212 protein-coding genes, 5 tRNA genes, 1 other RNA gene and 2 pseudogenes (2 of these 220 cut by a window edge) are annotated in these 226,193 nt (G+C 59.9%); 101 read left to right on the top strand and 119 right to left on the bottom strand.

Annotation, left to right across the window (positions count from 1 at the left end):
- Window positions 1-754: the 3' portion of an EAL domain-containing protein gene (locus IB285_RS07165; RefSeq protein WP_190787531.1), read on the top strand. The gene continues 89 nt to the left of window position 1, outside the view; only the last 754 of its 843 coding nucleotides appear in the window; the start codon falls outside the window, past its left edge; its stop codon occupies window positions 752-754.
- Window positions 755-759: 5 nt separating this feature from the next.
- Here IB285_RS07165 and mfd read toward each other — a convergent pair whose 3' ends face one another.
- Entirely contained in the window at window positions 760-4,263 is a 3,504-nt protein-coding gene (mfd, locus tag IB285_RS07160) for a transcription-repair coupling factor (RefSeq protein ID WP_190787530.1), read from the bottom strand.
- Between the two features lie 59 nt (window positions 4,264-4,322).
- Window positions 4,323-4,601 (bottom strand): FAD assembly factor SdhE, encoded by a 279-nt coding sequence (locus IB285_RS07155; RefSeq protein ID WP_190787529.1) that lies wholly within the window; start codon window positions 4,599-4,601, stop codon window positions 4,323-4,325.
- A gap of 55 nt (window positions 4,602-4,656) precedes the next feature.
- Between IB285_RS07155 and recG the strand changes: the two genes are divergently transcribed.
- Window positions 4,657-6,732, top strand: coding sequence for an ATP-dependent DNA helicase RecG (recG, locus tag IB285_RS07150; RefSeq protein WP_190787528.1), 2,076 nt, complete (start codon window positions 4,657-4,659; stop codon window positions 6,730-6,732).
- A 64-nt stretch (window positions 6,733-6,796) separates the two neighbouring features.
- On the opposite strand, the gene IB285_RS07145 is transcribed toward recG, so the two are convergent.
- A complete protein-coding gene (locus IB285_RS07145) occupies window positions 6,797-7,258 on the bottom strand; it encodes a low molecular weight protein-tyrosine-phosphatase (RefSeq protein ID WP_190787527.1) in 462 nt (153 codons plus the stop codon).
- 65 nt (window positions 7,259-7,323) lie between these two features.
- On the opposite strand from IB285_RS07145, the gene IB285_RS07140 reads away from it, so the two are divergent.
- Window positions 7,324-9,087 carry a DUF885 domain-containing protein gene (locus IB285_RS07140; RefSeq protein ID WP_190787526.1) on the top strand — a complete coding sequence of 588 codons (1,764 nt, stop codon included), beginning with the start codon at window positions 7,324-7,326 and terminating at the stop codon, window positions 9,085-9,087.
- On the opposite strand, the gene IB285_RS07135 is transcribed toward IB285_RS07140, so the two are convergent.
- The 3 genes from IB285_RS07135 to IB285_RS07125 all read right to left on the bottom strand — a co-directional run bounded on the left by IB285_RS07135 (window position 9,084) and on the right by IB285_RS07125 (window position 11,684).
- Window positions 9,084-10,439, bottom strand: a complete 1,356-nt coding sequence (locus tag IB285_RS07135) for an ABC1 kinase family protein (RefSeq protein WP_190787525.1) — start codon at window positions 10,437-10,439, stop codon at window positions 9,084-9,086. The genes IB285_RS07140 and IB285_RS07135 overlap by 4 nt on opposite strands.
- Window positions 10,440-10,588: 149 nt before the next feature.
- Window positions 10,589-10,771 carry a YqaE/Pmp3 family membrane protein gene (locus IB285_RS07130; protein WP_190787524.1) on the bottom strand — a complete coding sequence of 61 codons (183 nt, stop codon included), beginning with the start codon at window positions 10,769-10,771 and terminating at the stop codon, window positions 10,589-10,591.
- A gap of 139 nt (window positions 10,772-10,910) precedes the next feature.
- Window positions 10,911-11,684 carry an SDR family NAD(P)-dependent oxidoreductase gene (locus IB285_RS07125; RefSeq protein ID WP_190787523.1) on the bottom strand — a complete coding sequence of 258 codons (774 nt, stop codon included), beginning with the start codon at window positions 11,682-11,684 and terminating at the stop codon, window positions 10,911-10,913.
- A 77-nt stretch (window positions 11,685-11,761) separates the two neighbouring features.
- Between IB285_RS07125 and IB285_RS07120 the strand changes: the two genes are divergently transcribed.
- Window positions 11,762-12,217 carry a DUF3429 domain-containing protein gene (locus IB285_RS07120; protein ID WP_190787522.1) on the top strand — a complete coding sequence of 152 codons (456 nt, stop codon included), beginning with the start codon at window positions 11,762-11,764 and terminating at the stop codon, window positions 12,215-12,217.
- Window positions 12,218-12,226: 9 nt separating this feature from the next.
- On the opposite strand, the gene IB285_RS07115 is transcribed toward IB285_RS07120, so the two are convergent.
- Window positions 12,227-12,303 (bottom strand) — tRNA-Pro (locus IB285_RS07115).
- A gap of 102 nt (window positions 12,304-12,405) precedes the next feature.
- Between IB285_RS07115 and thyA the strand changes: the two genes are divergently transcribed.
- The 7 genes from thyA to IB285_RS07080 all read left to right on the top strand — a co-directional run bounded on the left by thyA (window position 12,406) and on the right by IB285_RS07080 (window position 18,320).
- The gene (gene thyA / locus IB285_RS07110) at window positions 12,406-13,374 is read left to right on the top strand and encodes a thymidylate synthase (RefSeq protein WP_190787521.1); all 969 of its coding nucleotides are present in this window, start codon (window positions 12,406-12,408) and stop codon (window positions 13,372-13,374) included.
- Between the two features lie 130 nt (window positions 13,375-13,504).
- Window positions 13,505-14,821, top strand: coding sequence for a thiamine pyrophosphate-dependent enzyme (locus IB285_RS07105; protein WP_190787520.1), 1,317 nt, complete (start codon window positions 13,505-13,507; stop codon window positions 14,819-14,821).
- Window positions 14,818-15,879 carry an alpha-ketoacid dehydrogenase subunit beta gene (locus IB285_RS07100; protein WP_190787519.1) on the top strand — a complete coding sequence of 354 codons (1,062 nt, stop codon included), beginning with the start codon at window positions 14,818-14,820 and terminating at the stop codon, window positions 15,877-15,879. Before IB285_RS07105 ends, IB285_RS07100 begins: the two co-directional genes overlap by 4 nt.
- Window positions 15,880-15,883: 4 nt before the next feature.
- Window positions 15,884-17,185: a dihydrolipoamide acetyltransferase family protein gene (locus IB285_RS07095; protein WP_190787518.1), complete on the top strand. Its 1,302-nt coding sequence runs from the start codon at window positions 15,884-15,886 to the stop codon at window positions 17,183-17,185.
- A gap of 99 nt (window positions 17,186-17,284) precedes the next feature.
- Window positions 17,285-17,361, top strand: a tRNA-Asp gene (locus tag IB285_RS07090).
- A 106-nt stretch (window positions 17,362-17,467) separates the two neighbouring features.
- Window positions 17,468-17,800 carry an ArsR/SmtB family transcription factor gene (locus tag IB285_RS07085; RefSeq protein WP_190787517.1) on the top strand — a complete coding sequence of 111 codons (333 nt, stop codon included), beginning with the start codon at window positions 17,468-17,470 and terminating at the stop codon, window positions 17,798-17,800.
- Window positions 17,793-18,320: an SRPBCC family protein gene (locus IB285_RS07080; protein WP_190787516.1), complete on the top strand. Its 528-nt coding sequence runs from the start codon at window positions 17,793-17,795 to the stop codon at window positions 18,318-18,320. The genes IB285_RS07085 and IB285_RS07080 overlap by 8 nt, the downstream gene beginning before the upstream one ends.
- On the opposite strand, the gene IB285_RS07075 is transcribed toward IB285_RS07080, so the two are convergent.
- The 5 genes from IB285_RS07075 to IB285_RS07055 form a co-directional block, all read right to left on the bottom strand.
- Window positions 18,317-18,562 (bottom strand): DUF2842 domain-containing protein, encoded by a 246-nt coding sequence (locus IB285_RS07075; RefSeq protein WP_190787515.1) that lies wholly within the window; start codon window positions 18,560-18,562, stop codon window positions 18,317-18,319. The two genes, IB285_RS07080 and IB285_RS07075, sit on opposite strands and share 4 nt — an antisense overlap.
- Window positions 18,562-19,146, bottom strand: coding sequence for a 5-formyltetrahydrofolate cyclo-ligase (locus IB285_RS07070; protein WP_190787514.1), 585 nt, complete (start codon window positions 19,144-19,146; stop codon window positions 18,562-18,564). Before IB285_RS07070 ends, IB285_RS07075 begins: the two co-directional genes overlap by 1 nt.
- A gap of 122 nt (window positions 19,147-19,268) precedes the next feature.
- Window positions 19,269-19,439, bottom strand: a non-coding RNA gene (gene ssrS, locus IB285_RS07065) — 6S RNA.
- Between the two features lie 11 nt (window positions 19,440-19,450).
- Complete coding sequence (locus IB285_RS07060; RefSeq protein ID WP_190787513.1) at window positions 19,451-19,942, bottom strand: cell division protein ZapA; 492 nt, start codon at window positions 19,940-19,942, stop codon at window positions 19,451-19,453.
- Between the two features lie 10 nt (window positions 19,943-19,952).
- Window positions 19,953-20,177 carry a hypothetical protein gene (locus IB285_RS07055; protein WP_190787512.1) on the bottom strand — a complete coding sequence of 75 codons (225 nt, stop codon included), beginning with the start codon at window positions 20,175-20,177 and terminating at the stop codon, window positions 19,953-19,955.
- A gap of 250 nt (window positions 20,178-20,427) precedes the next feature.
- Here IB285_RS07055 and tkt point away from each other — a divergent pair, with 250 nt between their 5' ends.
- From tkt to IB285_RS07030, 5 genes are read left to right on the top strand one after another with little or no spacing between them, the layout of a single operon-like run.
- Window positions 20,428-22,425 (top strand): transketolase, encoded by a 1,998-nt coding sequence (gene tkt / locus IB285_RS07050; protein WP_190787511.1) that lies wholly within the window; start codon window positions 20,428-20,430, stop codon window positions 22,423-22,425.
- Window positions 22,426-22,440: 15 nt separating this feature from the next.
- Entirely contained in the window at window positions 22,441-23,448 is a 1,008-nt protein-coding gene (gap, locus tag IB285_RS07045) for a type I glyceraldehyde-3-phosphate dehydrogenase (RefSeq protein WP_190787510.1), read from the top strand.
- Window positions 23,449-23,472: 24 nt separating this feature from the next.
- Window positions 23,473-24,672, top strand: a complete 1,200-nt coding sequence (locus IB285_RS07040; protein ID WP_190787509.1) for a phosphoglycerate kinase — start codon at window positions 23,473-23,475, stop codon at window positions 24,670-24,672.
- Between the two features lie 16 nt (window positions 24,673-24,688).
- Complete coding sequence (locus IB285_RS07035) at window positions 24,689-25,114, top strand: Cif family virulence factor (RefSeq protein ID WP_190787508.1); 426 nt, start codon at window positions 24,689-24,691, stop codon at window positions 25,112-25,114.
- 7 nt (window positions 25,115-25,121) lie between these two features.
- Window positions 25,122-25,577, top strand: a complete 456-nt coding sequence (locus IB285_RS07030) for a PaaI family thioesterase (RefSeq protein ID WP_190787507.1) — start codon at window positions 25,122-25,124, stop codon at window positions 25,575-25,577.
- A 3-nt stretch (window positions 25,578-25,580) separates the two neighbouring features.
- Here the strand turns inward: IB285_RS07030 and IB285_RS07025 are convergent, their stop codons facing one another.
- Window positions 25,581-26,336, bottom strand: coding sequence for a flavodoxin family protein (locus IB285_RS07025; RefSeq protein WP_190787506.1), 756 nt, complete (start codon window positions 26,334-26,336; stop codon window positions 25,581-25,583).
- 137 nt (window positions 26,337-26,473) lie between these two features.
- On the opposite strand from IB285_RS07025, the gene IB285_RS07020 reads away from it, so the two are divergent.
- A complete protein-coding gene (locus IB285_RS07020; protein ID WP_190787505.1) occupies window positions 26,474-27,364 on the top strand; it encodes a fructose bisphosphate aldolase in 891 nt (296 codons plus the stop codon).
- Between the two features lie 19 nt (window positions 27,365-27,383).
- Here the strand turns inward: IB285_RS07020 and IB285_RS07015 are convergent, their stop codons facing one another.
- Window positions 27,384-27,773: a hypothetical protein gene (locus IB285_RS07015; protein ID WP_190787504.1), complete on the bottom strand. Its 390-nt coding sequence runs from the start codon at window positions 27,771-27,773 to the stop codon at window positions 27,384-27,386.
- A gap of 150 nt (window positions 27,774-27,923) precedes the next feature.
- On the opposite strand from IB285_RS07015, the gene thiE reads away from it, so the two are divergent.
- Window positions 27,924-28,559 (top strand): thiamine phosphate synthase, encoded by a 636-nt coding sequence (gene thiE / locus IB285_RS07010; RefSeq protein ID WP_190787503.1) that lies wholly within the window; start codon window positions 27,924-27,926, stop codon window positions 28,557-28,559.
- A 12-nt stretch (window positions 28,560-28,571) separates the two neighbouring features.
- Here thiE and IB285_RS07005 read toward each other — a convergent pair whose 3' ends face one another.
- The gene (locus IB285_RS07005) at window positions 28,572-29,240 is read right to left on the bottom strand and encodes a potassium channel family protein (protein WP_190787502.1); all 669 of its coding nucleotides are present in this window, start codon (window positions 29,238-29,240) and stop codon (window positions 28,572-28,574) included.
- Window positions 29,230-30,504, bottom strand: coding sequence for a TrkH family potassium uptake protein (locus tag IB285_RS07000; protein WP_328705906.1), 1,275 nt, complete (start codon window positions 30,502-30,504; stop codon window positions 29,230-29,232). The genes IB285_RS07005 and IB285_RS07000 overlap by 11 nt, the downstream gene beginning before the upstream one ends.
- 235 nt (window positions 30,505-30,739) lie before the next feature.
- Here IB285_RS07000 and IB285_RS06995 point away from each other — a divergent pair, with 235 nt between their 5' ends.
- A complete protein-coding gene (locus IB285_RS06995) occupies window positions 30,740-30,961 on the top strand; it encodes a hypothetical protein (protein ID WP_190787501.1) in 222 nt (73 codons plus the stop codon).
- Here the strand turns inward: IB285_RS06995 and IB285_RS06990 are convergent, their stop codons facing one another.
- The gene (locus IB285_RS06990; RefSeq protein ID WP_190787500.1) at window positions 30,962-31,333 is read right to left on the bottom strand and encodes an elongation factor P; all 372 of its coding nucleotides are present in this window, start codon (window positions 31,331-31,333) and stop codon (window positions 30,962-30,964) included. It abuts the gene before it with no gap.
- 225 nt (window positions 31,334-31,558) lie between these two features.
- Between IB285_RS06990 and efp the strand changes: the two genes are divergently transcribed.
- A complete protein-coding gene (gene efp, locus IB285_RS06985; protein WP_190787499.1) occupies window positions 31,559-32,122 on the top strand; it encodes an elongation factor P in 564 nt (187 codons plus the stop codon).
- An 18-nt stretch (window positions 32,123-32,140) separates the two neighbouring features.
- Window positions 32,141-32,959, top strand: coding sequence for an inositol monophosphatase family protein (locus IB285_RS06980; protein ID WP_190787498.1), 819 nt, complete (start codon window positions 32,141-32,143; stop codon window positions 32,957-32,959).
- Between the two features lie 3 nt (window positions 32,960-32,962).
- On the opposite strand, the gene IB285_RS06975 is transcribed toward IB285_RS06980, so the two are convergent.
- Window positions 32,963-33,047 (bottom strand) — tRNA-Leu (locus IB285_RS06975).
- 100 nt (window positions 33,048-33,147) lie between these two features.
- Window positions 33,148-34,197 (bottom strand): zinc-binding dehydrogenase, encoded by a 1,050-nt coding sequence (locus tag IB285_RS06970; RefSeq protein WP_190787497.1) that lies wholly within the window; start codon window positions 34,195-34,197, stop codon window positions 33,148-33,150.
- A gap of 126 nt (window positions 34,198-34,323) precedes the next feature.
- On the opposite strand from IB285_RS06970, the gene IB285_RS06965 reads away from it, so the two are divergent.
- Both IB285_RS06965 and IB285_RS06960 read left to right on the top strand, forming a co-directional pair.
- Window positions 34,324-36,123, top strand: a complete 1,800-nt coding sequence (locus IB285_RS06965; RefSeq protein ID WP_190787496.1) for an SLC13 family permease — start codon at window positions 34,324-34,326, stop codon at window positions 36,121-36,123.
- A 213-nt stretch (window positions 36,124-36,336) separates the two neighbouring features.
- Complete coding sequence (locus tag IB285_RS06960; protein ID WP_190787495.1) at window positions 36,337-37,677, top strand: amidohydrolase; 1,341 nt, start codon at window positions 36,337-36,339, stop codon at window positions 37,675-37,677.
- 95 nt (window positions 37,678-37,772) lie between these two features.
- Here IB285_RS06960 and IB285_RS06955 read toward each other — a convergent pair whose 3' ends face one another.
- Both IB285_RS06955 and IB285_RS06950 read right to left on the bottom strand, forming a co-directional pair.
- On the bottom strand, window positions 37,773-37,958 hold the full coding sequence (locus tag IB285_RS06955) for a hypothetical protein (protein ID WP_190787494.1): 186 nt from the start codon (window positions 37,956-37,958) through the stop codon (window positions 37,773-37,775).
- A gap of 115 nt (window positions 37,959-38,073) precedes the next feature.
- Window positions 38,074-39,672 (bottom strand): isocitrate lyase, encoded by a 1,599-nt coding sequence (locus tag IB285_RS06950; RefSeq protein WP_190787493.1) that lies wholly within the window; start codon window positions 39,670-39,672, stop codon window positions 38,074-38,076.
- A gap of 153 nt (window positions 39,673-39,825) precedes the next feature.
- On the opposite strand from IB285_RS06950, the gene IB285_RS06945 reads away from it, so the two are divergent.
- From IB285_RS06945 to IB285_RS06930, 4 genes are all read left to right on the top strand, one after another.
- Entirely contained in the window at window positions 39,826-41,163 is a 1,338-nt protein-coding gene (locus IB285_RS06945) for a helix-turn-helix domain-containing protein (protein ID WP_190787492.1), read from the top strand.
- A gap of 270 nt (window positions 41,164-41,433) precedes the next feature.
- Window positions 41,434-43,569: an XrtA/PEP-CTERM system histidine kinase PrsK gene (gene prsK, locus IB285_RS06940; protein ID WP_190787491.1), complete on the top strand. Its 2,136-nt coding sequence runs from the start codon at window positions 41,434-41,436 to the stop codon at window positions 43,567-43,569.
- Window positions 43,562-44,926, top strand: coding sequence for a PEP-CTERM-box response regulator transcription factor (prsR, locus tag IB285_RS06935; RefSeq protein ID WP_190787490.1), 1,365 nt, complete (start codon window positions 43,562-43,564; stop codon window positions 44,924-44,926). The genes prsK and prsR overlap by 8 nt, the downstream gene beginning before the upstream one ends.
- A gap of 59 nt (window positions 44,927-44,985) precedes the next feature.
- Entirely contained in the window at window positions 44,986-45,948 is a 963-nt protein-coding gene (locus IB285_RS06930; protein WP_190787489.1) for a bile acid:sodium symporter, read from the top strand.
- On the opposite strand, the gene IB285_RS06925 is transcribed toward IB285_RS06930, so the two are convergent.
- Window positions 45,923-46,999, bottom strand: a complete 1,077-nt coding sequence (locus tag IB285_RS06925) for a DUF475 domain-containing protein (RefSeq protein WP_190787488.1) — start codon at window positions 46,997-46,999, stop codon at window positions 45,923-45,925. The genes IB285_RS06930 and IB285_RS06925 overlap by 26 nt on opposite strands.
- A 26-nt stretch (window positions 47,000-47,025) precedes the next feature.
- Window positions 47,026-47,898, bottom strand: coding sequence for a 3-methyl-2-oxobutanoate hydroxymethyltransferase (gene panB, locus IB285_RS06920; protein ID WP_190787487.1), 873 nt, complete (start codon window positions 47,896-47,898; stop codon window positions 47,026-47,028).
- A gap of 143 nt (window positions 47,899-48,041) precedes the next feature.
- On the opposite strand from panB, the gene IB285_RS06915 reads away from it, so the two are divergent.
- Entirely contained in the window at window positions 48,042-49,475 is a 1,434-nt protein-coding gene (locus IB285_RS06915; RefSeq protein ID WP_190787486.1) for a sodium-dependent transporter, read from the top strand.
- A 77-nt stretch (window positions 49,476-49,552) separates the two neighbouring features.
- Here the strand turns inward: IB285_RS06915 and IB285_RS06910 are convergent, their stop codons facing one another.
- Entirely contained in the window at window positions 49,553-50,035 is a 483-nt protein-coding gene (locus tag IB285_RS06910) for a pyridoxamine 5'-phosphate oxidase family protein (RefSeq protein ID WP_190787485.1), read from the bottom strand.
- Between the two features lie 266 nt (window positions 50,036-50,301).
- On the opposite strand from IB285_RS06910, the gene IB285_RS06905 reads away from it, so the two are divergent.
- From IB285_RS06905 to IB285_RS06870, 8 genes are all read left to right on the top strand, one after another.
- Window positions 50,302-51,072, top strand: a complete 771-nt coding sequence (locus IB285_RS06905) for an ImuA family protein (protein ID WP_234033551.1) — start codon at window positions 50,302-50,304, stop codon at window positions 51,070-51,072.
- 112 nt (window positions 51,073-51,184) lie between these two features.
- A complete protein-coding gene (locus IB285_RS06900) occupies window positions 51,185-52,582 on the top strand; it encodes a DNA polymerase Y family protein (protein WP_234033549.1) in 1,398 nt (465 codons plus the stop codon).
- Between the two features lie 84 nt (window positions 52,583-52,666).
- On the top strand, window positions 52,667-53,005 hold the full coding sequence (locus IB285_RS06895) for a PilZ domain-containing protein (RefSeq protein ID WP_190787483.1): 339 nt from the start codon (window positions 52,667-52,669) through the stop codon (window positions 53,003-53,005).
- Between the two features lie 198 nt (window positions 53,006-53,203).
- Window positions 53,204-53,845: a phosphoribosyl-AMP cyclohydrolase gene (locus IB285_RS06890; RefSeq protein WP_234033086.1), complete on the top strand. Its 642-nt coding sequence runs from the start codon at window positions 53,204-53,206 to the stop codon at window positions 53,843-53,845.
- 131 nt (window positions 53,846-53,976) lie between these two features.
- A complete protein-coding gene (locus IB285_RS06885; RefSeq protein WP_190787482.1) occupies window positions 53,977-55,215 on the top strand; it encodes a putative DNA modification/repair radical SAM protein in 1,239 nt (412 codons plus the stop codon).
- A gap of 20 nt (window positions 55,216-55,235) precedes the next feature.
- Window positions 55,236-56,675, top strand: coding sequence for a UdgX family uracil-DNA binding protein (locus tag IB285_RS06880; RefSeq protein ID WP_407925603.1), 1,440 nt, complete (start codon window positions 55,236-55,238; stop codon window positions 56,673-56,675).
- A gap of 1 nt (window position 56,676) precedes the next feature.
- Entirely contained in the window at window positions 56,677-60,267 is a 3,591-nt protein-coding gene (locus IB285_RS06875) for an error-prone DNA polymerase (RefSeq protein ID WP_190787480.1), read from the top strand.
- 9 nt (window positions 60,268-60,276) lie between these two features.
- Window positions 60,277-61,020, top strand: a complete 744-nt coding sequence (locus IB285_RS06870; protein WP_190787479.1) for an extensin-like domain-containing protein — start codon at window positions 60,277-60,279, stop codon at window positions 61,018-61,020.
- Window positions 61,021-61,027: 7 nt separating this feature from the next.
- Here the strand turns inward: IB285_RS06870 and phoB are convergent, their stop codons facing one another.
- The 8 genes from phoB to recJ all read right to left on the bottom strand — a co-directional run bounded on the left by phoB (window position 61,028) and on the right by recJ (window position 69,484).
- Window positions 61,028-61,717 carry a phosphate regulon transcriptional regulator PhoB gene (gene phoB / locus IB285_RS06865; RefSeq protein ID WP_190787478.1) on the bottom strand — a complete coding sequence of 230 codons (690 nt, stop codon included), beginning with the start codon at window positions 61,715-61,717 and terminating at the stop codon, window positions 61,028-61,030.
- A 117-nt stretch (window positions 61,718-61,834) separates the two neighbouring features.
- A complete protein-coding gene (gene phoU, locus IB285_RS06860; protein WP_190787477.1) occupies window positions 61,835-62,506 on the bottom strand; it encodes a phosphate signaling complex protein PhoU in 672 nt (223 codons plus the stop codon).
- Complete coding sequence (gene pstB, locus IB285_RS06855) at window positions 62,506-63,273, bottom strand: phosphate ABC transporter ATP-binding protein PstB (protein WP_190789023.1); 768 nt, start codon at window positions 63,271-63,273, stop codon at window positions 62,506-62,508. The genes phoU and pstB overlap by 1 nt, the downstream gene beginning before the upstream one ends.
- A gap of 17 nt (window positions 63,274-63,290) precedes the next feature.
- Window positions 63,291-64,598 carry a phosphate ABC transporter permease PstA gene (gene pstA / locus IB285_RS06850; protein WP_190787476.1) on the bottom strand — a complete coding sequence of 436 codons (1,308 nt, stop codon included), beginning with the start codon at window positions 64,596-64,598 and terminating at the stop codon, window positions 63,291-63,293.
- The gene (gene pstC, locus IB285_RS06845; RefSeq protein WP_190787475.1) at window positions 64,591-65,976 is read right to left on the bottom strand and encodes a phosphate ABC transporter permease subunit PstC; all 1,386 of its coding nucleotides are present in this window, start codon (window positions 65,974-65,976) and stop codon (window positions 64,591-64,593) included. The genes pstA and pstC overlap by 8 nt, the downstream gene beginning before the upstream one ends.
- Before the next feature lie 182 nt (window positions 65,977-66,158).
- On the bottom strand, window positions 66,159-67,400 hold the full coding sequence (locus tag IB285_RS06840; protein WP_190787474.1) for a sensor histidine kinase: 1,242 nt from the start codon (window positions 67,398-67,400) through the stop codon (window positions 66,159-66,161).
- A gap of 112 nt (window positions 67,401-67,512) precedes the next feature.
- Window positions 67,513-67,587 (bottom strand) — tRNA-Glu (locus IB285_RS06835).
- Window positions 67,588-67,681: 94 nt separating this feature from the next.
- Window positions 67,682-69,484: a single-stranded-DNA-specific exonuclease RecJ gene (gene recJ / locus IB285_RS06830; RefSeq protein ID WP_190787473.1), complete on the bottom strand. Its 1,803-nt coding sequence runs from the start codon at window positions 69,482-69,484 to the stop codon at window positions 67,682-67,684.
- Between the two features lie 83 nt (window positions 69,485-69,567).
- On the opposite strand from recJ, the gene IB285_RS06825 reads away from it, so the two are divergent.
- The 3 genes from IB285_RS06825 to IB285_RS06815 all read left to right on the top strand — a co-directional run bounded on the left by IB285_RS06825 (window position 69,568) and on the right by IB285_RS06815 (window position 71,557).
- Window positions 69,568-70,059 carry a flavodoxin family protein gene (locus tag IB285_RS06825; protein WP_234033085.1) on the top strand — a complete coding sequence of 164 codons (492 nt, stop codon included), beginning with the start codon at window positions 69,568-69,570 and terminating at the stop codon, window positions 70,057-70,059.
- Window positions 70,060-70,218: 159 nt separating this feature from the next.
- On the top strand, window positions 70,219-70,995 hold the full coding sequence (locus tag IB285_RS06820) for a hypothetical protein (RefSeq protein WP_190787472.1): 777 nt from the start codon (window positions 70,219-70,221) through the stop codon (window positions 70,993-70,995).
- Window positions 70,996-71,089: 94 nt separating this feature from the next.
- Window positions 71,090-71,557, top strand: a complete 468-nt coding sequence (locus tag IB285_RS06815) for an AHH domain-containing protein (RefSeq protein WP_190787471.1) — start codon at window positions 71,090-71,092, stop codon at window positions 71,555-71,557.
- Window positions 71,558-71,561: 4 nt separating this feature from the next.
- Here the strand turns inward: IB285_RS06815 and IB285_RS06810 are convergent, their stop codons facing one another.
- From IB285_RS06810 to IB285_RS06800, 3 genes are all read right to left on the bottom strand, one after another.
- Window positions 71,562-72,566, bottom strand: coding sequence for an NAD(P)H-dependent flavin oxidoreductase (locus tag IB285_RS06810; RefSeq protein WP_190787470.1), 1,005 nt, complete (start codon window positions 72,564-72,566; stop codon window positions 71,562-71,564).
- Window positions 72,567-72,614: 48 nt separating this feature from the next.
- On the bottom strand, window positions 72,615-73,658 hold the full coding sequence (locus IB285_RS06805) for an amidohydrolase family protein (RefSeq protein WP_190787469.1): 1,044 nt from the start codon (window positions 73,656-73,658) through the stop codon (window positions 72,615-72,617).
- Between the two features lie 70 nt (window positions 73,659-73,728).
- Window positions 73,729-74,508 (bottom strand): DUF2189 domain-containing protein, encoded by a 780-nt coding sequence (locus IB285_RS06800; RefSeq protein WP_190787468.1) that lies wholly within the window; start codon window positions 74,506-74,508, stop codon window positions 73,729-73,731.
- 289 nt (window positions 74,509-74,797) lie between these two features.
- Here IB285_RS06800 and IB285_RS06795 point away from each other — a divergent pair, with 289 nt between their 5' ends.
- Window positions 74,798-76,618 (top strand): DEAD/DEAH box helicase, encoded by a 1,821-nt coding sequence (locus IB285_RS06795; RefSeq protein ID WP_190787467.1) that lies wholly within the window; start codon window positions 74,798-74,800, stop codon window positions 76,616-76,618.
- 49 nt (window positions 76,619-76,667) lie between these two features.
- Here the strand turns inward: IB285_RS06795 and IB285_RS06790 are convergent, their stop codons facing one another.
- Together IB285_RS06790 and leuA are read right to left on the bottom strand one after the other, a co-directional pair.
- Window positions 76,668-77,249, bottom strand: a complete 582-nt coding sequence (locus IB285_RS06790) for a DUF924 family protein (protein ID WP_190787466.1) — start codon at window positions 77,247-77,249, stop codon at window positions 76,668-76,670.
- Window positions 77,246-78,937: a 2-isopropylmalate synthase gene (leuA, locus tag IB285_RS06785; RefSeq protein ID WP_190787465.1), complete on the bottom strand. Its 1,692-nt coding sequence runs from the start codon at window positions 78,935-78,937 to the stop codon at window positions 77,246-77,248. Before leuA ends, IB285_RS06790 begins: the two co-directional genes overlap by 4 nt.
- Window positions 78,938-79,279: 342 nt before the next feature.
- Here leuA and IB285_RS06780 point away from each other — a divergent pair, with 342 nt between their 5' ends.
- Entirely contained in the window at window positions 79,280-79,834 is a 555-nt protein-coding gene (locus IB285_RS06780) for a YHS domain-containing (seleno)protein (RefSeq protein WP_190787464.1), read from the top strand.
- A 94-nt stretch (window positions 79,835-79,928) separates the two neighbouring features.
- Here the strand turns inward: IB285_RS06780 and IB285_RS06775 are convergent, their stop codons facing one another.
- The 3 genes from IB285_RS06775 to IB285_RS06765 form a co-directional block, all read right to left on the bottom strand.
- Window positions 79,929-80,411, bottom strand: a complete 483-nt coding sequence (locus tag IB285_RS06775; protein ID WP_190787463.1) for a hypothetical protein — start codon at window positions 80,409-80,411, stop codon at window positions 79,929-79,931.
- Between the two features lie 113 nt (window positions 80,412-80,524).
- Window positions 80,525-81,001: a hypothetical protein gene (locus IB285_RS06770; RefSeq protein ID WP_190787462.1), complete on the bottom strand. Its 477-nt coding sequence runs from the start codon at window positions 80,999-81,001 to the stop codon at window positions 80,525-80,527.
- A gap of 25 nt (window positions 81,002-81,026) precedes the next feature.
- Window positions 81,027-82,175, bottom strand: a complete 1,149-nt coding sequence (locus IB285_RS06765; protein WP_190787461.1) for an alpha-hydroxy acid oxidase — start codon at window positions 82,173-82,175, stop codon at window positions 81,027-81,029.
- Between the two features lie 266 nt (window positions 82,176-82,441).
- Here IB285_RS06765 and IB285_RS06760 point away from each other — a divergent pair, with 266 nt between their 5' ends.
- Together IB285_RS06760 and IB285_RS06755 are read left to right on the top strand one after the other, a co-directional pair.
- Complete coding sequence (locus IB285_RS06760) at window positions 82,442-82,921, top strand: YHS domain-containing (seleno)protein (protein ID WP_190787460.1); 480 nt, start codon at window positions 82,442-82,444, stop codon at window positions 82,919-82,921.
- Between the two features lie 212 nt (window positions 82,922-83,133).
- Window positions 83,134-83,421 (top strand): hypothetical protein, encoded by a 288-nt coding sequence (locus tag IB285_RS06755; RefSeq protein ID WP_190787459.1) that lies wholly within the window; start codon window positions 83,134-83,136, stop codon window positions 83,419-83,421.
- 119 nt (window positions 83,422-83,540) lie between these two features.
- Here IB285_RS06755 and IB285_RS06750 read toward each other — a convergent pair whose 3' ends face one another.
- The 6 genes from IB285_RS06750 to miaA all read right to left on the bottom strand — a co-directional run bounded on the left by IB285_RS06750 (window position 83,541) and on the right by miaA (window position 88,884).
- Window positions 83,541-84,140: a DUF4329 domain-containing protein gene (locus IB285_RS06750; RefSeq protein ID WP_190787458.1), complete on the bottom strand. Its 600-nt coding sequence runs from the start codon at window positions 84,138-84,140 to the stop codon at window positions 83,541-83,543.
- A 19-nt stretch (window positions 84,141-84,159) separates the two neighbouring features.
- Window positions 84,160-85,179 (bottom strand): ketol-acid reductoisomerase, encoded by a 1,020-nt coding sequence (gene ilvC, locus IB285_RS06745; protein WP_190787457.1) that lies wholly within the window; start codon window positions 85,177-85,179, stop codon window positions 84,160-84,162.
- A 14-nt stretch (window positions 85,180-85,193) separates the two neighbouring features.
- A complete protein-coding gene (ilvN, locus tag IB285_RS06740; protein ID WP_190787456.1) occupies window positions 85,194-85,709 on the bottom strand; it encodes an acetolactate synthase small subunit in 516 nt (171 codons plus the stop codon).
- Window positions 85,706-86,008: a hypothetical protein gene (locus IB285_RS06735; RefSeq protein WP_190787455.1), complete on the bottom strand. Its 303-nt coding sequence runs from the start codon at window positions 86,006-86,008 to the stop codon at window positions 85,706-85,708. Before IB285_RS06735 ends, ilvN begins: the two co-directional genes overlap by 4 nt.
- Window positions 86,008-87,780 (bottom strand): biosynthetic-type acetolactate synthase large subunit, encoded by a 1,773-nt coding sequence (gene ilvB / locus IB285_RS06730; RefSeq protein WP_328705866.1) that lies wholly within the window; start codon window positions 87,778-87,780, stop codon window positions 86,008-86,010. Before ilvB ends, IB285_RS06735 begins: the two co-directional genes overlap by 1 nt.
- A gap of 147 nt (window positions 87,781-87,927) precedes the next feature.
- Window positions 87,928-88,884, bottom strand: a complete 957-nt coding sequence (gene miaA, locus IB285_RS06725) for a tRNA (adenosine(37)-N6)-dimethylallyltransferase MiaA (protein WP_190787453.1) — start codon at window positions 88,882-88,884, stop codon at window positions 87,928-87,930.
- Between miaA and serB the strand changes: the two genes are divergently transcribed.
- Window positions 88,877-89,761: a phosphoserine phosphatase SerB gene (serB, locus tag IB285_RS06720; protein ID WP_328705865.1), complete on the top strand. Its 885-nt coding sequence runs from the start codon at window positions 88,877-88,879 to the stop codon at window positions 89,759-89,761. The two genes, miaA and serB, sit on opposite strands and share 8 nt — an antisense overlap.
- A gap of 114 nt (window positions 89,762-89,875) precedes the next feature.
- Complete coding sequence (locus IB285_RS06715; RefSeq protein ID WP_190787452.1) at window positions 89,876-90,709, top strand: Coq4 family protein; 834 nt, start codon at window positions 89,876-89,878, stop codon at window positions 90,707-90,709.
- 26 nt (window positions 90,710-90,735) lie between these two features.
- On the opposite strand, the gene IB285_RS06710 is transcribed toward IB285_RS06715, so the two are convergent.
- Complete coding sequence (locus tag IB285_RS06710; protein WP_190787451.1) at window positions 90,736-91,422, bottom strand: nitroreductase family protein; 687 nt, start codon at window positions 91,420-91,422, stop codon at window positions 90,736-90,738.
- A gap of 85 nt (window positions 91,423-91,507) precedes the next feature.
- Here IB285_RS06710 and IB285_RS06705 point away from each other — a divergent pair, with 85 nt between their 5' ends.
- Window positions 91,508-92,299: a Coq4 family protein gene (locus IB285_RS06705; RefSeq protein WP_190787450.1), complete on the top strand. Its 792-nt coding sequence runs from the start codon at window positions 91,508-91,510 to the stop codon at window positions 92,297-92,299.
- 3 nt (window positions 92,300-92,302) lie between these two features.
- Here IB285_RS06705 and IB285_RS06700 read toward each other — a convergent pair whose 3' ends face one another.
- Genes IB285_RS06700 through IB285_RS06675 form a run of 6 tightly spaced genes read right to left on the bottom strand, consistent with a single transcriptional unit; the run spans window position 92,303 to window position 96,828 of the window.
- On the bottom strand, window positions 92,303-92,710 hold the full coding sequence (locus tag IB285_RS06700) for a DUF3052 family protein (RefSeq protein WP_190787449.1): 408 nt from the start codon (window positions 92,708-92,710) through the stop codon (window positions 92,303-92,305).
- A 1-nt stretch (window position 92,711) separates the two neighbouring features.
- On the bottom strand, window positions 92,712-93,017 hold the full coding sequence (locus IB285_RS06695; RefSeq protein ID WP_234033084.1) for a DUF6122 family protein: 306 nt from the start codon (window positions 93,015-93,017) through the stop codon (window positions 92,712-92,714).
- A gap of 29 nt (window positions 93,018-93,046) precedes the next feature.
- Entirely contained in the window at window positions 93,047-93,427 is a 381-nt protein-coding gene (locus tag IB285_RS06690) for a GFA family protein (RefSeq protein WP_190787447.1), read from the bottom strand.
- 41 nt (window positions 93,428-93,468) lie between these two features.
- Window positions 93,469-95,709 carry a phosphoribosylformylglycinamidine synthase subunit PurL gene (purL, locus tag IB285_RS06685; RefSeq protein ID WP_190787446.1) on the bottom strand — a complete coding sequence of 747 codons (2,241 nt, stop codon included), beginning with the start codon at window positions 95,707-95,709 and terminating at the stop codon, window positions 93,469-93,471.
- A 15-nt stretch (window positions 95,710-95,724) separates the two neighbouring features.
- Window positions 95,725-96,399 carry a hypothetical protein gene (locus IB285_RS06680; protein ID WP_190787445.1) on the bottom strand — a complete coding sequence of 225 codons (675 nt, stop codon included), beginning with the start codon at window positions 96,397-96,399 and terminating at the stop codon, window positions 95,725-95,727.
- Between the two features lie 24 nt (window positions 96,400-96,423).
- Window positions 96,424-96,828 carry a DUF2177 family protein gene (locus IB285_RS06675; protein ID WP_190787444.1) on the bottom strand — a complete coding sequence of 135 codons (405 nt, stop codon included), beginning with the start codon at window positions 96,826-96,828 and terminating at the stop codon, window positions 96,424-96,426.
- A gap of 94 nt (window positions 96,829-96,922) precedes the next feature.
- Between IB285_RS06675 and IB285_RS06670 the strand changes: the two genes are divergently transcribed.
- The 13 genes from IB285_RS06670 to IB285_RS06615 all read left to right on the top strand — a co-directional run bounded on the left by IB285_RS06670 (window position 96,923) and on the right by IB285_RS06615 (window position 107,051).
- Window positions 96,923-97,192 (top strand): exodeoxyribonuclease VII small subunit, encoded by a 270-nt coding sequence (locus IB285_RS06670; protein WP_190787443.1) that lies wholly within the window; start codon window positions 96,923-96,925, stop codon window positions 97,190-97,192.
- Window position 97,193: 1 nt separating this feature from the next.
- Complete coding sequence (locus IB285_RS06665; protein WP_190787442.1) at window positions 97,194-98,105, top strand: polyprenyl synthetase family protein; 912 nt, start codon at window positions 97,194-97,196, stop codon at window positions 98,103-98,105.
- Window positions 98,102-98,557, top strand: coding sequence for a hypothetical protein (locus IB285_RS06660; protein WP_190787441.1), 456 nt, complete (start codon window positions 98,102-98,104; stop codon window positions 98,555-98,557). Before IB285_RS06665 ends, IB285_RS06660 begins: the two co-directional genes overlap by 4 nt.
- Window positions 98,554-99,066, top strand: a complete 513-nt coding sequence (gene coaD / locus IB285_RS06655; protein WP_190787440.1) for a pantetheine-phosphate adenylyltransferase — start codon at window positions 98,554-98,556, stop codon at window positions 99,064-99,066. Before IB285_RS06660 ends, coaD begins: the two co-directional genes overlap by 4 nt.
- A 108-nt stretch (window positions 99,067-99,174) precedes the next feature.
- Window positions 99,175-99,855, top strand: a complete 681-nt coding sequence (locus IB285_RS06650; protein ID WP_190787439.1) for a peptidylprolyl isomerase — start codon at window positions 99,175-99,177, stop codon at window positions 99,853-99,855.
- A 39-nt stretch (window positions 99,856-99,894) separates the two neighbouring features.
- Window positions 99,895-100,932 (top strand): tRNA preQ1(34) S-adenosylmethionine ribosyltransferase-isomerase QueA, encoded by a 1,038-nt coding sequence (gene queA, locus IB285_RS06645; RefSeq protein WP_190787438.1) that lies wholly within the window; start codon window positions 99,895-99,897, stop codon window positions 100,930-100,932.
- Window positions 100,933-100,964: 32 nt separating this feature from the next.
- Window positions 100,965-101,918: an ABC transporter ATP-binding protein gene (locus tag IB285_RS06640; protein ID WP_190787437.1), complete on the top strand. Its 954-nt coding sequence runs from the start codon at window positions 100,965-100,967 to the stop codon at window positions 101,916-101,918.
- Complete coding sequence (locus tag IB285_RS06635) at window positions 101,918-102,685, top strand: ABC transporter permease (protein WP_190787436.1); 768 nt, start codon at window positions 101,918-101,920, stop codon at window positions 102,683-102,685. Before IB285_RS06640 ends, IB285_RS06635 begins: the two co-directional genes overlap by 1 nt.
- Window positions 102,686-102,835: 150 nt before the next feature.
- On the top strand, window positions 102,836-103,366 hold the full coding sequence (locus IB285_RS06630; RefSeq protein WP_190787435.1) for an outer membrane protein: 531 nt from the start codon (window positions 102,836-102,838) through the stop codon (window positions 103,364-103,366).
- 109 nt (window positions 103,367-103,475) lie between these two features.
- Window positions 103,476-104,603: a tRNA guanosine(34) transglycosylase Tgt gene (gene tgt / locus IB285_RS06625; protein WP_190787434.1), complete on the top strand. Its 1,128-nt coding sequence runs from the start codon at window positions 103,476-103,478 to the stop codon at window positions 104,601-104,603.
- Window positions 104,604-104,705: 102 nt separating this feature from the next.
- A complete protein-coding gene (locus IB285_RS15010) occupies window positions 104,706-105,815 on the top strand; it encodes a hypothetical protein (protein ID WP_234033083.1) in 1,110 nt (369 codons plus the stop codon).
- 35 nt (window positions 105,816-105,850) lie between these two features.
- Window positions 105,851-106,690 carry an alpha/beta hydrolase family protein gene (locus IB285_RS15005; protein ID WP_234033082.1) on the top strand — a complete coding sequence of 280 codons (840 nt, stop codon included), beginning with the start codon at window positions 105,851-105,853 and terminating at the stop codon, window positions 106,688-106,690.
- 49 nt (window positions 106,691-106,739) lie between these two features.
- A complete protein-coding gene (locus IB285_RS06615; protein ID WP_190787433.1) occupies window positions 106,740-107,051 on the top strand; it encodes a chorismate mutase in 312 nt (103 codons plus the stop codon).
- Window positions 107,052-107,196: 145 nt separating this feature from the next.
- On the opposite strand, the gene rpsD is transcribed toward IB285_RS06615, so the two are convergent.
- From rpsD to IB285_RS06560, 11 genes are all read right to left on the bottom strand, one after another.
- Entirely contained in the window at window positions 107,197-107,811 is a 615-nt protein-coding gene (rpsD, locus tag IB285_RS06610; RefSeq protein WP_190787432.1) for a 30S ribosomal protein S4, read from the bottom strand.
- Between the two features lie 177 nt (window positions 107,812-107,988).
- Window positions 107,989-108,726, bottom strand: coding sequence for an RNA methyltransferase (locus IB285_RS06605; RefSeq protein WP_190787431.1), 738 nt, complete (start codon window positions 108,724-108,726; stop codon window positions 107,989-107,991).
- A 5-nt stretch (window positions 108,727-108,731) separates the two neighbouring features.
- Window positions 108,732-109,208 carry a transcriptional regulator NrdR gene (nrdR, locus tag IB285_RS06600; RefSeq protein ID WP_190787430.1) on the bottom strand — a complete coding sequence of 159 codons (477 nt, stop codon included), beginning with the start codon at window positions 109,206-109,208 and terminating at the stop codon, window positions 108,732-108,734.
- 18 nt (window positions 109,209-109,226) lie between these two features.
- Window positions 109,227-110,537, bottom strand: a complete 1,311-nt coding sequence (glyA, locus tag IB285_RS06595) for a serine hydroxymethyltransferase (RefSeq protein WP_328705864.1) — start codon at window positions 110,535-110,537, stop codon at window positions 109,227-109,229.
- Window positions 110,534-111,013: an RpiB/LacA/LacB family sugar-phosphate isomerase gene (locus tag IB285_RS06590; protein ID WP_190787429.1), complete on the bottom strand. Its 480-nt coding sequence runs from the start codon at window positions 111,011-111,013 to the stop codon at window positions 110,534-110,536. The genes glyA and IB285_RS06590 overlap by 4 nt, the downstream gene beginning before the upstream one ends.
- A 79-nt stretch (window positions 111,014-111,092) precedes the next feature.
- A complete protein-coding gene (parA, locus tag IB285_RS06585) occupies window positions 111,093-111,734 on the bottom strand; it encodes a ParA family partition ATPase (protein WP_190787428.1) in 642 nt (213 codons plus the stop codon).
- 115 nt (window positions 111,735-111,849) lie between these two features.
- A complete protein-coding gene (locus tag IB285_RS06580; RefSeq protein WP_190787427.1) occupies window positions 111,850-112,539 on the bottom strand; it encodes an SDR family oxidoreductase in 690 nt (229 codons plus the stop codon).
- Window positions 112,540-112,578: 39 nt separating this feature from the next.
- Window positions 112,579-114,609 (bottom strand): RNA polymerase sigma factor RpoD, encoded by a 2,031-nt coding sequence (gene rpoD / locus IB285_RS06575; protein WP_190787426.1) that lies wholly within the window; start codon window positions 114,607-114,609, stop codon window positions 112,579-112,581.
- A gap of 69 nt (window positions 114,610-114,678) precedes the next feature.
- The gene (dnaG, locus tag IB285_RS06570; protein WP_190787425.1) at window positions 114,679-116,520 is read right to left on the bottom strand and encodes a DNA primase; all 1,842 of its coding nucleotides are present in this window, start codon (window positions 116,518-116,520) and stop codon (window positions 114,679-114,681) included.
- Between the two features lie 44 nt (window positions 116,521-116,564).
- Window positions 116,565-117,341, bottom strand: a complete 777-nt coding sequence (locus IB285_RS06565; protein WP_234033081.1) for a hypothetical protein — start codon at window positions 117,339-117,341, stop codon at window positions 116,565-116,567.
- A 10-nt stretch (window positions 117,342-117,351) separates the two neighbouring features.
- On the bottom strand, window positions 117,352-117,801 hold the full coding sequence (locus IB285_RS06560; protein WP_190787424.1) for a GatB/YqeY domain-containing protein: 450 nt from the start codon (window positions 117,799-117,801) through the stop codon (window positions 117,352-117,354).
- Window positions 117,802-117,959: 158 nt separating this feature from the next.
- On the opposite strand from IB285_RS06560, the gene carA reads away from it, so the two are divergent.
- From carA to greA, 5 genes are all read left to right on the top strand, one after another.
- Window positions 117,960-119,138 (top strand): glutamine-hydrolyzing carbamoyl-phosphate synthase small subunit, encoded by a 1,179-nt coding sequence (gene carA / locus IB285_RS06555; RefSeq protein WP_190787423.1) that lies wholly within the window; start codon window positions 117,960-117,962, stop codon window positions 119,136-119,138.
- A 134-nt stretch (window positions 119,139-119,272) separates the two neighbouring features.
- Complete coding sequence (locus tag IB285_RS06550; RefSeq protein WP_190787422.1) at window positions 119,273-119,803, top strand: carbamoyl-phosphate synthase large subunit; 531 nt, start codon at window positions 119,273-119,275, stop codon at window positions 119,801-119,803.
- Window positions 119,800-120,330 (top strand): hypothetical protein, encoded by a 531-nt coding sequence (locus tag IB285_RS06545; protein WP_190787421.1) that lies wholly within the window; start codon window positions 119,800-119,802, stop codon window positions 120,328-120,330. Before IB285_RS06550 ends, IB285_RS06545 begins: the two co-directional genes overlap by 4 nt.
- Window positions 120,330-123,653 carry a carbamoyl-phosphate synthase large subunit gene (gene carB / locus IB285_RS06540; RefSeq protein ID WP_190787420.1) on the top strand — a complete coding sequence of 1,108 codons (3,324 nt, stop codon included), beginning with the start codon at window positions 120,330-120,332 and terminating at the stop codon, window positions 123,651-123,653. Before IB285_RS06545 ends, carB begins: the two co-directional genes overlap by 1 nt.
- A 109-nt stretch (window positions 123,654-123,762) precedes the next feature.
- Window positions 123,763-124,239 carry a transcription elongation factor GreA gene (gene greA, locus IB285_RS06535; protein ID WP_190787419.1) on the top strand — a complete coding sequence of 159 codons (477 nt, stop codon included), beginning with the start codon at window positions 123,763-123,765 and terminating at the stop codon, window positions 124,237-124,239.
- Window positions 124,240-124,258: 19 nt separating this feature from the next.
- On the opposite strand, the gene IB285_RS06530 is transcribed toward greA, so the two are convergent.
- The 6 genes from IB285_RS06530 to IB285_RS06505 form a co-directional block, all read right to left on the bottom strand.
- Entirely contained in the window at window positions 124,259-124,747 is a 489-nt protein-coding gene (locus IB285_RS06530) for a GNAT family N-acetyltransferase (RefSeq protein ID WP_190787418.1), read from the bottom strand.
- Between the two features lie 21 nt (window positions 124,748-124,768).
- Window positions 124,769-124,999: a DUF4170 domain-containing protein gene (locus IB285_RS06525; protein WP_190787417.1), complete on the bottom strand. Its 231-nt coding sequence runs from the start codon at window positions 124,997-124,999 to the stop codon at window positions 124,769-124,771.
- A gap of 99 nt (window positions 125,000-125,098) precedes the next feature.
- The gene (locus IB285_RS06520) at window positions 125,099-125,686 is read right to left on the bottom strand and encodes a hypothetical protein (RefSeq protein WP_190787416.1); all 588 of its coding nucleotides are present in this window, start codon (window positions 125,684-125,686) and stop codon (window positions 125,099-125,101) included.
- Complete coding sequence (locus IB285_RS06515; RefSeq protein ID WP_190787415.1) at window positions 125,679-126,080, bottom strand: hypothetical protein; 402 nt, start codon at window positions 126,078-126,080, stop codon at window positions 125,679-125,681. The genes IB285_RS06520 and IB285_RS06515 overlap by 8 nt, the downstream gene beginning before the upstream one ends.
- A complete protein-coding gene (locus IB285_RS06510; RefSeq protein ID WP_190787414.1) occupies window positions 126,077-126,526 on the bottom strand; it encodes a phage holin family protein in 450 nt (149 codons plus the stop codon). The genes IB285_RS06515 and IB285_RS06510 overlap by 4 nt, the downstream gene beginning before the upstream one ends.
- 23 nt (window positions 126,527-126,549) lie before the next feature.
- A complete protein-coding gene (locus IB285_RS06505) occupies window positions 126,550-127,140 on the bottom strand; it encodes a hypothetical protein (RefSeq protein ID WP_190787413.1) in 591 nt (196 codons plus the stop codon).
- Between the two features lie 193 nt (window positions 127,141-127,333).
- Here IB285_RS06505 and eno point away from each other — a divergent pair, with 193 nt between their 5' ends.
- Window positions 127,334-128,614 carry a phosphopyruvate hydratase gene (gene eno / locus IB285_RS06500; protein WP_190787412.1) on the top strand — a complete coding sequence of 427 codons (1,281 nt, stop codon included), beginning with the start codon at window positions 127,334-127,336 and terminating at the stop codon, window positions 128,612-128,614.
- A gap of 12 nt (window positions 128,615-128,626) precedes the next feature.
- On the opposite strand, the gene IB285_RS06495 is transcribed toward eno, so the two are convergent.
- From IB285_RS06495 to IB285_RS06475, 5 genes are all read right to left on the bottom strand, one after another.
- The gene (locus tag IB285_RS06495) at window positions 128,627-128,950 is read right to left on the bottom strand and encodes a MarR family winged helix-turn-helix transcriptional regulator (RefSeq protein ID WP_190787411.1); all 324 of its coding nucleotides are present in this window, start codon (window positions 128,948-128,950) and stop codon (window positions 128,627-128,629) included.
- Between the two features lie 470 nt (window positions 128,951-129,420).
- Complete coding sequence (locus IB285_RS06490) at window positions 129,421-129,642, bottom strand: hypothetical protein (RefSeq protein WP_190787410.1); 222 nt, start codon at window positions 129,640-129,642, stop codon at window positions 129,421-129,423.
- Window positions 129,643-129,801: 159 nt separating this feature from the next.
- Window positions 129,802-130,224: a 6,7-dimethyl-8-ribityllumazine synthase gene (ribH, locus tag IB285_RS06485; protein ID WP_190787409.1), complete on the bottom strand. Its 423-nt coding sequence runs from the start codon at window positions 130,222-130,224 to the stop codon at window positions 129,802-129,804.
- A 7-nt stretch (window positions 130,225-130,231) separates the two neighbouring features.
- On the bottom strand, window positions 130,232-131,479 hold the full coding sequence (ribB, locus tag IB285_RS06480; RefSeq protein ID WP_190787408.1) for a 3,4-dihydroxy-2-butanone-4-phosphate synthase: 1,248 nt from the start codon (window positions 131,477-131,479) through the stop codon (window positions 130,232-130,234).
- Window positions 131,480-131,553: 74 nt separating this feature from the next.
- Window positions 131,554-132,450 carry a LysR family transcriptional regulator gene (locus tag IB285_RS06475; RefSeq protein ID WP_190787407.1) on the bottom strand — a complete coding sequence of 299 codons (897 nt, stop codon included), beginning with the start codon at window positions 132,448-132,450 and terminating at the stop codon, window positions 131,554-131,556.
- A 156-nt stretch (window positions 132,451-132,606) separates the two neighbouring features.
- Here IB285_RS06475 and IB285_RS06470 point away from each other — a divergent pair, with 156 nt between their 5' ends.
- From IB285_RS06470 to IB285_RS06450, 6 genes are all read left to right on the top strand, one after another.
- Window positions 132,607-133,218 carry an FMN-dependent NADH-azoreductase gene (locus IB285_RS06470; RefSeq protein ID WP_190787406.1) on the top strand — a complete coding sequence of 204 codons (612 nt, stop codon included), beginning with the start codon at window positions 132,607-132,609 and terminating at the stop codon, window positions 133,216-133,218.
- 71 nt (window positions 133,219-133,289) lie between these two features.
- On the top strand, window positions 133,290-133,514 hold the full coding sequence (locus IB285_RS15125) for a glutathione S-transferase family protein (protein WP_328705863.1): 225 nt from the start codon (window positions 133,290-133,292) through the stop codon (window positions 133,512-133,514).
- A gap of 14 nt (window positions 133,515-133,528) precedes the next feature.
- Window positions 133,529-134,296 carry a glutathione S-transferase family protein gene (locus IB285_RS06465; protein WP_328705862.1) on the top strand — a complete coding sequence of 256 codons (768 nt, stop codon included), beginning with the start codon at window positions 133,529-133,531 and terminating at the stop codon, window positions 134,294-134,296.
- A 44-nt stretch (window positions 134,297-134,340) separates the two neighbouring features.
- Window positions 134,341-135,378 (top strand): MBL fold metallo-hydrolase, encoded by a 1,038-nt coding sequence (locus IB285_RS06460; RefSeq protein WP_190787405.1) that lies wholly within the window; start codon window positions 134,341-134,343, stop codon window positions 135,376-135,378.
- A 12-nt stretch (window positions 135,379-135,390) separates the two neighbouring features.
- Complete coding sequence (locus IB285_RS06455; RefSeq protein ID WP_199803342.1) at window positions 135,391-135,987, top strand: hemerythrin domain-containing protein; 597 nt, start codon at window positions 135,391-135,393, stop codon at window positions 135,985-135,987.
- 24 nt (window positions 135,988-136,011) lie between these two features.
- The gene (locus IB285_RS06450) at window positions 136,012-137,046 is read left to right on the top strand and encodes a glutathione S-transferase C-terminal domain-containing protein (protein ID WP_190787404.1); all 1,035 of its coding nucleotides are present in this window, start codon (window positions 136,012-136,014) and stop codon (window positions 137,044-137,046) included.
- Between the two features lie 126 nt (window positions 137,047-137,172).
- Here the strand turns inward: IB285_RS06450 and IB285_RS06445 are convergent, their stop codons facing one another.
- Window positions 137,173-139,764 (bottom strand): TonB-dependent siderophore receptor, encoded by a 2,592-nt coding sequence (locus IB285_RS06445; RefSeq protein ID WP_190787403.1) that lies wholly within the window; start codon window positions 139,762-139,764, stop codon window positions 137,173-137,175.
- A gap of 306 nt (window positions 139,765-140,070) precedes the next feature.
- On the opposite strand from IB285_RS06445, the gene IB285_RS06440 reads away from it, so the two are divergent.
- From IB285_RS06440 to IB285_RS06430, 3 genes are read left to right on the top strand one after another with little or no spacing between them, the layout of a single operon-like run.
- Entirely contained in the window at window positions 140,071-141,654 is a 1,584-nt protein-coding gene (locus IB285_RS06440) for a sodium:solute symporter (protein WP_190787402.1), read from the top strand.
- Window positions 141,651-143,276, top strand: coding sequence for an alpha-glucosidase family protein (locus tag IB285_RS06435; RefSeq protein WP_190787401.1), 1,626 nt, complete (start codon window positions 141,651-141,653; stop codon window positions 143,274-143,276). Before IB285_RS06440 ends, IB285_RS06435 begins: the two co-directional genes overlap by 4 nt.
- 10 nt (window positions 143,277-143,286) lie before the next feature.
- Complete coding sequence (locus IB285_RS06430) at window positions 143,287-144,324, top strand: LacI family DNA-binding transcriptional regulator (RefSeq protein ID WP_190787400.1); 1,038 nt, start codon at window positions 143,287-143,289, stop codon at window positions 144,322-144,324.
- 120 nt (window positions 144,325-144,444) lie between these two features.
- On the opposite strand, the gene IB285_RS06425 is transcribed toward IB285_RS06430, so the two are convergent.
- From IB285_RS06425 to IB285_RS06355, 15 genes are all read right to left on the bottom strand, one after another.
- A complete protein-coding gene (locus tag IB285_RS06425) occupies window positions 144,445-146,688 on the bottom strand; it encodes a DUF11 domain-containing protein (protein ID WP_234033080.1) in 2,244 nt (747 codons plus the stop codon).
- Window positions 146,685-151,874 (bottom strand): DUF11 domain-containing protein, encoded by a 5,190-nt coding sequence (locus IB285_RS06420; protein ID WP_190787399.1) that lies wholly within the window; start codon window positions 151,872-151,874, stop codon window positions 146,685-146,687. The genes IB285_RS06425 and IB285_RS06420 overlap by 4 nt, the downstream gene beginning before the upstream one ends.
- A 45-nt stretch (window positions 151,875-151,919) precedes the next feature.
- Window positions 151,920-153,053 carry a DUF11 domain-containing protein gene (locus IB285_RS06415; RefSeq protein WP_190787398.1) on the bottom strand — a complete coding sequence of 378 codons (1,134 nt, stop codon included), beginning with the start codon at window positions 153,051-153,053 and terminating at the stop codon, window positions 151,920-151,922.
- A gap of 68 nt (window positions 153,054-153,121) precedes the next feature.
- Window positions 153,122-153,628: a hypothetical protein gene (locus IB285_RS06410; protein WP_190787397.1), complete on the bottom strand. Its 507-nt coding sequence runs from the start codon at window positions 153,626-153,628 to the stop codon at window positions 153,122-153,124.
- Window positions 153,629-153,648: 20 nt separating this feature from the next.
- Window positions 153,649-154,632 carry a hypothetical protein gene (locus tag IB285_RS06405; protein WP_190787396.1) on the bottom strand — a complete coding sequence of 328 codons (984 nt, stop codon included), beginning with the start codon at window positions 154,630-154,632 and terminating at the stop codon, window positions 153,649-153,651.
- 115 nt (window positions 154,633-154,747) lie between these two features.
- Complete coding sequence (locus IB285_RS06400; RefSeq protein ID WP_190787395.1) at window positions 154,748-155,506, bottom strand: glutathione S-transferase family protein; 759 nt, start codon at window positions 155,504-155,506, stop codon at window positions 154,748-154,750.
- Between the two features lie 3 nt (window positions 155,507-155,509).
- The gene (locus IB285_RS06395; RefSeq protein ID WP_190787394.1) at window positions 155,510-156,871 is read right to left on the bottom strand and encodes an MFS transporter; all 1,362 of its coding nucleotides are present in this window, start codon (window positions 156,869-156,871) and stop codon (window positions 155,510-155,512) included.
- Entirely contained in the window at window positions 156,868-158,430 is a 1,563-nt protein-coding gene (locus tag IB285_RS06390) for a sulfatase family protein (protein WP_190787393.1), read from the bottom strand. Before IB285_RS06390 ends, IB285_RS06395 begins: the two co-directional genes overlap by 4 nt.
- Window positions 158,427-159,245, bottom strand: a complete 819-nt coding sequence (locus IB285_RS06385; RefSeq protein ID WP_190787392.1) for a glutathione S-transferase family protein — start codon at window positions 159,243-159,245, stop codon at window positions 158,427-158,429. The genes IB285_RS06390 and IB285_RS06385 overlap by 4 nt, the downstream gene beginning before the upstream one ends.
- Window positions 159,245-160,126 carry a fumarylacetoacetate hydrolase family protein gene (locus IB285_RS06380; protein WP_190787391.1) on the bottom strand — a complete coding sequence of 294 codons (882 nt, stop codon included), beginning with the start codon at window positions 160,124-160,126 and terminating at the stop codon, window positions 159,245-159,247. Before IB285_RS06380 ends, IB285_RS06385 begins: the two co-directional genes overlap by 1 nt.
- Entirely contained in the window at window positions 160,123-161,067 is a 945-nt protein-coding gene (locus IB285_RS06375) for a VOC family protein (protein WP_190787390.1), read from the bottom strand. The genes IB285_RS06380 and IB285_RS06375 overlap by 4 nt, the downstream gene beginning before the upstream one ends.
- Entirely contained in the window at window positions 161,064-162,002 is a 939-nt protein-coding gene (locus tag IB285_RS06370; RefSeq protein ID WP_190787389.1) for a haloalkane dehalogenase, read from the bottom strand. Before IB285_RS06370 ends, IB285_RS06375 begins: the two co-directional genes overlap by 4 nt.
- 2 nt (window positions 162,003-162,004) lie before the next feature.
- The gene (locus IB285_RS06365; RefSeq protein WP_190787388.1) at window positions 162,005-163,723 is read right to left on the bottom strand and encodes a sulfatase-like hydrolase/transferase; all 1,719 of its coding nucleotides are present in this window, start codon (window positions 163,721-163,723) and stop codon (window positions 162,005-162,007) included.
- The gene (locus IB285_RS06360) at window positions 163,716-164,327 is read right to left on the bottom strand and encodes a TetR/AcrR family transcriptional regulator (protein WP_190787387.1); all 612 of its coding nucleotides are present in this window, start codon (window positions 164,325-164,327) and stop codon (window positions 163,716-163,718) included. The genes IB285_RS06365 and IB285_RS06360 overlap by 8 nt, the downstream gene beginning before the upstream one ends.
- Window positions 164,328-164,329: 2 nt before the next feature.
- A complete protein-coding gene (locus IB285_RS06355; RefSeq protein WP_190787386.1) occupies window positions 164,330-166,981 on the bottom strand; it encodes a TonB-dependent receptor in 2,652 nt (883 codons plus the stop codon).
- 144 nt (window positions 166,982-167,125) lie between these two features.
- Between IB285_RS06355 and IB285_RS14945 the strand changes: the two are divergent.
- The 4 genes and pseudogenes from IB285_RS14945 to IB285_RS06340 all read left to right on the top strand — a co-directional run bounded on the left by IB285_RS14945 (window position 167,126) and on the right by IB285_RS06340 (window position 171,778).
- Window positions 167,126-168,138 (top strand): annotated as a pseudogene (locus IB285_RS14945) (fumarylacetoacetate hydrolase family protein).
- Window positions 168,139-168,920: 782 nt separating this feature from the next.
- Window positions 168,921-169,196 (top strand): annotated as a pseudogene (locus IB285_RS15175) (Arm DNA-binding domain-containing protein); the annotation flags it as partial.
- A gap of 156 nt (window positions 169,197-169,352) precedes the next feature.
- Window positions 169,353-170,162, top strand: a complete 810-nt coding sequence (locus IB285_RS06345; protein WP_234033079.1) for a tyrosine-type recombinase/integrase — start codon at window positions 169,353-169,355, stop codon at window positions 170,160-170,162.
- A gap of 641 nt (window positions 170,163-170,803) precedes the next feature.
- Window positions 170,804-171,778, top strand: a complete 975-nt coding sequence (locus IB285_RS06340) for a DUF2332 domain-containing protein (RefSeq protein ID WP_190787384.1) — start codon at window positions 170,804-170,806, stop codon at window positions 171,776-171,778.
- Window positions 171,779-172,049: 271 nt separating this feature from the next.
- Here the strand turns inward: IB285_RS06340 and IB285_RS06335 are convergent, their stop codons facing one another.
- Window positions 172,050-172,481, bottom strand: a complete 432-nt coding sequence (locus IB285_RS06335) for a GFA family protein (protein WP_456237370.1) — start codon at window positions 172,479-172,481, stop codon at window positions 172,050-172,052.
- A gap of 464 nt (window positions 172,482-172,945) precedes the next feature.
- Between IB285_RS06335 and IB285_RS06330 the strand changes: the two genes are divergently transcribed.
- From IB285_RS06330 to IB285_RS06320, 3 genes are all read left to right on the top strand, one after another.
- The gene (locus IB285_RS06330; protein WP_190787382.1) at window positions 172,946-173,251 is read left to right on the top strand and encodes a hypothetical protein; all 306 of its coding nucleotides are present in this window, start codon (window positions 172,946-172,948) and stop codon (window positions 173,249-173,251) included.
- Between the two features lie 201 nt (window positions 173,252-173,452).
- The gene (locus IB285_RS06325) at window positions 173,453-173,911 is read left to right on the top strand and encodes a hypothetical protein (RefSeq protein ID WP_190787381.1); all 459 of its coding nucleotides are present in this window, start codon (window positions 173,453-173,455) and stop codon (window positions 173,909-173,911) included.
- A 255-nt stretch (window positions 173,912-174,166) separates the two neighbouring features.
- Complete coding sequence (locus IB285_RS06320; RefSeq protein WP_199803339.1) at window positions 174,167-174,571, top strand: BLUF domain-containing protein; 405 nt, start codon at window positions 174,167-174,169, stop codon at window positions 174,569-174,571.
- A 143-nt stretch (window positions 174,572-174,714) separates the two neighbouring features.
- Here IB285_RS06320 and IB285_RS06315 read toward each other — a convergent pair whose 3' ends face one another.
- The 4 genes from IB285_RS06315 to IB285_RS06300 form a co-directional block, all read right to left on the bottom strand.
- Window positions 174,715-175,218, bottom strand: coding sequence for an SET domain-containing protein-lysine N-methyltransferase (locus tag IB285_RS06315; RefSeq protein ID WP_190787379.1), 504 nt, complete (start codon window positions 175,216-175,218; stop codon window positions 174,715-174,717).
- Between the two features lie 559 nt (window positions 175,219-175,777).
- Window positions 175,778-176,842, bottom strand: a complete 1,065-nt coding sequence (locus tag IB285_RS06310) for a hypothetical protein (RefSeq protein ID WP_190787378.1) — start codon at window positions 176,840-176,842, stop codon at window positions 175,778-175,780.
- 43 nt (window positions 176,843-176,885) lie between these two features.
- Window positions 176,886-177,635: a helix-turn-helix transcriptional regulator gene (locus tag IB285_RS06305; RefSeq protein WP_190787377.1), complete on the bottom strand. Its 750-nt coding sequence runs from the start codon at window positions 177,633-177,635 to the stop codon at window positions 176,886-176,888.
- A gap of 145 nt (window positions 177,636-177,780) precedes the next feature.
- Window positions 177,781-178,074, bottom strand: a complete 294-nt coding sequence (locus IB285_RS06300; protein ID WP_190787376.1) for a hypothetical protein — start codon at window positions 178,072-178,074, stop codon at window positions 177,781-177,783.
- 202 nt (window positions 178,075-178,276) lie between these two features.
- Here IB285_RS06300 and IB285_RS06295 point away from each other — a divergent pair, with 202 nt between their 5' ends.
- The 10 genes from IB285_RS06295 (at window position 178,277) to IB285_RS06250 (ending at window position 192,034) form a co-directional block, all read left to right on the top strand.
- Window positions 178,277-178,699 carry a phosphate-starvation-inducible protein PsiE gene (locus IB285_RS06295; RefSeq protein WP_190787375.1) on the top strand — a complete coding sequence of 141 codons (423 nt, stop codon included), beginning with the start codon at window positions 178,277-178,279 and terminating at the stop codon, window positions 178,697-178,699.
- Window positions 178,700-179,387: 688 nt separating this feature from the next.
- Entirely contained in the window at window positions 179,388-182,438 is a 3,051-nt protein-coding gene (locus IB285_RS06290) for a TonB-dependent receptor (RefSeq protein ID WP_190787374.1), read from the top strand.
- A gap of 144 nt (window positions 182,439-182,582) precedes the next feature.
- Window positions 182,583-183,323, top strand: a complete 741-nt coding sequence (locus IB285_RS06285; protein WP_190787373.1) for a FadR/GntR family transcriptional regulator — start codon at window positions 182,583-182,585, stop codon at window positions 183,321-183,323.
- Between the two features lie 105 nt (window positions 183,324-183,428).
- A complete protein-coding gene (locus IB285_RS06280) occupies window positions 183,429-185,690 on the top strand; it encodes a polysaccharide lyase 6 family protein (RefSeq protein WP_190787372.1) in 2,262 nt (753 codons plus the stop codon).
- On the top strand, window positions 185,687-187,882 hold the full coding sequence (locus tag IB285_RS06275; protein WP_190787371.1) for an alginate lyase family protein: 2,196 nt from the start codon (window positions 185,687-185,689) through the stop codon (window positions 187,880-187,882). The genes IB285_RS06280 and IB285_RS06275 overlap by 4 nt, the downstream gene beginning before the upstream one ends.
- A 2-nt stretch (window positions 187,883-187,884) precedes the next feature.
- A complete protein-coding gene (locus IB285_RS06270) occupies window positions 187,885-188,247 on the top strand; it encodes a cupin domain-containing protein (RefSeq protein WP_190787370.1) in 363 nt (120 codons plus the stop codon).
- A gap of 3 nt (window positions 188,248-188,250) precedes the next feature.
- Window positions 188,251-189,570, top strand: coding sequence for an MFS transporter (locus tag IB285_RS06265; RefSeq protein ID WP_190787369.1), 1,320 nt, complete (start codon window positions 188,251-188,253; stop codon window positions 189,568-189,570).
- Between the two features lie 12 nt (window positions 189,571-189,582).
- Window positions 189,583-190,335 carry an SDR family NAD(P)-dependent oxidoreductase gene (locus tag IB285_RS06260; RefSeq protein WP_190787368.1) on the top strand — a complete coding sequence of 251 codons (753 nt, stop codon included), beginning with the start codon at window positions 189,583-189,585 and terminating at the stop codon, window positions 190,333-190,335.
- A 12-nt stretch (window positions 190,336-190,347) separates the two neighbouring features.
- Window positions 190,348-190,986, top strand: coding sequence for a bifunctional 4-hydroxy-2-oxoglutarate aldolase/2-dehydro-3-deoxy-phosphogluconate aldolase (locus IB285_RS06255; RefSeq protein WP_190787367.1), 639 nt, complete (start codon window positions 190,348-190,350; stop codon window positions 190,984-190,986).
- A gap of 16 nt (window positions 190,987-191,002) precedes the next feature.
- The gene (locus tag IB285_RS06250) at window positions 191,003-192,034 is read left to right on the top strand and encodes a sugar kinase (protein ID WP_190787366.1); all 1,032 of its coding nucleotides are present in this window, start codon (window positions 191,003-191,005) and stop codon (window positions 192,032-192,034) included.
- Between the two features lie 319 nt (window positions 192,035-192,353).
- On the opposite strand, the gene IB285_RS06245 is transcribed toward IB285_RS06250, so the two are convergent.
- The 5 genes from IB285_RS06245 to IB285_RS06230 form a co-directional block, all read right to left on the bottom strand.
- Window positions 192,354-192,605: a helix-turn-helix domain-containing protein gene (locus tag IB285_RS06245; RefSeq protein ID WP_190787365.1), complete on the bottom strand. Its 252-nt coding sequence runs from the start codon at window positions 192,603-192,605 to the stop codon at window positions 192,354-192,356.
- Window positions 192,606-193,128: 523 nt separating this feature from the next.
- Window positions 193,129-193,404 carry an HNH endonuclease gene (locus IB285_RS15170; RefSeq protein WP_407925602.1) on the bottom strand — a complete coding sequence of 92 codons (276 nt, stop codon included), beginning with the start codon at window positions 193,402-193,404 and terminating at the stop codon, window positions 193,129-193,131.
- A 98-nt stretch (window positions 193,405-193,502) separates the two neighbouring features.
- On the bottom strand, window positions 193,503-194,441 hold the full coding sequence (locus IB285_RS06240; protein WP_190787364.1) for a HEPN domain-containing protein: 939 nt from the start codon (window positions 194,439-194,441) through the stop codon (window positions 193,503-193,505).
- A gap of 398 nt (window positions 194,442-194,839) precedes the next feature.
- Window positions 194,840-194,915, bottom strand: a tRNA-Lys gene (locus IB285_RS06235).
- Window positions 194,916-195,016: 101 nt separating this feature from the next.
- Window positions 195,017-195,355 (bottom strand): hypothetical protein, encoded by a 339-nt coding sequence (locus IB285_RS06230; RefSeq protein ID WP_190787363.1) that lies wholly within the window; start codon window positions 195,353-195,355, stop codon window positions 195,017-195,019.
- Window positions 195,356-195,586: 231 nt separating this feature from the next.
- On the opposite strand from IB285_RS06230, the gene IB285_RS06225 reads away from it, so the two are divergent.
- Window positions 195,587-196,297 carry a helix-turn-helix transcriptional regulator gene (locus IB285_RS06225; protein WP_190787362.1) on the top strand — a complete coding sequence of 237 codons (711 nt, stop codon included), beginning with the start codon at window positions 195,587-195,589 and terminating at the stop codon, window positions 196,295-196,297.
- Window positions 196,298-196,306: 9 nt separating this feature from the next.
- Here IB285_RS06225 and rodA read toward each other — a convergent pair whose 3' ends face one another.
- Genes rodA through IB285_RS06200 form a run of 5 tightly spaced genes read right to left on the bottom strand, consistent with a single transcriptional unit; the run spans window position 196,307 to window position 202,065 of the window.
- Window positions 196,307-197,425 (bottom strand): rod shape-determining protein RodA, encoded by a 1,119-nt coding sequence (gene rodA / locus IB285_RS06220; protein ID WP_190787361.1) that lies wholly within the window; start codon window positions 197,423-197,425, stop codon window positions 196,307-196,309.
- Window positions 197,422-199,503: a penicillin-binding protein 2 gene (gene mrdA, locus IB285_RS06215; RefSeq protein ID WP_190787360.1), complete on the bottom strand. Its 2,082-nt coding sequence runs from the start codon at window positions 199,501-199,503 to the stop codon at window positions 197,422-197,424. Before mrdA ends, rodA begins: the two co-directional genes overlap by 4 nt.
- Window positions 199,503-200,066: a rod shape-determining protein MreD gene (locus tag IB285_RS06210; protein WP_190787359.1), complete on the bottom strand. Its 564-nt coding sequence runs from the start codon at window positions 200,064-200,066 to the stop codon at window positions 199,503-199,505. Before IB285_RS06210 ends, mrdA begins: the two co-directional genes overlap by 1 nt.
- Window positions 200,063-200,971 carry a rod shape-determining protein MreC gene (gene mreC, locus IB285_RS06205; protein ID WP_190787358.1) on the bottom strand — a complete coding sequence of 303 codons (909 nt, stop codon included), beginning with the start codon at window positions 200,969-200,971 and terminating at the stop codon, window positions 200,063-200,065. Before mreC ends, IB285_RS06210 begins: the two co-directional genes overlap by 4 nt.
- 50 nt (window positions 200,972-201,021) lie before the next feature.
- Complete coding sequence (locus IB285_RS06200; protein WP_190787357.1) at window positions 201,022-202,065, bottom strand: rod shape-determining protein; 1,044 nt, start codon at window positions 202,063-202,065, stop codon at window positions 201,022-201,024.
- A 188-nt stretch (window positions 202,066-202,253) separates the two neighbouring features.
- On the opposite strand from IB285_RS06200, the gene mutL reads away from it, so the two are divergent.
- Window positions 202,254-204,095, top strand: coding sequence for a DNA mismatch repair endonuclease MutL (gene mutL, locus IB285_RS06195; protein ID WP_190787356.1), 1,842 nt, complete (start codon window positions 202,254-202,256; stop codon window positions 204,093-204,095).
- Window positions 204,096-204,206: 111 nt separating this feature from the next.
- Window positions 204,207-205,202 carry a hypothetical protein gene (locus tag IB285_RS06190; protein WP_190787355.1) on the top strand — a complete coding sequence of 332 codons (996 nt, stop codon included), beginning with the start codon at window positions 204,207-204,209 and terminating at the stop codon, window positions 205,200-205,202.
- A 47-nt stretch (window positions 205,203-205,249) separates the two neighbouring features.
- Here IB285_RS06190 and IB285_RS06185 read toward each other — a convergent pair whose 3' ends face one another.
- The 10 genes from IB285_RS06185 to IB285_RS06140 all read right to left on the bottom strand — a co-directional run bounded on the left by IB285_RS06185 (window position 205,250) and on the right by IB285_RS06140 (window position 212,903).
- Complete coding sequence (locus IB285_RS06185; protein WP_190787354.1) at window positions 205,250-206,056, bottom strand: DUF1206 domain-containing protein; 807 nt, start codon at window positions 206,054-206,056, stop codon at window positions 205,250-205,252.
- A 63-nt stretch (window positions 206,057-206,119) separates the two neighbouring features.
- Window positions 206,120-207,220, bottom strand: a complete 1,101-nt coding sequence (ychF, locus tag IB285_RS06180; RefSeq protein WP_190787353.1) for a redox-regulated ATPase YchF — start codon at window positions 207,218-207,220, stop codon at window positions 206,120-206,122.
- A gap of 80 nt (window positions 207,221-207,300) precedes the next feature.
- A complete protein-coding gene (locus tag IB285_RS06175; RefSeq protein WP_190787352.1) occupies window positions 207,301-208,296 on the bottom strand; it encodes an SDR family oxidoreductase in 996 nt (331 codons plus the stop codon).
- A gap of 60 nt (window positions 208,297-208,356) precedes the next feature.
- Window positions 208,357-208,668 carry a (2Fe-2S) ferredoxin domain-containing protein gene (locus IB285_RS06170; RefSeq protein ID WP_190787351.1) on the bottom strand — a complete coding sequence of 104 codons (312 nt, stop codon included), beginning with the start codon at window positions 208,666-208,668 and terminating at the stop codon, window positions 208,357-208,359.
- A 50-nt stretch (window positions 208,669-208,718) separates the two neighbouring features.
- Complete coding sequence (gene pth, locus IB285_RS06165) at window positions 208,719-209,288, bottom strand: aminoacyl-tRNA hydrolase (protein WP_190787350.1); 570 nt, start codon at window positions 209,286-209,288, stop codon at window positions 208,719-208,721.
- A 281-nt stretch (window positions 209,289-209,569) separates the two neighbouring features.
- Window positions 209,570-210,265: a 50S ribosomal protein L25/general stress protein Ctc gene (locus IB285_RS06160; protein ID WP_190787349.1), complete on the bottom strand. Its 696-nt coding sequence runs from the start codon at window positions 210,263-210,265 to the stop codon at window positions 209,570-209,572.
- Between the two features lie 113 nt (window positions 210,266-210,378).
- On the bottom strand, window positions 210,379-211,269 hold the full coding sequence (locus IB285_RS06155) for a TraB/GumN family protein (protein ID WP_328705860.1): 891 nt from the start codon (window positions 211,267-211,269) through the stop codon (window positions 210,379-210,381).
- Complete coding sequence (locus tag IB285_RS06150) at window positions 211,266-212,219, bottom strand: TraB/GumN family protein (RefSeq protein WP_190787347.1); 954 nt, start codon at window positions 212,217-212,219, stop codon at window positions 211,266-211,268. Before IB285_RS06150 ends, IB285_RS06155 begins: the two co-directional genes overlap by 4 nt.
- A gap of 77 nt (window positions 212,220-212,296) precedes the next feature.
- Window positions 212,297-212,722, bottom strand: a complete 426-nt coding sequence (locus IB285_RS06145; RefSeq protein WP_190787346.1) for a hypothetical protein — start codon at window positions 212,720-212,722, stop codon at window positions 212,297-212,299.
- On the bottom strand, window positions 212,709-212,903 hold the full coding sequence (locus IB285_RS06140) for a helix-turn-helix transcriptional regulator (protein ID WP_190787345.1): 195 nt from the start codon (window positions 212,901-212,903) through the stop codon (window positions 212,709-212,711). The genes IB285_RS06145 and IB285_RS06140 overlap by 14 nt, the downstream gene beginning before the upstream one ends.
- A gap of 573 nt (window positions 212,904-213,476) precedes the next feature.
- On the opposite strand from IB285_RS06140, the gene IB285_RS06135 reads away from it, so the two are divergent.
- The 3 genes from IB285_RS06135 to ppdK all read left to right on the top strand — a co-directional run bounded on the left by IB285_RS06135 (window position 213,477) and on the right by ppdK (window position 219,587).
- Window positions 213,477-214,346, top strand: coding sequence for a glycine--tRNA ligase subunit alpha (locus IB285_RS06135; protein ID WP_190789016.1), 870 nt, complete (start codon window positions 213,477-213,479; stop codon window positions 214,344-214,346).
- Between the two features lie 93 nt (window positions 214,347-214,439).
- Window positions 214,440-216,836: a glycine--tRNA ligase subunit beta gene (gene glyS / locus IB285_RS06130; RefSeq protein ID WP_190787344.1), complete on the top strand. Its 2,397-nt coding sequence runs from the start codon at window positions 214,440-214,442 to the stop codon at window positions 216,834-216,836.
- Between the two features lie 84 nt (window positions 216,837-216,920).
- A complete protein-coding gene (gene ppdK / locus IB285_RS06125; protein ID WP_190787343.1) occupies window positions 216,921-219,587 on the top strand; it encodes a pyruvate, phosphate dikinase in 2,667 nt (888 codons plus the stop codon).
- Here ppdK and IB285_RS06120 read toward each other — a convergent pair.
- The gene (locus tag IB285_RS06120; RefSeq protein ID WP_190787342.1) at window positions 219,584-220,336 is read right to left on the bottom strand and encodes a methyltransferase; all 753 of its coding nucleotides are present in this window, start codon (window positions 220,334-220,336) and stop codon (window positions 219,584-219,586) included. The two genes, ppdK and IB285_RS06120, sit on opposite strands and share 4 nt — an antisense overlap.
- 56 nt (window positions 220,337-220,392) lie before the next feature.
- On the opposite strand from IB285_RS06120, the gene IB285_RS06115 reads away from it, so the two are divergent.
- The 4 genes from IB285_RS06115 to IB285_RS06100 all read left to right on the top strand — a co-directional run bounded on the left by IB285_RS06115 (window position 220,393) and on the right by IB285_RS06100 (window position 224,367).
- The gene (locus tag IB285_RS06115; protein ID WP_190787341.1) at window positions 220,393-221,214 is read left to right on the top strand and encodes a ComF family protein; all 822 of its coding nucleotides are present in this window, start codon (window positions 220,393-220,395) and stop codon (window positions 221,212-221,214) included.
- Between the two features lie 341 nt (window positions 221,215-221,555).
- The gene (gene hisI / locus IB285_RS06110) at window positions 221,556-221,960 is read left to right on the top strand and encodes a phosphoribosyl-AMP cyclohydrolase (protein WP_328705858.1); all 405 of its coding nucleotides are present in this window, start codon (window positions 221,556-221,558) and stop codon (window positions 221,958-221,960) included.
- Window positions 221,961-222,005: 45 nt separating this feature from the next.
- The gene (locus IB285_RS06105; RefSeq protein WP_190787339.1) at window positions 222,006-222,470 is read left to right on the top strand and encodes a MerR family transcriptional regulator; all 465 of its coding nucleotides are present in this window, start codon (window positions 222,006-222,008) and stop codon (window positions 222,468-222,470) included.
- A 91-nt stretch (window positions 222,471-222,561) separates the two neighbouring features.
- On the top strand, window positions 222,562-224,367 hold the full coding sequence (locus IB285_RS06100; RefSeq protein ID WP_190787338.1) for an acyl-CoA dehydrogenase C-terminal domain-containing protein: 1,806 nt from the start codon (window positions 222,562-222,564) through the stop codon (window positions 224,365-224,367).
- 82 nt (window positions 224,368-224,449) lie between these two features.
- On the opposite strand, the gene IB285_RS06095 is transcribed toward IB285_RS06100, so the two are convergent.
- Together IB285_RS06095 and cysK are read right to left on the bottom strand one after the other, a co-directional pair.
- Window positions 224,450-225,226 (bottom strand): aspartyl/asparaginyl beta-hydroxylase domain-containing protein, encoded by a 777-nt coding sequence (locus IB285_RS06095; protein ID WP_190787337.1) that lies wholly within the window; start codon window positions 225,224-225,226, stop codon window positions 224,450-224,452.
- A 141-nt stretch (window positions 225,227-225,367) separates the two neighbouring features.
- Window positions 225,368-226,193, bottom strand: the 3' portion of a protein-coding gene (cysK, locus tag IB285_RS06090) for a cysteine synthase A (RefSeq protein WP_190787336.1). 95 nt of this gene lie beyond the right edge of the window; the window shows 826 of its 921 coding nt (coding positions 96-921); its start codon lies beyond the right edge, outside the window; its stop codon occupies window positions 225,368-225,370.

The following is a 226,193-nucleotide window of genomic DNA, read 5'->3' as shown; positions in this document are numbered from 1 at the left end:
GGACCTGCTGCGTGCGCTTGATCGCGACGAGATCGAGGTGCTGTTCCAGCCTCAGTTTTCCAGCGCAACAGGCGCGGTGGTCGGAGCGGAGGCGCTGGCGCGCTGGCAGCATCCGACATTGGGAGAGGTAGGCGCGCGCGATCTCTTCGCCATTGCGGAGCGCGCGGCGCTGGTCGCTCCCTTATCCCGGCATGTCGTCGCGCGCGCGCTCGACGATGCTGGCAATTGGCCTCAAGAGTTGAGCCTGTCGCTCAACATCACGCCCGAAGAGCTGGGCGACCCGCGCTTTGCCTCCGATTTCGCTGACCTGATCCGCAAGAGCGCCATCGCGCCGGAGCGGCTCATGCTGGAGATTACCGAGGACCTTCTGGTGCGGAACCTGAAGCAGGCGAGCGAGGCGCTGGGGGCTTTACGCCAACTGGGCTTTCGCACCGCGCTCGACGATTTCGGCGCGGGCTTCTGCAATTTTAGATATCTGCGCGAGCTGCCGCTCGATGCGATCAAGCTCGACAAGATCATGGTCGACGATGTGCCAGGCGATGCCAAGGCGCTCGCGGTCCTGCGCGCGATCGTGGCGCTTGGCAATGCGCTGGAACTGGATGTCTACGCAGAAGGGATCGAAAGCGAGATCCAGCGCGCCGCCATCAAAGCCGAAGGGTGCGAGTATTGGCAGGGTTTTCTGCGAGCCCAGCCGATGAAAAGCGAGGACATGCTGACACTGGCAGCCACCGCCCGAGGCCGCGGCCACGGATAGCAAGGTCAGGCGGGCTCCTTCGCTTTCTTTCGCGCTTTCCTGACAATTCCTGACAAACCCTTCGTCAGCTGGAATAGCCCGTTGAGACGGCTTTCGGGATCGCCCCAGGCGCGGTTGATGACCAGCTTCATGTCGGGACGCAGCTTCGCCGTGCCTTGTAGCTTGTCGACATAGGCGATCAGGCCCGGCCCATCGGGAAAATCGTCATTGTGGAACGTGACGAGCGTGCCACGCGCGCCGACGTCGATTTTCGCGATGTTGGCTTCGATCGCCTGGTGCTTGATCTCGATCAGTCGGATGAGGTTCTTGGTCGGCTGCGGTAGGTCGCCGAAGCGGTCGATCATCTCGGCTGCGAGGCTCTCGATCTCGGCCTTGTCCTGGGCCTGGTTGAGGCGGCGATAGAGCGCCATGCGCACGGCGAGGTCGGGGACGTATTCTTCCGGGATCATGATCGGCGCATCGACCGTGATCTGCGGACTGACGGCATCGCGCGGCTTTTCGAGGCCCATCTCGCCGGCTTTGGCGGCAAGGATCGCGTCTTCGAGCATGGATTGGTAAAGTTCGAAGCCGACCTCGCGGATATGACCGGACTGCTCGTCGCCCAGCAGGTTTCCTGCGCCGCGAATGTCGAGATCGTGGCTGGCGAGTTGGAAGCCTGCGCCGAGGCTGTCGAGGTCGCTCAGCACTTTCAGGCGCTTCTCGGCGACTTCGGAAAGCTGCACGTCCTTTTCATAAGTGAGATAGGCGTAGGCGCGCAGTTTCGACCGGCCCACGCGCCCGCGCAGCTGGTAAAGCTGGGCCAGACCGAACCGGTCGGCGCGGTGGATTATGATCGTGTTTGCGCTCGGCAGGTCGAGGCCGGATTCGACGATCGTGGTCGACAGCAGCACTTCGTATTTCCCTTCGTAGAACGCGCTCATGCGCTCTTCGATCTCGCCCGCGCCCATCTGGCCGTGCGCGCTGATCGCTTTCACCTCGGGCACGTGCTCGTGAAGCCATTCCTCGACTGCTGCCATGTCGGAGATGCGCGGGACGACGATGAAGCTCTGCCCGCCGCGATGGTGTTCGCGCAGCAGCGCCTCCCGCATCACCATGTCGTCCCATTCCATCACATAGGTGCGCACCGCGAGGCGATCGACCGGCGGGGTCTGGATCGTCGAAAGCTCGCGCAGGCCCGTCATCGCCATTTGCAGCGTGCGCGGGATGGGTGTGGCGGTCAGCGTCAGCATATGGACGTCGGAGCGCAACTGCTTGAGCTTCTCCTTGTGGGTCACTCCGAAACGCTGCTCCTCATCGACGATTACGAGGCCGAGATTTGCGAATTCCGTCGATTTGGAGAGGATCGCGTGGGTGCCGACGACGATGTCGATATCGCCGCTCGCCAGCCCTTCGCGCGTTTCCGTCATCTCCTTCGAGGAGACGAGGCGCGACAGTCTGCCGACTTTCAGCGGGAAACCGGCAAAGCGTTCGGCGAAGTTCTGGTAGTGCTGACGCGCGAGAAGGGTGGTGGGAGCGACGACAGCAACCTGCTGGCCGCTCATCGCAGCGACGAAAGCGGCGCGCAGGGCAACCTCGGTCTTGCCGAAGCCGACATCGCCGCACACGAGCCGATCCATCGGTTTGCCGCTTTCCAGGTCGCGCAGCACGTCGGCGATGGCGGCGTCCTGATCGTCTGTTTCCTCCCACGGGAAGCGGTCAACGAACTGGTTGTAGCTGGCTTCCTCGGCCTCGAAGACCGGCGCTTTCTTCAGCGCGCGTTCGGCTGCGACCTTCATCAACTCGCCTGCGATCGCGGTAATGCGCTCTTTCAGCTTCGCGCGGCGTTTCTGCCATGCTTCGCCGCCCAGCCTGTCGAGCATGACCGCGTCCTCGGACGAGCCATAGCGCGAGAGCACGTCGATGTTCTCGACGGGGATGAACAGCTTGTCGCCGCCTTTGTATTCGAGCGCGACGCAATCGTGCTGGCTCTTGCCGACGGGGACGGGATCGAGGCCGAGATATTTGCCGATGCCATGCTCGACATGGACCACCAGATCGCCTCTCGCCAGCGCCTGAAGTTCGGCGAGGAAGGCATCGGAATCCTTGCGCTTTTTCTTGCGGCGGACAAGCCGGTCACCCAGCACATCCTGCTCGGTGAGGATTTCGAGATCGTCATTGGCGAAGCCGGTTTCGAGCGGCAAAACCATCGCCGCCGTCTTTGCACTGCCAGACTTCGGTGCCGAGATCCCGAGCGCCTCCTGCCAGCTATCGGCCTGGACGCTCTCGCACCCAGCCTCCGACAGGATCGAGGCAATGCGTGAGCGGCTGCCGGTCGAATAGGCGGCGAGCAGCGGCTTGCGGCCCGACTTGGCGACCGCTTTCAGATGCGCGGCTGCGGCCTCGTAGACATTGTCGCCGCGCCCGCGCTCGGGCGTGAAATCGCGGGCCGCCTTGAAGCCGAAATCGATGCTGGCTTCGCTTTCGGGTGCGGCGAACACGCTGGCGCGGTGCGCGGGAGCGGCTGTGAGCGCGGTCTCGAATTCGTCCTTTTCAAGATACAGCGCGCCGGGATCGAGCGGGCGGTAGCTGCCGGTCTTGTCGGCGGCGATGCGTTCACGCTGATCATGGTAGTCCTGAATGTCGGTCAGGCGTTCGTCTGCAGCGCCGATCGCGCTTTGATCGATCACCACGACATCGTCCGCGCTTAAGTGGTCGAAAAGGGTCGCCAGTTTCTTCTCAAACAGCGGCAACCAGTGCTCCATGCCCGCTAGCCGCCGGCCATCGCTGACGGCTTCGTAAAGCGGGTCCTGCGTCGCGGCGGCACCGAACATCTCCCTGTAGCGCGAGCGGAACCGTTTGATGCTGTCCTCGTCCAGCAGCGCCTCCGACGCGGGCAGCAACAGGTGCGCGTTTAACGTACCGGTCGAGCGCTGCGTGCCGGGATCGAACAGCCGCAGGCTTTCCAGCTCGTCACCGAAGAAATCGAGCCTCAACCCTTCGTCGAGCGAGGACGGGAAGATGTCGACGATCGATCCGCGCACGGCGAACTCGCCGTGGTCGATAACTGTATCGGTTCGGCTGTACCCCTGACGCGTGAGCAAGGCTGCAAGGCTTTCGTGCCCGATGGTCGTGCCCGCCTTGAATTCGCGCACGCTCTCACGGATGCGGAAGGGCGTGAGCGCGCGTTGCAACACTGCGTTGACCGTTGTGACCAGCAATTGCGACCCGGCGGCGGGATGCTGCAGCTTGAAGAGCGCAGACAGGCGCGCCGCGCTCACCGAAAGGGCCGGGCTCGCGCGGTCGTATGGCAGGCAATCCCACGCAGGGTATTCGATGACTTCGACCTCTGGCGCGAAGAACCGCGCGGCTTCGGCGGCGGCGCGCATCGCCGAATCGTCTGCCGCGATGAAGACGGCGCGCTGTTTCGCCGCGCGCGCCAGGTCGCTCATGACCAGCGGAACCGCGCCGCGGGGCAGCGACGAAAGCGTGAGCGGCTTCTCCGCCGCCAGAATACGGTTCATGTCGGGCATATCTGTCCAGTCAAAGGCCAGGGCGGGCGAGTGTTCCCGGCGCGTGAAGAGAGCGCCGCTTAGCGCGGGATATCGACGTAGTCGAGCGCCTGCATCTTCACGATCTGCTCGCCTTGAAAGCGCTCCGGCACGGGAGCGGTTTTCAGCGCCCACGCCATCACGTCCACATCGTCTTCGGCGAGCAGATCCTCGAACCAACCGAGTGCTTGCTCATCCCACTGCGACGAGTACCGATCGAAAAACCCGCCGATCATATAATCCGCCTCGCGCGTGCCGCGATGCCAGGCGCGAAACTTGGCGCGGGCCAGCCGCTCGTCGAATGTGGGCATATCCGTCATGCAGAGGCAGGTAAGGCACTCGGCAATCGCGTTCAAGGCGGTATAGAGTGCCGCCATGCGCCCCGAGGTTCTCAATCCGCTGTTTGCAGAAGTCCGCGACCTTGACGGCGTGGGGCCGAAGCTGATGAAGCCGCTGGAAAAGCTGGGCCTCACGCGGGTAAAGGACGTCGCCTATCACCTGCCCGAACGGTTCGTGACGCGCCGCGCGATTGCGAACCTCGATGAAGGCGGTGAAGGTGAGCAGGTCATCGTCGCGCTCACGCCGACCGAGCACCGCGCCGCGCGCAATCCGGGACGGGGGCCGTACCGCGTGCTGGCACAGGACGAGGCGGGCAATATCTGCGCGCTCACCTATTTCGGACGCGCGTCCTATACGGCGAGGAAACAGCTTCCGGTGGGGGAGAAACGCTGGGTCGCGGGACGGCTCGATCGCTATGGCGACATGCTGCAGATCGTCCATCCCGACCATATCGAGAAGGACAGCGCGGCCCATATGGGCCGTCTTGTCGAGCCGGTTTATGCGCTGTCGGAAGGGCTGACCCAGCCGCGGATCGCTTCGCTTGCCTCGCAGGCGCTCGAGCGCTTGCCCGAGCTTCCCGAATGGATCGAGCCGGGCCAGTTCGAACACGAAGGCTGGCCGACATGGCGCGATGCGCTGCATCTGTCGCACAAGGATCGCAGCGAGGGCGCGCGCGACCGGCTCGCCTACGACGAATTGCTGGCGAACAGCCTCGCGCTGTTATTGGTGAAAGCCGATAGTCGCCGTCGCAAGGGGCAGGCGCTTGCGGGCGATGGCAGTTTGCGCGCAAAGCTCGACCTGCCGTTCGAGATGACCGGCGCGCAGAAACGCTCGATCTCCGAAATTGAAGGCGACCTGCAGCAGGAGGCACCCATGCTGCGCCTGCTGCAAGGCGATGTCGGCGCGGGCAAGACAGTGGTTGCGCTCGCAGCGATGTTGATCGCGGTCGAGGCGGGCAAGCAGGCCGCGCTGCTCGCCCCGACCGAAATCCTCGCCCGCCAGCATTTCGAGACACTGCGCAAAATGGCCGCGCCTACGGGAGCCGAAGTCGCTTTGCTGACGGGCAGGGCCAAGGGGCGCGAGCGCGAGGGCATCCTGATGGGCTTAATTGATGGTTCGATCGATATTCTCGTCGGCACGCATGCGATCTTTCAGGACACGGTGAGTTACAAAGACCTTGGCCTCGTGGTCGTGGATGAGCAGCACCGGTTCGGCGTGGCCCAGCGGCTCGCGCTGGCGGCCAAGGGCAAGCGCGCGCCGCACACTCTAGCGATGACAGCAACGCCGATCCCGCGCTCCCTCACGCTCGCGCAATATGGGGAGATGGACGTTAGCCGGCTCGATGAATTGCCGCCCGGCAGGCAGGCGATCGAAACGCTTGTCGTGTCGCAGGACCGGGCAGAGGACGTGATCGCCGGGGTTCAGCGTCACCTCGCCACGGGCCAGCAGGCCTATTGGGTTTGCCCTATGGTGCGCGAGATGAATGGCGCTTTCCAGGCGTCCGACATCGCCGCGGCAGAGGCTCGCTACGCCGAATTGCGCGAGCGCTTCGGCGATGATGTCGTGATGGTGCACGGGCAGCTAAAGCCGGAGGAAAAGGACGCCAATATGGAGCGCTTCGCCAGCGGCGAGGCGAAATTGCTGGTAGCGACGACCGTGATCGAAGTGGGCGTGGACGTGCCATCTTCCACGCTGATGGTGATCGAGCAGGCGGAGCGTTTCGGGCTGGCCCAGCTGCACCAATTGCGTGGGCGCGTGGGGCGCGGGAGCGAGAAAAGCCGGTGCCTGCTGCTCCGGGGGTCGGAGCTGAGCGAAACCGCGCAAAAACGCCTCGCCCTGATGCGCGAAACGCAGGATGGTTTTCGCATTGCCGAAGAGGATCTGGAACTGCGCGGCGGCGGCGAACTGCTCGGCACGCGCCAATCGGGCGAGGCGGCGTTTCGCATTGCCGATCTCGATCAGGTGCAGCGCTTGCTTCCGGTTGCCCACGGCGATGCGCGGCTGCTGATGGACCGCGATGGAGGTCTCACCAGCGAGCGAGGCGAGGCCGCTCGGCAATTGCTGTACCTGTTCGAGCGCGATTGGGGCGTGCAATTGCTGCGAGGGGGCTGAAGAGGTCTGACCCCATCCCGTATTATCAACGCAGCTTTGGCGGCTCGCCATTCGGCAAGCGCGCCTAGCGCAGTTGCTCCACCAGCGCTTGAGCGGCCGCCCAGACATCTTGCCAGGTTTCGTCGAACTGATCCTCACCATCATAATACGGGTCGGAAATGGCCGCGCCTTCGCGGCCCGGAACCATGTCCATCAGCAGCGAGACATGCGTGGTGGAGCCTTCGGGGCGAACCGCTTCGATATTGCGCAGATTCTGGTGGTCCATCCCGAAGATGTGCGTGAAGCGGGCAAAGTCCTCGCGCACGAGCTGCCGCCCGCGCAGGCCCGATATGTCGATGCCGTTCGCTGCCGCCGTCTCGACCGAACGCGGATCGGGCGGGGAGTCGATGTGATACGACGCTGTGCCGCAGCTATCGATAACGACGTCGAGCCCCGCATCGGAAGCTGCACGGCGCATCGCTCCCTCCGCCAAGGGTGAGCGGCAGATATTGCCGAGGCAGACGAACAGCAGCGCGGGTTTGGGCATGGTACGCATCCTACTGGACCGCGCGTGGCCGAGGCAATATGGAATGCACCAAACGGGAGACAATCATGCGTCCGATCTTTGCCGCCATCGCCCTTGCCACAACCACTTTGACCGCCCCTGCATGGGCCGGGCCGCAGGAGGATTACGAGGAGCTGCGCGAGGAAGTCTGGCAGGCGGCGCTCGATGCTTCGCCGCAGCTCGCCACCAGTGTTGGCGACCGGCGCGGCGACGGGAAGTTGGGTGATCTGTCGCTGGAAGAATATGAGCGCCAGATCGAACAGACGCGCGGATACCTCGCCCGGCTGAACGCAATCGATGCGGAGCAGCTGCCCGCCGAGCTGCAGGTCGATTACGCGATCCTCAAAAGCAGCTTCGAAGATCAGCTTGCGAGCGCGCAGTTCGATCACGATCGCTACATCCTTTTTACCAATCGCGGTGGCTGGTTCTCCGGCTTCGCTTCGCTCCCCTATAGTTCGCCTCTGTTCACGCTGGCCGATTACGAAAGCTATGTCGGAAGACTGACAGAGTTTGACCGCATGAATGCGCAAGGGATCGAGCGTAGCCGCGAAGCCGTCGCGCGCGGATTGACGCAGCCGTGCGAGCCGATGGAAGGCCTTGACGCCCGCATCGCTCAGCAGATCGCTGAGGACTACACCACCTCGCCATTCTGGCAGCCATTTGCCGGCGACAAGCCTGCGTCCATCTCCGAAGAAGATTGGGAGAGGCTGAAGGCCGAGGCGCGCGCCGCGCTCGAAGGGTCGGTCTTCCCGGCCTACGAGCGGTTCCTGAGCTTCTACAGGGCGGAATACGAACCCAATTGCCGCACCGGCACTCCTGGCATTCTCGCGACGCCGGGTGGCGAGGACTATTACGCCTACCGCGTTCGCAGCTTTACCACGACCGACATGACGCCGGACGAGGTGCACGAGCTTGGGCTGTCGGAAGTCGCGCGCATCCGCGCCGAAATGGGTGAAACCGCGACCGAGGCGGGCTTCGACACGCGCGAGGCCTTCATCGAGCATCTGCGTACCGATCCGCAATATTACATGACCGACGAAGGCGAGTATCTGCGCTATACGCAGGCGCTGGCGAAGGAGATCGATGGCTGGATGCCGAAGCTGTTCGGTCGTCTGCCGCGCCAGCCCTATACGGTCCTTCCGATCCCCGCTGCGAACGCGCCGGGCAACACGACTGCCTATTACGAACCGGGTTCGCTCGAAACCGGACAGGCGGGTATCTACCGACTCAACCTCACCGAGCTCGACCAGCGTCCGCTGTGGGAATTGCCCGCGCTTGGTGTGCATGAAGCGGTGCCGGGGCACCATCACCAGATATCGATCCAGCAGGAACTCGATATCCACCCACTGCGCGCCAACGGCACTTTCTTCACCGCCTTCGTCGAGGGGTGGGGACTGTATTCCGAACGGCTCGGGATCGAGATGGGCCTCTACGATACGCCCGCAAAGGAAATGGGCCGCCTATCTTATGAGATGTGGCGCGCGGCGCGGTTGGTGGTCGATACCGGCATCCATTCGAAGGGCTGGTCGAAACAGCAGGCGGTCGACTTCATGCTCGACAACACCGCGCTTTCACCGGGCAATATCGATGCCGAGGTCAATCGCTACATGACCTGGCCGGGGCAGGCGCTTGCTTACAAGATCGGCGAGCTCAAGATCCGCGAACTGCGCGAGCTTGCAGAAGCGGCCCTGGGTGCCGATTTCGATCTGCGTGCCTTCCACGACACCGTTCTTGAGAACGGCTCCATTCCGCTTTCAGTGCTGGAAGAATATGTCGATCGCTGGATCGCCGAGCAGCAGAGCGCGGGTTAAGCCGCCTTAGCCTGCATCGGCTCGGTCGATGCGAGCACCTCTTCGGTAATCCGGCGCACGTTCACCTGCGCTTTCAGCCTCGCGCCGAGCAGCGCCGTGCCGGAAACCTTGCGCTGCACGAACAGCGTTTCGACAGGCGGGAAGGCCCAGGTTTCCTTGTCCTGCGCGATTTCCCAACCCTCTTCGCGCAGGAGCGGGACGAAGGCGCGGTCGCCGAAGTCGAACGGTTTGTCCTCGCGCATTTCGCCGACCACGATGTCGATCATCCGGTCGACCCGCTCGCGGTATTTCTCGGCGACGACCGGCAGCATGAAACCGGCGGCGATGGTTTCCTCGCGGACCTTGTCGCGGTCGCCTGCGAGCCCGGCTTCGAGCAGACGGCGATAGGCGTTACTCACATCCGGATCGACATCGCGGCATGCGCCGAAATCGAGCACGACTATGTCGCCGCTCTTGGGCCGGAACAAGTAGTTCGCGAAGTTCGGATCGGTCTGCATGACGCCGAATTCGAAGAGCTCGCGCGCGACCAGCTTCATCAGCCTGCTCATAACTTCATCGCGGCGTTCGTCGGTTTCCTGGGCGAGCGCCTCGATCGAGACGCCTTCCTCGAAACTCATCGCCAGAATGCGCTCGCGCGTCAGCCCTTCATGCAGCGTTGGAACCACGAACCCGGGCGTATCGGCGAGCTTCTCCCGGTAGAGCGCCATCTGGGCGCCCTCGCGCTCATAATCGGCTTCTTCGTGCAATTGTTGTTTGGCAGCGGCAAGCAGTTTGTCGATTTCGAGCTCGGGCGGGGCAAACCCGGCAACACGCAGCAGCGTCATCACATTATCGACATCGCTGTCGATGCTTTGCGCGACGCCCGGATACTGGACCTTGATTGCCAGTTCCTGCCCATCGCGGGTCAGCGCCTTGTGCACCTGCCCGATCGAAGCGGCCGCGATGGGGCGCGGGTTGAACCAGCGGAACTGTTTGCGCCAATCATTGCCCCATTCCTCTTTCAGCACCTTGTCGAGCTGACGCGCGGGCATGAAATTCGCCTGGTCACGCAGGGTGGCGAGGATGTCGGCGAGTTCCTTCGGCAGGAAATCGCCCGAATCCATCGAGATCATTTGCCCCATCTTCATCGCCGCGCCGCGTAGATGCGACAGGCGATCGGCCATGCGCTGCACATTGCCTGGCGTCAGGATCAGGTCGCGCGCCGAGAGGCTGTCACCGGTGCGCAGGCGCCGGGCGCCTTCCGCCATCATCCCGCCGGCCACCCCGCTGGCGAGCCTGCCGAAGCTGGCGAAGCGCGAGATGCGTCCGGAAGGAACTGAGCGTTCGCGTGAACGGTCGGATTTGTCGGCCATGTTTCTCGGTGGTGTCCTTTGTGATCCCATACACCAACGACGCGAACCCGGGAATGATCCCGCGGGTCCAAAGCACAAACGACGCGGGCCCGGAGAGAACCTCCGGGCCCGGGCCGCTCGATAATCGTCGAGAGAATGTGTTGGTCGGCTTACGCGATGGCGCGTGTTCCGCCTGCGATGTAGTTCACATACACGGCGTGGATCAGGCCGGGGATGAAGAACAGCAGCGTCAGGATCAGGTTGATGATGAAGTCTGTTCCAAGACCCTTCTTCAGTGCAACGCCGAGTGGCGGAAGAAGGATGGTGGCGATCAGTGCAATAAGTTCGAGCATTGAGCGGGGCTCCTAAATTTGATTGGACATGTGACGCCAATTCGCGTCGTCGTTTGCTCACTCAACGGGTGTGGGTGCTCGATCGTTCCGAAAAAACCTTTGGAACCAATTGCTTGTCTCTGCGTTTGCGTGGGGTTGGTCAGCTTATGCAGAGCCCGCCATCGACAGGCAGGCATTGCCCCGTGATGTAATCGCTATGCGGTGATGCCCAGAACACTGCCAGACCTTCCAACCCCTCGTGATCGCCCGGACGGCGCAGCGGAATGCGCTTTTCCATCCATGCTGCAAACTTCGGATCAGCTGCGGCGGTGATATCCGTTTCGTAATAGCCGAACAGCAGGGCATTGGCGGTGATCTTGTGGCGCGCAAGTTCGAATGCCGCGCCGCGCGTCAGGCCGTTGATCGCCGCCTTGGACGCCGCATAATCGGAACTTCGGTTGACGCCCATGATCGACTGGCCGGAGCTGGTCGCGATCAGCTTTCCGCCCGGATCACCGTTTTTCGCGCGTTCGATCATGTGGCGGGTCACATGCTTGTAGGTGAGGGCGGGGCCGCGCGCATTGACCGCCATGACAGCGTCCCAGCCTGCCTCGGTCATGTCCGGGACACCGGCGCCCGATCCGCTGCGACCGGCATTGGCAAAGCACGCATCGACGCGCCCGAACGTGTCGAGGGTCGCGCCCATCGCATCTTCGATCTGGGTTTCTTCGGCGACATCGCAGATAAGCGTCTTTACCTCTGCCCGGCCGATCGACTGGAGTTCCAGCAGCGCCTTCGCATTCTTCTCTTCGTTGCGCGCCCAGATCGCGACATTCGCGCCGGCCTTCACCAGCCCCCGCGCCATTCCAAGTCCAAGGCCGCCATTGCCGCCAGTGATGACCGCGACGCGGCCGGTGAGATCGAACAGGTCCATGCGAGCAGCCGTGCCTTAAAGGCAGCAGCTGAGCAAGCGCGCGGGAACCACGCCGGTATCCGCGCGATTGAGCAGGCATGGACGGAAAAACCTCGCTCACCCCGGCATCGCGCTGGCTGGGATATGCCGGATTGCTCCCGCAGATCATTTGCCTTGCGCTCGCCGTAAGCGGCAGCGAGTACCGTTTTTCTGCGCTTTCGGGCGGGTACGCCTACGCCGCGGCGATCTTCAGTTTTCTCGGTGGCGTCTGGTGGGGGCAGGCGATCGCCAGCGGAAAGGGCGGGGCAGGCTCCTATCTGCTCGCCGTCATGCCCAGCCTGCTTGCGGTCGCATTGTTTCTGCCATGGAGTTTCGGATGGGACTGGCCGGGGCCGGCACTCATCTATCTTGGCGCGCTGATCCTCGCATCGCCGCTGGTCGACCGCGCGCTCGGTTACGCGGCGAAGGATTTCATGCGCTTGCGCGTGCAGCTGTCGGTGGGCTTGGGCACCCTGACGATCCTGCTGGGCTTCGTTGCCGAGGCGATTGTCTGAAGGCGAGAATGGTCGGGAAGAGAGGATTCGAACCTCCGGCCCCCGCCTCCCGAAGACGGTGCTCTACCAGGCTGAGCTACTTCCCGACTCGTGACCGCGGAGCGCGACGGCTCTGCGAGTTAGGGGCGCGCCTATAAGTGTGGATGGCCGGGGTGGCAAGCAGGCAATTGCCGCGTATAGTTTCGCCCATGGCGACGCTTCACACACCTGATACGATTCCCTCCAAGCTGCACGGTCCCGGCCACCCGGAGTGGCAATATCTCGATCTGATGCGCCAGATCTGGGAGACAGGCAGCGAACGGGCCGATCGGACGGGCGTCGGTACGCGCTCGATTGCAGGGGCGATGCTGCGCTACGATCTTGGCGGCGGCGCGATGCCCCTACTCACGACGAAGCGGGTTTACTGGAAGACGGCCACCCGCGAGATGCTGTGGTTCCTGACGGGCGAGACCAACATTCGCCCGCTGGTGCTTCAGGGCGTGAAGATCTGGAACGAATGGCCGCATGCCCGCTACGTCAAGGAGACGGGCGAGGATATCGCGCTAGGCGATTTCGTGCAGCGTATCGCCGATGACGAAGATTTTGCGAAGCGCTGGGGCGACCTTGGCCCGGTCTATGGCAAGCAATGGGTCGATTGGCCGACCTATCGCTATCGCAAGGATGGGCTGTACGAGCGCGGTGAGGGGATCAATCAGGTCGCGCAGGTGATCGAGAGCCTGCGGAACAATCCGGGCAGCCGCCGCCACATTATCGAAGGTTGGAACGTGGCGGAGCTGGACCGCATGGCTTTGCCTCCCTGTCACAAGACCTACCAGTTCCACGTTGCAGGAAACCGGCTCAACTGCATGCTCTATCAGCGTAGCTGCGATGTCGCGCTCGGCCTGCCGTTCAATCTCTGGTCGGCGGCGCTGCTGACCCGGATGATGGCGCAGCAGACCGATCTGGAGCCGGGCGAACTGATATGGATGGGCGGCGATGTTCACCTTTATCTCAATCACGAGCATTTGATCACCGAACAGCTTGCGCGCGAGCCATCAGGCAACCCCACCTTGGAAATCACCAGAAAGCCAGAAACAATTTTCGATTACAAAATCGAGGATTTCGTGGTGCATGATTACGCGCCGCAGCCGCCGATCAAGGCTCCTGTTGCGGTTTGATCCGGCCCGCTTGACGGTGGGTAAAGCCTGACATAACCGCTATTCCCTAGCGCTGGAATGTGCGCTGCGGCGGGTCTTTGGCCGCTGCATTTCGCCAATGTCTGCGTACCCTCGATGGGAGAGCACCCTTATGGCCGAAGCGGCCGATACGAACTCCAAATCCGGCGACAACCGGCCTGCGCTCGCACTGCACGTGCCAGAGCCGCGCTCGCGCCCCGGCGACCCGGTGAATTTCAACGATGTCGACATTGGCGAGCCCGGTGCCCAGCCGCGCCCCGATGAAAGCGCCAAGCCCGAAGATATGAAGGATCTCGCCTACGGGCTCGTGCGCGTGCTTGGCGACGATGACAAGGCGCACGGTCCGTGGGACCCGAAACTCGATCCCGAAACCCTGCGCACCATGCTCGGCCACATGGCGATGGTCCGGGCTTTCGATGAACGCATGTTTCGCGGTCAGCGGCAGGGCAAGACGTCGTTTTATATGAAGTGTACCGGCGAAGAGGCGACCAGCGTTGCCGCTTCGATGGCGCTTGCTTCGGACGATATGGTGTTCCCCAGCTATCGCCAGCAGGGCATCCTGATCGCGCGCGGCTATCCCCTGATCGAGATGATCAACCAGATCTATTCGAACAAAGGCGACAAGCTCAAAGGCCGCCAACTGCCGATCATGTATTCGAGCCGCGAGCACAGCTTTTTCAGCATCTCGGGCAACCTCGCCACGCAGACACCTCAGGCGGTTGGCTGGGCGATGGCGAGCGCGATCAAGGGCGACAGCCGGATCGCCGCGACATGGGTGGGCGAGGGCTCGACCGCAGAGGGCGATTTCCACAGCGCCTGCACCTTTGCGACCGTTTATAATGCACCGGTTATCCTCAACGTTATAAACAACCAGTGGGCGATTTCGAGCTTCTCCGGTTTTGCAGGGTCAGAGCGTACGACTTTTGCCGCGCGTGCTCTCGGATATGGCCTTGCCGGCCTGAGGGTCGATGGGAACGATGCGCTTGCTTGCTATGCCGCGCAGAGATGGGCAGCGAACCGGGCGAGGGCCAATCAGGGGCCGACGCTGATCGAATACTTCACCTACCGCGCTGAGGGGCATTCCACATCGGATGATCCCTCCGGTTACAGGAGCGCCCAGGAACGCGAGGAATGGCCGTTGGGCGATCCGGTCATGCGGCTCAAGAAACACCTCATCGCGATCGGCGAGTGGGACGAGGATCGCCAAGCGGCAATGGATCAGCGCTGCGCCGAAGAGGTGAAAGCGGTCACCAAGGAAGCCGAAAAGAACGGCATTCTGGGTCACGGCCTCCACCATCCCTTCCACACCATGTTCGAAGACGTGTTCGAAGAGCTGCCCTGGCATCTCGAAGAACAGGCCGCGCAGGCGACCCGCGAACGCGAAACGAAATGGCCGGACAAGCACCCCAAGGATGGAGCGGGCAAATGAACGCTCAAACCGAAACAACCAAACCGCAGGCAGACGAGACCGAAGAACGCCGGATCAACATGATCGAGGCGATCAACGAAGCGCTCGACATCATGCTGGAGCGTGATGACGACGTGATCGTGATGGGCGAGGATGTCGGATATTTCGGCGGCGTGTTCCGCTGCACCGCGGGTCTTCAGGAAAAGCACGGCAAGACCCGCGTGTTCGACACGCCGATCAGCGAATGCGGCATCATCGGTGTCGCCGTGGGCATGGGCGCATACGGCCTGCGTCCAGTGCCGGAGATCCAGTTCGCCGATTACATCTATCCGGGCCTCGACCAGCTGATTTCCGAAGCGGCGCGGCTGCGCTATCGCTCGGCCACCGAGTATATCGCGCCAATGACGGTCCGCTCGCCCTTTGGCGGAGGGATTTTCGGCGGGCAAACGCACTCGCAGAGCCCGGAAAGCATTTTTACCCACGTCGCCGGTCTGAAAACCGTGATCCCGGCAACGCCTCACGACGCCAAGGGCCTGCTGATTTCCTGCATCGAAGACAACGACCCGGTGATCTTCTTCGAACCGAAGCGCATCTATAACGGCCCGTTCTCGGGCTATTACGACAAGCCGGTCGAGCCGTGGAAAAAGCACAAGGATGCCGCGGTGCCGGAGGGGTATTACAAGATCCCGCTCGGCAAGGCGCGCACGGTCACCGAAGGCGAAGCGCTCACGGTGCTGACCTACGGCACGATGGTCCACGTGGCAGAGGCCGTGTGCCGCGAGAAGGGTGTGGATGCCGAAATCCTCGACCTGCGTACGCTCGTCCCGCTCGACATCGAGGCAATCGAGGAATCGGTCAAGAAGACCGGCCGCTGCCTGATCGTGCACGAGGCGACCCGCACCAGCGGGTTCGGCGCGGAGCTTTCTGCGCTCGTCACCGAACGCTGTTTTTATCATCTCGAAGCACCGGTCGAACGCGTCACCGGCTTCGACACGCCCTATCCGCACAGCCTCGAATGGGCCTATTTCCCAGGCCCCGTTCGCATCGGCGAAGCACTCGATACAATTCTGAAGGACTGACCCGATGGCCAAGTTCACATTCAACATGCCCGACGTGGGCGAAGGCGTCGCCGAGGCTGAGATCGTCGAATGGCAGGTCAAGGTCGGCGACACCGTCAGCGAAGACCAGCATCTGGTCGACGTGATGACCGACAAGGCGACGATCGACATCGAAAGCCCGGTCGAAGGCAAGGTTATCGAGGTGGCCGGTGAAGTCGGCGACGTGATCGCAGTCGGATCGATGCTGCTTGTCGTCGAAGTAGAGGGCGAAGTGCCCGACGATGTGGAGGAAGAATCCGCTCCCGAACCGGCGCCCGCTCCGGTCAGCGAAGAGGTTGAAGCGCGGATCGAGGTCGAAAATCCCGACGCCTCCGATGCGGATGATGCGATGGAAGCAGACCCAGAGCCCGCGCCGCCGCAGCCGGTCGCTCCCGCCCCGGAGCCTTCGCCGAGCGCAAAGGTGCTTGCGAGCCCGGCCGTGCGCAAACGCGCCCGCGAACTCGGGGTCAATCTGGCCGATGTGAAGGCTGCGGAAGATGGCCGCGTGCGCCACGGCGATCTCGACCAGTTCCTGTCCTACAATGCGGGCGGAGGGTTCGCTCCGGCGGGCGCGACCCGCGAGGACGAAGCGATCAAGGTCATCGGCCTGCGCAAGCGGATCGCGCAGAACATGAGCGCGTCGAAGCGCAACATCCCGCATTTCACTTATGTCGAGGAATGCGATGTCAACGAGATGGAACGGATGCGCGCCGACCTGAACAGCGCGCGCGGCGAAAAGCCGAAGCTGACGATGCTGCCATTGCTAGTCACCGCGATCTGCAAGCTGATCCCGGATTATCCGATGATCAATGCGCGCTACGATGACGAGGCGAATGTCGTGACGCGCCACGGCGCAGTGCATCTCGGAATGGCCGCGCAGACCGATAACGGCCTGATGGTGCCGGTCATCAAAGACGCGCAGAGCCGCAACATCTGGCAGCTTGCGCGTGAGATCGCCCGCCTGGCAGAGGCAGCGCGCGATGGATCGGCAAAGTCGGATGAGCTGTCCGGATCGACCCTGACCGTAACTTCACTCGGCCCGCTGGGCGGCGTTGCAACGACCCCGGTGATCAACCGCCCGGAAGTCGCCATTATCGGACCGAACCGCATTATCGAGCGCCCGATGTTCGTTACCGGACCGGACGGGCAGGAGCGGATCGAGAAGCGCAAGCTAATGAACATCTCGATCAGCTGCGATCACCGCGTGGTCGATGGATACGACGCGGCAAGCTTCATTCAGGAAATGAAAAAGCTGATCGAAACTCCGGTTCTGCTGCTGTCGGATTGAGCGCAAAATTCGATGACACAATAAAGTTCGAGTTTTCGCGAAGAGGGCCGTTGACAGCATTTGCACGCGGCCCTATTTGCGCGGCTCCCAAGTGGCTGCGCGGGTGTAGCTCAGTTGGTTAGAGTGTCGGCCTGTCACGCCGAAGGTCGCGGGTTCAAGTCCCGTCACTCGCGCCACTTGGGGATTTTCCTCAAAATCCGATCGCCTCGTTCCGGTTCCTAGCTGGCACTATTGTAAACCATCTGGTTGACTTTTCCGCGTCCCGCTGAAATACTAAACCATATGGTTGATAGTAACGCGAGCATCGACACGGTCTTTCGCGCTCTCGGAGAGCCCACGCGGCTGCGGATGATCCAGGAGCTGAGCCGCGGTGAACGCACGATCGGCGATCTGGCCGAGCCGCTCGACATGACGCTGGCGGGAGCATCCAAGCATATCGGTGTGCTCGAACAGGCAGGGTTGCTGACGCGGGAGAAGCGCGGGCGGGAGCGGGTTTGCAGGCTGCGACCCGAAGCTCTCCTTGCCGCGCGCGACTGGACCCAGAAATACAGCGCATTCTGGAATGACCGGCTCGATGCGCTGGATGCGGCCATCAGGGAGCAGGACGATGAGTGATTACGGCAGGCAAACCGGCCCGGCACAGGTCGAATTCACACGCATATTCGATGCGGCACCGGCGCGGGTCTGGGAATTCCTTGTGGATGGCGAAAAGCGAAAATTGTGGTTTTGCGGCGGTTCGACCGACGACCACGCGGGCGGTGAGATCGTGTTCGAATTCGATCACCGGCGTCTATCGGACCGAGACCCGCCGGAAAAGTACGCCTCCGAAGAAATCGCCACGCATCGCGGCAGGATCATCGAATACTGCCCGCCGCACCGTCTGGTCTTCACCTGGTTCGAAGCGGAGGGTGAGGGCGAAAGCACCGTGGACATCACCCTACGCGAAACGGATGGCGGGAAGACCGAATTGCACCTCGTTCATACGGGCCTTGCCGGACGCGATATGTTGGTCGGCGTCCTTGCGGGATGGCATGGCCATTTCGATCTTCTCTGCGAAGTCGTGAACGGCCCGCGCAAGTCCGATTTCTGGGCGCGCGACGGTCAGCTTGAGAAAGAATATGCGGCGCGAGTTTAGCTTGCGTCGGGGCCGGGTTCAGCGGGCGGCGACCAGCGGCCCGTTTCCATCCAGATCAGGAACCGGCGCAGCGGCAGTAGCCAGATGAGGCCGAGCACGAGGTAGATGACGGTTTGCGCCCAACCGGGCCAGCCTCCGATAATGTCCGGCGCGTAGCGGGCTATGATCACTCCATAGGCGATCAGGAATACGAACAGGCCGATGATCCCCGCCGGTATGCGCCATGTCGGTGTTTCTCGCATCAGCTGATCCCGTACATCCTGGTTGGCGTTATCACCGCGTCGAGCGCGATATCGTGCGGTTCGGTAGGCAGGGCATCGCAAAGCTGCGCGTCCCACGCGAGACCAATCGCGATCCGGCCGGGATGTTCCGCGAGCCAGCGATCGTAATGGCCGCCGCCCTGACCAAGCCGTTCGCCCGAAGCGGTGAAACCGATCAGCGGAACAAACAACACATCGGGCAAGACTTCGCGCGCATCGGGGCGCGGCTGCGCAATATCGAACGGTCCGGCTTCGAGATCGCCTTCGCCAAAGGGATCGGTGTGCTCGCGGAATGTCATCGTGGCGCGTTGATCCGTGAAGGCGGGCAGGGCGATTGCGTGCCCTCGCTCATGAAAGAACTTCGCATACCCACCTGCGGGGGCCTCATCGGCATTGGCTGAATAGAGACCAATCACCGCATCATCGCCAATTTTCGCGAGCAGCGGCGCAGGCGGCCTGTGAAACAGCAGCGCGCGAATAGCATCAGGCTGCGCCGCCACATGTTCGCGCCGCATCTTTCGCAAATTTTTTCGAAGTGTCGTTTTCGAGATCACGCTAGCTTTCATCTTCGGCCCGAATGGCCGCAAGCCCGACCGGGCGCCCGCAGCGACGCGACCTTCAGGTCGCAGTGAGCGAGGAAAGCCAAGTGAGCGAATGCGAACGCCGGCGCTTGAGGCCAACAAATGATGACGGGACCACCATGGGTCGTTGCCAGAGAAATCCACTGACGCGAAAACGTCAGGTGGGCGCCGTATGCCCCGGTTCCCAGGACGAACCCGTGTTCCAGAGCAGGGACAGCTCCCGATGGATTGCTTATAGCCTCAGGGATGTTCAATCGGCTCGTGCCGGGCAGCCCCGCCATCGCATAACTTAGGACGCTCCGCTCACCTCTTCAAGCGCAGTGGCGGTCTCTTCGGCGCGGGTAGCGAGTGTTTCCAGCTTCTCGATGATTTCATCGCTGACGGAGGGCGCGCCGAACAGATCGTGCTGGTGGCTGGCGGCCTCGCGCATTTCGGCGAGCTGAGCTTTCAGGTCCTTCACCTCTTCGCGGGCGCGCGCTTCGGCCTTGGTCAGCGTTTCGATTTCGGCGCGAAGTTCCGCTTTCTTACCGCCCGATCGCGCTTTCTCATGCTCGACATTTTCGCTCGACTTTTTGGCGCTTTTGCGTGCCTCCGCCAGCTCGTCGGCGAGGAAAAGTGCGGCGAACAGCAGGTTCTGCGCCTCTTGCGGCGTGCGCGCATTGCCGAGCTTCGCATACCGCTCCTCGATCATCGCGCCGAGCTTCATGATGTGTTCTTCTTCGCCATCGGCGCAGATGATGGTGTAGGATTTCGGGCCGACGGTCAGGGTAACTTCGCTCATGCCAGTATCGTCACCTTTCGAGATCGGCGATGACCGCGTCGAGTTCGCTCACGGTTTCAGCGACTTCCTCGCGCAGTTTTTCGTGTGCGTTAACCAGAGCGAGAATCTTGACGTTGGTGCCGTCGCCGCTCCCGCGATTACCGGAGCTTTCCGAAATCGCCGAGCGCGCAGAGGCGATCCGCTGCAAAGCGGCGTCGATACGCGTCATGGCGGATACGATCCGGCTCTCGCCCATGGCGCGATAAATACCAAGATTGCCCTTGCCGCGCAAAGCTTTGCCGGCGCCTGTTGATAAGTGCTCTTGGCCGCAAATCAGCATTGCCAATTGGGGAGCAAGTGGCGGACGCTGGCGGGGACCGCTTGACCTCACAATAGGGCTCGGCAATGGCATCGCATAATGGATCGAATCGACCGGACCCGCGGTCGTAGTCCGAGCGGCACGGAACATCTCACCGCCGCACGCCAGCAGGAGGCACCCGAGCCGCATGACGATTGATACCGCCCGCTTGCAAGACATGGCCAACGCCATTCGCGCGCTTTCGATGGACGCGGTACAGGCCGCCAATTCGGGCCACCCCGGTATGCCGATGGGCATGGCCGATGTCGCATCGGTGCTGTTCCAGAACCACCTGAAGTTCGATCCGTCGCGTCCCGACTGGGCCGACCGGGACCGCTTCGTGCTGTCTGCCGGGCACGGATCGATGCTGATCTACAGCCTGCTGCACCTGTCCGGCTACGCTCGCCCGACGATGGAGGAAATCCGCAATTTTCGCCAACTCGGCAGCCCGTGCGCGGGGCATCCGGAAAACTTCCTGCTCGAAGGTGTCGAATGCACCACCGGGCCGCTGGGTCAAGGTCTCGCAATGGCGGTTGGCATGGCGATGGCGGAGCGTCATCTGAATGCGGAATTCGGCGATGGTCTCGTCGACCACCGCACGTGGGTCGTCGCCGGTGACGGATGCCTGATGGAAGGCATCAACCACGAGGCGATCGGTCTTGCCGGGCACTTGCATCTTGGGCGGCTTATCGTGCTGTGGGATGACAACAACATCACCATCGATGGCCCGGCCGACCTCTCGACCAGCGAAGATATAAAGGCCCGCTACGAAGCGACCGGATGGCATGTCGTCTCGTGCGACGGTCACGATTTCGATGATATCGACCGCGCTCTCGAAGAAGCGAAAGCGGACGAACGCCCCTCGCTCGTCGCCTGCCGGACGATTATCGGCAAGGGCGCCCCGAACAAGCAGGGCACCGCCGCCACCCACGGCGCGCCTCTGGGCCCCGAGGAAATCGCCGGTGCGCGCGAGGCGCTTGGCTGGGATGCTGAGCCGTTTGAAGTGCCTGGAGATATTCTTGCCGACTGGCGGGCGACTGGTGATGCCGGGCGCGAGGCCAATGGAGAATGGCAGAACCGGCTTGCCGGATCGGAGCTGAAGGATCAATTTGAGAAGCGCATGGACGGCGTTGGCGACAGCGCGTCTGCTGCGGTCACCGCGCACATCCAGACGCTTGCGGCGGACCCGCAGAAAGTGGCGACGCGCAAGGCTTCTGAAATGGCGCTCGAGCCGCTTACGGAGAACATCCGGCACCTGATCGGCGGCTCTGCCGATCTCACCGGGTCGAACAACACCAAGACATCGGCAACGGCGCCTTTCACGGCGGACGATTATTCGGGTCGCTACGTCTATTACGGCATCCGCGAATTCGGCATGGCCGCGGCGATGAACGGCATGGCGCTGCATGGCGGGGTCGTCCCGTATGGCGGGACGTTCCTGATTTTCTCCGACTACTGCCGCAACGCGATCCGCCTGTCGGCGCTGCAAAAGGTCGGCGTTGTCTATGTGATGACGCATGACAGCATCGGGCTGGGCGAAGATGGCCCGACGCACCAACCGGTCGAGCAGGTCATGAGCCTGCGCCTTGTGCCGAACCTCAATGTCTACCGCCCCTGCGACACGATCGAGACGGCGGAGTGCTGGGCGCTTGCTTTGCAGACGCCGCATACGCCATCGGTGCTCGCGCTGTCGCGGCAGGGGCTTCCACAGCTTCGCGGGGAGGGCGATGCCGACTGGTCGGGCGAGACCAATCGCAGCGCCAAGGGCGGCTACCGGATGCGCGCCGCGAGCGCGGATCGCAAGGTCGTGATCGTAGCATCGGGCAGCGAGGTGTCGCTCGCGGTGGAATGCGCCGATCGGCTGGAGCAAGACGGCGTTGGCGTCGATGTCGTATCGATGGTGTGCGCCGAACTCTTCGACCAGCAGGACGAGGATTACCGCGCCGATATCCTTCCCGCAGACGCGCTCATCGTTTCCATCGAGGCGGGAAGTACGCTGGGCTGGGAACGCTATACGGGCTGCGGCGGCCTCAATATCGGGATCGACAGCTTCGGCGCATCGGCCCCGGCGAGCGATCTCTTCTCCCATTTCGGTTTCACAGCGGACGCGATCGTTCCGCAAATCCAGAACAAATTGAACACATAAGCAGGAGTTTCTTTCATGGCCACCAAAGTCGCCATCAACGGTTTCGGCCGCATTGGACGTCTTGTCGCGCGCGCGATCCTGGAGCGGAGCGATCACGATCTCGAACTGGTTTCGATCAACGATCTGGCTGACACCAATGCCAACGCGCTGCTGTTCAAATACGATTCCACTCACGGGCGCTTCCCCGGATCGGTGGATGTGAAGGACGGCGCCATCGTGGTCGATGGCAAGTCAATCGCGGTCACCTCCGAACGTGATCCGGGCAACCTCCCGCACGGCGATCAGGGCGTCGATATCGTGCTGGAGTGCACCGGTTTCTTCCAGAGCCACGAAGCCGCAGAGCCGCATCTCAAAGCGGGCGCGAAACGCGTGCTGATCTCGGCGCCGGCCAAGAACGTGTCGGCGACCATCGTGTACGGGGTCAACCACGATGTGCTGACCGCAGAGGACGTGATCGTCTCCAATGCCAGCTGCACGACGAACTGCCTGTCGCCGGTTGCGAAAGTGCTGCACGACACCGTGGGCATCGAGCGCGGTTTCATGACCACGATCCATTCCTACACAAACGATCAGCGTATGCTCGATCAGATGCATTCCGACATGCGCCGTGCGCGCGGCGGTGCGCAGAACATGATCCCGACGACTACCGGCGCAGCCCGCGCTGTCGGCCTCGTCCTGCCAGAGCTGGCAGGCAAGCTCGATGGCTCTTCGGTCCGCGTGCCGACTCCGAATGTCAGTCTCGTCGATCTGGTGTTCCAGCCCAAGCGCGATACCAGCGCCGATGAGCTGAACGCAGCGCTCAAGGCTGCCGCGGACGGCGCGATGAAGGGCGTGCTCGACTACACCGACGAACCGCTCGTTTCCTCGGACTTCAACCACCACCCGGCGAGCTCGACCATCGACAGCCTCGAAACCAGCGTGATGGAAGGCAAGCTTGCCCGCGTTGTGTCGTGGTACGACAACGAATGGGGCTTCTCGAACCGCATGATCGACACTGCGGGCGTGATGGCGAAGTTCCTCTAAGCCAACGCAAGGGAGACTTTCGCCATGGCTGCTTTCAAGACGCTCGACGATCTCGGCGACGTAACCGGCAAGGTCGCGCTCGTCCGGGTCGACCTGAACCTGCCGATGAAGGACGGTTCGGCGACCGACGTCACGCGCGTCGAAGCGGTCAAGCCGACGATCCTCGAATTGTCGGAGAAGGGCGCGAAGGTTCTTCTGCTTGCGCATTTCGGGCGTCCGGGCGGCAAAAGGTCGTCGGTGCTTTCGACCAGCATGGTCGTGGGCGATGTCGAAGAGGTGCTGGGCAAGGAGTTGATGTTCATTCCCGAAGTCGCTGGGCCGGTGGTCGAACAGTCGATCGGCATCCTGCGCGACGGCGATATCGGCCTGCTCGACAACACCCGCTTCTGGCCGGGCGAGGAGGACAACGATCCCAACTTTGCGCAGGCGATTGCTGCGCATGGAGATTTCTACGTCAATGACGCGTTCAGCGCCGCCCACCGGGCTCATGCGACGACAGAAGGCGTCACGCACCACCTGCCATCCTATGCAGGCCGCGCGATGGAAAAGGAGCTGAAAGCGCTCGACGCAGCGCTCGGCAACCCTGAGCAGCCTGTCGCGGCGGTTGTTGGCGGGGCGAAGGTTTCGACCAAGCTTGCGGTGCTCGAAAATCTCGTCGGCAAGGTGCAGCACCTCATCATCGGCGGGGGCATGGCCAACACGTTCCTCGCCGCACGAGGCGTGGATGTCGGCAAGTCTCTGTGCGAGCACGACCTTGCCGACACCGCATCGAAGATCATGGATGAAGCAGACCACGCGGGCTGCACGGTCCATTTGCCTTATGACGTGGTTGTTGCGAAGGAATTCGCCGAGAACCCGGACAGCCTGCGCACCTGCAACGTTCACGAAGTGGCGGAGGACGAAATGATCCTGGATATCGGTCCGCAGGCCACCGAGGCGCTTGCCGATGTTCTGAAGACTTGCCGCACTCTCGTGTGGAACGGCCCGCTCGGCGCGTTCGAAACCGAACCGTTCGACACTGCGACCATGGCTCTGGCGCGCCACGCGGCTGCACTCACACAGGAAGGCTCGCTGACGAGCGTGGCTGGCGGCGGCGATACCGTCGCAGCTCTGGCGCAAGCGGGTGTGACCGACGACGTGACCTATATCTCGACAGCAGGCGGCGCGTTCCTGGAATGGATGGAAGGCAAGGAATTGCCGGGCGTCGCGGCGCTCAGCGCCTGATCGCAGGACAGGACTTATGGCCAATATCGCTGCAATCATCGAGGCAAACGAGCTTCACTTCATGCAAAGCTGGATGCACCGCGATGCCGGTTCGATCCGCCAGCTGGCGACGCGCGATTTCATGATGATGCTGGGCACGAAGCCGCCCGAACTGCTCGACCGCCCAAGCTTCGTCGCCGGTATCGAACAAGGCTTTCGCTGCACCGGGTTTCGTCTGGGCGAATCCTTCGTGCGCAAATATGGCAGGCTGGCCTGGTATGTTGCCGGAGCGCAGCTCGAACTGAAGCTTGGCGCGAAAGACTGGTCGGGCGATTTCATCATTACCGACCTGTGGCGCAAGGCCCGCATCGGGGGCTGGAAACTGGCCGAACGCAGTCTCGCACCTACCAACAGCGATGACGACCTCGACCACCGGATCCGCAAGCTGCAATTGTGGAGGTGAGGGGCGTATGAGCGAACAGGATGAAGGTTACGGCAGTGCGGTCGTCTGCACAGAGGGCGAGTTTGTCGGATGGCATCACTGGGACCACGATCCTTACGAAAGCCGCTCCGGCCCGTTCTTCATGCGGCGCGAGGATGACGGCTCTTATCTGAGCGCTTTTCGCGCCGAGGATCGGCACATGAATGGAGGCGGCTTCATGCACGGCGGGTGCCTGCTCACCTTTGCCGATTTCGCCCTGTTCGCCATCGCCAATGACGAGCTGAAGTCAGGCGAGCATGCCGTCACCATGAACCTCTCCGGCGATTTCCTGGGCGCGGTTCAATCGGGAGCGCTGGTTGAAGCGCGCGGCGAAGTAACCCGCGGCGGGGGCAAGACGATCTTCGTGCGCGGTCTTGTTACCGGCGACGGCAAGCCGGCGCTGAGCTTTACCGGCATCATCCGGAAATTCTCAAAAAAGGCGTAACGGCTATCGATATTCGGGATTGGGCGCATCGAAACGATAGCCGTCCTCCCATAATTCCTTTGAATTGCCGTAAGCCGGGATGCCGCCTGCATCTTTCAGCATTCTGGCGAGATGCATCAGGTTCCACGTCATGAAGGTCGTGTTGCGGCGGGTGAAGCTGTTCTCGAACCCGGCGCGCGACCCATCGTCCAACTCGTCACCGAAGGACGCACCCGGACCGGCCTCGCCGATCCAGCCCGCATCGGCCTGCGGCGGGATGGTGAAGCCAACATGCTGCATGCCGTAGAGCACGCCCATGCCGACATGCTTTATACCGTCCTCGTTGCCGGTGACCAGGCAGCCGCCCACCTTGCCGTAAAAGATGTACTGACCTTTATCGTTCTGCTGGCCGGAATGGGCATAGAGTTTTTCGATGATCAGCTGGCACACGGAGCTTTTCTCGCCCAGCCAGATCGGCGTGCCGAGCACAAGGATGTCGGCGGCTTCGACCTTTTCCCAGAGCGCAGGCCATTCATCGCTGGCCGCACCGTGTTGGGTCATGTCCGGATAGACGCCGTAAGCGATGTCGTAATCCGCCGCGCGGACCTGCTCGACCGATACCCCTGTTTCGCGCATGATCGCAGCCGACATGTCGATCAGCGTTTCGGTATGGCTTTTCTCGGGGCTGTATTTGAGCGTGCAATTGATGAACAGCGCGGTGAGATCGCTGAAGTCGGTTTCGTTCTCCTTGCAGAGCCGCTCCTGGGTTTCATCGAGCATCGCACTTCCTCCGTTTTTCAAAAGACTTACGCCTCAAGAGAGGATTGTTTCCGCGTCCGATGTTGCAGTACTCCGGCGCTCTTAGTAAGGCGCGCGAGACCACTTCATGCATCGAAATACCAAGGATGGGGACCTCCATGAACACCGAACAGATGACCGCCAAGATCAGGAACGGGCAGGGCTTTATCGCGGCGCTCGACCAGTCCGGTGGTTCGACGCCGAAGGCGCTTCGTGGATATGGTGTGGAGGACAGCGAATGGTCGAACGATGATGAAATGTTCGGCCAGATTCACTCGATGCGTAGCCGGGTCATCACCTCGCCGTGCTTTGGCAGCGGGAAGGTGATCGGCGCGATCCTGTTCGAAAAAACCATGGACGGAATGGTTGATGGCAAGCCGACCGCAGATGCGCTGAAAGATCGGGGAATTGTGCCGTTCATCAAGGTGGATCGGGGCCTTGCCGACGAGGCAGACGGCGTCCAGCTGATGAAGCCGCTCGACAAGCTACCTGCTCTGCTTGAAAAGTCGGTGCGCATGGGCATGTTCGGGACCAAGATGCGGTCCGTCATCAAGTCGGCCAATCCCGCCGGTATCGCCGCGATCGTGAAACAACAGTTCGATGTCGGCGACCAGATTGCCGATGCTGGTCTGATGCCCATGCTGGAGCCGGAATACGACATCACCGCCGCCGATCGCGCTGAGGGCGAAGAGATGCTGCGCGCTGAAATCCTCGAGCATCTCGATGCCCTGCCGGAAGGCCGCGAAGTGATGCTCAAGCTGTCGATCCCGGTTAAGCCCGATCACTACAAACCGGTGATCGAGCATCCCAACGTACTGCGCGTCGTCGCGCTCTCGGGTGGCTTTTCCACCGACGAAGCGTGCGCGAAACTCTCCAAGAACAGCGGAATGATCGCCAGCTTCAGCCGCGGGCTGCTGCAGGACCTGCGCAAAGGCCAGTCGGACGAGGAATTCGACAGCACTTTAAGCCAGGCCATCGGTCAGATTGCCGAGGCCAGCGTCGCCAGCTGATCGGCGATTTGGTTCTCGATCAGTAATCGGAAATATATTCGATATCGAGGCTGTAGCGGCCAAGAGGGATTGCCCCGTATCTGACGGGCTCTGCACCGCTTCTTGTCAGGCGCAGGAATCCACCCGGCACACGCGTCGCTCTGCCCAGCACGAGCGGGATCTCCCGCACAGCTGTGCCGCTATGCAGCACCGCAGCGATGATCAGGCGGTCGTTCTTTCGGCACAGTTCCCTATCCGTGCAACGTGACTCCTCGATGATGCCGAACGGCGTGATCTCGACTTCACCCACTGCGACCCGTTCGAAAAAGGCGACGTCGTAAACGGCGTAATAGCTGTCTTGCGCGGTCGCTGATGCGGCGAGGGCCGCTGCGCCAGCCATGGCCAACGCGCTGCGAATGAATGCGGTCATCAGGTCTGCTCCTTCCCCTGAAGTTATAGCTCGGATCGAACCGAAAATCGCCCGTCGTTTACGATTGGTTCACCATGGGACAGTCAGCCGTTTTAGGTGCGCGGTTTGGCAGCGATTGGCGCGCGTGACATTGCGCGCTATGGGGCGCGGATGAGTGAAATCGCCACCCAATTGTACCTGATCTCGCCGCCAGATGTGTCGGGAGATTTTCCTGCTCGGCTCGAACGTACGCTGGCTGCCGGAAAGGGCGTCGTGACCGCGTTTCAGTTCCGGGTAAAGGGGCTGGATCAGCACGAGGCGGCCGCCCTTGCCGCGCCGCTTCAGGCGATATGCGCCGAACACGAGGTTGCGTTTATCGTCAATGACAGCGTGCCTCTGGCAAAACGGCTAAAGGCCGACGGGGTTCATCTCGGTCAGGACGATGGCGATCCGAAGGAAGTGCGCGAAGAGCTCGGCCGGGAGGCGCAGATCGGCGTCACCTGCCATGCCTCGAAACATCTGGCGATGGAAGCGGGCGAAGCGGGCGCGGATTACGTCGCCTTCGGCGCGTTCTTCGACAGCATGACCAAGGACAAGGGTGATGCAGAGCACCCGACCGCCGACATCATCGAATGGTGGAGCACGCTGTTCGAAATCCCCTGCGTCGCGATTGGCGGCATTACGCCCGATAATTGCAAAGAGCTGATCGCAGCGGGGGCCGATTTCCTCGCGGTGTCCGGCTCAGTCTGGAACGGCGACGAGGTCGCCGCCATCGAAGCTTTCACCAAGGCGATCCGCTCCGCCTGACCAGCTTCGCGCTCAACCGCTTGCTGCGGCCACGAAGCGTTCGACATTTTGCCGCGTGCCCGACACGATCAGCAGATCACCCAGCTCGATCATGGTATGCGGCTGCGCGTATTCGAAGTCTTTGGTCGGGCTTTTAACACCCACTACGGTGATACCGTGATGCGTCCTGATCGCGCTTTGACCGAGTGTCTTTTCGGCGATGTCCTTTGGCGCGGCCAGCTTGGCAATGGCGAAGTCATCATCGAATTCGATGTAGTCGATCATCTTCCCGCTCAGGATATGCGCTACGCGTTCACCCATGCGTGCCTCGGGATAGACGATGTTCGTCGCGCCTGTGCGATCGAGAATGCGGCCGTGGTTGTCATTGACCGCTTTTGCCCAGATTTGCGTCACGCCGAGATCTGACAGGGCGAGGGTAGTCAGCACGCTCGCCTCGATATCGCTGCCGATCCCGACGACGGCCGCTTCGAAATCCTCGACACCCAAGCGGCGGAGCGTTTCAGTGTCGGTGGTGTCGGCTTCCACACATTGAGTAAGCGTATCTGCCATCGCCTGGACGCTTTGCGGGTTGCAATCGACGCCCAGGACCTCGTGACCCATACGCTTCAGGGATTTCGCCACCGCTTGGCCGAACCGGCCCAATCCGATGACGAGGATGGGTTTGCGTTTATCAGCCGACAATGGGGTTCTCCTCAGGATAGCGATAGGGGCGCCGCGCTGCTCCGAGCGCTAGTGCCGTTGCGACGGTGATTGTTCCGACCCGGCCTACGAACATCAGGACGATGATGACCAACTGGCCAAGAACGGGCAGTTCGCCGGTGATCCCGGTGGAAAGACCGACGGTCGAAAACGCCGAGACCGTTTCAAACAAGATATCGCGCAAAGAATGCGGTGTGATCGCAAGAAGGATCGAGGTGGCAACCGCGATGAGCAGCAGCGCTAGAACCACCACGGAGAGCGCCTGACGTTCGACGTCCTGGTGAACACGCCGACCGAACAACACGGCGTCGCGCTGGCCGCGCACTTCGGATACGACAATCGCCAGGATCAGCACGAATGTCGTAATCTTGATACCGCCAGCAGTCCCGGCACTGCCGCCTCCGATGAACATGAGCAGGTAATTGCCCATCAGCGTTTCATCGCGGAAGCTACCAACGTCGAGGCTGTTGAACCCGGCAGTGCGCGGCATCACCGAATGGAACGCAGCATTGAGCGCCTTTTCGCCCAATTGCATTGGTCCGAGCGTTTCCGGATTGGTCCATTCTGCAGCCATCATTCCGAGCCAGCCTGCAAGCAGGAGCACGACCGTGCCCGTCACCGTGATTTTAGAATGGAGCGTCCACCGTTCGAATTCGAAAGGGCGCTCGCGCAATTCCTGCATGACCGGGAAGCCGAGCGCGGTGATAATAACAGCGATCATGATGGGTGCGAGGATGATTGCATCGCTTTGAAAACCCATCAGGCTGTCCGAATAAGTCGAAAACCCCGCGTTGTTGAAAGCGCTTACAGCTTGAAAAAGGCCGTTCCAAAGCGCCGATCCCCAATCGTAATCGTAGGCCAGTCTCAGCCGGAGGGTCAGGATCGCTGTGACGATTGCTTCGACCACCAGAGTTATGGCGAGCACGAGTTTGAGCACCGATTTGGCGTCGCCAATATCGAGTCGGCTGCGCTCGATCTGCGTCGCCATGCGGTCTTTCAAACCGAATGTGCGGCCCGCGACGAGACCCAGCAGCGTGGCGGCGGTCATGATGCCGAAGCCGCCGATCTGGAACAGGAACAAGATTACCCCTTGACCAAAACCGGTCCAATAGGTCGGCGTGTCAACGACGATCAGGCCGGTCACTGCCACTGCCGAAGTCGCGGTGAAAAGCGCGGTCATGAACGGCGCGCCGCCTTCTTCCGCGCGGGCAATCGGTAGCAGGAGCAGGAGGGTGCCCAGCGCAATCGTCGCAAGGAACAGAACCGGGATTAGGCGTGTCGGGTTTTGCAGGGTCTTCGCCTTCTTCGATCGATTTCTACCGAAAGGTCAAAAGCTTGACGGAGGTCGCACAAATCGATTGCCCTTATTGGGAGGAGCAGCCAAAAAAACCGCTCAACGCCGGCAAGGTTCCCGGTGGGTTACGGACGTGTTGGTTGAAAGGCCGCGTGACCGAACCCTGCGCGCAGGCTATTCGGAGCGGATGAAATTCTTCGACCGCTTGCTCACGATCGTCGTCACTGCGACGCTAACATCGATAGTCTGGATCGTTTTTGGCAGTTCGCTGCTGGAAATGGCAGACGAACGACAAGGCGGCAATGAGGCTGCACCGGTTTCGTTGGATGCGAATTCGGTTGATGGGGACAGGCCGGTTGAGGTGCCAGAGTTCACTCCGCCTGGCGAGGGCTCAGTTCCTGAAGATTAATCAGCCCGTCCCGCCGAGGCGTGTGCAGCGCAGTTTGCCGCGCTTCAGTTGGTTCGTCCCCACGCGTTCGAACTGTTCACCCTTCTTCGGGCCGCGCGTGAAGGTCAGCGTATTGCCGCGCATGATGTAGGTACCGCGTCCTTCCGGGCTGGTGTAGCTGGACGCCGGACCGATCGAGAATCCTTCTTCCTCGACGGTTTCGTAGGCCGCTCCCGCAGCGTCGCCGGGCAGGGTGCATTGATAGATGCCGTGCGGCATCGTGCGCAGCATCCCGCCGGGTGAGCCGGACGGTGCGGTCTGTGCGAAGACAGGCCCCGCCAATGCGAACAGTGCGGCAGGAGCCGCTGCCAAAAAGACGTTTTTCGAAGTCATATCGGAATCCCTCACCGCGGGGCCGCTTATAGCGTCCCGCGCATATTTGCGCCACGTCTTAGGCCCGGCTGGCTGAATTCAAGCTGAAAATGCGGGCGGCGGCGCGGCGGGGGCGGGCGATGCTTGCCGAGAGCAGCGGCCTTCGCTATTGGCGCGCATCCCATATTTCCGCGCGCGCCTGCGACACGGCGCGCCGTTTCTTCCGATACAAAGGCACATGGCCCCATGAAAATCAGCGGCGTCGACATTCGTCCCGGCAATATCCTCGAATATGAAGGCGGTATCTGGAAAGTCGCCAAGATCCAGCACACCCAGCCGGGCAAGGGCGGGGCGTATATGCAGGTCGAGATGAAGAACCTGCAGGACGGGCGCAAAACCAACGTCCGGTTCCGGAGCGCCGACAGCGTCGAGAAAGTCCGGCTCGATACGCAGGAATACCAGTTCCTTTACGAAGACGGCGACATGCTCGTGTTCATGGATCAGAACACTTACGAGCAGATCATGCTCCCTTCCGATCTGCTCGGCGATGCCCGCCCGTTCCTGCAGGACGGGATGCAGGTGAAGCTGGAGCTGTGGGAGGAAAAGCCGATCAGCGTCGAGCTTCCCCAGCAGGTCGAGGCCGAAATCGTCGAGGCCGATGCGGTGGTGAAGGGCCAGACGGCGTCTTCCAGCTACAAACCTGCCGTGCTCGACAACGGCGTTCGCATCATGGTCCCGCCGCACATCGAGAGCGGCACCCGGATCGTGGTCGATGTCTACGAACAGACCTATGTCGGGAAAGCGAGCTAAGCGCGCGGAGTTTTTGGCATGAGCATGTTTTCAGGTCTGATCCGCGTCATGGAGCGCGCCGCGCGCAAGGCGGGTGGCCGCCTGCGCCGCGACTTTGGCGAGGTCGAGCACTTGCAGGTCAGCCGCAAGGGACCTGCGGATTTCGTGTCCAAGGCCGATATGCGCGCCGAGCGCACGCTCTATGATGAACTGCTGGCGGCGCGGCCCGGCTGGGGCTTCGTCATGGAAGAAGCGGGCGTGATCGAAGGCGATGAGGGCATGCCGCGCTGGATCGTCGATCCGCTCGACGGGACGACCAACTTTCTCCACGGTATCCCGCATTTCGCAATCAGCATCGCCGTGCAGGAGCCGCGGCTCGATGGCAAAGGCTGGGGCGAAGTCACCGCCGCGGTCGTGTATCATCCGATCAATGACGAGACCTATTGGGCGGAGAAATCACGCGGTGCCTGGCTGCAGGATGCGCGGCTGCGGGTATCCGGCCGCCGCCAGCTTTCCGAGGCGCTGATCGCAACCGGCATTCCGTTTCAGGGGCATGGCGACTTCGCCGAATGGAGCCGCATCTTCGGTGCGATCGGCCCCGAGGTCGCCGGTATTCGCCGGTTCGGCGCAGCATCGCTCGACATGGCCTATGTCGCGCAGGGACGCTTCGACGGGTTCTGGGAGAGCGGTCTCAACGATTGGGACACAGCGGCGGGTTGCCTGCTGGTGCGCGAAGCCGGCGGTTTCGTTTCGGATTATCGCGGCCGGTCCAATCCGATCCATTCGGCTCAGGTGCTCGCGGCCAACGATGCGCTGCATTCACGCCTGCACAAGATCCTGGCTGGAAGTCTGCGCTAAAGCTGGTGCCCCTGGCCCGACTCGAACGGGCACTCCCGAAGGAAAGCGATTTTGAGTCGCTCGCGTCTACCAATTCCACCACAGGGGCACGCCTGAGCAGAGCGCGGCTGTTAGCTGGCTCCTTCACCGGCTTCAAGAGCGCATTTCGCGTATCCTAGCCGCGCCAGCCCGCCCTTGCTCCTGCTACGTCAGTTCACGTCGATGCGAAGCTTGATCACGCCTTCATCGCGGCTGTCGAAAAGCTTGTACGCCTCCGCCCCTTCGCTGAGGTCGAATGAGTGGCTGAATAGTCCCGCCGACTTGATCCGACCCGACTGGACCAGCGGGACCAGATGCGGCCACATATTCTGCACCTCGCAAATCCCGCCGCGCACGGTGACGTTCTTGAACAGGATAAGCGGCAGTGGCAGCGCGTCGTCGGGTTCGGGAATGCCAATAAAGCTGGCCGTGCCCTGCCGCGCGACGAGCGGCAGCACAGAATTGATGGCGCCCTTGGCGCCGGAAGCCTCGAACACCGATTGCACGCCGACGCGGCCGGTTGCGTCCATGATCTGCGCGGTCAGATCGGAGCCGGGGGCGTAAACCTCCGCGCCGAGTGCTGCGGCCATATCGCGGCGCGAGGCCACCGGATCGATCGCGAACACCCGCGAAGCGCCGAGCAGGAGAGCGAGCTCGACCGCGATCAGCCCAATCGGCCCGAGGCCAATGACCGCGACTGTCCCGCCTGGCTGCGGTTCCGCGCGCGTCAGGCCGAAATATGCAGTCGCCATCCCGTCGGTCAGCAGAAGCGATTGCTCGGTCGTAAGGCCATCGGTCGAATAGAGCGTCGCGTCCGCATTGGGCACGTTCACGAATTCGGCCTGACCGCCCTGCAGGGTTGGCCCGATGCCGAATGCGGTCGCCTCGCGGCAGGCCAGTACATCGCCGACGAGGCATTGCGGGCAATTCCCGCAGCCAGTGCCGCCCGCCGCGAGCACCTTGTCGCCGACCTTGAAGGTGTGAACATCGCTGCCGGTTTCTACCACTTCGCCGATGAATTCATGGCCGCAGCAGAATTTCGGCGCGTCCGCGCTGTACTCCGTATTGCCGATATGCGCGCCGTGATACATGTGCAGATCGCTGCCGCAGATCGAGCAGCTTTCGACCTTCAGAATGGCGCTGTTGGCGGTGCGCAGCTCGGGATCGGCATAGCTTTCATAGCGAATGTCGCGCGGTCCATTGAACACCAGAGCTTTCATTTATGCGGCCTTCCTTCAAATCCTCTGCAAGCACCATCGACCGGCGACCTTGCCGAGGCAAGCGCAGCATCCGACTTTATTCGCTTGATCTTCTCGCCTTAAGTTGAGAGATCGCGGGAACCGGACATGATCGAATTTCCATCCTATCATGCACTCGCCGCAATGGTGGTCACCATCCTCATGTTCGTGGGCTTTGTGCGCGGACGGATGTCGATCGAGATCGTGTCGCTGCTCACCATCGCGGTCATTGCTGTCGGCCTCTATTTCTTTCCGCTCGAAGGGACGCGGCCGATCGACGGGCTGGCGCTCGCATTCGGCGGATTCGGCCATTACGCGCTGATCACGATTTGCGCGCTGATGGTGATGGGCAGGGGGCTGGTGGTAACTGGCGCTCTGGAACCTGCCGCTCGCATCCTCGAACGCGTGTTCAGAATGAACTTGCAGCTAGGCCTGCTGGTTTCGCTGCTGATCGCGTTCGTGCTGTCGATGTTCGTCAACAACACCCCGGTGCTGGTTTTGATGATCCCGATTTTTGCGGCGCTGGCGGCGCGCGGTGCCTTGCCGACATCGAAGACGCTCATGCCGTTGAACGCGGCGTCGCTGATCGGCGGGCTGGCGACGACTATCGGCACATCGACCAACATTCTGGTTGTTTCCATCGCGGTGGACCTAGGCATGCGCGAAATCGGCGTGTTCGATTTCACGCCGCTGGTGCTTATCGCCGCGCTCGTCGCGCTTCCCTATATGTGGCTGATCATGCCGCGCCTGCTCGACGACAACCGAGTCGAGACAGAACAGAATTTCAGGCGGTTTCACACGCGGCTGAGGCTCGGCAGCGAAAGCAGCCTGGTCGGCAAGAGCGCGGCGGAACTGGTCACGGTCCTGCCGGAAGGCATCCGTTATCACGGTGAGCCCACCGGGCCGATGCAGGTGCAGCAGCGGCTGCATATTTCCGGATCGCACGAAGCGCTCGAAGATGCGGTGCGCGAACTGAAAGGCGAACTCGCCCCGAGCTGGGTGCTCGACCGGATCAAGCGCAATGCTTCGTCGAGCAGGGAAGACGTCATGGTCGTCGAGATGACCGTGACGGCGGATTCGCGCCTGATCACGCGGACGCTGCCCTCTTCGGGCATCGCCGATCTTTACGGCGTCGCCGTGCTCGGCATTCACCGCCCCGACAGATTGCTGGGCGAGAAGGACCAGTATTCCGGCGGGGGCGACCTCCGCATGATGGAAGGCGACGTGCTGCTCGTCATGGGCCTGCAGGACGATCTGCAGGCTTTCGCGCGCGCAGACAGCCTGCTGATGCTCGAAGGCGCACGGGAATTGCCGCGCCGGTCGAAAGCGCTGCTGTCTGCGGTGATCATGGGTTTTGCGGTACTTACCGCGTCCTTCGGCATCTTCCCGATTGCGATCTCGGCATTGGCGGGGGCGATCCTGATGTTCGTGACCGGCTGTGTGAAGTTCGACCGAGTAGGAAGGGCGCTGTCGGGGCAGGTGATCGTGCTGGTGGCTGCGAGTATCGCCATCGGGCGCGTCATCGATGAAAGCGGCGCGGCCGCGTGGCTGGGAGAAGCGTTATCGATAGGTCTGGGGGTCTTGCCGCCAGCGCTCGTGCTCGCCGCGATCATGGCGTTTGTGACGGTGCTGACGAACTTCGCATCGAATGCCACCGCGGCGACGGTTGGCACTCCCATCGCCTTCAGTATCGCCGCGCAGTTGGGCCTGCCGCCTGAGCCGCTTGTGCTCGCCGTGCTGTTCGGCTGCAATCTGTGTTACGCGACGCCGATTGCGTACCAGACGAACATGCTGATCATGGCGGAAGGGAATTATGATTTCGCCGATTACATTCGCACGGGCGTGCCGCTGGTCGCGCTGATGGTGACCGCGCTGTCTGTCGTGCTGGTGCTGTGGTACGGTTTGTGACCGGTTGCGGGTACGCTTTCCTACGCCTGCATACGTGTGGCAGATAGGTGGGATGACAGGTTCGGCGCGCTTCTTTTATCGAATTAATCGATCAATTGGCGCGTTTCCGGTCATGGGGATTTTGACTTCAGGACCGTGTAACACGCGGTCCATGTGCCCCTCAGCTGCGACGAACGGAGTGCAGGCGAGGGTTGGACGTAAGGGGAGAGAGTGATGCTGAAACGGGTACTGACAGCGGGCGCGGCTCTGGCCGTGGTATGGGGATCGCCTGCGATGGCGGACGACCACGGCGGCGATGGGCTCCGCGCCGAGGTGATGGCCGACATACCGGGGCTGATGGAGGTCTACAAGGACCTGCATGCCAATCCGGAGCTGAGCTTTCAGGAGTTCGAGACCGCCAAGAAGCTGGCAGCACGCGCGCGCGAACTCGGCTTCGAAGTGACCGAGGGTGTGGGCCAGACCGGCGTGGTCGCCGTCATGCGCAATGGGGAAGGGCCGACGGTGATGCTGCGGGCCGACATGGATGGCCTGCCGGTGACCGAACAGACCGGACTGCCCTATGCCTCGAAGGCGCGCGGTGTCCCCGCGAGCGGTGTCGAAAGCGGCATCATGCATGCCTGCGGACACGACACGCACATGGCCGCGTGGGTCGGCGCGGCGCAGCTGCTGGCCGAGCGGCGGGACGAGTGGTCGGGCACGCTGGTGATGATCCTGCAACCCGCCGAGGAATTGGGGCTAGGCGCGCTCGCCATGCTCGAAGACGGGCTGTACGAACGCTTCCCGAAGCCTGACTACGTGCTGGGCTTCCACGATGCGGCGGGCGCTCCAGCGGGCTTCATCGGCTATGCCAAGGGATACGCGCTCGCCAACGTCGACAGCGTGGACATCTCGGTCAAGGGCGTGGGCGGGCACGGTGCCTATCCGCACACGACCAAGGACCCGATCGTGATCGCCTCCTCAATCGTGATGCGGCTCCAGACGCTGGTGAGCCGGGAGACGAACCCGCTGGATTCGGCGGTTGTTACAGTGGGCAGCTTCCTCGCCGGCGCAAAGCACAACATCATCCCTGATGAGGCGAAGCTGCAACTGACCGTGCGCTCCTACGGCGCCGAATCGCGCGCGGCGCTGCTCGACGGGATCAGGCGCATTGCGAAGGCTGAGGCCATGGCCGCGGGGCTCGCAGAAGACATGCTACCGACCGTGACCGTGCAGGAGCCCTATCTGCCTTCGACCTACAACACCCCCGAGTTCACCGAGCAGGTGATGGCTGGTCTGGCGGATCGCTTCGGTGACCGGATCAGGGAAGTGCAGCCGGTCATGGGCGGTGAGGATTTCGGGCAATTCTACCTGGCGGACCCTGACAACATCGAATCGCTGATCTTCTGGGTCGGCGGTGTGCCTTTGGAGCGGTATGAGGCCGCGCAGCGCGGCGAGGTTGAGCTCGTCAGCCTGCATTCGCCGTTCTGGGCTCCCGATGCCGAGGTGGTGATCGCCACCGCAACCGAAGCGATGACCGCCGCGACGCTGGACCTGATGCCGAAAAGCGGAGGCTAGGGCTCACAAGGTAACGGCCGCCGACACGCTGCGGGTCACAGCGCATCGACGGCCGTATTCTCCTCCCCAGGAGAACTGGTGCAGGTTATCGCGCCTCAGTCGGCGGATGGCACGTAGGTGCCCAGCCGGTGGTGCAGCGCGTTGATCTTGGCGAGCTCGTCGCGGTCCTCGGTTCCCCGGGCATGGCTTTCAAGCGCACGGCGCAGCAGCTTCATATCGGCGGTCGAAAGAAGCGCGCGTGCACGGGCCGGTTCGGTTTTCGGGGTATCAGTATCGCTCATCGTATCTCTCTCCCTGGTCCTCTCGCGGACGTGGTGACGATGGTTAAGCTAATGGAGGGCAAGGATGGTTCCCGCAAGGCCGGATCAGGTCCAGCCTTGCAGAAACATCAGTTAATCAAGCAGCTTCGAACTGGTTCATCGTATTGTCGGCACCGCCTGCTTTCAACGCGGCTTCACCAGCGAAGTATTCCTTGTGATCGTCACCGATGTCGGAGCCAGCCATGTTCTGGTGCTTGACGCACGCGATGCCCTGGCGAATCTCCTCACGCTGCACGTTCTTGACGTAGCCGAGCATCGCCTGTTCACCGAAGTACTCCTTCGCGAGGTTGTCGGTGCTGAGCGCGGCCGTATGATAGGTCGGCAGAGTGATCAGGTGGTGGAAGATGCCCGCGCGCTTCGAGGCATCGGCCTGGAAGGTGCGGATCTTCTCATCGGCTTCGGCGGCGAGTTCGGTACCGTCATAATCGACACTCATCAGCGCATCGCGGTCGTAAGCCGACACGTCCTTGCCCGCTTCGGACCATGCGTCAAAGACCTGCTGACGGAAGTTCAGCGTCCAGTTGAACGATGGCGAGTTGTTGTAGACCAGCTTCGCGTTCGGAACGACTTCACGGATCCGGTCGACCATGCCGGCGATCTGCTCGACATGCGGCTTCTCGGTCTCGATCCAGAGCAGATCAGCACCCGCCTGAAGCGAGGTGATCCCGTCGAGCACGCAGCGATCTTCACCTGTCCCGGCGCGGAACTGGTAGAGGTTCGATGGAAGACGCTTCGGTCGCAGCAGCTTGCCATCGCGGCTGAGGAAGACGTCGCCATTCTTGATGTTGGCCGGATCGACCTCTTCGCAATCGAGGAAGGAATTGTACTGGTCGCCAAGATCGCCTTCTTCCTTGGTGTAGGCGATCTGTTTGGTCAGGCCAGCGCCAAGGCTGTCTGTACGAGCGACGATGACGCCGTCTTCGACACCCATTTCAAGAAAGGCGTGGCGGCATGCGCGGATTTTCTGGTGGAAATCTTCGTGCGGAACGGTGACCTTGCCGTCCTGGTGGCCGCATTGCTTTTCGTCCGAAACCTGGTTTTCAATCTGGAGCGCGCATGCACCCGCTTCGATCATCTTCTTGGCGAGAAGATATGTTGCCTCGGCGTTGCCGAAACCGGCATCGATATCGGCGATGATCGGCACGACGTGCGTTTCGTAATTGTCGATCTGGTTCTGGATATCCTTCGCCTTCATCTGATCACCAGCTTCGCGCGCAGCATCGAGATCACGGAACAGTCCGCCAAGCTCGCGCGCATCGGCCTGCTTCAGGAACGTGTAAAGCTCCTCGATGAGCGCTGGCACGCTGGTCTTCTCGTGCATCGACTGGTCGGGAAGCGGACCAAATTCGCTGCGAAGCGCTGCAACCATCCAGCCCGAAAGGTAGAGGTAACGCTGCTTTGTCGAACCGAAGTGCTTCTTGATCGCGATCATCTTCTGCTGCGCGATGAAACCGTGCCAGCAGCCGAGCGACTGGGTGTAGTCCGCAGAGTCTGCGTCATAGGCTTCCATGTCGGCACGCATGATCTTCGCGGTGTATTTCGCGATGTCGAGCCCGGTCGGGAAGCGATTCTGGATTGCCATGCGCGCGGCGGCTTCTGCGTGGATCGCGCCCCAGCTTGGTCCGTTGGCGTCGATGATGCTTTGCATCTGGGCGATTGTGTTCTGATAGGTCATGTCCGATCTCCTAAAAATCTTGGGGAGGTTTATGAGGTCGGGATGCCCTGTTGCGACGCAGCATAACAGGGAAAGTTACAAACTTTGTTGTCTCTATACCGGTCATCGCGCCAGAACTTGTGTAACCGTGTAAATTTATTTACATGCTGAAGCATGACCGAAACAGCACTCCTGGCGGGACCGGCGCTGCGGCGTTTGCGCAAGCGTGAAGGGCTCACGCAGGCGGCAATGGCCGCATCTTTGGGTATTTCCCCAAGCTATCTGAACTTGATCGAGCGCAACCAGCGCCCGCTTTCCGCTCGGGTACTGGTCCAGGTGATCGAGCGCTATGATTTTGATCCGCGCTCCCTTCGGGAAGACGAGGCGATTGGCGGCATAGACGGACTGGTGCGGCGCATGGCGGATAAACGCTTTGCGGATCTCTCGATCGACCGCGAAGAGGTGCAGGAATTCCTCGCCGCTGCACCGCAGGCGGCAGCAGCGTTTGCGCGGCTCTACGATACCGCCGGGGAGGGTAAAGCGCGAGCAGACGACCCCGTTGGCGATGCCAGGCGCGCAGTTGAAAGGTGGCAAAACCACTTCGCCGATCTAGACCATTCTGCTGAGGAAACAGCGGATGAGTTGCGTCTTTCTCGAGGCGATACGGGCGCTGCCTTGATGGAGCGCTTGCGTGAAAAGCATCAGCTGTCGGTTCGCATCTTGCCGACCGAAGTCATGCCGGGGATCGTCCACCGGCTCGATCTTCACGCGAGACAATTGCAGCTGTCCGAAATGCTACCGGGTGCAGCGCGCCGGTTCCAGATTGCGCGACAGGTGGGCGCTCTCGAACAGCGCGAGCAGATCGAGACGCTGGTCGCGGGCGCGAACCTTTCATCTACCGATGCGCGTGACATGTTCCGCGAGCACGTCACCGATTATGTCGCGGGCGCTTTACTGATGCCGTACCGCAGGTTCCTGCGCGCGTGCGAACAGACGGGTTATGACGTCAACATCCTCCAGCGTCGTTTCGCCTCCAGCTTCGATCAGATCGCACAGCGGCTCACGACTTTGCAGCGGGTGGGCGAGCGCGGGCTGCCGTTCTTCAGCGCGCGGTTCGGACGGACTGGTCGCATGGTGCACTTTACGTCCGGGGCGAGCGGCGCGATCCACCCGATCGACGGTGCGCGGTGGCCTGCCTGGGTGACCTACGCAGCATTCGAGAACCGCGGTTCGCTGCTCACGCAATCGGTGATGTTTGGCGAAGGGGAGGCGGTGCCCAAGCACTGGTTTACCATCGCGCGGACGGTCGAGGTCGACGGCGTGGCGTGCTCGTCGCGCAAGGCCGTGGTGCTGGGTCTAGAAGCGCGGTTTGCGGGCGAGCTCGCCCATGCCAGAGGCGTTTCATTGGCACCGGATGATGCCGTTCCGCTTGGAGTGGGGTGCCCGCGCTGCGGCCGGGTGGACTGCCTGACCCCGGCATCGCGCAGGCTCGCGGCGGAAACGGGACCGTAAGCAGGCGCCAAAGACACCTCGCTAAAGCCAAATTAACCTCGCTAGCCCGCGAAGGACGGGGCTTTCGGAGACGCTGTAAAGTTTACCGACACTTAAGGTCTCAGGCTTAAAGCCGAAAACCGAACCTGTCCTAGTTGGTGAAGTTTCGACGCATGATCCGCTGTTTTCAGCCTTGCATTGCAAAGCCGGCCATTGTGCAAAATTGCGCGCTGATTAGTCCGGTCGCGCCCAGTGTCCCTCTGCAGGTTGTCCTTGGATCGGGGAATATGGATGATCGATGATCCGGCCGGCCTTAAGCTCTATGTGAGCATCGCATGCTATATCGCAGGGGCGGTCGTGAGCTCGGGCGCTGCGGTCTGGATTATGCGGTTCGGGGACGGGGCGCGCCGTGACCGGCTGCCGTTGATCGCAGCATGCCTGACAACGGCGACCTGGTGCGGCATCGCAGCGGCATTCGGACCCTTGCAGCCGATTGCAGTGCTCGCAGAAACTGGTCGAAATCTGGCTTTCATCGCATTGATATTTAGACTTTTCTCGGCAGATGGATGCGATGAGAGCCTGAAGCCGATCCGTCCGGTCGTCATCGCTCTTGCACTGGTTCAGCTGTTTCAACCGGTGCTGTTGTTTATGCAGTTGCGCGTTGGCTTTGTCCCGGAAATCGCGGCACTGACTTTCGAAGCCGCGGCGATTTTGAACATGCTGGTCGCTGTCGGCGCGTTGCTACTGGTGCACAATCTCTATGCGGGCGCCGGTGCAGCGTCGCGGCAGGTTCTGCGCTGGAGCGCTGCGGCGCTGGCCGCCATCTTTGCCTACGATCTCAATCTTTTCACCACCGCATATCTCTTAGGCGAGTATCCCGAGTACCTGGTCGCGGCCCGAGGCCTGTTTGTGGGCGCAATGGCTGGTGGTTTGGTCGTGGGCGGAACCGCCGCCAGCGCCGAGCTGCAATTCCGGCCATCACGCTCGGTGACCTTCCAGACGCTCTCGCTGCTCTTCATCAGCAGCTACCTGCTTATCATGACCCTAGTAACGCGGTCTCTGACACTGCTCGGTGGCGATTTCGCCCGTGCCGGGCAGATCCTCTTTCTGATGCTCGGCATCGGTATTGCGACTGTCTTGCTCGCTTCGAAGGGGGTGCGTGGCTGGTTACGAGTTACCGCGACCAAGCACCTCTTCCAGCACCGCTACGATTACCGTGAGGAATGGTTGCGCTTCACGGCCACGATAGGGCGCGGGGCAGACAACAGTGCGAGCTTCCACGAACGCGCGGTAAAGGCGATTGCCGATATAGCGGACAGCCCAGCTGGTCTGCTGCTGGTTGCGAACGAAGAAGCCAGCCTGGAGCTAACCGCCCGTTGGAACTGGGCCACGATCGAAGTGCCCGCAATCGCGGGCGATTACGGCCTGTCCGGTTTTCTCGAGAAGCATGGTCATATCATCGACATGGGAGAGGTTCGGACCGGCATCGAGCATCGGGGCGAGCTGGCGCACATTCCTGACTGGATGACGCAGGAAGAAGACATCTGGGCGCTCGTCCCGCTGATCCACTTCGATCGCTTGGTGGGCGCGATAGTCCTCGCCCGTCCGCGCATAGAGCGCCGGCTCGACTGGGAGGATTTCGACCTGCTGCGGGTCGTAGGGCAACAGCTCGCCAGCTACCTCGCCGAGCAAGCCGGGCAGCAAGCATTGATGGATGCGAGCCGGTTCGACGAGTTCAATCGGCGTATGGCTTTCGTGATGCACGACATCAAGAACCTGGCCAGCCAGCTGTCGCTGCTTTCTGCGAATGCGCAGAAACACGCCGATAATCCGGCTTTTCGCAAGGATATGCTGGTGACGCTGCGCAATTCGTCCGAGAAGCTGTCGGCTCTGCTGGCACGTCTTGGCAGGTACGGCGCGGGGCCGGTTCAGGAGCTATCTGAACTGGAGCTGGGTGAATTCGGGCGCTCGCTGGCCGCGCGTTTCAAACCGGTCCACCCTGTCATTTTCAATCAAACGCAGACCGTTCGCGTAATGGCTGATCCCGAGACCTTGGAGCAGGCGGTCGTTCATCTCGTGCAAAACGCTATCGATGCAAGCGCACCGAACTCGCCCGTTTATATCAGCGCGTCGCATGAGGGACTGAACGGACAGATCGATATCGTCGATGCGGGACACGGAATGACCCCGGAATTCGTCCGCAGCGGCCTGTTCAAACCGTTTGTCTCATCGAAAGACGGCGGCTTCGGTATCGGCGCGTTCGAGGCGCGGGAGATGATCAAGGCGCTCGGCGGGCGATTGATGGTCGAATCGCGCGAAGGGGTAGGCACCCGTTTCAGGGTGATACTCCCGGTCGCCGAAACCCACCGTCTCTCCTACAACTCAAGCGCGAGCAAGTCGCCGCCGAAAGAGGTCGCCAATGGCTGACAAGAAACCCACACTGCTTGTCGTCGAGGATGATGAGGGTCTGCAGGCCCAATTAAAATGGGCTTACGAGGACTTCGAGGTTGTCATCGCGGGCGACCGAGATAGCGCTATCGCTGCTTTGCGGAGCGAGGCTCCGGCCGTGGTAACGCTCGATCTCGGCCTGCCGCCGGATCCCGATGGAACCAAGGAAGGTTTCGCGGTGCTCGACGCGATCATGGAATTGAAACCCGATACCAAGGTTATCGTCGCCAGCGGTCATGGCGCGCGCGAAAGCGCCCTGCAGGCGATCGAGCGCGGCGCTTACGATTTCTACCAGAAGCCGGTGGATATCGATGCGCTGGGCCTGATCGTACGGCGGGCCTTCAACCTCCATCAGATCGAGGCGGAGAACAGGCGGCTGCTCGAACATGCGAGCGAGGATAAGACCGTGCTTGGCCGGTTGATCACCGGGGCACCCGAAATGGTGAAAGTCGCGCGCACGATCGAGCGGGTCGCGAGCACGAGCGTGTCCGTCATGCTGCTTGGCGCGAGCGGGACCGGCAAGGAATTGCTTGCGCAGGGTCTTCACGATGCGAGCAATCGCTGCAACGGGCCGTTCGTCGCGATCAACTGCGCTGCGATTCCGGAGAACCTCCTTGAAAGCGAATTGTTCGGCCACGAAAAAGGCGCATTCACTGGCGCTGTAAAAACCACCGAAGGCAAGATCGAAAGCGCCAATGGCGGCACGCTGTTTCTGGACGAAGTCGGCGACATCCCCCTGCCATTGCAGGTCAAGCTGCTGCGCTTCTTGCAAGAGCGCACGATCGAGCGGATCGGCGGTCGCAAGACGATTGCCGTCGATACGCGGATCGTTTGTGCCACGCATCAGGATCTCGAGGCCATGATCGGTGCCGGGACATTTCGCGAGGACTTGTTCTACAGGCTGGCCGAAATTGTCGTGCGCATACCAGGCCTCGCTGAGCGGCACGGCGATGCGACACTGCTCGCGAAAGCGTTTCTCAAACGGTTTGCCAAGGAAATGAACCCGGCTGTGACCGGTTTCGCGCCCGACGCGCTGACTGCGATCGACGCCCATGACTGGCCTGGTAATGTCCGCGAGCTTGAAAACCGCATAAAGCGCGCCGTCATCATGGCTGACGGGAAGCTGGTGAGTGCGGGCGATCTCGATTTCGATGACCAGGAGGAAGACAGCGCAGAGGTGCTCAACCTGAAATCCGCGCGGGAGCAGGCCGACCGGCGGGTCATCCGTCATGCTCTTGCTCGCAGTGAAGGCAATATTTCGAGCACGGCAAAGCTGCTCGGCATCAGCCGTCCAACGCTCTATGATCTCCTTAAGCAATACGATCTGCACGCCTGACCTTTACGCCGCGGTCTAGCTGCTCGACATGGGCCGCGAGCGCGGGCAGGGCGCTTTTGATGCCGAAACGGAAGTCGACTCTCTCCGATCCGATGATCGCAGTATTGCTGATCGCGACCGGGCTCGCCTTTGTCATACCCGCCGCGCAAGAGGCCCGAGAGACCGCGCAAGTCATTTCCAATATCTCGATCTTCCTGTTGTTTCTCGTCAATGGAATGAGGATTGCTCGCGGTGAGATTGCACGAGCTGCGGCAAACTGGCGGTTCTTCGTACCGCTGACGCTGTTCGTGTTCGGGGCGATGGCTTTGCTAGGAGCCGGTTCGGCCAGCATTGCCGGTTTGCTGGTGCCGCCCGACATTGCGCTGGGTTTCATTTTCCTCGGGGTGCTGCCTTCGACCATCCAGTCGGCGACGAGCTACACAACGCTTGCCGGTGGCAATGCCGCGCTTTCCGTGGTGGGTGCGGCGCTGATCAACATTCTCGGCGTGTTTTTGTGCGCGCCCTTATTCGCGCTGATAGCGGGTAGCGAGGCAGTCGACCTTGGAACCGAGACGATCATGAGGATTGGTGTCATCCTGCTCCTGCCTTTCGCTATGGGGCAGATGGTTCAAGGCTTCACGAGGGATTGGCTGATTGAGCGCAAGGCAAAAATCGTCTGGCTCGATCGGATGGTCATCGGGATCGCAGTGTATGTTGCGATGTCAGGGGCGGTTGGTCAGGGCCTAATTTCCAATATCTCACCGGTAGCGGGTGCCTGGCTGATGGCGGTCACGATCGGTTTCATGACTTTGGCCTATTTCCTCGCGTGGAAAGCTGCCGGGCTGGGTGGATACAGCCGTGAGGACCAGATCGCTTTCCTATTTGCCGGGCCGCAGAAAAGCGTTGCGATAGGCGCGCCCCTGGCAGCGATCCTTTTCGCGCCTGAAATGGCGGGCTTCGTGATAGCGCCGCTCCTGCTTTACCACCTGCTGCAATTGCTGGTGGCAGCGCCGATCGCTACTCGGCTGGCGCATCCGCATTAGAGTTGGCGGGCGCCTGCCGCCGGTTGTGCCGGATCGACCACCACAGCGAAATCCCGATCAGAACAGCGCCGATCAGTCCCGTGATCGTTTCCGGGATGTGGTATTTTGCCGAAAGCAGCATGATGAAGCCCAGGACGATGATCGCCCAGAATGCCCCGTGCTCGAGATATCTGAACTGCGAAAGCGTGCCCGCCCGGACGAGATGGATCGTCATCGAGCGGACGAACATCGCCCCGACCGAAAGTCCAATCGCGATGACGATCATGTTGTTCGAAAGGGCGAAGGCTCCGATCACGCCGTCGAAACTGAAGCTTGCATCGAGCACTTCGAGATAGAGGAACCCGCCAAGCCCCGATCGCACGACTTCGCCTGCTGCCTTCTTCTTCGCCTCGCTCTGTTCGATTATCGCGCCCAGCGCGTGGACGCCGATAAACGTCACGACTCCCAGGATACCTGCTGTCAGGAAGGTCAATGCATCCTCGGGCGTGAGCAATGTCGATACGCCGTAAATCACCGCGAGGACCAATCCGATTTCCACCGCAGGAACGCTAGAGAACCTGTTCACCGCGCGCTCTATTACCGCGATCCAGTGAATGTCCTTCTCCTCGTCGAAGAAGAACGTAAGCCCCACCATGGCCAAGAAAGCGCCGCCGAAACCGGCAATACCGATATGCGCGGCCGATACGATACGTTCGTATTCCTCAGGATTGCCAAGCGATAGCTGGACCGCCTCCCACGGGCCGATCTGAGCCGCGATCGAGACGATGGCGATGGGAAATACGATACGCATGCCGAAAACCGCGATCAGGATGCCGATCGTGAGGAAGCGCTGCTGCCAGACCGGGTCCATTTCGCGCAGCACCGTCGCGTTGACGACAGCGTTATCGAAGCTCAGCGACACTTCCAGAATGGAGAGCACGAAGACGATCCAGAGGATCGAGAGCATTCCGCCCAGCGTGCCCGTGCTGCTCCAACCGTACCAACCGGCGAGAGCAAAACACGCTGCGGTGAAGAACAGCGAAAAGGTGTAGTAACGCAGCAGCGTTTGCATGTGTCGATGGACCCTGAGAGTTTCGATCAGCTCTTGGGCTGATAAGTCTGTTCTGCGGTGGGGAAGCTGCGATCGCGGACTTCTTCGGCGTATTTGGCGACGGTCTTGTCGATTACGCTAGCGATGTCCTCATACCGTTTGACGAAGCGCGGGACGCGCTCGAACATGCCGAGCATGTCTTCGGTGACCAAGACCTGTCCATCGCACTGCGCCGACGCACCGATGCCGATAACGGGAATTTCGAGCGATTGCGTGAGTGCGATAGCGATCGGCTCGATGACGCCTTCGGCTACCAGCGAAAATGCGCCGGCATCCTGAACCGCCTTGCCATCGCGCAGGATCTTGTCGTGCTCCTGTTGGCTACGGCCGCGCGCGGCATAACCGCCCAGCACATTCACCGCCTGCGGCGTGAGGCCTACATGGCCCATGACCGGGATGCCGCGATTGGTGAGAAACGCGATCGTTTCGGCCATCGCCTCTCCACCTTCGAGCTTCACCGCCGCGCAGCCGGTATCCGCCATGATCTTGCTCGCGGTCTCGAACGCCTGTTCCTTTGAACCTTCGTAAGTGCCGAAGGGCATGTCGACCACCACGAGGCTGTGATAGCTCCCACGCACGACCGCTGCCCCATGGGCAATCATCATGTCGGCGGTGACGGGAAGAGTGCTGTCCAGCCCGTAAATAACCTGACCCAGCGAGTCTCCGACCAGCAGGATATCGCAATGCGTGTCGAGCAGCTGCGCCTGCCGCGCCGTATAGGCGGTGAGCATCACCAGTGGCTCCTTGGTCTGGCCGTCCTTCTTGTGGTCGCGAATGCGCGGCACTGTCAGCCGCTTGCGCGGTTTGGGTGTGGGGTTGGCCCGGCTGGTGCTCGTGTCGAGCTGAAAGGTCGTAGACATGACGGCGGCTTTTAACGGCCCGCGGGGCAAAGGCCAATTGTTGATATCTCTTTGGGCCCTTGGCGTCGGGGCAGAATCATTGCAGAGAGGGGGATATGGGATGGTGCGTCGGGAACGCACGGCAAGAGGGTACATTTTCAATCATGGTAGCATCCACCGCCTCGGGCGAACGGGAGGGCTGGTCCTCCCGCAGTGCGTTTATCTTGGCAGCGGTCGGCGCTGCTGTCGGGCTCGGAAATGTCTGGCGCTTTCCGACACTCGCCGGGGAAAATGGCGGCGGCGCATTTGTGTTGTTCTACGTCGCCTGCGTGTTCCTGCTCGGCCTTCCTCTGGTAATTTCCGAAATCTTCCTTGGTCGGACAGGTCAGGACGATGCCGTCGGATCGATCCGGAAGGTCGCCGAGAAATCGGGTGTGTCGAAGCGGTGGTCCGCTTTCGGTATCATGGGCGTCATCGCGGCTTTCCTGATCGTCTCTTTCTACTCGGTCGTTGCCGGCTGGGTGCTTTATTACGCCGGGGTCATGGGCGCCGACTTCATAAGCGCTGTGCTCGCAGGAGACCCTTTCCGCGGGGCTCTGATGGGTGAAAGCCAGGATGCCATACAGGGGCGCATGGGGGATCTGTTTGCGAACCCGGTGCTGCTTCTGAGCATGCATCTGGCTTTCATGGGCGTTACGCTGTTCATCGTCGCGCGCGGCATCGGTTCGGGGATCGAGGCGGCGGCGACGATCCTGATGCCGATGTTCTTCGTCCTCCTGATCGCGATCACGATCTACGGGGCATTCGTAGGCGATATGGGAGATGCCTTGGCATTTTTATTCACGCCCGACTGGTCGAAGTTGACGCCGCAGGTGATGAACACCGCGCTGGGACAGGCGCTGTTTTCACTGTCTCTCGGTGTGGCTGGGCTGATCACCTACGGTTCCTACATTAAGGGATCCTCGGGGCTCGGCCCGACGTCGATCACCATTGCCTTTGCTGATACGGGCGTCGCCCTGCTTTCCGGCCTCATGATCTTCCCGATCGTGTTCGCCGTGGGCCTCGATCCCGCCGCTGGGCCGACGCTGGTGTTCCAGACGCTGCCGTTCGCCTTTCAGACTATGCCCGCCGGGGCTTTGATTGGCTTCCTGTTTTTCGTGCTGATCCTGGTCGCGGCGGTGACGAGCTCGATCTCGCTTCTCGAGGTGCCGACCGCATGGGGCATCGGCGAGATGGGTTGGAGCCGCCGCAAGTCCTCGCTGGTATTCGGGGGAGGGGCATTCCTGATCGGTATTGCATGCCTGCTCGGCTATAACCTGTGGTCCGATGTACGATTGCTGAGCTTCTGGCCGCTCTTCGCCGAACTCGATATTCTCGATACGATCGACGGATTCACTGGCAAGGTCATGCTGCCGCTGGGTGCATTCTTCACGGCGATATTTGTCGGCTGGAAGGCCGACCGCAAACTTGTGGAGCAGATGACCGGCATTTCCGGGTTCTGGCTGGCCGTCTGGCGGTTTTCGATTGCGTGGCTTTGTCCGCTTGCCGTGGGCACGATCCTTATCACGGGTTTGTTCCCAGGTATCTTGGGCGACTGACAAAAAAAGGGCCGCTCCCATATGAGAGCGGCCCTTTTGCGACCCGGTGTTATGTTTTCGTTTCCGGGTGTTTGTTCTTAAAGCGTCGTTTCGGCGTGCTTGTCCTGAACATCGTCGTGGACAGTCATTCCCATTGCCATCTTCGCGGTGGTGAGAATACCCATCTCGCCGCTCCAGATTTCCGCTTCGCGCAGGTCCATGCGGAGGAAGAGGATGTCGGGGTCGTCCTTGCCGCCATCGTACCAGGCCTTCACGAAATTGTTCCAGAACTGCTCGAAGCGGCCCTGATCGTCTTCGATGAAAAGGCTGCCATGGAAACGGGCGTAAACGTCATGGCCCTTGCCTTCGTAAGTGGCGGTGACTGGGCCGAGCTTGGCAAAATCGCTGTTCTTCTGGGTGAAGAACCAGATTGCGCTGTCTGCATCCTTGTCGGTCTGCGCCGTCATCGGAACGGCTGTTTGCGGTTCGCCGTCGCGCTGGAGGAACAGGAAGGGGGAATCGTCCAATGCCTTCCAGAATTTCGTTTTCAGTTCGTCGGCGTTGCCTTGGTCGTAGCGCATTATAATCTCCTGTATTTGCTGGATTAACGCATATCGCAGTCTGGAGTTCCGTAACGACCGATGGGATGAGGCTTTGGGCGGATAGGCTGCAAAGAGCATTGCATCCGGACACCGAGTGTGGAACATAATGGGAACAAATGAGACTCGGGTGAGTCTCCTATCAAGTGTTCTCAAGGTTTCAGATGACGGCTTCCGTTTGCTCCAGCGGCGCAAAAGCGCTTCCAGGTTTTCCCGATCCGGAAATTGGCACGCCGGATATTGGCGTGATGCCGCGTCTTTCCGCCGGGGAAATCGCCGCGCTGTCAAAAGCGCGCGAAGGTCGCTGGCGTCCGGGCCTTTCCGATCAGCCTTGGCATAGCGAGATTTTCGCCAGTTCATCGGACGCTGGCGGTGCGGGGCTGGCATCGGCGCTGGCGCGTGATGCGCTTCGGATAGCAGGGCAGGCGGCAGATCCATTGGCCGAGGACGAGGATCGCCGCCAGGTTCTATGGGTGCAGGACAAGGGGGCTGTGCAGCGCAGCGGCCGGCCCTATCGCCATGGTCTGCCGCCTGAATGGCGCGACCGATTGATTCATGTCGAAGCGGCCAGCCCGGAGGACGCGCTATTCGCCTTGGAAGAAGGTCTGCGTTGCCGCGATCTCGCCTGCGTGATCGGAGAGATAACCGGCAATCCGCGTGCGCTCGATTTCACCGCTTCGCGCAGGCTTAGCCTCGCTGCGGAAAAGCATGGAGTGGCGCTGTGGCTGGTGCGCCTTGATGCAGAGGCAGAGCTGTCCTCTGCACGGATGCGCTGGCGGGTCAGCTCTGCTCCCTCCGCACCGGCGCGCTGGAACGCCGCTGCACCCGGCGCACCTGCATGGAAGGCCGAACTGTTCCGGGCGCGCAGCCATGCACCCGGAGAATGGATTTTGAACAATGATAACGGACATTTGCGAGCGCGGCGCGCCGCAGCTCCACGCGCAGCCAACACGCAGGATATTGGCGATCTGGTTCGCCCGACTGTCGGTCGATCGCTGGCGGCTTTCGCAAGGATGTGAGGCGGGGGAGGGCGTGGATGCTCTTCCCACTGCGCTCATCACCGAAACCGCGCACGGCCCGCGGATCGATGCAGTCAACGACGCAGGCATCGCGGCAGGCGCGCAGGCGGGCATGATGCTGGCCGATGCGCGCGCTTTGTACCCCGGCATTCAAACCGTTCCGGCAGATACGGCAGGTGATCTCCATCACCTTGAAAAGCTGGCGCTCTGGTGTCAGCGCTGGGGCCCGTGGACTGCGCTTGATCCGCCCGATGGGGTGTTGGTGGACATAACCGCCGCCGCTCACCTGTTCGGAGGAGAAGTGGAGCTGCTTGCCGATGTTGGGCAGGCTTTCGCTGCCCGTGGCCTGCGAATCCGCTGTGCGATCGCTCCCACGGCAGGCGCTGCCTGGGCACTGGCGCATTTCGGCCCAGACGGAGCAATATTGGGCCCGTCAGAGGATAGCGCGCACCGCCTCGCCAATCTTCCTGTTGCGGCGCTGCGGCTCGACCAAGATGTGCTGACGATCTTGCGCCGCCTTGGCCTCAAGCGGTTGGGCGATCTGGCAGCGATTGCGACCGGACCTGTCGACCATGCGGAGGCCGCTGCCCGCGATGCGCTCCACCGCCGGTTTCGCAATCGCAAATCGCCATCGGCCAATCCGCTGGTCCGGCTCGATCAATTGCTCGGCAAAGTGCAGGAGCCGCTGCTGCCCATGGCAGCGCACCACGCGCCGTTAGTGCAGCGCCGGCTGATGGAGCCGATCCGTCACCGCTCGCTGCTCGATCAGGTGCTTGCCGATCTCGCAGGCGACATGGCGCGAGAACTGGAGGCCCGGGGGCAGGGTGCCCGGCGGCTCGAATTGGGCCTGTGGCGCGTCGACGGCGAAACGATTGTGCGGGGTCTCGAACTGGCGGCGGCGACGCGCGAGGCAGGGCACATCACACGTCTTTTTGCCAGCAGGCTCGACGATATAGAGGCCGGTTTCGGGATCGAGACCGTGCGGCTGCGGGCGAGCTGGACCGAACCGCTCGCTTTGTCGCAGGGTGATGTCGAAGAAGCATCGGAACGTCAGGGAACGTCGCTGAGTGCCTGTATCGACCGGCTGACCGTCCGGCTTGGCCCGAAAGCCGTGCGCCGCCCAGTGCCGCGGTCCAGTCACCTGCCCGAGCGCGCACAGACATGGCAGCCGCCGTTGGAGCCGGAGCCGACTTCGCAGGCCGTATTGGAATTCCATGAAAGGCCATTGAAACTACTCGATAAACCCGAGCTCATATCGGTGCTGTACGCGTCGCCCGATGGCTTGCCGCAGCGGTTCCGCTGGCGCGGCAAGGTTTGTGAGGTGGCGCGTGTCGAAGGGCCTGAAAGAATTGCGCCCGAATGGTGGCGTGAAAAGTCGACCGTTCGACTGCGCGATTACTATCGGATCGAAAACACCGAAGGCCAGCGATACTGGATTTACCGCCACGGAATAGCCGGTGATGGCCGAGGAGGAATGCCGCAATGGTACCTGCAGGGGCTCTATTCTTGAATTTTCGCAACAATTTCAGCGAGACATCTGATTATTCTTGCTCAGCATTTTTTTACGATTGCTAGCTAGAGCGGGATTATGAACATGCACAGCATCTCGCGCGCTGCAGAGCGCCGCTCGCTCAGCCTGATGGTCAAGGGCCGCGTCAAATCGCGTCCGGTCTATGTCGACCTGATCGATATTTCCGAAGGCGGATGCAAGATCAGGGGATCCGCCGGCTTCGCCAGCGTGGGTGACCGTGTCACCATGAGAGTGGACGGCGTGAATGCCCCTCTTGGCAAAGTGGCTTGGGTCGAAGGCAAACTGGCAGGCATTTCTTTCGAAGGTGAAATGCACGCAGCCGTGCTTGACCACCTATGCAAGGAACGGTCCAAGAGCTTCCTGGATGAAGATGGCGACTCCGACGCGAAGCGTCGTCTGTAATCACGCCAGACACAGGACGAGGGGGCGAGCTTACGATGACTACGCTCTCTTTTTGCTTCCACAATTATCTCCCTTGAAACCCGCTGCAATTCACGTTTTCGGCGGAACCGACCGGCTCTCATTACGTTACAATGTTACCTGTCAGCGTCAGGCCGACAGGACTCATTAAGTCTGCCATGCCGAGTGAAAAGCTGAGGCATGGTCAAGGGAGATATCGACGTGACAAATATTGTTCCCGCTTTGACTAAAGCCGGTTTTTCCGCTGCTATTCTAGGCGCTGCTTTTTCAGTAAGCGCGGTAGCTCAGACATCACAGACTGCACCAATTGGAAGCGATCAACCTCGCGCACCGACAGCAGCACAGCTCGAATGCATCACTGAACCGGAGGTTGTTGCAGCGCAAGAAGCCTGGGGCGAAGGCATTGTGAAAATTGGTAATGTCTACTCGGAAGGTGGAGACTACCGCCAGGCTGCCATCGATCACATCGACGAGTTCTATGCTTATGACGAGAGCCTTGTGTTGTTTAAGCCGACACTCGCATCGGTTGAGCAATTCCGGCCCTCCTTCGATGGCGCGCTCTCGTATTTTGTAGGTGGCAATCCATCCTATCCGGAAGACAAGGGCTTCGCGATTACTCCGTGGACCTCGGTGCGCTGGCAGAACGCCGGAATTACAAACAACATCTGCAACATGGCGGTTGCCATGGGTAATTACTATTTCACTCCGGCAGACGGTGGCGAAGAGACGAAGGTCGAGTACACGATTGGCTACATTCGCGACGCTGCAGGTGATCTGAAAATGGCAGTCCACAAATCGACGATCCCATACAGCCCAGAATAAACAGGCTGGATCGATTTAGTGAGGGTCGGGCATGCGTCCGGCCCTCTTTTCGTTGGGGATTCCGATTGATTGCAACATTTGCATTTGCCCAATTTAGTAGGAGAACATAAAAGGAACATAAGGATGTTCCAATGCCACAGCACACTCTGAGACAGAAACTGGAAATTCTCGCCGATGCGGCGAAATACGATGCGTCGTGCGCGTCTTCGGGCACAGCAAAGAAGAATTCGCTGGGCGGTAAGGGTATCGGGTCGACCGAGGGGATGGGCATTTGCCACGCCTATGCGCCCGACGGACGATGCATTTCGCTGCTCAAGATATTGCTGACCAATCACTGTATTTTCGATTGTCACTACTGCATCAATCGCAAGAGCTCAAACGTGCGGCGCGCGCGGTTTACGCCGCAGGAAGTCGCAGACCTCACGCTGAACTTCTACAAGCGCAATTACATCGAGGGGCTGTTCCTCTCATCCGGCATCGTCAAAAGCTCGAACTATACGATGGAACAGATGGTCGAATGCGCACGCATCCTGCGCGAAGAGCATGATTTTCGCGGCTACATTCACCTTAAAACCATTCCCGAGGCAGACCCCGAGCTGATCCATCAGGCAGGGCTCTATGCCGACCGGGTGTCGATCAATGTCGAGCTGCCGACGCGTCAGGGTTTGAACCGCCTTGCACCCGACAAGGATGAACACCAGATCGAAGGTGCGCTCGCCAAAACAAAATCGCGCATCATCGAAGCGAAGGACGAGCGCAAGCGGTTCAAACACGCACCGCGCTTTGCGCCCGCCGGCCAATCGACCCAGATGATCGTCGGCGCTGACAACGCCAGCGATGCGGATATCGTGGGCAAGGCGAGCAAGCTTTACGGCGCATTCGGCCTGCGCCGGGTTTACTACAGCGCATTCTCGCCGATCCCCGATGCAAGCGCCGTTCTGCCGCTCAAACGCCCGCCCTTGATGCGCGAGCACCGTCTCTACCAATCCGATTGGCTGATGCGGTTCTATGGCTATGCCCCTGGTGAAGTGGCGCAGGCGGCGGATGCTCAGGGGAACCTGCCGCTCGATATCGACCCCAAGCTCGCTTGGGCGCTCAAGTTTCGCGAAAGCTTTCCGGTCGATGTAAATCGCGCTTCGAAGGAGCAATTGCTGCGGGTGCCGGGGCTTGGAACGACGGCAGTGGCGCGCATTCTGGCGGCGCGTAAGCATCGGACGTTGCGGCTCGATGATGTGGCTAGACTGACCCAATCTATCGCCAAGGTGCGTCCTTTCCTTGTCGCGCTCGATTGGCGGCCGACGACGCTTACCGACCGCGCGGACCTGCGCGCGCTGTTGGCACCGAAGCAGGAACAGCTGGAGCTGTTTTGATGAGGGCCCAGAGAGGAAATGTGCAGAACGCGTCTCTCGGCGCGCATTATGTCGTCAACCTGCCGGCGCCCGATGATTTCGCCTTTTGGCGAGAGCGGGCGCGCAGCCTGATCCAGTGCGATGTGCCGCCCGATCGGGTCAGCTGGATCGAGCCGGGCGGCACGGGCGATCTTTTTGCTCAGGAAGGGCCTGCTCGCCGCCAGAAACGTCTGCCGACACCGGGAAAGGATGCGCGGCCTGTGCGGGCGTCGAAGCGCTTCATGAAGCTGGCCCGCAACGCCGCGCTCCATTCTGACCCGGAGCGTTTCAGCTTGCTCTACCGCGTATTGTGGCGGCTTCAGTCAAACCCGCGCGCGATGGAGGACAAGGCCGATCTCGACGTCCGCCGGATCGAAGAGCTCGACAAATCGGTGCGCCGCGATAGCCACAAGATGCATGCCTTCGTTCGTTTCCGCGAAGTGGAGAGTGAGGACGGGGCCGAGCACTACGTCGCCTGGTTCGAGCCCGATCACCACATTGTGCGCGCCAATGCCGGGTTCTTCATGCGCCGCTTTTCCAACATGAACTGGTCGATCCTGACACCGCGCGGCTGCATCCACTGGGACGGCGAGACGATGCGCGAAAGCGGTCCGGCCCAGCGCAGTGATGCGCCGCAAGGCGATCCGGTCGAGGATCTCTGGAAATCTTACTACGCTTCAATTTTCAACCCGGCGCGTTTGAAGGTCGGGGCCATGCTCTCCGAGATGCCCAAGAAGTACTGGAAAAACATGCCCGAGGCCGAGCTGATCCCCGATCTCATCGCCGGGGCGCAGGCAAGGGAAGCGAACATGGTGGAGACCGGCGCACTCGAATTCGAGGATAAGCCCGAGACCCTGGGTGCGATCGGCACGGCAATAGAAAAATGCCGCAAGTGTCCGATCGGGGAGCTGCATAATCAGGCCGTGATGGGCGAGGGGCCGCGGCGCGCTTCCCTGATGATTGTCGGCGAGCAGCCGGGCGACCAAGAGGATCAGGGGGGGAGGCCCTTCATCGGTCCGGCGGGACAGCTGCTCGACGAATATCTGACACGCACCGGCATCGAGCGCTCCGAAACCTACGTCACCAACGCCGTGAAGCATTTCAAATACGTGCAGCGCGGCAAGCGGCGCATTCACCAGAGCCCGCAGGCGAAGGAAATCGACACCTGCCGCTGGTGGCTCGAAGCCGAACGCGACATTGTCAAACCGCGCCTGATCCTCGCATTGGGCGCGAGTGCGGCGCGCAGCCTGCTCGGCAAGACGGTGAGCATTTCGAAAGTGCGAGGCGAACCAATCCCGCTTGAAGGCGGGACGGAACTGTGGGTGACCGCACACCCTTCCTACCTGCTGAGGCTCGATGGCGAGGCGCAGGAAAAGCAGGCCGCACTTTTCGAAGCCGACCTAGCAGCGGTAAGAGAGCGGCTCGCGCAGCAAGAGGCATAATATGCCGGATGCACCGCTCACTCCCGACAAACGCACGCTGGAAATCGATCCCGACCTGATCGATGTGCCGGAGCGCGCACCGTTCGTCGAGTTAGGCCTTGTAAGCTGTTTCAGCTTTCTGCGCGGAGCGTCGGATGCGGTGGACCTCGTGATGACTGCGCGCATGCTTGGCTATGATGCGATAGGCATCGCCGATGCCAATTCCATGGCAGGCGTGGTGCGCATTCACACCGAGGCGACAACGCTCAAATTGCGCCCGGTGATCGGCACCCGGATCGAAACGGTCGAGGGACTGCACTTCCTCGCCTATCCGCGTGACCGCGCTGCCTATGGCCGTCTCTGCCGCCTGATCAGTGCGGGCCGGATGCAGACGCTAAGTGGAGATTGGCAGGAAAAGGGCGTGTGCGAGATCGACCTCTCCATGCTGGCGCAGCATTCGGAAGGGGTGCAGCTGATCCTGCTTCCGCCCGATGACCTGGAAAAGCGCATCACAATCCGCGTCGAGGACAATGTCGTCCCGCTGCGGCCCGATGGGGATGAACGGGATCGGGTCAAACTGACCGCTCCGTTCCCCGAAATCCTGCCGCACCTTACAGCGCAGCTCCCGACCCTGCGGCACCTCGCGGCAAGCCACCTCTACTGCGGTGACGATGTCGCGCGGATCGACCGGCTCGATGCACTCGCACGCGCAAACGGTCTCGCGCTGCTCGCCACCAATGATGTGCATTACCACACCCCCGAACGCCGCCCCCTGCAGGACGTGATGACGGCGATTGCGAACAAGACGACCGTGGCGGAAGCAGGTCACTTGCTTCACGCGAATGCTGAACGGCACCTCAAATCACCTCAGGAAATGGTGCGCCTTTTCACCCGCTGGCCGCACGCCATCCGAAGCGCCCGCAAGGTCGCCGATGCGTGCGACTTTTCCCTGAGCGATCTGAAATACGAATATCCAAGCCGCGATTATCCGGGTGGTATGTCTGCCCAGGATTATCTCGCGCAGCAGGCTTTCGAGGGGGCGGCATGGCGTTATCCGGATGGCGTCCCCGAAACAGTCACGGAAACCATCGAGAAGGAGCTTGCGCTGATCGCCAAGCTTGAGATCGCCCGCTATTTCCTGACTATCAAGGAGATCATCGATTTCGCGCGTTCCCAAAACCCGCCGATCCTGTGCCAAGGGCGGGGCAGTGCGGCGAATTCGGCGGTCTGTTACTGCCTCGGCATCACCGAAGTCGATCCCACCAAGCACCAGCTGCTGTTCGACCGCTTCATCTCCGAAGAACGCACGGAGCCGCCCGATATCGACGTCGATTTCGAGCATGAGCGGCGCGAGGAGGTGATCCAGCACATCTATGACAAGTATGGTCGCACCAAGGCTGGGCTGTGCGCCACTGTGATCCATTACCGCCCGCGCATGGCGATCCGCGAAGTCGGAAAAGCGATGGGGTTGAGCGAGGATGTCACCGCCGCGCTCGCAAAAACGGTGTGGGGTTCGTGGGGCGAAGGGATCGATGAAAAGCATGCGGAGGAAACGGGCCTGAACCTTGCAGACCCGCATTTGCGGCGGGTGCTCAAGCTGACCGAGCAGATGATCGGCATGCCGCGCCATCTCAGCCAGCATGTGGGGGGCTTCATCCTCACCGACAGCCCGTTGACCGAGACGGTGCCGATCGGGAACGGCGCCATGCCCGATCGCAGTTTCATCGAATGGGACAAGGACGACATCGATGATCTGGGCATTTTCAAGATCGACGTGCTGGCGCTTGGTATGCTCACCTGCATTGCCAAGGGCCTTGATTTGCTGCGGGGTCATCACGGTCCGGATCTGACCATGGCAACCGTCCCGGCCGAGGATCCGGCGGTGTATGACATGCTGTGCAAGGGCGACTCCCTCGGCGTGTTTCAGGTCGAAAGCCGCGCGCAGATGAACATGCTACCGCGCCTGCGACCACGCGAGTTTTACGATCTCGTCGTGCAGGTCGCCATCGTCCGCCCCGGTCCGATCCAGGGCGATATGGTCCATCCCTATCTCAAACAGCGCCGGCTGAAGCGGGAAATGGGGGAGAACTTCCGGTTCGACATGCCGAGCCCTGCGCCGGATCAGGGGCCTCAAGATGAACTACAATCCATTCTGAAGCGCACTTACGGTGTCCCGATCTTTCAGGAACAGGCGATGAAGATCGCCCTCGATGCAGCGAAATTCACATCGAAAGAGGCCAACCGCCTGCGTAAGGCAATGGCGACGTTTCGTTCTCGCGGGATGGTCGACGAGCTTCAGGATCTGATGGTCGGGAAGATGGTCGGGCGCGGCTACGATCCCGAATTCTCGCAGCGCTGCTTCAATCAGATCAAGGGCTTTGGCGAGTATGGTTTCCCGGAAAGCCATGCGGCTTCCTTTGCGCATCTCGTTTACATATCGAGCTGGCTCAAATGCCATTATCCGGCGACATTCGCAGCGGCGCTTCTCAATTCGCAGCCCATGGGTTTTTACGCGCCCGCGCAGATCGTACGCGATGCCAGGGAGCACGGGGTCGAGGTGCTGCCAGCGGATGTCAATGCAAGCGAATGGAACTGCACGCTGGAGGATACCGGGTCGGGTGGGGACGCAGAGACGCGAAGGCCGGAGCACCTCGCTTTGCGCCTCGGCCTGCGCCAGATCGATGGCCTGCCAGAGCATATCGCTGCGAAAATAGTCGATGAGCGGGAGGCGCACGGCCCATATGCTGATGTCCGCTCATTGAGCAAAAGAGCAAGCATCACGCCGCCCCATGTGGAACGGCTTGCTTCTGCCGATGCCTTTACATCGATGAACCTGCCGCGCAGGCAAGCACTGTGGGATGCGCGCAGCCTGATCGCCGGACCCGATCTTCCTTTGTTCCGCGCCGCTGCGACACGCGATGAAGGGGCGGAGCGCACGCACACGCATCTACCGCAAATGCCGCTCTCCGAAGAGGTGGTGGCCGATTACCAGACCACGCGCCTCAGCCTGAAAGCGCATCCGATGGCGTTTCTGCGCGCATCGCTGACCGAACGCGGCTTCGTGCGGGCATGCGACCTTCGAAATCGCAAGTTCCGCTCGATGGTGCAGGTTGCAGGAGTGGTTCTGATCCGCCAGCGTCCCGGCAGCGCAAAGGGCGTGTGCTTCATCACGCTCGAAGACGAAACCGGGGTCGTCAATCTCGTCGTCTGGCCTGATCTCAAGGAGAAACAGCGCCGCGTCGTGATGGGGGCGCGGCTGATGGAAGTGCGCGGCCGGGTCGAGTATGACGACGAAGTCATCCACGTGATCGCGCACCACATGACCGATGCGACCGATCAGCTTTACCGCCTGTCCGACGACATGTTGAACGCTCCGATCGCGCGCGCCGATCATGTAAATTCGCCGCTGCCTTCTCAGGTCGGCGGAAAGCGCGTGATGAACCCAAGAGACGATCTGATCGATGCCGAGGGCCATGCCATCCGCCCGCGTGACCTGATCGATGAACTGCCCGATGCCAGCGGAGCGCCGAAACGCGGGCGGGTGCGTGCTCCCAACACCAGGGTTCATCCGCGCAATGTGAGGATACTTCCTAAGTCGCGCGATTTTCACTAGGGGCCTGCCATGAGCCGCAGCCCGCGAGAACCCCGCATCAGTCGCCGCATCGGCCGCTTCACCGCGGACCGGCGGATCCTGTCGCTATTATTGGTCGTTTTCGCCATCGGCATTGCGGGCTGGAGCTGGCTCAGCGAGCATCCGAAACACAATCCCTGGGCTCCGCTCGACCTGCGCGATCCGGTGGGCATGGCTACTGCGAACAAGCTGCTAGCTCTCAAGGACGATGTCGAGCTCTGCCGAGTGACGCTCGACCGCAGCGACGTTGCCTTCCGCGCGCTTGAAAGTACCGGCAGCGGCGCCTGCGAGCGGCCAGACCGAACCCAGCTGGAGGACTACCCACTCTCACCCAATACCCCGATCGTCACTTGTCCAGTCGCGGCCGCGCTCGAATTATGGCGAACGAAAACCGTGAGACCTGCGGCCAGGGAAATCCTCGGCAGCGAACTAGCTCGGATGGAGCATCTCGGTGCCTATTCATGCAGGCGGCTTTATGGAGGCGAAGAAGGTCCCTGGAGCGAACACGCGACCGGCAACGCTATCGATATATCGGCATTTGTCCTGGAAGACGGGACCAGGATCAGCCTGATAGCCGATTGGGACGGCACCGATGACGAGGCGCGCTTTCTGCGCGAGGTTAGAGACGGAGCATGCGGAGTCTTCGCAACGGTGCTTTCACCCGACTACAATGCAGCGCACGCCGACCATTTCCATCTCGATCAGGAAAGCCGCTGGTCGGGTGTGTGCCGCTAACAGCTCTTCAATTCACTTCCAGCGCATAACCTGCTGAGCGGACAGTTCGGATCGGGTCTTTCGCGCCGTCGATCACGATAGCCTTGCGCAGGCGGCGGATATGAACATCGACGGTGCGAAGCTCGATATCGCTGCCCGTGCCCCAGACACCGTCTAGCAATTGTCCGCGGCTGAAAACTCGTCCCGGGCTCTCCATGAAGAACTTCAGCAGGCGGTACTCGGTTGGCCCGAGCTGCAGTGACCGCCCGCGTCGCTGAACCTTGTGAGCGACGGGATCGAGTTTGATGTCGCCGACCTCGATCACCTCCCCGGCAAGGGCGGGGCGGATGCGCCGCATCACTGCTGCGACCCGCGCCAGCAATTCGCGCGGGCTGAACGGTTTGGTTAGGTAGTCGTCGGCACCGGTTTCCAGGCCGCGAACGCGGTCGTCTTCGGCCTCACGCGCGGTGAGCATGATGATCGGAACGTGCGCGGTTTCCTTGTCGCGGCGAAGGCGGCGGCATACCTCGATGCCGCTGGTCCCCTCGATCATCCAGTCGAGGATGATGAGGTCGGGCACGTCTTCGCTGGCAAGCACCAACGCCTCATCGCCATCGCTGGTCGAGCGGACGTCGTACCCTTCGTTCTGAAAGCGGTATTCGAGCAATTCGGACAGCGCCGGATCGTCTTCGACCAAGAGTAATTTGGCGGCGGACATTATCGCTGACTCCCTAACCCCGTGCTCCGGGCTGACCGGAGCCATACCCATGAATATGTTTCAGTTCGGCTACCGTTTGATGACACCGACGCCGGGCCTTTTTCCATGGAGATGGGATCAGAGCCGATCTTCCTCAGGTGGATAGGAGCCGGTTGCAGCAAAGTGCACCATTTCCGCAACATTCGTCGCGTGATCGCCGATCCGTTCCAGATTTCGAGCCACGAAGAGCAATTGTGCCGCGCTGGAAATGGTTGCAGGGTTTTCGACCATGTGGCTGACAAGATTACGGAAAATGCTGTTGTAAAACGCATCGACCTTGGCATCGGTCGCAATGACTTCGCGCGCTAGGCCGGGATCGCGAGCGGCGTAGGCGGTCAGCACATCGTGGACCATTTCGCCCGCAAGATCGCCCATTGCGGGCAGCAAGGTGAGAGGCTCGAACCGATCGCGGCCTTCGATCATGTGAACGCGCTTGGCGATGTTTTTCGAATAATCGCCGATCCGCTCGACAACGCCTGCAATCTTGAGCGCAGCAATGACCTCGCGAAGGTCGTCCGCCATCGGCGCGCGTAATGCGATGATGCGGACAGCCAGCTTATCGACTTCGGTTTCGAGCGCGTCGATCTTCTTGTCACGCGCAACGACGCTGTCGCCAAGTTCCTCGTCGCCGCGTACCATGGCATCGAGCGCTTCCTGGATAGCAACTTCGGCGAGGCCGCCCATCTCCGCGATGAGGCCGCGAAGCCGCGTGATGTCTTCGTCAAATGCCTTGACCGTATGATCAGCCATCAGCCGTACCGCCCTGTGATATAGTCTTTGGTGCGATCCTCGATCGGATTAGTAAAGATATCAGAAGTCCGGCCATATTCCACGATCTGCCCGAGATGGAAGAATGCAGTGCGCTGACTGACACGGGCGGCCTGCTGCATCGAGTGGGTCACGATCACGATCGCGTAGCGGCCAGAAAGCTCGTCGATCAATTCCTCGATCTTCGCCGTGGCGATCGGGTCGAGAGCGGACGCCGGCTCGTCCATCAAGATCACTTCAGGATCGACGGCGATGGCGCGCGCAATGCAGAGCCGCTGCTGCTGACCGCCCGATAATGCGGTGCCGGAATCGTCAAGCCGGTCTTTCACCTCATCCCACAAACCTGCGCGAGTGAGAGACTTTTCGACAATCGCATCGAGATCGGGTTTCTTCTCAGCGAGGCCGTGGATCTTTGGGCCGTAGGCGATGTTGTCGTAGATCGATTTCGGGAACGGGTTGGGTTTCTGGAACACCATGCCAACCCGCGCGCGTAGCTGGACAACATCCATCGCGTTCGAGTGAATGTCGTCACCGTCAAGCTCGATCAATCCCGTGACCTTCGCCGAGGGGATCGTGTCGTTCATGCGGTTGAAGCACCGCAGAAAGGTCGATTTCCCGCAGCCGGACGGGCCGATGAAGGCGGTCACGTAGTCGGGCGAAATGTCGATCGACACGTCATCGATCGCTTTCTTGTCGCCATAATAGACCGAGACATCGCGCGCCTTCATCTTGGCGCCGGTGTCTTCCATATTGTCGTGAATTACTGTCACCAGGTCTTCTCGAATTTGTTGCGGAGATAGATTGCGAGGCCGTTCATCAAGAGGAGGAACAGCAGAAGGACGATGATGGCGGCGCTGGTGCGCTCGACGAACCCACGGTCGATCTCATCGGACCACAGGAAGATTTGCATCGGCAGCACTGTCGATGGGGAAGTGAAGCCATCGGGCGGGGTGGCCACGAAAGCTCGCATCCCGATGAGCAATAGCGGTGCGGTTTCGCCAAGCGCGCGCGCCATGCCGATGATCGTGCCGGTCAGCATTCCGGGCATGGCGAGCGGGAGAACGTGGTGGAACACCACTTGTACAGGCGATGCGCCTACTGCGAGCGCGCCGTCGCGGATCGAAGGCGGCACCGCCTTGATCGCGTTGCGGCCGGAGATCACGATGACCGGCATCGTCATCAGCGCGAGCGTCATACCCCCGATCAAAGGGGCCGAACGATAGTTCGGGAACAGCCATAGGAAGACCGCGAGGCCCAACAAACCGAATATGATCGAAGGAACAGCGGCGAGGTTGTTGATCGACACCTCGATGAGATCGGTCCAGCGGTTCTTCGGCGCATATTCCTCTAGATACAGCGCCGCCAGAACGCCGATCGGGAAGGCCAGGAGGAAAGTCACGATCATCGTCAGGATCGAACCCTTGAGCGCGCCCCAAATACCCGCTGCCTGCGGGCTCGTCGCATCCGAACGGGTGAGGAACCCGGCGTCCCAGTTTTCGGACAGCTTGCCCTCGGATTGCAATTGCTGTGCGAGCGCCTGCATCTCGGGCGAGCCTTCACCAGCAAGGCCCGCTGCCAGATCGGAGGATGCAGGCAGGTAAAAGGTCTCGGATCGCTCGATCAGCGAAGGGTCTGCGGTCAAGGCAGCCGCGACATCGCGCCATGCTTCACGGCTGAGTTCGCTCGCCGCTTCTTCGCCGAGCGCTTCTTCGGCATAGAATTGGACGACTTCCGACAGGCCCTGCAATTCGAGGACCTGAATAGCTGAAGGCGCACTCAACGAAACCTCGTCGCCGGTTACGCCGCTCTCGGGGAAATCGATTGGCACTTCCAGTTCGGCGCGCTGGAATCCACCGACACCGTTGAGCAGCATGTTGCCAAGCAGAAAGATCAGCACAGCGACCGAAAAGACGATCGCGCCCTGACCCATCAGCTTGAAATTACGCTCCGAGCGGTAGCGCTGTGCCAGCCGCTTTTCGAACTCCGGCGTGCGGGTGGGGCCTGTCACATCCGCCTCGTGCGAGACCGATGGGCTGGCTAGCGTGCCAGCTGCTGGATTGGCTGTATCACTCATAAGCTTCACGGAACCGTTTAACGACGCGCAGGGCGATCACGTTGAGAACGAGGGTGACGAGGAATAGCGCAAAGCCCAGCGCAAAGGCGCTGAGATAGGTTGGGTGGTCGGTGCTCTGTTCGCCGGTGAGCAGCTTCACGATCTGCACCGTCACCGTGGTCATCCGGTCGAGCGGATTGGCGCTGAGATTGGCGGCGGTGGATGCGGCCATGACGACGATCATGGTTTCACCGATAGCTCGGCTTACCGCCAGCATGATACCTGCGACGATACCGGGCAGGGCGGCGGGGAACAGCACCTTCTTGATCGTTTCAGATTTCGTCGCACCCATCGCATAGCTTCCATCGCGCATGGCGGCGGGCACGGCAGCGATGGAGTCGTCGGCCATCGAGGAGACGAACGGGATGATCATCACGCCCATCACAACGCCCGCAGCGAGCGCGCTTTCGGTCGAAGCGCCAGAAATGCCGATGGCCACCGCCGCATCACGTATCGCCGGCGCGACGGTGAGAGCGGCGAAATAGCCATAAACCACGGTCGGAACGCCTGCGAGGATTTCAAGCGCAGGCTTCACCCATTGGCGCAATTTGGGATCTGCGTATTGAGTGAGGTAAATCGCGCTCATCAATCCCAGCGGTATGGCCACGATCATGGCGATGATGGCGCCGATGAAGAGCGTTCCCCAAAACAGTGGTATTGCCCCGTAGCGTGAGGCGTCGGGATTGTCGGCGCTGCTCATCGGATCGGGCCCCCAGAAGGTGCCGAAAAAGAAATCGACCGGCGAAACGAGACTGAAGAAACGATAGGTCTCGAACACGAGGCTCGCGAAAATGCCGAACGTCGTGAGGATCGCCACCAACGAGGCGAGCAGCAACACGATCATCACCGTTCTTTCGACCCGTGTGCGTGCCTTGAAATCCGGGCGGACCCGCAGGAACGCGAAGGTGCCGCCGGCGAAGGCTATCAGGACGGTCAGAATGACGCCGATTAGATTGTATCTTCCGATGGCTTCGCGAAACGGTTCGATCAGGGGTTCGGCGCCGGCGTTGAAAACTCCCGGCGCATTGCCGAGAGCGACTGCACGCGCTTCGGCAAGCCACGAGTCCCGCTCGAACCCGAAAGCGGGCAGGTTCTGCGCGCCTGGCGAGGCGAGCACACTCTGGACAACCAATTGCGGGGCGATGAACGACCAGAGCGTGACGAAGGCGAGAACCGGAATGACGATCCAGATAGCCACATACCATGCATGATACGTCGGACGAGCAACCGGGCGCACGTCCGGGCTGCCTTTCTGAAAGCTCCACGCCTTCGCCCGGCCGGCAAGCCATCCGGCCAGTCCCAGCCCAATGGCAATCAGAATGAGCGTAATCGGCGACATGAATTGAACCTGTTTCCCCTGAACGCTGGCTGCGCGGTGTCAGTTACCTGAGGTCGATCGATAAACTGTACGGCGCACGTGCTGCGACACTAGCGGCATGTGCTCAAAGACGGACCTCGCCCGCGTAAGATCGAGCGGGACAACGCCCTTTGCCGGTCCGATGTTCAACAAATAAGACAATGCTAAGACAATTCCCGGCTAATTGTTGGCTCGCCGTCTGAGATTTTTGGGTCCGTGACCGTATCCTTCTGTTCCGCTTGCGGAATTCTGACGACCACCCGAGTCCCCTTGCCAAGATCGCTGTCGATATCGAGCCTGCCACGGTGACGTTCGACTATGTGTTTGACGATCGCGAGTCCCAATCCCGTCCCACCAGAGGCGCGACTGCGGCCCGGATCAGTCCGGTAAAAGCGGCGCGTGAGATGGGGCAATTGCTCGGGCGCGATGCCTTCACCTTGATCGACGACCGATATGCGCGCCTGGTTGTCACGAGATAGATCAAGCGACACGTCAACTTTCGAGCCGGGCGTCCCATATTTCAGGGCGTTGTCGACGAGGTTGCGCACGAGCTGTTCCAACTGTTGCCGATCGCCATGCACCTTGGGCTGATCGCGCAGGTCGAAGGTTAGCTGCTCGATACGATTGGCACCCGCCGCATCGCGCGCGGCGCGTTCGACCAACGGACCAAGCTCGATAAGCTCGCTGGGGAGATCGTGCTTCTCGGCTTCAACGCGGGACAGACTCATGAGGTCGCTGATAAGGCTCTGAAGCCGCTTCCCCTCACGTTCGATGGTGCCGAGGAATTTTTGTGAAATCGGCGAATCGAGGCTGTCTGCGCTTTCGCTAAGCGTTTCGACATATCCGAGGATCGCCGCTAGTGGAGTGCGCAGTTCATGGCTGGCATTTGCGACGAAATCGGTATGCGCGCGGCTGATATCCGCCTCTGCTGTCTGGTTGATCAGTTCGATTACCGCGAGACTGCGATCGACTGCCTGACGATTGATCTCCCAGATATCCTGCCGGCGAACGAGGCCGCGGACGATGGCCCTGCCATTGCGATCCTTACTCAAAAGCGAAATCGCCTCCGGCTGGCGGAAGGCGACCCGCGCGTCCTGTCCGACCATATGCTGGCCGAGGATCCTGCGAGCGGCCGCGTTGGCGATGGCGATCTTGTTCTTTTCGGTCACGAGCACCGGCGTCGAAGAATTCTCGATCAGTTTTCGCATCGCTTCGATGCTGAACGATTGCTCAACCACGACCTTGGGCGGCTCGGGCGGACGACCGCTTGCGAGCATCAATGAGCCGATCCAAACCCCGAGTACGGCGAGCGTGACGATCGGATCGACGCCGAGCAGGAGCATCGCGAAGAACGTCACGACAGCCAGCAATATGCCAGCGAGCGGGATGGTCTGCCTGATGCCCATTTCGCATAGCGCCTTAACGGCAAGCCGAGCCTGTTGGAAGCGCCGAGCGCACGCATGCGCACAGCCGGTCACAAAAAGCGCCGTCACCAATTTCCGAACCTGTAAAGGAAGGTGGTGACCCCTACGGGAATCGAACCCGTGTTTCAGCCGTGAAAGGGCCGCGTCCTAACCGCTAGACGAAGGGGCCACGCTCGTTTGCGAGAGCGCGCATCTAGGGGGGAGCGGGGAACGGGTCAAGCCCCGTCATGGCCCCTTTTGCGAAAAATTGCGCGGCTGGGCAACTAATCGGCGAAAGCGGCGTCCTCGAGATGCAGTTCTGCTGCCGGGCGAGGGCCCCAATCATCGATCTTCACACGTCCGGCAAGATGAAACCGCCGACCTCTGCTGCGATGGAGCAGGGTTTGCGCCATCTCCGTTTCGGCGGCGCGAAAGGCAATGCCCTTGAACGATCTGCCGTCCTCTCCTGATGCGATGATGCGCAGGTGATCCTTGCCCACGATATCGGCCTTGACGATCCGGACCGGGCCCACTGCGATGCGCGGGGCAGGCCAACCGACACCATAGGGGCCTGCAGCGTCCAGCGTCGTGACCAATTCCGGTGTGAGCCCGCCCGGCGCGAGCGAGAGATCGAGCTGCATCGACTGGCCTGCGCGTGCCCGATCGACATCGCGCGCAAGCCGGGTGTCGAGAAATTCGGTGAAGGCAGCGAGCTTTTCGCTCGATATGGTGAGGCCAGCGGCCATGGCATGTCCGCCACCTGCAACCAGCAAACCTTCTTCGCGCGCAGCAATGATGGCCGCGCCTAGATCGACGCCGCTGATTGAACGCCCCGAACCCTTGCCAGTGCCGTCCGATGCATCGTTCGCGATCACGATCGAGGGCTTGCCGGTCTTCTCCTTGATCCGTCCAGCGACGATGCCGATTACACCCGGATGCCAGCCATCGCCTGAAAGAACCTGGACGGCCATGTTGTGCTGGCTCGCCAATTGAGCTTCGGCTTCCTCCTGAACTTCGGCTTCGATTGCCCGGCGCTCTTCGTTGAGGGCGGAAAGCTGCTCGGCGATTGCGCGCGCCTCCTCGGGATCGCTTGTCGTGAGCAAACGCACCCCAAGTGTGGATTCGCCGATTCTGCCGCCCGCATTGATGCGCGGTCCAAGGGCGAAGCCGAGGTCGCTGGCCTGTGGTGCGCGTTTCAAACGGCTCGCATCCATCAATGCTGCCATTCCGATGCGCTCACGCCGACCGAGTATTTTCAGACCTTGCGAAACGAAAGCGCGGTTGAGCCCATGCAGGGCGGCGACATCGGCCACCGTTCCAAGAGCCACGAGATCGAGCAGGCTCAGCAGGTCAGGCTCCTTTCGCTGCTCGAAAAACCCTTGGGAACGCAGAGTCCGAACCAGAGCAATCGCCAGCAGGAAAGCAACGCCGACAGCTGCAAGGTGGCCATGGCTCGCGGCCAAATCGTTTTCGTCGAGCCTGTTCGGATTGACCAAGGCTGCGGTCGGAGGAAGATCGGCTGCGCATTTGTGGTGATCGACCACGATTACGTCGACCCCAGCCTCCCGCGCCATACTCAACGCCTCATGCGCCATTGCCCCGCAATCGACCGTCACAATCAGGGTCGATCCAGCTTCGGCTAGCCTGACCAATGCTTCGCCGCTCGGTCCGTAACCTTCTAGCAACCTGTCGGGAATGTAATTTTCGGCCTCGAGCCCAAGCCCGCGTAGCAGTTCGACCATTAACGCTGCGCTGGTTGCGCCATCGACGTCGTAATCGCCGTAAATAGTGACCTTCTCATCGCTCAGAACGGCTTGAGCGATCCTCTGCGCTGCCTGGTCCATGTCACGGAATTCCGACGGATTGGGAAGGAACTCACGCATGGTCGGGTTTGCATGTCTCTCGACATCGTCGGCTGCAACGCCGCGCGTCATGAGCAATTGTGAAAGTATGTCATGATCGAGGCTTTGCATGCCACCACTGGATGCTGCACCGCGCAAGTCCATGTTTCCGCCACGCCAGTTCCAGGCCTTACCGGAAAGCGATTGAGATACACCGAGGACGTGAGACAGAGACTGGGTGGCCATAAACCATGTCTTACCCTGTTCGTGCCCCCTGCAAAAGCCGCCCGGCATTGACAATCGACAGCGTGCTTGCCTTGCTTCCCCGCATGTCGAAAGATGCTGCTTCTTCCAAATTGCTGGTAATCTGGCACAGCCGAACCAGCGCAAGCGAGCAGATGGCCCGCGCCGCCGCTGAAGCGGGTGCCGCCGATATTGCGCGTGCTCGCGATGTGACGAGCCAGCACATCCTGGATGCTGGAGCATATCTTTTCGTGGGCCCCGAAAACCTCGCAGCGCTAAGTGGCGAAATGAAAGAGATGTTCGACCGGACATATTATCCTGTCCTCGGACGCATTGAAGGGCGGCCCTACGCGACGATAATTGCCGCCGGTTCGGATGGAGAAAATGCTCAGCGCCAGCTCGATCGAATCGCGACTGGATGGCGATTGAAACGCGTGGCAGAACCGATGATCGTCAATTTCGATGCGCAAACACCGGAAGAAATTCTCGCGGAAAAACAGGTTTCTGACAGGATATTGCAGGATTGCGCCCAACTTGGCGCTGGAATTGTTGAGGGCCTGCGCCTCGGGATCTTCTGATGTTACAAAAGTCGTAACAATCTGTGGGCAATCTGGACTCGACGCTTTAGAAATTTCCCGTCAGGGTTTTGCGCTCATAACCGCGCATCGGAATCAAAGGCTTGGGGGTCTTGCAAGATTACTGAACGCCAGCACAAGAAAGCCGCAGGGCTGCATCTGTTGTTTGCGACTGGCAAGCGGCCAACCAGAGCCGCCATTCGCGAATTTGCCGACGGCCACAGGTCGCTCGCGATTTCGCACGATCCGAGCGGGGATCGGTCGCTTCATCTGGTACCGGCAGATGGGTCCGATCACGCACAAGCGCCGGTCGGGCAAGATGCTATCGAAGAAGCGGTTTGGCTTGAGCTGATCAAAGACGGGCTGACTTTTGAAATCGAAGGGCTTGCGCCTGGTACGGCCAGCCAGGTTCCCGACGTCAAGCATAGGTTCGATGTGGAAGACCTGTCCAATCCCCGGCGATTGGAAGGCGTGTACCTTCTACCAAGCCAGCATATTGGCAATAGCGAAGGGATAATGCCGGTACTGCGAAGCCTGGTGGAGATTGCGCGCGATGCCGTCCATTCCTTCGAACATTTGGAGGCAGTGCTCTGGGAGCCTGCGCAAAGCCTCATCGGTCGGCGCTTCTTCGAATCCACTGCCACTGCTTGGATTGACGGCGGGGCGTTCCCGGCGCTTGGCCTGACCGCATTTCGCGAGACCGGTGACGGTGCACTGGAAAGTGTCGGGCTCAAGCACTGGACCGGTCAGGAATTGCGGATCGAACCGCCGATCTCGGACGACAAGGTTGCCGCGACTCGCCTCGGCGTGCGCCTGATCAATCATCTCGTGATTACCGGCGGTCTGACACAGAGCGAACGCATCACGGCACCGGACAACACCCGGCTGGTTCTGAAACCGTCACAAAACGCCAAATTCGTGCGAGTCTGGCGCGAGTAAAAAATTGAACGGGGTCGCAGTTCTCTCAGCTGAATTGGTTCCGGGGATTACGCACGCTCCGCCGTCATCGCGCGTAAAAATCCCCTTTCATTCGGTGAACCAAAGGCGATGCAAGCATTACGATCCCAGCCTCCAGCGGCACCATATCCTGCCGAGGCAATTGTTATCCCAGCGATTTTTCGGAGTGATGTTCGATCAGATTGGCCGCGCAAGTGTCGGCTTCGATGATTTCCGCACCAATGGTTTGCTGCTTCCCGCGACTGAGAGCGCAACGCTGCGAACCGGATTGCCGCTGCATCGTGGGCCGCACCGGCGGTATAACGAGATCGTGATCGATCGGGTCGGCTGTGTTGAGCGTGACTGGTCGCTGAGGCGAGCGGCCGATCCAGCGCGAGCGCTTTTCGATGCCGTGTTTCGGCTCACGCTTTTGCAGTCAGCCTTGCGCCGCCGCTTGCTGACGGAACAGCGACGGTTTGTGCTCAACAAAAAAGACCCGCTTGGGACAGGCTTCGACTTTCGCGAGCTCGATGCGATGGCCGAAACGCTGTGGAGCGCGACCTAGCCCGTCACTCTGCCGCTTCGGCGAGTTCTGTCCATGAGCTGTAGTTGGAATTGGTCAGCAATCGCGCCTTCGCTTCGTGGTACTCGCGTTCCATGCGTGCGACGAGATCTTCGACAGTGCCTACGGACTTAACTGCTCCGACGCCTTGGCCCGAGCCCCAGATGTCCTTCCACGCCTTGGCTTTGGTATTGCCGCCGCTGCCGAAATTCATCTTCGATGGATCGCTGGTCGGCAGATTGTCGGGATCGAGCCCTGCGTTTTCGATCGATGATCGAAGGTAGTTGCCATGCACACCGGTAAAGAGGTTGGTGTAGACGATCCCGCTGGCATCGCCTTCCACGATCCCCTGCTTGTACGCTTGGTCCGCGTTCGCCTCTTCAGTGGCGATAAAGGCGCTGCCGGAATAGCCGAAATCGGCGCGCATGCCCTGGGCTGCGAGGATCGACGAACCGTGTGCGATCGAGCCCGACAACGCCACCAGACCGTCGAACCATTCGCGGATCTCCTGCATCAGGGCGAAGGGCGATAGCGCGCCTGCGTGGCCACCAGCGCCAGCGGCCACGGGGATAAGGCCGTCGGCGCCTTTCTCGATCGCCTTCTTTGCGAAGCGATTGTTGATGACATCGTGCATCGTGATCCCGCCCCAGTTACGCACCGCCTGGAAGATCTCCTTACGCGCGCCGAGCGAGGTGATGATCATCGGGACCTGCCATTTCTCGCATGTGGCCATGTCCGCCATGACTCGGTCATTCGATTTATGGACGATCTGGTTTACCGCGAAAGGCGCCGCCGGGCGGTCCGGGTTTTCCCGATTATGCTTGGCAAGTTCCTCGGTGATCTGGTGCAGCCATTCATCGAGAAGGGTTTGGGGACGGGCATTCAGCGCTGGAAAGCTTCCGACAATCCCCGCCTTGCACTGGGCGATAACCAGTTCGGGGCCGGAGACGATGAACAGCGGCGATCCGATCAATGGCAGGCGAAGGCGGTCAAAGGGAGCGGGAAGCGGCATCAATGTCTCCTGAATTGCGTTTGCAGCGCGGTAGGTGGCACTGCAATCCTACGCAAGCACCTCTTCAATGCGATAGAACCGCGCGGCGTTCCCGGCATAAAGGGCAGCCTTCTCTTCAGCGCTCGCCCCGAGCGTGAGCCGCTTGAAAGCGTTCCACAAGACCGGGTAGGTCGCACCCCAGCGATCGACCGGATAATTGCTTTCGAACATCGCACGGTCCGTGCCGAACGCGTCGATGCAAGTTTCTATGTAAGGGCGCCACAGGCCCGTAAGATGCTCCGAAGTCGATCCCGCTGCCGGTCCTTCTTCCGGCATGGCGCAATTGTGCATGGCCAATCCGCCGAGTTTAACGACCACGTTGTCGCACGCAGCCAGCTCCTTGATATTGTGCCGCCATGTGTCGAACCGTTCGTGCAGTTTGCCGGTATAGCTCGCCATTCCCAGCGGTGTGCCGCAATGATCAAGGCAGATCGGCGTATCGGGAAATGCCCGCGCAAGATCGATCACGTCCGGAATCTGCGGTTCAAGAATCCACGCATCGAAGCTCATGCCGCGCTTGCCGATTTCGGCGAACCCCTCGCGGAACGTATCGTCCCGATAAAGCTGTGGCGGCGCGTGGAAGGGAGGGCCGAGCACGTCGGGGTCTGCATCCCATGCGCCCTGATGGCGGATACCCCTGAACCGCCCTGGCGAGGCGGCGTGAAGCGCATCCAGGACCTCTCCCACTGCGCTGCCATGAGTAAGGTCCGCATGGCCTACGATACCAGCACACGCGCGCAAATCGCCATAAAGTCCGCTTGCCGATTGAGCTGCGACGCCGTTCACATATTCGACTTCGCCGACGGGCTTCAATGCTTCGCCATAGGCGCTGTTGTAGAACGCTCCGCATTCCATGAAGACCGTCGCGATGATGTTGTGGCCAGTCGTCACGTCGGCATAGAATTGGTCGAAAGTGTAATGCGCAACGGGAACCAGCGTTTCGAGGAAGCGGTGGCGCGGTTCGGGAAACATCGGCAGCATCGGCCGCAAATCCCAAAGATGATGGTGCGGATCGATAATCGGCAGGTCCGGCTCGAGTATCTCTTCTGTCATGCTGTCGCTCTCCCAAATTACCACCGCTTTAGGATAGACTTCCGTTGCTGTCGTCCAGCGAAATTGCTGATTAGCCCAGGGCGCGGCGATAGAGATGCCAAGTTGCGTGGCCAAGCAACGGCAGGATCACGATCAGGCCCAGGAATGCCGGGATCATCGCCAGGAACAGCAACACGGCAATAATGATCGCCCAGACCAGCATCACCGCGAGGTTCGACTGCACAGTCTTGAAACTTGCGATGATTGCGGTGGCAAAGCTGACTGGCTTGTCCACCAGCATCGGCAAGCTGATAACAGTCATGGAGTAAAAGGCGAACGCCATGACAGCCCCGATGCCTCCTCCGACCACCAGCATCGCTATCCCCATGCCCGTCGTTAGAAATGCCAGCGACTCAGCGCCGGGACCCGCCTCTGCCATGAAGATGGCGGAAACAGAGTGAGCGACGATCATCCAAAAAGCGAATGCGACGAACACAATAACTCCCATAGAGAGTATCTGTTCATCGCCTTTGCCCTTGAGCGCACCAAGTACACTGGCCCAACTCAAGGGCTCGCCCTCTTCGCGCCGCCGGCTCGCCTCGTACAATCCGACGGCTATAAAGGGGGCAATAAGCGGAAATCCGGCAATCGCCGGGATCAACACGCTTGTTTGACCCATGACAAAAGCAAGATAGCCTAAAACTAGGCCGGTGATCACATAGGCCCCACCGATCGCGATCCCGTATTGCGGCATAGCTGCGAAGTCTTTCCATCCTGCGGAGAGCGCAGCCCATAGATCGCCGATGGCAAGATCATTGGTGATCTTGGCGGGCGGCAGCGGTGTGTCGAGCGGATCGTCAATCGTGGTCATGTGTCGCGCCTCCCTCTCCAAAAAAGGCCTCGTGACGATACGCCGCATCGTTGATCGCGTCATTGCGCTGGATCAAATTAGCAGCGCTCCGGACGAGTTCTTCGCTGTTGCAGCATTTTTCGCAAGCCAAACTGGCAAACATTGCCTATATACGCGCGAACCCCATGCGGGATCGCCCGGCAACCTGCCCTGCGACTCGCCCGCCAGCACCTAAAGCACTGTCGGTCATTCCTTGCGCACGAAAACTCTGCGTGCGTGCGTGCTTTCCATTTTGCCCCGAGTATCCCGCATGTCTTTTTCCAAGCTTCCCTCATCGCTGCAACAGGCTCTCGCCGAGCGTGAGTACAGCACGGCCACCGATGTCCAGGCAGCCGTGCTTGAGCCGGAAGCACGCGGGCGGGACCTCGTGGTCTCGGCGCAGACCGGATCGGGTAAGACGATCGCCTTCGGTCTCGCCATGGCAGATGAACTGCTGAGGGATGATGGCCGGGTCCCGTTCGCGATCCCGCCGAAAGCGCTTGTCATCGCACCCACGCGAGAGCTTGCCTTGCAGGTCAGCCGCGAACTGTCCTGGCTTTACGGCAAGGCCGGCGCACGGGTGACCACCTGCGTTGGCGGGATGAACCCATCGCAGGAGCGCAAGGCACTGCGAAGCGGTGCTACCATCGTGGTTGGCACCCCCGGTCGGCTGCGCGACCATCTCGAACGCGGTGCGCTCGACCTGTCTGAGCTGGCAGTCGCAGTGCTCGATGAAGCGGACGAGATGCTCGACATGGGTTTTCGCGAGGAGCTCGAGGCGATCCTGGATGCGACCCCTGAGGGCCGGCGGACGCTTTTATTCTCGGCGACAATGCCGCGGCCGATCGAGGCGCTGGCGCGCCGGTACCAGCTCAATTCGCTGCGCATCGCCACGATCGGCAAGGAGCGCGGACATGGGGATATCGCCTATCAGGCTGTCACGGTTTCTCCGACCGAGATCGAAAATGCGGTGGTGAACCTGCTGCGCTATCACGAGGCGGAAACCGCGATCCTTTTCTGCGGGACGCGCGACAAGGTTCGGCATCTTCACGCTACCTTGCAGGAGCGCGGCTTTGGTGTTGTCGCATTGTCGGGCGAGCATTCTCAGCAGGAGCGTAATCAGGCGCTGCAGGCCCTTCGTGACAAGCGAGCCCGGGTATGCGTCGCCACCGATGTCGCGGCGCGTGGGATCGACCTGCCGTCCGTCAGCCTGGTCGTGCATGTTGAAATACCGCGTGATGCCGAGACCTTGCAGCACCGTTCGGGTCGGACCGGACGTGCGGGCAAAAAGGGCACGGCGGTTCTGATCGTCCCGTTCTCCCGCCGCAGACGGGTCGAGAGCATGCTCAGAAACGCCAAGATCACTGCCGACTGGACCGACGCACCGGATCGCGATGCGATCAAGGCAAAGGATCACGAGCGACTGCTGTCAGAGCTACTCGCGCCCAGCGATTTCGATGAGGCCGATCGCGTCATCGCACGGAAGATACTGGCCGAGCGCAGCGCAGAAGACGTCGCTGCAATGCTCGTCCGATCGCATCGTGCGAAAATGCCCGAGCCGGAAGAGCTGACCGCCAACACGCCTGAGGCACGGCGCGAGGCTCAGAAGGAACGTCACCGCCCCGGATTTGAAGATACGGTCTGGTTCAAGATGGATATCGGCCGCCGTCAGAACGCCGATGTGCGCTGGATACTGCCGCTCATTTGCCGCCGCGGTCACGTAACGCGCAACGAAATCGGCGCGATCCGCATCGCGCAGACCGAAACGTTCTTCCAGATTCCGCGCGCTCACGCCGACAAGTTTGCCGACGCTGTTCAGCGCACCGCCGATAGTGATCGCGACGACAAACCGGTGCATATCGAGCTTTCGGACGAGGCACCGCGCGATGCCGGGCGCCGCAATCGGAAGGACGGTCCTGGCGGTCGTGTCAAAGCCAAGCCATTTCGTAAGGGTGGTCCCGGTAGCTTCTCCAATGGGACGGGGGACGGCTCAGCAACAGGAAAAGGCAAACCGTTCAAGAGCAGATCGACGAAGACCGGCCCAAAGAAAGGCAAACCGCATAAAGGCAAGGCGGCAAAAGCTTGGAAGTGAACCTGGAGCGCGATACCGAAAGGCGGTCGTAGCTCGGATCTTCTGACGATCAGGAGAACGGATTTCCCTCTTCTTCGACAAACTTCCGTTCTGCGTCGGTCGATAACCGTTCCAAAACTTCGTTGCGATATGGGAAGCGGCCGAAGCGCTCGATAATGTCCCGGTGCTTCCGGGCGTAGTCGATCACGTTCGAAGCGGTCCCGGCGAGGGCGGTGAACCTCTCGATTCCGCGCTGCTGCAGCTCTATGTCCTCGGCGTGCATCAGCGGCATATAGAGAAATTGGCGCTCATCCATACCCAGCCGCTCATCCTCGCCGCCGTCCAGAGCCTCGCATACCAAAGCCTGCGCTTTGGTATCCTGCGTGTAGGCGAGGGCGCTGTCGCGGTGGATGTTGCGAGAAAACTGGTCGAGCACGATGATCAGTGCGAGCCTGCCTCGCGGCGTGTCCGCCCAATGATCGAGCGCGCCCGATGCAGCCTTTTCGAGCAGGTCGGCGAAGCGACTTTCGATTTCGCGATCAATTTCCTCAGACGACCCAAACCAGTTTTCCGGCATCAGCTCGATGAACCAGAAATGCAGCACTGCAATCGCTTCATCCGGCACTGACGCGGTGGGCAGGGCGTCGCTCATTCCGCGCTCGGTTCCTCAACCGCGCAATTGGCTGCACTCAGCACGGCGCGGACGCTGGCCGTGGCGACGTCCTCGTCGATCCCGCAGCCCCAAATGGTGCGACCTTCCGGTGTGGTGCATTCGAGATAGGTGGCGGCATTGGCATCGGTGCCTGCGCCTAACGATTGCTGACTGTAATCGACCACCTCGAGTTCGACATCGAAGACGTCGCGCAAGGTCGCCATGACGCTTGAAATGAGGCCGTTGCCGCGTCCGCTGACGCTCTGTTCCTGGCCCTCTACCGCAATTTTCCCGGAAAAAATGCGTGTGCCGTCCGTGGCGCGCGTTTCGTTATAGTCGACAAGTTGAAAATGCTTGTCCGGCGTCTGAACATGGTATGCCGACTTGAACGCTTCCCAAATGTCATCGGCATTGAGCTCGCGTGAGGTCTGGTCTGCAAGTCTCTGGACATGTTTGGAAAAATCGCGCTGCATGGTCTTGGGCAGTTTAAGGCCCTGCTTCTGCTCAAGCACCCAGGCGAAACCGCCCTTGCCGCTTTGCGAATTGACGCGGATGACCGCTTCGTAATCGCGGCCCAGGTCTGCCGGGTCGATGGGGAGGTAAGGTACGCGCCAGATCTCGTCATTCTGCGCATCGTTGGCCTCGAAGCCTTTCTTGATCGCGTCCTGATGCGAGCCGGAGAACGCCGTGTAGACCAGCTCTCCGCCATAGGGATGGCGCTGGTGTACGGGCAGGTCGTTGCAATATTCGACCGTTTCGATGACCCGATCGATGTCGGAGAAATCGAGGCCCGGATCGACACCTTGCGTATACATGTTGAGCGCCATCGTTACGAGGCAGCAATTGCCAGTGCGTTCGCCATTGCCGAACAGGCAACCCTCGACGCGGTCCGCGCCCGCCATCAGCCCCAGCTCCGCCGCTGCGACCCCGGTGCCGCGGTCATTATGCGTGTGGAGCGAGATGACCGCGCTCTGGCGGTTGGGGAGATTCCGGCAGAAATATTCGATCTGGTCGGCATAGATATTGGGCGTCGCCGCCTCGACCGTGGCGGGCAGGTTGAAGATAATCGGATGGTCGGGTGTGGGGGCGAGCACCTCCATGACTGCCTCGCAAACCTCAATCGAGAAATCGAGTTCAGCGGTTGAGAAAGTCTCGGGCGAATACTGGAAGTGCCAGTCGGTGCCTGGGCGCTTTGCAGCCTCGTCGCGCATGACCTTCGCGCCTTGCGAAGCGATCTCGCGCACTTCGTCCTTGCTCATGCGGAAGACGATGTCGCGCCAGGCGGGGCTGACCGCATTGTAGAGGTGCACGATCGCCGCGCGTGCACCTTCGAGGCTTTCGAAGCTGGTGCGGATCAGGTCTTCGCGGCTCTGCGTGAGAACCTGCACGATCACGTCATCGGGGATGGTGCCGGACTCGACGAGGTGCTTGATAAATGTGAATTCGGTCGCACCGGCGCTGGGAAATCCGATCTCGATCTCCTTCACGCCGATTTCGACAAGCAGGTCGAAAAAACGCGCTTTCTTTACGCCGTCCATAGGATCGATAATCGACTGGTTTCCGTCGCGAAGATCGGTGGAGAGCCAGCGCGGTGCTTTTTCGATGATGCGCCCCGGCCATTCGCGATTGGGCAGATCGATCTGACCGAACGAACGATATTTTTCGGATGGGTTTTTGAGCATGGTCATGGTTTACGACTTTTCGCGGTATCAATGAGGAGGTGGCTGCTGCGGTTCCCTTGGATGCGGGGCCGCGCCTATGTCACGCGCAGCCGCTCACGCCCAAGGGCGCGTAAGTCGTAGAAGCAGGCCAGTCCGCGGTGTCATTGTGTCCGTTGTCGCCGATTACTCTCCTGTGTGCAAGCACCAAGGCTCTGCAGGACCATCGACAAAAATTTTGCGAAAATTTTGTGCGCCTGTAACTTCGGGTCGGGCTTGCGCGAACTAGCTCGTGTCGCCAGGCAGAAGGCTATCCGGCATTTGACGAAGAGTTCTAACGAATACCAAGACGAATTTTAGGAGGAATACCCCATGAAGAAGTCAATTTTTGCAATCGCACTGCTCGCCACTGCCGCAGCGTGCAGCGCACCGGCGAGCGAAACCGCCGACGCCGAAACAACAGCCGCTGTCGAAGCACCGGCAGAAGCAGCTCTGTTCGCTGACCTCGGCGGTGAGCCCGCAGGACCGGTCTACACGCAGTCGAAGGGTGACACGCTCGCCGTTCGTGGCTTCGATGTCGTAAGCTACTTCACCGGCGACGGCGTTCCTGTCGAAGGTTCGGAAGAGTACACCGTGCGTTACAACGGCTACGACTACCAGTTCGCGAGCGAAGATAATGCCAACACCTTCATCGAAGATCCGGCCAAATATGCGCCTGCTTATGGTGGTTATTGCGCATGGGCAATTGGCGCGAACGATGCTCTGGCACCAGGTGATCCGGAAGTTTACGAAATCGTCGACGGCACGCTCTACCTGAACTTCAACGAAGATGTTCAAGACCGTTGGGAAGCCGATATTCCGGGTTTCATCGCTTCGGGTGATGAAAACTACCCGACGCACTCGCCTGACGAGCATTTCCAGGACTAATCAACCCAGCAGCCCCGACTGGGTCGCATGTGAGGCCCCTGTTAGCGCCCCTAACGCTAACAGGGGCCTTCATTTGTGCGGAGGATGCATCCAGTCAGCCGCAGCGCGCGTCTCTGATGATGCCTTCAGGGTCCAGCATCAGGTTGAGGCGCGGGCTGCCCGCGTCGGGCGTGATGTAAGGCTCACCGGGTTCCACAAACCGGATCTCTTCGGTTTGGCTCGCGACGCTCGCGATTTCAGCGCGAACTGCGATGTCGGCGCTGACCCCGATGAAGGGCTGCATCAAATTTGCGCCGCATGTCTCTGATGCGGGATCGCTAACGGTGCCGGGAGTGAACACGACTGGAGCGGCGACCTCGTTCAGCGGGGGCGCGACAGTTGGAGTGGTTTCGGCTGGGCTCGTAGTTACTTCAGGATCGACGACTTCCTCACGCGCGCCAATGGTTTGACCGCTGCCATTGATTCTTGCTGCAAAGTCATTTGCCGCGTCTGTTGAGCCGGGTACGTTGCTCGCCTCGTTGCAGGCCGGCAATGCGACCGAACCAGCGGCAAGCAAGAAAATATGTCGTACTCTCATGACCCGTCCTGTCTTATGCAAAGCAGAACGCCTGTAAAGCGCTAGCGAGGTTTCGCTTTTGTGACGGGGTCGTTCGACGACTCTACCACAAGGGATGGCCTAATGCTCGTCTATCAATAACAATCGATCTTTTCGATCAGGCCATCCGCATCAATGATCACGTTCATGCGTGTCGGATTCAAATCGTCGGTCACAGCCGTCATGTGCGGTATCCAGCGGAAATCAGACACGGCGAGGCGCGGCAGGAGGCTGCGCAATTCGGGGGTCGCTTCAAGTCCCACATATTGCTGCACGCGATCGGCGCCGCATCGTTCAGGCACAACCCCAAGGCAATTGCTGCCCGCCGGGCGGCGGATGTCGGGGTTAACGCCGGGGCAAGGGGGAAGATCGCCCGGTTCCGATCCAGGAGGAAATGAGGGTAAGGGCGGGGGATCATCCGACGGGAGCGAAGGCCCTGTAGTCGTTGCGGTGACCGGCGATGCGGTAGATGAAGCCGATTCGCTCGGCGAGCTGTTATCCGTGCCTTGGGCGCAGGCCGAAAGCAGCATGGCCACGCCGATGGTGCTTAGCTTGTAAGCTGTTGGTTTCATGAACCTCTGCTTGTCTCGGGCTGTCTTAACGCCGCCTGAGGCGCTCGCCTGTCAGCTGGTCCACCCGTGTCACTCCCATCAGACGCATCCCGCGCTCGATTTCGTCCTGGAGAATTGAAAGTGCGCGCTCGACGCCATCCTGACCGGCCGCGGCCAGCGCATAGAGGTAAAGTCGGCCACCCGATGCCGCAGTTGCGCCTCTCGCGATCGCCTTCAGAACGTGGGTGCCGCGCCGCACGCCGCCATCGCAGATGATTTCGATCTCTCCGCCGACCGCATCGACGATCTCGGGCAGTTGATCGAACGGAGCGCGGCTACCATCGAGCTGCCTTCCACCATGGTTGGAGATCATGATTGCGTCCGCCCCGATCTCCACAGCCCGGCGAGCATCATTTGCGCTCATCACGCCTTTCAAAACGAAAGTGCCGCCCCATTGTTCGCGGATCGCGGAGGCGGTGGACCAATCCATCGACGTGTCGAGCATGGTGTTGAAATACTCAGCGATACTCACCGCCTTGCTTGATCCCTCGCTCACATGCGTATCGAGATTGGGCAGGCGGAATTTCTCACGCAGCAGATAATCGAGCGTCCAGCGTGGCTTCGTAGCATAGCTCCAAACGCTGGCGGGTGTGAAACGGGGAGGGGTGGTGAAGCCGCTGCGCAGGCATCGCTCCCGCTTTCCCGAGACGATCGTGTCCACCGTCAACGCGAGGGCATCGAAACCCGATGCCTGGCACCGCTCGATCATATGGGTGTTCAGTCCGGCGTCTTTGTGCACGTAGAGCTGGAACAGCTTGGGCCCGCTGGTGAGAGCTGCGATTTCCTCGATGCTGCGGGTGGCGAGCGAGGAAATCCCGAACCATAGTCCAAATTTATCCGCAGCTTTCGCCACTGCGGTTTCGCCCTGCCAATGAAATGCGCGTTGGACCGCCGTGGGCGAGAGCATCAGTGGCAGCGCGCTTTTCCGTCCAAGGATCGTGCAGGACGGATCGATCTCTTCGACTCCGGCAAGTACATCCGGCACGAGATCGCAGGTTTCGTAAGCGGAGGTGTTGCGGGCCTTGGTCAGCTCATCGTCGGCCGCCCCATCGATGTAATCAAACACAGGGAAGGGCAAGCGAGCCTTCGCCAGCGCCCGGAAATCCTCGATATTATGGCAATCGGAAAGGCGCATTTGATCCTCAGTAAGGCGTCGACGCTCCCTTGGCCGATTGCGCCGAACGTGTCGAGAGCGGCGCAGATGATCATTAGAACGAGTTTTTTTGAAATTTTTTTGAGCGGGTGTCACCAATCACTTGGTCGCCGCGAACTCCATGATGTGCGCAGCCATTCGGCGGCTCTCAGGCCCCAAGCCAGTTCCCCTGCTGGTTGACCCCTGATGACCCCACTGAGCGCCGATCGAATGGCTGTCGCACGAACTGGATATTCTGGAGACCACAAATGACATTCCGAACCCTCATGATTGCTGCTGCCGCGCTTGCCGCGCCGATCGCGGTGATCGCGCCTGCTCATGCCGATGGCGGCGTGTTCGTCGGCGTCGAAGGCAGCAACATCGCTGTCAGCGGCTACGACACGGTCAGCTACTTTCAAGGTGACGGCGTTCCTGTAAAGGGCAGCGCTGATTACAAGGTAAATCACAACGGAGCTGTCTGGTATTTTGCCAACCAAGCGAATGCCGATGCCTTCAAGGCAAACCCTGCCGCTTATGCCCCGAAGTATGGTGGCCACTGCGCTTGGGCAATGAGCCGCGGAGCGCTCGCACCGGGTGACCCCACGCTGTACAAGATTGTCGACGGCGACCTCTATCTGAATTTCAACCCTAACGTTCAGAAGACGTGGCTTGCGGATATCGATGGCTTCATCGCGAAGTCCGATCCGGCATGGACGAAGATCCCGGACGGGAAAAAGTTCGGCGACTAACCCTCTGAAGTCTTTTCGAGTTTGAGCGCCCCGGCCCTCCCTGACCCCCTCAAAAGCTGGGGCGCTCAATACCTTCGATCAGACTCGCATTTCACAACGATATCTGAACGCCTGAAAGGAAATTCCAATGTCTAAGCCAATGAACCTGACCAAGATGCTTATGGTTGCCGGCGGCCTCGCTGTTGCATCCACCGCAGTTCCTAGTGCCGCTGGTGCACAAAGCGCGTGCTGCGCTGCTTCGGCTTGTGCCGGTGCAGCTTGCGCATCGGCGTGCTGCGCCGCTGGCTGCTGTGCCGCATCTGCCTGCGCCTCGGCATGCTGTGCTGCTGCCTGCTGCGCAGCGGCCGATTGCTCGGCTGCCGGTTGTGCAGCTGATGCCTGCGCAGCGGGCGCATGTGCAGCCGGTGCTTGCTCGGCGAGTGCTTGCGAAGCTGGAGCTTGCGCACCGAAAGCCTGACGGTGCGCCACTTGAGGTGTGGCCGGGATATACTTCCTCCTAGGTGTTCCGGTCACACCTTTTTAGACTAAGCCGGACCATTTATCGGTCCATCCTATTAGGAGGAAATCGCGGCCCGCAGAGCGAAAGCTTTTGCGGGCCGTTCGCCATTTGCGCGCATGTTCAGCAATACGCTGGCGTGCTGCGATACCGCGCCTGAAGCCGTTTCAAATCGTATTGCTCCGCTGGCGCGTGAGCGGGGCAGGGCTCGTAACTCGGGTCCATCTTCAGGCAGCCTTCGCCGCAGATCAGGTTTGCAGTTTGCGACTGCCAATCGATTCTCCAGAATCTGCCGCCTGGAGTTGCGAGATAGCCGTCCATGCGGCTCGCGATATCGCTTTGCAGATCCTGCAGCGAGGGAGCCTCGTCATCGTATTTCAGACTCGCACCGCCGTGCGTGTGGAAGCTGGCGACCGGGGTCACTCCCAATCGACCGCGAAAGTTATACTGGCAGCTGGCAATGTCCCCCTCGCTTACGGACATGGTGGACAGCTCGCCGCGCTCGTCTTCTACGATTACGCCGCAGAATTCGCGTCCCTCACTGAAGGATCGCCGTTGGAGATCGTTCAATTGTTGACGGGCATAGGTCTGCACGTCCGCACGCGCCGCCGTCACCTCGCGCGGTTCGTATGCGGGCTCGCGATTGGCGGCCCGCACAACGATCAGCGCCCAGACAACCGCACAGGCGAGCAGGATCAAAGTGTTGTTACGGGTGATCGACATTCCACCCGCATAAGTGGGATCAGTTTTTCGATTTGTCGACCAGCTTGTTGGCGCTGATCCAGGGCATCATCGCGCGCAGTTCGGCCCCGGTTTTCTCGATCGGATGCGCTTCAGCAGTCTTTCGGCTCGCCTTCAGCTCGGGCTGCCCGGCGCGGTTATCGAGGACAAAGTCCTTGACGAAGCGACCCGACTGGATGTCGGCGAGCACCCGTTTCATCTCCGCCTTCGTTTCATCGGTGATTATGCGCGGGCCCGTTTTGATGTCACCATATTCGGCGGTGTTCGAGATCGAATAGCGCATGTTCGCGATGCCGCCTTCGTAAAGCAGGTCGACGATCAGCTTGGTTTCGTGGAGGCACTCGAAATAAGCCATCTCCGGCGCATAGCCCGCCTCGGTCAATGTTTCGAAACCCGCCTGGATCAAGTGCGTGATCCCGCCGCACAGCACGGCCTGCTCGCCGAACAAATCGGTTTCGCATTCCTCGCGGAAATTGGTCTCGATGATACCCGAGCGACCGCCGCCGACGCCGCTTGCATAGGCCAGCGCGATGTCGTGCGCGCTTCCGCTCGAATCCTGGTGGATCGCGATCAGGCAAGGAACGCCGCCGCCGCGCTGATATTCGCTGCGCACCGTGTGCCCCGGCCCCTTTGGCGCAATCATGATGACATCGATATCGGCTTGCGGCTCGATCAGCCCGAAATGGATGTTCAGGCCGTGCGCAAAGGCGATCGCGCTGCCCGGCTTCATATTTCCGGCCAGATCGTTTTCCCAGATCGCGGCCTGATGCTCGTCCGGTGCGAGGATCATGAGGATGTCCGCCCATTTCGCAGCTTCGGTGTTCGACAAAACCTTGAAGCCTGCGTCTTCGGCCTTCTTCGCGGTTTTCGAGCCTTCGCGCAGCGCAATCGCGACTTCCTCGACCCCGCTATCGCGCAGGTTCTGAGCGTGCGCGTGGCCTTGCGATCCATAGCCGAGAACGGCGATCTTCTTCGTTTTGATCAGGCCCAGATCGGCATCGGCGTCGTAATAGACTTTCATTTTTTGTATTCTCCTTAAGCGCCTGTCGCGCCGCGTATCATTCCCACGACCCCCGAACGGCCAACCTCGACAAGTCCGAGGTTGCGCATCAGGGCGATAAAACTGTCGATCTTGTCAGGCGCGCCAGTCAGCTCGAAGACGAAGCTTTCAGTCGTGGTATCGACCACGCTGGCGCGAAAAATATCGGCTACGCGAAGCGCCTCGACCCGTTTGTCGCCCGTTCCCGCAACCTTGATCAGAGCCAGCTCACGTTCAACGTGGGGGCCGGCCGTGGTGAGGTCGCTGACGCCATGGACCGGAACCAGCCTTTCCAGCTGCGCTTCGATCTGGTCGATCACTTCGGGCGGTCCATTGGTGACCACGGTGATCCGGCTGATGGCGTGATCGTCCGAGATATCCGCGACCGTGAGGCTGTCGATATTGTATCCGCGCGCGGTGAACAGGCCCGTGATCTTCGCCAGAATGCCCGGTTCGTTGTCGACCGTCACGTTGAGCACGTGGCGCTCAGAGGCGGCGCTTTTGATTTTCATGTGTTGCGGCCTTCCCAAACCGGCTCGAAAATTCGATTGCTCGTCGCGAATTCAGTCAGAAACTGGCGGCCACGTCTTACCGCTTCAAAATTGTCCGTTTGGTAAGATAAGTCCAATATCGGATCGATCAGCAGCATCCAATTCCCATCTGGGAGCTGTTCAGCAACGTCCATGCCCAAGAACTTGTGGCCGCTGGCTTCGCACCAATCGAGCACCGCCTCGGCATCGTCCTTTGTGAAGAACCGACGTCTAACCGCGCGGTCTGCCAGCGCGAGGGGCAAAGGAACTCGACCTCCCATCAAACCAACGCCTTCGCTTCGTCATCCATCGTTCCCTCGACCTGATCGCCATAGAGGAGCATTTCGGTGTGCGCTGCGCCGGAGGGGATCATCGGCAGGCAATTGGCGTCCTGCGCAACGCAGCAATCGACGATCACCGGGCCGTCATGGGCAAGCATCGCCTCGATGCCGGCATCAAGCTCGTCATTCCCCTGAATACGGATGCCTTTCCAGCCATATGCTTCAGCCAAGGCGACGAAATCGGGCAGGCTGTCCGAATAGGAATTCGAATATCGGCTTTCATAGGTAAGCTCCTGCCATTGGCGGACCATGCCCATATATTCGTTATTGAGGATGAACACCTTGATCGGGAGGCGGTACTGGCTCGCCGTGCCGAGCTCCTGGATGTTCATCTGGATCGAGGCTTCGCCCGCAATATCGATGACAAGCGCATCGGGGTGGCCAAGCTGCGCGCCGATCGCTGCAGGCATGCCGTAACCCATCGTGCCGAGCCCGCCGCTGGTGAGCCATTTGTTCGGCTTGTCGAAGCCGAAATATTGCGCCGCCCACATCTGGTGCTGGCCGACTTCGGTCGTGATGATCGGAGAGCGCTCATGCGTGAGGGCATAGAGCCGCTCCACAGCCTTTTGCGGCATGATCGCCTGCGGGTTCTTCTTCGACTTGTCAGGATAGGCGAGACATTCGCGCGCGCGCCAACCGGCAATCCGCGCTTTCCATTCCCCGAGGTCCTGAGCACGCCTGTCGCCCCAGGCTTCGATCATCTGACCGAGAACGGTGGCGCAATCGCCAACGATGCCGAGATCGACGGGCACATTCTTGTTGATCGAGGATCGATCGATATCGATGTGGATCTTTTTGCTGTCCGGCGAAAACGCATCGAGCCTGCCGGTGACACGGTCATCGAAACGTGCGCCGATGCAAACCATCACGTCGCAGCGGTTCATTGCCATGTTTGCTTCGAATGTGCCGTGCATCCCTAGCATTCCAAGCCAGTCCGGATGCGTGTTCGGGAAACAGCCGAGACCCATCAGCGTCGAGGTTACCGGCGCGCCGGTGATATCCTGAAATCTGCGCAGCAGTTCGGACGCCTCGGGGCCGGAATTGATCACGCCCCCGCCAGTGTAGAGCACAGGGCGTTCCGCCTGTTCGATCATTTCGATCGCTTCGATGATCTGTTCGGGCGAGGCGGCCATTTGCGGCGCGTAGCGGTGCGATGCAGTCAGTTTCGACGCGCGGCTCATCGAAGGGACCGCGATCTGCACATCTTTCGGGATGTCGACGACGACAGGACCCGGGCGGCCAGTCGATGCGATGCGGAACGCCTCTTCGATCGTCGCGGCGAGGTCCGCCGGATCTTTCACAAGGTAATTATGCTTGGTGCAATGACGCGTGATGCCGACCGTGTCGGCTTCCTGGAATGCGTCGGTTCCGATCAGGGCGGTGGGCACCTGCCCGGTGATCACCACCATCGGGATCGAGTCCATGAACGCATCGGCAATGCCGGTGACCGCGTTGGTCGCGCCTGGACCTGATGTAACGAGCACGACGCCCGGTTTTCCGGTCGCGCGAGCGTATCCTTCCGCGGCATGGGCTGCGCCTGCTTCGTGACGGACGAGAATATGACGCAAGCCTTCATGGCCGAAAAGCTCGTCGTAGATGGGAAGCACCGCACCGCCGGGGTAGCCGAACACGAATTCGACGCCCTGTTCGACAAGGCATTGAGTCAGGATGGCGGCGCCGGTCTGTTTTTCCGGTTTTGGCTGCTCTGACACGGATAATTCTCTCACTTTACTGTCACCGCGGAACTGGGTTTGTTCGAATGTTCGCCAGTGTTTTACCAAAAGATGAGGCCCGGCGCAGGGGGGATGCGTCGGGCCAGAATGTGCACCGCTATTCATTATATTCTAACGTGTCAACGCTTATTCACGTAATAATGATGCGAAAAAACTCTTTATATCGATATTTTCAGATTCAATCTTGGTCCATTCGGGCGGTGTTTGACGCCTGAACCACGTAAATTGTCGCTTGGCATAATTCCGCGTGGCTTGCGCGCCGCGCGAAATCAGCTCTTCGCGATTGATTTCTTCCGCCAGAAACGCAGCGATTTCCGGTACGCCGATGGCCCTCATGACAGGAAGATCAGGCGAGAGACCGCGTTTCAGCAATGCTTCGACCTCGGCAACCGCGCCATCTTTGAGCATTGCCTCGAAACGCTGGTCGCAGCGATCGTAGACCCATTGACGCTCGGGCAGGATCACTGCGGCATGCAGGTCGATATGATCGCCGATCCCGCCAGTTTTCGCGAGTTGCCAATCGCCCAGGGTAACGCCCGTCGACCGCTTCACCTCCAGTGCGCGCGCAATCCTCTGACTGTCACCCGGTTCGAGCTCACTCGCACGCTGCGGATCTTCGATCATGAGCGCGGCATAGGCGCTTTGCGTGTCGAGCGAGCGGGTGACCTCCCGGATTTCAGGATCGATCGCAGGGATCGGCGCAATCCCCTCCAGGAGGACTTTCATATACATTCCCGTGCCACCGACCAGCACGGGCAGAGCGCCCGCCTTATGTGCATCGGCGATCGCCTGCTTCGCGCGCCGCGCCCAATCGGTGGCTGAGCAGCTGTCTGCGCCATCCCACTCGCCGTAAAGGCGATGCGGACATACCTTCTGTTCCTTCTCGCTCGGCGCGGCCGAGAGGATCGGGATATCCTTATAGACCTGCATGCTGTCGGCATTGATGATCCAGGTGTCGAGTTTCACCTTCGCGCGTGCTTCCGCAAGCTCGAGAGCAATTGCGCTCTTGCCGGTGGCGGTTGGCCCTGCGATGAGCGCGAGCCGATCCTGAGACGACGATTTCGGAGTTTTCTTTGTGCTCATTGCCCGCCTGATAGCAGACACGGCCGATCTTGAAACACGGCTTGATGCCGCCGCCGATGCTTTCGCAAAAGACGGAATGCCGCTTGCTTCGGCCGTGATGCTCGATTTCTGCGGCGATGTGCTCCAGCTGAGCTTTGCTGACGGCGATACCGAACGGGCGCTCGCTGGCATAGACAAGTTCTTCGCGCCCACAGACGCGTTGGTCAGCGACGGAGAAATTGCCGTCCCGCACCTTTTCATCTCCGACATGGATTCGACCATGATCGGTCAGGAATGCATCGATGAGCTTGCCGATTATGCTGGGCTCAAGCCAGAGATAGCCGCAATTACAGAGCGCGCGATGCAGGGCGAACTCGACTTCGAAGCAGCCTTGCGTGAACGGGTCGCTCTGCTTGCCGGGCTTGACGAGAGTGCGATCCGCCAATGCCTCGACGAGCGGATTGGCGCCAACGCTGGGGCGCGGACGCTCACGGCCACGCTCGCGGCACTGGGTGCGCGGTGCGTTCTGGTAACCGGTGGATTCCATCATTTTGCCGATCCCGTCGGCGAAAGCCTTGGCTTTCACCGCATTGTCGGCAATCGCCTGGATGTCGCTGACGGACAGCTGACCGGACGGCTCGTGGGCGAAATTACTGATTCAGCAACGAAGAAGGCCGTGCTTTCAGAGGAAGTCGGTGAGTTGGGGCAGGGCGCTCTCAGCCTGGCCACTGGTGACGGTGCCAATGACATTCCCATGATCGATGCGGCGACATACGGGTTCGCATATCGCGCCAAACCGAAGGCGCGCGATGCGGCGAATGGTCGGATTGATCGTGGCGATCTTACCGCCATTCTTTCGCTGCTCGGCATTCCGAACAAGGACTGGGTAAGAGGCTGAGGCGATGGAATTCAAAAAAAGCGTTTTGATCGGGAACTGAAATCTGTTATTAACATTGATGTAAGTAAGGACTGTCATACAGTCCTGCACACGCATCAAAGAGGCCAACCCAAAATGTCCGCCCCCGATTACACCGCCCAATTCTCAGAAGATGGAACGGTTCTGCGTCATCCCGAACGCCCAGAGCCGCGCTATTCCCTTCCGCGCGCGATCAAGAATTTCCGCCTGCTTATGAAGGACAAGGAAGACACTAGCCTGGTCTTCAAGATCTACGAATCGCTCCCGTCGAGCAATTTCATGCCGCGCGTCCGTGACCTCACCTTGTCGGAACGCGGCGAGCATCTGCGCCGGACCGAACCGAGCCTGCCCGAGATCCTCGACGACCATGCAGAGCTTCGTAAGACACCCAAGGGCAGCCTTGCGCATGCCTATTGCGATTTCATGGAGAGCGAAGGCCTTTCGGCGGCCGGCCTCGTGGCCGAAGCAGACAAACTTGGCCGTCCGAAATACGACGACCTCGTGCAGTGGTTCGCCGATCGCTCGCGCGATACGCATGACCTTTTCCACGTACTCACGGGCTATGGCCGCGATGCGCTGGGCGAACAATGCGTCTTGCTCTTCACCCACGGCCAGTCTCCGACGCAGGGGCACTTGCTCATCGGCTTTGCAGGTGCTGCCAATATCAAGATGCAGGTCAAGGGCAGCAAGGCTCCCGTAATGGGTGCAGTGATGCAGGCCAAGCAAACCGGCAAGGGCGCGGCGCGCCTGATCGAGCAACCGATCCGCGAGCTTCTGAAATTGCAGATCGAAGATGTGCGTCAGGCGCTGAATATCCCACAACCGACCAAGTATCGTGAGTGCCACAAAATCTGGCAGGCTGAGGGCATTGACCCGTACAACCTGCTCGGCAGCGAAAACACGCAGAGCGAAGAGCTCGCCTCAGCCTAGTTCCGCTCATGGGAGCTCAAAAGCCGCTAGAGCCAGCTTGCAATCTGGCTCAGCGGCTTTTTCTTTAGCGCGTGCGCAGGCACGGTTGCATCCTTGGTCGGGCGGCCGACGACCACGATCATCAGGGGTTTCTCCCACTCGGGTCTTTCGCAAGCCTCTCGCAGGAACCCCATCGGGGAGGGCGTGTGGGTCAGCGTCGCCAACCCCGCCTCATGCAAAGTCGCAATGAGCATTCCGCAGGCGATCCCGACGCTTTCGTTGACGTAGTAATTCTGCGTCGTGCCATCTTCGTCGATGCCGCCCTTTCGCTGGGCGAACACGACAACCAGATAGGGCGCGGTTTCGAGGAAAGGCTTGTCCTCGTCGGTGCCAAGATCCTTTAGCGCGCCAAGCCATTCCTCGCTCGCTTTCGGGTCATCGCCATCGGCGCCATAGAAGCGGCGCTCCTCCGCCTCTGCGGCCTCTCGGATCGCACGCTTTTTCTCCGGCGAAGACACGACCGCGAAATGCCACGGCTGATGGTTGGCACCATTCGGAGCCGATCCTGCCGCCTCGATTGCTGCCTCGATCACTTCGCGCGGGACCGGTTCATCGCTGAAATACCGGCATGTCCGGCGTGCCTTCAACCGATCGCGGAGGCTTCGCGCACGCGATATCGCCTCGTCATCGGGCAGGGTGTCCAGGGAATACGGAACGGTATCGTGACTGCGCATAACGCCCCCTATTGATCGTCTTGGCACAATTGTGAAGTGGACTGTTAACTGACATCGCTGTAAGTAAGTTCATGAGGAGGGCATCATGGCCTTGATCGATCTGCCAATCGTTGCACCCGAGCGAACCATTTCAGGCTTCCAGCCGCGCAAAGTGCTGCACCACTTCAGCAAGCTTGTGGAAGACAAGGAGGACACCGAGCAGGTGTTCCACATTATCGAGGCGACCAAGGGCAAGCGCAGCCATAAGCAGGCAGCTGATTTCATCCAGTCCGATGAAGGCAGGCGCTTTTTGCGCGGCGAGGTCGATATTCCCGCGATGCTCGATGACCATGCGCGCTGGTCGGACCTTCCCGAAAACAGCGTCGCACAAAACTACATCCGCTTCATGAAACGCGAAGGCCTTAGTGCCGCCGGACTGGTCGCGGAAAGCCACAAATGGGCGCCGCCTGGAAATCTCCCGAACGACCTGACACAGTGGTACTTCGACCGCCTGCGGGACACGCACGATCTCTTCCACGTCCTGACCGGCTACGGCCGAGATGCGCTGGGCGAGGCCAGTCTGCTTGGCTTCTCCTATTCCCAGAACAAGAACGCCGGCGTGCTCTTCATCGCCTATGCAGGGGCGCGCCAGATCAAGAAGGTGACGCGCAGCGCAGCCCCGCTGTTCTCATCCGTGCGCGAGGGCCAGCGTCTGGCCAAGGCAGCTGCCAAGATTGCGCATCAGGATATCGAGGCGCTGATGCGTGAGGACATCGATGCAGCGCGCGAACGGCTGCGCATCGGAAAGCCAAGTGTCTATCGCGCATGTCTGCGCATTCTCGAAAGCGAAGGGCAGACGGCAGAAGACCTTGCCCTATCGGAGCAGCGGGCGGCTTGAACCTTACCCATCGGCCTTCCGGACTACGAATTTGAGGCCCGACCATACCTCGTCCACTGCGCATTTCTTGGTGTCGACAAGGCCCGCTTCGAGCCCTGCCTGACGCACGTCATGCTCGCTTATTTCTGTTTCGACACCCGATGTCTTTTTGGGCCAGCTGACCCAAAGCTGACCATCCTTGTCCATGGTCCGGCGTAGATCGTTGACCTTGCTGATCAGGCTCGCTTCGGACCTCACGAATATATGAGCACCGTCGAAACCGAGATCGGGGCTTTCCTGTTCGGACAGGGTGAGGTCGAACTTGTCTATCTCTTTCCGGATATTACCGGGCATGCCGTCGAACCAGACGCGCATTCCATCCTTCAGAGTCAGTTTCTTGGCTAGCGGTGTGCCCGAATATCCTGCGGTCATGTCACAAAGTCTGCATGACGCAGTCTCCGTAGTCCACCGCGAGATGCCAGATTGCGCCGAGCCCAAAAGCGCGGATCGACCAATGCGGCATCGCGAGCATCACGGCGTATACAAGCGCGGCTTCCCAACCGTGCAGGAGGTGGAAACCGATCGAGCAGCGATCGGGATTGAAGATCGGGTCGGCTAGGAAGTGATCGAGATCGATCAGGTTTGCCGCGGCAATCATGGCTCCTGTGCGAAGCCAATTATCACGCCAGAGCAGCCATCCGATTGCGAAGGGAGCCAGCCAGTGGCCGCTATAATGCAAGAGTGGTTGGATAATTTCCAAAGCGGCGATCAAGAAATAGCCTTGAGGCTCACCGGCATCCAATTGGCCGCCCGGCGCTCAACGCGGTTCTGAAGCTCCTCTCCATCGTAATTCACGTCCTGTGCCTGGGCGGGCCAATCCTGATGAGCCTCCAGACAATTGAGGTTGAATACGCCGATCGTCTTGCCATCGCTTTTACAGATGGCAGCGACGACAACCCCGCAGCGTGGGCAGATGAGGAAATCCGCGGTCTCGCTACCAAAGCGGTAGCGGGTGGGTTCGACCGCATAGTTGACTGCCAGCTGTCCCGTGCGGTCCGAAAACCAGTTGGGTCGATGCTTGAGGCAGAAATCGCACCCACAGACGCGCGGGGCGATCTCATCTTCGGCAAACTGCGTCGTAAGCAGCACCCGGTTGGCGCCACAATGGCAAGATCCGGAGTGCTGGTAGGTCACCCCTCCATCCATTCGCGGAAGAAGCTTTCATGCGCCGCCTTCATCTCGGTTAGTGAGACGCCAAGGAGGCTCTCGCCGCCAACGGTTCCGATGCGGTGGAAGCCGACCATCTCCGCTTCGGGCGTTTCCGGGCCCTCGGCGACGATGCGGTTGAAAGCTTCGGCCTTCTCCGGCGACACGGTGAGGACGTAGCGCGCCTGATCTTCGCCGAACCACCATTGCGCCGCGGTGTAGGCGTCATGCGCTTGCGTCTCTGCACCGATGCCGCCAGCCATCGCCATCTCGGCCAGAGCAATGGCAAGGCCGCCATCAGAGATGTCGTGGACGGCGGAAAGCAAGTCTTCCTCGATCAGGCGGCGGATGATCTGGCCTGCGCCGCGCTCGGCAGCGAGATCGACAGGCGGCGCGCGACCTTCATCGCGGCCATGTACGATGTTCAGCCATTGCGATTTGCCGAGATGCGAGCGGGTCGGGTCAGGCTTGGCCCAGAATTCAGGCGCGATCATGTAGATGGCGTCTCCTGCGTTCTTGAAAGCCATCGTCGCCATTTTCGACGAATCTTCGATGATGCCAACGCCGCCGATCGCAGGTGTGGGGAGGATCGCAGAGCCTCCGCCGGTCGCCTTGCTTTCGTTATAGAGCGAGACGTTTCCACTCACGATCGGGAAGTTGAGCGCGCGGCACGCATCGCCCATGCCTTCCAAGGCATGGACGAATTGGCTCATAATCTCGGGCCGCTGGGGATTTGCGAAATTGAGGCAGTTGGTCACCGCCAGCGGTCTCGCGCCCACCGCGCACAGGTTGCGATATGCCTCGGCGATGGCCTGCTTGCCGCCCTCGTAAGGGTCTGCGTACACATAGCGCGGCGTGCAGTCAGTGCTGATTGCGAGCGCCTTATCCGTCCCGTGGACACGCACAACGCCTGCATCGCCGCCGGTTTGCAGCGTATCGCCCATCACCTGGCTGTCGTACTGCTCGGCAATCCAGTGGCGCGAAGCGAGGGCAGGGGAGGCCAGCATCGTTAGCACGTCCGTGCCCGGATCATTCGTATCGGGCGCCCCCTGCATGGGCGTGACGCCTGCCCACTTAGCGTATTCGCTTTTGGAGAGGTACGGGCGGTCATATTCAGGCGCATCGGCGGCCAGCGGGCCGAGCGGGATATCGCAAACGACCTCGCCGCCGAATTCGAGCACCATGTGCTGGGTATCGGTGACTTCTCCGATCACCGCGAAGTCGAGCTCCCATTTCTCGAAGATCGCCGCAGCCATTTCTTCCTTGCCTGGCTTCAGTACCATGAGCATCCGCTCCTGGCTTTCCGACAGCATCATCTCGTAAGGCGTCATGCCCTCTTCGCGGCAGGGCACCTTGTCCATGTCGAGCCGGATGCCGGCCTTGCCGTTGGTTGCCATTTCGACGCTGGAGGAGGTGAGGCCCGCTGCGCCCATGTCCTGGATAGCGACGATGGCGTCGGTTGCCATCAGCTCAAGGCATGCCTCGATCAGCAGCTTTTCGGTGAACGGGTCGCCGACCTGCACAGTTGGGCGCTTGGCCTCGGCATCTTCCTCAAAGTCCGCGCTCGCCATGGTTGCGCCATGGATACCGTCGCGCCCGGTCTTGGAGCCGACATAAACGATCGGGTTTCCGACGCCGGTGGCGGCGGAGTAGAATATCTTGTCCGCGTCGGCGACGCCGACAGTCATCGCGTTGACGAGGATATTGCCGTCATAGGCTGAGTGGAAATTGGTTTCACCGCCCACGGTCGGAACGCCGACGCAATTGCCATATCCGCCAATCCCAGCGACGACACCCTGAACGAGGTGCTTCATCTTGGGATGGTCGGGACGGCCAAAGCGCAGCGCGTTCATGTTCGCCACCGGACGCGCTCCCATGGTGAAAACGTCGCGAAGGATGCCGCCAACGCCTGTCGCCGCGCCTTGGTAGGGTTCGATATAGGAGGGGTGGTTGTGGCTCTCCATCTTGAAGATCGCGGCCTGACCATCTCCGATGTCAATCACACCCGCGTTCTCACCCGGGCCGCAGATTACCCAGGGTGCTTCGGTCGGCAATTTCTTCAGGTGAAGGCGGCTCGATTTATAGCTGCAATGCTCGGACCACATGACCGAGAAGATGCCGAGCTCGACAAGATTCGGTTCGCGCCCGAGCCCCGCGAGTACGCGCTCGTATTCTTCGGGTGAGAGACCATGCTGTTCGACGATGTCAGGGGTAATTTCGCTCATGCGCGCCCCTGTAATTCAGACGCCGGTTGTCGCCAACCCGCCTCGTCTCACGAAATAGCGATTCTCCCCGACCCACCACGCGAAAGCCGTTGCAACTCCGAAAGCGAGGAGCGCCTGCAGGTAAAGCATCGGGCCTGCAGAGGCTGGATGAGGTCCGAACCAGTTGATTGCTTGAAAGGCGCCAAGCACCAATAGCAGAATGAGCGGCGGCCCGATCGGTCCGCGCGTTCGTTTCAGGTAGAATACGAATGCCGCCAGCGTGATGCCTGCCTCAAGCGGGATGGCGGCAAATGGATAGTTCCACAGGCCGAGTCCATACGTTTCCTCGCCCCCTGCGATCGTCATGTCCGGTCGGTGCGTTATCCAGTCAAGCAACCAATGCGACATGACGACAAGGCCCGCAAGCAGGCCGCCGATCAGGTTGCGATTGAGGATCAGGACGACTCCGGCCATGGCGACCGCCCATATCCCGGTGCCTAGCAATGAGTGCGTATAGGGCATGTGATACAAATCGAACGGCACCATGACGGTCGCATCTGGGTCGACACGCATGCGCTCAATTCCGAACAGGGCGAGCGCGAAGAAGCCCCAATCGACGAGCTGCGCCGCAATGAAGTACGTTGCCAGTTTAGGCCCGCTTGGGCTGATGGCGGCTGCGGCAAAGGCCGGCGCCCAGTGTCCAACAAACATGGTCTTGCCCCCTCGATACGGTCGTCAAGACGTGAAGCGCAAAGTCGCCCAGGTTGCAACGGCACTTGTCGTGCCGGTGGCGAATGCTCCCCACATGATGTCCAGCACCGAAATCTTTGTGGCCCAGACCTTGAAGACCGCCTGGCTCGTCAGATCGAATGTCGCGTAGCAAAGCGCACCCAGCAAAGCGCCGTTGAGCAGCGCTGTTGCGACCGAACCGGTTTCGAGGCCAGGCTTGATCGCGAACCAGACCATGCCTGCAAGGTAAATGAGGTAAAACGCGCCCGCCGCCCCGACGTTGAAATCCTTCGCCATGATCTCGCCAATTACGGGGCGGTAAAGGTTGGGTCCGGCCCAGCGCAGCCACAGCGAGTCGAGTATGCCGAACACGATTGCCGCGCAGACATAGGCGATGATGAATTTGGTCATGTGTGCGTTCCCTGTTGCACCCGCTTTAATTCAGGCGGTATTTGTATCTGGCCAGCCTTGACCAGGCAGTCTGGCACGGTCAATGCTCCAGCGCATGGACGAGGGAAATGGTTCCGCACCGAATGCGGATGACATCGCGGCAATGAGTTTCGAACAGGCGCTCGGCGCGCTTGAAAACATCGTGCAGCAGCTGGAGCGCGGCGATGTTCCGCTCGATGAATCGATTACGCTTTATGAGCGCGGTGAGCAGTTGCGGGCCGCCTGTCAGAAACGGCTCGATAGTGCGCAAGCCCGCATTGAAAAAATCGTGACCGGGGCAGATGGCAAGCCTAGTGGAACTGCGCCGCTGGACGGGACCGACTGAAATGACGGTCGTAGGTATTGAAGGCGTGCTCAGCAGTGGACTGAAGCGGGTTCAGGCCGAGATCGATTCGGTTTTCGATGCGTTTCTGCCGGTGCCGAACGATACGCGAGCCAGGCTGGTTGAAGCGATGCGATACGCGACGATCGGCGGCGGAAAGCGGGTGCGCCCCCTGCTGGTTGTCAGCACGGCTGAGCTCTACGGCGTTGACCGTACCGCGGCGCTGCGCGCAGGCGCTGCAGTTGAAGCTATCCATGCCTATTCCCTCATCCACGATGATCTTCCCTGCATGGATGATGATGATCTGCGCCACGGAAAGCCGACCTTGCACAAGACTTTCGATGAGGCGACGGCGGTGCTGGCGGGGGACGCATTGCACGCGCTGGCGTTCGAGATCCTGGCGGATACCGAAACAAGCAGCGATCCGTTCGTGCGCAGCGAGCTGATAGCAACGCTCGGAACGGCGAGCGGCATGAACGGGATGGCGGGCGGACAGATCATGGATATGGTCGCCGATGAAGAGGGCGTCGAATACGACCTCCATTCCATCACGCGCTTGCAGCAGCTGAAAACGGGCGCACTGCTCGCCGCTTCGGTCGAGATGGGCGCTATACTGGGCAAAGTTCCGCCCGAAGGCCGCGCGCATCTTCGGGCCTATTCACGCGATATCGGTCTCGCATTTCAGATTGCCGACGACCTTCTCGATGTTACCGGGGATCAGGAGAAGGCGGGCAAGGCTCTGCGCAAGGACGATGAACAGGGCAAGCAAACGTTCGTGACGCTGATGGGAGTCGACAAGGCCCGCGAGCAGGCACGGGTACTCGTCGACCAAGCCGTTGGTCATCTGGCCAATCATGGCGCGGAAGCTGACCTGCTGCGGGAGCTTGCGCGGTTTATTGTGGAGCGTGATCGATGAGGATTTCTGCTTTTCCGCTTACGCTGGTCTGCGCTTCTCTCGCTGCCTGCTCGGCCCAGCCTGAGCCTTCCGGCCAGAGTGACGCGTCAGCCGAAATGGTTTCTCATGAGGGGCACCACATGGGGCCTTCCGAAGAGGCAGCCCGCGAAAAGCGGCAGATGGTGGCTGAGTTCGTCGACCGTTTCGAAGCGCAGCAATGTGAGGATTCGGAGCTTATCGGAACAATGCGACGCCGAGAGGCGGACGGTTCCGGCCTTTATATTCGCGCCTATCAGTCACCTGTTGGATGCGCAGAGGATATGCCAGCGGTGCTCAAATCCCTGGGCTTCTCGCAGACCGAAGATGGTCGGTTTGTAAGCGAGGACGGCGAGGGAAGCTCCGAGGCGGTCCTGATCAGGATCGCGGACGATGGTTCTGCGGCCGGCATCGAGTGGGAGGTCGATCAGCAATGACACAGCGCGTAGGCATCTACCCGGGCACTTTCGATCCGATCACACTGGGTCACGCGGATATCATCCGCCGCGGCGCAAAGCTTGTCGACAAGCTGATCCTTGGGGTCACCACCAACCCTTCGAAAAATCCGATGTTCTCGACCGAAGAGCGTTTTGCGATGGTGCAGCGGGAGGTGGAGAATCTCGGTCTCGATAACGTCGAAGTCGTGGGCTTCAACGCACTCCTCGTGAAATTCGCGCAGAAACAGGGCGCGACCGTCATCATCAGAGGGCTCCGCGCTGTCGCCGATTTCGAGTACGAATACCAGATGGCGGGCATGAATCAGCAGCTTGATGATGATATCGAAACGATCTTTCTGATGGCAGACGTTTCCCTGCAACCCATCGCATCGAAATTGGTAAAGGAAATCGCGCTCTACGGCGGTGACATCACACCTTTTGTGAGCAAACCCGTGTGCGATGAAGTGATTGCAAGGGTAGAAAAACTGGGACGGAAGGGTGATTACTGACCGCGCTTCGACACCTTCGCACCTGTCGATTGGCGCGCTTCGTTCATTGAAGTGTCAGCCCCGTACAGCTAAATGTCGCGTCATACCCACAGCATTATGAAGAACCCCATGATCAAGAAAACACTTGGCACGCTTGCCGCACTTTCACTGTTTGCCGTTCCCTCGGCAACTTTTGCGCAAGATGAAGAAGCGGTGGAAGCGCCTTCGCGCAGCTTCGTCCCTGTGAATTTCGATGAAACCGAAGACCTTGAAAATGTCTGGGTGCTCGACCTTTCTACGGGCGAGCGCGTGTCGATCCGGCTTATGCCGGAATGGGCCCCCGAACATGTCGAGCGGATCAAGACGCTCACCCGTCAGGGATTTTATGACGGGATCATCTTCCACCGCGTCATCGACGGCTTCATGGCGCAGGGCGGGGATCCGACCGGCACTGGTCAGGGCGGCAGTGAGCTTCCCGACCTGAAAGCAGAATTCAACCCGATGCCGCATGTTCGCGGTACGGTATCGATGGCGCGAGCTTCGGAGGAAGACAGCGCCAACAGCCAGTTCTTCATCGTGTTCTATCCGCGCTTCAGCCTCGACAAACGTTATACCAATCTTGGCCGCGTGATCGACAACATGGCCGCTGTGGATGATATCAATCGCGGCGAGCCACCGCAGGATCCGACACGTATCCTCCAGGCCTCGATCGCCAGCGACAATAAAGCCCCGCCGGTCATCGCGCCTCCTGCTCCCCCGGAACAGGATATCACGGCCGATCTGCTGAGCGCTCCGATCGAAGCGCAGTAAGGCTTTCGCAGAGCCGAGACACACGCTAGGCGCGCGCCCATGCGTGTTGATCTCTTCGATTTCGAACTTCCGCAGGACCGGATAGCGCTTCGCCCAGTGCGACCGCGCGATGCGGCGCGCATGTTGCTGGTGCGCGGCGCTCAGGCGCCATTCGAAGATCGCGGGGTGCGCGATCTACCGGACTTGCTCGAACCGGGCGACGTGCTCGTTTTCAACGACACCCGCGTCATTCCCGCTCAGCTCGAAGGGCGTCGCGCCAAAGGCGAGGCAAGGATCGGCGCGACCTTGCACAAGCGCATGGATTTGCGCCGCTGGCAGGCATTCGTTCGCAATGCAAAACGGATAAAGGTGCAAGACCAGCTGGTCTTCGGCGGCGGCGTGACCGCGATCGCCGAAGAGCGTCACGCCGACGGTAGCATCACGCTTTTTTTCGAAGGGGAAGAGCCGGTCGAAGTTCTGCTCGATCGCGCAGGAACGATGCCGCTCCCACCCTACATCGCGCAAAAGCGCGGCGTGGATGAACAGGATATCACCGATTACCAGACCATGTTTGCGAGAGAGGATGGTGCCGTAGCCGCGCCGACTGCATCGCTGCACTTCACGCAAAAGCTTATCGATGCAATTGATGCGAAGGGGATCAAGCGCGAGACACTGACGCTGCACGTAGGCGCAGGCACGTTCTTGCCAGTAAAGGCAGACGATACCGATGATCACGCCATGCATTCGGAATTCGGGCGCATTACACAAGCAACCGCCGACCGCCTCAACCAAGCGCGGGAGGCAGGCGGGAGGATCGTCGCGGTCGGCACCACTGCGCTGCGATTGTTGGAAAGCGCCGGCGATGCGAATGGAAAAATTCGCGAATTCGCAGGTGACACAGACATTTTCATCACGCCGGGCTACACTTTCAATGGTGTCGACGGGCTGATGACCAATTTCCACCTGCCGAAATCGACACTGATGATGCTGGTTAGCGCTCTGATGGGGCGCGAGCGGATGATGGCAGCGTACGCGCACGCCATCGCCAACAATTATCGTTTCTACTCCTATGGAGATTCTTCGCTGCTCCTTCCCTAGCGCGCGCTTGCATTCCCGCTCGCCTGTGCCAAATGGCGGAAGTGACCGACGAAGCGATCCTCGACATTTCCGGCCTTAGCAAGGTCTACAAAGGCGGCGTCAGAGCGCTGGACAATGTCGATCTGACCATCCGAAAAGGCGAAATCTTTGCGCTGCTCGGCCCGAATGGCGCCGGCAAGACCACCTTGATCGGAGCGGTGTGTGGTCTGGTCCGGCCAACGAGCGGGAAAGTGACGGCGTTTGGCGAGGACCTCGCGCACAATTGGCGAGAGGCGAGGGGGCGGATCGGCCTCGTCCCGCAGGAACTCAGCACTGACATGTTCGAAACCGTGCACCGCGCGGTCAGCTATTCCCGCGGTCTGTTCGGCTTTCCGCCTGACAAGGCCCGTATCGAGGAAGTGCTGCGCAGCCTCACGCTCTGGGACAAGCGCGACAGCCAGATCCGCGAACTGTCGGGCGGAATGAAGCGGCGCGTGCTGATTGCGAAAGCGCTCGCGCATGAGCCGGATCTTCTATTCCTCGACGAACCCACAGCCGGTGTCGATGTCGAACTGCGCAAGGATATGTGGAAGCAGATTGCAGCCCTGCGCGAGCGCGGTACGACGATCATCCTGACCACGCATTACATCGAAGAGGCCGAAGAAATGGCCGACCGTGTCGGTGTCATCCGCAAGGGACAGATCCTGATGGTGGACGACAAGGACGCGATGATGCAGCGGATGGGCCGAACCGAAGCGGTCATCGCGCTCAGCGAGCCTTTGCGCGAACTGCCCCCGAGTATCGCGACATTCCCGGTCGAGCTTCGCGCCGACGGGATGGAGCTTTGCTACCGCGGCGGGGATGGCAGCGGGAAGGGGCGCGAGGATGTTGCGGCGCTTACCAAGGCGCTGATCATCAGCGGAATCGATTATCGCGGCATCGATATCCATGACAGCTCGCTCGAAGACATTTTTGTCGGCCTCGTATCCGAAACGGAGGAAGCGTAATGGGCTTCAACCTCCGAGGGGCGTGGTCGATCTATCAGCGCGAACTGATGCGAGCATTTCGCACCGCATTTCAGTCGGTCATAGCCCCTGTGCTTACGACTTCGCTCTATTTCATCGTTTTCGGCTCTGCCATCGGCAGCAGGATGGAGCCGATCCAGAGCATCGAGTACGCGGCGTTCATCATTCCCGGCCTGTTGATGCTGACATTGCTTGGGGAAACGACCAGCAATTCGAGTTTCGGCATTTATATGCCCCGCTTCACCGGCACGATTTACGAACTTTTGTCCGCGCCCGTCGGGGTGGCAGAGACGCTTGTCGGTTTCGTCGGCGCCGCGGCCACGAAAAGCTTGATCCTCGCGGCAATCATCCTCGCCACGGCGACACTGTTCGTCGATTACGAGATCAAATATCCATTGCTCGCGATCGGATTCATAGTTCTTGTCGCGGCGAGTTTTTCGCTGTTCGGGTTTATCCTCGGCATCTGGGCCGACAGCTTCGAAAAGCTCGGAATCATCCCGGTGTTGATCCTGACGCCGCTGACTTTTCTGGGCGGGACTTTCTATTCGCTCGATATGCTCCCTGACCCGTGGGACAAGATCGCGCTGGCCAACCCGATCGCATTTCTCGTCAGCGGGCTACGCTGGACCTTTTACGGGACGTCGGATGTGTCGATCGGCATATCGCTTGGCTTAACCCTCGGTTTCCTCGCGGTTTGTACGGCCATCATCGCGTTCATCTTCAAGACCGGTTGGCGGCTAAGAGAATAGTGTGCGTTCGTTGGGCTGATCATGGCATCGGTCGGGCCGTAATGGTCGCTGGTCGATCACAGCAAATCTGACGGATTCATTCAGGCAATCGACAGAGCCGCGAAGGCAATTCTTCCCCGTCCCCCTAACGGACGCATTTGGAGGAATTCTATGAAATATCTCAAGTTTTCAGCGCTCTCTGCGATAGCTTGCGGCGCCGTGGCCATCCCCGCGGCCGCCCAGGCACAAACCGATGGCGCGGCCGAACCCTATGTCGGTGCATCAATCGGCTATCACGACATCGGCACCGATCTGCCCGATGACGACGGCGGCATTTACGGTGTAGTCGCGGGTGTTGACGTTCCGGTTGGCGAAACGATCTTTGTCGGGGCGGAGGGCAACTTCCATTTCGGCGACGGCTTTATCGATAACGAGTACGGCGTCGCGGCCCGGTTGGGCGTGCGTGTCGGTGAACGCGGGAAAGTGTATGTCCGCGGCGGCTATCAGGAAGTCGATTTCGATTTCTCGCGCTTTGCCCCTGTTGCGCTGCCCGCCGGGTTCGACACGACCGACGGCGATTACCTCGTCGGGGCCGGTGCGGACTTTGGCATTGGTGACGGCCCGCTGAAACTGCGCGTCGGCATCGACACCATCGCGTTCGATTCAACCCGTGTCACCGGCGGCGTGCTCTTCGCGTTCTGAGGCGCTTGTTAGCAATGTTCGGGGCGCGCGCGGTTGAGGCTGAGCGCGCCCCGTCACTTTGAGCACAGGCGTGACAGAGCTTCGCCAGCGAGCTAAGCGCCGCGCGTATATGAGCGAGCGATTTTCCTTCAAGCTGAGCGCGACTGATGGCCGGGCGCGCTCCGGCACGATTTCCATGCTGCGTGGCGATATACAGACGCCGGCCTTCATGCCCGTGGGCACAGCTGCGACTGTCAAGGCAATGAAGCCTGAGAGCGTGCGCGCCACCGGTGCGGACATCATTCTTGGCAACACTTATCACCTGATGCTGCGCCCCGGCGCGGAGCGTGTGGCGAAGCTTGGCGGGCTGCATCGCTTCATGAATTGGGACCGGCCTATCCTGACCGATAGCGGCGGCTATCAGGTGATGAGCCTGTCGGACCTGCGCAAACTGACCGAACAGGGTGTCGAATTTCGCAGCCACATCGATGGGTCCAAACACATGCTGACGCCCGAGCGCTCTATGGAAATCCAGCGTCTGCTTGGGAGCGACATCGTCATGGCGTTCGATGAATGTCCGCGCGCGGACCGTCCGCGAGACGAAATCGCAGCGAGCATGGAACTCTCGATGCGCTGGGCCAGGCGCAGCCGTGACGGGTTCGACAGCGACGAAGATCATTCGTCGCGCGCTGCGCTATTCGGAATTCAGCAGGGAGCCCTTGACGAAGATCTCAGAAGGGTGAGCGCGGACAAGCTCATCGATATCGGGTTCGATGGCTATGCGGTCGGCGGGCTTGCCGTGGGCGAGGGGCAGGAGGCCATGTTCGGCGTGCTCGACTACGCCCCAGAGATGCTTCCAGACAATCGCCCGCGTTATCTGATGGGTGTCGGAAAGCCCGACGATCTTGTTGGAGCGGTCGAGCGCGGGATCGACATGTTCGATTGCGTGCTGCCGACGCGCTCCGGCCGAAATGGGCAGGCTTTTACATGGGACGGCGCGCTGAACCTTCGCAACGCCCGCCATGCAGAAGACACCGCCCCGCTCGATGCGAAATGCGAGTGTCCGACCTGCGCAAACTATTCCCGCGCCTATCTCCACCACCTGCAGAAGTCGGGAGAAATTCTCGGTGCGATGCTGGTGACGGAGCACAATCTCTGGTTTTACCAGCAATTGATGCGCGCAATGCGACAAGCGATAACTGAAAGGAAGTTTGCAAGCTTTGCTGAGAAGTTCCGCAATCTCTACTCTAGCGACTAGTCGATCTAGCCCGTTGCAATGCGATTAGTCTTTGTTACGTTAAGTTGTCGCAGATGAAAAAGGGGGCAGTCGATGAAGTTTTTTGGAAGGGCGCTTTGCGTCGTGAGCTGTCTTGCCTCGAGCATCGCCGTTCCGGGATCTGCGCAGGACGAGGCAGCGGAAGTAGAAGCCGAAGACGTGGCTGCGCGTTTTGGTGCGCGCTCTTCCGTGCTCGACATAAGCCTGTCTCCCTCGGGAACGAAAGTGGCTTGGGTCGCCGCAGGTCCTGAGCACAGCGAGGTACTGAACGTCGTTGACCTAGCCGGACCTGGCAGTGTGAAACAAATCGCCAAGAACACTGAAGTGACAAGTGATCTATCGTGGTGCCGTTGGGCCACGGACGAACGCTTAGTCTGCCAGGTCGATGGAATGGGAAAAGCGCCAGATGGGACGCTGATCGGCTTCGATCGGATGTTTGCGATAGACTATGATGGGACCGAAATCGAATCGCTTTCTGAACGAAGGAGCCTTCGCGCCTTTGGTTTCAATCAGAGCGGCGGGAGTGTCGTGGCATTCGATGTTGCTGGCGAGGATGGTCGAATCCTCTTGACCAAGACCTATCTCAAGGAAAACTCCACCGGAACGCGATTGGCCAATGAGAAGGAAGGGCTTGGCGTCGACCAGATTGATGTGAACACTGGTCGGCGCCGAGTGGAAGAGCAGCCCGATGACGGCGCCATGCGGTACATCGCTGATGAGCTCGGCGAAGTGAGGATCAAGGCGAGAGCGAAATATGATCTCAACGGAATGCTCACAGGCGACTATTACTACTACTTCCGCGCACCTGACAGCCGTCATTGGCAAGAGCTTGCGGATATATCCTTGGACGGGAAGCCAGTCGAAGGTTTTCTCCCGGTTGCGGTCGATGCAGCGCGCAACAGTGCCTTTGGTTTCACGTCGGTAGGAGGGTTCACTGCGCTCGCCGAGGTTCCGCTGTCGAATCCCCGCGCAGGTAAGGTGGTATTCGCGCGTGACGACGTAGATGTTGACGGGCTTATTCGGATCGGTCGTCAGCGGCGCGTCGTAGGCGCAAGTTACGCGACCGAGAAACGTTCGGTCGCGTATTTTGATGATGAGCTTGCAACCCTGGCAAGGGCATTGGGGAGGCGCTGCCGAATCAGCCGATCATCAATATCGCCGGCGCTAGCGCTGACGAAAGCAAGCTGCTGGTAATCGCCTCGTCCGACACGGATCCCGGTACCGTTTACTTGTTCGATAAGGGCGCGGGCCAACTGGAAGAGCTTCTCGCCGTGCGCGAATACCTCGTGGAACAACCGATGGGTAATATGAAATCCATCTCGTTTCCCGCGCGCGATGGAGCGCAAATTCCAGGATACCTCACTCTGCCACCTGCCTCTGGCGGCATCGGTCTTCCCGCGATTGTGCTGCCTCATGGTGGCCCTGCAGCTAGGGACGTCTGGGGCTTTGATTGGATAGTCCAATATTTCGTGGCCAGAGGGTACGCGGTGCTTCAGCCTAATTATCGCGGGTCGTCCGGTTATGGAGAAGCGTGGTTCGGCAAGAACGGCTACCAAGCATGGGACGTCGCAATTGGTGATGTGAACGATGCTGGTAGATGGTTGGTGAGCGAAGGGATCGCTGATCCAGAGAAGCTTGCGATTGCCGGCTGGTCCTACGGAGGATACGCAGCGCTGCAATCTCAGGTCGTGGAGCCCGATCTTTACAATGCGATTGTCGCGATCGCGCCAGTGACGGATCTGGGTTATCTTCGCAGCGATGCGCGCGCATACACAAGTTCCCGCTTGCGAGCTAAACAACTAGGCAATGGGCCGCACATCGACGCCGGCAGTCCACGCCGCCATGCTGAACAGTTCGCAGCACCGGTCGCGCTATTCCATGCTACTCGCGACGTTAACGTAGAAGTGCGTCACTCGCGCGGCATGGCACAAGCGCTGCAGAATGCCGGCAAGGAGGTCATCTATAACGAGTACGAGGATCTACAGCACGACTTGGGAGACAGCAAAGTGCGCACCGAGATGCTGATAGAAATCGATAAGTTCCTGCAGGAAGTTCTCCATGGCCAATGATAGAGCAAGCCTCTCGACAAAAGGGGCGTGAAAGGCCACATGCGCGGCCATGTCTGCTGATTTCAAAAGTCCTGAAGATTGCGCTTCAATGTCGGAAGTTCGCGAGGGCGTCGATGCCACGGATCGCCAGATCGTCGAACTGCTCGATCGCCGGTTCGGGTACATGCGCGCGGCAGCCCGGATTAAACCAACGCGCGAAGCTGTTCGCGATGAGGACCGAAAGGCCAACGTCATCGATGCTGCGGTCAAGGATGCAGGCGCTCGCGGTCTTCCGGCAGATGTCGTTGCTGATATCTGGGAGAGGCTTGTCGAAGGTTCGATCGCCTATGAGTTTGAAATTTGGGATCGAATTCGAAAGTGATGCGTAATTAAAGTCTCTCTATGAGGCACAATCGAAGGCGGTCCATTCGGGGCCGCCTTTTTTGTATCTGGCGCATATTCGCGATGGCGCAAAAAAGGGCGGCCCGACGGACCGCCCCATTTGAAAACAGAGAATTTGCTACGTCTTAGCGCGAGTAGAACTCGACCACGAGGTTCGGTTCCATGGTAACCGGATAGGGCACTTCGTCGAGCTTCGGTACGCGGGTGAAGGCAACCTTGTCATTGCCTTCTGGTGCGACGTAATCGGGGATCTCACGCTCGGGCAGGCTCTGCGCTTCGATGACCAGCGCCATTTCCTTGGCTTTGTTGCCGAGGCTGATCACATCGCCGACATCGCAGCGGCGCGACGGGATGTTGCACTTAACGCCGTTCACATAGATGTGGCCGTGGTTCACGATTTGGCGCGCGGCGAAGATCGTCGGAGCGAACTTCGCGCGGTATACGATCATGTCGAGGCGGCGCTCGAGCAGGCCGATCAGGTTCTGGCCGGTGTCGCCCTTCATGCGAGTGGCGTCCTTGTAGGTCGAGCGGAACTGCTTCTCGGTGACGTCGCCGTAATAGCCCTTCAGTTTCTGCTTAGCGCGCAGCTGAAGACCGAAGTCGCTCATCTTGCTCTTGCGACGCTGGCCGTGCTGGCCGGGGCCGTAGGAGCGCTTGTTGACCGGAGAGTTCGGGCGACCCCAGATGTTTTCGCCCATCCGGCGGTCGAGTTTGTACTTGGCGCTTTTGCGCTTCGACATAAGTCTTTCCTTCAAATTTGCTGAGCCACCCGGAATGGTGGCCATTCAACCCGGCATCGCACCACGAAATCGATTGTATTTCGTGCGGCTACCGCTTCACCGGGATGCGGAGCCAATCTTTGCGTGGAGGGGCAATTAGCGATCTATGCGCGAAAATCAACTCAAAGTTGAATTCGACTAGCTTTCGCGATCCCCGCGCTGGAGCGAAGACAAGACCCCGCGCAGGGTTCTCACTTCGAGATGGTTCCAACCCGGCTTGGTCAAGACGCCGCGCAAAGTGCGCCGCGTCGCTTCGCTGCGGCTCTCCGGTAGAAAATACCCTTTTGGCTCCAACATGCCTTCCAAGTGTCCAATCAATCCGTCGAGCTCGTCCTGTGGAGCAGGGGGGAGCGCGTCGTCCTCATCGGTGGGCTGAACGAGTTCGCCTGCACCCGCTTCGCGCGCGATCCGCGACCATTCATACGCGCACAGGATAACCGCCTGCGCCAGGTTGAGCGATCCAAATTCGGGATTGATCGGGACGGTCAGGATCCGCCGTGCGAGCGTCACGTCCTCGGTCGACAAGCCGGAGGCCTCCCGCCCGAACAGGATCGCATGGCGGCCACTTTCGCCGTGCATCAGCCTGGCCGCTTCATCAGGTCCGACAACAGGCTTGGTCACGCCGCGCTTACGTACTGTCGTCGCGTATACATGCTCGCAATCGGCGATGGCCTCCGCGGTTGTCTCGTACACCTTGGCCTGGTCGAGCACGATATCAGCGCCCGCAGCGGCCGGACCCGCAGAGGGGTTGGGCCAGCCATCACGCGGGTTCACGATCCGCATCTCGGTAAGCCCGAAGTTCAGCATAGCGCGCGCAGCCTTGCCGATATTCTCGCCCAATTGCGGACGCACGAGAACAATAATGGGCGCGGCCATCGAGGTCAGTCTTTCGCCGCTTCGGCCACGGTGCTCGCGAACTCTTCGAAGTCCCTGGCTTCGGAGAAATCGCGGTAGACGCTGGCGAAACGAATATAGGCGACGCTGTCGATCTGCTTCAGCCCGTCCATGACCAATTCGCCGATGCGCGAAGACGGCACCTCGGCCTCTCCGGCGGTTTCGATCTGTCGCTGTATTCCGGATACGAGTTGATCGATCCGCTCCTGCGAAACGTCGCGTTTGCGGCAGGCGAGAGAAACCGATTTTTCGAGCTTGGAGCGGTCAAAGGGTTCGCGGCGCGCTTCACCGCCATCCAGACCGGCCTTAACGATTGTGACTTCACGCAATTGGACGCGCTCGAAGGTGGTGAAGCGAGCCCCGCAGTGCGAGCACTGCCGCCGCCGCCGGATCGCGGTCGCATCCTCAGTCGGTCGGCTGTCTTTTACCTGGCTGTCATCGTGAGCGCAGAAGGGGCAACGCATGCGGTTTCAGGCTCGGTATCAGGCGTCGGGATAGACTGGGAAGGCGGCGCACAGCTCGGCAACGCGGCTGCGAACGCTTTCCTCGACTTGCGCATCGCCTTCCGGTCCGTTCTTCGCAAGGCCATCGACAACTTCGCTGATGAGCTTGCCGACGGTGCGAAATTCAGCCGGTCCGAATCCGCGGGTGGTGCCTGCCGGTGTGCCGAGGCGGATGCCGCTGGTCACAAAAGGCGAGCGCGTGTCGAAAGGAATGCCGTTCTTGTTGCAGGTCAGCCAAGCGCGGTCGAGGCCCTTCTCCGCCGACTTTCCGGTGACGTCCTTGGCAGTGAGATCGACAAGCATCGAGTGGTTGTCCGTCCCGCCCGACACGATCCGCAGACCGTTCTCTTCGAGGCTCGCAGCCAGCGCGCGCGCATTTTCGACGATCCGGTGCGCATAGTTCCTGAATTCGGGCTGCAATGCCTCGCGGAAGGCCACGGCTTTTGCGGCAACGACATGCATCAACGGGCCGCCTTGAAGACCTGGAAAAACCGCCATGTTGAGCGGCTTGGTCAGCTCTTCGTCGTTCCAGAGGATGATGCCCGATCGTGGACCGCGCAGGCTCTTATGCGTGGTTGAGGTCACGATATCGCAATGCGGAAAGGGCGAAGGGTGCGCGCCGCCTGCCACGAGGCCGGAAATGTGGCTCATGTCGCAAAGGAGATAAGCACCCACTTCATCGGCAATATCGCGAAAGGCCTGAAAGTCCCATGTGCGGGAATAAGCGGTTCCGCCGCAGATGATGAGCTTGGGTTTGTGCTCGCGCGCAGTCGCCGCGACGGCGTCCATATCGATCAGCTCATCGCCTTCGCGTACACCGTAGCTTACTGGATTGAACCACTTGCCGCTCATATTGACCGGTGATCCGTGCGTCAGGTGCCCGCCCGAATTGAGGTCTAGCCCCATGAAGGTGTCGCCCGGCTGCAGCAGCGCAAGGAACACCGCCTGGTTCATCTGGCTCCCGCTATTGGGCTGGACGTTGGCGAAGTTGCAGCCGAACAGCTCCTTGGCGCGCTCGATCGCCAGCGTTTCAACGACATCCGCATAATCGCAGCCGCCGTAATACCTTTTGCCCGGATACCCCTCGGCGTATTTGTTGGTGAAGACGCTGCCGGTCGCCTCAAGCACCGCTTTCGATGCGATGTTTTCACTGGCGATGAGCTCGATCTTGTCCTGCTGGCGTTTCAGCTCGTTGCTGATGGCGGCCGCGATCTCTGGATCGGCAGTCGCAAGGTCATCGTTCCAGAAGGAATCCATCGAATTCAGAACTTCGTTAGGCTGCGTGCTCATTGGTGCGTCTCGATATGATCGGGAGAGGTGGGCGGATTGCCGAGCTTCGCGACGCGGCGTTGGTGACGACCCGACGGATCGCCTGCATCTGCAAATTCGGTGTTCAAAAACGTAGCTACGCAGGATTTCGCCATTTTGATGCCGATGAGGCGCGCACCCATGGCGATGCAGTTTGCATTGTTATGCTCACGCGCAAGTGCCGCGGAGAGCGGTTCGGAGACGAGTGCGCAGCGGACGGCGGGATGGCGATTGACGCTGATCGAAATGCCAATACCTGATCCGCACAGCGCGACGCCATATTCGACCGTGCCATCCGCGACAACACTGGCCAGCTTATATCCATAATCGGGATAATCGACGCTCTCCCCGCCATCGGGACCCAGGTCGGCGACCTCGTAGCCTTCATCGATTAGCCACTCGGCAAGCTCCGCTTTCAGATCGGTCGCGGCATGGTCTGAGGCAATGGCGATACGCATGGCGTCTACATAGAGGCGCGGATCGATTCTCTCCACCCCGGATGAGCGGCTTTTCGACCGATCGCGTCGGATTGTCCGGTCAGCTCCGCGCGAGCTTCTTGCCCAGCCACTTCCACAGCTTCTCGATCTCTTTGGCGGCCTTGCCTTCGGGATCGATCTCAGCCGCGGTTTCGCCCTTCGCAGAGGAACGGTGAAAGGCTGCGCGATCGCCGAGCGAAACCGAGCACATCTTCAGGCCCATTTTTTTCGCGGATTTGCGCGCTTCTTCGGACAAAACGGTTGCGCCGGCCGGTACAGAATTCAGCACCACATAGGCAGGCTTTTTGGCGAACGAAATCAGGTCGGCGATCGGTGCGAGCGCGTGTAGATCGAAAGCGCGCGGCTTCGATGGGATGAGCACGATATCGGCGGCCTTGATGGCTTCGCGAGCGGCGGCGTCGGCATGCGGCGGCGTGTCGACGACAACAAAATCGACGCCGTTTTTCTTTGCGCTCTCGATGGTTCGACCGAGCCGAGCAGGCGGGCTGGTCACGACGACAGGGAGATAATCGCCGCGCCAATCGGACCAAGCGGCAGCGGTCGCTTGCGGATCCGTGTCTACAATGCAGCTCTCCCGGCCAGCCTGCGCGGCGCGGCTGGCCAGATGGACGGCGAGGGTGGTCTTACCCGAACCGCCCTTTTGAGAAACGATGGCGATGACATGGGGAGAAGAGGTGGGCACGTTTGGGTTTTCCTGACCAAGCTACACTGAACGATCTTCTCTCACCTGCATGCTTTGCATGAGAGGCCGGCTATGTCCAACCTGTGAAGCGTCAATGTTGTGAATGTCGGACGGATCAGGAGTGATGGGCGCCAACGGTTGGATAAATCTCCAACTCGGCAATCCGCGCGTGCTCGGGCAGGTCGATGATGTACGCAAATGCCTTCCCGATATCTTCGGGCCTCAGCGCGGTAGGCTTGGGTTCGTCGAAAAACGGCGTGTCGACCATACCCGGATCGATGCTTGTTACCCGGACCCCATGCTCGATCAGCTCATTGGAAAGGTTCTTGGCGTAGCCGCGTATGAACCATTTGGTTGCGCTGTAGACCGACCCTGACAGAGCTACATGCCCTGCTTGCGAGCCGATGAGAACCAGCTGGCCCTTGGTCTTTCGCAGATGAGGAATTGCGAATTTACACGTAACGGTCACGGCGAAATTGTTGACGAGGATCATCTCGTGAAAATTATCGACATCGCCGTGCTCGGTGCCCGTGGCGGAGGCTCCAAGACCTGCATTCGCGAAGACCGCATCGATAGTTCCGAAATGCGCCAGAACCTTTTCGAACATGGCCTCCTGCTCAGCAGGTTTAGTCACGTCGCACTGTACGGCAATCGCGTTTTCTTCTCCAAGCTTTGCGACGATCTGGTCAAGCTTGTCCTGCGATCTGGCCACCAAGGCAACCCTATGGCCGGATGCGACAGCTGCCTCAGCACATGCTACGCCGATGCCGGAGGAACCACCTGTAATAACGATGTTTTTAGCCATGACGCCAGCCCTGAACCTCGTCCTTGCCGAAAGCCGGTTTTACTGATCCAGGAAGGAACGCATTTTCCGTGAGCGGCTCGGGTGCTTGAGCTTGCGCAGCGCCTTTGCCTCGATCTGGCGAATACGTTCGCGAGTAACCGAAAACTGCTGGCCGACTTCTTCGAGCGTATGGTCGGTGTTCATGCCGATGCCGAACCGCATGCGCAGCACGCGCTCTTCACGCGGTGTGAGCGAGGCGAGGACGCGGGTCACGGTTTCCTTTAGGTTCGCCTGAATTGCGGCATCCACAGGAATGATCGCATTCTTGTCTTCGATGAAGTCGCCGAGATGCGAATCTTCTTCGTCGCCAATCGGCGTTTCGAGGCTGATCGGCTCCTTGGCGATCTTCATTACCTTGCGAACTTTTTCAAGCGGCATGGAGAGGCGCGCTGCCATCTCTTCCGGAGTCGGTTCGCGGCCTTCTTCGTGAAGGAACTGGCGCGAGGTGCGCACCAGCTTGTTGATCGTCTCGATCATGTGGACCGGGATACGGATTGTGCGCGCCTGGTCGGCGATCGAGCGGGTGATCGCCTGGCGGATCCACCAGGTCGCATAGGTGCTGAACTTGTAGCCGCGGCGATACTCGAATTTGTCGACCGCCTTCATCAGGCCGATATTGCCTTCCTGGATCAGGTCGAGGAATTGCAGCCCGCGATTGGTGTATTTCTTCGCGATCGAAATCACGAGACGCAGATTCGCCTCGACCATTTCCTTCTTCGCAATGCGAGCCTCGCGCTCGCCCTTCTGCACCATGTTGACGATGCGGCGAAATTCGGGGAGCGCCATGCCGGTCTGCGCGGCGATGTCGGTGATTTCCGCACGGATGCGGTCGATCGCGGCCTCTTCCTTCTCGGCGAAGGCGGCCCATTTCTTGTCCTTCTTCGCGTTGGCGATGATCCAGCTGTCGTCCAGCTCATTGCCGACATAGGATTTGAGAAAGTCGATCCGCTTGATCTTGTGCCGTTCCGCAAGGCGCAGCATCTGCCCGCCAAGCGCGGTCAGGCGGCGGTTGAAAGCGTACAGGTTGTCGACCAGAAATTCGATCTTGGTCGCGTGGAACTGCATGCTTTCGACTTCGGCAGTGAGTTCGTCGCCTAGCTTTTCGTATTTGTTCTCTTTCGCTTTCGGGAATTCGTTGCCCGCAGCGAGGGTTTCGACGCGTTCGGCCTGAAGCTTCTCGAAAGTCTTGAACAGCTTGGTAATGCGCGCAAAACGCTCGATCGCGTCGGGCTTCAGCGTCGCTTCCATCTGGGCGAGCGAAAGGGTGTTGTCCTCTTCCTCTTCGTCGTCCTTCTTGGACTGGCCTTCTTCGCCGTCCTCGCCGTCTTCTTCGTCGCTGTCCGAATCATCGTCGTCATCGTCGCGAATGGTCGGGCCAGCGGTCTCCTCGGAGATCTCGCCGTCGTCGTCCTCGTTTTCTTCCTCCATCTTGTCGGGTGGCGGCTCTTTGGAGAGCATCGCATCGAGATCGAGGATCTCACGCAGCTGCATGTCTTCGGCGTTCAGCGCCTCGGACCACTGGATGATGGCGTGGAACGTGATCGGGCTCTGGCAAAGACCCATGATCATCATGTCGCGACCGGATTCGATCCGCTTCGCAATGGCAATCTCGCCTTCGCGGCTGAGCAGTTCGACCGCGCCCATTTCGCGCAGATACATGCGGACTGGATCGTCGGTGCGTTCGCCCGCGCCGGTCTTCTTGGCCGCAGGCGCTTTCGCGTCCTTTTTGGCGTCTTTCTTGGCGTCGGAGCCGACCGCGATTTCTTCGACTTCGGATTCCTGCTCGGCTTCGGCCTCGGCTTCCTCGTCGTTTTCGACGATCTGAACGCCCATTTCGGAAAGCGCGGTCTGGATGTCCTCGATCTGATCCGGGCTCATCTCACCCGAGGGCAAAGCTTCGTTGAGCTCATCATAGGTGATGTAGCCCTTCTTCTTCGCCTTGGTCATCAGCTTCTTCACTGATGCCTCGTTGAGGTCGATCAGCGGAGCGTCGTCGTTCTCTTGCTTTTTGCTTTTCGCGGTCGAAGCCATGTATCGCGTTCAATCCATCTCAAGGTCGCCTGCCATTTCGCCAGTCTGGCTATCGGCACAACCGAATTTTCAATCCCTGTCCGCCGAAGAAGCGGCCCGTTTGCGTCCAAATGCCTTCAGACGCTCGTCAACTGTAGTGAGCTGCTGCCGTAAGCGAGCCTGTTCCGCAAAAGATCCTTCCGGATCATCATCAAACCTCGCAATCGTTGCTGCCATAGCAGCTTCGAGCGCTGGTTTGTGAGCCAGCAACGACACAGCTTCGGCCAGTTCCTCGCGCGCTTCACCGGGGGGCGTGCCTTCTCTGAGGAAGGTGTAACGATTGTCTACCGGTGGGGCAGGATAGCCTTGCTCCGCTGATATGGCGCTTTGACCGCCCGAATCAAGCGTTTCCGATAGCTCTATCAGCGATTCGATTGCGGGTGCGGCGTTTTGGTCATGCCGGGCGAGCCGGATGAGCGCTTCGGAATGCACCGAAATCTCTTCCGGATGGCGGACCAGCCCGGCAATGACGGCGCCGAGCAGATCGGATCTCTGTCCGCCTGCCATAGCCTTTTGAAGCGCGGCGCGGGCGCCGACCGAAAGCGTTTTGGGAGCAGGTGCTGGACCCCGCCAGGGTCCACGCTTTGCCTGATCGCGCGGCTGACGGGGAGGGTAGGCGAAAGCGGAGAAGCGGTCGAGCAGCTCGCGCCGATAGATCGACTGGATGTCGCGGTCCTGGATGGTGTCGACGTGCTCCATGAGGCGCGCTTTGAGGCCCGCCTTCGCCTCCGGGCTCTCGAGAGGTTGCGCGTCGCGTTCAAAGTCCCATAGCGTATCGAGCAGGCTCTTCGGCTCCGCGAGCAGCTTTTCCATCGCGCCCTTGCTCTGTTTGTTGATCAGGTCGTCGGGATCCATTCCGCTGGGAAGGCGGACGATTGAAAGCGACCGCATCGGGGCGAGCATAGGCAGAGCGCGGCTTATCGCGCGCATGGCGGCGCGCTGGCCGGCAGTGTCTCCGTCGAAACACAGCACGGGTACCTCGACCATGCGCCAGAGCATTTCGAGCTGCATTTCGGTAAGCGCCGTGCCGAGCGGCGCCACGGCATCGGTAAAACCGGCCTGCGCCAGCGCGACCACGTCCATATACCCTTCGACCACGACGATCCGACCTGTCTGGCGCGAGGCGGGCGCGGCGCGGTGCAGATTGTAAAGCGTTCGGCCCTTGTCGAATAGCGGGGTGTCGGGTGAGTTGAGGTACTTGGCGAGCCCTTCGCGGTCTTGCAGGATGCGCCCGCCAAACGCGATCACCTGGCCACGCGCATCGTGGATCGGCAGCATGACGCGGCCTCTGAACCGATCATAGGTCGTGCCGTCGTCGGTTCTGATCCGCATGCCGGTATCGACCAGCATTTCCTCGTCATAGCGAGCGAGGGCGCGGTTGAGCGCCTGCTTGCTTTCCGGCGCATAGCCGAAGCCGAATTCGCGCAGCGTATCGGGCTGCAATCCGCGGCGCTGCAAGTACTCAAGCGCTTCACGGCCATCGGCGCTGCGCAGATTATCGACGAACCATTCCTGCGCGTCGGTGGTGACGTTGATCAGGCTTGCGCGCTTTTCGGCCTTTTTCGCCGCTACGGGATCGGGGGCAGGGACCTCCATCCCGGCCTCGGCGGCAAGTTCCTTGATCGCGTCGATAAAGGACAGCCCGCGTTGTTCGGTCATCCAGCTGATGACATCGCCGTGCGCGCCGCAGCCAAAGCAGTGATAGAACTGCTTCTGATCGTTGACGTAGAAGCTTGGCGTTTTCTCGTCGTGGAACGGGCAACACGCCGCCCATTCGCGCCCCTTTTTGACGAGCTTGGTGGTGCGCATGATCACGGTCGACAGCGTGATACGGGCGCGCAGCTCGTCCTTCCATTGCGGGGTGATGGCCATGCGGGGAAAATGCGCCCCGCACGCCAATCATTCAAGCGTCTGGATCAGCTGCCTGTGGGTATAGCTGTGCAAGCATTGGTCGCGGTGTCATCGACAGCCGGATACGGACCTTCTCCGGTCGCGGTCACATCATTCGCCTTGATCGCGTAAGATTCGGCAGGTCCGGCAGGGGGAAGGACGGATTGCCAATAGAATGTGAGCGGTTCTGCATCCTCCCACTCGTCACCGCCATCGCCTGCATTAATCGTCCACGTAAGGTTGCCATCTTCTCCGCACGTGATGACGAGATTGTTATTCTCACCAATGGCAACTTCGGCTTCGGCTTTCGAAAAGCCTGCTCTGCCGGTGAAACCGAATGATGGCCGCGTCATCATGAATGCGCTTGCCGTTTCGACATCGACGTCATCGGTACCGGCACCTGCGCCGGTGGTCGGGTCCATGTCCTCGCCCGGATAGACGATGTGGACATAGGTGTAGATCGTGCCTTCCGGCGCGTTCGCGGGATCACATACCTCCATTCCATCTGGGCAGGCGACATAGGATGTTATGTCCGCAAAAATTCCGCCAGCATTGGAAAGGCTGGTCTGAACCTCCGGTCCCCGCGGCCCTACGATTTTGGCGCCGAGCTCTAGATCGGCGAAATCGCCGGCATCGATCGAGGCTGCCAGGGCTGCAACCTCGCCATCGGTGGTCGGTGTTTGAAGCTCCGCTGTGCCGTCCGGCATATCCAGCACCGGCGTATCTTCGGCAGGGTCGCCGCACGCGGCAAGCGCAAATACCGATCCAAGCAATGGCGTGAAGATAAGCGGGCGGCGTTTCATAATAGTCCCCTCAGAAACTCTTTTTCAGAATAGCACTGGCTGTGCCCATATCCATAACAGCGCCATACTTCCCCTTCAGTTCCGCCATCACCTTGCCCATATCCTTAATGGAAGTGGCGCCGGTGGTTTCTTTCGCCGCTGCGATTGCCGCGATGGTTTCCTCTTCGCTCATCATCTGCGGCAGGAATTCCTCGATAATCGCGAGTTCCGCGCGTTCGTTTTCGGCGAGTTCTTCACGATCACCGTCAACATACATGGTTATCGATTCGCGCCGCTGTTTCGCCATTTTTTGCATGACGGCAGTGACAAGCTCGTCATCGGGGATGTCCTTGCCGCTGGTGCGCTGCTCGATATCGCGATCCTTGATCTTGGCAGATATCTGACGGAGCGTTGCTGTACGGTCTTTCTCGCCGGCTTTCATGGCGGTGATGGTGGCGGCTTTGATGTCGTCGCGGATCATGGAGTCTCTGTCTTTTCGTCTTAGTTGTGGATGGATCGCTATAAGGCCATGATCTACCGCAATGCGAGTCCCGCGCCTAGGTTGACGCAAGGCTATCGTGCGCCTAGCCGATGGGACTTAGCGACATTGCTGGAAACACCTGACTCGGAGAGCCCCGAATGGCTTCTGCTGCCCAACGTCCTGCGCAACCCGATGGTGCGACGGGAGTCCTCGTTCTGGCTGATGGCACGGCGATCTGGGGAAAGGGTTTCGGCGCGGTTGGAGCGGCAGTGGGGGAGGTCTGCTTCAACACCGCGATGACCGGGTATCAGGAGGTGATGACCGATCCCTCCTATGACAGCCAGATCGTCACATTTACCTTCCCGCATATCGGCAATGTCGGCGCGAATGAGGAAGATGTGGAAAGCCGGGGACTGGGAGCAGTCGGCTGCATCGTGCGCGAGGAAGTGACACCGCATTCCAACTTCCGCGCACGCGATGAATTCGTGGAGTGGATGAAAGCGCACGGGAAGATCGGCCTGTCCGGTGTCGATACCCGAGCCCTTACGCGGCGTGTCCGCCTGAACGGTGCTCCCAACGCGGTCATCGCTTATGAGCCGAGCGGCAAATTCGATCTCGATGCACTGGCGGCGCAGGCGCGTGATTGGAGCGGGCTCGAAGGGCTCGATCTCGTGCCGCGGGTTTCGCGCGAGGAAAACGAGGACTGGCGCGGCGGGCATTGGCAGCTTGGCTTCGGTTACACCGAGGGGAACCGGGAACGCCCGCATGTCGTGGCGATCGATTACGGCGCCAAGGATAATATCTTCCGCAACCTCGTGAAGGCTGGCGCGAAGGTCACGGTTGTCCCGGCGCGCAGCACGGTGGATGAAATCATGGCGCTGCAGCCCGACGGCGTGTTTCTTTCCAATGGACCGGGCGATCCGGCGGCGACCGGCGAGTATGCCGTGCCGGTCATCCAGGAATTGCTCGAGCGCGACGTGCCGCTGTTCGGCATCTGCCTCGGGCACCAGATGCTTGGCCTGGCGGCAGGCGCGAAGACCGCCAAGATGCACCAGGGCCACCGCGGCGCAAATCACCCGGTCCAGCGCGTGGGCGAGGGGTGGGGCGAGAGCCAGGGCCTCGTCGAGATCACCAGCATGAACCACGGTTTCGCGATCGATGCGGAGACTTTGCCCGACAGTCTAGAGCAGACACATGTGAGCTTGTTCGACGGATCGAACTGCGGGATCGCGGTGAAGGGGAAACGAGCGTTCGGCGTGCAGTATCACCCCGAGGCGTCACCGGGGCCGCAAGATAGCTTTTACCTGTTCGAAAAGTTTGTCGGAGGGCTGGGGTGACAGGCTGGCCAATCCTCCTCCGCAGCAAATATCAAGCCATTCGCGGCCCGCACAAAAGTCTTCTTTCGAGGATGAGACAGGCTGCGCTCCTCACTTCGTTCATCGCCACCCCACTAGCTGCCCAAAACCCGGCGATGACGCCGCCGCCCGTTGCCGAGTGGCCCGGTGCGGAAATAGCGCCCGGTGTGGCGTTTCAGGGCGACGGGTCGGTGACGCTCGCGGAGGGGCCGGGGGGCTTGCCGGTGCTCACCTTTTGGCGGCCCATTCTCTTTAGGGAAGACAGCGACAAACCTATTGCCGGCCGGATGGATTGCCGGGTCGTCGCCAGCGAAGGGCTCTATTCCGAAGAGGTATTCGACCCCGAGGCCTTGCATGAGGTAAACGAGCCGCTCCGCGAGGCACAGGGCTATAAAGATCGCGATATTCTTCGCGATCTGTCCGAGACTGTCCGCAAGATCGACGTGGTCGGTCGGCGCAAGGACCCGCGTGAGCACTATGTCCTCAGCTACATCCTGGTGCGCGATGGGGATCGGCTCATCGATATCCGCCGCAATTGCACTTTCATCCATGGCAAGGGGATCAGGCGCATCGACGCGCTGCCTTACGTCCATCGCTACACAAAGCTCACATACGCTTTCGAGCCCAACACGGGGAATAATGCATGATACATGCAAAACCGATTGCCGTGATCATCGGCCTGGCCATGCTTTCCGGCTGCTCCCTGTTTGACAGCAGCGACCCGCGTGAGCGCGATGAGAGCGTCGAAGCATGTGCCAAGAGAATGGCGGGCTGGGATGCGATTGCGGAGATAGGGCGCGTCGACAAGACGGGCTATTTCACGCCGACCTACACGTTCGACATCACCAAGCTGGGCCTAGAAGAGATGCAGGCGCTAACAGTCGATGGCGGCGATGAAACGGCCGGGTCGCGCACTATGGCTTCGACCAACGAAACCTCCACGGCCGTCGATCAGTTCATGCAGCAACCTGTCGATGAAAAGGGCGCATTTTTCCTAGGTAGAGACCCCGCGCTTTTCCGTGTGCGCGGCGAGACGCTGGCGTTCGACCAGATCCTTACCGCGGGATGCGAGCGCCAGCAGCCCGGAAAGCAGCTCATCGACATCGCGCTCGAACCAGCGGCCCCGACAATCGAAGAGGCCGATGCGGCCACAGAAAACGAGAACGACATCTGATGCCCAAACGCACCGACATCTCTTCCATACTCGTCATTGGTGCTGGCCCGATCATTATCGGGCAGGCGTGCGAATTCGATTATTCCGGCACGCAGGCGATCAAGGCGCTGAAGGAGGAGGGGTACCGAGTCATCCTCGTCAATTCGAACCCGGCGACGATCATGACGGATCCGGAGTTCGCCGATGCGACCTATATCGAGCCGATCACGCCTGAGATCGTCGCCAAGATCATCGCCAAGGAAAAACCGGACGCCCTACTACCGACAATGGGCGGTCAGACTGCGCTCAACTGTGCACTTAAGCTCGATGAAATGGGCGTGCTGGCGGAGCACGGCGTCGAGATGATCGGCGCAAAGGCCGATGCGATCGACAAGGCCGAAAACCGCCAGCGCTTCCGCGACGCGATGGACAAGATCGGGCTTGAGAGCGCGCGCAGCGGTGTCGCGAACACTCTCGAAGAAGCCCGCGCCCTGATCGACCATACCGGTCTGCCTGCGATCATCCGGCCCAGCTTTACCTTGGGCGGGACAGGCGGCGGGATCGCCTACAACAAGGCCGAGTTCGACAAGATCGTTTCCGAAGGACTCGATGCCTCGCCGACCACTGAAGTCCTTATCGAAGAGTCGCTGCTCGGCTGGAAGGAATACGAGATGGAGGTGGTCCGCGACCGCGCGGACAATTGCATCATCATCTGCTCGATCGAAAACGTCGATCCGATGGGCGTACACACGGGCGATTCAATCACGGTCGCCCCGGCGCTGACGCTGACCGACAAGGAATACCAGATCATGCGCACCGCCAGCATCAACGTGCTGCGCGAGATCGGCGTGGAGACCGGCGGGTCGAACGTGCAATTCGCGGTCAATCCCAAGGATGGCCGCCTGATCGTCATCGAAATGAACCCGCGCGTCTCGCGATCATCGGCGCTCGCTTCCAAGGCGACTGGTTTCCCGATTGCGCGCGTCGCGGCAAAACTGGCAGTCGGATACACTCTCGACGAGATCACGAACGAAATTACCGGCGCGACCCCTGCAAGCTTCGAGCCGACCATCGATTACGTCGTCACGAAAATACCGCGTTTCGCCTTCGAAAAGTTCAAGGGCACCGAACCCTTGCTCTCGACAGCAATGAAATCGGTCGGCGAGGTCATGGCGATCGGGCGTAATTTCTCCGAGAGCATGCAGAAAGCGCTCCGGGGACTCGAAACCGGGCTCGACGGCTTCAATCGCTTCCCTGAGCTGGAAGGGGTGCATAAGGATGTCATCACCGCTGCGATTTCGCGGCGAACCCCGGACCGGCTTCTCAAGGTGGCTCAGGCCTTTCGTGAGGAACTGACCGTCGATGAAATCCACGCAGTCACAGGATACGATCGCTGGTTCCTGCGCCAGATCGAAGCGATTATTTATGAAGAGCGGATGCTGGCGCACAATGGACTGCCGCGCACGGCCGATGAACTTCGGCGGCTTAAATCCATGGGCTTTTCTGACCGCCGTCTCGCAACTCTCGCGGTAAGGTCGGTCGGCGTTGCCGGCGGACTGGCGGAAACCCAGGCGAAACGTTCGGGCCTGCTTCACGATGCCCTTCAGGCGATGGCAGGAGCAACCAGCGAGGCCGAAGTCAGACGTTTGCGGCACAAGCTTGGCGTCTACCCGGTGTTCAAGCGGATCGACAGCTGCGCCGCCGAATTCGAGGCGATCACGCCTTACATGTATTCGACCTACGAAGCGCCTAGTTTCGGAGAGCCCGAGGACGAGGCGATGCCATCGGACCGGAAAAAGGTCGTCATCCTCGGCGGCGGACCGAATCGGATCGGGCAGGGGATCGAATTCGATTATTGCTGCGTCCACGCCTGTTTCGCGCTCGCCGAGCAAGGCTTCGAAACGATCATGGTCAATTGCAATCCGGAAACTGTTTCGACTGATTACGACACCTCGGACCGGCTTTATTTCGAGCCGCTTACGGCTGAGGACGTGCTGGAAATCCTTCGCGTGGAGCAGCAGGCCGGTCAGCTCGCGGGAGTGATCGTGCAATTCGGAGGGCAAACACCGCTGAAGCTTGCGCAGGCGCTGGAGGACGAAGGCATCCCCATTCTCGGCACTTCGCCCGATGCGATCGACCTTGCCGAAGACCGCGAACGCTTTGCCAAACTCGTCAACCAGCTGAAGCTGAAACAGCCGGAAAACGGCATCGCCTACAGCCGCGATGAGGCTGCGGCTGTCGCTGCGCGCATCGGCTATCCGGTGCTGCTGCGCCCCTCCTACGTGCTTGGCGGGCGGGCGATGGAAATCGTCGATTCCGAAGCCCAGCTCGATGATTACATCAAGACGGCGGTGAATGTGTCTGGCGACAGCCCCGTGCTGGTCGATCAGTACCTGCGCGATGCGATAGAATGCGACGTCGATGCGCTGTGCGACGGGCAAGAGGTTCGGATCGCCGGGGTCATGCAGCATATCGAGGAGGCGGGCGTCCATTCGGGCGACAGCGCGTGTACCCTGCCGCCTTATTCGCTTCCGGAAGAGATCATCGTCGAAATGGAACGGCAGGCGGTGGCGCTTGCGACTGCGCTGAAAGTCCGGGGGCTGATGAATATCCAGTTCGCGGTGAAGGATGGCGAAGTCTATCTCATCGAAGTGAATCCGAGGGCGAGCCGTACGGTGCCCTTCGTTGCCAAAGCGATTGGGCAACCTGTCGCCAAGATCGCCAGCCGCATCATGGCAGGCGAAAAGCTCGCCGATTTCGAACCATTCAAACGCGATCTCCCTTACATGGCTGTAAAGGAAGCGGTCTTCCCGTTCAGCCGCTTCCCGGGTGCGGACCCCGTGCTCACTCCGGAAATGAAATCGACCGGTGAAGTCATGGGGATCGATGAGACATTCCCGGCGGCGTTCCTGAAATCGCAAATGGGCGCAGGTATGGTGTTGCCGCGGGGCGGAACCGTATTCGTGTCGGTGAAGAACAGCGACAAACCTGTCATCGTACCGGCGGTCAAAACCTTGATCGAGATGGGTTTCGAGATCGTCGCAACCGGCGGCACACGGACGTATCTATGTGAGCAGGGTCTCGATGTCGCTCACATCAACAAGGTCGCCGAGGGGCAGCCGCATATCGTGGATAAGATCATCGATGGTGAAATCGCCCTGATCTTCAATACCACCGAAGGCTGGCAGTCGCTGCTCGATTCGAAATCGATCCGGGCGACGGCACTCGAGAAGAAGGTGCCGTACTATACGACAGCCGCCGCTTCCGTGGCAGCTGCGCAGGCAATTGCAGCCATAGAACCGGATCAGCTTGAAGTCCGCAGTTTGCAAGACTATTATAGTTGAGCAATAAAGTTTCCCTCCCGACATTCAGCCTCATTGAGGCCGCCTCAATAAAGAGACGGTCGCAGTCGAAATGATGCGGATTGGTTGGGACTCGAGAGAAAGAATTGGAATGGCTACGATGGAAAAGGTCCCGATGCTCGCCGAGGGGTACGAGCGCCTGACCACGGAATTGAAGACTCTGCGTGACGAGCGCCCCAAGATCGTCGATGCGATCGAGGAAGCTCGCGCACACGGCGATCTGTCGGAAAATGCCGAGTATCATGCGGCAAAGGAACGTCAGGGTCAGGTCGAAGCCATGATTGGCGATATCGAGAGCAAGATCAGCCGCGCGCAGATCATTGATCCTTCGACACTTTCGGGCGACAAGATCGTTTTCGGGTCCACCGTCACTCTGCTCGATGAAGACGATAAGCCGGTGAAGTATCAGATCGTTGGCGAAACCGAAGCCGATGCATCGTCCGGACGGATTTCGTTCAGCTCGCCTCTGGCCCGGGCGATGATTGGCAAGCAGATCGACGACGAAATCGAAGTGACTGTACCTTCGGGCGACAAGTTCTATCTCGTCGAGAAGATCGAATTCATCTGATTATCGAGCGTTGAGCTCCTCAATCGAGAAGCTTTTCCATCGCGTAATTGTGGATCGGGACGGTTTCTTCACCGTGTTCGATTTCGAAGTCGCGGCGGTGAAGCACTGCATATCCTGCACGCTCGAATGCGGGGCGGGCCAATTCGCTCGCCTCAGTATAAAGACGGGGCGCGCCCATGACGCGGGCTTTCGTTTCGCAATCGGCGAGTAGCTGTTCCGCCAGCCCCTTTCGGGTGTGGTCGGGATGGCAATAGAGCATGTCGAAATGGCCGTCCGGCTCCACCAAGGCGTAGGCGACCGGCGCGTCATCGGCATCTGCTGCGACGCTGATTTCAGATCCGCCTTCGGCACGCGCAATGAAACGTTCTGCGCCCGGATGGCGAGAGGCCCACGCCGCAATCTGTGCCGGCCCATACTGACGCGCGCCGACATGGCGTATCGCAGCCAAAGTCAGGCTAGCGAGAGCTGGAGCGTCATCCACGGTGAACGGACGTATAATGTAAGCCATCGGAGACGTTCTGGCGCGCCCTTACGCGTCTGGCGTCAGGAGCTTGTGAATGTGGACGACGACATATTTCATCTCGGCGTCGTCGACTGTCCGTTGTGCCTGAGCGCGCCAGGCATCAACCGCGGCGTCATAGGAGCTGTAGACGCCGACCACGTGCAAGCTTTCCGGGTCCTGAAACTCGATGCCGCGTGGGTCGGTAACGCGTCCGCCCATCACGAGATGAAGTCGCTGCGCTGTGGTGGTTTCTTCCATGAGAATATCCTTGGGGAGGAGAGCGTTTAAGTTGACGCGCCATTTAGCGCATCGGAGCCCGTGGGCAAGAGCGCTCTCTTTACCGTCCACTCAATGCGTTCAGCTGGTGACCTTGTCCTTCAGGTCGCGAACGGCGCGTCCAGCGCGGCGACGCGTCCGGCGCGTGACTTGCTTGCCTTTGTCTGCCGCCGTCCCAGCATAATACTCCGCGTCCCTGCGCAGCTGGCGCGCTTTTGAGCTAGCGCTATCCCCAAGGTCTTCGAGCTTGTCCTGGCCGGCTTGCGCCGTATCGAGCGCGTCATCGATCAGCTTGATGCCATACGCGGTGATCGCATCGGCGAGCAGTGTGCCGAATCTCGAAACCTGCTTTGTCGAAGCATTGCCCACGGCATCCTTGGTGCTGCGGGCGGCGCTGTTCACGGCGTTTACGGTGCCGACGGCCGCGCCCCGGGCGGCGCGGCGTCCACGTGACGTCATCGCGCCCACGACAAGACCAACCGCGATCGCTCCGCCGAGGACAGTCAGCGGATGCTCTCGCGCGTAATTCGTCGCAGCGCCAGCCGCTTCCTTTGCCTGATCAGCAAGCGTCCTTTGCTCGATGCGGCGCTCACTGGCTTCGATTTTTGCGCGGAGTTCGTCGCGCTTGTCTGCGACTGCGGGGGTGTTGGTTTCGGCAGTGTCAGTCATCGGGTTCTCCGGGCATTTCAATTTGCGTATCGTGTTCGTCGGTCGATGCATCCGTGTGTTCGGTGGAAGGCGTTGTCCCATCGCTGGAAGCTATCTCATCGACTTCGTGGTCATCTGAATTCGTGAGACCAAGCATTTCGAAAATGGTCCCTCGCGAAATCCATAGCAGGATCGCGCCGATCAGCGCGGCGATGATACCGGGATTGTCGTCGGCGTTTTCCTTGGCCGTTTGAAACACATCCTTCGCGCCTTCGCCTACGCGGTCGACCATCCGGCCGGCGATGCCCGTTCCCGAAAGGGAGGCACGGACGTGCGCAAGGTCTGCGAGAAACACTTCTCGGGCCGCATCGCGAAGGGCGCGATCTTCGTAGAAGTTCTGATCGAGATCCTTCATTCTCCGTCCCCTTTCTGAGACGACCCGAACATCAGACCAAGCCTGTCGGCGTTCCGCTTGGCCTTCAGCGCGAGCCAGCCGGTGACGAGTAGCAAAACGCCAACGACAATGGCGATCGCACCCCAGATGGTAACCAACGGCTCGAGCGCGATCACCAAACCGACTGCGAGGGCGAGGACAGCGATGTGAAGCGTAATTGCGGCTACGACCAGTAAGGCAACAGCCTTGCCCACGCTCGCGCCCGCCAATTTTGCGCGCGTTTTCTGAAAGCCTATCTCGGCTTCGGCGTAAGTCCGCCCGTCATCAATGAGCGCGGACAACTCATCGGTCAGCGATTCCTCGTATTCGGCATCCTCATCGCTGGAGGGATCAGCTTCCGCGGTTTCTGAATCCACCGGATCGAGAGCGCCATGCTCCTCATCCGACGGACGTTCGTCATCACGCATTCACTGTCCCCCCAAGTATCGAATTACTTGCTCGATCCGCGGAATAGGCGTGCAAGCAGGTAGCCTGCAACTGCCGCGATACCGATCGCAGTGCCTGGGCTCTTGCGTACGAATTCGCGGGCATCTTCGCCGAGTTCCTCGACGCTCTTGGCGTCCAGCTTGGCGGAGGTTTCGGCAAGGCTGCGCGACGCTTTACGAGCATAATCGCCATATTGTTCGCCGAGGCGTTCGTCGATCTGCGGCGCGGTGTCAGCGATAACCTTGCCAATCGACGCAATGCCATCGCTCGTTGCGGACTTCGCATCTACTGCAAGATCGCCTGCACGGTGTTTGGCCTTTTCGCCATAGGCGCGCGCTTCGTCGAGGAATTCATCGCCCTTGCTGCGTGCCTGGTTGCGATACTCACCAGCACGGTCGCCTGCTTCCGCGCGCAACGCGGCGGCGCCTGCCTTGGCTTCCTCCAACGCTGCATTGAAACGCGTCTTCGCTTCGTCAGCAGGCCGCGCGGTTGCAGCGGTCTTCTTCGGCGCAGCTTTCTTTGGGCGGGTCGACTTGGTCGTCGCGCCCTTGGTCGATGTCTTCGCCGGGGTTTTGGTAATCTTCGTCTCAGCCATGGTCTTTCTATTAGCCCTCCATGTTGTTGCTTTTCCAGTCGGAATGCGCGGGGTTACAGTTTTGATTTCAACGCGCCTTGCGCCCCGATGTTCCGACGAATAGGGGGAAGCGGAATTATCGGGATGCGCACTGCGATCTGCCACCGATCAAGGTGTGTTATCTCCATATAACACTTTTGCCTCGGAGCCAAGTATGACAGCCATAATCGATCTGCACGGACGCGAGATTCTCGACAGCCGCGGGAATCCAACCGTCGAAGTCGATGTGCTGCTCGATGACGGCAGTTTCGGCCGCGCTGCGGTGCCTTCTGGCGCTTCGACAGGGGCTTACGAAGCGGTCGAGCTGCGCGACGGTGATGCGGCCCGATATAAGGGCAAGGGCGTGCTGAAAGCGGTGGAGGCCGTGAACACCGAAATCCGAGACCTGCTGATCGGTGCCTTCGATGCCGAAGATCAGCGGGATATCGATCTTTCCCTCATCGCACTCGATGGAACCGACAATAAAAGCCGGATCGGCGCGAATGCGATACTTGGAACGAGCCTCGCCGTTGCCAAAGCCGCCGCCAATGCGCGCGGTCTGCCGCTTTATTCCTATCTTGGCGGGGTCTCGGCTCATGTCCTGCCCGTTCCGATGATGAATATCATCAACGGCGGCGAACACGCCGACAACCCGATCGATATTCAGGAATTCATGATCATGCCAGTCGGTGCCGACAGCCTCGCCGAGGCAGTGCGCTGGGGCTCGGAAGTCTTTCACACGTTGAAAAAGGGTCTTTCGGACAAGGGCCTTGCGACGAGTGTCGGTGACGAGGGCGGTTTCGCGCCCGACCTTGCCAGCACCCGCGCTGCGCTCGATTTCATCATGGCTTCGATCGAGCAAGCCGGGTTCACTCCGGTAGACGATATCGTGCTGGCGCTCGATTGCGCGGCCACGGAGTTCTCCAAGAACGGCAAGTACGAAATTTCAGGCGAAGGCCTTAGCCTCGATGGGGAGGGCATGGCCGACTATCTCGCGAAATTGTGCGCGGATTATCCGATTCGCTCTATCGAAGACGGGATGGATGAGGACGATTTCGATGGCTGGAAAGCCATGACCGACGCGATTGGAGACAAAGTGCAACTTGTCGGCGACGATCTGTTCGTGACCAACCCTCAGCGCCTTTCCGACGGGATTTCCAAGGGTTTGGCAAATTCGCTACTCGTGAAGGTCAACCAGATCGGGACGCTTACAGAAACGCTGGCAGCGGTCGATATGGCTCTCCGCGCAGGCTACACCTCGGTGATGAGCCACCGATCAGGCGAGACGGAGGATGCGACCATCGCCGACCTCGCGGTTGCGACCAATTGCGGGCAGATCAAGACCGGTTCTCTCGCGAGGTCGGACAGGCTGGTGAAATATAACCAACTGATCCGCATCGAAGAAGAACTGGGCGACAGCGCAGTCTATGCCGGACGAGATTGCTTTGGGAACTGATCTCAACAGGCTTTAAACGGCCGCAGAAACCTCCGCGAAATAGGCATCCATTTTCGCGATGGCTGCATCTGAAAGCCTCACGTTAACGCGGCGCTGGTCGTTCGGATCGTGTTCGCGGACGACGAGGTCCTGGTCTGCCAGGATACCAAGCCAACGCAGGCCGGTCGTCGGCGGCGCAGCAGAACCGATGCAGGCGCTCGAAACCGAGACAGTCTTTCCGCTTGCGTAAGCAGCATACAGATCGAGCAGGATATCCCAAGCGGGCTCGCCGAAAAGATCGGCGTCGCCAAAAATGAATTCGCGTCTGCGCCGGATACTGTAGATTGAGCGCGCCATTTTGCCGCGTCCAGCGAGATTGTATGCCGCGCCGTGAATGACTTCAGAGGTCTCTTGCGACTTGTGGGTTGGTTCACCCGAACGGTGAGGACCCTGAAGCGGTGCCGACCGACCCTCAATCGAAACGAGTTTTTGAGCGATGCTGCTGAGCTGTTCCGCAAGGTCTCTCAACGCTATTCCATGCCTCTGAGCGTCTGAGCGAGCATCTCGCGCGATATCAGTGAGGCCCCAGTTTTCTGCGCGCTCCGTCAACAGCCCACCTGCCGCGCCAAGTCGGAGAGGTCTTTGCCTCCCCAGGTTCCCTGCCAAATTTTCTCTCCGGTACGACGACCTACCACTGGTTTCCCTCCGAGGCGGCGCTGCTGTCATCACACGCTCGCATGAGCGGTAAACGCCGGAGCCAGACACTATCTCATTGGCTTCCAAAGGAAATTAAGGGCTGACCCTTAGACCTGCTAAGACAGCCGGTGCTAACCGGCTGAACCGGGCAGCAGACACAGTATCGCAGGATCATACGAAGTGAGGTCGCAATTGGTAATCGCGGACAAGTTGCTGTGTAATTGCTCGATTGCTGCGTTCACATGAATTGCGGCAATACCTGCGCCAAAATCGTCCAATATGACCAATTGATCATCGAGAGAGTCGATGACGGCTTGAAGCTGGTGAGCCTCCGGTAGCGGCTTATTGGCCATGGCAAAATCCCATTAGAAACGTCGTTTACGCCCTCAAATATCCTCGCATGAGTATGCGAGGCCTCCAAAACGAGTCGTAAGCGCGACTTATGAATTTCTATATCCGGGATACTACTTATGTTGGCGAGCTGTCGGCACCCCTGCAGCCAGAAATTGTGGCTAACTGGCAAATCGCTCCGCGAGCGAAAGCAATGACAGCGCGGCCTTGGCTGCCTCGCCGCCCTTGTCCTTTTGCGAAGGATCGGCGCGCAAATTCGCCTGGTCCTCGTTTTCGACTGTCAGGATGCCATTGCCGATTGGGATACCGTCCATTGTCAGCGCCATGATGGCTCTCGCGCTCTCGCCGGCAACGATCTCGAAATGGTAGGTTTCACCGCGGATCACCACGCCGATCGCGACGAAGCCATCGAACTCACCGCTTTCAGCGGCCAGAGCGATCGCGCCCGGAATCTCCAGCGCTCCTGGTACGGTCAGAACCTCGACTTCGTGCCCCGCTGCTTGAAGCGCGGCTTTCGCGCCAGCAATCAGCATATCGTTGAAGTTCTCGTAGAAACGCGCCTCGACAATCAGGAACCTGGCCATACTCTTCTTACTCCGGGATGGATTTGAAATCGGAAATGGTGAGGCCGTAGCCTTCGATCGCCACGAGGTCGGGGCGTGAATTGGAAAGCAGGATCATGTCGTGCACGCCCAGATCGGCGAGGATTTGCGAGCCAATCCCGATATTGCGGATTTCTTCGTCCTGGCTCCATTCCCCGGCGCCGATGCGGCTGGTGAGGATTACGATCACCCCGGATCCATGATCGCCGATAGCGCTCATGGCGCGCTGTAAGGTGCGCTTGCGCGGACCCGGTTGGCCGAGGATATCGTCGAACACCGAAATAGGATGGACGCGGGCGAGGGTGGGTTCGCCGGGTGATACGTGCCCTTTCTGAAGAACATAGGCCTGGGTGTTCTCGACCCGGTTGTTATAAGTGATCAATCGCCACTGACCGCCGTAATCGCTTTCGAAACTGCTCTCATCGATGCGCTCGACAAGATGATCGTTGCGCATACGGTAGGCGATGAGGTCCCGGATTGTCCCTATCTTGAGGTCATGCTTGCGAGCAAACGTGACCAGATCGTCGAGGCGGGCCATGGTGCCATCATCGTTCATGATCTCGCAGATGACACCGCTTGGGTTGAGCCCGGCAAGGCGTGAGATGTCGACCGCGGCCTCGGTATGGCCGGCTCGCACAAGCGTACCGCCATTGCGGGCCATCAAGGGAAAGACATGGCCGGGCGTTACGATATCGTCTGCGCCTTTTGTCGCGTCGATGGCAACCGATACGGTCCGGGCGCGGTCTGCAGCGGAGATACCGGTGGTCACGCCTTCCTTCGCCTCGATCGAGGTCGTGAAGGCCGTCTGCATGCTTTCCTTGTTGTTACGGCTCATAGGCTCAAGGCCGAGCTGATCCACGCGTTCTTTGTCGAGCGCGAGACAGATCAGGCCGCGCCCATGGGTCGCCATGAAGTTGATCGCCGCCGGGGTCGCCATCTGCCCCGGTATGATGAGATCGCCTTCGTTCTCGCGGTCCTCATCATCAACGAGAATGTACATCCGCCCGTTGCGCGCCTCGTCGATGATCTCCTCGATCCCGACCAGCACCGGTCGTTCGTCATTGGCGTCGAGAAATGCCTGAAGCTTAGCGAGCGTTTCAGCCGTCGGATTCCAATCGTCCTCCGCGGCATCCCGCAAGGTGTTTGCGTGAAGCCCCGCCGCGCGGGCAAGACCCGCCTTGGTGAATTCACCTGAGGAGACGAGGTCGCGAACGCGTGTGATAATCGATGTGCTCATGCGATCGCATTATCACATCAGCATGTGATTGCAATGTGTTTCCCCGTGCACTTGTCAGTCCATTCGAAATGGACTTATCGCGTGTCGGTATCTGCAAACGAGGCGGACATGTGATCAATCAGTGCCCGCAGTCGGGCTGGCATGTAATCCTGCGCAGGCCATAGAGCGTGAGCTTCGACCTCACCGAAGTCAAACTGGGAAAGCAGCTGTACGAGTTGTCCGTTCGCGAGCTCATCTGCAATTATGAAGTGGGGCTCGCAAAGGACGCCCAAACTATCGACTGAAGCCGCCCGTAATGCATCGCCGTTGTTCGAAACGAGCTTTGGCACCAGTGTCGCTTGCTCCATTTGCCCGCTATCCGTCCTACCGATCCACACATCCGGCCGGGCTTTGGGTGCGTAGAGCAAGCCTGGGGCGCCATTGAGATCTTCAGGAGCCCTTATGGGCGGGTGGCGGGAGACGAACTCAGGGCTGGCTGCGACCACAAACGGCCATGTGCCGAGACGCTTGGCTCGCAAAGAAGAGCTGGGAAGGTCGCCTACTCTAATCGCGACGTCGAACCCCTCGCGCACAATGTCGACGCGCCGATCGTCGAGGTTAAGATCGAGATCCAAATTGGGGTGTTTGCTCAAAAATTGATTTAATGCGGGGACGACGTACCGCATCCCGAAAGAAAGCGGTGCAGCTACCCGCAATCTTCCGACCAGGGTACCCTGCGCATCGCGCATGCGAACCTCCGCCTCTTCGAGCTGCTCCATTATTTCGCGGGCAGTGGCGAGAAACCGCTCTCCATCGTCTGTCAGTGTCATGGAGCGGCCAGTCCGTGAGAAAAGCTGTGTTCCCAAGCGGGACTCCAAGTCCTTGACGCGCCGACTTACTGCGGACGGCGCGATATGAAGTGCGCGGGATGCGCCATTCACTCCGTGATCCGCCACCGCCGAAAAGGTCCGCATTTCTTCGAACTTGTTCACAGTCGTTCTCTTTAGGAGAATGATAGGTTGATCTTTTGCTCATATCGAACGTGATATTCGAATGCCATATCCTTTTCGTGAACTTTTTCTCTCGCCTTTTCCGCCGATCGTCCGAGCAATACGCGGCACTCACTCGCGCTCAACGAGGATGCTCTCATGACCACTATTCTTCATCTCGATGCGTCAGGCCGACACACCGGTTCTCATTCACGCGCTCTTACTCAAATGGTGATCGATCACCTGGACTCTCCGAACGTAGAGATCATCCGCAGGGACCTGGCTGAACCCAAGCCTGAACTCGTTGACGAAGCCTGGATCTTTTCCAACTTTACACCTGAAGCGGACCGCACGGACGGGCAGAAAGCGCATCTGGCTGCATCGGACGAGCTTGTCGCTGAGCTTCAAAAAGCCGACATTATTGTGCTCGGCGTACCTATCTACAACTTCTCGGTACCAGCCGCATTCAAGGCTTGGATAGACCTCGTGGCGCGTGCTGGCGTGACCTTTCAGTACACTGAGACCGGACCCCAAGGTCTGCTCCAGGACAAGCGGGCCATTGTCGTTCACACGTCAGGCGGAACACCTGTTGGCTCCGATATAGACTATGCCAGCGACTACACGCGCCACGTGCTCGGATTCCTCGGCATCACCGACGTGCAAACGGTCGCTGCCGATGGTCTGATGGGTGATGAGTCAGCTGGGATCGCAAAGGCCAAAGCGCAGATCGAAGCGCTCAAGCTTGATGCGCGCACCGAAGAACCTGTCTGACAGTAAGGCAAACAACCCGCAATCCGACAATCGATTGCGAAGTCAATTCCCCGTAATTTTGGAGAGCTTTCATGGGACTTTTGGTAGACGGCAAATGGGTCGACCAATGGTACGACACTAAATCATCAGGCGGGCGCTTCGTGCGCAAAGACGCAGCGTTTCGTTCATGGGTCACGGCTGATGGCTCCGCTGGCCCTTCGGGCGAAGCCGGGTTTAAGGCGGAACCGGGTCGCTATCACCTCTATGTCGCCTATGCCTGCCCCTGGGCGCACCGCGCTCTGATCTTCCGGGCTTGAAGGGCCTTGAAGACATGATTTCCGTTTCCATCGTGCATTGGTTCATGGGCGAGGAAGGTTGGACCTTCGAAGAAGACGAAGATGGCATTGTCGGCGATCGTCTGGGCGATGCGACACGCATGTATGAGATTTATCTGCGCGCCAATCCCGAGCATACGGGCCGTGTGACTGTCCCGGTGCTGTGGGACACGAAGACGCAAACCATCGTCTCGAACGAGTCTTCGGAGATTATCAGGATGTTCAACTCTGCCTTTGACGACATCGGCGCGAAGCCGGGTGACTACTATCCCGAGGCACTGCGCGAGGAGATCGACGAAGTTAACGAGCGGATCTATCACACGCTCAATAACGGCGTTTACAAGTCGGGCTTTGCGACCACGCAGGAAGCTTACGAAGAGGCGGTGAACCCACTATTCGACACGCTCGACTGGCTCGAAGAGCGACTTTCCACGCAGCGCTATCTCACCGGCGACACAATCACCGAAGCCGACTGGCGCCTGTTCCCAACTCTGGTGCGTTTCGACCCTGTCTATGTCGGGCATTTCAAATGCGACAAGCGCCGGATTGCGGACTATCCGAACCTGTCGAACTATCTGCGCGATCTTTATCAGCAGCCGGGCATCGCCGGGACGATCAACATGGAGCATTCGCGCAAGCATTATTATGCGAGCCATGAATCGATCAATCCGCACCGCATCGTCTCGATCGGGCCGGATCAGGACCTGAGCGCACCGCACGACCGGGACCGGTTCTCAGAACCTGCTCTTGAAGCGGCAGAGTGACCAGCTGACTGTCAAAAAGTTCCGCGATCGGTGAGGTGCAGGGCATGAGCGTTCTTTCGAGAGTTCTGACCTTTGTGGGCGTGCTCGCCTGCACATTCGCCTCGCCGATCGTGGCTTCGGCGTCCGGTCATGACCATGCTGGCCCTGCGCCGATCCCTGCAACGGCGGAGGGCAGCAACCCCGATCCGGCCAAGGGTTATGTCGTCGAAGAAACTCGCGGCGGCCTCTACTGGATTGGCAACGGTGCCTACATGGTGATGGCGATGGTGGGACCAAACGGCGTTGCCCTCATCGACGCGCCTCCTTCGCTGCACCGCCAGATCATGCCGGCACTGGCGGAGATCACCGATCAGCCGCTGACCCATTTGGTCTACTCGCACCTCCATGGCGATCACATCGGAGGGGCGGGCTATATCGCCGAGCGCAATGAGGGGCTGACGATCATCGCGCATGAACGCACAGCCGAGCTGCTCGCGCGCGGCCTTGAGTGCACGGATTGCGTTCCCGGCTCCAACCCGCGTCCTGCCCCGACAATCACTTTCGATGATACCTATACGCTCAATCTCGGCGCGGGTCAGGTTCTCGAACTGCGCTATCGTGGGCCGAACCACGCCGACGGGAATATCTTCATTCATGCGCCCCGGCATCGCACGCTCATGCTCGTGGATGTGGCCTATCCAGGCTGGGTGCCGTTCGATCTGCTTTCGGTATCCACCGACATTCCCGGCTGGATCACAGCTTATGACCGCATTCTGGAATATGATTTCGACACCTTCGTCGGCGGGCATATTGCGCGCACTGGAACGCGCGCCGATATCGAAACGGGACGCGACTATGTCCAAGCCGTAAGAGCAGCCGCAATAGCTGCTTTGCGCGATAACCCGCGCAGCAAAGTCATCCCGCCCTTGGCCAAGGAGCATGGCGGGGCCAACCGTTGGTGGTTGACCGATCAGCATACGATCGCCGTGGTCGATCAATGCGCGCAAGCGGTCTCAAATGACTGGCAGGGTCGCTTGGGAGGCGTTGAAACCTACGCGCGTGAACACTGCAAACGCATGCAGTTCAGCCTCCGCATCGATTAGAGCAGCAACCAAATGAATGAGCAAAGCACCATCACCGGCACGACGCGCCCGGCTTACGCTATTCGTGAAGAAAGAATGCCAGAGGCGTTTCGCATATTGTTGAACGAAACTCCGCGCGACAGCTGGGAAACGCATCCGAGCTTCAAGACGCCAACCCGCAACTGGCTGGGCGCGCATCGGATGTTTCGCAGGCTTGCGGAAACGATCCGAACCACGCTTGAAACTCATCTCGAAAACCGTGCATCGTTTCGCACGACCGTGACCCATTTGAGCTATTACGGCGATGCGCTGGTGCGCAATCTGCACGGCCATCACAATTTTGAAGATACGAGCTATTTTCCCGAACTGCGCAAGGCCGATCCGCGTTTTGCCGGCGGGCTCGAAATACTCGAGCGCGATCACGAGATACTCGATCGGGTGCTGCACGATTTCACGCAGCAGGCGAACGGGCTGATTACGCAGTTCCAGAACAATGTCCTGCCCGGCGAGCGTCCCATTGCGGATATTCATCAGACTTCGCTCGCGATCGAGCGGTTGCTGCAACGGCACCTTGCCGATGAGGAGGAACTGGCCGTTCCGATTATCCTGCACCATCGCCTGCGCGGCTGAACGCAAACACGAAAGGCAATTGCCATGACCAACGCGATCGACACCTCAAAGGAAGAGAGCCAGCAAGACGTCGCCAAGCGCCGCGCCTCGGGCGAGTTCGTGCGCGGGGTGAGCAAATTTCGTGATGTGATCGGCGAAAGCGAGGACTTCCCCGCCGAACCGGGGCGCTATCACCTCTTCGTCGCGCTCAATTGCCCGTGGTGCCACCGCGTCACTTTGGCGCGCGAAGTTCTGGGTCTTACCCACAGCGTGTCACTCGACATCGCCTACCCCAATCGCACCGACGAAGACGATCCGGCGGGCTCCAATTTCTGGCATTTCGCGCCCGACAAGGCCTCTCCGCTGACCGGCGAGCCTTTGCCCGAATGCACCGAAGAAACCGCGACCGAACAAAACCTGCGACTGGTGCCGGAAATCTACGCGCTCGAAGGGTCGGAGGAGCGATCGGTCCCGATCCTCTACGACAAGAAAACCAAGCGCATCGTCTCGAACGAAAGCTCTGAAATCGTCAGGATGTTTGGCCTTCAAGCCGATGCGTTGGGCGCTGAAGGCGACGTACCCGACCTTTATCCGCAGGGTGATGAAAATGCCGCTCTGCGCAGCGAAATCGACGAGCTCAACGACTACGTCTACGTCCACATCAATAATGGGTCCTACAAAGCCGGCTTTTCAAGCGACCAGAGCGTCTACGACAGCGCCTTTGAGAAGTATTTTGCAGCGCTCGGCGAGCTGGAAACAAGGCTCGCATCCGACGACCGTCCCTTTCTGACTGGCGATCGCTTCACCGAAGCCGATTTGCGCCTGTTTCCGACCCTGTTCCGCCACGATCCGGTCTATTATGTCCGCATGAAGCTCAACGGAGCGCGAGTGCTCGATTACCCGCACCTCTGGCGCTGGCTGTGCCGTGTTTATGCTCTGCCCGGCGTCGCTGAAAGCGGCTCGCTTATCCATTGCCGTCAAGGTTATTTCGGGCGGACGTGGAACCGGACGATCCCAGCCGGACCGATGCGACCCATGAGCTATCCTGAAGCCTATCGTCATCCGACATTGGCCGAATAACAAATCGGAAACCGAGCGGGGAGGGCGGAGGTCGCCGACACTCGTTCGACCGCTACCCGCCTCAAAAGAATGACCCGGCTGCTCAACCGAGCAGCCGGGCCGATCCCTTCCGCAGGAGAGATGAGGTCAGAAGCTATATCCGACCGAGACGCGGAAGTTGCGACCCACAATCGGGCGTCCGAAAGTGGCAGTTGTGACGTCCCCGCCGATCGGCGCGAAGAGGTCGGTGCGAGGATTACCCTCTGTGAGGCCGATCGTATTGGTGAGGTTGTCGGCGACGACCGAGAGTTCAAATCCGCTCACGAAACCTAGCCGCGCACCTGCGCCCAAAGTGGTGTAACCGGGCAGAAGGATCGTGTTGCCGATATCCGAGAAACGATCTCCGACATTGTAGATGCTCAGGAAGATCGAGCCATCCGACCCTCCCAGACCGATGTCGTCGCCGGCAAATTCGAAGCGCGGACGAACCGAGATGATCCGCGATGGGATACGCGGAATGCGATTTCCCGTAATTGCGGAGTCATCCACGGTCAGGCCGCCGCCCGACACCGTAAGACCAGCGAACTCGGGGTCCTGGAAGGTGCCTTTCGCGTTGATCGAGAAGCCGTAGAATGGACCGATTTCGGTTTCGATTTCGATCCCGATCGTCTCGCTCGACTGGATGATTGTGGCATCGATCACATCGCCGTTCATATCGTTTACCGGCTCGGTGAAGGGCTGGTCATCCACTTCGCTGTAGAAGCCAGTGATGAACGCCTGGAACCGCGGCAGGTTGACCTTGAAGCCGCCTTCGACCTGGAAGACGGAGCCAACGAGAACATTGCCGGTGTTGTCGGCGCCTGCAGAGGCCAGATCGTCCAGCGTTGGCGTCCGGAAGCCATCGCTGACGCGGGCGAAGGTCGAGAGGTAGTCGGTCCAGACATAATTGCCTGCGATGGTCCATGCGAACTCATCGTAGGTTTCCCTGAAGGACTCGAACTGGCCGGTGCCGCCGACGACCGCATCGTCTGCGGTAGTGGGAAGGGATCCGGTCGGCAGCAGCGTGTTCTGCGCGCTCAGGTCGAAGGTGCCGGGTATCTCGACCGCACCTTCGAGCGTTTGCGTTTCGTAGCGGATCCCGCCGTCGATGCGGAGATCATCGTTCACCTCCCACTCGTCGGAAAGGTACCACGCGAATACCTCGCCATCGCCGGAATAGTTCTGGAAGAACCCGGTGGAGAAATTCGTGAAACCGTTTTGCGAAAGGGTGCCCACGGCATTGCCGTCTGCATCGACCGCGGTCAGCTCGATCTGGCGGGGCGAATTGGCGATCTCATGCACATAGCCGGCAAAGGTCTGGAACTGCTCGATGCTGTAAAAGCTCGAGTAGAAACCTGCCGTGATATTGTGAATGCCGATGCCCGTATCGAATGAGTTGGACAGCTGCAAATCATTGATAAAATTGTCGTAATCGGAATTGACCGGGAAGAACCCGCTCGTTCCGATAAGACCGTTTCCATTGTTGCCGCCTACGCCATTCGCATCGGGAAGGCCGAAGGGCGTGCCGTCGAGGAAGGACGCCGTAACCGCGGCGACATCCGCACCAAAAGCCGCCTGCGCTGCGCCCAGCTGGCCGGCGAGGAAGGTGTTCGCATCCTCGGCACCGAAAGCGATCGCCGAATTGAACTGGGTTTCGCCGTCGACATAGCGGCTACGGTTGGTGACGGTGAAGCCGCCTCCCAGATCGTACTCGAATTCAAGGCCGATCGTGGTCGCGACATTGTTGATGCCGTCCGAAAGGTCGAATTCCTGCGGCCCGGTCGGGAAGAGTAGGGTGGTGTCGCGGATATCGTCGCTCACCAGCGTGCCGAAATTGGCATCGATGCCGGTCAGATCGGTGAGATCGCCATCTTCATCGAGGTCGAGCGGGATGGCCAGGAGGAAGAGGTTGCTATCGTCGATGTGGCTGGCCGAAACCGTCAGTTCGCCGCGGTCGAATTGCTGCGTGAGGTTGGCGCGGATCTGGCCGCCTTCATCGCCTCTGAAACCGGGGTCACGAACGCCGTCCGCAACCCGGTAGAAGCCGCCGATGGAGAAGGTCGTGTCCTCACCGAGCGGACCGGCGTAATTGGCATCGACCCGGTAATGCCCGAAATCGCCCCACTCGAACTTGACGCCGCCTTCCGGCGTGTCGGTTCCGCGTTTCGTGATGTAGTTGAAAATCCCGCCGGGGGCGTTGGAGGCGAATACAGAAGACGAACCGCCACGCACGGCTTCGAGACGTTCGGTAGTCAGGTCGTTGCGATACAGGCCGTCCGGAGTGAGGAAGCCGATCCCGTGCTCTTCGAAAACCGGAAGCCCATCGACCTGGATCTTGGAGAACAGGAACTGGCCGGGGGCGGGGATACCGCGAATGAAGACGTTGGCTGCTGCCTGACCGCCGGAAGACTCGGCCCAGACGCCGGGCACCTGCGCGAACAGGTCGGCTACGGTCAAGGGCGCAACTTCGGCAATATCGGATGCATCGAAAGTCGAAACCGAAACCGTGGCTTCGAACTGGGTTTGCGCGGTGTTCCCGACGCGGCCGGTGACGATGATCTCGTTCAGCGAATTGGTCGGTTCGCCTTCCGCCGTTGCTTGTGCTTCAGCGCTGCTGACATCGGCCTCTTGCGCCAGGCCGGGCGCTGCCAGCAGACTGGCCCCGGCCATGAGGGAAAACTTGATTGAATTGCGCTTCATTAGACCTGCTCCCATTTGTTCCGCCCGTATTGATTCGAGCTTCGACTCTTAGGTGATAAGTAAGGCGAGGGGTGAATGCAAGCGCTTGCAAAATGACGGCAATTTTCACATGATCCGAGCAGTTTCAGTTTCGGAGACTCTCACAGAAATGATATAAAAGACATCAAAAACAGATTGTTATGTATATTTTTCAATCGGGCTTTGCGGAAGTTCGTTTGCCTGCTAACGCTTGCAAAAGTTTGAGGGATTCATCGATGTTGCGAACCGCTCTGTCGATAATCGCCCGTTGAAAGGGTTGGGAGGGACATGCCGACACCGCAGATATCGACGTTCGATATAGGTATCGTGCTCGCCTATTTTGTAGGCATGATCGTACTGGGGCTCGTACTTGCTCGGCGAAGCAAGGGGGCAGAGGATTACTTCCTCGCCGGGCGCAACATGATCTGGCCCTTCATCGGACTATCCCTGTTTGCATCCAACATTTCCAGTACGACCCTAGTCGGCCTGTCCGGAGATGCCTACGCGACAGGGATTTCTGTCTACAATTACGAGTGGATGGCTGCGGTCATCCTCGTGATCTTCGCGGTCTTCTTCCTGCCGATCATTATCCGCAGGCAGGTGTTCACCATGCCGGAATTTCTTGCCGGTCGATATGACGGCAGGGTCCGAACCTATTTCTCGATCCTGACACTGTTCCTTAGCGTCGTCGTCGAGACTGCGGGCTCACTCTTTGCAGGAGCGATCGTAATCCAGCTGGTCCTGCCCGATGTTCCGTTATGGCAGATTATGACGGTGTTGGCGCTCATCGCCGGTTTTTACACGGTCACCGGCGGGCTTTCGGCGGTCATGTACACAGATGCAATCCAAGCCATTCTGCTGCTGATCGGTTCGTCGGTCATCACCTGGATCGCGCTTGAGAAGATCGGCGGATGGAACGCCTTGTTCGATCAGATCGCGCCGGAAAAGCTAAGCCTAGTCAGGCCATTGGGCGATGCGGGCGTTCCCTGGCTCGGTCTGATTACCGGCGTGCCGATCCTTGGCTTTTACTATTGGGCGACCAATCAGGCGATTGTGCAGCGCGCCCTCGCGGCAAAGACCGTGGATCATGGGCGTTGGGGCGCATTATTCGCTGGCGTGCTGAAGCTGCCGCCGCTCTTCATCATGGTGCTGCCCGGCAGCATGGCGATCCTGCTTTATCCCGAGCTTGACAACGCGAACCTCGTCTATCCGACGATGATGTTCGATCTGCTCCCCGCCGGATTGCTCGGGTTGACGCTGGCAGGCTTTCTTGCAGCGATCATGTCGCAAATCGATTCCGCGCTGAATTCGGCGTCGACGCTGGTGACGATGGATTTTGTGCGTCGTGCAAAGCCCGATCTCGACAGCCGTCAGCTGATGTATGTCGGACGCGTTGTGATGGTGTGCTTCCTGATTTTTGCGATCGTATGGGCGCCGGTTATTTCCAACTTCCGTTCGATCTTCGCCTATATCCAGGCCATGTTCTCCTATGCGGTACCGCCAGTCGTCGCTCTGTTCGTGGTGGGCTTGTTCTGGCGCCGGGCGAACTCTGCGGGCGGCTTTGCCTGCTTTGTGACAGGTCTCGCTCTGGGTCTTGCAGGCTTCCTCGCAATCGAGGTGTTCGGCCTGTTCAGCCTGCATTTCCTTTACATGGCACCGCTCCTATTTCTCGCGAGCGCGCTCGCTCTTGTTCTGGGTAGCCTCAGCGCTCCCGCGCCAGACGCGGCCAAGATCGAGGAGTTCGTCTGGTCGCGCTCCTTGTTTGCTGCCGAGAGTGCGGATCTGGCGGGCAAGCCCGCTTGGCAGAATTATCGTTATCAAGCGATTGCACTGCTCGCGGTGACAGCGATCATAGTGGTGATCTTCCGATGAGCTCCGCAAGCAACAGCAGCGCCGAATGGTGGAAGGGCGCGGTTATTTACCAGATCTATCCGCGCAGCTTTGCCGACAGCAATGGTGATGGCGTCGGCGATCTTGCTGGCATCATCGATCGGCTCGGCTACGTGGCCGATCTCGGCGTTGATGGCATTTGGCTCTCGCCGTTCTTCACCTCACCGATGGCTGATTTTGGATACGACGTCGCAGACTATCGCGATGTCGATCCGATCTTCGGCACGCTTGCCGATTTCGATAGCTTCATTGCTCGTGCACATAAGCTCGGTCTAAAGGTGATCGTCGACCAAGTTTATTCGCACACATCGGATCGCCACGAATGGTTCCGTGAAAGCCGCACTTCTGCGACGAACGACAAGGCGGACTGGTACGTCTGGGCCGACGCCAAGGAGGATGGGACGCCGCCCAACAACTGGCTTTCAATGTTCGGCGGGTCGGCTTGGTCATGGGACACGTCTCGGCGGCAATATTATCTGCACAATTTCCTGCGCGAACAGCCCGATCTCAACTTTCATCAGCCCGCAGTGCAGGATGCCATATTGGACATCACCCGTTTCTGGCTGGATCGCGGCGTCGATGGGCTCCGGCTCGATGTGGCTAACAATTATTTCCACGACCTCGAACTACGCGACAACCCCGCGAGCGGTATCGCTGATGGCAGGCGCCCGTATGAATTCCAGCACCATCGCTTCAACCGCTCACGGCCCGAAAACCTCGCCTTTCTCGAGCGCCTCCGCAGTGTCATTGACGAATATCCTGACCGGATGAGCGTCGCTGAAATCGCGAGCGGCTCCAACCTTGAACGCAGCCTGGAATACACGCAGGGCAATTCCCGCCTGCACACCGCCTACAATTTTCATTTCCTTGAGAGCCGCAAACCGGCCCCCGGCTTTGTCGAGGCGGCGCTCGAGGTCTGGAACGACAAGGATGCCTGGCCATCATGGTCGCTGTCCAATCACGATGTGCGCCGGGTGCTTTCCCGCTGGTCGGATGGCACGGAGACCCCCGAGCGCGCAAAAATGCTGCTCGCGCTGTTGCTCAGCATGCGGGGAACGATTTTCCTTTATCAGGGCGAAGAACTCGGCCTGCCGCAGGGCGACGTTCCGTTTGAGCAACTGCGCGATCCCGAAGCGATCCGGTTCTGGCCCGACAATCTCGGTCGCGATGGCTGCCGCACACCCATGCCATGGTCGAGTGAAGGCGCTTTCCTCGGGTTCTCGCAGGAACAGCCCTGGCTCCCGGTTGATCCACGCCACCGTACGCTCGCGGCAGATCGTCAAGACGGCGATGCACAATCGGTGCTTGAATATGCGCGTTCATTGATTGCTTATCGTTGCGCTTCGCAGGTTCTGATACGCGGCGATCATGTTCCAGTGCAGGTACAGAATCCTGACGCGATCGTGTTTGAACGCCGACTTGGCGACGAGCGTATCGTGTGTGCCTTCAATCTATCGGAGACCGATACCGCCACGCTTGATCTGACCGACCTCGAAGAGTCCAAACCTGTTGAAACCGCGAGCCTGTCCTCGGATATCGCTGGCGGAAGGCTGGTATTGGCCCCCAACGGCGTGTTTATAGGTCGGCGACAGGGGGCAAGGTAAAGAGGCGATCATGGCGCGCCGCTCTTCAGAAGTGACGATGGGCGACATCGCCCGCATGGCGAATGTCTCGGAGTCGACCGTCTCGCGGGCCTTATCCGGCAGCACGCTGGTGGCCGAGAAAACGCGCGACCGAATTCTGGAAATCGCGCGCAACGCCGATTTCGCCATCAACGAGCAGGCACGCAATCTCGCGCTAAGGCAGACCCGCACGATCGAAGTGATCTTTCCGATCGAACGTGGAACGCTGCAGCAGGTGTCCGACCCTTTCTTCGTCGACATGCTCGCGGTGCTGACCGACGAACTGGGCAAGCACGGTTATGACGTGCTGATGTCTCGCTCGCCTCCATGGGACGAAGAGCGACCCGGCTGCGCATTTCTCGGTGCGCGTGCAGATGGGGTGATCTTCGTAGGGCAGGGGCGGCACCGCTCGGCTATTCGCGACTTCGCACGGCGGCATGCCTCGGTCGTCGCGTGGGGCGCGGTTTCTGCGGACGATGACTACTGCGTCATCGGAAGTGACAATGTCGGTGGAGGGCGCCTCGCAACCGAGCACATGCTCAAGCTTGGACGTAAGAGGATCGCGTTTCTTGGGGACACGGACTTGCCGGAGATGCGGCAGCGTTTCGAAGGCTATAAACAGGTGCTCGCTTCATACGACATTCCGCTTGACGAAGACCTGGTGATCCACACCCCGTTCGATATCGAGAAAGCGCGCGAAGTAACCAAGCCCTTTGTCGAGCTTTTCCCGCGCTATGACGGCATCTTCGCCTGCAGCGACATGATCGCCATGGCCGCAATTGCGAACCTGCGCCAAGCGGGAATAGCCGTCCCCGACGACGTCTCCGTTGTGGGATTCGACGACATCCCCTCAAGCGCGCATGTAAGCCCGCCGATCACAACCGTTCACCAGCGGATCCGGCACGGCGGCAAGGTCATGGTAGAGAAGCTTATCGGAATCCTCGGCGGCGAAGCGCAAGAGCCGGAAATATTGAAGACAGAACTGATCATCCGGCAGTCCTGCGGCGCGCGGGTGGCTACGCCAAGCTAGTAAGGAAAGCGCGATCTGATTTTGTGTCGTTGGCTCGCCCCTAGGATAGCGAGTGGATTGAGTGCAGCTTTCACGTGTCCGGCCTGATGGGCTCCCGAAATATGCACTGGCATCGATATCTCATTCTACGCGGAAACGAGCGCGTAGTTCGAAAGCGCCTGCCGGAAGGAAGGTGCCTTTCGGATTGACCCGGAACGCCGTTATGGCTTGGTCGCAGCCGTCGCCATCGGCAACCGGCGTGTAGGTCCATGTGCTGCCGCTATCGTTTGAGAATTCCAAATCGTCAGCGGCCGAACTCAGGGTCTGGAAATTGTATGTGAGGCCGGAGCTTCCCGACCCATCCGAGAACCTCACAGGTCCGCCGGCGCTCGGAAGTAGGCATAGGGTGGTGTCACCGGACGGTACGTCGGTCACAAACACGCTGTCCGCGTCGCTGCTCCCATCGCCGCTGTTCTGCACGCTGATGAGATATTCGACGATCGCGCCGGGGATTGCTTTGGGATTGGTAGTACCGTTGACAGGATCCGAGATGATCGAACTGATCTTGGTGACCGAAAGGGAGGGGAGGGACGGCGTGCAGAATGCAAGATCGTGCAATCCTATGCCTTGGTTGGTTGGATTGGCAGGTGCGCCCGGTCCGTTCCCATATTCGATGATGATGGTATCTACAGGATCGGAGAAAGTGACCGTGACATTGCCGAGCCCCTGCGTGTCGGATGATCCCCCATTCCCAAGTGCGGTATCACCGCTCACGGTATTGGACGCGCTCCCGGTAAGCAGTGCATCGACCCGAACGCCGCTTCTCTGGCCGTAAACGGTCACTCGGTCCTCAAACCCGGATGAGGAGTCGACATCGAAGACTTGAAATTGAGCGCCCGTTATCAATTGCGGAAGCGTAATGGTGGTGACGCTTTGCTGAACCCGATTATCGCGATTGACGTGGTAGATGAGCGAACTTCCGCCGTCACTGAAACCGCCCGTCATGGTCGCCGAGGTACCGGGAACTGCGCCGCCATAACGCGTCACGGGAACCCAAGCTCCCTCGTTCGTGATCGAAAAGCCAATCGTCCCAAGAGTGCCCAGAGTGTAACTGTTGCTGGTACTACCACGCGGCCAGGAGATCGATCCCCAACGGAAAAACGATGTTCCGTTGGGGCAAAAAAGCTCCGGCGGAACGCCTGCGGAGTTTGTGGCCACCGTAAAGCTGGACGATGCGTAATCGTCCTCGCTGGTGATCGCATTGTTTACCGTTGAGTCCGGGTCATCAACGCTGCTGGCAACAATTTCAGCCGTGTTGGTAATGGTCGTGCCAGCCGGAGCCACCACTCGTCCGGTCAAATCGATCGATGCACTGGTCCCGGGAGCAAGCGCTCCGACGCTCCATTCCCCCGTGCCCGAATTGAAGGTCCCATCACCGCTCGCGTTGGTGAAGGAGAATTCGGGTGGAAAGGCATCGCGCACCAGAATGCCGTTTGCTGTCGTGCCGGACGTGCTTGCGTTTGAAACCGTCAGGCGCCAGGTGGCTGCTCCTCCATTGGTCGGTGCACTACCTATCAGCTGCTTTGCCAGCGACAGGTCTGCGGAATTCTCACCGAATACGAGATCTGAGACTGTTGCGAATTGTGCGATCGGATCTCCCGTCCCGGTATAACTGAAATAGACGATCCTTATCTGGCGAACCTCCGTCGAACCAAAGTCAAACGCAAGATTGCCATCGCTGGCAGCCGTGGCTGAGGCACCTATCCCGGTCCACCCATTGACGGTCGCGTCATTTGTGCGGCTGACAGTGGTGTTGGCTGTCCAGAATGAGTTGGTCGAGGCCGCGTTGGAGAATGCGCCAGACAAGTTTGGTGAGTGGAAGACCTCGATAGCATCTCGCCAAGGGCCTGAATCGATATCGCTTACAGTAAAGCGGAGATTCCGAACCGCTCGATCAAGGGTGATGGTGATTGTGATCTTATCCCGCGGATCGAAGCTCGAATTGTCGAAGCTTGTGACAAGCGGGGAAGGGTTGCCCCCGACGGTGCCGCTGAAATAGCTTACGAAATCGCCTCCGAAAGCAGGATCGAAGCTTCCGGATCCCTCGGTTTCGACGGACCAGGTCACTGTGGCGGTTGTGCCGTCCGAGCCGGCAACGGTCGTCCCGCTGGGGAAGGGGGTCAGACTGCTTACACCAGCATCCGCCCAATCGATCTCTGCATCTTGCGCCCGCGCCTCATTGGCAGCCGCAAGCAGCGAGGCAACCAGAACGAGCAGGATAACTGCAAGACTATGAAGGCAGCGATGCGCGTGACGAAGCATAAAGCCCGCGTACCGCAGCATGGTAAACAGGGCGTTTACTTCGTAGGATGTCGAGGGGCTCATCGGCGTTCTCCATTGAGCCCGAGGAAGCCAAATGTGTCCGCGTCAAACTTCAGGCGGATCGCTGCAAAAACGCCTTGTTCAGTGTTGCGTGCGGCCGCAAAATCGCCGTCGCGGAAGCCGTCTACGTTGTACCCCAGAGTCAAAAGCACGCCATCCGCAGGGACGAATCCAACGCGCGGGCCGTAGGAGAAACTCGTCACGTCGTCGTCAAGATTGCTCCGCACAGTGCCGCCGGCGCCGATTTCGAATTGGTCGGTAATCCCGATCCGTGCGTCGGCTCCGACAAGCAGGGTGGTTCCAGAGAACTCAATGCCTTCGAACTGGTCGAAATTGTACCGACCGCCAATGAAAAGCGTATACTCGTCGCGGCGGGTTTCGTGCTCGATGCCAAGTTCGTTGATATCGTTGCCACGCGGAGACCAGTTGGTCGACCAGCTCGCCACCAGGCGGCGTGACGTTGCATCGCCGTCAACGATCAGTGCGGTCCGTCCGGCTGCGCCGGCTTGACCTGCGACAGCGCCCGTTACCCGGTCGCTGCGATATTCGAGTTTGCCCAACATGGCGATTTCCGAAGCATCGGGGCGGTGGGCTAACGCGATGCTTGCGTCGAAAATCTCTGTTGTCGGGCCATCTTCATTTTCTGCGCGGGTCCACGTTGCGCCGGATCCGACGATGCTGCCTTCACCCAGCTGACGGATCGCGCCAAAGGTGACGCCTGCGCGGTCGGCTTCCTCGCCATCGCGATATTCACCGCGGCCAGTAATGCTCCAGCGATCCCTGCGCCACCCTGCGCCAAGGGTGAGTGCCGTGAAGTCTTCGAACAGATTATTTCCGGTAAGCTGTCCGCCTGTCGCGACTGGCTGGCCCGTGTTCACGACATCCGCGACATCCGGCGCGCCGCCAATGGTGCGGTTGCCGTCAATGGTCGCATCGAGAGTGAGCGACTTCGTCACTTGCAGGGTCTGTGACAGGCCGAAGGTGGCAAAGGAGCGATCACCGAATTCATCGATCGTCTCCTGCCCCAGAGTGGTGATGATGCGTCCACCCTGCCACGGGGCGACTTCGACGCCACCACGCAGCTGGCGGGCTTCGATATCCTCGCCATCTGCAAATTCGTAAGTGCCGACTAGGCGAATATCGTCGGTGATCGCATAACGAGCGCCAAAGCGATGCCTCGACGGCAGGTCCACGCTCTCTGCATCATCCAGCGCAATGGAGCTGGAGACGCTGAGCTCAAGCTTGCTATCGATAAGCCGGTGCAGGGCTCCGCCGTCGAGCACGGTCGACGTGTTGGTCGAACCATCTGCAAGCCGGTCGTCGAAATGTGTGATGCCGATATGCAGGTCTGTCCGCTGGCGGCTCAGATTTACCTTTGTCTGCGCAGCACGGCGCCTGGAGGTGTCCGTCAGGCTATCGTCCTGCCAGATGCTGCTGACGACGCTCAACTCGTCAGTGATGAGCACGCGTCCATCAACGCCAACCTTGCGGCGTCCCAATTCTACGCCATTTTGCTGGCCCACACCGTAATCGGCATCGAGCTGACTTGCGTAGGCGAGGATATCGAGCGAGCCTGTCTGATGCTGTGCTTCCACCATCCAGCCGGTCGCGGTTTCACCTTCGCTCCGGCTGGCTGCGATTTCCGCGCGAAGCTCGGTCGAGTCGCCCAGTTTGGCCAGCACATCTACGGTGCCGATATTGGTTCGGTCACTCTCTTCCTCATCGCTGATCGCAGTCGCGCCGATGCGAAGCGCGCCGTTATCGCTTGTCCAGTCGACCCGGGCCCCCGCGTTCAATTCCGACGCACCCAATCCATCGATTTCGTAATCGATTACAATGAATTGCGGGTTCAAATCAACATCACGGCTGAGGATGGGTTCGTTGAACGTGATCGTGCCTGAAAGAAGGTCGAGATTGTAGTCAATGAAGCGTTCAAGCGTCTGACTTGAAACGATAATTTCCGAACGGAAGCGGTCGCGCACCTCGATGGTCACGCGTTCGCTGTTTGGCAGAATGCGCCGGCTGTCCAGCTCGTATGGACCGGAGATACCCTGTCCCTGAATCTCTTCGCGCTGAAAACGACTGGCGATCTCGGCTGCAAACCCCTGCGCTTTGAATTGTCCGATCCGCGCTTCGCCTTTCACGCCGGTTGCGGTGCGATTGTATCGTCCGAGCCGTGTCTGGTTAAACTCCGTCGCGAAGTCACCGTACAATGCGTAAAATGTCGATGTCTCGATCCGCACGTAAAGGTTCTCGCGGCTCGCGGCATCGAAGCGGCGCGCGGAGCCATCGCCGAACACCGTGTAATAAGCTTGCGGATCGAGAGCCCCCAGAACCCGCTGATCCTCGCGCTGTTTCGCGCTGTCATAGGCGAGCGTCAGGAGATATTTCCCCAGCACCCTGCCTTTTGCATACAGCGCCACGCGCGCGTCGTCGCCCAGATCGCTGGCGAAGCGGCTCGAACGCTCCATGTTGTCTGCAACGGAGCGAGCACCGACGGTTCCTTCGACCAGGCCCACAATCGTCCATTCGACTTCACCGGGCTCGATCCAGGCTTCGATCTCCTGCTCGCGCGAAACTTCGCCATCATCGAACGCAAAATTCAGCCGCAGCGAGCCGCTGACCATTGTCGGTGCCAGTTCGATCAGCGCAACACCTTCCGTACCCCTAACCACCCAGCGCGCGGAACTTGGCTCCAGACCGGTCAGCTGATTGAGCTGCTGGCGGTCGAGCTGCTCGGCGCTTTCGTATGGCGCGTTGAGATCGAAGTTCCCCGAGACGCCCTCGCGCAGCGGGCGATCGTTTCGGTCAAGCACGCGAATGGCGATTACGGGCCGAGTGCGGCCATCGGCGATAAGGTTGGAAAGCTCCGGAACAAGCTCAACCTTGGTCGGCGTGGTGGTGAAGAAGACATCGCGAGTGAACGTTTGCGATACTTCTCCGAAGGAATTGATCACTTCGGCGGTGAGGGTGGTCTTCTCGCCGTCGAGCGGAACGCCGCGCCATTCGCTGACGGCAAATTTTCCGGCTTCGGGCGTGAGGGTACCGTCGAATGCGAGCGGATTAACGGTTTCCCCGTCGACCTTGAGCGTGATCGTCTGACCTCGACGATGCCGGATCGCCACGCGGATCGCCGGCGCGCGGGGGTTCGCATCGATTGCTGGCGTAAGGAAGCCGTCTTCTCCGTCGCCGAGCGCAATCCAGTTGGTGTTCGGAGCATTCTCGCGCACTGCCGCGGGCGCGGTCGCGGCTTTTGCAGTTGTTTCGGGTACGCCAGCTTCAATCAGCGCTTCGGCATCTCCCCCGAGAGCTTCGCCGAGCGCGATAGCATTGACCGCCCGCGCTCCAACCGCCTCGGGACGCGTTTCAGCGTATTGTGCAGCTGTTTCGAGACCGCCCTCAGGGACGATCGCGTGAAAATCGGCGACAAGCAGGCTACCGCCCTGGCCGATGACGAAACGCGAACTCGCGCTACCCGCATTGCGGGTTGAGCGATGACAATCGACCAGTTGGGAGCCTTCGGGCAAGGTCATTTTAGAAACCTGCACGACATGTGTGCCCGGAACGACGCCTTCGAAGTGATAGCGGCCGTCCGCATCGGTAATTGCAAAGCTGCCATCTTCCAGGACAACCCGAACGCCCGGAATTCCGCGGCGCGGATTGTCGAGGGTGTCCAGACGCGAGCAGCGGCCTTCCGTGATACGGCCGATGATCGTAAGCCGGTCCGCAATCGTCTCGCGGTCGATATCGATTGCCGCGCTTGCCTGAATCGTGCGGCCCAGCGAATCTGTCGCCTCCGCATCATTGATTGCGCGTCCTGGTGCGGCATCGGGTCGTACCGTGGTCGCGTAAGTAACGCGCTTCGATGCACCGCCAGCGATGTCGCCGAGCGATACCGTCAACGAGCTCCCATCGGGAGCAAAGGTTATGGCTTCTGGCGCTTCAAGGCCGTCGATGCGGACCGTATCGGGGCGAAAACGCAGCGCACTGGAAGGGATATCGGTGAGGACCACGTCGCGCTTGATCCGGGTCGGGTCACTGTTGCGCGCGGTCACCGAGTAGAACACGACATCGCCCGGTAAGACGCGCTGGCGCGATGCCGCCTTGGTCAGCTCGATTGCCAGACTAGGCCGATCGAGCGGGATATCAACCTGCACGGGGGCTGCACTGTCGAGCGAGAACACCTCACCATATGACCCTCTCGAAATGACGAAGGCCCGGCCATCCGGGTGCGAAAGGCGGGCGAGGTTTTCGGACGAAACGACAGAAGGAGCGGTATAGGGCTCGGGCGGCTCTATCAGCAGGCGATAATTGCCGAGCGCAGTCAGAGGAAACCAGAATTCGCCAGGCTTCATCGGAAAGATGTTGCCAGCGCCATCGGTGATGGGTTGACCCGAGATCACTGTCGACGGCCAAGGCGTAACGCCATCCTCTGCAAACACGACCGCAGGCAGTCCGGTATCTGCGTCGATCAGAGTGACACGCGCGCCATCGATCGGTTCCGCGGTTTCACTGTCGAACACAACCCCAAACGGATCTGCCAGAACGTCGACGGAAGTGCTGACGATTACGCTTTCACCGTCCGGCGGAAATGCTTCGATCTCGATCGCGCTTCCGTTCACCACGCTGAGCTGGCAGTCGCCCTCGACAGAATTTGGCAACGTGCGAATAGTGTTGATCTGCCCATCGAAAAGGCCGGTATCCGGTCCTGTTTCGTAAATGGTCAGGGTTTCGCGATCGCCACCGGATGTTGTTATGACAACGTCGAGCGTGTCGACAGTTTCTGGATCAGTGTTTGCGGCAAGTGCGATGATTTCGAAAATCAGCGTTTGGCCGGCATTGATCGTGTTGGTTTCATCCGCCAATGCGACGATCTGGGTTGGCTCCGAAGACGCGCTGTCCGGCCCATCGATGACCACACTTTGCGTGCCTCCTGAGGCCGAAGTGCAAATCGGCGCGCGGAAATCGAAATTCACTGCTCCCCCGGGATTGGGACGATAAGCGAAGATCTCTGGTGGTGGGAAGGTGACGTCGATCGAAACCGTGTTTGACGAAGTGCTTTCTTCCAGACCACCGAACTGCCAACTCGCGTCGGCGGTATTGGTGATGGTATGGGTTACCTCTTGCGCAGACACGGCCCCTGCAGACACGACAAATGGCAGCAGCACTGCAAGTAGTGCTGCTGCCATCCGTTTCGGCAGGGAGTTTACACGCAAGATTTTCCCTGGACGATCTTAGTTGATCGTCACCCGGAAATAGACCCCGAGGGTCGTAGCGGCAGGGATGTCGTTCAGCTCGCCCGTGATCAGGTCGAGACCGCCCGTGCCGCCATCTTCGGTGAACGTGCCCGTCTGCGGGGTCGCGGCTTCGCCGTCAGTCCCGCCCGAGCAAGTCGCTACGTCATCGCTGGTCGTCGCAGTGCCCTGATCCGCGATCGAGGCGCTGGCATTTACGAAGATACCGAAATCATCTTCTGCGAATGTCACATCCGCAGGAAGATCATCGCTTACGACAACGCTTGTCGCTGTTGCAGCGCCGGTCGCATTCGAAACTGCGATACAATATTCGATAACCGCGCCCGGAATTGCCTTGGGATTGGTCGTGCCATTGACTGGGTCACTGACGATACGGCTCGATTTGACCACAGAGACATTCGCGCCTGCGACGATGAAATCACCGGTATCGGAGAAATCGCCGGCATTTGCGGCGTCGGTATCACCTGCGCCATCGAACAGAACCGTGTCGACGCCATTGGTGTTAGCGCCAGCAGTGGCGGTAATCTCTGCACCAAGGTTGCCAGCATCGCCGCCTTCATGAGCATCTGCCGTCAAAACAACGTCGAAAGTATCGGCGTTGACCGCGTCTAGATTGATATCGGCAACGACCAGAACCGCGATCGTCTGGGTTCCGGTGCCATCATCCGACGCAACCTCATCAAGATAGGTGATCGGTCCTGCGGAAAGCTCACTGGCATCAAGCGCGCCGTCGCCATCGCTATCGAGATAAATCTCGAAATTGTCGATGTTTGCAGCGTTTCCGCCTGAAAGAGCTGTCGAAAGGTCGAGATCGACGACTGCATTCGACAGGTTAGTCACATCAAAGGCGAGTACCGCATTTTCCTGACCCGGAGAAACCGAGGTCGGCGATGCGCCAGTGAACTGGACGTTGACGTTGATCCGGCGGTCAACGGTAAACGTGTCGCTTGCAGTGACTTCGACCTGATCGACTCCGCCAACCTGATAGCTGACCGAAACGTTGTTGGTGATCGTATCACCAGCGGTGGTCCCCTGGGCCATCGCTGGTGTGCTGGTCATCGCGATGAGCGCAATCGAGCTCACCGCACCCAGCAACTGGGTGGTGGTTTTCATTTCATTTTCCTTGCGTGTGCCCCGCGTCGAAAGACCGCCCGCAGGACTTGGCGGTTACCTTCCGCTAGTCAGCGAATGATGGCTTGATATTCGAGACGGCCGCTTTCGCCGGGCGCGATAGCGTCAAGCGTCCAGCGAACATGCGTCACATCGGCATGAATCGCCGATCGTTCAGCACCGTTTGCGGAAACGATGGTGAGGTTGGCCAAAATGCCCCATGTTTTTGCCCCATCGACCGACACGACCAGTTCGGCATCGGCATCGGGTGCAAGACGGACGGCCTCGGGCAGCGGGTTCGTGACCGTGAAGTTGGTGACGGCTTCGGCGCTGCTGTTCTTGTACATCGTACCGAAGACCAGACGGTCGCCTGGCACGATAAGGTCGGGCTCGACAAGTTCGATGCGCTCAACGCCAGAGGCGTCGGAAACGGTTTTTGCCAGAAGCACATCGCCCGACAATTCGACCGGGGTCGTCGCCCCCAATGTTTCGCCTGGCCCCGCGTCCTGAGCGAAGGCAGGCGCTGCGAAAAGCGATGTTGCACATAATGCTGCGGCAAATTTTGCGAATGTATTCATGGTTTTACCCCCGGTTTGTTTTAGTTTATCGTTACGTCAAAAGTGATTGTTTGCGATGTCCCGCCCGAAACAGTGCCGAGATCGACGCTGATGCCGGATGCGTTGGACGCCTGACCTGCGTCGTCACCCGCGGCATCGGTCAGCGACGCGCCGCCGAGCGCGAGCGTTCCGGCAACGTATGTTGTGTCGGTTGGGATGGCGTCGGCGACGACGAGGTCGTCCACAGAGCCGCTTCCGGCAACTTCGGCGACGATCGTGAAGGTGACCACTGCACCGGGAACGGCGCTGTCGCCACCAAAGGGATCGGCAATAGTTGCGGACTTAGTGAGATCGACCGTGGTGATACCGACCGCGAGCGATCCGGTGGCGCTTGCGGTCGCAGCGGTCGTGCCGACCACTGCGTCTGCACCACCAACACCTGCACCGGCAAAAACGGTGCCAGGCGTGCCGGTTCCGGTTTGAGCCGCGGCAGTCAGCTGCACTTGGCTCTGGTCACCGTCGGCAACACCGGATGGCACAGTGGCGATGACGAAGACCGTGATGGCGTCGTCAGCCGCGAGCGAAGAGGTTGTCTCTGGTCCGGTAAGGATCTCATCGACACCTTCGTCATAAACGCCGTTTTCGTTGGTATCGACTGCGATGCTTTCAATCACCGTCTCAAATTCGTTTCCGGGAACGGTGGGATTTGCGGTCAATTCGAACGCTTCCGGTCCATTTCCGGTGTTTGTGACCTCGAAGGTCAACACGACCTCACCCGGTGCTGCGCTGATCGGCCCGGCGTCGAGCGACGTCGTGGTTACGTCCAGAAGCTCATCAACCCGAACTGTGACGGTGTTGGAATCAACCGTGACCGAACCGGCACCGCCATCGTAGGTTGCCGTAGCGGTATTCTCGATCAGCGAGCCCGCATCCACGCCCTCAGCAAGTGCTGCCGACGAGACACCGGCAACAGATACAGTTAATGCGGTAGCGCCAAGCTGGATAAGGGATTGTGCGTATTTCATGGCCCCGCCTTAGCGAAGGCGGGTTATTGAAAGGTTACTCCGGCCCCGGTTTCACGTTAACATTTGGGCCATTCTGAGGACGTGTTTTTCGATGGGCTTGGAAGTGGTGCGCTCTTCAGCCCGGTGCGTATTGCGTCACCGCGCTGACGAAAGCCGGGCGCGCGACGACGCGATCGCGCCACTCCTCGAACGCGCGCCAATCGCTTGTGTCGAAGCGCGCTTGCATGAGCCGCAGCGCGTTGACGCTCCAGCTGATGTCCGCGAGTCCGAATTGCTCGCCCAGCAGCCATGATCCCGCATCGCCGAGGCAGGCGTCGAGCCGGGCGAGCATGCCCCGCATGTTTTGCTGCGCGATCGCCACACGCTCCTGCCAGGCCGCCCCATCCTCGCTGAAGTCCCGCATGAATGCGACGAGCTCGGGGCGCGCTCCCTCTGACCCCATGGCCGCCACATCATCGGCTGTGACCTTGCGAACTGGCTTGAACAGCAACTCGTGACTGAGCACCTTGATCGCGGGCTGCGCTTCGTCCGAAAGCATGAGAAGCTCTTCCAGCTGCACCGCCGTCCTATCGGATTGTGCGCTGAGGTGCGGGCCTTCGAAAGCTCCATCGATATAGGCAATGATGTCGTTGGATTCGATAATGACCGTGCCGTCGTGCACGAGGGTCGGGACAACGCCGTTCGGGTTCAGCTCGCGATATTCGGCGGTCATGTGCTCGCGCGCGGGCAGGTTCAAATGGTGCGAGGTCCACTCGATGCCCTTCTCCTCGAGAGCGAAGCGGACCCGCTGAGAGCAGTTCGACATGAAGAAATGAAACAAGTGAACACCGACAAGCGATTTCGCGAGCGTGCTGTTGGTCTGATGCACACCCATCGGTCAGCGCGCTCCCGCCGGCTCTGCCTGTCCGATTTCCGAAACCAGCCGGGCATGAGCCTCGTGACCGAGGTCGAAGCGCGCCAGCAGCATGATAACGATCGCCGAGCCCGCAGCGGGCAGTAGCGTCATGATGGTCTTGATGCCGGTCAGAGTCTCCGGCGACTGATCGGTGTTGGCGACAAAACCGACTGCGCCAAGCAAAAGGCCCAGTAGCCCTGCACCGAGCCCGTTCCCCGCTTTTGCGGAAAAGGTGAAGCATCCAAACACTCCGGCCTCCACCCGCTTGCCGGTCTTCCATTGTCCGTATTCTACGACGTCGGGCACGAGCGCCAGGGTCAATACGTTGGCGCCGCCTGCGCCGATACCGATGATCGCCATGAGGCCGAGCAGCACAGGCCTCGCGGTACCGTCGTAGAGATAGAACAAGACCAATCCCGTCAGGATCGTGGCATGTGCAAGCTGAAGCAAACGCGCCTTGTCCACCTTTCGCCCCGTGAGACCCCACAGCGGAATGGAAAGCGCCGTCGCCAGGGTGAACGTCAAGAGCGCAATACCGCCGAAAGCTTCATCGCCCAAATTGTACTTCGCGAAATATAGGACCGTTTTCGCAAAGCTCGGCAGCAACATGACCGCGACGATCCCGACGGCCAGCAATATCCAGAGATAGTGATTGGTGCTGAGGTTCGACCACGCCTCCATCGGCGTGAGTTGTGCCTCGCCCCGACCGGTCTCGACGGTATCGAGGCGCCGGAAGAACCAGGCGCACTGCCATAACGCCAAGACGGCGATGACCGCGCCTATGCCAGCATAGAGCGTGAACCGGTCGTAATTGCTCCCATCGCCTGAAAGAATGGGTCGAACCGCGATTGCGATGGCGACCATTGCGAAGGCGTTGAAGAACATCTTCGCCCCGGCAATAGCCGACCTTTCCGAAGACGATGATGTGACCCGCGCCATCAGGCCGTTATGCGGCACGTCGACTACGGTCAGCGCGGTCCTGAAGAAGATCGCGACCAACAACGCGCTCCATGCCGCTGCCGGCCCCTGAAGCCCGAAATCGGTGAAGAAGAACACAAAGGCGAGCGAGGCAATCGGGGCCGCGAAGAAGATGTAGGGGACGTATTTCCCCCACGGCAATCGCGTGCGGTCCATCCAGTATCCGACCAGTGGATCGGTCACGGCGTCCCAGATCATCGGTGCGAGGATGACCAGTCCTGCCGTCGCAGGAGGAATGTCCAGCACCTCGGTCAGGAAGAAAAGCCAGACCAAGTTCGGGCCGTGAATGAAGAGCGCCTTGCCGAATTCGCTCACGCCATAGCTGAGCTTGTATTTCGCGGGCAGCTTTGTCGCCTGATCGCTCATGCTTGCGCCTTCGGCTTGCGGACGGTTCGAGCAGCCTCGATCATCGCCTGATTGAGCGCGTTGGTCATCTCCTGGCGAAGCGCAGCATGATCTTTGTCGCCGAACCTGTTGTGCAACTCGTCGGGGTCCTGATCGGTCTGGTAGAGTTCCCCGTCACCAGCATTGCCGTACCGCACAGTAAGACGTGCGTTCCCGGTCACGAGCGAGCGCAAATTAATCGGTGCGCCGATAGTCGGATCGGGGAAGATATGCTCTTCCTCGATTAGGATGCTGTCGCGGACTCTAGCGTCGTGGTCCGCGAGGATAGGCGTAAGGTCGCGGCCGGTCATATTGTAGCTCGGGCGATTCCCCGTCATTGCCATGATCGTGGCAGCAATATCGGTCGACGAGGCAAGCGCATCGGTGCGTCCGGCGGCGATGCCGGGGCCAGCCACAACCAGCGGCACCCTGATACAGCCTTCGTAATGCATTCCCACTTTCAACATCAGGCCGTGATCGCCGAACATGTCGCCGTGGTCGGAGGTGAAGATGACAATCGTATCGTCCGCAACCCCCATCTCCTCCAGCTTGCCGAGGATAATTCCCACCGCATCGTCGATCATGGTGATCATGCCGTATTCGGCGGCCGCCATGCGTTTGAACTGCGCTTCGGTGGGGCTGAACGGCATCATGAGATGGGCGCCGTCCCCGCGCTCGCTGGCTAACAAGCGAATGAAGCTGGGTGACTTGGCGTGGTCGTCGAAAAACGTCGCCGGCAGTTCGATGTCCTCGGGCGAGTACATGTCCCAATATTTGCCGGGCGGGGTGAAGGGATGGTGCGGATCGGGGAAGCTGACCTTGAGGAGGAACGGATCGTCGCTCTCCCGCTGCGTATCGAGAAAAGCGCACGCTTCTTCGGCCACATAGGTGGTAGGATAGAGCTCTTCGGGCGTCGAAGTGTGCCACACCTGCTGCGTTTCGAACCCGCTTTCGCGCGCGACCTTCGGCCCCTGCAAGGTCTCTGGATCGACCCCTTTATCTAGCAGCCAGCGGTAATAGTGGCCCGAGCACAAATCCGAATGGAATATGGTCAGGCCGACATGGTCGAAGCCGTAGAAATCGGATGGAACCTCAACCTCGCCCGCGCGCCATGCGTCCATGTCTTCGAGCGCATCCCAGCCCTCCGGCCAGCTCGCCGCCATGCCATCTTCGAGGGGGTCGTCACCCAGAACCCGCCGTGTCGCCTCGGGCACGTCGTTCATGATCTGCAGGTGGGATTTCCCGATGAGCGCGGTTCGATAGCCTGCCTCCCGTGCACTGCGCGCAAAGGTGCGCGCGCCCCAGTCGAGCGAAATGCCGTTCATCGTCGAACCGTGTGCCGAGGGCATCAGGCCGGTCATGATCGAGGCCCTGTTCGGCATGCAGATCGGATTGGCAACATACGCTTTGTCGAACACCGTCCCGCGCGCAGCCAGCCCGTCGAGATGCGGTGTCTGCACCACGCGATTGCCTCCGAAACCGGTATGGTCGGCGCGGTGCTGGTCGGTCATGATCAGCAGAATGTTCGGGCGGCCGCTCACCCGGCCTGCGCAAGCTCTTCGCGCCAGCTGGCCATACGATCGGACACTTCCGCCGACTTCTCGTGCATCAGGCGCACGCGGTCGGGCTTTTCGACATTGGCGATAGCGACGGAATAGCTATCCCGCGCGCGCACGTCGTCCCACCACTTGGCTACGCGCTGCCTGTCATCCCAAAGCCATCCAAGCCCCAGATGCTCAAGCCGGTTGACGTACGGAATCCACGCAGCTTCGGCGAGCGAATAGGAGCCCGCGATAAAGCCTCTGGACGATTCCGCCAGCACCGCGTCAAGCTCGCCGAGTGCGGCATCGAATTCCTGAAGCGCCGTACCCACTGCCGGAAAATCTGCGCCTTGCTGGATCAGGCCCATCTTCGCCGCACGCGCCATCGGATCGGGCGTGCCGTCGATGAGCTTCTGGCCCTTGTCCGGGAGAGCAAGGTATTCGTGCCGGAACGCCAGCGCGAAGGACAACACGCCGGTCATCGCATGGAGACGATCGTCGAGCCGCTTCATCCATCCGCGCATTAACGCACGCGCCGCAGCGCTTTCGGGCCGGAGCGGCCTGCCGGGAAAGCCGTCTTCGAGATATTCGAGGATGATCGTGGATTCGGTGACAGTCGTCTCACCATGTACGAGAACCGGTACGACACCAGCCGGATTGAGCGCCAGGAATTCCGGCGTCTTCTGCTCCCCCGCTCTCAGGTCCAGCTCGACGCTCTCCCAATCGAGCGCCTTTTCGGCCAAGGCGATACGGACCTTCTGCGCACAGGTGGAGAGGTCGTTGTGATACAGCGTCAGGCCCGCATCGCCACTCATCAGCCTATCCTCGTCTCAGCATTTTCACGGGCGACCCGGTTTTCGATATGGCCGATGCCGTCGAACTCGATCCGTACGACATCGCCGACCTCCAGGAATTCCGGGGGCTTTTTTGCCACGCCAACACCGCCCGATGTCCCGGTGAAGATCAGATCGCCGGGCTCCAGCGTGAAGGCCTTGGTCAGTTCGACGATCTGGTCGTAGACGTCGAAGACAAGGTGCTTCGTGTTCGAGCGCTGCTTTTCCTCGCCATTCACGGTGCAGATGAAGCCGACATTGTGGCAATCTTCCAATTCATCCGGTGTAACGATCCAAGGCCCTGTGGGACCATGCGTGTCGAAGCTCTTACCGATTGTCATCGTGGGCGTTCTCAGCTGCCAGTCACGGACCGAAACATCGTTCCCGCAGGTGAAGCCGAACACGACCTCATGCGCGCGCTCGCGCGGCACATGCTTGCAGGTCTTGCCGATCACGGTGACCATCTCGGCTTCGAAATCGAGCTTGTCCGAGACCGCGGGCATGTTGATGTCGGCATAGGGACCGTTCACGCAGGTGCGCTGCTTGTTGAACCAGATCTGGTGCTCGGGTGTGCCCATCCCAGACTCTTTGATGTGATCGGCGTAATTCAGCCCGATGGCGAGGATCTTGCCCGGATTGAGGACGGGGGCCAGCAGTTCCACTTCATCGAGCGCGATGGCCGGCGCATCTGCCGCTGCTGTGCGCAGCTGGTCTAGCGCGCTTTCGCCACCGTTCATCAAAGCGATCATGTCGCCCGCAATGTCTTCTGCGCCGCGTAGGTCGCGGATGGCTGGAGAGCCGTCACCGCTCTCTACTACGCCAAGTCCGACTTTTCCTCCGTGTCGGAACGTTGCGAGTTTCATTTTCCGCCTCCCAGCATTGCGTGCGGTGGTCCCCATTGCGATCCGAGCAAGGCCATCAAGTCATGCGTGCCTTCCGGATCGCTGGAGTCGATGAGGTCGCCATCCGTCCAGTGTTCAAGTGTGAAACCGAAGGGGTCGCGCCAGTAATCGAAAATATGCGCGCCGAGCAGGTGCCGTCCGATGCCCCATTCCTGTTCATAGCCCTGCGCCTTGAGGTGATCTGCGCCCGCCATCAAACTGTCGAAGTCGGCCACTTCGAATGCCGCGTGCTCGATTTTCGCGACGCCGCCCGGGCTTTGCATGAGGAACAGGCTGTGATGGTCGGTCACTTCCTCGCCGCGGTCGCAGCGCAGGAAAGCGCCAACCGTCGTCTTGCCGTCGGGGCCGAGCACGCGGTCGGACATGAGGAGCCCGAAACGGTCCTGATACCAGGCAAGGCTGCTCTCGAAATCTGTCACCTGAAGCACGACATGGCCGAGCCTCAGCACCTGCGAAGGACCCTTGGGTACAGCGAGGCGCGATCGGGTGCGGGTGCGCGTACCGCTTTCATTGCGTCCCACAGGCGGAGCCTTTGGCCCGGGTGTGTGCTCTGGGTTGAGTGCACGTACGCTGAACCCGTCCGGATCGATCAAGCTGACGGACAATCCTTGGCCGTTCTCACGCGTTTCGGCATCTAGCTCATCCGCCAACGCTTCGATTTCGTTCGCTGAGGTGGCGGCAAACGAGAAGCCGGCAAATCGCGCTTCATCGTCGTCTGATGCTTCGGCAAGATAGGCGATGTTGCCATGGGCACCCCGAGCGATCAGGCGGTCATCGCTCCGTTCGACAGCAAAGCCGAAATCGATCAGGAATGCCTCCGCTTTGGCGAGATCCGGCAGCGCGAAACGAACATCGGCGACGTCGATCGCCTTGGCTATGGATGGATGCGATCGGGCCGTCATTGTGCAGCCTCTCGTGCCTGCGTTTGCGTTTCGGAGCCCTTTGCAAAGCCGATGATCGCCTCGGCAAGCTCGGGTCCGGCGTCCTCCTGGATGAAGTGGTGCCCGCCCTCGATGGTACGATGCGCCTGTCCCTTGGCACCCGGTATCCGGTTGCGCACGATCTCGTCCCATCCCGCAGTCACCGGGTCCTGGTCACCAAACAGCGTCAGTACAGGGCGGTCGAAGGTGCGCAGGATCTTCCAAGCCTCGCGGTTGTCCTTCGCGCCCGGATAGTTGCGCGCAATTGGCACCAGGCTCGGGAAAATGCGCGCGCCGGCCTTGTATTTGCGTGAGGGGAAGGGGGCATCGTAGGCCGCCATTTCACCTTCGCTGAGCTCGCGCGTGCTGGCCCGGTTGAGGATGCGGCCGATCGGGAAGACCGGCGAATACCGCGACATCCTGCGCCACCTCATGAACTGCTTGGACATCGGGGCGCCTTCGGGAAGACCAGTGTTGCTGATGACGAGCCGCGCGAAGCGATCCGGCTCGGCAGCCACCAGGCGCAGTCCGATCAGTCCGCCCCAATCCTGGCAGAAGAGCGTAATGTTATCGAGGTCCAGCTGCTCCAAGAAGGACAGCATCCACTCCACATGGCGGGCATAGGAATAGTCCGACTTGCGAGCAGGTTTGTCCGACTTGCCGAACCCGATGAGGTCCGGAGCGATGACGCGAAAACCGGCCTCCACCAGCGGCGGTATCATCGAGCGATAGAGGTAGGACCAGCTCGGTTCGCCATGCATCAGGAGGACGAGCGGCCCGTCCTGCGGCCCCTCGTCGAGATAATGCTGGCGAATGGGCCCCAGATCGGGATCGTCGATATCGATGTAGTTCGGCGCAAAAGGATAATCGGGCAAAGCCTCGAACCGATCCTCGGGGGTGCGCAGCACTCTTGCCATAGTCATGCCCTCGCAAAACCGGGAAGGAAGGAGCCGTCATCGACGCCGATTTCGCGATCGATCAGGCGGTTGAGTTTCTGGTTCATGTTCGCAACGAGCGGGGCCGAAGCAGGGTCGGCGGCGAGGTTCACGATCTCGCTCGGGTCCGCTTCGACATCGTACAGTTCGAGGTCGTTCATCGCTGTAAGCGTTGCCGCGTCATCGGGCCGGTGGTGCTGGTTCGGCGCAAAATAGCGCGCGAACTTGTAGCGCCCGTCGAACACGCCGCGCATCTGTCCACGCTTGTCCGCCGCATCCGCCATCTCGTTGCGTTGCATCTGCCAATAGGCGTAGGCCTGACCCAGCCCGGTGCGGCTCGCGACATCGCCAAAGGCATTGGCCGCCTTGTGATCGATGAACGCAAGGCTGGTCCAGTGGAGCAGCACACCGTCCTCATCCCGCGGACCGGGGCCCGCTTCGCCCATCGCGACCTTTGAGAGATCTTGGCCCGCAAGCTGCGCTTCGGTGATCACCGGCCCCGTATCGATACCGGCAAGGCCGAGGAGAGTGGGAACGAGATCGACGAGGCTGACAAGCGCATCGCTCGTTTCACCGCGTGGACCATCTGGCGCCGAAACCATAAGCGGTATCGCGCTTGCCTCGCGATAGGCCGTGACGCCTTTTCCGCGAAGACCGTGCGCACCCAAGAATTCGCCATGGTCGGAAGTGAAAACGACGATCGTGTCATCGAGCGCGCCCATGTCTTCGAGCCCGTCGATCAGCAGGGCGAGGCTGCGATCGCAGTCGCGGATCGCGTTCCAGTAATAGTTCTGGAAGTCACGCGCGACGCGTTCGTCGTCATAGGCCATCTCGCCGAAGATCGTCTCGTAGGCGCGGACATATTCGGCGACGGCGGGCGGCTTCCCGGCGCGCGTTGCTGGGCCCCAAGGCCCGATTACGTCGTAGCCCAGATCCTCATCGTAGAGCGGATCGCGCGGCGGCCGCATGATAGGTTGCAAATCGACCTTGCGCGAAGCGGTCATCGCATCGCCAGACGAATAATACATGATGTCGTGCGGGTTCACGAGGTTGACCGCCATGAAGAGCGGCTTGCCATCCTCACCGCGCCGTGCGGCCTGAGCCAGCGCCTGCTCGACCGTCTTGCTGTCGTAGCGGTAGCCCGCAAAAGGACCGTCGACTTCCTTCTCGGTCAGCGCGATGTCGAACCCTGCCTGCGAGACGATTTCCGCGACGCGTTCCGGCGCATAAGGTTCGCCGCGCTGGCCGAGGCGGCTGAGGTGCCATTTGCCACAATAGGCCGTCTGGTAGCCCGCGTCCTGGAACAGCGTCCCCATCGTCGGGATCGCCTCCTTCATATCGGTCGCATAAGGTATGGGCACGTTCTCCCAGACCGACGAATTCTGCGGGTGGCGGCCTGTATAGATCGTACCGCGCGCGGTTGAGCACAGCTGGCTGGGTGACTGCGCACGGGTGAAGTTCATCGACCGCGCCGCCAGCCTCGCGCGGGCTGGGCAGTGCGTTTCGATAAAGCCGGGCGGCATCTGATCCCAGCTGCGTTCCTGATCGGAGGTTACGAGGATGATGTTGGGCTGACGGCCTGTCGTGGCGAGCGTCATGCGTTGCCGCTCGGGTGCGACGCGCATCCGGTCGACGGCCACGTAGCCCGCGCCGGCAACACCTGCGGCGCCGAGGCCTGCGAGAACAGTCCTGCGGCTAACCATCGGGTCGCTCCGGCTCCGTAAGCCCGTTGGTCAGTCGCAGACGCACGGCGACGAGTGCGTCGACCAGCTCTTCCTCCGGCATGGCGAGGTCGCTTTCTACCCAATGATTGAGCATCTCGGACATCAAGCCGATCTCGCACCGCGCAAGGAATTCGGGATTGATCCCCGGCCTGTAGAAGCCAACTGCCATGCCTTCGCGAAAGGCATCGGCCCGCTGTTCGACAAAAAGTTCGTGGAGGTCGCGATCGGCCAGCTTGCGAGCGCCTTCGTCATTAATGGCAATGGAAATGAGCGCGCGGTTTTCGGCCGTGAACCGCACGATGGTCTTAACATCGTTGCGATGGAGCTCGGCCGCCGATCCTTCGAGCGTATTGGCCTCTCGTAGCTTTGCGGCAAGCGAGGAGTAGGCCTCCTTCAGGAACTCGTCGACCAGTTCACCCTTGTTCTTGTAAAAATTATAGAAGGTTCCGTTCGCGACCTGCGCATGGCGGCAGATCTTCGCAACAGACACTCCTTGCACGCCCTCCTTGGCGAACAACTCAAGACTCGCGTCACGGATGCTGCGTTTAAACTCGTTCGCAGAAAGGTCGGCAGTGCGTATCATGGTCAGAAACCCGTCGAGAAGGCTACGTAGACGAGCCTCCCGCGCGGGTCGGCCACAAGCGGATCATAGCCGCCGCGGTCATTGACGAAAGGTGGGTCTTCGTTGGTCACGTTGATCGCGCCGATGCGCAATTCGGTGTCGCGCTGCGAGAACAGCGAGCCGAGATTAAATGCGTATTGCAGATCGAGCGTGGTCTGGCTGTCGATCCGCGCGTCGGCGTTGAGATCATCTCGATAGGAATCGGTGTGGCGGACGATGGCGGTGAGCCGGTGATCGTCCAGCTCCCAAGAGAGGCGGAAATTGCCGCGAAGCTCGGGCGTCGGGCGAGTGAAACTCGTCACATTGCGACTGCCGAGCCGGTCAACGAGCGGGGCGCCCGGTGTTTCCGACACATCGAAGCTGGTAATCCACGTGAAGGCCAGATCTGCGCTAAGCCCTCCAGCGCCTCCGAGATCGAAATCGTAGCCAACAGCAACGTCGAGGCCATCGGTCTCGATGCCGCCGGCGTTTACGAAATCCACCGCGATTTCGGCGATCTGCCCGGTCACTGGATTGAGCGTGATGCCCTCGGCTACCGGCACAAAAACGCCTGGGGCGACTTCAACGCACTGCGCGTTTGCTGCGACCGCCTCGACAGATTGCCGCGTAATCACGTCCTCGTAGTCGTAATTCCAGTAATCGACGCTGGCGCGAAAGCCGCGGGGTTGGCGGTAGGCCAAGCCGGCGGAGAAAGTCGAAGCGCTTTCGGGCTCAAGGTCGCCATTGCCGCGTGTCAGGAACGAGGTGGCTAGGCGTTGCCCGGTGCACGGATTGACAATCGGACCGACCTGGCTGGTCTGGCCGCCAGTCTGCAATGGCGTCGGCGCGCGGAAGGAAGTTCCGTACGAAGCACGCGCGACGAGATCGTCGGTCACATCCGCCGTTACTGCGACTTTCGGGTCGAGCGTATCTCCGATCCCGTCCGAATAGCTTTCATAGCGCAGCGCCGCCTGTACATCGATGCGCTCGCCAATGGGGATCGCCAGCTCGCCATAGATCGCAGTCGCCTCGATCGCCTCGCCTTCAAAATCGGCCTGCGGGAAAAGGAAAACGAGCTGACCGGGGCTTTCGATAAGGTCGGGCACGTCGAAACTCGCCTGGTTCCGGCGATACTGCACACCCACCGCATATCCCAGCGGCTCCGACCCCAGTTCGGCGAGCACTCCGGTGGAGGACAGTTCGACGACATCGACACTGCTCTCGAATGAAAACGGAACTTCGGTCGTAACCGCGTCGATGATAGCGGCATCGTTTGCCTGTGCTGGATTGGTCAGCGCGGTAGCGAACACGTTGAAATCGTTACGGACAGTGTTGGTTCCGGGAATGAAGAATTCGGAGGCCAGCAGATCGTTCGCGACCAGCTCGAAATCGTTCTCCGCCCGGACATAGGATGCGTCGATCCTGATCCTGCTGTCGAATTCATACCCCGCACCCACCGCAACGCGGAATGTCTCGCTTTCGGATCGGTCGGTAGCAGTAGCCTCCGACAGGTCGAGCGGGCGACCGATGAAGACTGCAGGGGCGCCGAATGGGTTGAACGCATTGGCAGGCGAGACGATGATCGCACCCGATGCACCCGCGCCAGGAAGCGCGGCAGGACGGCCGGAAACGCTCGCTTCGCTGTCAGAATAGAGTAACTCGACGAAGCCCTCGAAGCCGCTCGGGCTTTCGTGCCGGATATCGCCGTAGACGGAAATCCGCTCTTCATTCGGGACAAGTGCAAATTGATCGCGCGCCGAAACCTGACAGAATTGTCCGCCAGGTGTCGCCACGGGGTTTCCGCCTGCGCTCGTGCAACCCGGATCGGCGAAGGGCACTCCCACCGGCGTGCCAGCAAAGGCGGGGTTGCCCGGAGGTGCGAGCAGCAGGAAGGCGCCCGGCTTGGTCGTGGCGATTTCGTTTTCGGTGCCTTGGTCGGTGAAATCGCGATCGGTAAAGCGCAAGTCCGAACGGTCGAAATAGGTCGCGGCGAAGGTGAAATGCGTGTCGCCTGCACCAAAACCGCCAAGGAGATTGACGACAATGTCTTCCTGGCTTGCTTCGGTCGTTGTCTGGAACTGCGCGTCGATTTCCAACCCTTCGAAATTGCGATGAGTGATGAAGTTCACGACTCCGGCAACAGCGTCCGACCCGTAGATCGCCGATGCACCGGTTTTGACGACTTCGGTCCGTTGAATCAGGCCGAGTGGCAGCTGGTTGATATCGACGAACTGGCTTCCGTCATTTGCAAAGGTAGCCGACAGGACATTGCGCCGACCGTTGAGAAGCACCAACGTCGCCCCAAGCCCCAGCCCGCGCAAATTGACTTGCGCGGTTCCAAGAGTGTTGTTCTGGGTGAATGCAGAGCGGTTCGCTTCGGAACCGATATTCGACGGAATCTCGCGGACCAGATCGGTCACAGTCGCGAAGCCAGCCTGTTCGATCTGCTCTTCCGTGAAGACGTCGACCGGCGTGACGGCTTGGAAGCGATCGTCTCGAATGGATGTACCGGTGACGACGATGGTGGTGTCTGCGGCATCCGTCTCCGCGCTGTTCTCTTGCGTTTGAGCAAGTGCGGCATTCGACATCATGAACGCCCCAAGCCCGATCGACGATAGCCAGATCGATTTCGTCATCACTCTCTCCCTCCCCAAGCAAGCCGGTAAGATCCAGCCTTGTCATGAGATACCTCTCACGCTTATGAGAGATATCTCATGACGAATTGTCAAGAGGGTCTATGCGGGACACGATTTAGGCGCACAGCTAGATGAGATAAGTCAATGAAAGTCGTTACATTTCAGAATAATAATGAAGATTCGCGCATGGGGTTTCTGGTCGAAGGCAGGCTTCTTGACCCAAGTCAGGAAAGCTCAGACAGCGTCTTTTTAAGCACGCAAGCTTTCATAGAAGCAGGTGCGGAATGCTGGGCCGAAGGGCGCGCAATCATCGCAAGGGCAAGCGCGCGAACGGTCGATCTTTCGCCAGACATCCGTCTGCTCGCGCCCATTCCCGTGCCTGTCCAGATGCGCGACTTCATGTGCTTTGAAGGGCATGTAAGGCAGTCAATGGAGGGCATCGTGCGCCTGCAGGCCATGAGTGCGGGCGAGGATCCCGAAGCAGCTCTTGAAATCGCCCAGCGCGAAGGTCGCTGCGATCCTCCTCAAGCCTGGTATGATCAACCCCTTTATTACAAGGCGAACAGGCACGCAGTGTCCGGTCCGGGGGACACCATAGAATGGCCAGCCTATTCGTCGATCATGGATTACGAATGCGAGCTTGCCTGCATCATTGGCAATGGCGGAAAGGACATCGATGCCGCGGAAGCACGCTCGCACATTTTCGGCTTCACAATCTGGAACGACTTTTCAGCACGCGATGCACAATTTGACGAATTGCCGGGATTTCTGGGGCCAGCGAAGGGCAAGACTTCGACGGGGCGAACGCAATGGGGCCCTGTATCGTCACGCTCGACGAGATCGGCGATTTTTACGACCTCCAGATGCAAGTCTCGATCAATGGGAAAGTGGTTTCAACGGGCAACTCGGGCATGATCCACCACTCCTTCGAGACAATGATTGAGCGGGTTAGTGCCAGCGAGGCAATTCGCGCGGGAGAGGTACTCGGCTCCGGAACAGTGACTGGTGGCTGTGGTCTCGAGCGAATGGTGTTTCTCGAAGACGGAGACGAGGTGGCACTTAGGGTGTCAGGAATTGGAGTACTAGAGAACACTGTAATTCAGACGGGTCGTGACGGTCCGGCCAATGGGATGACTGCGGATCAGCGAGCTTGCTAGCCGGAGTGGATGAGCTAGCCCCAGCATTCATGGTCATGCAATTTGCTACTCGCTGACTGAAATATTCGTGTGTTTGGGCATCGCTACAGCCCGTATTTTCGCGCTCGCGCGGAGCGATCGCGTCGATACGCGTCCAAGTCGTGTCGTCGCCACTGGGTGCGCCGATTGAATTGAACAAACGTTCGAGCCGTGGGCCCCTGCAGAAGTGTGAAAGGCGGACGACCCGAGCCGGGTGCTAGCAATCTGCAGCTGTATGCGCCATCAACTGGGGTCACCTAATTAGGCGAGTGAAGGGCGACCGTCCCAGAAAATAGTCGCAACGAATTGGGTCGGACCCCGCGCATACTCATCTTTCCAGGCTGCCGAGCGGGAGCAGATTTCATTCCAGCGGTCGCAGCGATTGCCTCCAATGGGTTGATGGCGCTTTGGGTCGTCTTTGCCTTTGACTCCGCAAGCGCCGCCGCATTGTTATTCTGCCTATAGCCTCGGCTTTCAAAAGCAGAGGCAAGATACAACGTGCCGACTCAGAAAACGCACTGCATCCCAGAATGAAAGCCGTTACAAACAAATGAAGGAAAATGGTGGACGCACTAGGGTTCGAACCTAGGACCCGCTGATTAAGAGCGGCGTTTTGTACTCTTTTCGTTTCTTAGAAATGTTACGCCAAACTACGCTCAAAGACTTGAAACGGTTGGAGTTTTTCCGCCGTGGATTAGTCTAACCTACGCCACGACTTTCCGACAACCGATTACGTGGCGATTACGTGGGAAGAGCGTCTCACCATGCCAAACCAGTCGATAACTATTCGCACTGTTCGTTCCATCATGCCTGATCCAGAGCGCGACATTTACGTGTGGGATCCTCGTCTCAAGGGCTTCGGTTTGAGGACCACGCCGACCGGCGCGCAATCGTTCGTTTTCCAATATCGAGTTAACGGAGGTCCCGCACGGCGCAAGACCATTGGTCCAGTCGGGAGTCCTTGGACACCCGTAATGGCGAGAAAAGAAGCTGAGCGGCTTCTGATTCAGGTCTATCAGGGAATCGATCCCGTCGAAGCCCGGCGCGAGGAGAAGCGTAAGAGGGAGACCCTCAACGTTCGCGCGTATTGCGAGAAGTTCACCGACCTCTATCTTAAACAGAACTGGCGAGGCACGTGGAAGGCAGCAGACTGCACTTTAAGGAATGTTGTCATTCCCCGTTGGGGGACCAGGCCCATGCATGAGCTTACGCGAGCCGACATCGTCAAAGTCATGGATGATTATTCCGACCGCCCCGCTCGGCGAAAGGAAATTCATTCTGTCCTGCGCAAACTGTTTAACTGGGCAACCGATCGACAGGATATCGAGGTTTCGCCTCTGGCCGGGATGAAAGCGCCAAAGGCCGTTCCGGCGCGCCGACGTGTCCTCAACGATGAAGAGCTCGTCGCATTGTGGAAAGCAAGCGAGCAGACAGGTTGGCCGTGGGGGCCCTTTGTCCGCATGCTGATCTTGACGATGCAACGCCGACGGGAAGTGGCGGAGATGGACTGGTGCGAGGTTGACCTTGCCGCGCGCAACTGGACTCTACCAGCAGCGCGGGCCAAGAATGACGAAGAACACATAATCCCTCTATCTAACCTCGCTGTCGCCGAACTCGAACGCATCGGGCCAAGAGACAGCGGGCTGGTTTTTACCACGACAGGCACGACGCCGGTATCAGGCTTCTTCAAGGGCAGGGTGGCACTGAACGAGACCATGCTCGCCTACATGGCGAAGAGAAAAGCCGAGGCGGGCGACGATCCCAACTCAGTGGAAATTCCGAACTGGCGACTTCACGATCTCCGGAGAACCGGCGCGACCAACCTTCAATCGCTCGGGGTCCCGGTCGAAGTGACCGAGTCGGTCCTCAATCATATCAGCGGCACAAGGGCAGGGGTCGCGGGCATCTACAACCGCTACAAATACGATGCCGAGAAGCGCACAGCACTCGATGCCTGGGATGCGAAACTCGTTGAGCTTTGCGCACCTAAAAGCTCAGGGAATTGAGTCGACCTTTCGCGCTATTCAATTGTCCGCGCATAGCTTTCGCTTCACTGAATCGCAGGCTTTGGTATTCTGCGATCCAGCGCTGAACCGATGCGACCTGGCTGAGCTAAAGAGAATAAACCGCTGGCGTGCATGGCTTGGCCATGCCGCCTGCCTTCCGGCGAGGATGGGAGGGGGAGGGAAAACCGCAAATCGATGCCCTGGCGCGGGCCAGCGGGCGGCAGCCCGCCACCCGGGGGTGTCTATTTGCGGTTTCGGGAACGAGAGGGCGAAGCCCTTGGCGTTCCCGCGCAAGGATCGCGGCAGCGATCCACACAAAGGGAGGTACCCTTGCGGGTGTCCAGTGACAAGATGGGCTAGAATACGTGTGGATTAGCTAAGCGAGGCCATACCATTGTGAGCATATCGCCAGATGTGCGCGAAAGAGCGCGTACACCCGAACTTTCGGCTCAACTTCCAATTGCTTCGGATCGTCGCCCGAATGGGCTGGAACTATAGGCACAGTCTGCGCGCGGATAGAGCAGGTCGTCCGCTATCCTTTTTCTAGATCGATAAAACGGACTGTCGGCTAACGACCTCATCTCAGACGTCACATCTCGATTGCAAAACTCCCGGAAGCTGTCATTCGAAAGCAGATGAGAATGAATGATCAGCAAATGCGCGAAATCGCCCGATGGTATGAGTGGTTTTCTGTCCACGAAGCCAAAGGCCACTCGTCATTGTGGGCTGATATCACAGCGCAGGTGGCCCTGGACAGTGAGATCCTTGAATTCCTTTCAGATCTTCCACAACCCAAACGCCAACCAAATCTATTCCTTGCGAGCTATCGTTCGCTCTTTGGAACTCCCGCCGATTGGTCGACTTTCCGCGCGCAACTATTGGCTGAGCCAACCAAAGTTGCCGATAGGATGCGCGAGCGTTCCACCCAAACGAACGAACCTGGAAGATGCGCTGTTCTGCTCCCAGTTTTGGCGCGCCTTCGCCAACCTCTCGCGTTGATTGAAGTTGGTGCTTCAGCAGGACTGTGTCTCCTACCGGACTTTTACGCCTACGACTACGGACAAGGCGAACTCTTACCGCACGGTCAAAAAGCGCCACCACTCTTTAAGTGCGCTGCATCTGCTAACACGCCTATCCCAGAGAAGATGCCAAATATTGTCTGGCGTGCCGGACTTGATCTGAACCCACTCGACGTTTGCAATGCTGAAGAAATGGCATGGCTCGAAACATTGGTTTGGCCCGGCCAGGAAGAGAGGCTAGCGCGTTTGCGAAAGTCCTCAGCCATTGCGCAGCAACAACTTCCACGAGTTGTTCAAGGCAATCTTTCCGATGACCTTGAGACCCTTCTCAACGACGTGCCTATAGGTCTTACTACTGTAGTATTCCACTCTGCGGTTTTGAACTATCTAGGTACGCAGAAAAAACGTGATGACTTTGAAAGGTTGGTGACGGCGACAGCGGACCATTGGATCTCAAACGAGTCCCCCAAGGTTTTGCCCCAACTCGCCGCTAAGGCACCAGCGCAGTCAAAGGACGGTTTCCTTCTATCTCTTGATGGTAGGCCAGTCGCATGGACTGATCCACATGGTGCTTGGCTCGATTGGATCGAAGGTTAGGGAAGAGCACCGCACAGAACTAAGCGATTTTGTTTAGGGCATCTAACCAGTTGGCTTAACCGCAAACCCGACATTCCGCTTCCCACCCCACAGCAGTCAATCAGCTTTCGACCCCAATGTCAGATGGTTGGAAGCGATTATTCTCTTCCCAGAACCGGAAATAGTTTTAGCTGCGTATGTACGTACGAGATTGGGGGCAGCGGGCAAACTAGAAGCGGGGTGGCGCGCCTGCCTTACTTGCCAAACGAGGTTTCAGCATCCTCGACTTGATCTACCTCGGTCCTTTGCTTGTCGTCTCACTCCATCGCCTTATGAGCGGCTCATATTCGTCCGCTCGTAAATTCGGCAGATGCGATGCCTCCTCCCAAGCTGGGTGTTTGCTCTCAACTCCGAAGTTTTCGGTCGGGAAGAAGCCGGAAGGATCATCAAAAGAACCAACGGTCAGGTCCATGTAGTTGGAACGGTCGTAGGCAAATCCTAAAGGCGTCCCACAAGTTGAGCAGAACGGCCGCTTTGCGATTGGAGATGACACATACCAGTCAGGTTGCGTCTCCCAAGTTATTGTCGACTTTTTGAGGCTCTTAAACGCAATAGAAACGCCTCCGGTGGCCCGCTGACACATCCGACAATGACAAAGATAAGCTTCCATGTGCGATACCTCTGCCCGATATCGAACACGTCCGCATTGGCATCCTCCAGTCATCATCGGCATGTGAGCAACCTAGTCGTATCCAGAAAGGTCCACAACCGGGTCGATAGCCACGATTGGGGCAGCACGAACATGACGTCTGCTATCACAACACTGAGTCACAGAAGCCACCGTTCCGCTTTCCAAACCGAACTAAGTCGAATTCACAAGGCTCGAATTTTTGGGCCGTAAGCCGACTGTCTGCTTCTGGCTTAGAATAGGGCAAAGCAGCCATTCGGCTTTTGGAGCATGCCGAACTTTGATTGGTGGGCCACTTTCCTTCATCTTTCGGACTACGGAGCCATCCTGCCTTCGATCAAGACGTTTGAGAGCATCTGCGTCCGAGGCTATTTGACATTCAACTCGCCTTAGGCACGGTCCCCGTCAGTTCGTGGCCAAAATAAGGCCACGCCCATTTTGCGCTATCGACTCTGCGACCGCGATGCATCTTACCTAGAGGCCCAACAATGGAGCCTCTAATGAAACGCCATCACCTACCAATCATCGCTCTTGCACCAGGCTTGGTTGCGCTGTCTGCCTGCGAACAGCCCCCTGAAGATCCCGCAGGCGGAGAGTTTGAGAGCACTGAGCCGGTAGTGGAAGAGCAGTTTGAAGTCGAGAACATTCCCGATCCGAACGCAGCAGACCCAGCTTTGCCTTCAGAGACAGAGCCGCCAACAGCCGAACCAGAAGTGTCCGAGATATCGCCCGAGGCTGCTGAAGAAGAAATGGTCGAGGACAGCGCTCAAGAGACTGCCGAGATCGAGAGCGAGGCACCTGAATAGGGTCAAATAGCAAACAGGACAATCGAGATTGGCGCGCCTTTTGATTGCCATCCGATCTTGCTCACCGCCTGCCAGTCTCGCCCTATCTCACTGCATTGTAAGCCACCCGCTGAGCGCCACGTCTCAGCGAGCCAGTTAACCGCAGTTCATCTGCATCGCTAAGAATGACGCCAGCAGGGGTGGCAACTAAGGACTTTGAACATGAATATCAAATTGATGATTTCGACCGGCGTGAGCGGCGGCTTGCTGATAGCCATGCCGTTGGCAGCTCAAGACTACACCCCAAACAATGAAACGCCGCCCAGCGGAGAAATACCGCCAGCAACGATCGATACTGACGGCGATGGTGTAATGGATGCATGGGATCAGCGCGGAGATGGTCAGGCCGACACCTGGGATACCGACGGTGATGGCACCCCCGATGCTGTCGACGCTGACGGTGACGGACAGCCCGACGATCCAAACGCCGAGCCTGATGCGGGCGAGAACGGTCCAGCAGCAGAGGCCTCCAATCCGCCTACAATCGACAGCAATGGCGATGGTACCATGGATGCCTGGGACACGAATGGCGATGGCCAAGCCGACACTTGGGATATCGACGGCGACGGCCAGCCCGATTCATACGATACCGATGGTGACGGTGCGCCAGATCCTACCTGAATCAAACCACCTAACGCCTTGGTCATTGAAAGATGGCCAAGGCGTACATTCTAAGCATACTTGGCAATTGCTCTTTGGTGGCCGATAGAAGACGGCCCGCTGTTGGCGACTAATATGTCAAAAGTCGACGTTCTAGTGGTGCCCCTGAGTGCGGAGGTTTAGTCAGGCCGAAGATTTGTCGCCTTATCACCATGGCTAGTAACGGCGGAGCGAATGCCGTAGGCTATTGGCCAATACCTGAGGGAGACTATGCCGGTGAAGCAGCTGATTTACCACTCGCAGCCCTTTGGGTTTGATCACGCAATGCTTGCCGGCATTCTTGTCCAAGCCCGGCATAACAATCGGCGCAACGACATCACCGGCGCGCTGATTTGTCGCCGCGATGTTTATCTCCAGTTGATCGAGGGGCCCGCGCGAGCAATAGATGCGCTATACTCGCAAATTCTTCGAGATGACCGCCATTGCAACATCCGCATGGTGCACTCCGAGACAATCAATGAGCGGATTTTCCCGGAGTGGGAGATGCTTGATGACGAGCTACCCACACTGATCTGGTCAGAAGCAGAAATCGAAGATGGCGCTGTCGAAAAGGCTGAACCTCGGGAGCTGCACACGGTTTTCGAACGGATCGCGTATAAGGCGCGGGGGACAACTTCGTAGCGTACGGGATAAGCGCCGTCTCATGCTGCCCGTTCGAGGTCGTCAACGGCCTAGTTGGTCTACCGAATTGATTTTTCGGAAACATCATAGAGCTTGAGATTTAGGCGATTGCGTCTAGCGCGTGTGAGCGGCTGTTTCACACTCTACTGCAAGGCATTCGAAATTGGCCCCGAGCGAGTAGCAGAGGCCTCCTCGCGGTCCAACTCGATCAAATACGGTGCGATGAACCCAGCGTAGTCGTCTTTCCGCTGCTGCGGCAGGTCTTTCCAGCCTGTGATCACCTTGCGGCAATTTTTGTTCCCGCACTCACATACCACCGGGAAATGCTCAATATTGTAATTTCGCATGGCGTAATCATACGTTGCTTCGTCGCCGATCGCGATGGCATGCATCGCAACAATATCGTGTCCGCCTGTGTCGTTGATGATAATGCCGCAGTTCGGATCACAGGAATGATTGAACTTGGAGCCTAATCCCGTGTGGAACCCGAACGTGTTCTTGCCAAGCTGTGAGGCATGAGAATGGTTCTTTGTCGAACCGCGATCAAGAACGCCTACGTACAAGGTGTCGCCACGTCTGAACGATTTAAGAGCAAAAATCCCCTCCCCACGACCGGGTGTCGCCCGATGTTCGATAATGGCGTTCATGTCAGTTTCCTTTCGAAAGATGAATGCGCGCACAGCGCCACATCGTTCTTGGTGTTCGCGACAAAACATCTGACAATGCGCTGTGCGCGCGGCGCCAGATGGCGCGACATCTCGAAGCCATGAGCCGGGACGGGTGCTCACCGGCGACATTTCATACGGGTCCGGCGCCAGTCGGTTTAGCCTAATGATTATTTAATAGACTGCGATTCTCTACCGGCTTTCGTTCGCGGTGCGCGAGCCCAATTGTCTCGAAGTCGATGAGGTGCATCGGATTGGAAGTCGATCCCGATCAATTTGATGTAGTGCCTCTCATTGCAATTTACAAACTATTGGCCAAAGCCGGAACCAGGCGTCAAGAGCAGAAAGATCCTTGCTGCAAACAAGTTCTCATTTCGGCTTCCCACACCAACTCGACCACCGGTGGGCGATGGGATCGGGCTGGAACCGGAATATCTTCTGCTTGGTGCTGCGATCAAAGAAGCGGACATACGACTTCGACCAAGTGTGGACGCGAACCAGTAACTCACTTACGCTGAACAGGGACACTGAGCGCAAGCAGTCATTCAACAGGTGGCTGTTCGGCAAGCAGTGCCTCCTGACGCGCCATCGAGTCTTCTAGCAGCAGTCTTTTCGCTACGATTTGCACGTCCTCCACGGACGCCTGGGCCAAGCTCGCACTAGCAGCCAATTTCAGCTCACGCTTCATCGCGGCGATGACCCGCCGATTGGCAAAACTATGCGCATCGGACGGGTCGTCGCTCTGGTTGGCTTCGAAACGCCTTATTAAACGGTCACGGCTCTCGTCCGCTGTACTGAGTTCCACGAGCTTGGCTCGGTATTCAAGCTCCCACCCCATCAAGTCTGGAAACGTGCTATAGTCGCGGAAATGCTGGCTTTCATGCGCCAGAAAGCTGACTTGGAAGCGTTCGTCTTCCAAGCTTTTCCAGCGAGGTACGACAACATAAAGAGCGTCCGGTTTCGCCCAGCCGCCGGTGCCAGTGCGATTGCAAGTGAAGTAGCTGCTCCAGCCACCGCTGACGAAGTCATCGAGATAGACTACACGCGTTGTGACCTGCCCCTCTGGCAGTTCGACGGTGTGGGTCCGTTCCGCTTGGGAGCGCCAAATCATCAGCTCACGCAGCTTGCCCGTTTTTCCTTGGAGAGAGTGAAACCCTTCGGCAGCCAAGTGCGCTGCGATAGCTTCTTCAAGCATTGCGATATCATCCGGAGGCGTCTGCTTGAGTGTGCGAGAAACACTTTCAATCAGGCGCTCCTGTGCGTCATCTATGGGCATCGCGTGATTTAGGCTGTTCTTCCAGTATGCACGATAGTCGGCAAGAAGTGAGCGAACGAGTGGACTTGCTACTTCAGGTGGGAATGACGATGGATTGCGCGATTTGAGTTTGTCGAGCGCACATGTTGCGAAAGCCTGATCATCTGCGGATAGATCCTCTAGCTCTAGGCCGGAGAGAATTCGAATTGCCTCGCCGCCATCGGCGCGAAGGATGGCCCCTCGCGCGCTCGACAAAGCGCGCTCTGCCTCCATACTTGTTTCGTCATGTGGTGCTGTTTGGAGACCAAGCAGCAGTGTTGCGGGCACAGCCCAGTCGAACGAATAGATCACGATACAGCACTCACCTTTGATCTGCCGAGATGAGGTGATCTAGCTATGCTGCAGAAAGACGATCTTGAACGGTTTTGATTTTCCGCCATTTGCCCGGCGTGCGTCCGGTAAGCGCGGTAACGGCGCGAGACATATGAGCCTGATCCGAAAAGCCGGTCAGATAGGCTATGTCTGCCAGGCTCTCGTGACCGTTCAAGATGATACGCAACGCAGAGCGTGTTTGCGCCTCGCGCCGATAACGAGCTGGTGTCGTACCATACACCCTGCGAAACCCGCGGCTTACCGTTTCGAGCCTTAGGCCGGCTTTCTCGGCCCAGCCCCCCAAATGGACCGGTGCATTGAGCAGGTCATGGGCCAGTAAATCCGGCCAGTCTGTGATAAGTGGCTGATTGATCTCGCTAGGAATGAGATGGCGCGCAATCGCTTCGCCGTCGCTGGCCGCCGCCTTCAAAAGTTCGTCGGGTCTGTTGATCTTGAAAACAGCCGGAAGTGCGAGATACTGCGGAATGTCGATGTTTATAATGGCGCATTCGGACGAAATTAGATTGCGATGCGCTTCAAATGCGGAGTGGTACACGACGTCACCCTCTTGAGCTTGCCAGCGGCCGGTATCACCAATCTCCTCATATGTTCCCGACAAAACGAAAGCTGCATAACCGATCTCATGCCGATGTCTTGGTTGCGCGCCGCGCTCCAGATATTGGTGTCGCATGAAGAGAGGCATATCATCGGATTGGAGGGCTGTCTGTATCGTGAAACGGACTCGCCCAGCGGCCTGACCTTTCCATCTCATTCTCGATCCTTGAGCATTCGCTGAAGTTTTGGGCCGGAAGGAGATTGTCTGGTTTCGGTCGACAATCGCCAGGAGCGGTCATTCGGATTCATGCCAGGCCGAGCGTTACGGAGCCGCAGTTACGAAGGCTGCATGCAATGTGCCACTAGATTTCGATTAAAGCTCCGCCGAGTGCCAGGCTGGCTCCAATCCCGATACCCATCCGCTTGATCGTCTTGGCATTGCATCGTGGTTTGATATGCCGGGCGTGGATTTCGGCTTCCCGATTACCCATCACTCGGAGCATCTCCCGCATTTGATGATGCTCAACGTCGTCGACAAGCTGGGTTATATCGTCAGCCAATAGCTCGGCATCTTCGATCAGCATCGTAGCAAGATAATAATCGCCATGGTCAAGAGCTATGGAAGCGCGCTGCTGAAGCGACGTGGTGTGCTCCATCAGCTCATCGAAATGACTCTTCGCCGGAAGTCCTTCTGTCCCTCTCATGCGCGTGTCATAACAGATGAAGACGATCAGGCCTATGATGGTTTTCTTTCGCAGTTATGGTGCATGACTTATCTAGGCTCACGACGTGCGTTGGCAGCGCTCCAAAAGCAGAGCCTATTCGCGCTGGAGCTCTGGACCATGCTATCATGCAACGATGAACCAGCCCACGCCAAACACCACATCGACCGATACCCCGAAGGTCAATAGCTCTGACGAGAACGGCTACGCGTCAAAGCTCTTCAAACTGGTTGAGAGGTTTCTGCTTATCATCACGATGATCATGACGCTGGCAGCGGTTGGCGTCGAAGTCTCGACGGTAATCGAGCGTGGGACAATTGAACTCGCAGACCTGCTCCTAATGTTTCTCTACACAGAAGTGGTGGGGATGATTGCGGTGTTTTACACCGGCAAGGGGCTCTTCTTCGTCTTCCCGATCTTTATCGCAATTACAGCGATCGCTCGCCTGATCGTGTTGCAAGGAAAGGACATGGCCCCAGAGAATGTCCTCTATGAAGCTGCAGCAATCTTGCTTCTTACGATCGCCGCCGTGGTCATGGGACGTTTTCGTTCCGAATGAGCAACGCTTCGAGACCGCTCAGGGCGCACTGGTAGGTCACGTGATCGAGAAGCGATCTTTCTGGTGCCACGCGCATCGACAGCCCGATTGACCGGTGTTGCACGGCTACGTCACGTTACCGCGTTTGGGCCGATTGCGGTCAGTCCGCTACCGGGGGTCTTGAAGCGGAAAGCTGCCATCCGGCTTCCGGACTTCATTGCGGACGTCCGGTAATGTCCAAAAAGTTGTCGTGGGGCGCGACTGTGTATCCTTGGCACACTCTTCCTCAGATGCTGACGCCGATTCATCTGTCTCTTAATTCAAAGCACGGGTGACTCTAAAGCTGATCGATGGAATGGCCCGTTGGGGCATTACGGGGCTTCTCAATCTTGCGCAGCGCTGCCCCTGAGCAGCTAAATGTTGTCCAGCCCCATCGCTCAACCATGGACCAAAAGGAATTTGCATCCGCTGTTCTACACCCAACCGCTGCGCGAGAAGGATCGTCAGCCGGTACCGTGTCTACATCTGAACTTTTGCAGCTCCGGCTCTTCCCACCTGCCGAACACACGATGGGCCCCAAACTGGCATCGACGGGTTTGCAAATTGGTATGACAAAGTTTTCAACATAGGTCTGTAGCTTGGGTTGACAATAATTTATGCCAATCTATCGTCTGGCCCAATAACTAAAGAATCACATGGGAGAGGGATAATGGGGATTCGGCTCGCGCCGTCGTGCGTTTCTGCACGCAAGCAGCGGTTTATCGCTGGCATACTGGCTGGCTCGGCAATTGGATTGGTGCCGGGGGCTGCTTTGGCTCAGGACAATGACGCGGATGCGTCCATTGTCGATGACGATCAAGATAACGTGATTATGGTCACAGGCATTCGTGGCTCGCTACAAAGCGCACTGAACGAGAAGCGCAATGCCGATAGCCTGATCGAGGTCATTCAGGCTGAGGATATCGGCAAGCTTCCAGACCAGAACCTCGCTGAGGTACTTGAGAACGTCACCGGGGTTCAGATCACCCGAACGGCCGGTATTGGTACCGGAGTCCAAATTCGCGGCACAAACGACAACCTGGTGCTCATCAACGGCGTTAAGACCGTTGCCACCGGAACGGGCCGCGGCGGACTTAATTTCGAAGATGTCAATTCGGCGATCATCGGTGCGGTCGAGGTAATTAAGGCTCCGACAGCGGCAAACATCGAAGGTTCGGTTGGTGGAACCGTAAATCTTCGCACAATCCGACCGCTCGAACTTACCGACCGGCTCTTCTCGTTTCGCGCCCAAGGTGAATACAGCGAGCTATCAGACAGTGTGAAGCCTCGCCTCTCCGCTAACTTCGGCAATGTATGGGAGGCAGGTGACGGGGAAATCGGCTTCGTTATCAGCGGGAGCTATACCGAGCAGGAGGGCACCTCTTTCCGGCCGCGTGTAGACCGCGACAACCTGATCGGCGCTGGCCAAGCCGTAACCGCAGCAGGTGCTCCGGGCCCCGACTTTCCATTTCTGAACATCCAGTTCCTCAACCAGGAACTGGAAAACTTCGAATTCGAAACAATCAACATAGCGGGTACGCTCGAGTGGGCACCAAGCGACAACCTGAAGTTCTTTGCAGACGTGATCTACAAGGATCAGGAGCGTCGCCAGGACAGTTCGCGTGTTCAAGGCTCCGGCGTCAGCGCTGTCGATACCGTCAATGTGCCGGATGGCTTTGAGACGATCACTTTCGGATCCCTGGACGGCCTTGATCTTGGCAGCATTGAGGCTGCTCTGTTTGGCACCATCCAGCCGAATCTTGCTCAGGACGACGATGACCCGAACCTTCGTTTCTCCAGTGATACAGGCGCACGTGTTACCGAGACCGAGCTGTATCGGTTGGGCACAGAATTTACGACCGGTCGTCTGACGACGCAAATTGAGGTCTCGCGCTCCACTTCGGACACCGCCAACCCGAATTTGAGCACCACGCTCAACTTCATTAATCCAAACCCGCTGACGCCGCTGGATGGTACCAGTAACGATAACAGCGTTCCGTTCATTTACGATCTGCGTGGTGGTGCGCTGACTTTCGGCCTCGATTTCGACTCGCCGTTTGCGCCTACGGTCGAGCAGCTGCTTGATCCCAGCAATACGGTGCTTGACGCTGTTACTAACAGCAACAACATGACCGAAAACGAGGAGGATGCCTTCCGCATTGATACCACGCTCGATCTTGATGGTGTGCTGGGCTTCATCACTTCGGTCGACGCAGGCTATCGTTACAACGATACTTCCACGGAATTTACTCAGCTCCGATCCACCTTCGGCACTGGCGCGATAGCAAACAGCCCCAGCGGCTCAGTGCTGGCGGGTTTGATTGTTCCCGGACCGGACAATTTCGATGAGGCTGATGGGCGGGCCCTGGCATTCCGTAACTTTGTGGTGATCGATCCCGACCAGGCATTTTCCGATCGGGATAACGTGATCGCTGCCCTTCAAGCTGCGCTGGATGCGACGCCAGGCGGGCAGGCTGCGATTGCCGATGGCGGGCGTCTCCTGGCCGATATCGATCCCAATGCAGCAGGAAACCTCGGAGCCTCTTTCCGGATCGAAGAAGAGACGCATGCGCTTTATGCGCAGGCCAATTTCGAGGCTGGCCCAGTTCGCGGGAATATCGGTTTCCGCTGGGTGGACACTAGTGTCGACTCGTTCGGCAACGAAATCGCTAACGGCGTTGCCTCGCCGGTTGCCGCTAGCGGCAGCTACAGTGAGTTTATGCCGCGTATCAATGTGGTCGCGGAGCTGGCCGACGATCTGTTTCTTCGTACTAGTTTCACCGAAGACATCAACCGTCCCGATTTCGACGATTTGTCGCTATCAGTGTCGTTCCCAACGGGGCCGAACAATGCCGTAGAACTCGGTAATCCAAACCTCGCACCAGAGACGGTCCAATCCTACGATGCCTCGCTTGAGTGGTACTTCGCGCCGTCGTCACTGATCAGCATCGGTTTCTTCCACAAGGACCGCACCAACCTGTTCGTGACGCAGGTCGAGGATGCGTTCGAAGATCCGGTAACCGGCTTCCGCGACATTACTCCTCCTTGCGAAGGTGGTGGTATCTTCAACCCCGTGCCTGACCGTAATGTTCTCGCGTCCGACGCGGATCAGGGCAACGGTCTTTGTGTGCCACTTGAAACGATCGTCAACGATTCTGCCAACACCACGCAAACCGGCATTGAGTTTTCTTTCCAGTACGACCTCTCTCAATTCGAGGATGCGCTGGGATTTGCCTCGGGCTTCGGCATCATTGCTAACTATACGTGGCAGGACTTCGGTGGAGGCGAGGCAACCCAGACCGCATCGGGTCGTGGCCAGCAGATTTTCGAGGCCATTAATCCAAATGTTCCCGATCCGGTCGAAGCCGTTCAGGGACTGCTCGATTTCTCGGAGAATGCCTACAACGTCACTCTCTACTACGAGAAATACGGCCTCTCGGCTCGTGCCCGTTACACCTGGCGCGACGCGTTCCGCACACTCGATACGGCGGGCGGCGCGTCGCTCAACTCAACACTCGGCTTCCCGGTCGTCACCGACTCTCGGGGTCAGTTGAACGCGAGCGTCGTTTACGATGTAACGGACTATCTGAGCGTCGGTGTAGAAGGTGTGAACCTTACCAAGTCGGACATCAGCCAATTCTGCGTCAACGATGGTGCTTTGCTGTGTTTCCAGGGGCTTCCTGATCGTCGGCTCACGTTCGGCGCGACGCTGCGTTTCTAAAGAGGGCAGCTCACCGGCGATCTGCCAGCCGTCGCCATTGGGGGCATCGGCGGCGGCTGGCAGGATCGCGGATTGAAGAGTTCAATTGTCTAGGAAAATTGGTATAGGACCGATCATCACCCCCAATCTGGAGCGCGATCCAAGATGAACAGTAAGCGACTTTTTCAATCGGTGGCCGAGCAGATCGCTCAACTGATCGACGAAGGCGCTTACCCTCCCGGGACAAGATTGCCGGGGGAGCGCGAGCTTGCTGAAAAGCTAGGTGTCAGCCGGGTTACAATCCGCGAAGCTGAAATCGCCTTGCAAGCCGTTGGCCGTCTGGAAATCAAGACGGGCTCCGGTGTGTATGTAAGCGAAAACAAGCCATTGGTGGGCGACGCGCTCCCAAGCGCAAGCGCTTTCGAAGTTACCGAGGCGCGCCTGCTTGTAGAGTCTGAATCCGCGGCACTCGCGGCTCACCACATCTCGGATGAAGCGATCGCTCGGCTCGAAATTCTCGTCGAACGCATGCGAACCGGCACGCCTGAAGAGGCTGATGAGGCCGACGAGCAATTTCACCTCACGATTGCTGAGTCGTCGAACAACGCGGCGATGGTGCATACGATCCAGTCGCTTTGGCGCATGCGGGAAGAGATACCCGAAGTGAAAGCGACATATCAGGCAGTATGCATCCATGATGCGGAGTCCCGTACGGAAGAGCACCGCGCAGTGTTCGATGCCCTCAAGGCGCGTGACCCCGCAGGTGCACGTGCGGCCATGCGGGAGCATTTCCATCGGCTGCTTGAAAACATGCTTGAGGCGACAGAGCGAAAGGCGCTGGAAGAAGTGCAGCAACAGGCTTCGCAAAGTCGTGAACGCTTCCTGGCTGCCGCCAAAATCGGCTAGGCCGATTGGCATTACACATTATGAACATGTGATATGCCAGATTGATTGACAATAAATCGACTCGCGATATAGTCTCTCCATAAGAACACGGAGAGGACTGAGGGGATGGTAGCGAGGCTTTGCCTTGTTTCAGCAGCATTTTGCGCGTTTTCGAGCCCCGCTCTCGCCGAGCGCATCCTTGTCAGCACTCAAGCGGAATATACGGCGGCGGCGGCTGATATCGAAGCTGGCGACACGATCGTGCTGGCTTCAGGCGAATGGGACGACTTCGAACTCGTCATTACCGGTGGAGGCAGTGCCGATGCACCGATAACTATCATTGCAGAAAGGCCCGGCGATGTCATTCTTACCGGGCAATCGAGTCTGCGCATTGGCGGCGAGCATATCGTGGTGTCAGGCCTAGTTTTCCGCGACGGGTTCAGTCCTAGAGGAGAGGTGATCTCCTTTCGGGTTTCGGCGAAAGACCAGGCGAGCAACAGCCGGGTCACGCAAGTCGTTGTCGACGGCTTCAGCAAGCCCGACCGATATGAGAGCGATTACTGGGTCGGCATCTACGGCAGCAACAACCGCTTCGATCACAATCATCTCACCGGCAAGACCAACAAGGGCGTGACGCTCGCTGTACGGCTCGACAGCGAGGAAAGCCGCGAGAACAACCACCGGATTGAATACAATTATTTCGGCCCACGCTCTGTGCTTGGATCGAATGGCGGCGAGACGTTGCGGATCGGCACGAGCCGCTACTCGATGTTCAATTCGAACACGCTGGTCGCTCACAACGTCTTTGATCGCACTGGCGGCGAGGTGGAAATCATTTCGTCCAAGTCCGGCGGTAACGTCTTTCGCGGCAATGTCTTCCTGCGCTCCCGCGGAACGCTGACTTTGCGTCATGGCGATAACAACGTCGTTGAGGGCAACGTTTTCCTCGGCGGAGGGACCGATTACACGGGCGGCATTCGCGTCATCAATCGCGGGCAAACGGTTCGAGGCAATTATCTTGAGGGCCTGCGCGGCGAAGCGTTCTCCAGCGCGCTCGCGATCATGAACGGTGTGCCGAATTCGCCAGTGAACCGCTATGTCGAAGTGGCCAATGCGCGCATCGAGAACAACACAATTGTCGATAGTCGCAGAGTGGCTTTCAATGTCGGCGCGGATGAAGAGCGCTCGGCGGCTCCCAGCGGCAGCATTTTTGCTCGCAACCTCATGAGCGGACTCGAGGGGGAGGCGTTTCTCGAAGTCTATGACGATGTTTCGGGCATTGCCTTTAGCGGTAATCGTGTCGCGCAGGGCGGCGTCGCTGACGAACTTGCATCGCTGACGCAGGCCCCGGTCGCGATGGAGCGCGGCGAGAATGGACTGCTTTACCCCACAGCTCCGGAACTCGCCGATGTTGGCGCTCCGCGCGACCTTCGCGTGGTGTCACTCGATGAGGTCGGCGTCGATTGGTATGCCAAGCCGGGCGAGCGCACCGACTTCAGCTCTTCAGGCCGCGTTTTCGAGGTCGCCCCGGGGCAAGGCACTCTCGCGGAAGCGGCGATGGCTGCGAAGGACGGTGACGTTCTGGCTCTAGCCGCTGGTGATTTTATCGTAGACCGCTCGATCCCGCTTGAAGCAACCGTGTCGATCAGGGGTGCTGGATCGGATGCCACCACGATCCTGTTCACCCGCCCCTCGCTATTCGAGCTGCGCGAAGGCGGCGAGCTGATGCTGCAAGGCCTCGCAATCGATGGCGAGCTTGCCCCGGATTCGGTTGGCAATTCGGTGATCCGGACGACCATCTTTCCGATCCAGTCCAACATGCGGATCGCGATGGATGGCGTGGCCGTGCGCAATCTTGCGGTCAATAAGTCGTTCAACGTCCTAACCTTGGGCAAGAACACGCTGGCCGATCGCATCTCAATCCGTCGCAGCAGCTTTGCCGACATCACCGGAACGATCGTCTCCGCCGCCGCGGAGACCGAGGATTATGGCCAATACAACGTCGAATATCTCGATATCACTGAAAGCGCGTTCGCCCGCGTCGGCGGGCCGCTGGCTGACATTTATCGCGGCGGACGGGATGAAAGCACGTTTGGACCGAATGTGAGGATCGCGCGCAACGCGCTCGATGATGTCGGTCTTGCCGCGACCAACGGAACGGGCGGGTCAATCCATCTTCATGGCGTGCAGATCGCTGCGGTCGAGGACAACGCTGTGCGCGCCTCGGCACCGTTCCGCGTCGTCCACACAGTCGGCACGCCCAAGACGGCGATCACCGACAACGCGTTTGCCGCGACCGGCGATTTGATCCTCGAAGAGCTGATCTTCGATGGCGAGCACCGCGCCTCACTCTCTGGGAATGTCTTCGGTGATGGAGACACCCAATGAGCCGCGCAGCTCTTCTCGCAGCAACGATCATCGCTGGCAGCCTGCCACAGGCGGCTCTTGCGGTTGCTTCCCAAGACAACACCTCGCTTGATGCGACTGAGCCAGCCTCGTCCCACTCTCCACTGTTTGCGGCAGAACTGGAGCGGGCGCGCGAATTCGTTGACGGAATGATCACCGAGGGTGTGGTCGTGCCCGTCCCGAAAGATCCGGGCGGCGGCTACACCCACGAACAGCACAAACGCAACTTCCGTGCGATCTACCAAGGCGGGCAGCTTTACCGGATCACCGGCGAAGAGCGCTACCGCGACTACGTGCGCAATATGCTGCTCGAATATGCCGAGCTTTATCCAACGCTGGACGATCATCCGGCGCAGGCCAATCAGAACGTGGGCCGCCTTTTCTGGCAGGTGCTCAACGATGCGATGTGGCTCGTCCATGCCGTGCAGGGATATGGCGATATTCGCGATACTTTGAACGCCGAAGACCGCCAGCGGATCGACGACAACGTCTTTCGACCTGCGGTTCATTTCCTTTCGGTTGAATCCGAGCGGACGTTTAACCGCATTCACAACCATGCCACCTGGGCGACGGCCGGGGTCGGCATGACCGGCTATCTGCTGGGCGATCAGGACATGGTCGATCGCGCATTGCTCGGTTCGGACAAGAGTGGTGAAACCGGCTTCATCCGCCAGACCGAGCTGTTGTTCTCACCAGACGGCTATTATACCGAGGGGCCGTATTATCAGCGGTTTGCCTTGCTCCCGTTCCTGGTCTTCGCCGATGCGATCGAGCGGAACGAGCCCGAACGGCGCATCTTCGAACATCGCGACGGCATCCTGCTGAAGGCGCTGCGGACGACCGTGCAGCTTAGCTATCGCGGATATTTCTTCCCGTTCAACGATGCGATCCGCGACAAGAGCCTGCGCACAGCCGAGCTCTATGAGGGCGTTGCCATCGCCTACGGTCAGACGCGCGATCCTGCGCTTCTGTCGGTTGCCGATTTTCAGGGGCGCACCGTTCTCAGACCGAATGGCGCGTTGGTGTCGCGCGACCTTGCTGCGGGCATGGCAGAGCCGTTCCCGTTTCGCACGCTGCTGCTGAGCGACGGGCCGGACGGCGATGAGGGCGCTGTCGCTATACTGCGGCAGGGACCAACCAATGCCGAAGGCGAGCCTGCGACGGCGCTCATCGCGAAGAACAGCTCGCAGGGTATGGGGCACGGCCATTTCGACAAGCTTGCCTGGCAGCTTTACGACAATGGTAACGAGATTGTGCGCGATTACGGCGCAGCGCGATTCCTCAATATCGAAGCCAAGCGCGGCGGGCGTTACCTGCCGGAAAACACGACATGGGCTAAAAGCTCGGTCGCGCACAATACGCTTGTGGTCGATCAAACGAGCCACTTTGGCGGGGATGCCAAGCTCGCCGACACACTCTGGCCAACGCAGCTGTATTTCTCTGACGCGCCCGGCCTCCAGGTAACGAGCAGCGTTATGGACAGCGCCTATCCGGGCGTCACCATGCGGCGCACTTGGCTGATGCCGACAATCGCCGGACTGGAAGCTCCGCTGGTGATCGACCTCGTCCACGCGCAGAGCGACGAGCCGCACCAATACGATCTGCCCTTGCACTATTCCGGGCACATCATGGAGTTCGATTTCGAGCCGATTTCGAACACAGCCGAGCGCCCCGTATTGGGAAGCGACAACGGCTATCAGCATATCTGGGTCGACGCCGAAGCGGGCCTCCAGGATGGCAGAGGTGCGCTGACCTGGATCCTCGACGGGCGCTTTTACACCTACCGGTTCGCCGGGAATGGACCGCTGACCGCCATCCTCGGTGAGAGCGGTGCGAACGATCCTGAATTCAACCTGCGGCGCGAACCGCTGATCATGCTGCGCGCCCAACGCGAGGGCGAGGCAAGCTTTGCGAGCCTGCTCGAAGCCCATGGTAGCTATGACGGCGCGGCCGAACAGACGCTCGACAGCCGCAGCCTCGTTTCTGACCTCAATCATCAGCGCATCGATGGAATGGACCTCGTTCGCCTGACCCTGAAATCAGGGCAGCGCTTTGCGATCGCCGTGTCGCACAATCCTGATCCAGCAACGGCGCATAGCGTCACGCTCGATGGCGAGAGCCTAGAATGGGATGGGTTCGCAGCGGTGATTGCGCTTCCTGGAGAGGATAACTGACAATGGCTGCAATTGCAGAAGCGCACAGCTCGCCCTTCGTAGTCGCGAAGGACACCCCCAAGGAAAATCTGGGCGAGGGCATAACGCGACAGATCCTGGGCTACGGGCCGGAAATCATGGTCGTGCGGGTCTGGTTCGATCGCGGCGCGGTCGGGCAAGTGCATGCTCACCGGCATAGCCAGTCGACCTATGTCGAAAGCGGCAGGTTCGAGGTTTTCATCGATGGCGAGAAGCGCGTGCTCGAAGCGGGCGACAGCTTCTACGTAGCCCCGCATCTCGACCATGGAGCGGTGTGTCTGGAGGCTGGCGTGCTGATCGACACGTTCAGCCCGCTGCGCGAAGATTTCCTGAGCGAGGGGGCTTGATCCATGAAGATTAAAGGCTTTCGCTGGTGGGTTGTGGGCCTCGTGGCGCTCGCAACCATCATCAACTATATCGACCGCCAGACGATCAACGTGCTATGGCCGGGAAACATCGCTCCGGAACTGTTTCCGGACATGGATGCCGACGGGCACAAATACATCCTCGGTGTCATCAGCACGGTCTTCATCTTTGCCTATGCGGCGGGCCAGGCGATTTTCGGCAAGATTTTCGACTGGATCGGAACGCGGCTCGGCTTCGTGCTCTCGATCGGCGTATGGTCGCTCGCGACTGCCGCCCACGCTCTTGCACAAGGCGTTCTGAGCTTCAGCATCTTCCGCGCAATCCTCGGCGTCGCAGAAGCGGGCAACTGGCCCGGCGCGACCAAGGCGAACGCGGAGTGGTTCCCGACCAAGGAGCGCGCGCTCGCCCAAGGCATCTTCAACTCCGGCGCTGCCATCGGCGGTATCATCTCGATCCCGCTGATCGGCTACATGGCGGTGTTCCTCGACTGGAAGATCATTTTCATCCTCGTCGGTCTGGTTGGCTTGCTGTGGCTCGTGCCGTGGTGGTTCATCGTCAAGGCCCCGCCACAAGGGCATGACTGGCTGTCCGATGAAGAGCGCGAATACATCCTTACTGGGCAGAAAGTCGAAGACAGCGGAAGCGACGATGGGGACGGCTACAATCCAGGAACAGGCGAGCTGCTGTCGCGCAAGGAAAGCTGGGGCGTTATCATCGCCTCGGCCGCGATCGACCCGATCTGGTGGCTCTTCATCGTGTGGATTCCGACCTATCTCGTCGAGGTCCATAATTTCAACGTGAAGGACGTCGCAGCGTCGGGCTGGCTGCCGTTTGTCGGTGCGATGCTGGGGGCGTGGTTTGGCGGGCTGCTTGCCCAAAACCGCCTGAAGGCGGGCTGGAGCGTCAACGCGACCCGAAAGCTCACGATCACGCTCGGCAGCCTCATCATGCTGCCCGCGCTTCTTGCCCTGTCGGCGGCATCAACACCGTGGCTCGCGCTGTGGCTCATGTTCACGATCCTGTTTGGCTTCCAGACCGCAATCGGAAACGTGCAGACCCTTCCAAGCGATCTTTACGGCAAGCGTACCGTGGGCACGCTGTCGGGCATCGCCGGAATGGGTGCGAAGCTAAGCGCGGCCGCGCTGACCTATCTTGTGCCGATCATGACCGCAGGGGCGAACTACTACTCTGTCTTCGTCCTAGGCGCAGCGCTTTCGCTAACAGCGATTGCCAGCGTCTGGCTGCTGTGCGGCGAAATCAAACCACTGAAACCGACAGCGGCCGCTGGCCGCGCTCATTCCTAAGGGGGACTATCAATGAAATTCGCAGGCAAGACCGCAGTGGTGACCGGAGGCAGCCGCGACATCGGGCGTGCAATTTGCGTCAAGCTCGCCAGCGAAGGCGCGAGTGTCGTTGTCAATTACAACAGCAACGAGAAGGACGCTGACGCCACAATTGCCGAGATCGAAACCGCCGGTGGCAAGGGTATCAAGGTAAAGGCGGACGTCACGAAGTCAGCCGATGTCGAGGCATTGATCGCTGCAACCCGTGAGGCTTTCAGCGATGAAATCCACCTGTTGGTCAACAATGCAGGCGGCCTTGTCGCGCGCAAAACACTCGCCGAAATGGACGAGGAATTCTTCAACTTCGTCATGCAGCTCAACACGACCTCGACGTTCCTCGCCTGCAAGGCCGCCGTGCCGCATATGGGTGGAGGCGCCGCGATCGTGAACCTTGCGAGCCTCGCCGGACGCGATGGCGGAGGTGGCGGAGCCATCGCGTATGCCACATCGAAAGGCGCGGTGATGACGATGACCCGCGCCCTTGCGAAAGAGCTTGGTCCAAAGGGCATCCGGGTTAATGCGATCTGCCCTGGCATGATTGCAACGACGTTCCACGACAAGTTCACCCCGGATGCCGCGCGCGAGAATGTCGCCAATTCAACCCCGCTCAAGCGTCAGGGTCGTGCAGACGAAACCGCCGATCTCGTCGCTTATCTCGCTTCGGAAGAAGCCTCTTTCATCACCGGCGCGAATATCGACATCAATGGCGGCCTTGCCTTCTCATGATGGGATGAGATGATGAGCGACACACTTCCTGAACGCCTGGCCGCCGCGCCTGTCGTCCCGCTAATCGGCGAGAACAATCCTTCACGCGCGGTGAGGATTGCCCAAGCCTTGGCCGCCGGGGGGCTGGCCGTGCTCGAAGTGGTCATGCGAAGCTCAGACGCGCAAAAAGGCATGGAAGCGATCCTTGCCGAAACCGAGGGGCTGATTGTTGGCGCGGGAACCGTTCTGACCCTCGATCAGGCCAAGTCGGTGCGGGCGAGCGGAGCAGAATTCATCGTCTCGCCCGGCCTCGTTGACGAGATTGCTCTATACTGCCTGGACGAGGGCATCCCATTCTTTCCGGGCACCATGACTGCGGGTGAAGTCCAGCGCGCCTTTGCGCTGGGCCTGCGCGAGGTCAAATTCTTCCCCGCAAGCCTCGCGGGCGGTGTGCCCATGCTCAAGGCGTTGTCCTCGGTCTTTCGCGAGATGCGGTTCATGCCGACGGGCGGCGTGTCAGCCCGCAACCTCGCAGAATTTCTCGAACTTCCCAGTGTGCTGGCCTGCGGTGGCAGCTGGCTTACGCCCAAGGACGCCGTCGCAATCGCCGACTATTCCAAAATCACCAACCTGGCGAGCGAGGCAGTGGCCATCGCCAAAGCAGGTCGCTGAACGAAAGCTCCTTCCCATGGCTGAATTCCTGTCTTTCGGTGAAATCATGCTTCGGCTCAAAACGCCGGGCCATCAGCGATTTTTCCAGTCCCCCGAGTTCGAGGCGACTTTTGGTGGTGGCGAGGCCAATGTCGCGGTCGCGCTCAGCAATTACGGTCTTGATGCCGGGTTCGTAAGCGCGCTGCCGAACAATGACATCGGCGACAACGCCATCATGGAACTGCGCAAGTTCGGCGTCGATACCGCGCATGTCAGCCGATCGGGCGACCGGGTCGGAATTTACTTTCTCGAAACCGGCTCTAACCAGCGCCCGTCCAAGGTCATCTATGATCGCGCGAATTCTTCGATCTGCAATGCGAGCGCCGATGAATTCGACTGGCCTACCATCTTTGCAGGCGCAAAGTGGCTTCACATCACCGGTATCACTCCAGCGCTCAGCCAATCGGCCGCAGACCTGTCGATGGCTTGCGTCACAGCCGCCAAGGATGCCGGACTTACCGTCAGCTGCGACTTCAACTTTCGCGGCAAGCTCTGGAAATACGGCAAGACCGCTCCGCAAGTCATGCGCGAACTCGTCAAGTACGTCGATGTCGGCATCGCGAACGAGGAAGACTGCCAGAAGTCGCTCGATATTTCGGTCGATGTCGATGTGGAGTCGGGTGAGCTCGACACCGCCAAATATGAAGCGCTGGGCCAGAAGGTGCTGGACACCTATCCGGACATGCACACGATCGCGATTACGCTTCGCGAAAGCCTGAGCGCGGATCGCAACAACTGGTCGGCCTGCCTGCGCACCCGCGATGATGGCTTCATGCTGTCGCGCAAATATGAACTGACCGACATCGTCGATCGCGTCGGTGGTGGGGACAGCTTCGCCTCGGCACTGATCTTCGGCCTCAACGCTTATAAAGACCGTCAGCAAAGCCTCGAATTCGCGGTCGCCGCGAGCGCGCTCAAGCACACCATCATGGGCGATTTCAACCGCGTGACCGTACCTGAGGTCGAAAAGCTCATGAGCGGTGACGGGTCAGGCCGAGTGCAGCGGTGAGGCGTTATGGCGAAAACCATGCTCGAAGTCTTCTTGGGACATAGCTGTCCAAGCTTGTCGGCCGTGCAAGATCGGTCGGCGAACGACAACTTAGCGCGCGATCAGGAGCTCTTCGAGCACAGTATTTCCAGAGAGCTGGTAGAGGACTTGGCGAGCGATTGCCTTCACTCTGGCTTATGAGCACTGCGAGATTTGCCTCCATGGCCTCGCCATCGATCATTGGCACAGCGAATGTCCGCTTTTGAGCTTGCGGCGTGGGCCCCGAATGTCCGCTATTGGGGCGCATAGCAGACTCCACCTAGTCGCAACTTCAGGATGACTACTGCCGGTTGTCAATCTGATTGACCGCCTTGCGTTTGCGCTCGACCAGGGTCCTCAAACTCTCAGTCAATACCAACGTCGAGCTACCAAGCTTGATGTACTCGATCTCTCCTTCGCCGATGAGCACGTAAAGCGTGCTGCGACCGATCCCGAGATAGCGACAGGCCTCCGGCACGCGCATCGCGATCGGCTCGATGTCGGTTTGGCGTTTCTGGCTGGCTCGTGGGTCGTTGGCGCCTGATGTCGACATGCCCGTCGGTCCTCTCATTTACCGGGTGATGACGGACCGACCTGGGGGACATGGAGCGGAGCAGGTCTGGCCCGCCATCGAGATCGATTATCCCTCAATGAGGGCGGGATGCGCCACATGACGTTTCTACGCTGGGGTTGCCGTTTTCACGCCATTGCGCCGATGGATCACCGTGCTCGGTCGAAATGCATTCAAGCGCATCCCTACGGACGAGCACGGACTTGCACTTTGGGGTATGTCGAGGCCGCATTGAGCAGAACTCGACCAAGCGCCGTCGCCAGATTGCTTGAAAAGAAACAGCTTTTGGAGGGAGCCGCCGCCGGGTTGTTCCGGGTGCTGTCGCCTATTGTTCAACAAAACCAACCACCTGCAGACCGACCGACGGCGCTGCTTTAATCTTGCCATCCCACTCATCTCAAAAATCAGACGTTCACGGACGATGGTCTTTTCGGCGCGCACAGCTTGCACAGAACCTGCAAACGCCATGCATTCGATCTGCAGCGTGGCTGCACCGAGCGCGCACCTAGCGTGTGTTTCTGACCCCGCCTTTGAAGGTTGGCTTGAAGCTCTTCGGGCGCTTCGCAAGCCGAGCCGTGACGAATTCCAACCAGATCAGTTCGCACCCGGTTGGCGGACGATCGGCCCGTTGCTGGTTGCAGCGTTGGTGCTTCAGGAGACCATTGTTGAGCGTTCTGCCGCCGCCTGCACTGCGCGTCGTGACATGATCGAAGTGGTGTATGAAGGCTCGAACCTCTTCAGCCGAGAAGCGCTCGGCACATGCTCTCAGCACCCCGCGCATAGCGATCCTTGCGCCCAGCGAAGGGCCCGGAGCTGTGCTGCACGTTGCCTGGTAGCGACCATGGTAAATGCATCTAGACTGTCAGAATGGAAACCGGGTTAAGCCTTGTCTGGTCGCGCCCTTGCGTCAGCCTTGAGCTTTTCGAGGCGCTCGGTGCACACCTCGTGGACAACGCAGCCCAGGTCCTCGACCTGCTCACCGAGCCATTCGAGTTCTTCTTTGGTGATGCGATAGTGCTTCGAGTAGCGCGCCTTGACGTAGGCTTCCTTGAGCTTTTCGAAGCGGGCGCGGTCGCGCTTTGTCTCGCGCGGCCAGACATGGGTCAGACGCGCATCGATGCGTTCGGCCTGGGTGCGCAGGAAGCCAAGATTGTGCACATGCGGTGTGTAAAAGGTGCAGACCAGAAGCACACAATGGTACAGGCGCTCGCACGCTTGGTGCATGTTGAACGCAGCTTCGCGTAAGCCACCGTCGTCCGCTAGAAACCCTGCTGCCTTCTTGAAGCGGTTAGCGCTCGGCATCCACTCGTCGAAATATTCCTGCGCCATGGCCAGCGCCTGCGTGGGCGTCTTGGGCTTCGGCGTGTGCAGCTCTGCGTCGTCTGACTGGTAGAGCGCGACTCCGTCATCCTTTACGTCCATGAAGAAGTAGCGCCCATGTGCGAGCCCATCGTTCACTTCCTGCAGGGTGTGAACGATGAAGTTGACCGGTGTCTTCAGCGTTTTGGTGACACCATATTCGCGCATCAAGCGGTCATCGAGCTTCGCCCAATACTTCACGCGGTCGGTCAGCCGCTTGTCATTGACAATGATAAGCAGGTCGTAGTCTGACTGGTAGCCTTTGGCCGTATGCGGCTCGTCGACCCAGGTGCCGCGCGCGTAACTGCCGTAGAGTATCACTTTGAGGATGCGCCCGGCCTTCTTCCATTCGTGCCGGGCCAGCGCAAAGGCATCGTCGAATTCTTCGAAGATCAGCTGCACCACGCGTTCCAGCTCGCGCTGCTTTTGCGGAGGCAGATGATCGAGGTCGGTCTTCATCACTCAGTTTCTAGCAAGTTGCTGGCATACTTGCACCTGCCGAGCACACTTCATCCGCAACACTAAGTGATTTGAAAAATCGACTTGGCTCGTCCGGACGCCGTCAATACCAAGAAATGGGGAGGGGTGCGAAACGGACCCGTGCTAGTCGAAAAATGGATGATCTGGGACGGTCTTGGATCGGTGCCGAGAAGGATTTGGAGAGTACATCGCAATGTGCCGCGCGGCGCGGGCACTCCCGAAATCCTGACGAATCAGCGCTAGGCCGCGCGCCTCTACGCCAGCATTTCCAAAGGCTTCCCGCCACAGCGCGGGGGCAATTGATTACGTGGTGATTAAACGGGCCTCGACACCCCTTTGGAAGGGGTGTACTATCGACGGTAAGTCTTTGAGAAGATTGGTGGACGCACTAGGGTTCGAACCTAGGACCCGCTGATTAAGAGTCAGCTGCTCTACCAACTGAGCTATGCGTCCTTATCGATCAACATCGATTGCTTTACATTCGAGCGAGCCTGGCTACGCGTCGAATCAACTGAGGCGCTGCATATAGCTACACTTTCCCAGATGAAAAGGGGTCATGCTGCATCGCTGTGCGCGATCTCATCGAGGTTCTGCCGCATTTCAGCGGTCAGCTCCAATCGAGATTGAAGCACATCGTGAAGATCGCGTTCGATGATGATCATCTTGGAACGCTCAAGTTCCGCGGCCGCCCTCAAAGCTTCGGGCTGGGACAGCTGCGTAATATTGTGCAAATGCCGCAAGGTGGTCTCATAACCTTGGCTTTCTCGCACGCGAATGGCCTTGGCAATCGCCGCAGCGTGAGCCGCCCCAGCGTTACCTTGAGGTTCTGGGACACGCCCGGTGCGGAACACTTTCCCGCACAAGCGAACGGTAATCTCGCGGAAGCGAAACACGGCTGTCTCCATTCAATTGACGGCGTGGCTAAAGAGTGCCTGGCGACAGGGGCCCTTGGGGGTGAACCCGGCCGCCAGGGCTTTCACGTCCAACGTTGCCGACTGGGAGGACCGTCGGCGTGCGACCCGAACGCGGGCGCTCCGTGGAGCAACCGTAACTCCATATGGCGCTAGTTTACGTTAGCGGAAAGTCGCCCAGTTAGGTGACGTGGTGTATCCTGTGCCATCGTCATGCAGCGTTATTTTGGCAAGATCGAAGGGCTTCAGGATATCGGAGACGTGCTCTGGTATGCGGTCGGCGTGTGCGAGGATTTGGGGGTCATCCGCCAAAGCTATCATTTCACTCCGCTTTTTGAAGATCCGACGTCGGCGCGCACGGTTGTCCATGCCGTTGGCTTCGACCGCGAATGGCTCAAATGCTACGACGAATCGGACTTTCGCCGGAAGGACCCGATTCCGGCCCGCATTATGGGCCATGGCAGCATGATGACCTGGCAGGAGGCCATGAAGCTCGGTCCCAATACGGCGGAAAACGAAGAATACTTCGTAGCGATGAAACGGTTCGGTCTAGTCCATGGCTTCGGTGTTCCGCTTTTTGGCCCGCGCGGGCGCAGTGCATACGCGTCGTTCGACTTCGGGCATCCGATCTCCGAAGAGAGTGAGGCCACACTCGGGACTATACGCAGCGTATCACAGGCAGCGCATCAGCGCGTTTGTGTTTTGCTCGATGAGCATGAGGGCACTGTCGACCTCTCGCAGCGCGAGCAGGAGGTGCTGGAATGGATCGTGAAGGGTAAGTCCGTATCCGCTATTGCGGGTATTCTGGAGCTGTCTCCTGATACCGTCAAAACCTATGCCAAGCGGATCTATGCAAAGCTGGACACGACAGACCGGGTAGGCGCGGTTGTCAGAGCCCTGAAGCTAGGGCTGGTGAACGTTTAAACTGCGGGGTTAGCTCTCAAGTCCGCCGCGCGGTGCGTTGCGGTTCCAGCGGTTCACCATCATCAGTGCACCGATGCAGATCATGTTGGTGAGCATCGATGATCCCCCGTGGCTCATGAAGGGGAGGGGGATGCCGACCACGGGCGCGAAACCCATCACCATCAGCAGATTGACCGCGATGTAGAAAAATATCGTCGCAACCATACCGGAGGCGAGAAGGCTGGAGAACCGGTCGCGCGATTGCAGCGCGACCTTCCAGCCCCAACGCATGATGATGGCGAAGATGGCGATGACGAAGAGCCCGCCTATCAGCCCCCATTCCTCGGCCATGGTCGCAAACACGAAATCGGTATGCGGTTCGGGAAGGTATTGCAGGTGGCTTTGCGAGCCGTTGTTGAAGCCCTTGCCGAAGATGCCGCCGGAACCGATCGCGATCTTTGACTGGGTAATGTGATAGCCAGCGCCCAGCGGATCTGCCTCAGGATCGAACATCGTCAGCACGCGCCGCTGCTGATACTCCTGCAGCCCGAAATAGAAAACGAGCGGGGCGGCCGCGGCCGCCGCGACCCCGGCTCCTATGAACCAGCGCAGGGGCAAACCGGCGAGAAGCATGACCACGCCTCCTCCGAACGCGATCGCGAGTGAGGTCCCAAGGTCGGGTTGAAGCAAGACGAGGCCCACGGGTACCGCGATCATGGCGCCGGGAACCAGCAGCGAGCGCCAGCTGGCTATCAGTCCGACAGGTAGCGAGGAGAAGTACAGCGCCAGCGCGACGACGATGACCGGCTTCATAAGCTCCGATGGCTGAAGCACCATGAAGCCCAGGTCGAGCCAGCGCTGGCTTCCGCCGCCGACCTGCCCGATGATTTCCACCGCGATCAGCAGCATCAGCACTACGATGTAGGCAGGGTAGGTAAGGAACCGTACCAGCTCGCGGGGAAGCGAAGCGATGATGGCGGCCATCACCAGAAACACTCCGAACCTTACGAGATGCGACGAGGCATAGGGATCCATCGATCCGCCCGCCGCCGAATACAGGACGGCAGCACCGAAGGCGACGAGCAGGAACAGCGGGATGAGCATGCCCCATGGCTGGCGCGATATCGGATCGGGGATAATCCGGTTCATTCGCCCGGCACCGAAACTGGCGGCGGAGAACCCGAAGCAGCCGGGTCGGGGCGGGGCGCAATCGCGTCACCGGCAATCGCCTCGGACTGCGCGGCAGCGAGCCGAGCCTCGGCCTCTACCTGGTCGAAAATGTCCTCATCGCGCCGCGGTGGCGGCTTTACGGTGGCGCCGCGTTCGGAAGCATAGGCGGCGTAGCGTTGATCGAGACGTTGCTGCGCGGTGCCGCCCCATTGTTCTTCGAGCGCTTTCAGCGCCTCGATTCCCTTTTGAGGATCGAACATGAAGGTCATCACGTCGCGGGCGATCGGATAGGCTGCACCCGAGCCGCCGCCATGCTCGATCACCACGGCCCCCGCATAGCGCGGGCTTTCGAGTGGGGCGAAGAAGGTGAACAGGCCGTGGTCCCGGTACTTCCACGGACCGCTTCGTCCGTCCGAAACGGAAAGCGAAACGACCTGCGCCGTGCCGGTCTTGCCAGCCATCTTGATATCGTCGAATGGCAAACGCCCGCGTCCGGCTGTGCCCGGACCGTTGACGACATCGCTCATCGCCTGACGGATGTAGGAAACCTGATCGTCGGGAAAATCGACCTGGTTGAACCCGCGCGGCTCTGCATTCATCGTCAACCGCGGCTCGACATGACGCCCGGTCGCGAGACGTGTGCTCATCACCGCGAGCTGAAGCGGACTGGTGAGATAATATCCCTGCCCGATCGAAGCGTTCACGGTGTCGTAGGGCTGCCATTCGCTGCCGAACTTGTTGAGCTTCCAATCAGGGGTGGGGACAGTCCCGTAAAACTGGCTGGTGACCGGGAGCGGAAACTCTTGGCCTAGCCCAAGATACTTCGCCATCGCCGCGACTTTATCGAAGCCGACACGCTGCGCGAAGTGGTAGAAATAGCTGTCGCAAGACTGGTAAATCGCCTTGCCCATGTTGACGACGCCGTGATTGCTCCAGCAATTGAAAAAACGGTTCCCGATCCGGCGTCCGCCGCCGCACACGATCGTCTCTTCGGGATCGATCCCTTCCTGCAAGAACGCCATGCAATGCATTGGCTTTACAGTGGAGCCCGGCGGATACAGTCCCTTCAAAACCTTGTTGCGGAGCGGCACGCGCTGGTCTTCGCGCAGCATGGCGTACTCAACGCTGCCGATACCGTCTGAAAAACTGTTCGGATCGAAGCTTGGCATCGATGCCATGCACAGCAGGTCGCCGGTTTGGCAGTCCATGACCACCACCGATCCGCTTTCGAGGCCGATGCGGCGGGCGGCGTAGTCTTGAAGCGGGCCATCGATGGTCAGTTTGACCGGATCGCCCTGAATATCTTCGCGCGTTTCGAGATCGCGAATGATCCGCCCGGAAGCCGTAACCTCAACCCGGCGCGCGCCGGGAGTTCCGCGCAATTCCTGTTCGAACTGCTTTTCCAGGCCGTCCTTGCCGATCTTGTAACCGGGGGTGATGAGCAGCGGATTGCGGTCCTGTTCGTATTCCTCCTCCGATGCCGGGCCGACATATCCGATCAAATGGCCCACGGTGGCGCCGGTCGGATAGAAGCGGGAAAAGCCGCGCTGGGGAACCACGCCCTGCATGTCGGGCAAGCGGACGCTGAGCGCTGCAAATTGCTTGTAGTCGAGACCGCTGGCGACCTCCACAGGGGCGAAGCCGCGTGCGACCGAGAGCTCCTGCTTGATATCGGCAATGCGCGCTTCGTTCAGTTCGAGCAGCTCGCCAAGCCGATCGATGGTCTCGTCGGGATCCGCCAGTCTTTCAGGGATGACATCAACGCGAAAATCGGCCCGGTTCGAAGCCAAAGGCGCGCCATTGCGGTCGAGTATCCAACCCCGGCGGGGAGGAATGAGCGTGAGGTTTACGCGGTTGCTCTCCGATTCAAGCCGGTACTTCTCGTTTTCGGCAATCGCGAGATAGCCCATGCGCACAGCCAGCAACACACCGATACCGCCCTGGATTGTGCCGATCACCATGCTGCGCCGGTCGAACCGGTTCTTCAGAGTGGCGGCGTTGACGAGCGGCCCGCGGCTTCTGACGCCGCCTTTCTTCTTTTTGAACAATCCAGCCATTAATCGACCCTTCTGGAACGAGCGAGCCGGAAACGGTCAAGCCACGCGATCACGCGCGCGGCTACCGGATATAGCAGGATTGCCAGAACGATCTGCGGGATCGCGGCAAGAAACAGATAGGATGTGAGGGTCGCGCCGGAAACCACCATAGCCAACAGAATATAGCCAACCAGCGCTAGACCTGCGGTGAACCAATCCTGCCAAAACCCGCGCCATGGGAAGCGTGTTTCGATGATCTCAAGTGCAATCATGGTCACCGACCATAGCAGGATCGCACTGCCGAACGGTTGACCGCTGAACAGATCATCGAATGCACCAAGGGGCACGCCGATCCAGAGCGGCAGGAAACCGGGACGCATGATCCGCCAACCCACCAGCATCATGAAACCAAGCGGCGGCAGGAGCGGCATCGTCGGCGCAAGAAACAGCGCAGGGATCAGCGAACCGATCAGGATGCTGACATAGGGCACCGTGTTCGCGCGCCACGGGGCGACTGTGCGATTGATTCCGCCGCTAAAGCGGCTCGCGCTCCGCTGGGGAGGAGGGCCAAGCGTATCTCTCATCGATCGCTTTCGGCCTCTTCAAGCGTGGTTTCGGTCGGTACCAGCGCCGAATCTGTGGCGGCTTCTTCATAGATCGGCTCGATCGACACAAAGTCGGTGGCCGAAGGATCTGCGATAAGCCGAGCGATGCCGCCATCAGGTGTCAGCTCGCTCAGGACCCCGACAGCAACGCCGGGGCGATAATATCCGCCCGTTCCGCTCGTCACGAACACATCGCCAACTTCCAGCGGGTTGAGCCCAAGATTAATCAGCCGGATGCGAAGCAGACCGTCTCCGCGCCCCTCCGCAAACGCTACCGTTTCATCGGTGGATCGCCGGACCGGCAGCACGCTTTCCGTGTCGGTCAGCAGCAGGATACGCGACGAGCGCCTTGCGACCTCGAGCACGCGCCCGACCACACCGCGCGCCGACCGCACGGGCATGCCCACTTCGATGCCTTCGCTCCGACCCTTACCGATATAGGCGAACCGCCGACTGCTGGTCGCGGTCGATCCGACCAGCCGCGCGACTGCGACCGGTTCGATCTGACTTTCGGAAAGGGCGACGAGCGATTTCAACCGCTCGTTTTCCTGTTCGACCGCTTTTGCTTCCTCAAGCCTGATGCGCGCGATCTCCACTTCCTCGCGCAGGGCTGCGTTCTGACGCCCGGCATTCCAGAAGGCCGAGATTGTGTCCCACACATCATTCGAGGTGCTGCGAACAGCCGCAGTGCCTTCACCCACCGGCGAGACAACATCGTTGGCGCCGCCTCTCAGCGGGGCGAGGGCGGGGGGCTGCCAAAGCGACAATGCGAGAAGGGCGAGGCCAAGCACCGCACCGAGAGCGGCGAGCACGTAACCTGTAAAAACCGAATACTGGGCCCTTTTCGAAAATCCCGATGATCGGCGCGATGACGGCGGCGCCATACCCGCATTTCCCTTCTTCTAGCTCACCGGGCAGGGCCGGTCGGCAGCGATTATGCGCTCATCAAGACGCCGCGATAGATCGGATCTTCCATGGCACGTCCGGTTCCAATGGCGACGCAGGTGAGCGGGTCTTCCGCAATCGATACCGGCAGACCCGTTTCCTCGCGCAGATGCTCATCGAGGCGGCGGATCAGCGCGCCGCCGCCGGTGAGCACGATGCCCTGATCGACGATATCGGCTGCGAGTTCAGGCGCGGTGTTCTCAAGTGCGATGCGCACACCTTCGACAATGGCACCGATCGGCTCGTTAAGAGCCTCGGCGACATGCGCCTGGTTGATGGTGATTTCCTTCGGCACGCCGTTCACAAGGTCGCGGCCCTTCAGTGTGATCGTTTCGCCCACGCCGTCTTCGGGCGTGACGGCGATGCCGTAATCCTTCTTGATCCGCTCGGCAGTGGAATCGCCGATCAGCAGGTTGTGGTGGCGGCGGACATACGAAACGATCGCCTCGTCCATCTTGTCGCCGCCCGTTCGGACGGAGGTGGTGTAAGCGAGGCCGCGCAGCGAAAGCACCGCAACTTCGGTTGTACCCCCGCCGATATCGACGACCATGGAACCGACCGGCTCGGTTACCGGCATGTCGGCGCCGATGGCAGCGGCCATCGGTTCGAGGATCAGGTGAACTTCCGAAGCGCCAGCATTCGAGGCCGCATCGCGGATCGCGCGCTTTTCGACCGAGGTCGAGCCCGAGGGAACGCAGATCACGATTTCGGGATAGCGGAACAGGTTACGCTTGCCATGCACCTTGCGAATGAAGTGCTTGATCATCTCCTCGGCGATTTCAATGTCGGCGATCACACCGTCGCGCAAAGGACGGATCGCTTCGATCGTGTCGGGCGTCTTGCCCATCATCATCTTGGCATCGTCGCCAACCGCCTTGACGCGCTTGATCCCGTTGATGGTCTCGATGGCGACCACGGACGGCTCATTCAGGATGATCCCCTGATCCTGAACATAGACCAGCGTGTTGGCTGTCCCGAGGTCGATCGCCATGTTCTGCGACCCGAATTTGAAGAGATTTGCGAAGAAGCTCATTATATCGTTTTTCCATGGATATCGGGCCGCTTAATCGCGATCCCCCTGCAATAAACCAAACCCCACAAGGCATGACCAGTTCCGCCTAGCGAATACGTTCATAAAACGCCAAAATAATTGTTGACGGACGCCCGAAATATGCCCGGATACCCTCGAATTTGCGGTGCATGAACGCTAGCCTGCGACAAATGCCGCAAATTCGCCGTCTTCCCGATGATCTGGTCAACCGCATCGCCGCGGGCGAGGTCGTGGAGCGCCCGGCTTCCGCGCTCAAGGAGCTTGTTGAGAATGCGATCGATGCGGGCGCGGCGCGAATCGCGATTGCGCTTACCGACGGCGGTCTCACCCGGTTCGAGGTGACCGACGATGGCTGCGGGATGAGCCGGGAGGACATGGCGCTCGCGCTCGAACGCCATGCGACCTCGAAGCTGCCCGATGGACAGATCGAGATGGTCGAGACGCTGGGCTTTCGCGGAGAGGCGCTGCCGTCGATCGCCAGCGTTGCGCGCATAACCATCGAAAGCCGAGTTCGCGGAGCCGAGGATGGGTGGCGCATGGTGCTCGACCATGGCCATCTGATCGAGGAAGGTCCGGCAGCGCTCCCACCGGGCACGCGCATTCGCGTGGAAAACCTCTTCGGCAAGGTGCCCGCGAGGCGAAAGTTCCTGCGCACGCCGAGAAGCGAATATATCGCATGTCTCGATATCGTGCGCCGCCTCGCAATGGCCCGCCCGGAGATTGCCTTCACCCTCGAAAACGGGACAGACGGTAAGACTAGAAAGGCGCTGACGACGCAGGCCGATGAGCCGCTTCCAACGCGCGTCGCTCAGATCATTGCACGCGAGCTCAAAGACAATTCGGTCGCGATCGATCTGGGCCGTGAGACAGAGCACGGGACGATGCGGCTGACCGGGATTGCGGGGCTGCCAACCTACAATCGCGGGGTTGCGGATCACCAATATCTGTTCGTGAACGGGCGCCCGGTAAAGGACCGTTTGCTGACGGGTGCGGTGCGCGGAGCCTATTCGGACATGCTCGCACGCGACAGGCATGCAGTGCTCGCCCTGTTTCTCGATCTGCCACCGCAGGATGTCGATGTGAACGTCCATCCAGCGAAGACCGAGGTGCGGTTTCGCGATGCCACGGGAGTACGCGGCTTCATCGTCTCGGGCCTTCGCCAAGCGCTCGCGACCGGTGACCGCCGCAGCGCGCAGGGACCGGACCGGGCGGTGATGGAGCGCTGGCAGCAGGAGCCTGCGCAGCCCGAACAGGCGCCCGCGCTCCGCTCGATATTCGATGGTCGCGATTGGTCTCCCGCGGATCAACGATCCCGTGTCGGCGAGCAGCGCCCCGAATGGACGCCGCAATCTGCAGAGGCGCTTCCCTCGGGAAGGGCGGAAGAGGCGGCTCCCATTTCCGAGGATGCCCAGCAATTCCCGCTTGGCATTGCGAGAGGGCAGGTCGCGAAAACCTATATCGTCGCAGAAAGCGCAGATGGATTGGTGCTCGTCGATCAACACGCGGCGCATGAGAGGCTTGTGCTTGAACGTCTGCGGGCGGCGGGCGCAGCGGAGGGCGTTACGCGGTCGCAGGCGCTGCTCGTGCCCGACGTCGTCGAAATGGATGAAGCGGACTGCGACCGGCTTGAAGACGCAGCCGAGGGGCTGGGGCGTTACGGCCTGATGATCGAGCGGTTCGGGCCCAGCGCCATGCTGGTTCGCGCGGTGCCTTCCGCCATTGCAAAAGCGGACAGCGCGAAATTGCTGCGCGATCTGGCCGATGACATCGCCAAGCATGGGAAGAATGAGGATAGCGGTTCGCTGCTGCTGGCCGAGCGGCTCGAATATGTGCTCGCGACCATGGCGTGCCACGGATCGGTGCGGGCAGGGCGGGTCTTGAGCCTGGCGGAGATGAATGCGCTGCTACGCGAAATGGAGGCCACGCCGCGCTCGGGCCAGTGCAATCATGGTAGGCCGACCTGGGTCAAGCTCGACATGGAAGATGTAGAGAAGCTGTTCGGGCGGCATTGACCGCATGGCGGGCTGGGTTCTTGCTGGTGTAGACCGCCGCAATCGACTACGCATCGAGTGCGTTTGCCGCTTGGTCAGCATGTCCGATCGCTGACCGGAATTGGAGGCCGAATGACCAGTTCTCTCCCCGCACCCTTGCTCAAAATCCTTCCCATCTTGCTGCCGCTCATCGCGATTGTCGGCGCGAGGCTGGCGACCTATTCATCATGGGCAATGGCCAATTCGGGGATCGCGGCGGCGCTCTACGCCTGGATCGTCACGGATGCTTTGCTGCTTGGTCTCATTGCAAAATCGCCGGATCGCAAACCGGAATTGTTTCAGGTTGTCGGCGTCGTTTCGCTTGCGAGCGCGGTGATTATCATCGGTGCGTCGGAGCCGCTTCGGGAAGTATATCTAGACCTGCCGCACGTGCTTGTCGCCGCTGCCGCCACTGCTGGTTTGTTTGCTCTATGGAGCAGTTTCCGGATCGTTGTAGGCTGGAGGTCGTCCGGATCGCTGGTGGCAGGCTTCGAGCAAGTCTTGCCGGAAAAGCTGGTGCATCTCGTCGTGTCCGAGTGCCGCGTACTGTGGCTGGCACTCTTCCGCTGGCGTGCACCCGTGGATGTACCTTCGGGCGCGAAGGCTTTTGCCTATCACACTTACCTCACCCCGATGATTGCTACTTTCGTAGCGCTTCAAGTGATCGAGCTTGGCGTGGTGCACCTGCTATTGATGTTGTGGAATCCAGTGGTCGCATGGATCGTATTTGGGCTGAGTATGTGGGGGCTGATCTGGACGATTGCGCTGCTGAAAAGTTTTAGGATCAACCCGGTATTAGTCGCGCCGGGCGCGGTCCGTGTTCGCAGCGGCATGATCTACGATTTCGTGGTGCCAGTTGGTTCGATTGCCGAGACCCGGTCCGCTTTTTCGAGCGGCGAGCTCGAACGCAAAGATGTTATCAATCTCGCGATCATGTCTTCGCCCAATGTCAGTTTGCGCTTTTCCGAGCCGGTCATGATCCGCACATTCACAGGCGGACAGCGGCCGATTTCGGGCGTAGCACTCCGTCTGGATGAGAGCGCCGAATTCCTGGCCGAACTGGACCGCGCCGCGAAGTTCGAGCGCTAAACTGACGCATCCGACGCCGCCAACCGGCGCCGGATGCTCTCTATTCACTATGCAGTGCGGAATTCGGGCACGCCCGCATCGCGGTCAAGCTCCGGAATGATCCTGTAGCGCGCGAGGATGAAGCTGAAGAGGCCGAACAGCAGCAGGCCGATCGCGGTCACCGTGAAGAGCCAGCCCGTGCCCGCCAGCGATGCAACCGCACCGCCAAGCGTCTTCACGTTTTCAGCGCCGCTCGACAGGAAGCCGGTCTGAAACAGCGACCAGCCGATCACCGCGTAGACGACAGCTCTCGCGGCAAAACCGGCACCGCCGAGCATCCGCGTAAAGCCAGGTGCAGAGGCGCTGATGCGGTTCATGAAATCTCCGCTGATCGCTTTCTTGGCCTGCGCCGCTGCCGCTATGAAGAACGCCAATCCGAGGATACCGATCACAACCCCGCCGAAGCTGATCGAGAGCACGCCGGCAGCCGCTTGCGAAGCGCCAGCGCTGCCCTGTCCGCCGCCCGAGCCGGTGGCGAATTGATACGCGGTCCAGGCAAGCACGAGATGCGCAATGCCGCTGCCCGCGTGCCCGATACGCTTGCCCCATCCCTTTGTATCGGAGCCGTTATTTTCGATATCGAACAGTGGTGAGGCAAAGCGGAAGAGAGCGTAGGCGGCGAGGCCGATCACCAGGATCCACAGCAGCGCGGTCCCGCCCGGCAGGTTCTCGACCGCCTTGAAGATACCGTCTGTGCCTTCGCTGATTTCGCCTGCGCTGGTGAGCGCAATGTAGCCAAGGACAGTGTACAGAACGGCCCGGCTGAAATATCCGACACGAACCAGCCAATTGAATTTCTCAGATTTGTCTACCACGTAACTTCCCCGATGAGTGTTTGAAAACTCAACGGAAAAGAAGGCCAGCGGGTTCCGAGAATATCAGACGTTGAATTTGAAGAGCATCACGTCGCCATCCTGGACGACGTATTCCTTGCCTTCCTGGCGCAATTTTCCGGCCTCTCGCGCCGGTCCTTCTCCGCCTAGGCCGACGTAATCTTCGTAGGCGATCGTTTCTGCGCGGATGAAGCCCTTTTCGAAATCGCTGTGAATCTCGCCGGCAGCCTGCGGTGCCTTTGCGCCGTCGGGGAAAGTCCACGCGCGTGATTCCTTGGGCCCTGCGGTGAAGAACGTTTTCAGCCCGAGCAATTTGTAGCCTGCGCGGATCACGCGGGCGAGGCCGCTTTCCTCAAGGCCGAGTTCTGTGAGGTATTCTGCGCGGTCTTCAATCGGCATTTCGACGAGCTCCGCTTCGATCGCGGCGGAAACGACCACTGCCTGCGCTCCCTCCGCTTCTGCCTTCGCGAAGACCTTCGCGGACAGGTCGTTGCCGTTCGCCGCATCTTCCTCGGCGACATTGCAGACATAGAGCACCGGCTTTGCGGTGAGCAGCTGCGCCTGTTCGAACAGCCGCGCTTCTTCATCGTCCTTCGGTTCGGTTAGCCGCGCGGGCTTGCCATCTTTCAGCAGGTCGAGCGCCTGACCCAGCACGCTCGCGAGCGCCTTTGCTTCCTTGTCGCCGGCATTGCCGCGCTTCTGCGCATTGGGAACACGCTTTTCGAGGCTTTCGAGATCGGCGAGCATCAGCTCGGTCTCGACCACTTCGGCATCGGCGATGGGATCGACATGGTTGGAGACGTGCTGGATGTCGTCATCTTCGAAACAGCGCAGGACATGGACGATGGCATCGACTTCACGGATATTGCCGAGGAACTGGTTGCCCAGGCCTTCGCCTGCGCTCGCGCCTTTCACCAGCCCCGCAATATCGACAAAGCCCAGCTGGGTAGCAATCACCTTCGCGCTCTTCGCAATCGCGGCAATCTTGTCGAGGCGCTCGTCCGGGACCGCGACCTGGCCGACATTCGGCTCGATCGTGCAGAACGGATAGTTCGCGGCCTGCGCAGCCTGCGTTTCGGTAAGTGCATTGAAAAGGGTGGACTTGCCCACATTGGGAAGGCCCACGATCCCGCAACGGAAACCCATGGGAAGCTCTTTCTAATCGTATGAAAGACGCGCCGATAGCGCCGCGCGCGCCGTTTGGCCAGTGTGATCCTCTGGCGCTGCTATGCGCCATGGACGGCCTTCACCCACGGACCAAACGGCGACTGTCCGAGCCAATCGACCTGTACCTCTGCCGTAAGTTCATTGATCGGCAGTTGCGGCTTGTTACCGGGATGGACTGCGCGGCGCAGCGGGCGCGTACCTGCGGGCATTGCGATTATCTCGGCGATAGCCCGCGGTACATCCATTGGATCGGCGGTGCGGCGGGTGCCGTCCTCTTCGCCCATGCGCGCAACAAGCGCGGGATAAGCGGCGGCGCGTTCTTCCGACATGCGCTGTTTTAGCTCGCTGGCGAGGCGGTTGCGATTGACCCACACCTTCGTCGGATAACCGCCAGGTTCGATCACGCATACTTCGATGCCGTGCGGAACGAGCTCGTACGCCATCGCCTCGCTCATCGCTTCGAGCGCGAACTTCGTGGGGGAGTATTGTCCGGCGGAGGGTACGATCACGCGCCCCAATTGCGACGAGATGTTGAAGATCAGTCCGCTTTTGGCTGCGCGCATGGCGGGCAGGGCAGCGCGCGCCATCCGGTGCGGGCCATATACATTGGTATCGAAGATCAGCTTGGTCGCCTGCATGTCCTGCACTTCGATCGGTCCGGCGTATCCGATCCCGGCATTGTTGATCAGGACGTCGATCGCGCCGCCCGCCAGCCTGCCGGTCTCGGCAACAGCGCTTTCGACCTGCTCATCCGACATTACGTCAATCTGCAGGACCGTCAGGTCGAGATTTTCCGCCTCGGCCAGCGCTTCAAGTTCGTCTGCCTCAGGTCGCGGGAGGTTGCGCATCGTCGCGAAAACCTTCGCGCCTTTACGCGCATAGTCCTCGGCCATGAGGCGTCCGAAGCCGGACGAACAGCCTGTTATCAGGATGCTTTTGCCGGTGAGATCGGATCCGGCCTCAATCTGATCGGGCTGGGCGATGGTCGCAGTCGCGGCGAGCGCGCCAGTTGCGGCGGCTCCGGCAAGGAGGGTGCGGCGGTTGATGGCGGTCATTCGAGTTCTCCGGCAGGGTCCGGTGACCTTAACAACCCGGCATTCGCAACGCCAGACGCCTCATGCGTCTACAGATTGCAATTGCTTCGCGAGTTCCGCGATGTCGGCGTCCTCCCGTACGATCCGCCACTGGCCCGGCGTGCGACTGTCAACCATTATCAAGCCTTTCTTCGGGCAGACATCGAGGCATCCGACTTCGACTATGCCGAGCGGCGATTTGCGTCCCTTTTTTGCGCCGAGTTCCCGCTTCAGCGCTTTCGGAAGGCTCTTGCGATCCGTGCCGAACGCGGCCCCACGCTTGGCGGCTTTCTTCCCGCATTTCTTGCACACGAGAATTGCGTGCGACCAGTTCGACCGGATTTCGGTTTTCATCGGGGCTGCAAATAGGGTGCGCACCCCCAATTGCGAGTCGTTCGCGATTGCTAATTCTGCATCCTCAATGCGACTTCGCTCATGAAACGCGGATTGTCGCCCTTCGCCAGCCATTCGGCTTCGGCTCCGATTGCACCGAGCATCTGCACCAGATCGTCCTGCTCGGCCTTTGCGTAATTTCCGAGGACGTGGCCGGTCACACGGTCCTTGTGTCCCGGATGCCCGATGCCGATGCGCACCCGGCGGAAATCCGGGCCGAGATGCTGGTCAATGGAGCGCAAACCGTTGTGGCCCGCATGGCCGCCGCCTTCCTTCACCTTCACCTTGAACGGCGCGAGATCGAGTTCGTCGTGAAAGACGGTAAGCGCGTCGGTGCCGAGTTTGTAGAACCGCAAAGCTTCGCCGACGCTGCGCCCGCTTTCGTTCATGAAGGTCGCAGGCTTCAGCAGCAGGACCTTCTCGCCACCGATCCGGCCTTCCTGAACCCAACCGGAGAATCTCTTTTGCACCGGGCCAAAGCCATGCATTTCGGCGATGACGTCGCACGCCATGAAACCGATATTGTGCCGGTGCATCGCATAACGCGGTCCCGGATTTCCTAGGCCAGTCCAGATTTGCATTTTTGTGCTTTAGCAGGCTTCGCCTGCCCCTCAAGCGCCGGGCGCAGCGCGTCCGCGCTGCTTGGCTCCGCGGCATCGGCCGCGACGCCCGGTTGGGCTTGTGACGCCTCTGGCGTCGAGCAAGTGCCAATATTTCTTGCGGCGTCGGGACATGGTCGTCTCTGCCGACTTCAAGCGCGAATGGATCTAGTCGCTCTCAAGTCTGTGCGCCCTAAACAAAAACGCCGAGCTCTTTGCAGGGCCCGGCGCTCTTGGTGATTGCGTGAAGAAATATCCGCGACTTATTCGCCGTCGGGCGCCTTTTCTTCCTGTTCCTCGGCAGCATCCGCATCGGGACCCTGTTCGGTGGCTGCAACGCCATCTGCCGGAACTTCCTCTTCGCTTTCGCCTTCTTCTTCGCTCTTCTTGAGCGCAGACGGAGCAACGAGGGTTGCGATGGTGTAATCGCGATCGGTGATCGCGCTTTCGGCACCGTCGGGCAGGTCCACTTCACTGATGTGAATGGAGTCGCCAACTTCCTTGCCCTCGACCGAGATCTCGATCTGATCGGGAATCTTGTCCGATGCGCAGATGAGGTCGAGCTCGTGACGGACCACGTTGAGCACGCCGCCCTTCTCAAGGCCGGGCGACTTCTTCTCGTCGGTGAAGACAACCGGGATCTGAACTTCGATCTTCGCGTCCTTGGACAAGCGCAGGAAATCGACGTGGGTCGGACGGTCGGTGACCGGGTGCAGGGCCACATCCTTCGGGATGGTGCGAACCTTCTTGCCGCCGACTTCGACCTGCACGATCGAGTTCATGAAGTGACCGGTGTTGAGCATCCGGACCAGCTCTTTGGCTTCCAGATGAATGGGAGTGGGTTCTTCCTTACCGCCGTAAATAACAGCGGGGACCCGACCTTCGCGGCGAAGTGCACGGGAGGCTCCCTTGCCTGCCCGTTCGCGCGCTTCGGCCGGCAGTGTAAGAGCTTCGCTCATGTTACAAGCCTTTCGAATGCATTGTTGGATATGTTTATCGGTGGCCGCCTCCAGGGATGACCATGACACCGAAGAGCGCGCCCCTACCGCTGCGGGGCGCGGTTGGCAAGGAATTACTGGCCTAGGCGGGTGACCCGATATCCGCGCTGCTGAAGCATCGTGACGAGGCTGTCTTCGCCGACCAGGTGGCCCGAGCCGACGGCGACTAGCGGACGCGCACTCTCGCGCAGATCGTCTTCGAGTTGCTCAGCCCAGCGCCGATTGCGCTGTACGATCAGAGCGTCGCGCAATTCCGGGTCAGCCATGATTCCAGTGCGGGTCGCTTCCTCGAGAATCGCAACGTCTCCCGTAAGCCATGCATTGCGCAATCGGCCGGGTCGTTCCAGCGTCTGCTCGACCTCCGCAATCACGCCTTCTAACAAGTCCCGCTGATCCGCTTCGGGTAGTTGATCGAAAATGCCGAGTTGAGCCAGAGCGCCTTCGAATTCACGCACTTCGCGGCCGGCAAATTTGCGCGTTATGACCCGGTCGACCCCGTTGGCGGGATCGCCCGTAGCAGCTACGCGGGCGAGGATCAGCGCGGCGGCCCATGTTTCGGTTGTGCTGAAATCATCGTCGGAGCGATTGGCGCGCGCCATGAGGTCGCGGAGGGCGGGGCGCAGCTCTGCCTCGACACGCTGCGTCAGGTCTGTCTGTCCGGGAGAAGTTGCCAGCTCATTGAATGTTCGGCCGATCGCCGCGCTGTCATCCAATGCTGCGATTTCGACGATCAGGTAGTCGGCTTCGTCGACAACGCGCTGGATGGTGCTGGTTTGCCAATGCACGTCATCGGGCAAGGCGTGGATTGTGCCGAGCATCCATCCCTCGACCTCGCCATCCGCGCTCGCGATTTCGAAGAGCAGAGGGTTGGCCTCCGGATGGGGTTCCTCCGGCGCTTCCGAGCAGCCGGCGACAGCCAGCATGCCCAGAAACGCCGCGAGGAGAGATCGCGAAACCGGGATCACTGCACCCGGTTTACGGTGATCCCGCGGGTGGCAAGGTAGTCCTGCACGCTGCGCTCACCGGCGAGGTGACCTGCACCAACCGCAATGAAGACGGTCCCTGGATCGTCCATGCGTGTGTCGATCCATTCGGCCCAGTTCTCGTTACGCATGTAGAGCAATTGCTCGGCAAGGTTGGGATGGGCCATCATACCCTCATTCATCAGATTGCCGAGTTCTTCGACATCGCCCTCGGCCCATTCGGTGACGAGCTGATTGAGCGTTTCGATACCGGCCATCGGATCGCCAGCGCCTTCCAGCAGGAACAGGATCTGCTGATCGACCGGCAATTCGTCGAAAATCGAAATCTGGAATTCGACCGTCTCGAGCGCCACACGCTCGGTACCTTCGGGCACGGTCGCCTCGAGAACTTTCTCAACGCCGAGATCGTCGCTGAAGCCCGACGCCTGTGTCACGATCTGCAGCAGCGCGATCGACGCGAGCCAGGGTTCCATCCCATCGAAAGCCTCTGGCGGGATGCCGACCTTGGCGAGGCCTTCTTCATAAGTCGCGCGCTGTTCATCGGTCATCAGGCTGCGCAGGGTCTGGCCATCCGTCAGCATGCCTTTTTGCCCGATCAGTTGGCCCATCGCCGCCGTCAGTTCGGGGTTCATGTCGATTTCCGTCACGAGCGAATCGGAGCTGGAGATCGCCTCCTTCACCGGACCGCTGTACCAATCGACGTCCTGCGGCAGCATGTGGACGGTGCCGAAAAGGTAGATGGTCGTGTCCTCGTCGGACACTTGCCAAAGGGCAGGGCTACCGGGTTGCTCTTCGACTGCTTCAGTGGCCTCTGCGGCATCGGCTTCTGTCTGCTCGACCGGAGCGGCGTCTGCTTCCTGAGCAAGGGCAGGGGCGCCTGCAAACAGCGCGAACGCACCGACGGTGGAGCAGAGTAATGTGTTGAATTTCATCAAGAGTCCTTTCGTTTGGAATGAATATAGATCGGGTGTTCGTGAAAGGTGAAGGGATCGAAGGGTTGGTCAGAGGATTAGCGGAACCCCAATTTTCGAAGGCAATAGGCCACGAATGTTCCCGCGATCAGCGCGCACATTACTCCGAATGCCGTGGGATAGCTGGAAAGCCCAAGATCGCCCGACAAATACCAGCCCATAAATACGATAACTGCGGTGTAAGTGCCAATAAGGTGAGCCCAGAGATTGTCCATCAAGTCCAATTCATCGACCCTGCGGAAATAATCCCAAGTGAACCAAATCAACGCAGCGCATACCATGATGGCCAGCGTGATTGGTACCCATGTCGGCAAATCTCCTGCTTTGTAGGAATCTTGAGCGTAACCGCTGATGAACCCGGCGATCGCAAAGCCGACAAAGGCCAAAGCCAGATACCGCCAAAAAGAATTGCGCCGACGGCGGAATCGCTCCTCACCGCTTTGCGCATTGTCATGCTTGGTCATCGAATATGTCCTCGATATTCATGGAGAATAAACGGGCGATCTTGAACGCCAGGGGGAGGGAAGGATCGTGCTTCCCCGTCTCGATCGCGTTCACTGCCTGACGCGAGACATCAAGGTGTCCGGCAAGCTCTGCCTGCGACCAGTCGCGTTCGGCGCGTAGGACTTTAAGGCGATTTTTCATTATGTCAGAAGCCCAGTGCGCTGGCCGTTTTGGCAAGTATATTGCCCGCGGCAAATCCGCTCATGGCTAACAGGAGATAGGCCTGCCAACGTTTCATGGAGATGGTGTCTGTGAGCTTTTCCATGTTTGTCTCGATCAGATAATGATGATTTTGATCCCGTTGTGCGGGTCAGGCGAGAAGAATGGGGTTCATTGCGCGGATAGGTGAGCTCGTTGCCGGTGATGTTCCGGCGGCGAGAGAAATGGTCACAAGCGCAACAACCAAGACGGCAGAGATAGCGGAGAGGAGGGCTTTCATCGTTGCAACACCATTGTTTGGATTTGTCAGGTTGTCCTGACTATATGTCGCGACTCGCTGACTATGTCAATATGACCTGACATTTAGTCGCACATTGACGACACGGTTCGCTGTGCTTCGTGCCGCTACGCACCCGAAATACCGGCTTCGCTGCACCGCGGCATTGACGGTGTTGGGGGCATCCGCCAAAGCCCGTCGCCATGGAATCCGAGGTTAAAACCGCCACGCACGAATCGTCTGCCGGGACGCGCGATCCGAGCCGCTCATTTCAGGACATGATCCTGACGCTGCACGATTTCTGGTCGGCAAACGGTTGCGTCATCCTGCAGCCCTATGACATGCGCATGGGGGCGGGGACGTTTCACACCGCGACGACTTTGCGTGCGCTCGGGCCGGAGTCGTGGAATGCAGCGTTCGTTCAGCCCTGCCGCCGTCCGACTGATGGGCGTTATGGCGAGAACCCGAACCGGCTGCAGCATTACTACCAATACCAGGTCATTCTGAAGCCATCGCCCGCCGACATTCAGGAGCTGTATCTCGACAGCCTGAAAGCCATTGGCGTCGATCCACTCAAGCACGATATCCGCTTCGTCGAGGACGACTGGGAAAGCCCGACGCTTGGCGCATGGGGACTGGGCTGGGAGGTCTGGTGCGACGGGATGGAAGTCACCCAGTTCACCTATTTCCAGCAGATGGGCGGCTTCGATTGCAAGCCTGTTGCGGGCGAACTGACTTACGGGCTCGAACGCCTCGCCATGTATATCCAGGGCGTCGACAATGTGTACGACCTCGATTTCAACGGCCGCGGCGTAAGCTACGGCGAGGTGTTCCTCGAAAATGAAAAGCAGATGTCGAAATGGAACTTCGAAGTCGCCGACACCGATGCGCTGTTCGATCTCTTTGCCAAGGCGGAGGCCGAGTGTCGCAACGCGCTCAATAACAATGTGCCCATCGCTGCTTACGAGCAGGCAATCGAGGCGAGCCACATCTTCAACCTGCTACAGGCGCGCGGCGTGATCAGCGTGCAGGAACGCGCCAGCTATATGGGCCGCGTGCGCGACCTCGCGCGCTCGTCCTGCGAAACCTACGCACAGCAGATGGCGCCCGAATGGGAAGCGAAGTTTCCAGGTTGGAGTTTGGTATGAGAGCTCCGATCCGCTCGTGCACTCCTGCGAAAGCAGGAGCCCAGACGCGCCATGGACTCCTGCTTTCGCAGGAGATCATCTGGGAGATAGCCCATGGCTGATTTCCTTCTTGAACTCCGCTCCGAAGAAATCCCCGCGCGGATGCAGGCTGGCGCACGCGGCGAAATGGAAAAGCTGTTCCGCCGCGAGATGGATGCCGCGGGCGTGTCCGTTGGCGACTTGACCGTATGGTCGACCCCGCGCCGTCTTGCCCTGATCGCGCGCGACCTGCCGACTGAAACCGAGGCAGTGCGCGATGAGGCCAAAGGCCCGCCGGTCGGCGCACCCGATCAGGCGGTCGACGGGTTCTGCCGCAAGAACGGCGTTTCGCGCGAGACCCTGGAAGTCCGCGAAGTAAAGGGTCGCGAAACCTATTTCGCCGTGGTCGAGAAACCGGGTCAGGCCGTCAGCGATCTGCTCGCGGCGGCGATCCCTGCGATCATTCGGGATTTCTCCTGGCCGAAATCGATGCGCTGGGGCGAAGCCTCGCTGTCGAGCGAGAGCCTGCGCTGGGTCCGCCCGCTCTCCGGCATTGTCGCGCTGCTGGATGGCGAAGTGGTCCCGTGCATCATGGACGGCCTCGCCAGCGGGCGCGAGACGATGGGGCATCGGTTCCACTCGGACGGCGCAATCACGATCGACGGCGCAGACGATTATGCCGATAAGCTGCGCGCAGCCTCGGTCATCGTCGATCACGAAGAACGCCAGAACGCGATCCGCGAGGGCGCGAAGGCAGCTGCGGAGGCGGCGGGCCTGACATTGGTCGAGGATGAGGGGCTGGTGGTCGAGAATGCCGGGCTGACCGAATGGCCCGTGCCGCTGCTCGGACGCTTTGACGAGGACTATCTCGACGTCCCGCCCGAAGTCATCCAGCTTACTGCGCGGGTGAACCAGAAGTATTTCGTGTGCGAAGAGGCCGCGAATGACGGCGACAACCGCCTCGCCAACGCCTTCCTATGCACCGCCAACATCGCCGCTGCGGATCCGGCGGTGGTGGTCGACGGCAACCGCAAGGTGCTCGCCGCGAGGCTATCTGATGCGCGGTTCTTCTGGGAGCTCGATCAGAAGACGCCGCTGGCCGAGCATGCGAAAAAGCTGGAGCGGATCACGTTCCATGAGAAGCTGGGCACGGTCGCCGACAAGGTAGAGCGCGTGGCGAAGCTGGCGCGCTGGCTTTGCCAGGAAGGGATTGTCGATGGCGACCCGGACCTCGCCGAACAAGCCGCGCGACTGTGCAAAGCCGATCTCGTCACGGAAATGGTCGGCGAGTTTCCGGAATTGCAGGGCCTGATGGGCGGCTATTACGCCGAGAAGGAAGGCCTGCCGCAAGAAGTATCGGACGCAATCCGCGATCACTACAAGCCGGTGGGGCAGGGTGACGAAGTGCCGACCGCGCTGGTGACTGTGGCGGTGTCGCTGGCGGACAAATTGGATACGCTAGTCGGCTTTTTCATCTCTGGAGAGTTTCCGACAGGCTCCAAGGACCCGTTTGCTTTGCGGAGGGCCGTCCTTGCGATCATTCGCATCAACAGTCTTGGCCTTCGATTTCGTATGCAGAAGGTGATTGCTGAAGCAATCGAACTACATCTGCCAGCCTCCGAGTACGATGTTGAAAGCGAATTTAGAGCTATCTTCGTTGAGGACGCTCGGAAGTTTCAATGGACCAACGAAGATCGCGTGAAGGCCCAGGAGATCGCTGAAAACCTGACCGGACAAATGTCTGCGACACGAGCCAATTGGTACGGAGGTCTAGCGGCATTGCCAGCATTTTTCGCTGACCGCCTCAAGGTCCAGCAACGCGAAGCTGGCGTCCGTCACGACCTTATCGACGCTGTCTTCGCGCTCGGTGGGGAGGACGATCTCGTTCGGCTACTCGCCCGCGTGAAGGCGCTTCAGGCCTTCGTCGAAACCGAAAATGGCACCAACCTCCTCGCAGGCTACAAGCGCGCTGCTAACATTCTGAAGAAGGAAGGGTGGGAATCCAGCACTTCCCGTCACCCCGGACTTGATCCGGGGTCCCGCTCTGCTTCGGACGATGAAGAAGCGGGGTCCCGGCTCAGGGGCCGGGATGACGAAAGTGCAGAAACGCTCGACGGATTGGGCGAAGAAGACCCGCTTGCCCTCGCGGGCAAGCCGGAGTTCGACGCCGCCTTTAGCGACACACAAAAGGCGTCTACCAAACCTCTTTCCTACACGCCGGAATCCGCCGAAAAGGCTCTGATCGAAGCGCTGGACGCCGCGGCACCAAAAGCTGCCTCGTCCGTTGAAAGCGAAGATTTCGAGGCTGCGATGGCCGCGCTCGCCAGTCTGCGCGCGCCCATCGATGCGTTTTTCGAAGAGGTGACGGTGAATGACCCTGACGAGGACAAGCGCGAAAACCGGCTTGCACTGCTCGCGCGGTTCCGCGATGCCGTCCACCGCGTGGCGGATTTCAGCCGGATCGAAGGGTGAATTTCCCGCCCGAAAAGAACTCCCTGGACCGTGTAACATGCGGTCCATGTCTCCCGAAACGCCCGACCCGATAGAGGCCCCGATATGAGCACCAGCGTCTACCCTTTTGGCGGAAAGGCCGCGCATGACGACCCGCGCCAAGGCGACAAGACGGTCACCGGGGGGAAGGGCGCGAACCTCGCCGAAATGGCCAGCATCGGCCTGCCGGTACCGCCGGGTTTCACCATCACGACCGAGCAGTGCCTGGCGTACCTTGCGGGCGACAAGACCTTCGATGACAGTCTGCGGGCCGCGGTGGCCTCTGCGGTCGCGCATATCGAGCAATCGGTCGGCAAGACGTTCGGCGATGCGGCGGACCCGCTGCTGGTCTCGGTCCGCTCCGGCGCGGCGATCTCGATGCCTGGCATGATGGACACGGTGCTGAACCTGGGGCTCAACGACGAGACGGTCGAAGGTCTTGCGAAGACAAGCGGCGATGCCCGCTTCGCATGGGACAGCTACCGCCGGTTCGTGCAGATGTACTCCGATGTGGTGCTCGGCGTCGATCACGGCCTGTTCGAAGAAGCGCTCGAGATCACGAAGGAAGACAACGGCTACTACGCCGATACCGAGCTGTCCGCCGAAGAGTGGCAGGCGCTGGTCGGCGAGTTCAAGTCCATCGTCGAGCGCGAGCTGGGCGAGCCGTTCCCGCAGGACCCGCAGGCGCAGCTGTGGGGCGCGATCGGGGCGGTGTTCGACAGCTGGGATACCGACCGGGCGAAGATCTACCGCCGCCTCAACGACATCCCGCACGACATGGGCACCGCGGTCAACGTGCAGGCCATGGTGTTCGGCAATATGGGCGATAGCAGCGCGACCGGCGTTGCCTTCACTCGCGATCCGGCGACCGGCGAGCGCGCCTATTACGGCGAATACCTGATCAACGCGCAGGGCGAGGACGTGGTCGCCGGCATCCGCACACCGCAATACCTGACGAAGGACGCGCGCGAGGCGGCAGGCGCGAAACCGCTCAGCATGGAAGAGGCCATGCCCGATGCCTATGGCGAGCTAGCGCGCGTGTTCGACCTGCTCGAAAGTCACTACAAGGACATGCAGGACATCGAGTTCACCGTGGAGCGCGGCAAGCTCTGGATGCTGCAGACGCGCACAGGCAAACGCACTGCCAAGGCTGCTCTCAAGATGGCGGTCGACATGGTGGGCGAGGGGTTGATCGATGAGAAAGAGGCTGTGCGCCGCGTCGATCCCATGGCTCTCGACCAACTGCTGCACCCGACGCTCGACCCGAAGGCGAAGCGCAACGTGCTGACCACGGGTCTCCCCGCATCGCCGGGCGCGGCGGCGGGCAGGATCGTGCTCGACGCCGACACGGCCGAACAATGGTCGCAGCGCGGCGACAAGGTGATCCTCGTCCGCGTCGAAACCAGTCCTGAGGATATTCACGGCATGCACGCGGCCCAGGGCATCCTGACCGCGCGCGGCGGAATGACATCGCACGCGGCTGTTGTCGCGCGCGGCATGGGCAGGCCATGCGTCTCCGGGGCGAGCGGCGTGACGATCGATCGCGAGGCGAGAACCCTGCGGATCGGCTCTCAGGAGCTCAAGGAAGGCGACGAAGTCACGCTGGATGGCGCGAATGGTCAGGTGATGCTTGGCATCGTCCCTACCGTGAAGCCGGAGCTTGCGGGCGATTTCGGTACGCTCATGACATGGGCAGACAAACTGCGCCGGATGAAAGTGCGCACCAACGCCGAAACGCCTGAAGACTGCCGCATGGCGCGCCAGTTCGGGGCGGAGGGGATCGGCCTTTGCCGCACGGAGCACATGTTCTTCGACGCGGGCCGGATCAGCGCGGTGCGGCAGATGATCCTCGCCGAGGATGAAAGCGGACGGCGCAAGGCGCTCGACATGCTGTTGCCCGAACAGCGCGCGGATTTCACCGCGATCTTTGAGGTGATGACCGGGCTACCGTGCACCATCCGCCTGCTCGATCCGCCGCTTCACGAGTTCCTGCCGACACAGGATGCGGATTTCGAGGAGTTGGCCGACGCGACCGGGCTCGGCGTCGATCACCTGAAGCGCCGCGCGGGTGAGCTTCACGAATTCAATCCGATGCTTGGCCATCGCGGCTGCCGGCTCGGGATTACCTTCCCCGAAATCTACGAAATGCAGGCGCGGGCGATCTTCGAAGCAGCGTGCGCCGTGCAAAAGGAGAGCGGCGAGGCACCGCTGCCGGAGATCATGATCCCGCTGGTCGCGACCAAGCGCGAACTCGAATTGCTGCGTGCGCTCGTCGACCGCGTCGCGGCAGAGGTGTTCGAAGAACAGGGCGAGCGGGTCGATTACCTCGTTGGCACGATGATCGAGCTACCGCGCGCTGCGCTGATGGCGGGCGAGATCGCCAATCACGGCGAGTTCTTCAGCTTCGGTACGAACGACCTGACGCAGACCACTCTGGGCGTATCGCGAGACGATTCCGCGCGTTTTCTCGCGCCCTATGTCGACAAGGGCATTTTCCCGCGCGATCCCTTCGTCAGCCTCGACATCGACGGGGTAGGTCAGCTGGTCGAAATGGCGACGGAGCGGGGCAGGGCGACACGGCCAGACATCAAGCTCGGCATTTGCGGCGAACATGGCGGCGATCCGGCGAGTATCGCGTTTTGCGAGAAGGTGGGGCTCGATTACGTCAGCGCCTCGCCCTATCGCGTGCCGATCGCGCGGCTCGCAGCGGCGCAGGCGGCGCTCAAGGATTAGCGCCAGCCTGTCAGGGTGAGGATTTCGAACGTCTCGGTGACTTTGCCATCGGCGTCGCGCATCTCATCGAAGGCCGCGCGCGCGTGCTGCCACTCCTCGCGGGTGATGGGGGGCGCGGCGCTGGCAAGCGAGCTGGTAAGCCCGTGATCGCGCAGGTCCGAGATCATGCGATCGAGCGACGAGAACCGGACCCTGATCGGATAGCTGTCCACCACCTGCCGTGCAAAACCTGCGCGTTCGAGCAGGGCGGACCCTGCGCGATTGTCGACCTGCGGATGAATGCGCGCGGCGGGTCTGTCCCCATCGGCGGCAAGCGTAAGCTTACGCAGGACAGGCACGCTGCCGGCTCCAGGGAAGGCCGCCATGAACAGCCCGCCTTCGACCAGCGAATTGCGGGCATGGATGAGTGCTCCCGGCAGGTCATTCACCATGCCAAGGCCGAGCAGATGGACGATCAGGTCATGCGCTTTAAACGGGCTGGGTCGCTCTTCATCGAATTCACCAAGCTTCGCGGTCTTAAGGGTATCGGCCGGCGATGCGAGTGCATCTGACAAGGTGGCAGTGGCAGGGCCGACCAGCAGCGGCTTCTTCGCTTCGACCCGCATGAAATCGAGGCGCTCGGCAATATCCTCCGCCATGCTGTCGATGAGGTAGTCGGCCGTGTCCTGCCCTTGCCGGCGATCCCGTGCGCGTGCCCATTTCGCGGCGGCTCGCTGGCGATTGAAGATTTGGGGTGGCGCCGTGTTCATCGCTGTGCGCACTGCCGCGCTTGCTTCGACAGTGCAAGCCGTGCGAGGCGGAACAGATGATGTTAGCCGCGCAGATTGCCGATGGATTGAGACCGGTGGTCGATCTTGTCTATCCGCCGCGCTGCCCACTTTGCGGGGATGCCGTGGCGGCGCAAGGTGGGTTGTGCGGGGAATGCTGGGGCGATCTCGAGATGCCGGGGACGCCCGCCTGCCGATTGTGTAATCGCCCTGTGGCGCAGAGCGATAGCACATGTCTGATCTGCGAAAACACTCCACCGCGCCATGCCGGCATCCACGCTGCGACTTTGTATAACGACGCTTCGAGAAAGCTGATCCTTGCCTTTAAGCATGGAGGGAAGATTTCGCTCGCCGGATTGCTCGCGCGCTTGATGGCGGCGCGGCTGCCCGAATTTGCCGGCCAGAAGCCCTTGTTGGTCCCTGTGCCATTGCGCCGCTGGAGGATTTGGCAACGCGGTTTCAACCAGGCAGCGCTGCTTGGGCGGGAGCTGGAGCGGCTCGGCAAAGGCGAACTGCTCGTCGATGCTCTGGTACGCGACAAGTGCACGCCGAGCCTTGGAGGCCTGGGACGCGGGGAGCGTGAAAAGGCGCTGTCCGGCGCGATCTCTGTGCGGAGTTCGCGGGTGAGCGACGTGGCGGACCGCGATGTGGTGCTGGTCGACGACGTGCTGACGAGCGGTGCCACAAGCGATGCGTGCGTGCGCACACTGCTGGAAGCGGGCGCACGATCGGTGCGCATTGCCTGCTTCGCACGGGTCGTTGATGGATTGGGGCTAAGCCGTAATTCGAGTAGCTCAGGCCAGAAAATCGAGCCGAAAAACATAACGCCCGAGGTCATGAAGACCTCGGGCGCCACGTGACGAAATGATGCGGAACCGCTCTTAAAGAGCTCAGAGGCCAACCCCCTAACTTCGGCCTCAGGATCCTATCCCTCATCGTTCAACCAGACCAATCCAACACCCCGCTGTTGGGCCTTGATCTGACCACCCCCTGAACCTGGCACTATGCTGCGCCGTTGTTCGGTGGAGAGCTTTTGACGGCTCGTGCGTTCTTTGTTTCATCCGTCAGCCGGATTCGGAAGATGAAAGATTTGTCACATTGGATTTTGGCTAACATCTGTTGTCATAGTGCAACAAATCGTCGCAAGTGATGACCTGTTGAGCGCCATCACGTATCGATACGGGACGAAATGAGGAGCCGAGTGACCGTGAATGCCAATTCAATTTCCAAAGTGGAGCGAGAATCCGGTTCGGTTTTTGCTCCGAAATTCGATTCGGGCGGTTTGCTGACAGCTGTAGTGGTCGATGCCGAATCGAATGAGGTGCTCGTGGTTGCATTCATGAATGCTGAAGCCTTGGCTAAAACAAGAGAGTCCGGGCGAGTGCATTTCTGGTCGCGTTCTCGCGGAGAGCTGTGGCTGAAAGGTGAAACTTCCGGCAACTACCTCAACGTCGAAGAGATCCTCGTAGATTGCGATCAGGATGCGTTGGTGATCCGAGCAAAGGCCGATGGTCCGACCTGCCATACAGGTGCGCGATCATGCTTTTATCGCAGGCTCGATCCGGAAGCCGATGATGAGCGCGCGCTTTCTCCCATCTCCCGTTAAGGTCAGGGCTTGACGTTCACGTAAAGGGAAGGTAGACCACTTCTCATGGCTACCGCACCTGCAAATGAGAACACGCGTAATGATGCCGGATCAGAGCAGCGCCGCAACGGCGCGCATCTCGATCGTCCGGACAAGCATGAGCGCGAACAGTTTTCGATCTCCGACCTGACCTCCGAATTCGGCTGTACCGCGCGAGCGCTGCGGTTCTACGAAGATGAAGGATTGATCAGCCCGGCACGCGTCGGTCTGACACGCGTCTATTCAAAGCGTGATCGCGCCCGGCTCGCATGGATCATGCGGGCGAAGAATGTCGGATTCAGCCTCACCGAAATTCGCGAAATGATCGACCTTTACGATCTGGACGATGGCCGGGTCGAACAGCGCCGCGTGACGGTGGAAAAGTGCAAGGCGCATATCGACAAGCTCAAGGCTCAACGCGCGGATATCGATTCCTCAATCAAGGAATTGACCGATTTCGTGAGCGATATCCAAAAACTCGATCTCGGATAGCGATATCCAAAAACCCGATCCGCTTTAAACTCGGCTTCGATTGCCGAGTCGCCAACAACAATCCTCAAACGCTCATCAAGGGAATCTTTTGATGCCGACTTACACCGCTCCAACCCGCGACACTCGTTTTGTGGTCAACGAACTGCTGGATCTCGCAAGCTACGGAAACCTTCCTGGTTTTGAAAACGCGACGCCGGACATGATCGATGCGATCGTAAACGAAGCTGGCAAGTTCGCTTCTGAAGTTCTCGCTCCGATCAACCAGATCGGCGATGAGCAGGGCTGCACCCGTCACGAAGACGGCACCGTGACCACGCCGGACGGTTTCAAGGAAGCTTACGAGGCATATGTCGAAGGTGGGTGGGGCACGCTCGCCAAACCGGAAGAGTTCGGCGGGCAGGGTCTGCCGCACGTTCTCGGTTTCGTTATGGAAGAGTTTACCGCAACCGCGAACCAGGCCTTCGGCATGTATCCGGGCCTGACCAATGGTGCATCGGCGGCGATCGAAGCGGCCGGTTCTCAGGAGCAGAAGGAAACCTACCTTCCAAAGATGATTTCGGGCGAATGGTCGGGCACCATGAACCTGACCGAACCGCATTGCGGAACCGATCTGGGCATGATCCGTACCAAGGCAGAGCCGCAGGGCGATGGTTCGTACAAGATCACCGGCACCAAGATTTTCATTTCCGCCGGTGAGCACGACCTCACCAGCAATATCATTCATCTGGTGCTCGCAAAGACGCCGGGTGCTCCGGACAGCTCCAAGGGCATTTCGCTGTTCATCGTGCCGAAGTTCATCCTCGATGAAAACGGCGAACCCGGTGAGCGCAACGGCGTGACCTGCGGCTCGATCGAGAAGAAGATGGGCATTCACGGCAACGCGACTTGCGTGCTCAATTACGACGAAGCCACCGGCTACATGGTGGGCGAGGAGAACAAGGGCCTCGCAGCAATGTTCGTGATGATGAACGCCGCTCGTCTGGGTGTCGGGCTTCAGGGTCTGGCCCAGGCAGAGGTGTCGTATCAGAACGCTGTCGACTACGCCCTCGACCGCCGTCAGGGCCGCGCTTTGACCGGGCCGAAGGATCCCGAAGCGAAAGCGGACCCGATCTTCGTCCACCCGGACGTGCGCCGCATGCTGATGGACGCCAAGGTCTTCAACGAAGGCATGCGCGCACTTTGCCTCTGGGGCGCTCTGCAGGTCGATCTGACGCATAAGGCGCAGACCGAAGAAGAGCGTGAGCTTGCCGACGAGCTGATCGGCCTGATGACTCCGGTCATCAAGGGTTACGGCACCGACAAGGGCTACGACATCGCGAACAACATGCAGCAGGTCTATGGCGGGCACGGCTACGTCAAGGAATGGGGCATGGAGCAGTTCGTGCGCGATAGCCGCATCGCCATGATCTACGAAGGCACCAATGGCGTGCAGGCGATGGACCTTTGCGGGCGCAAGCTCGCATCGAAGGGCGGCAAGGCCGTGCAGGCATTCTTCGCCATGATCGATGAGGAAATTGCCGCAGCCAAGCAGGACGAAGCGCTGAAGGACCTTGCCGAGCGCCTTGAAAAGGCTCTGGGCGAGCAGAAGGCCGCGACCATGTGGTTCATGCAGAACGCCATGCAGAACCCGAACCACCTCGGCGCGGGCGCACATCACTACATGCACATCATGGGCATCGTCACGCTCGGCTTCTTCTGGCTGAAGATGGCGAAGGTTGCCAAGGATGCGCTCGCAGGTGAGCCGGACGACAAGGCATTTTACGAAGCCAAGCTTACCTCGGCTGCCTATTACGCCGAGCGCTTCCTCCCCGATGCAGGCGCACTGCGCCGCAAGCTCGAAGCGGGCAGCGAGAACATGATGAAGCTGTCGGAAGAGGCATTCGCCACCGCAGCCTGATCGAATACAGGATCGTCACGTAAAGAGGCTCGGGAGTGGGGACTCCCGAGCCTTTTTCGTCGCGATGTATCGATGCCGGGTTTCAGATCTCGCCGCGTTCAGCGCGCGCGAACACGCTTTCCCAATCGGCGAGATTGTTCTTTGCGTCCTGGACGAAATGGCTGCGGCGAACATAGCCGAGCGTCGCTGCTGCAACCCACGATCCTGGCGCCTTGAGCGGGCGAGCCACTTGGCACAGCAGCACAATACGCGTCTCGTCGGTATCGTTATGGACCTCGTGCTCATACGTGTCGTCGAACACGGTCCATTCCCCCTCGCGCCAAGAGAGGCGCTCATTGCCCACGCGCAGCCAGCACGATTCGCGATCGCGCGGGACCTTGATTCCCAGATGGGCCGTGATGAAGGCCTTCGTCACACCGCGGTGCGGGACGATCCGCGCGCCGGGTGCCAGTATGGAAAAGAACGCGGAATTCAGACCGGGTATGCGGCTGACGAGTTCCGCTGTGCGCGGTGCGCGCGCGATGTTTTCCTCCTGACGGTGCCCGTACCCGATGAGGAAGAAGCTGCGCCATGAATTGTCGCGCATGATGCGCCGATGGTCAGGAGAAATCTCCCGCAGAGGCGGAATGGCATCGCGGTGTTCGTAAATGGCGAGCGCTTCGTCGCGAATGCTTTCCCATTCATCGGTAAGTGGCTGTGTCCAATCGAATTCCGATGCGCCGAACACTGGACGATCGTCGATGAGCGAACTCGAAGCGATCACGGCGTTGAGCCGGTGCCGCTGTTTCTTCGCAAACCTGTAATGGAGCGGCTTGGCCGATTTTTTGACAGCCGGGCGGGGTCCTATCGACAACTCCATCGAAACCTCCTTCGTTCGAACGATGTCTTGGCGCGACCAAGTCTATCGAACGAGCTCGGTGGTTTCTTACCAGTTTCGATCAATCCTTTTCGGAATCCGGCCTACGACATGTCCCTGGCCGGGCTGTCCGCAAGCCGTGCACTACTCCACGGGGAGGAATTCCGGCACCGAGAGGTAACGCTCACCGGTGTCGTAATTGAAGCCCATCACCCGCGAGCCCGCGGCAAGATCAGGCAGCTTCTTCGCGATTGCTGCCAGGGTCGCTCCGGAGGAAATACCGATCAGCATGCCCTCTTCGCGCGCCGCGCGGCGGGCCATTTCCTTCGCATCGTCAGGATCCACGGTGATCGCCCCATCGATGGCATCGGTGTGAAGGTTGTCTGGAATGAAGCCTGCACCGATGCCCTGGATCGGGTGCGGGCCGGGTGAGCCGCCATTGATCACGGGCGATCCTTCCGGCTCCACACCGTATGCCTTGAAACCGCTCCAATGCTTTTTGAGCTCTTCCGCGCATCCGGTCAGGTGGCCGCCGGTGCCTACACCGGTGATCATCACATCGATCGGATTGTCGGCGAAATCGGTGAGAATTTCCTGAGCAGTCGTGCGGACATGTACCGCGACATTGGCGGGATTCTCAAACTGGCTGGGCATCCACGCGCCATCGGTGCTCTCGACGATCTCGGTCGCACGCTCGATTGCGCCCTTCATCCCCTTTTCCTTGGGCGTAAGGTCGAATGTCGCACCGTACGCGAGCATCAGGCGGCGACGCTCGACCGACATGCTTTCCGGCATGACCAGCACCAGCTTGTAGCCTTTGACGGCGGCGACCATGGCGAGGCCGATGCCGGTATTGCCGCTGGTCGGCTCGACGATGGTGCCGCCTGCCTTTAGCTTGCCCGTGCTTTCGGCATCTTCGACCATTGCCAGCGCGATCCGGTCCTTGATCGATCCGCCGGGATTGGCGCGC

Source organism: Erythrobacter rubeus (assembly GCF_014705715.1).
In the GTDB taxonomy this organism is placed as follows: domain Bacteria; phylum Pseudomonadota; class Alphaproteobacteria; order Sphingomonadales; family Sphingomonadaceae; genus Erythrobacter; species Erythrobacter rubeus.
Note: the sequence above shows the minus strand (reverse complement) of the source record. Positions and strands in the feature narration are given on the sequence as shown.

What these genes read in the sequence shown, in the direction of transcription:
- mfd (WP_190787530.1), bottom strand. Translation starts at nt 4,263, where the DNA reads ATGCCCGACATGAACCGTATTCTGGCGGCGGAGAAGCCGCTCACGCTT.
- IB285_RS07155 (WP_190787529.1), bottom strand. Translation starts at nt 4,601, where the DNA reads ATGACGGATATGCCCACATTCGACGAGCGGCTGGCCCGCGCCAAGTTT.
- recG (WP_190787528.1), top strand. Translation starts at nt 4,657, where the DNA reads ATGCGCCCCGAGGTTCTCAATCCGCTGTTTGCAGAAGTCCGCGACCTT.
- IB285_RS07145 (WP_190787527.1), bottom strand. Translation starts at nt 7,258, where the DNA reads ATGCCCAAACCCGCGCTGCTGTTCGTCTGCCTCGGCAATATCTGCCGC.
- IB285_RS07140 (WP_190787526.1), top strand. Translation starts at nt 7,324, where the DNA reads ATGCGTCCGATCTTTGCCGCCATCGCCCTTGCCACAACCACTTTGACC.
- IB285_RS07135 (WP_190787525.1), bottom strand. Translation starts at nt 10,439, where the DNA reads ATGGCCGACAAATCCGACCGTTCACGCGAACGCTCAGTTCCTTCCGGA.
- IB285_RS07130 (WP_190787524.1), bottom strand. Translation starts at nt 10,771, where the DNA reads ATGCTCGAACTTATTGCACTGATCGCCACCATCCTTCTTCCGCCACTC.
- IB285_RS07125 (WP_190787523.1), bottom strand. Translation starts at nt 11,684, where the DNA reads ATGGACCTGTTCGATCTCACCGGCCGCGTCGCGGTCATCACTGGCGGC.
- IB285_RS07120 (WP_190787522.1), top strand. Translation starts at nt 11,762, where the DNA reads ATGGACGGAAAAACCTCGCTCACCCCGGCATCGCGCTGGCTGGGATAT.
- thyA (WP_190787521.1), top strand. Translation starts at nt 12,406, where the DNA reads ATGGCGACGCTTCACACACCTGATACGATTCCCTCCAAGCTGCACGGT.
- IB285_RS07105 (WP_190787520.1), top strand. Translation starts at nt 13,505, where the DNA reads ATGGCCGAAGCGGCCGATACGAACTCCAAATCCGGCGACAACCGGCCT.
- IB285_RS07100 (WP_190787519.1), top strand. Translation starts at nt 14,818, where the DNA reads ATGAACGCTCAAACCGAAACAACCAAACCGCAGGCAGACGAGACCGAA.
- IB285_RS07095 (WP_190787518.1), top strand. Translation starts at nt 15,884, where the DNA reads ATGGCCAAGTTCACATTCAACATGCCCGACGTGGGCGAAGGCGTCGCC.
- IB285_RS07085 (WP_190787517.1), top strand. Translation starts at nt 17,468, where the DNA reads ATGGTTGATAGTAACGCGAGCATCGACACGGTCTTTCGCGCTCTCGGA.
- IB285_RS07080 (WP_190787516.1), top strand. Translation starts at nt 17,793, where the DNA reads ATGAGTGATTACGGCAGGCAAACCGGCCCGGCACAGGTCGAATTCACA.
- IB285_RS07075 (WP_190787515.1), bottom strand. Translation starts at nt 18,562, where the DNA reads ATGCGAGAAACACCGACATGGCGCATACCGGCGGGGATCATCGGCCTG.
- IB285_RS07070 (WP_190787514.1), bottom strand. Translation starts at nt 19,146, where the DNA reads ATGAAAGCTAGCGTGATCTCGAAAACGACACTTCGAAAAAATTTGCGA.
- IB285_RS07060 (WP_190787513.1), bottom strand. Translation starts at nt 19,942, where the DNA reads ATGAGCGAAGTTACCCTGACCGTCGGCCCGAAATCCTACACCATCATC.
- IB285_RS07055 (WP_190787512.1), bottom strand. Translation starts at nt 20,177, where the DNA reads ATGGGCGAGAGCCGGATCGTATCCGCCATGACGCGTATCGACGCCGCT.
- tkt (WP_190787511.1), top strand. Translation starts at nt 20,428, where the DNA reads ATGACGATTGATACCGCCCGCTTGCAAGACATGGCCAACGCCATTCGC.
- gap (WP_190787510.1), top strand. Translation starts at nt 22,441, where the DNA reads ATGGCCACCAAAGTCGCCATCAACGGTTTCGGCCGCATTGGACGTCTT.
- IB285_RS07040 (WP_190787509.1), top strand. Translation starts at nt 23,473, where the DNA reads ATGGCTGCTTTCAAGACGCTCGACGATCTCGGCGACGTAACCGGCAAG.
- IB285_RS07035 (WP_190787508.1), top strand. Translation starts at nt 24,689, where the DNA reads ATGGCCAATATCGCTGCAATCATCGAGGCAAACGAGCTTCACTTCATG.
- IB285_RS07030 (WP_190787507.1), top strand. Translation starts at nt 25,122, where the DNA reads ATGAGCGAACAGGATGAAGGTTACGGCAGTGCGGTCGTCTGCACAGAG.
- IB285_RS07025 (WP_190787506.1), bottom strand. Translation starts at nt 26,336, where the DNA reads ATGCTCGATGAAACCCAGGAGCGGCTCTGCAAGGAGAACGAAACCGAC.
- IB285_RS07020 (WP_190787505.1), top strand. Translation starts at nt 26,474, where the DNA reads ATGAACACCGAACAGATGACCGCCAAGATCAGGAACGGGCAGGGCTTT.
- IB285_RS07015 (WP_190787504.1), bottom strand. Translation starts at nt 27,773, where the DNA reads ATGACCGCATTCATTCGCAGCGCGTTGGCCATGGCTGGCGCAGCGGCC.
- thiE (WP_190787503.1), top strand. Translation starts at nt 27,924, where the DNA reads ATGAGTGAAATCGCCACCCAATTGTACCTGATCTCGCCGCCAGATGTG.
- IB285_RS06995 (WP_190787501.1), top strand. Translation starts at nt 30,740, where the DNA reads ATGAAATTCTTCGACCGCTTGCTCACGATCGTCGTCACTGCGACGCTA.
- IB285_RS06990 (WP_190787500.1), bottom strand. Translation starts at nt 31,333, where the DNA reads ATGACTTCGAAAAACGTCTTTTTGGCAGCGGCTCCTGCCGCACTGTTC.
- efp (WP_190787499.1), top strand. Translation starts at nt 31,559, where the DNA reads ATGAAAATCAGCGGCGTCGACATTCGTCCCGGCAATATCCTCGAATAT.
- IB285_RS06980 (WP_190787498.1), top strand. Translation starts at nt 32,141, where the DNA reads ATGAGCATGTTTTCAGGTCTGATCCGCGTCATGGAGCGCGCCGCGCGC.
- IB285_RS06970 (WP_190787497.1), bottom strand. Translation starts at nt 34,197, where the DNA reads ATGAAAGCTCTGGTGTTCAATGGACCGCGCGACATTCGCTATGAAAGC.
- IB285_RS06965 (WP_190787496.1), top strand. Translation starts at nt 34,324, where the DNA reads ATGATCGAATTTCCATCCTATCATGCACTCGCCGCAATGGTGGTCACC.
- IB285_RS06960 (WP_190787495.1), top strand. Translation starts at nt 36,337, where the DNA reads ATGCTGAAACGGGTACTGACAGCGGGCGCGGCTCTGGCCGTGGTATGG.
- IB285_RS06955 (WP_190787494.1), bottom strand. Translation starts at nt 37,958, where the DNA reads ATGAGCGATACTGATACCCCGAAAACCGAACCGGCCCGTGCACGCGCG.
- IB285_RS06950 (WP_190787493.1), bottom strand. Translation starts at nt 39,672, where the DNA reads ATGACCTATCAGAACACAATCGCCCAGATGCAAAGCATCATCGACGCC.
- IB285_RS06945 (WP_190787492.1), top strand. Translation starts at nt 39,826, where the DNA reads ATGACCGAAACAGCACTCCTGGCGGGACCGGCGCTGCGGCGTTTGCGC.
- prsK (WP_190787491.1), top strand. Translation starts at nt 41,434, where the DNA reads ATGATCGATGATCCGGCCGGCCTTAAGCTCTATGTGAGCATCGCATGC.
- prsR (WP_190787490.1), top strand. Translation starts at nt 43,562, where the DNA reads ATGGCTGACAAGAAACCCACACTGCTTGTCGTCGAGGATGATGAGGGT.
- IB285_RS06930 (WP_190787489.1), top strand. Translation starts at nt 44,986, where the DNA reads ATGCCGAAACGGAAGTCGACTCTCTCCGATCCGATGATCGCAGTATTG.
- IB285_RS06925 (WP_190787488.1), bottom strand. Translation starts at nt 46,999, where the DNA reads ATGCAAACGCTGCTGCGTTACTACACCTTTTCGCTGTTCTTCACCGCA.
- panB (WP_190787487.1), bottom strand. Translation starts at nt 47,898, where the DNA reads ATGTCTACGACCTTTCAGCTCGACACGAGCACCAGCCGGGCCAACCCC.
- IB285_RS06915 (WP_190787486.1), top strand. Translation starts at nt 48,042, where the DNA reads ATGGTAGCATCCACCGCCTCGGGCGAACGGGAGGGCTGGTCCTCCCGC.
- IB285_RS06910 (WP_190787485.1), bottom strand. Translation starts at nt 50,035, where the DNA reads ATGCGCTACGACCAAGGCAACGCCGACGAACTGAAAACGAAATTCTGG.
- IB285_RS06905 (WP_234033551.1), top strand. Translation starts at nt 50,302, where the DNA reads ATGCCGCGTCTTTCCGCCGGGGAAATCGCCGCGCTGTCAAAAGCGCGC.
- IB285_RS06900 (WP_234033549.1), top strand. Translation starts at nt 51,185, where the DNA reads ATGATGCTGGCCGATGCGCGCGCTTTGTACCCCGGCATTCAAACCGTT.
- IB285_RS06895 (WP_190787483.1), top strand. Translation starts at nt 52,667, where the DNA reads ATGCACAGCATCTCGCGCGCTGCAGAGCGCCGCTCGCTCAGCCTGATG.
- IB285_RS06890 (WP_234033086.1), top strand. Translation starts at nt 53,204, where the DNA reads ATGGTCAAGGGAGATATCGACGTGACAAATATTGTTCCCGCTTTGACT.
- IB285_RS06885 (WP_190787482.1), top strand. Translation starts at nt 53,977, where the DNA reads ATGCCACAGCACACTCTGAGACAGAAACTGGAAATTCTCGCCGATGCG.
- IB285_RS06875 (WP_190787480.1), top strand. Translation starts at nt 56,677, where the DNA reads ATGCCGGATGCACCGCTCACTCCCGACAAACGCACGCTGGAAATCGAT.
- IB285_RS06870 (WP_190787479.1), top strand. Translation starts at nt 60,277, where the DNA reads ATGAGCCGCAGCCCGCGAGAACCCCGCATCAGTCGCCGCATCGGCCGC.
- phoB (WP_190787478.1), bottom strand. Translation starts at nt 61,717, where the DNA reads ATGTCCGCCGCCAAATTACTCTTGGTCGAAGACGATCCGGCGCTGTCC.
- phoU (WP_190787477.1), bottom strand. Translation starts at nt 62,506, where the DNA reads ATGGCTGATCATACGGTCAAGGCATTTGACGAAGACATCACGCGGCTT.
- pstB (WP_190789023.1), bottom strand. Translation starts at nt 63,273, where the DNA reads ATGGAAGACACCGGCGCCAAGATGAAGGCGCGCGATGTCTCGGTCTAT.
- pstA (WP_190787476.1), bottom strand. Translation starts at nt 64,598, where the DNA reads ATGAGTGATACAGCCAATCCAGCAGCTGGCACGCTAGCCAGCCCATCG.
- pstC (WP_190787475.1), bottom strand. Translation starts at nt 65,976, where the DNA reads ATGTCGCCGATTACGCTCATTCTGATTGCCATTGGGCTGGGACTGGCC.
- IB285_RS06840 (WP_190787474.1), bottom strand. Translation starts at nt 67,400, where the DNA reads ATGGGCATCAGGCAGACCATCCCGCTCGCTGGCATATTGCTGGCTGTC.
- recJ (WP_190787473.1), bottom strand. Translation starts at nt 69,484, where the DNA reads ATGGCCACCCAGTCTCTGTCTCACGTCCTCGGTGTATCTCAATCGCTT.
- IB285_RS06825 (WP_234033085.1), top strand. Translation starts at nt 69,568, where the DNA reads ATGTCGAAAGATGCTGCTTCTTCCAAATTGCTGGTAATCTGGCACAGC.
- IB285_RS06810 (WP_190787470.1), bottom strand. Translation starts at nt 72,566, where the DNA reads ATGCCGCTTCCCGCTCCCTTTGACCGCCTTCGCCTGCCATTGATCGGA.
- IB285_RS06805 (WP_190787469.1), bottom strand. Translation starts at nt 73,658, where the DNA reads ATGACAGAAGAGATACTCGAGCCGGACCTGCCGATTATCGATCCGCAC.
- IB285_RS06800 (WP_190787468.1), bottom strand. Translation starts at nt 74,508, where the DNA reads ATGACCACGATTGACGATCCGCTCGACACACCGCTGCCGCCCGCCAAG.
- IB285_RS06795 (WP_190787467.1), top strand. Translation starts at nt 74,798, where the DNA reads ATGTCTTTTTCCAAGCTTCCCTCATCGCTGCAACAGGCTCTCGCCGAG.
- IB285_RS06790 (WP_190787466.1), bottom strand. Translation starts at nt 77,249, where the DNA reads ATGAGCGACGCCCTGCCCACCGCGTCAGTGCCGGATGAAGCGATTGCA.
- leuA (WP_190787465.1), bottom strand. Translation starts at nt 78,937, where the DNA reads ATGACCATGCTCAAAAACCCATCCGAAAAATATCGTTCGTTCGGTCAG.
- IB285_RS06780 (WP_190787464.1), top strand. Translation starts at nt 79,280, where the DNA reads ATGAAGAAGTCAATTTTTGCAATCGCACTGCTCGCCACTGCCGCAGCG.
- IB285_RS06775 (WP_190787463.1), bottom strand. Translation starts at nt 80,411, where the DNA reads ATGAGAGTACGACATATTTTCTTGCTTGCCGCTGGTTCGGTCGCATTG.
- IB285_RS06770 (WP_190787462.1), bottom strand. Translation starts at nt 81,001, where the DNA reads ATGAAACCAACAGCTTACAAGCTAAGCACCATCGGCGTGGCCATGCTG.
- IB285_RS06765 (WP_190787461.1), bottom strand. Translation starts at nt 82,175, where the DNA reads ATGCGCCTTTCCGATTGCCATAATATCGAGGATTTCCGGGCGCTGGCG.
- IB285_RS06760 (WP_190787460.1), top strand. Translation starts at nt 82,442, where the DNA reads ATGACATTCCGAACCCTCATGATTGCTGCTGCCGCGCTTGCCGCGCCG.
- IB285_RS06750 (WP_190787458.1), bottom strand. Translation starts at nt 84,140, where the DNA reads ATGTCGATCACCCGTAACAACACTTTGATCCTGCTCGCCTGTGCGGTT.
- ilvC (WP_190787457.1), bottom strand. Translation starts at nt 85,179, where the DNA reads ATGAAAGTCTATTACGACGCCGATGCCGATCTGGGCCTGATCAAAACG.
- ilvN (WP_190787456.1), bottom strand. Translation starts at nt 85,709, where the DNA reads ATGAAAATCAAAAGCGCCGCCTCTGAGCGCCACGTGCTCAACGTGACG.
- IB285_RS06735 (WP_190787455.1), bottom strand. Translation starts at nt 86,008, where the DNA reads ATGGGAGGTCGAGTTCCTTTGCCCCTCGCGCTGGCAGACCGCGCGGTT.
- miaA (WP_190787453.1), bottom strand. Translation starts at nt 88,884, where the DNA reads ATGAGCACAAAGAAAACTCCGAAATCGTCGTCTCAGGATCGGCTCGCG.
- IB285_RS06715 (WP_190787452.1), top strand. Translation starts at nt 89,876, where the DNA reads ATGTCCGCCCCCGATTACACCGCCCAATTCTCAGAAGATGGAACGGTT.
- IB285_RS06710 (WP_190787451.1), bottom strand. Translation starts at nt 91,422, where the DNA reads ATGCGCAGTCACGATACCGTTCCGTATTCCCTGGACACCCTGCCCGAT.
- IB285_RS06705 (WP_190787450.1), top strand. Translation starts at nt 91,508, where the DNA reads ATGGCCTTGATCGATCTGCCAATCGTTGCACCCGAGCGAACCATTTCA.
- IB285_RS06700 (WP_190787449.1), bottom strand. Translation starts at nt 92,710, where the DNA reads ATGACCGCAGGATATTCGGGCACACCGCTAGCCAAGAAACTGACTCTG.
- purL (WP_190787446.1), bottom strand. Translation starts at nt 95,709, where the DNA reads ATGAGCGAAATTACCCCTGACATCGTCGAACAGCATGGTCTCTCACCC.
- IB285_RS06680 (WP_190787445.1), bottom strand. Translation starts at nt 96,399, where the DNA reads ATGTTTGTTGGACACTGGGCGCCGGCCTTTGCCGCAGCCGCCATCAGC.
- IB285_RS06675 (WP_190787444.1), bottom strand. Translation starts at nt 96,828, where the DNA reads ATGACCAAATTCATCATCGCCTATGTCTGCGCGGCAATCGTGTTCGGC.
- IB285_RS06670 (WP_190787443.1), top strand. Translation starts at nt 96,923, where the DNA reads ATGGACGAGGGAAATGGTTCCGCACCGAATGCGGATGACATCGCGGCA.
- IB285_RS06665 (WP_190787442.1), top strand. Translation starts at nt 97,194, where the DNA reads ATGACGGTCGTAGGTATTGAAGGCGTGCTCAGCAGTGGACTGAAGCGG.
- IB285_RS06660 (WP_190787441.1), top strand. Translation starts at nt 98,102, where the DNA reads ATGAGGATTTCTGCTTTTCCGCTTACGCTGGTCTGCGCTTCTCTCGCT.
- coaD (WP_190787440.1), top strand. Translation starts at nt 98,554, where the DNA reads ATGACACAGCGCGTAGGCATCTACCCGGGCACTTTCGATCCGATCACA.
- IB285_RS06650 (WP_190787439.1), top strand. Translation starts at nt 99,175, where the DNA reads ATGATCAAGAAAACACTTGGCACGCTTGCCGCACTTTCACTGTTTGCC.
- queA (WP_190787438.1), top strand. Translation starts at nt 99,895, where the DNA reads ATGCGTGTTGATCTCTTCGATTTCGAACTTCCGCAGGACCGGATAGCG.
- IB285_RS06640 (WP_190787437.1), top strand. Translation starts at nt 100,965, where the DNA reads ATGGCGGAAGTGACCGACGAAGCGATCCTCGACATTTCCGGCCTTAGC.
- IB285_RS06635 (WP_190787436.1), top strand. Translation starts at nt 101,918, where the DNA reads ATGGGCTTCAACCTCCGAGGGGCGTGGTCGATCTATCAGCGCGAACTG.
- IB285_RS06630 (WP_190787435.1), top strand. Translation starts at nt 102,836, where the DNA reads ATGAAATATCTCAAGTTTTCAGCGCTCTCTGCGATAGCTTGCGGCGCC.
- tgt (WP_190787434.1), top strand. Translation starts at nt 103,476, where the DNA reads ATGAGCGAGCGATTTTCCTTCAAGCTGAGCGCGACTGATGGCCGGGCG.
- IB285_RS06615 (WP_190787433.1), top strand. Translation starts at nt 106,740, where the DNA reads ATGTCTGCTGATTTCAAAAGTCCTGAAGATTGCGCTTCAATGTCGGAA.
- rpsD (WP_190787432.1), bottom strand. Translation starts at nt 107,811, where the DNA reads ATGTCGAAGCGCAAAAGCGCCAAGTACAAACTCGACCGCCGGATGGGC.
- IB285_RS06605 (WP_190787431.1), bottom strand. Translation starts at nt 108,726, where the DNA reads ATGGCCGCGCCCATTATTGTTCTCGTGCGTCCGCAATTGGGCGAGAAT.
- nrdR (WP_190787430.1), bottom strand. Translation starts at nt 109,208, where the DNA reads ATGCGTTGCCCCTTCTGCGCTCACGATGACAGCCAGGTAAAAGACAGC.
- glyA (WP_328705864.1), bottom strand. Translation starts at nt 110,537, where the DNA reads ATGAGCACGCAGCCTAACGAAGTTCTGAATTCGATGGATTCCTTCTGG.
- IB285_RS06590 (WP_190787429.1), bottom strand. Translation starts at nt 111,013, where the DNA reads ATGCGTATCGCCATTGCCTCAGACCATGCCGCGACCGATCTGAAAGCG.
- IB285_RS06580 (WP_190787427.1), bottom strand. Translation starts at nt 112,539, where the DNA reads ATGGCTAAAAACATCGTTATTACAGGTGGTTCCTCCGGCATCGGCGTA.
- rpoD (WP_190787426.1), bottom strand. Translation starts at nt 114,609, where the DNA reads ATGGCTTCGACCGCGAAAAGCAAAAAGCAAGAGAACGACGACGCTCCG.
- dnaG (WP_190787425.1), bottom strand. Translation starts at nt 116,520, where the DNA reads ATGGCCATCACCCCGCAATGGAAGGACGAGCTGCGCGCCCGTATCACG.
- IB285_RS06565 (WP_234033081.1), bottom strand. Translation starts at nt 117,341, where the DNA reads ATGAAACGCCGCCCGCTTATCTTCACGCCATTGCTTGGATCGGTATTT.
- IB285_RS06560 (WP_190787424.1), bottom strand. Translation starts at nt 117,801, where the DNA reads ATGATCCGCGACGACATCAAAGCCGCCACCATCACCGCCATGAAAGCC.
- carA (WP_190787423.1), top strand. Translation starts at nt 117,960, where the DNA reads ATGGCTTCTGCTGCCCAACGTCCTGCGCAACCCGATGGTGCGACGGGA.
- IB285_RS06550 (WP_190787422.1), top strand. Translation starts at nt 119,273, where the DNA reads ATGACGCCGCCGCCCGTTGCCGAGTGGCCCGGTGCGGAAATAGCGCCC.
- IB285_RS06545 (WP_190787421.1), top strand. Translation starts at nt 119,800, where the DNA reads ATGATACATGCAAAACCGATTGCCGTGATCATCGGCCTGGCCATGCTT.
- carB (WP_190787420.1), top strand. Translation starts at nt 120,330, where the DNA reads ATGCCCAAACGCACCGACATCTCTTCCATACTCGTCATTGGTGCTGGC.
- greA (WP_190787419.1), top strand. Translation starts at nt 123,763, where the DNA reads ATGGCTACGATGGAAAAGGTCCCGATGCTCGCCGAGGGGTACGAGCGC.
- IB285_RS06530 (WP_190787418.1), bottom strand. Translation starts at nt 124,747, where the DNA reads ATGGCTTACATTATACGTCCGTTCACCGTGGATGACGCTCCAGCTCTC.
- IB285_RS06525 (WP_190787417.1), bottom strand. Translation starts at nt 124,999, where the DNA reads ATGGAAGAAACCACCACAGCGCAGCGACTTCATCTCGTGATGGGCGGA.
- IB285_RS06520 (WP_190787416.1), bottom strand. Translation starts at nt 125,686, where the DNA reads ATGACTGACACTGCCGAAACCAACACCCCCGCAGTCGCAGACAAGCGC.
- IB285_RS06515 (WP_190787415.1), bottom strand. Translation starts at nt 126,080, where the DNA reads ATGAAGGATCTCGATCAGAACTTCTACGAAGATCGCGCCCTTCGCGAT.
- IB285_RS06510 (WP_190787414.1), bottom strand. Translation starts at nt 126,526, where the DNA reads ATGCGTGATGACGAACGTCCGTCGGATGAGGAGCATGGCGCTCTCGAT.
- IB285_RS06505 (WP_190787413.1), bottom strand. Translation starts at nt 127,140, where the DNA reads ATGGCTGAGACGAAGATTACCAAAACCCCGGCGAAGACATCGACCAAG.
- eno (WP_190787412.1), top strand. Translation starts at nt 127,334, where the DNA reads ATGACAGCCATAATCGATCTGCACGGACGCGAGATTCTCGACAGCCGC.
- IB285_RS06495 (WP_190787411.1), bottom strand. Translation starts at nt 128,950, where the DNA reads ATGGCGCGCTCAATCTACAGTATCCGGCGCAGACGCGAATTCATTTTT.
- IB285_RS06490 (WP_190787410.1), bottom strand. Translation starts at nt 129,642, where the DNA reads ATGGCCAATAAGCCGCTACCGGAGGCTCACCAGCTTCAAGCCGTCATC.
- ribH (WP_190787409.1), bottom strand. Translation starts at nt 130,224, where the DNA reads ATGGCCAGGTTCCTGATTGTCGAGGCGCGTTTCTACGAGAACTTCAAC.
- ribB (WP_190787408.1), bottom strand. Translation starts at nt 131,479, where the DNA reads ATGAGCACATCGATTATCACACGCGTTCGCGACCTCGTCTCCTCAGGT.
- IB285_RS06470 (WP_190787406.1), top strand. Translation starts at nt 132,607, where the DNA reads ATGACCACTATTCTTCATCTCGATGCGTCAGGCCGACACACCGGTTCT.
- IB285_RS15125 (WP_328705863.1), top strand. Translation starts at nt 133,290, where the DNA reads ATGGGACTTTTGGTAGACGGCAAATGGGTCGACCAATGGTACGACACT.
- IB285_RS06465 (WP_328705862.1), top strand. Translation starts at nt 133,529, where the DNA reads ATGATTTCCGTTTCCATCGTGCATTGGTTCATGGGCGAGGAAGGTTGG.
- IB285_RS06460 (WP_190787405.1), top strand. Translation starts at nt 134,341, where the DNA reads ATGAGCGTTCTTTCGAGAGTTCTGACCTTTGTGGGCGTGCTCGCCTGC.
- IB285_RS06455 (WP_199803342.1), top strand. Translation starts at nt 135,391, where the DNA reads ATGAATGAGCAAAGCACCATCACCGGCACGACGCGCCCGGCTTACGCT.
- IB285_RS06450 (WP_190787404.1), top strand. Translation starts at nt 136,012, where the DNA reads ATGACCAACGCGATCGACACCTCAAAGGAAGAGAGCCAGCAAGACGTC.
- IB285_RS06445 (WP_190787403.1), bottom strand. Translation starts at nt 139,764, where the DNA reads ATGAAGCGCAATTCAATCAAGTTTTCCCTCATGGCCGGGGCCAGTCTG.
- IB285_RS06440 (WP_190787402.1), top strand. Translation starts at nt 140,071, where the DNA reads ATGCCGACACCGCAGATATCGACGTTCGATATAGGTATCGTGCTCGCC.
- IB285_RS06435 (WP_190787401.1), top strand. Translation starts at nt 141,651, where the DNA reads ATGAGCTCCGCAAGCAACAGCAGCGCCGAATGGTGGAAGGGCGCGGTT.
- IB285_RS06430 (WP_190787400.1), top strand. Translation starts at nt 143,287, where the DNA reads ATGGCGCGCCGCTCTTCAGAAGTGACGATGGGCGACATCGCCCGCATG.
- IB285_RS06425 (WP_234033080.1), bottom strand. Translation starts at nt 146,688, where the DNA reads ATGAGCCCCTCGACATCCTACGAAGTAAACGCCCTGTTTACCATGCTG.
- IB285_RS06420 (WP_190787399.1), bottom strand. Translation starts at nt 151,874, where the DNA reads ATGGCAGCAGCACTACTTGCAGTGCTGCTGCCATTTGTCGTGTCTGCA.
- IB285_RS06415 (WP_190787398.1), bottom strand. Translation starts at nt 153,053, where the DNA reads ATGAAAACCACCACCCAGTTGCTGGGTGCGGTGAGCTCGATTGCGCTC.
- IB285_RS06410 (WP_190787397.1), bottom strand. Translation starts at nt 153,628, where the DNA reads ATGAATACATTCGCAAAATTTGCCGCAGCATTATGTGCAACATCGCTT.
- IB285_RS06405 (WP_190787396.1), bottom strand. Translation starts at nt 154,632, where the DNA reads ATGAAATACGCACAATCCCTTATCCAGCTTGGCGCTACCGCATTAACT.
- IB285_RS06400 (WP_190787395.1), bottom strand. Translation starts at nt 155,506, where the DNA reads ATGGGTGTGCATCAGACCAACAGCACGCTCGCGAAATCGCTTGTCGGT.
- IB285_RS06395 (WP_190787394.1), bottom strand. Translation starts at nt 156,871, where the DNA reads ATGAGCGATCAGGCGACAAAGCTGCCCGCGAAATACAAGCTCAGCTAT.
- IB285_RS06385 (WP_190787392.1), bottom strand. Translation starts at nt 159,245, where the DNA reads ATGAGTGGCGATGCGGGCCTGACGCTGTATCACAACGACCTCTCCACC.
- IB285_RS06380 (WP_190787391.1), bottom strand. Translation starts at nt 160,126, where the DNA reads ATGAAACTCGCAACGTTCCGACACGGAGGAAAAGTCGGACTTGGCGTA.
- IB285_RS06375 (WP_190787390.1), bottom strand. Translation starts at nt 161,067, where the DNA reads ATGACGGCCCGATCGCATCCATCCATAGCCAAGGCGATCGACGTCGCC.
- IB285_RS06370 (WP_190787389.1), bottom strand. Translation starts at nt 162,002, where the DNA reads ATGGCAAGAGTGCTGCGCACCCCCGAGGATCGGTTCGAGGCTTTGCCC.
- IB285_RS06365 (WP_190787388.1), bottom strand. Translation starts at nt 163,723, where the DNA reads ATGGTTAGCCGCAGGACTGTTCTCGCAGGCCTCGGCGCCGCAGGTGTT.
- IB285_RS06360 (WP_190787387.1), bottom strand. Translation starts at nt 164,327, where the DNA reads ATGATACGCACTGCCGACCTTTCTGCGAACGAGTTTAAACGCAGCATC.
- IB285_RS06355 (WP_190787386.1), bottom strand. Translation starts at nt 166,981, where the DNA reads ATGACGAAATCGATCTGGCTATCGTCGATCGGGCTTGGGGCGTTCATG.
- IB285_RS06345 (WP_234033079.1), top strand. Translation starts at nt 169,353, where the DNA reads ATGCATGAGCTTACGCGAGCCGACATCGTCAAAGTCATGGATGATTAT.
- IB285_RS06340 (WP_190787384.1), top strand. Translation starts at nt 170,804, where the DNA reads ATGAATGATCAGCAAATGCGCGAAATCGCCCGATGGTATGAGTGGTTT.
- IB285_RS06335 (WP_456237370.1), bottom strand. Translation starts at nt 172,481, where the DNA reads ATGACTGGAGGATGCCAATGCGGACGTGTTCGATATCGGGCAGAGGTA.
- IB285_RS06330 (WP_190787382.1), top strand. Translation starts at nt 172,946, where the DNA reads ATGAAACGCCATCACCTACCAATCATCGCTCTTGCACCAGGCTTGGTT.
- IB285_RS06325 (WP_190787381.1), top strand. Translation starts at nt 173,453, where the DNA reads ATGAATATCAAATTGATGATTTCGACCGGCGTGAGCGGCGGCTTGCTG.
- IB285_RS06315 (WP_190787379.1), bottom strand. Translation starts at nt 175,218, where the DNA reads ATGAACGCCATTATCGAACATCGGGCGACACCCGGTCGTGGGGAGGGG.
- IB285_RS06305 (WP_190787377.1), bottom strand. Translation starts at nt 177,635, where the DNA reads ATGAGATGGAAAGGTCAGGCCGCTGGGCGAGTCCGTTTCACGATACAG.
- IB285_RS06300 (WP_190787376.1), bottom strand. Translation starts at nt 178,074, where the DNA reads ATGGAGCACACCACGTCGCTTCAGCAGCGCGCTTCCATAGCTCTTGAC.
- IB285_RS06295 (WP_190787375.1), top strand. Translation starts at nt 178,277, where the DNA reads ATGAACCAGCCCACGCCAAACACCACATCGACCGATACCCCGAAGGTC.
- IB285_RS06290 (WP_190787374.1), top strand. Translation starts at nt 179,388, where the DNA reads ATGGGGATTCGGCTCGCGCCGTCGTGCGTTTCTGCACGCAAGCAGCGG.
- IB285_RS06285 (WP_190787373.1), top strand. Translation starts at nt 182,583, where the DNA reads ATGAACAGTAAGCGACTTTTTCAATCGGTGGCCGAGCAGATCGCTCAA.
- IB285_RS06280 (WP_190787372.1), top strand. Translation starts at nt 183,429, where the DNA reads ATGGTAGCGAGGCTTTGCCTTGTTTCAGCAGCATTTTGCGCGTTTTCG.
- IB285_RS06275 (WP_190787371.1), top strand. Translation starts at nt 185,687, where the DNA reads ATGAGCCGCGCAGCTCTTCTCGCAGCAACGATCATCGCTGGCAGCCTG.
- IB285_RS06270 (WP_190787370.1), top strand. Translation starts at nt 187,885, where the DNA reads ATGGCTGCAATTGCAGAAGCGCACAGCTCGCCCTTCGTAGTCGCGAAG.
- IB285_RS06265 (WP_190787369.1), top strand. Translation starts at nt 188,251, where the DNA reads ATGAAGATTAAAGGCTTTCGCTGGTGGGTTGTGGGCCTCGTGGCGCTC.
- IB285_RS06260 (WP_190787368.1), top strand. Translation starts at nt 189,583, where the DNA reads ATGAAATTCGCAGGCAAGACCGCAGTGGTGACCGGAGGCAGCCGCGAC.
- IB285_RS06255 (WP_190787367.1), top strand. Translation starts at nt 190,348, where the DNA reads ATGAGCGACACACTTCCTGAACGCCTGGCCGCCGCGCCTGTCGTCCCG.
- IB285_RS06250 (WP_190787366.1), top strand. Translation starts at nt 191,003, where the DNA reads ATGGCTGAATTCCTGTCTTTCGGTGAAATCATGCTTCGGCTCAAAACG.
- IB285_RS06245 (WP_190787365.1), bottom strand. Translation starts at nt 192,605, where the DNA reads ATGTCGACATCAGGCGCCAACGACCCACGAGCCAGCCAGAAACGCCAA.
- IB285_RS15170 (WP_407925602.1), bottom strand. Translation starts at nt 193,404, where the DNA reads ATGCGCGGGGTGCTGAGAGCATGTGCCGAGCGCTTCTCGGCTGAAGAG.
- IB285_RS06240 (WP_190787364.1), bottom strand. Translation starts at nt 194,441, where the DNA reads ATGAAGACCGACCTCGATCATCTGCCTCCGCAAAAGCAGCGCGAGCTG.
- IB285_RS06225 (WP_190787362.1), top strand. Translation starts at nt 195,587, where the DNA reads ATGCAGCGTTATTTTGGCAAGATCGAAGGGCTTCAGGATATCGGAGAC.
- rodA (WP_190787361.1), bottom strand. Translation starts at nt 197,425, where the DNA reads ATGAACCGGATTATCCCCGATCCGATATCGCGCCAGCCATGGGGCATG.
- mrdA (WP_190787360.1), bottom strand. Translation starts at nt 199,503, where the DNA reads ATGGCTGGATTGTTCAAAAAGAAGAAAGGCGGCGTCAGAAGCCGCGGG.
- IB285_RS06210 (WP_190787359.1), bottom strand. Translation starts at nt 200,066, where the DNA reads ATGAGAGATACGCTTGGCCCTCCTCCCCAGCGGAGCGCGAGCCGCTTT.
- mreC (WP_190787358.1), bottom strand. Translation starts at nt 200,971, where the DNA reads ATGGCGCCGCCGTCATCGCGCCGATCATCGGGATTTTCGAAAAGGGCC.
- IB285_RS06200 (WP_190787357.1), bottom strand. Translation starts at nt 202,065, where the DNA reads ATGAGCTTCTTCGCAAATCTCTTCAAATTCGGGTCGCAGAACATGGCG.
- mutL (WP_190787356.1), top strand. Translation starts at nt 202,254, where the DNA reads ATGCCGCAAATTCGCCGTCTTCCCGATGATCTGGTCAACCGCATCGCC.
- IB285_RS06190 (WP_190787355.1), top strand. Translation starts at nt 204,207, where the DNA reads ATGACCAGTTCTCTCCCCGCACCCTTGCTCAAAATCCTTCCCATCTTG.
- ychF (WP_190787353.1), bottom strand. Translation starts at nt 207,220, where the DNA reads ATGGGTTTCCGTTGCGGGATCGTGGGCCTTCCCAATGTGGGCAAGTCC.
- IB285_RS06175 (WP_190787352.1), bottom strand. Translation starts at nt 208,296, where the DNA reads ATGACCGCCATCAACCGCCGCACCCTCCTTGCCGGAGCCGCCGCAACT.
- IB285_RS06170 (WP_190787351.1), bottom strand. Translation starts at nt 208,668, where the DNA reads ATGAAAACCGAAATCCGGTCGAACTGGTCGCACGCAATTCTCGTGTGC.
- pth (WP_190787350.1), bottom strand. Translation starts at nt 209,288, where the DNA reads ATGCAAATCTGGACTGGCCTAGGAAATCCGGGACCGCGTTATGCGATG.
- IB285_RS06160 (WP_190787349.1), bottom strand. Translation starts at nt 210,265, where the DNA reads ATGAGCGAAGCTCTTACACTGCCGGCCGAAGCGCGCGAACGGGCAGGC.
- IB285_RS06150 (WP_190787347.1), bottom strand. Translation starts at nt 212,219, where the DNA reads ATGAAATTCAACACATTACTCTGCTCCACCGTCGGTGCGTTCGCGCTG.
- IB285_RS06145 (WP_190787346.1), bottom strand. Translation starts at nt 212,722, where the DNA reads ATGACCAAGCATGACAATGCGCAAAGCGGTGAGGAGCGATTCCGCCGT.
- IB285_RS06140 (WP_190787345.1), bottom strand. Translation starts at nt 212,903, where the DNA reads ATGAAAAATCGCCTTAAAGTCCTACGCGCCGAACGCGACTGGTCGCAG.
- IB285_RS06135 (WP_190789016.1), top strand. Translation starts at nt 213,477, where the DNA reads ATGATCCTGACGCTGCACGATTTCTGGTCGGCAAACGGTTGCGTCATC.
- glyS (WP_190787344.1), top strand. Translation starts at nt 214,440, where the DNA reads ATGGCTGATTTCCTTCTTGAACTCCGCTCCGAAGAAATCCCCGCGCGG.
- ppdK (WP_190787343.1), top strand. Translation starts at nt 216,921, where the DNA reads ATGAGCACCAGCGTCTACCCTTTTGGCGGAAAGGCCGCGCATGACGAC.
- IB285_RS06120 (WP_190787342.1), bottom strand. Translation starts at nt 220,336, where the DNA reads ATGAACACGGCGCCACCCCAAATCTTCAATCGCCAGCGAGCCGCCGCG.
- IB285_RS06115 (WP_190787341.1), top strand. Translation starts at nt 220,393, where the DNA reads ATGATGTTAGCCGCGCAGATTGCCGATGGATTGAGACCGGTGGTCGAT.
- IB285_RS06105 (WP_190787339.1), top strand. Translation starts at nt 222,006, where the DNA reads ATGGCTACCGCACCTGCAAATGAGAACACGCGTAATGATGCCGGATCA.
- IB285_RS06100 (WP_190787338.1), top strand. Translation starts at nt 222,562, where the DNA reads ATGCCGACTTACACCGCTCCAACCCGCGACACTCGTTTTGTGGTCAAC.
- IB285_RS06095 (WP_190787337.1), bottom strand. Translation starts at nt 225,226, where the DNA reads ATGGAGTTGTCGATAGGACCCCGCCCGGCTGTCAAAAAATCGGCCAAG.